200 protein-coding genes and 5 tRNA genes (1 of these 205 cut by a window edge) are annotated in these 230,686 nt (G+C 53.0%); 47 read left to right on the top strand and 158 right to left on the bottom strand.

Translation table 11 applies throughout. The annotated features are described in order from the left end of the window. A partial coding sequence (locus ACFPMF_RS13850; protein WP_379845907.1) for a putative Ig domain-containing protein occupies positions 1-1,102 on the top strand: 1,102 nt, incomplete at its 5' end. 70 nt (positions 1,103-1,172) lie between these two features. Here the strand turns inward: ACFPMF_RS13850 and ACFPMF_RS13855 are convergent. The 3 genes from ACFPMF_RS13855 to ACFPMF_RS13865 all read right to left on the bottom strand — a co-directional run bounded on the left by ACFPMF_RS13855 (position 1,173) and on the right by ACFPMF_RS13865 (position 6,643). Continuing rightward, complete coding sequence (locus tag ACFPMF_RS13855; protein WP_379845909.1) at positions 1,173-3,641, bottom strand: OmpA family protein; 2,469 nt, start codon at positions 3,639-3,641, stop codon at positions 1,173-1,175. Between the two features lie 346 nt (positions 3,642-3,987). Next, positions 3,988-4,689, bottom strand: a complete 702-nt coding sequence (locus ACFPMF_RS13860; RefSeq protein WP_379845912.1) for a hypothetical protein — start codon at positions 4,687-4,689, stop codon at positions 3,988-3,990. 82 nt (positions 4,690-4,771) lie between these two features. Next, entirely contained in the window at positions 4,772-6,643 is a 1,872-nt protein-coding gene (locus ACFPMF_RS13865; RefSeq protein WP_379845914.1) for a vWA domain-containing protein, read from the bottom strand. A gap of 112 nt (positions 6,644-6,755) precedes the next feature. On the opposite strand from ACFPMF_RS13865, the gene ACFPMF_RS13870 reads away from it, so the two are divergent. The 3 genes from ACFPMF_RS13870 to ACFPMF_RS13880 all read left to right on the top strand — a co-directional run bounded on the left by ACFPMF_RS13870 (position 6,756) and on the right by ACFPMF_RS13880 (position 9,412). Further along, positions 6,756-7,334, top strand: coding sequence for an RNA polymerase sigma factor (locus ACFPMF_RS13870; RefSeq protein WP_379845916.1), 579 nt, complete (start codon positions 6,756-6,758; stop codon positions 7,332-7,334). Next, positions 7,327-8,544: a TonB family protein gene (locus tag ACFPMF_RS13875; protein WP_379845918.1), complete on the top strand. Its 1,218-nt coding sequence runs from the start codon at positions 7,327-7,329 to the stop codon at positions 8,542-8,544. Before ACFPMF_RS13870 ends, ACFPMF_RS13875 begins: the two co-directional genes overlap by 8 nt. Positions 8,545-8,770: 226 nt before the next feature. After that, on the top strand, positions 8,771-9,412 hold the full coding sequence (locus ACFPMF_RS13880; protein WP_379845921.1) for a porin family protein: 642 nt from the start codon (positions 8,771-8,773) through the stop codon (positions 9,410-9,412). Between the two features lie 92 nt (positions 9,413-9,504). Here ACFPMF_RS13880 and ACFPMF_RS13885 read toward each other — a convergent pair whose 3' ends face one another. The 8 genes from ACFPMF_RS13885 to ACFPMF_RS13920 all read right to left on the bottom strand — a co-directional run bounded on the left by ACFPMF_RS13885 (position 9,505) and on the right by ACFPMF_RS13920 (position 20,835). After that, positions 9,505-11,001: a M28 family peptidase gene (locus ACFPMF_RS13885; RefSeq protein WP_379845924.1), complete on the bottom strand. Its 1,497-nt coding sequence runs from the start codon at positions 10,999-11,001 to the stop codon at positions 9,505-9,507. A 12-nt stretch (positions 11,002-11,013) separates the two neighbouring features. Continuing rightward, entirely contained in the window at positions 11,014-13,182 is a 2,169-nt protein-coding gene (locus ACFPMF_RS13890) for a 3-hydroxyacyl-CoA dehydrogenase NAD-binding domain-containing protein (RefSeq protein WP_379845927.1), read from the bottom strand. A 10-nt stretch (positions 13,183-13,192) separates the two neighbouring features. Beyond that, on the bottom strand, positions 13,193-14,401 hold the full coding sequence (locus ACFPMF_RS13895; protein ID WP_379845929.1) for an acetyl-CoA C-acetyltransferase: 1,209 nt from the start codon (positions 14,399-14,401) through the stop codon (positions 13,193-13,195). A gap of 130 nt (positions 14,402-14,531) precedes the next feature. Continuing rightward, the gene (locus tag ACFPMF_RS13900) at positions 14,532-16,478 is read right to left on the bottom strand and encodes a polysaccharide biosynthesis protein (protein WP_379845932.1); all 1,947 of its coding nucleotides are present in this window, start codon (positions 16,476-16,478) and stop codon (positions 14,532-14,534) included. Between the two features lie 113 nt (positions 16,479-16,591). Further along, positions 16,592-17,512 (bottom strand): TIGR01777 family oxidoreductase, encoded by a 921-nt coding sequence (locus ACFPMF_RS13905; protein ID WP_379845935.1) that lies wholly within the window; start codon positions 17,510-17,512, stop codon positions 16,592-16,594. A 111-nt stretch (positions 17,513-17,623) separates the two neighbouring features. Next, positions 17,624-19,777 carry a protein-disulfide reductase DsbD family protein gene (locus ACFPMF_RS13910; protein WP_379845937.1) on the bottom strand — a complete coding sequence of 718 codons (2,154 nt, stop codon included), beginning with the start codon at positions 19,775-19,777 and terminating at the stop codon, positions 17,624-17,626. 9 nt (positions 19,778-19,786) lie between these two features. Continuing rightward, a complete protein-coding gene (locus ACFPMF_RS13915; protein ID WP_379845940.1) occupies positions 19,787-19,978 on the bottom strand; it encodes a hypothetical protein in 192 nt (63 codons plus the stop codon). Positions 19,979-20,001: 23 nt separating this feature from the next. After that, positions 20,002-20,835, bottom strand: coding sequence for a phytanoyl-CoA dioxygenase family protein (locus ACFPMF_RS13920; protein WP_379845942.1), 834 nt, complete (start codon positions 20,833-20,835; stop codon positions 20,002-20,004). 143 nt (positions 20,836-20,978) lie between these two features. Here ACFPMF_RS13920 and ACFPMF_RS13925 point away from each other — a divergent pair, with 143 nt between their 5' ends. The 3 genes from ACFPMF_RS13925 (at position 20,979) to tatC (ending at position 24,239) form a co-directional block, all read left to right on the top strand. Beyond that, complete coding sequence (locus ACFPMF_RS13925; RefSeq protein ID WP_379845945.1) at positions 20,979-21,848, top strand: helix-turn-helix domain-containing protein; 870 nt, start codon at positions 20,979-20,981, stop codon at positions 21,846-21,848. Between the two features lie 106 nt (positions 21,849-21,954). Then, positions 21,955-23,247 (top strand): serine hydroxymethyltransferase, encoded by a 1,293-nt coding sequence (locus ACFPMF_RS13930; RefSeq protein WP_379845947.1) that lies wholly within the window; start codon positions 21,955-21,957, stop codon positions 23,245-23,247. A gap of 113 nt (positions 23,248-23,360) precedes the next feature. After that, complete coding sequence (gene tatC, locus ACFPMF_RS13935; protein WP_379845950.1) at positions 23,361-24,239, top strand: twin-arginine translocase subunit TatC; 879 nt, start codon at positions 23,361-23,363, stop codon at positions 24,237-24,239. 18 nt (positions 24,240-24,257) lie between these two features. On the opposite strand, the gene ACFPMF_RS13940 is transcribed toward tatC, so the two are convergent. Beyond that, a complete protein-coding gene (locus tag ACFPMF_RS13940) occupies positions 24,258-24,779 on the bottom strand; it encodes a hypothetical protein (protein WP_379845952.1) in 522 nt (173 codons plus the stop codon). A gap of 471 nt (positions 24,780-25,250) precedes the next feature. Here ACFPMF_RS13940 and ACFPMF_RS13945 point away from each other — a divergent pair, with 471 nt between their 5' ends. Continuing rightward, positions 25,251-26,378, top strand: coding sequence for a hypothetical protein (locus tag ACFPMF_RS13945; RefSeq protein WP_379845955.1), 1,128 nt, complete (start codon positions 25,251-25,253; stop codon positions 26,376-26,378). 72 nt (positions 26,379-26,450) lie between these two features. Here ACFPMF_RS13945 and murI read toward each other — a convergent pair whose 3' ends face one another. From murI to ACFPMF_RS13965, 4 genes are all read right to left on the bottom strand, one after another. Continuing rightward, on the bottom strand, positions 26,451-27,275 hold the full coding sequence (gene murI / locus ACFPMF_RS13950; RefSeq protein ID WP_379845957.1) for a glutamate racemase: 825 nt from the start codon (positions 27,273-27,275) through the stop codon (positions 26,451-26,453). Between the two features lie 21 nt (positions 27,276-27,296). Beyond that, the gene (locus ACFPMF_RS13955; protein WP_379845960.1) at positions 27,297-28,337 is read right to left on the bottom strand and encodes an MlaD family protein; all 1,041 of its coding nucleotides are present in this window, start codon (positions 28,335-28,337) and stop codon (positions 27,297-27,299) included. A 129-nt stretch (positions 28,338-28,466) separates the two neighbouring features. Beyond that, positions 28,467-29,243 (bottom strand): ABC transporter ATP-binding protein, encoded by a 777-nt coding sequence (locus ACFPMF_RS13960; RefSeq protein ID WP_379845963.1) that lies wholly within the window; start codon positions 29,241-29,243, stop codon positions 28,467-28,469. A gap of 3 nt (positions 29,244-29,246) precedes the next feature. Further along, a complete protein-coding gene (locus ACFPMF_RS13965) occupies positions 29,247-30,062 on the bottom strand; it encodes an MlaE family ABC transporter permease (protein WP_379845965.1) in 816 nt (271 codons plus the stop codon). Between the two features lie 185 nt (positions 30,063-30,247). On the opposite strand from ACFPMF_RS13965, the gene ACFPMF_RS13970 reads away from it, so the two are divergent. Beyond that, entirely contained in the window at positions 30,248-31,600 is a 1,353-nt protein-coding gene (locus ACFPMF_RS13970) for a neutral/alkaline non-lysosomal ceramidase N-terminal domain-containing protein (RefSeq protein WP_379845967.1), read from the top strand. 6 nt (positions 31,601-31,606) lie between these two features. Here the strand turns inward: ACFPMF_RS13970 and ACFPMF_RS13975 are convergent, their stop codons facing one another. Beyond that, a complete protein-coding gene (locus ACFPMF_RS13975) occupies positions 31,607-32,740 on the bottom strand; it encodes an MBL fold metallo-hydrolase (RefSeq protein ID WP_379845970.1) in 1,134 nt (377 codons plus the stop codon). A gap of 62 nt (positions 32,741-32,802) precedes the next feature. Further along, a complete protein-coding gene (locus ACFPMF_RS13980) occupies positions 32,803-33,333 on the bottom strand; it encodes a DUF6265 family protein (RefSeq protein WP_379845972.1) in 531 nt (176 codons plus the stop codon). A gap of 194 nt (positions 33,334-33,527) precedes the next feature. Between ACFPMF_RS13980 and ACFPMF_RS13985 the strand changes: the two genes are divergently transcribed. Continuing rightward, complete coding sequence (locus ACFPMF_RS13985) at positions 33,528-35,843, top strand: glycosyl hydrolase family 95 catalytic domain-containing protein (protein ID WP_379845974.1); 2,316 nt, start codon at positions 33,528-33,530, stop codon at positions 35,841-35,843. A 65-nt stretch (positions 35,844-35,908) separates the two neighbouring features. Here the strand turns inward: ACFPMF_RS13985 and ACFPMF_RS13990 are convergent, their stop codons facing one another. After that, on the bottom strand, positions 35,909-36,235 hold the full coding sequence (locus ACFPMF_RS13990; protein WP_379845976.1) for a hypothetical protein: 327 nt from the start codon (positions 36,233-36,235) through the stop codon (positions 35,909-35,911). A 92-nt stretch (positions 36,236-36,327) separates the two neighbouring features. Between ACFPMF_RS13990 and ACFPMF_RS13995 the strand changes: the two genes are divergently transcribed. Further along, positions 36,328-37,359: an aldo/keto reductase gene (locus tag ACFPMF_RS13995; protein ID WP_379845979.1), complete on the top strand. Its 1,032-nt coding sequence runs from the start codon at positions 36,328-36,330 to the stop codon at positions 37,357-37,359. A gap of 58 nt (positions 37,360-37,417) precedes the next feature. Here the strand turns inward: ACFPMF_RS13995 and ACFPMF_RS14000 are convergent, their stop codons facing one another. Beyond that, positions 37,418-37,792: a hypothetical protein gene (locus ACFPMF_RS14000; protein ID WP_379845981.1), complete on the bottom strand. Its 375-nt coding sequence runs from the start codon at positions 37,790-37,792 to the stop codon at positions 37,418-37,420. 306 nt (positions 37,793-38,098) lie between these two features. Here ACFPMF_RS14000 and ACFPMF_RS14005 point away from each other — a divergent pair, with 306 nt between their 5' ends. Beyond that, positions 38,099-38,728, top strand: a complete 630-nt coding sequence (locus ACFPMF_RS14005; protein ID WP_379845983.1) for a hypothetical protein — start codon at positions 38,099-38,101, stop codon at positions 38,726-38,728. 177 nt (positions 38,729-38,905) lie between these two features. On the opposite strand, the gene ACFPMF_RS14010 is transcribed toward ACFPMF_RS14005, so the two are convergent. Continuing rightward, positions 38,906-39,595: a porin family protein gene (locus tag ACFPMF_RS14010; RefSeq protein WP_379845986.1), complete on the bottom strand. Its 690-nt coding sequence runs from the start codon at positions 39,593-39,595 to the stop codon at positions 38,906-38,908. 241 nt (positions 39,596-39,836) lie between these two features. Here ACFPMF_RS14010 and ACFPMF_RS14015 point away from each other — a divergent pair, with 241 nt between their 5' ends. Further along, the gene (locus ACFPMF_RS14015) at positions 39,837-40,649 is read left to right on the top strand and encodes a lysophospholipid acyltransferase family protein (protein WP_379845988.1); all 813 of its coding nucleotides are present in this window, start codon (positions 39,837-39,839) and stop codon (positions 40,647-40,649) included. 14 nt (positions 40,650-40,663) lie between these two features. On the opposite strand, the gene ACFPMF_RS14020 is transcribed toward ACFPMF_RS14015, so the two are convergent. From ACFPMF_RS14020 to ACFPMF_RS14035, 4 genes are all read right to left on the bottom strand, one after another. Continuing rightward, a complete protein-coding gene (locus ACFPMF_RS14020; RefSeq protein ID WP_379845991.1) occupies positions 40,664-42,079 on the bottom strand; it encodes an inorganic phosphate transporter in 1,416 nt (471 codons plus the stop codon). Between the two features lie 188 nt (positions 42,080-42,267). Then, complete coding sequence (gene rlmN, locus ACFPMF_RS14025; protein WP_379845994.1) at positions 42,268-43,338, bottom strand: dual-specificity RNA methyltransferase RlmN; 1,071 nt, start codon at positions 43,336-43,338, stop codon at positions 42,268-42,270. Further along, a complete protein-coding gene (locus tag ACFPMF_RS14030) occupies positions 43,335-43,922 on the bottom strand; it encodes a CvpA family protein (RefSeq protein WP_379845997.1) in 588 nt (195 codons plus the stop codon). The genes rlmN and ACFPMF_RS14030 overlap by 4 nt, the downstream gene beginning before the upstream one ends. Positions 43,923-44,013: 91 nt before the next feature. Further along, on the bottom strand, positions 44,014-44,469 hold the full coding sequence (locus tag ACFPMF_RS14035; RefSeq protein ID WP_379845999.1) for a GatB/YqeY domain-containing protein: 456 nt from the start codon (positions 44,467-44,469) through the stop codon (positions 44,014-44,016). A gap of 141 nt (positions 44,470-44,610) precedes the next feature. Here ACFPMF_RS14035 and ACFPMF_RS14040 point away from each other — a divergent pair, with 141 nt between their 5' ends. Next, complete coding sequence (locus ACFPMF_RS14040; protein ID WP_379846002.1) at positions 44,611-45,324, top strand: pyridoxine 5'-phosphate synthase; 714 nt, start codon at positions 44,611-44,613, stop codon at positions 45,322-45,324. A 75-nt stretch (positions 45,325-45,399) separates the two neighbouring features. Beyond that, entirely contained in the window at positions 45,400-45,789 is a 390-nt protein-coding gene (locus tag ACFPMF_RS14045) for a RidA family protein (protein WP_379846005.1), read from the top strand. Between the two features lie 30 nt (positions 45,790-45,819). On the opposite strand, the gene ACFPMF_RS14050 is transcribed toward ACFPMF_RS14045, so the two are convergent. After that, the gene (locus tag ACFPMF_RS14050) at positions 45,820-47,262 is read right to left on the bottom strand and encodes a Gfo/Idh/MocA family oxidoreductase (protein WP_379846008.1); all 1,443 of its coding nucleotides are present in this window, start codon (positions 47,260-47,262) and stop codon (positions 45,820-45,822) included. Between the two features lie 44 nt (positions 47,263-47,306). Then, positions 47,307-47,603 (bottom strand): SCP2 sterol-binding domain-containing protein, encoded by a 297-nt coding sequence (locus ACFPMF_RS14055; protein ID WP_379846010.1) that lies wholly within the window; start codon positions 47,601-47,603, stop codon positions 47,307-47,309. Between the two features lie 423 nt (positions 47,604-48,026). Between ACFPMF_RS14055 and ACFPMF_RS14060 the strand changes: the two genes are divergently transcribed. Both ACFPMF_RS14060 and ACFPMF_RS14065 read left to right on the top strand, forming a co-directional pair. Further along, a complete protein-coding gene (locus ACFPMF_RS14060) occupies positions 48,027-48,569 on the top strand; it encodes an RNA polymerase sigma-70 factor (RefSeq protein WP_379846012.1) in 543 nt (180 codons plus the stop codon). 20 nt (positions 48,570-48,589) lie between these two features. Next, the gene (locus ACFPMF_RS14065; RefSeq protein WP_379846014.1) at positions 48,590-49,468 is read left to right on the top strand and encodes a FecR family protein; all 879 of its coding nucleotides are present in this window, start codon (positions 48,590-48,592) and stop codon (positions 49,466-49,468) included. A gap of 41 nt (positions 49,469-49,509) precedes the next feature. Here the strand turns inward: ACFPMF_RS14065 and ACFPMF_RS14070 are convergent, their stop codons facing one another. The 6 genes from ACFPMF_RS14070 to ACFPMF_RS14095 all read right to left on the bottom strand — a co-directional run bounded on the left by ACFPMF_RS14070 (position 49,510) and on the right by ACFPMF_RS14095 (position 56,416). Then, complete coding sequence (locus ACFPMF_RS14070; RefSeq protein ID WP_379846016.1) at positions 49,510-49,935, bottom strand: hypothetical protein; 426 nt, start codon at positions 49,933-49,935, stop codon at positions 49,510-49,512. A 141-nt stretch (positions 49,936-50,076) separates the two neighbouring features. Continuing rightward, a complete protein-coding gene (locus ACFPMF_RS14075; RefSeq protein ID WP_379846018.1) occupies positions 50,077-51,312 on the bottom strand; it encodes an MFS transporter in 1,236 nt (411 codons plus the stop codon). Positions 51,313-51,384: 72 nt separating this feature from the next. Continuing rightward, positions 51,385-52,650 (bottom strand): MFS transporter, encoded by a 1,266-nt coding sequence (locus ACFPMF_RS14080; RefSeq protein WP_379846020.1) that lies wholly within the window; start codon positions 52,648-52,650, stop codon positions 51,385-51,387. A gap of 306 nt (positions 52,651-52,956) precedes the next feature. Then, a complete protein-coding gene (locus ACFPMF_RS14085; RefSeq protein ID WP_379846022.1) occupies positions 52,957-53,829 on the bottom strand; it encodes a hypothetical protein in 873 nt (290 codons plus the stop codon). A 96-nt stretch (positions 53,830-53,925) separates the two neighbouring features. Continuing rightward, positions 53,926-55,887 (bottom strand): M1 family metallopeptidase, encoded by a 1,962-nt coding sequence (locus ACFPMF_RS14090; RefSeq protein WP_379846024.1) that lies wholly within the window; start codon positions 55,885-55,887, stop codon positions 53,926-53,928. After that, positions 55,880-56,416, bottom strand: coding sequence for a DUF2911 domain-containing protein (locus tag ACFPMF_RS14095; protein ID WP_379846026.1), 537 nt, complete (start codon positions 56,414-56,416; stop codon positions 55,880-55,882). Before ACFPMF_RS14095 ends, ACFPMF_RS14090 begins: the two co-directional genes overlap by 8 nt. Positions 56,417-56,588: 172 nt before the next feature. On the opposite strand from ACFPMF_RS14095, the gene ACFPMF_RS14100 reads away from it, so the two are divergent. The 5 genes from ACFPMF_RS14100 (at position 56,589) to ACFPMF_RS14120 (ending at position 64,517) form a co-directional block, all read left to right on the top strand. Then, positions 56,589-57,773 (top strand): DUF4350 domain-containing protein, encoded by a 1,185-nt coding sequence (locus tag ACFPMF_RS14100; protein ID WP_379846028.1) that lies wholly within the window; start codon positions 56,589-56,591, stop codon positions 57,771-57,773. Between the two features lie 15 nt (positions 57,774-57,788). Then, positions 57,789-58,763 carry an AAA family ATPase gene (locus ACFPMF_RS14105; protein ID WP_379846030.1) on the top strand — a complete coding sequence of 325 codons (975 nt, stop codon included), beginning with the start codon at positions 57,789-57,791 and terminating at the stop codon, positions 58,761-58,763. Beyond that, positions 58,760-60,100: a DUF58 domain-containing protein gene (locus ACFPMF_RS14110; RefSeq protein WP_379846032.1), complete on the top strand. Its 1,341-nt coding sequence runs from the start codon at positions 58,760-58,762 to the stop codon at positions 60,098-60,100. The genes ACFPMF_RS14105 and ACFPMF_RS14110 overlap by 4 nt, the downstream gene beginning before the upstream one ends. A 6-nt stretch (positions 60,101-60,106) precedes the next feature. Further along, positions 60,107-61,567: a M20 family peptidase gene (locus tag ACFPMF_RS14115; RefSeq protein WP_379846034.1), complete on the top strand. Its 1,461-nt coding sequence runs from the start codon at positions 60,107-60,109 to the stop codon at positions 61,565-61,567. A 115-nt stretch (positions 61,568-61,682) separates the two neighbouring features. Beyond that, on the top strand, positions 61,683-64,517 hold the full coding sequence (locus ACFPMF_RS14120) for a T9SS type A sorting domain-containing protein (protein ID WP_379846036.1): 2,835 nt from the start codon (positions 61,683-61,685) through the stop codon (positions 64,515-64,517). 37 nt (positions 64,518-64,554) lie between these two features. On the opposite strand, the gene ACFPMF_RS14125 is transcribed toward ACFPMF_RS14120, so the two are convergent. Continuing rightward, on the bottom strand, positions 64,555-65,799 hold the full coding sequence (locus ACFPMF_RS14125) for a hypothetical protein (RefSeq protein ID WP_379846038.1): 1,245 nt from the start codon (positions 65,797-65,799) through the stop codon (positions 64,555-64,557). A 179-nt stretch (positions 65,800-65,978) separates the two neighbouring features. Beyond that, a complete protein-coding gene (locus ACFPMF_RS14130) occupies positions 65,979-67,583 on the bottom strand; it encodes a serine hydrolase domain-containing protein (RefSeq protein WP_379846041.1) in 1,605 nt (534 codons plus the stop codon). Between the two features lie 101 nt (positions 67,584-67,684). On the opposite strand from ACFPMF_RS14130, the gene ACFPMF_RS14135 reads away from it, so the two are divergent. Continuing rightward, a complete protein-coding gene (locus ACFPMF_RS14135) occupies positions 67,685-68,962 on the top strand; it encodes a PQQ-dependent sugar dehydrogenase (RefSeq protein ID WP_379846044.1) in 1,278 nt (425 codons plus the stop codon). Between the two features lie 153 nt (positions 68,963-69,115). Here the strand turns inward: ACFPMF_RS14135 and ACFPMF_RS14140 are convergent, their stop codons facing one another. Next, positions 69,116-70,126, bottom strand: a complete 1,011-nt coding sequence (locus ACFPMF_RS14140) for an LLM class flavin-dependent oxidoreductase (protein ID WP_379846046.1) — start codon at positions 70,124-70,126, stop codon at positions 69,116-69,118. A gap of 150 nt (positions 70,127-70,276) precedes the next feature. Here ACFPMF_RS14140 and ACFPMF_RS14145 point away from each other — a divergent pair, with 150 nt between their 5' ends. Next, entirely contained in the window at positions 70,277-71,377 is a 1,101-nt protein-coding gene (locus ACFPMF_RS14145; RefSeq protein WP_379846048.1) for a DUF6351 family protein, read from the top strand. A gap of 1 nt (position 71,378) precedes the next feature. Here ACFPMF_RS14145 and ACFPMF_RS14150 read toward each other — a convergent pair whose 3' ends face one another. The 7 genes from ACFPMF_RS14150 to ACFPMF_RS14180 form a co-directional block, all read right to left on the bottom strand. Beyond that, positions 71,379-72,383: an FAD:protein FMN transferase gene (locus ACFPMF_RS14150; RefSeq protein WP_379846050.1), complete on the bottom strand. Its 1,005-nt coding sequence runs from the start codon at positions 72,381-72,383 to the stop codon at positions 71,379-71,381. A 12-nt stretch (positions 72,384-72,395) separates the two neighbouring features. Continuing rightward, the gene (locus ACFPMF_RS14155; protein WP_379846052.1) at positions 72,396-73,550 is read right to left on the bottom strand and encodes a hypothetical protein; all 1,155 of its coding nucleotides are present in this window, start codon (positions 73,548-73,550) and stop codon (positions 72,396-72,398) included. 9 nt (positions 73,551-73,559) lie between these two features. Continuing rightward, the gene (locus tag ACFPMF_RS14160) at positions 73,560-74,942 is read right to left on the bottom strand and encodes an FAD-dependent oxidoreductase (RefSeq protein WP_379846055.1); all 1,383 of its coding nucleotides are present in this window, start codon (positions 74,940-74,942) and stop codon (positions 73,560-73,562) included. 109 nt (positions 74,943-75,051) lie between these two features. Continuing rightward, positions 75,052-76,485 (bottom strand): RagB/SusD family nutrient uptake outer membrane protein, encoded by a 1,434-nt coding sequence (locus tag ACFPMF_RS14165; RefSeq protein ID WP_379846058.1) that lies wholly within the window; start codon positions 76,483-76,485, stop codon positions 75,052-75,054. Between the two features lie 84 nt (positions 76,486-76,569). Then, positions 76,570-79,920 carry a TonB-dependent receptor gene (locus ACFPMF_RS14170; RefSeq protein ID WP_379846060.1) on the bottom strand — a complete coding sequence of 1,117 codons (3,351 nt, stop codon included), beginning with the start codon at positions 79,918-79,920 and terminating at the stop codon, positions 76,570-76,572. 343 nt (positions 79,921-80,263) lie between these two features. Then, a complete protein-coding gene (locus tag ACFPMF_RS14175) occupies positions 80,264-81,304 on the bottom strand; it encodes a FecR family protein (protein WP_379846062.1) in 1,041 nt (346 codons plus the stop codon). A gap of 107 nt (positions 81,305-81,411) precedes the next feature. Beyond that, positions 81,412-81,987, bottom strand: a complete 576-nt coding sequence (locus ACFPMF_RS14180) for an RNA polymerase sigma factor (protein ID WP_379846064.1) — start codon at positions 81,985-81,987, stop codon at positions 81,412-81,414. 124 nt (positions 81,988-82,111) lie between these two features. Between ACFPMF_RS14180 and ACFPMF_RS14185 the strand changes: the two genes are divergently transcribed. Beyond that, positions 82,112-82,264, top strand: coding sequence for a hypothetical protein (locus tag ACFPMF_RS14185; protein WP_379846066.1), 153 nt, complete (start codon positions 82,112-82,114; stop codon positions 82,262-82,264). Here the strand turns inward: ACFPMF_RS14185 and ACFPMF_RS14190 are convergent. Continuing rightward, the gene (locus tag ACFPMF_RS14190) at positions 82,248-82,850 is read right to left on the bottom strand and encodes a Fic/DOC family protein (protein WP_379846069.1); all 603 of its coding nucleotides are present in this window, start codon (positions 82,848-82,850) and stop codon (positions 82,248-82,250) included. The genes ACFPMF_RS14185 and ACFPMF_RS14190 overlap by 17 nt on opposite strands. Before the next feature lie 313 nt (positions 82,851-83,163). Here ACFPMF_RS14190 and ACFPMF_RS14195 point away from each other — a divergent pair, with 313 nt between their 5' ends. From ACFPMF_RS14195 to ACFPMF_RS14205, 3 genes are read left to right on the top strand one after another with little or no spacing between them, the layout of a single operon-like run. After that, complete coding sequence (locus ACFPMF_RS14195) at positions 83,164-83,535, top strand: BlaI/MecI/CopY family transcriptional regulator (protein WP_379846071.1); 372 nt, start codon at positions 83,164-83,166, stop codon at positions 83,533-83,535. Next, positions 83,532-85,514, top strand: coding sequence for a TonB family protein (locus ACFPMF_RS14200; RefSeq protein WP_379846073.1), 1,983 nt, complete (start codon positions 83,532-83,534; stop codon positions 85,512-85,514). The genes ACFPMF_RS14195 and ACFPMF_RS14200 overlap by 4 nt, the downstream gene beginning before the upstream one ends. A 7-nt stretch (positions 85,515-85,521) precedes the next feature. After that, complete coding sequence (locus ACFPMF_RS14205; RefSeq protein ID WP_379846076.1) at positions 85,522-86,670, top strand: TonB family protein; 1,149 nt, start codon at positions 85,522-85,524, stop codon at positions 86,668-86,670. A 68-nt stretch (positions 86,671-86,738) separates the two neighbouring features. Here the strand turns inward: ACFPMF_RS14205 and ACFPMF_RS14210 are convergent, their stop codons facing one another. The 6 genes from ACFPMF_RS14210 to ACFPMF_RS14235 all read right to left on the bottom strand — a co-directional run bounded on the left by ACFPMF_RS14210 (position 86,739) and on the right by ACFPMF_RS14235 (position 92,259). Further along, positions 86,739-87,206 carry a lysozyme family protein gene (locus ACFPMF_RS14210; protein ID WP_379846078.1) on the bottom strand — a complete coding sequence of 156 codons (468 nt, stop codon included), beginning with the start codon at positions 87,204-87,206 and terminating at the stop codon, positions 86,739-86,741. Between the two features lie 98 nt (positions 87,207-87,304). Continuing rightward, on the bottom strand, positions 87,305-87,808 hold the full coding sequence (locus tag ACFPMF_RS14215) for a SixA phosphatase family protein (protein ID WP_379846080.1): 504 nt from the start codon (positions 87,806-87,808) through the stop codon (positions 87,305-87,307). Positions 87,809-87,953: 145 nt separating this feature from the next. After that, positions 87,954-89,159: a M20 metallopeptidase family protein gene (locus tag ACFPMF_RS14220; protein WP_379846082.1), complete on the bottom strand. Its 1,206-nt coding sequence runs from the start codon at positions 89,157-89,159 to the stop codon at positions 87,954-87,956. A 90-nt stretch (positions 89,160-89,249) separates the two neighbouring features. Next, entirely contained in the window at positions 89,250-89,948 is a 699-nt protein-coding gene (locus ACFPMF_RS14225) for an RDD family protein (protein ID WP_379846084.1), read from the bottom strand. 16 nt (positions 89,949-89,964) lie between these two features. Continuing rightward, the gene (locus ACFPMF_RS14230; RefSeq protein ID WP_379846086.1) at positions 89,965-91,155 is read right to left on the bottom strand and encodes a glycosyltransferase; all 1,191 of its coding nucleotides are present in this window, start codon (positions 91,153-91,155) and stop codon (positions 89,965-89,967) included. After that, positions 91,156-92,259: a glycosyltransferase family 4 protein gene (locus ACFPMF_RS14235; RefSeq protein ID WP_379846089.1), complete on the bottom strand. Its 1,104-nt coding sequence runs from the start codon at positions 92,257-92,259 to the stop codon at positions 91,156-91,158. A gap of 163 nt (positions 92,260-92,422) precedes the next feature. Between ACFPMF_RS14235 and ACFPMF_RS14240 the strand changes: the two genes are divergently transcribed. The 3 genes from ACFPMF_RS14240 to ACFPMF_RS14250 all read left to right on the top strand — a co-directional run bounded on the left by ACFPMF_RS14240 (position 92,423) and on the right by ACFPMF_RS14250 (position 95,264). After that, positions 92,423-93,379 (top strand): stage II sporulation protein M, encoded by a 957-nt coding sequence (locus tag ACFPMF_RS14240; protein ID WP_379846092.1) that lies wholly within the window; start codon positions 92,423-92,425, stop codon positions 93,377-93,379. A gap of 267 nt (positions 93,380-93,646) precedes the next feature. Continuing rightward, positions 93,647-94,528, top strand: a complete 882-nt coding sequence (locus ACFPMF_RS14245) for a hypothetical protein (protein ID WP_379846095.1) — start codon at positions 93,647-93,649, stop codon at positions 94,526-94,528. Beyond that, a complete protein-coding gene (locus ACFPMF_RS14250) occupies positions 94,512-95,264 on the top strand; it encodes a DUF4129 domain-containing protein (RefSeq protein ID WP_379846098.1) in 753 nt (250 codons plus the stop codon). Before ACFPMF_RS14245 ends, ACFPMF_RS14250 begins: the two co-directional genes overlap by 17 nt. Positions 95,265-95,373: 109 nt before the next feature. Here the strand turns inward: ACFPMF_RS14250 and ACFPMF_RS14255 are convergent, their stop codons facing one another. The 6 genes from ACFPMF_RS14255 to ACFPMF_RS14280 all read right to left on the bottom strand — a co-directional run bounded on the left by ACFPMF_RS14255 (position 95,374) and on the right by ACFPMF_RS14280 (position 105,133). Beyond that, positions 95,374-97,158 (bottom strand): arylsulfatase, encoded by a 1,785-nt coding sequence (locus ACFPMF_RS14255; RefSeq protein WP_379846100.1) that lies wholly within the window; start codon positions 97,156-97,158, stop codon positions 95,374-95,376. Between the two features lie 13 nt (positions 97,159-97,171). Then, entirely contained in the window at positions 97,172-98,677 is a 1,506-nt protein-coding gene (locus ACFPMF_RS14260; RefSeq protein WP_379846103.1) for a RagB/SusD family nutrient uptake outer membrane protein, read from the bottom strand. Between the two features lie 20 nt (positions 98,678-98,697). Next, positions 98,698-101,985 (bottom strand): TonB-dependent receptor, encoded by a 3,288-nt coding sequence (locus tag ACFPMF_RS14265; protein ID WP_379846105.1) that lies wholly within the window; start codon positions 101,983-101,985, stop codon positions 98,698-98,700. A gap of 344 nt (positions 101,986-102,329) precedes the next feature. Then, the gene (locus tag ACFPMF_RS14270; protein ID WP_379846108.1) at positions 102,330-103,442 is read right to left on the bottom strand and encodes a FecR family protein; all 1,113 of its coding nucleotides are present in this window, start codon (positions 103,440-103,442) and stop codon (positions 102,330-102,332) included. Positions 103,443-103,567: 125 nt separating this feature from the next. Next, entirely contained in the window at positions 103,568-104,179 is a 612-nt protein-coding gene (locus ACFPMF_RS14275) for an RNA polymerase sigma factor (protein ID WP_379846111.1), read from the bottom strand. 165 nt (positions 104,180-104,344) lie between these two features. Beyond that, positions 104,345-105,133: an SDR family oxidoreductase gene (locus tag ACFPMF_RS14280; protein WP_379846114.1), complete on the bottom strand. Its 789-nt coding sequence runs from the start codon at positions 105,131-105,133 to the stop codon at positions 104,345-104,347. Between the two features lie 230 nt (positions 105,134-105,363). On the opposite strand from ACFPMF_RS14280, the gene ACFPMF_RS14285 reads away from it, so the two are divergent. The 3 genes from ACFPMF_RS14285 to ACFPMF_RS14295 all read left to right on the top strand — a co-directional run bounded on the left by ACFPMF_RS14285 (position 105,364) and on the right by ACFPMF_RS14295 (position 107,267). Beyond that, positions 105,364-105,945, top strand: coding sequence for a LemA family protein (locus ACFPMF_RS14285; protein WP_379846117.1), 582 nt, complete (start codon positions 105,364-105,366; stop codon positions 105,943-105,945). 83 nt (positions 105,946-106,028) lie between these two features. Continuing rightward, positions 106,029-106,463, top strand: coding sequence for a TPM domain-containing protein (locus tag ACFPMF_RS14290; protein WP_379846120.1), 435 nt, complete (start codon positions 106,029-106,031; stop codon positions 106,461-106,463). Continuing rightward, positions 106,464-107,267, top strand: coding sequence for a TPM domain-containing protein (locus ACFPMF_RS14295; RefSeq protein ID WP_379846122.1), 804 nt, complete (start codon positions 106,464-106,466; stop codon positions 107,265-107,267). Positions 107,268-107,334: 67 nt separating this feature from the next. Here the strand turns inward: ACFPMF_RS14295 and ACFPMF_RS14300 are convergent, their stop codons facing one another. From ACFPMF_RS14300 to ACFPMF_RS14505, 42 genes are all read right to left on the bottom strand, one after another. Beyond that, positions 107,335-107,883, bottom strand: coding sequence for a hypothetical protein (locus tag ACFPMF_RS14300; RefSeq protein WP_379846125.1), 549 nt, complete (start codon positions 107,881-107,883; stop codon positions 107,335-107,337). Between the two features lie 135 nt (positions 107,884-108,018). Beyond that, positions 108,019-109,554 (bottom strand): 2,3-bisphosphoglycerate-independent phosphoglycerate mutase, encoded by a 1,536-nt coding sequence (gene gpmI / locus ACFPMF_RS14305; protein WP_379846128.1) that lies wholly within the window; start codon positions 109,552-109,554, stop codon positions 108,019-108,021. A 178-nt stretch (positions 109,555-109,732) separates the two neighbouring features. Next, positions 109,733-113,068 carry a UTP--glucose-1-phosphate uridylyltransferase gene (locus ACFPMF_RS14310; RefSeq protein WP_379846130.1) on the bottom strand — a complete coding sequence of 1,112 codons (3,336 nt, stop codon included), beginning with the start codon at positions 113,066-113,068 and terminating at the stop codon, positions 109,733-109,735. A 3-nt stretch (positions 113,069-113,071) separates the two neighbouring features. Continuing rightward, entirely contained in the window at positions 113,072-114,022 is a 951-nt protein-coding gene (locus ACFPMF_RS14315; RefSeq protein WP_379846132.1) for a UTP--glucose-1-phosphate uridylyltransferase, read from the bottom strand. Between the two features lie 181 nt (positions 114,023-114,203). Further along, a complete protein-coding gene (locus ACFPMF_RS14320) occupies positions 114,204-114,731 on the bottom strand; it encodes a low molecular weight protein-tyrosine-phosphatase (RefSeq protein WP_379846135.1) in 528 nt (175 codons plus the stop codon). A gap of 27 nt (positions 114,732-114,758) precedes the next feature. Continuing rightward, positions 114,759-115,070, bottom strand: coding sequence for an FtsB family cell division protein (locus ACFPMF_RS14325; RefSeq protein ID WP_379846137.1), 312 nt, complete (start codon positions 115,068-115,070; stop codon positions 114,759-114,761). 63 nt (positions 115,071-115,133) lie between these two features. Next, a complete protein-coding gene (gene eno, locus ACFPMF_RS14330) occupies positions 115,134-116,411 on the bottom strand; it encodes a phosphopyruvate hydratase (protein WP_379846140.1) in 1,278 nt (425 codons plus the stop codon). 236 nt (positions 116,412-116,647) lie between these two features. Beyond that, positions 116,648-117,844 (bottom strand): acetyltransferase domain-containing protein, encoded by a 1,197-nt coding sequence (locus tag ACFPMF_RS14335; RefSeq protein WP_379846142.1) that lies wholly within the window; start codon positions 117,842-117,844, stop codon positions 116,648-116,650. Between the two features lie 97 nt (positions 117,845-117,941). Beyond that, positions 117,942-119,057, bottom strand: coding sequence for a glutamine-hydrolyzing carbamoyl-phosphate synthase small subunit (gene carA / locus ACFPMF_RS14340; RefSeq protein WP_379846145.1), 1,116 nt, complete (start codon positions 119,055-119,057; stop codon positions 117,942-117,944). Between the two features lie 94 nt (positions 119,058-119,151). Beyond that, complete coding sequence (gene rplQ, locus ACFPMF_RS14345) at positions 119,152-119,838, bottom strand: 50S ribosomal protein L17 (protein WP_379846147.1); 687 nt, start codon at positions 119,836-119,838, stop codon at positions 119,152-119,154. A 73-nt stretch (positions 119,839-119,911) separates the two neighbouring features. Then, entirely contained in the window at positions 119,912-120,901 is a 990-nt protein-coding gene (locus ACFPMF_RS14350) for a DNA-directed RNA polymerase subunit alpha (protein ID WP_379846150.1), read from the bottom strand. 108 nt (positions 120,902-121,009) lie between these two features. Continuing rightward, positions 121,010-121,615: a 30S ribosomal protein S4 gene (rpsD, locus tag ACFPMF_RS14355; RefSeq protein ID WP_379846153.1), complete on the bottom strand. Its 606-nt coding sequence runs from the start codon at positions 121,613-121,615 to the stop codon at positions 121,010-121,012. Positions 121,616-121,724: 109 nt separating this feature from the next. Then, a complete protein-coding gene (gene rpsK / locus ACFPMF_RS14360; protein ID WP_379846156.1) occupies positions 121,725-122,120 on the bottom strand; it encodes a 30S ribosomal protein S11 in 396 nt (131 codons plus the stop codon). 88 nt (positions 122,121-122,208) lie between these two features. Continuing rightward, positions 122,209-122,586: a 30S ribosomal protein S13 gene (gene rpsM, locus ACFPMF_RS14365; protein ID WP_379846159.1), complete on the bottom strand. Its 378-nt coding sequence runs from the start codon at positions 122,584-122,586 to the stop codon at positions 122,209-122,211. A gap of 9 nt (positions 122,587-122,595) precedes the next feature. Then, on the bottom strand, positions 122,596-122,712 hold the full coding sequence (rpmJ, locus tag ACFPMF_RS14370) for a 50S ribosomal protein L36 (protein ID WP_038119933.1): 117 nt from the start codon (positions 122,710-122,712) through the stop codon (positions 122,596-122,598). Positions 122,713-122,795: 83 nt separating this feature from the next. Further along, positions 122,796-123,014 carry a translation initiation factor IF-1 gene (gene infA / locus ACFPMF_RS14375; protein ID WP_038119936.1) on the bottom strand — a complete coding sequence of 73 codons (219 nt, stop codon included), beginning with the start codon at positions 123,012-123,014 and terminating at the stop codon, positions 122,796-122,798. Positions 123,015-123,017: 3 nt separating this feature from the next. Then, positions 123,018-123,830, bottom strand: a complete 813-nt coding sequence (gene map, locus ACFPMF_RS14380; protein ID WP_379846162.1) for a type I methionyl aminopeptidase — start codon at positions 123,828-123,830, stop codon at positions 123,018-123,020. Positions 123,831-123,834: 4 nt separating this feature from the next. Next, positions 123,835-125,148 (bottom strand): preprotein translocase subunit SecY, encoded by a 1,314-nt coding sequence (gene secY, locus ACFPMF_RS14385; RefSeq protein WP_379846165.1) that lies wholly within the window; start codon positions 125,146-125,148, stop codon positions 123,835-123,837. Positions 125,149-125,232: 84 nt separating this feature from the next. Then, positions 125,233-125,679, bottom strand: coding sequence for a 50S ribosomal protein L15 (gene rplO, locus ACFPMF_RS14390; protein ID WP_379846167.1), 447 nt, complete (start codon positions 125,677-125,679; stop codon positions 125,233-125,235). Positions 125,680-125,681: 2 nt separating this feature from the next. After that, positions 125,682-125,861, bottom strand: coding sequence for a 50S ribosomal protein L30 (rpmD, locus tag ACFPMF_RS14395; protein WP_038119946.1), 180 nt, complete (start codon positions 125,859-125,861; stop codon positions 125,682-125,684). Positions 125,862-125,885: 24 nt separating this feature from the next. Next, a complete protein-coding gene (gene rpsE / locus ACFPMF_RS14400; RefSeq protein ID WP_038119948.1) occupies positions 125,886-126,401 on the bottom strand; it encodes a 30S ribosomal protein S5 in 516 nt (171 codons plus the stop codon). An 8-nt stretch (positions 126,402-126,409) separates the two neighbouring features. Then, positions 126,410-126,766 carry a 50S ribosomal protein L18 gene (rplR, locus tag ACFPMF_RS14405; protein WP_379846173.1) on the bottom strand — a complete coding sequence of 119 codons (357 nt, stop codon included), beginning with the start codon at positions 126,764-126,766 and terminating at the stop codon, positions 126,410-126,412. A gap of 31 nt (positions 126,767-126,797) precedes the next feature. Next, complete coding sequence (rplF, locus tag ACFPMF_RS14410; RefSeq protein WP_379846175.1) at positions 126,798-127,352, bottom strand: 50S ribosomal protein L6; 555 nt, start codon at positions 127,350-127,352, stop codon at positions 126,798-126,800. 9 nt (positions 127,353-127,361) lie between these two features. Then, positions 127,362-127,760, bottom strand: coding sequence for a 30S ribosomal protein S8 (gene rpsH / locus ACFPMF_RS14415; RefSeq protein WP_379846178.1), 399 nt, complete (start codon positions 127,758-127,760; stop codon positions 127,362-127,364). Between the two features lie 105 nt (positions 127,761-127,865). Further along, positions 127,866-128,135, bottom strand: a complete 270-nt coding sequence (gene rpsN, locus ACFPMF_RS14420) for a 30S ribosomal protein S14 (protein WP_111626189.1) — start codon at positions 128,133-128,135, stop codon at positions 127,866-127,868. A gap of 21 nt (positions 128,136-128,156) precedes the next feature. Beyond that, complete coding sequence (gene rplE / locus ACFPMF_RS14425; protein WP_038119966.1) at positions 128,157-128,711, bottom strand: 50S ribosomal protein L5; 555 nt, start codon at positions 128,709-128,711, stop codon at positions 128,157-128,159. A gap of 36 nt (positions 128,712-128,747) precedes the next feature. Beyond that, the gene (gene rplX / locus ACFPMF_RS14430; RefSeq protein WP_379846183.1) at positions 128,748-129,086 is read right to left on the bottom strand and encodes a 50S ribosomal protein L24; all 339 of its coding nucleotides are present in this window, start codon (positions 129,084-129,086) and stop codon (positions 128,748-128,750) included. Between the two features lie 2 nt (positions 129,087-129,088). After that, the gene (rplN, locus tag ACFPMF_RS14435; protein ID WP_111626186.1) at positions 129,089-129,457 is read right to left on the bottom strand and encodes a 50S ribosomal protein L14; all 369 of its coding nucleotides are present in this window, start codon (positions 129,455-129,457) and stop codon (positions 129,089-129,091) included. Positions 129,458-129,459: 2 nt separating this feature from the next. After that, complete coding sequence (rpsQ, locus tag ACFPMF_RS14440; RefSeq protein WP_038119974.1) at positions 129,460-129,723, bottom strand: 30S ribosomal protein S17; 264 nt, start codon at positions 129,721-129,723, stop codon at positions 129,460-129,462. Positions 129,724-129,740: 17 nt separating this feature from the next. Next, positions 129,741-129,935 (bottom strand): 50S ribosomal protein L29, encoded by a 195-nt coding sequence (gene rpmC / locus ACFPMF_RS14445; RefSeq protein WP_154174769.1) that lies wholly within the window; start codon positions 129,933-129,935, stop codon positions 129,741-129,743. A 70-nt stretch (positions 129,936-130,005) separates the two neighbouring features. Next, entirely contained in the window at positions 130,006-130,434 is a 429-nt protein-coding gene (rplP, locus tag ACFPMF_RS14450; protein WP_134032193.1) for a 50S ribosomal protein L16, read from the bottom strand. A 50-nt stretch (positions 130,435-130,484) separates the two neighbouring features. Further along, entirely contained in the window at positions 130,485-131,336 is an 852-nt protein-coding gene (gene rpsC / locus ACFPMF_RS14455) for a 30S ribosomal protein S3 (protein ID WP_379846191.1), read from the bottom strand. Positions 131,337-131,348: 12 nt separating this feature from the next. Next, positions 131,349-131,738 (bottom strand): 50S ribosomal protein L22, encoded by a 390-nt coding sequence (rplV, locus tag ACFPMF_RS14460; RefSeq protein ID WP_379846194.1) that lies wholly within the window; start codon positions 131,736-131,738, stop codon positions 131,349-131,351. A gap of 81 nt (positions 131,739-131,819) precedes the next feature. Next, the gene (rpsS, locus tag ACFPMF_RS14465; protein ID WP_124878978.1) at positions 131,820-132,098 is read right to left on the bottom strand and encodes a 30S ribosomal protein S19; all 279 of its coding nucleotides are present in this window, start codon (positions 132,096-132,098) and stop codon (positions 131,820-131,822) included. Between the two features lie 7 nt (positions 132,099-132,105). After that, a complete protein-coding gene (gene rplB, locus ACFPMF_RS14470; protein ID WP_379846198.1) occupies positions 132,106-132,930 on the bottom strand; it encodes a 50S ribosomal protein L2 in 825 nt (274 codons plus the stop codon). Between the two features lie 44 nt (positions 132,931-132,974). Continuing rightward, the gene (gene rplW / locus ACFPMF_RS14475) at positions 132,975-133,268 is read right to left on the bottom strand and encodes a 50S ribosomal protein L23 (RefSeq protein ID WP_379846201.1); all 294 of its coding nucleotides are present in this window, start codon (positions 133,266-133,268) and stop codon (positions 132,975-132,977) included. A 6-nt stretch (positions 133,269-133,274) separates the two neighbouring features. Next, entirely contained in the window at positions 133,275-133,901 is a 627-nt protein-coding gene (gene rplD, locus ACFPMF_RS14480) for a 50S ribosomal protein L4 (RefSeq protein WP_379846204.1), read from the bottom strand. A 3-nt stretch (positions 133,902-133,904) separates the two neighbouring features. Continuing rightward, a complete protein-coding gene (rplC, locus tag ACFPMF_RS14485) occupies positions 133,905-134,525 on the bottom strand; it encodes a 50S ribosomal protein L3 (protein WP_379846207.1) in 621 nt (206 codons plus the stop codon). A 336-nt stretch (positions 134,526-134,861) separates the two neighbouring features. Further along, on the bottom strand, positions 134,862-135,167 hold the full coding sequence (gene rpsJ, locus ACFPMF_RS14490; RefSeq protein WP_111626176.1) for a 30S ribosomal protein S10: 306 nt from the start codon (positions 135,165-135,167) through the stop codon (positions 134,862-134,864). A gap of 142 nt (positions 135,168-135,309) precedes the next feature. Continuing rightward, positions 135,310-137,412 (bottom strand): elongation factor G, encoded by a 2,103-nt coding sequence (fusA, locus tag ACFPMF_RS14495; protein WP_379846211.1) that lies wholly within the window; start codon positions 137,410-137,412, stop codon positions 135,310-135,312. A 434-nt stretch (positions 137,413-137,846) separates the two neighbouring features. Further along, positions 137,847-138,605 (bottom strand): lipoprotein signal peptidase, encoded by a 759-nt coding sequence (locus tag ACFPMF_RS14500; RefSeq protein WP_379846214.1) that lies wholly within the window; start codon positions 138,603-138,605, stop codon positions 137,847-137,849. Positions 138,606-138,698: 93 nt separating this feature from the next. Next, a complete protein-coding gene (locus tag ACFPMF_RS14505; RefSeq protein WP_379846217.1) occupies positions 138,699-139,910 on the bottom strand; it encodes a proline dehydrogenase family protein in 1,212 nt (403 codons plus the stop codon). A 246-nt stretch (positions 139,911-140,156) separates the two neighbouring features. Here ACFPMF_RS14505 and ACFPMF_RS14510 point away from each other — a divergent pair, with 246 nt between their 5' ends. Continuing rightward, positions 140,157-141,260 carry a chorismate mutase gene (locus ACFPMF_RS14510; RefSeq protein ID WP_379846220.1) on the top strand — a complete coding sequence of 368 codons (1,104 nt, stop codon included), beginning with the start codon at positions 140,157-140,159 and terminating at the stop codon, positions 141,258-141,260. Between the two features lie 80 nt (positions 141,261-141,340). Here ACFPMF_RS14510 and ACFPMF_RS14515 read toward each other — a convergent pair whose 3' ends face one another. Beyond that, complete coding sequence (locus ACFPMF_RS14515) at positions 141,341-142,261, bottom strand: DUF4249 domain-containing protein (RefSeq protein WP_379846223.1); 921 nt, start codon at positions 142,259-142,261, stop codon at positions 141,341-141,343. 23 nt (positions 142,262-142,284) lie between these two features. Further along, entirely contained in the window at positions 142,285-144,729 is a 2,445-nt protein-coding gene (locus tag ACFPMF_RS14520) for a TonB-dependent receptor (RefSeq protein WP_379846226.1), read from the bottom strand. Positions 144,730-144,960: 231 nt separating this feature from the next. Here ACFPMF_RS14520 and ACFPMF_RS14525 point away from each other — a divergent pair, with 231 nt between their 5' ends. Continuing rightward, positions 144,961-146,076 (top strand): Gfo/Idh/MocA family protein, encoded by a 1,116-nt coding sequence (locus ACFPMF_RS14525; RefSeq protein ID WP_379846228.1) that lies wholly within the window; start codon positions 144,961-144,963, stop codon positions 146,074-146,076. Positions 146,077-146,553: 477 nt separating this feature from the next. Then, positions 146,554-147,294, top strand: a complete 741-nt coding sequence (locus ACFPMF_RS14530; RefSeq protein WP_379846230.1) for a nuclear transport factor 2 family protein — start codon at positions 146,554-146,556, stop codon at positions 147,292-147,294. 106 nt (positions 147,295-147,400) lie between these two features. Here the strand turns inward: ACFPMF_RS14530 and ACFPMF_RS14535 are convergent, their stop codons facing one another. The 6 genes from ACFPMF_RS14535 to ACFPMF_RS14560 form a co-directional block, all read right to left on the bottom strand. Next, positions 147,401-149,653, bottom strand: a complete 2,253-nt coding sequence (locus tag ACFPMF_RS14535) for a heavy metal translocating P-type ATPase (protein WP_379846233.1) — start codon at positions 149,651-149,653, stop codon at positions 147,401-147,403. After that, a complete protein-coding gene (locus ACFPMF_RS14540; RefSeq protein WP_379846236.1) occupies positions 149,650-149,853 on the bottom strand; it encodes a heavy-metal-associated domain-containing protein in 204 nt (67 codons plus the stop codon). Before ACFPMF_RS14540 ends, ACFPMF_RS14535 begins: the two co-directional genes overlap by 4 nt. Before the next feature lie 105 nt (positions 149,854-149,958). Then, positions 149,959-150,387, bottom strand: coding sequence for a response regulator (locus tag ACFPMF_RS14545; protein WP_379846239.1), 429 nt, complete (start codon positions 150,385-150,387; stop codon positions 149,959-149,961). An 8-nt stretch (positions 150,388-150,395) separates the two neighbouring features. Then, positions 150,396-151,508, bottom strand: a complete 1,113-nt coding sequence (locus ACFPMF_RS14550) for a sensor histidine kinase (RefSeq protein ID WP_379846241.1) — start codon at positions 151,506-151,508, stop codon at positions 150,396-150,398. Between the two features lie 174 nt (positions 151,509-151,682). After that, complete coding sequence (locus ACFPMF_RS14555; protein ID WP_379846244.1) at positions 151,683-152,528, bottom strand: CheR family methyltransferase; 846 nt, start codon at positions 152,526-152,528, stop codon at positions 151,683-151,685. Beyond that, positions 152,507-155,971 carry a response regulator gene (locus tag ACFPMF_RS14560; protein ID WP_379846246.1) on the bottom strand — a complete coding sequence of 1,155 codons (3,465 nt, stop codon included), beginning with the start codon at positions 155,969-155,971 and terminating at the stop codon, positions 152,507-152,509. Before ACFPMF_RS14560 ends, ACFPMF_RS14555 begins: the two co-directional genes overlap by 22 nt. Before the next feature lie 304 nt (positions 155,972-156,275). On the opposite strand from ACFPMF_RS14560, the gene ACFPMF_RS14565 reads away from it, so the two are divergent. After that, entirely contained in the window at positions 156,276-157,028 is a 753-nt protein-coding gene (locus ACFPMF_RS14565) for a response regulator (protein ID WP_379846249.1), read from the top strand. Between the two features lie 4 nt (positions 157,029-157,032). Here the strand turns inward: ACFPMF_RS14565 and ACFPMF_RS14570 are convergent, their stop codons facing one another. Continuing rightward, complete coding sequence (locus ACFPMF_RS14570) at positions 157,033-157,170, bottom strand: hypothetical protein (protein WP_379846252.1); 138 nt, start codon at positions 157,168-157,170, stop codon at positions 157,033-157,035. 134 nt (positions 157,171-157,304) lie between these two features. Next, positions 157,305-159,209 carry a pseudouridine synthase gene (locus ACFPMF_RS14575; RefSeq protein WP_379846255.1) on the bottom strand — a complete coding sequence of 635 codons (1,905 nt, stop codon included), beginning with the start codon at positions 159,207-159,209 and terminating at the stop codon, positions 157,305-157,307. A 180-nt stretch (positions 159,210-159,389) separates the two neighbouring features. Between ACFPMF_RS14575 and ACFPMF_RS14580 the strand changes: the two genes are divergently transcribed. Together ACFPMF_RS14580 and ACFPMF_RS14585 are read left to right on the top strand one after the other, a co-directional pair. Next, positions 159,390-161,432: an acetoacetate--CoA ligase gene (locus tag ACFPMF_RS14580; protein ID WP_379846258.1), complete on the top strand. Its 2,043-nt coding sequence runs from the start codon at positions 159,390-159,392 to the stop codon at positions 161,430-161,432. Between the two features lie 180 nt (positions 161,433-161,612). Then, a complete protein-coding gene (locus ACFPMF_RS14585) occupies positions 161,613-163,295 on the top strand; it encodes a S41 family peptidase (RefSeq protein ID WP_379846261.1) in 1,683 nt (560 codons plus the stop codon). A 58-nt stretch (positions 163,296-163,353) separates the two neighbouring features. On the opposite strand, the gene ffh is transcribed toward ACFPMF_RS14585, so the two are convergent. Together ffh and ACFPMF_RS14595 are read right to left on the bottom strand one after the other, a co-directional pair. Next, positions 163,354-164,673, bottom strand: coding sequence for a signal recognition particle protein (ffh, locus tag ACFPMF_RS14590; protein WP_379846263.1), 1,320 nt, complete (start codon positions 164,671-164,673; stop codon positions 163,354-163,356). Positions 164,674-164,840: 167 nt separating this feature from the next. Continuing rightward, entirely contained in the window at positions 164,841-165,401 is a 561-nt protein-coding gene (locus ACFPMF_RS14595) for an RNA polymerase sigma factor (RefSeq protein WP_379846265.1), read from the bottom strand. 209 nt (positions 165,402-165,610) lie between these two features. On the opposite strand from ACFPMF_RS14595, the gene ACFPMF_RS14600 reads away from it, so the two are divergent. Genes ACFPMF_RS14600 through ACFPMF_RS14610 form a run of 3 tightly spaced genes read left to right on the top strand, consistent with a single transcriptional unit; the run spans position 165,611 to position 171,859 of the window. Then, positions 165,611-166,705 (top strand): FecR family protein, encoded by a 1,095-nt coding sequence (locus ACFPMF_RS14600; RefSeq protein WP_379846267.1) that lies wholly within the window; start codon positions 165,611-165,613, stop codon positions 166,703-166,705. A gap of 41 nt (positions 166,706-166,746) precedes the next feature. Beyond that, the gene (locus ACFPMF_RS14605; RefSeq protein ID WP_379846270.1) at positions 166,747-170,331 is read left to right on the top strand and encodes a SusC/RagA family TonB-linked outer membrane protein; all 3,585 of its coding nucleotides are present in this window, start codon (positions 166,747-166,749) and stop codon (positions 170,329-170,331) included. Between the two features lie 25 nt (positions 170,332-170,356). Further along, positions 170,357-171,859: a SusD/RagB family nutrient-binding outer membrane lipoprotein gene (locus tag ACFPMF_RS14610; RefSeq protein WP_379846273.1), complete on the top strand. Its 1,503-nt coding sequence runs from the start codon at positions 170,357-170,359 to the stop codon at positions 171,857-171,859. 236 nt (positions 171,860-172,095) lie between these two features. On the opposite strand, the gene tamL is transcribed toward ACFPMF_RS14610, so the two are convergent. From tamL to ACFPMF_RS14625, 3 genes are all read right to left on the bottom strand, one after another. Further along, positions 172,096-174,426, bottom strand: coding sequence for a translocation and assembly module lipoprotein TamL (tamL, locus tag ACFPMF_RS14615; RefSeq protein ID WP_379846275.1), 2,331 nt, complete (start codon positions 174,424-174,426; stop codon positions 172,096-172,098). Then, positions 174,423-179,435 carry a translocation/assembly module TamB domain-containing protein gene (locus tag ACFPMF_RS14620; RefSeq protein ID WP_379846278.1) on the bottom strand — a complete coding sequence of 1,671 codons (5,013 nt, stop codon included), beginning with the start codon at positions 179,433-179,435 and terminating at the stop codon, positions 174,423-174,425. Before ACFPMF_RS14620 ends, tamL begins: the two co-directional genes overlap by 4 nt. A 195-nt stretch (positions 179,436-179,630) precedes the next feature. Further along, positions 179,631-179,780: a hypothetical protein gene (locus ACFPMF_RS14625; protein ID WP_379846280.1), complete on the bottom strand. Its 150-nt coding sequence runs from the start codon at positions 179,778-179,780 to the stop codon at positions 179,631-179,633. Between the two features lie 410 nt (positions 179,781-180,190). On the opposite strand from ACFPMF_RS14625, the gene ACFPMF_RS14630 reads away from it, so the two are divergent. Together ACFPMF_RS14630 and ACFPMF_RS14635 are read left to right on the top strand one after the other, a co-directional pair. Next, the gene (locus tag ACFPMF_RS14630) at positions 180,191-181,567 is read left to right on the top strand and encodes an enolase C-terminal domain-like protein (RefSeq protein ID WP_379846282.1); all 1,377 of its coding nucleotides are present in this window, start codon (positions 180,191-180,193) and stop codon (positions 181,565-181,567) included. 81 nt (positions 181,568-181,648) lie between these two features. Next, entirely contained in the window at positions 181,649-182,890 is a 1,242-nt protein-coding gene (locus tag ACFPMF_RS14635; RefSeq protein ID WP_379846284.1) for a metallophosphoesterase, read from the top strand. A 180-nt stretch (positions 182,891-183,070) separates the two neighbouring features. Here ACFPMF_RS14635 and ACFPMF_RS14640 read toward each other — a convergent pair whose 3' ends face one another. Next, positions 183,071-184,678, bottom strand: a complete 1,608-nt coding sequence (locus tag ACFPMF_RS14640; protein ID WP_379846286.1) for a glucoamylase family protein — start codon at positions 184,676-184,678, stop codon at positions 183,071-183,073. A gap of 33 nt (positions 184,679-184,711) precedes the next feature. Then, positions 184,712-186,367 (bottom strand): glucoamylase family protein, encoded by a 1,656-nt coding sequence (locus ACFPMF_RS14645; protein ID WP_379846288.1) that lies wholly within the window; start codon positions 186,365-186,367, stop codon positions 184,712-184,714. Positions 186,368-186,661: 294 nt separating this feature from the next. Between ACFPMF_RS14645 and ACFPMF_RS14650 the strand changes: the two genes are divergently transcribed. After that, on the top strand, positions 186,662-187,303 hold the full coding sequence (locus ACFPMF_RS14650) for a hypothetical protein (RefSeq protein WP_379846290.1): 642 nt from the start codon (positions 186,662-186,664) through the stop codon (positions 187,301-187,303). Positions 187,304-187,374: 71 nt separating this feature from the next. On the opposite strand, the gene rpsG is transcribed toward ACFPMF_RS14650, so the two are convergent. The 43 genes from rpsG to ACFPMF_RS14865 form a co-directional block, all read right to left on the bottom strand. Continuing rightward, positions 187,375-187,842 carry a 30S ribosomal protein S7 gene (gene rpsG / locus ACFPMF_RS14655; RefSeq protein WP_379846293.1) on the bottom strand — a complete coding sequence of 156 codons (468 nt, stop codon included), beginning with the start codon at positions 187,840-187,842 and terminating at the stop codon, positions 187,375-187,377. A gap of 72 nt (positions 187,843-187,914) precedes the next feature. Continuing rightward, positions 187,915-188,337 (bottom strand): 30S ribosomal protein S12, encoded by a 423-nt coding sequence (gene rpsL, locus ACFPMF_RS14660; RefSeq protein WP_379846295.1) that lies wholly within the window; start codon positions 188,335-188,337, stop codon positions 187,915-187,917. A gap of 121 nt (positions 188,338-188,458) precedes the next feature. Then, complete coding sequence (locus ACFPMF_RS14665; RefSeq protein ID WP_379846297.1) at positions 188,459-188,779, bottom strand: DUF3467 domain-containing protein; 321 nt, start codon at positions 188,777-188,779, stop codon at positions 188,459-188,461. A gap of 202 nt (positions 188,780-188,981) precedes the next feature. Further along, positions 188,982-193,310 (bottom strand): DNA-directed RNA polymerase subunit beta', encoded by a 4,329-nt coding sequence (rpoC, locus tag ACFPMF_RS14670; RefSeq protein WP_379846299.1) that lies wholly within the window; start codon positions 193,308-193,310, stop codon positions 188,982-188,984. 88 nt (positions 193,311-193,398) lie between these two features. Then, positions 193,399-197,262 (bottom strand): DNA-directed RNA polymerase subunit beta, encoded by a 3,864-nt coding sequence (gene rpoB / locus ACFPMF_RS14675; protein ID WP_379846301.1) that lies wholly within the window; start codon positions 197,260-197,262, stop codon positions 193,399-193,401. A gap of 210 nt (positions 197,263-197,472) precedes the next feature. Then, complete coding sequence (gene rplL, locus ACFPMF_RS14680; protein WP_379846303.1) at positions 197,473-197,856, bottom strand: 50S ribosomal protein L7/L12; 384 nt, start codon at positions 197,854-197,856, stop codon at positions 197,473-197,475. A 69-nt stretch (positions 197,857-197,925) separates the two neighbouring features. Beyond that, the gene (gene rplJ, locus ACFPMF_RS14685) at positions 197,926-198,462 is read right to left on the bottom strand and encodes a 50S ribosomal protein L10 (protein WP_379846305.1); all 537 of its coding nucleotides are present in this window, start codon (positions 198,460-198,462) and stop codon (positions 197,926-197,928) included. A gap of 1 nt (position 198,463) precedes the next feature. Continuing rightward, on the bottom strand, positions 198,464-199,162 hold the full coding sequence (rplA, locus tag ACFPMF_RS14690; protein ID WP_379846307.1) for a 50S ribosomal protein L1: 699 nt from the start codon (positions 199,160-199,162) through the stop codon (positions 198,464-198,466). A 27-nt stretch (positions 199,163-199,189) separates the two neighbouring features. Further along, positions 199,190-199,633: a 50S ribosomal protein L11 gene (rplK, locus tag ACFPMF_RS14695; protein ID WP_379846309.1), complete on the bottom strand. Its 444-nt coding sequence runs from the start codon at positions 199,631-199,633 to the stop codon at positions 199,190-199,192. A gap of 87 nt (positions 199,634-199,720) precedes the next feature. After that, complete coding sequence (gene nusG / locus ACFPMF_RS14700) at positions 199,721-200,278, bottom strand: transcription termination/antitermination protein NusG (RefSeq protein WP_379846311.1); 558 nt, start codon at positions 200,276-200,278, stop codon at positions 199,721-199,723. A gap of 77 nt (positions 200,279-200,355) precedes the next feature. Beyond that, the gene (gene secE / locus ACFPMF_RS14705; protein WP_038119864.1) at positions 200,356-200,547 is read right to left on the bottom strand and encodes a preprotein translocase subunit SecE; all 192 of its coding nucleotides are present in this window, start codon (positions 200,545-200,547) and stop codon (positions 200,356-200,358) included. A gap of 12 nt (positions 200,548-200,559) precedes the next feature. Next, positions 200,560-200,633, bottom strand: a tRNA-Trp gene (locus ACFPMF_RS14710). A gap of 175 nt (positions 200,634-200,808) precedes the next feature. After that, positions 200,809-201,996 carry an elongation factor Tu gene (tuf, locus tag ACFPMF_RS14715; protein ID WP_379846313.1) on the bottom strand — a complete coding sequence of 396 codons (1,188 nt, stop codon included), beginning with the start codon at positions 201,994-201,996 and terminating at the stop codon, positions 200,809-200,811. Positions 201,997-202,056: 60 nt separating this feature from the next. Continuing rightward, a tRNA-Thr gene (locus ACFPMF_RS14720) sits at positions 202,057-202,128 on the bottom strand. Between the two features lie 83 nt (positions 202,129-202,211). Next, positions 202,212-202,287, bottom strand: a tRNA-Gly gene (locus ACFPMF_RS14725). 78 nt (positions 202,288-202,365) lie between these two features. Further along, a tRNA-Tyr gene (locus ACFPMF_RS14730) sits at positions 202,366-202,451 on the bottom strand. A gap of 186 nt (positions 202,452-202,637) precedes the next feature. Further along, complete coding sequence (locus ACFPMF_RS14735) at positions 202,638-203,660, bottom strand: outer membrane beta-barrel protein (protein ID WP_379846315.1); 1,023 nt, start codon at positions 203,658-203,660, stop codon at positions 202,638-202,640. A 4-nt stretch (positions 203,661-203,664) separates the two neighbouring features. Then, positions 203,665-204,477 (bottom strand): hypothetical protein, encoded by an 813-nt coding sequence (locus ACFPMF_RS14740; protein ID WP_379846317.1) that lies wholly within the window; start codon positions 204,475-204,477, stop codon positions 203,665-203,667. Further along, a complete protein-coding gene (locus tag ACFPMF_RS14745) occupies positions 204,458-205,045 on the bottom strand; it encodes an RNA polymerase sigma factor (RefSeq protein WP_379846319.1) in 588 nt (195 codons plus the stop codon). Before ACFPMF_RS14745 ends, ACFPMF_RS14740 begins: the two co-directional genes overlap by 20 nt. A 115-nt stretch (positions 205,046-205,160) precedes the next feature. Next, positions 205,161-205,442 (bottom strand): DUF983 domain-containing protein, encoded by a 282-nt coding sequence (locus ACFPMF_RS14750; protein WP_379846321.1) that lies wholly within the window; start codon positions 205,440-205,442, stop codon positions 205,161-205,163. 52 nt (positions 205,443-205,494) lie between these two features. Continuing rightward, positions 205,495-205,779 carry a hypothetical protein gene (locus ACFPMF_RS14755; protein WP_379846323.1) on the bottom strand — a complete coding sequence of 95 codons (285 nt, stop codon included), beginning with the start codon at positions 205,777-205,779 and terminating at the stop codon, positions 205,495-205,497. A gap of 11 nt (positions 205,780-205,790) precedes the next feature. Further along, positions 205,791-206,333, bottom strand: coding sequence for a DUF420 domain-containing protein (locus ACFPMF_RS14760; RefSeq protein ID WP_379846325.1), 543 nt, complete (start codon positions 206,331-206,333; stop codon positions 205,791-205,793). Between the two features lie 16 nt (positions 206,334-206,349). Then, on the bottom strand, positions 206,350-207,036 hold the full coding sequence (locus ACFPMF_RS14765) for an SCO family protein (protein ID WP_379846327.1): 687 nt from the start codon (positions 207,034-207,036) through the stop codon (positions 206,350-206,352). A 1-nt stretch (position 207,037) separates the two neighbouring features. Further along, positions 207,038-207,367, bottom strand: coding sequence for a cytochrome C oxidase subunit IV family protein (locus tag ACFPMF_RS14770; protein ID WP_379846329.1), 330 nt, complete (start codon positions 207,365-207,367; stop codon positions 207,038-207,040). 18 nt (positions 207,368-207,385) lie between these two features. Next, positions 207,386-208,162, bottom strand: coding sequence for a cytochrome c oxidase subunit 3 (locus tag ACFPMF_RS14775; protein WP_379846331.1), 777 nt, complete (start codon positions 208,160-208,162; stop codon positions 207,386-207,388). A 17-nt stretch (positions 208,163-208,179) separates the two neighbouring features. Continuing rightward, on the bottom strand, positions 208,180-208,770 hold the full coding sequence (locus ACFPMF_RS14780; protein ID WP_379846333.1) for a cytochrome c oxidase subunit 3: 591 nt from the start codon (positions 208,768-208,770) through the stop codon (positions 208,180-208,182). A 6-nt stretch (positions 208,771-208,776) separates the two neighbouring features. Next, on the bottom strand, positions 208,777-209,664 hold the full coding sequence (gene cyoE, locus ACFPMF_RS14785) for a heme o synthase (protein ID WP_379846335.1): 888 nt from the start codon (positions 209,662-209,664) through the stop codon (positions 208,777-208,779). 1 nt (position 209,665) lies between these two features. After that, positions 209,666-210,688 (bottom strand): COX15/CtaA family protein, encoded by a 1,023-nt coding sequence (locus tag ACFPMF_RS14790; RefSeq protein WP_379846337.1) that lies wholly within the window; start codon positions 210,686-210,688, stop codon positions 209,666-209,668. Next, on the bottom strand, positions 210,663-212,513 hold the full coding sequence (locus ACFPMF_RS14795; RefSeq protein ID WP_379846339.1) for a cytochrome c oxidase subunit I: 1,851 nt from the start codon (positions 212,511-212,513) through the stop codon (positions 210,663-210,665). Before ACFPMF_RS14795 ends, ACFPMF_RS14790 begins: the two co-directional genes overlap by 26 nt. A gap of 41 nt (positions 212,514-212,554) precedes the next feature. After that, entirely contained in the window at positions 212,555-213,682 is a 1,128-nt protein-coding gene (gene coxB, locus ACFPMF_RS14800) for a cytochrome c oxidase subunit II (RefSeq protein ID WP_379846341.1), read from the bottom strand. A 39-nt stretch (positions 213,683-213,721) separates the two neighbouring features. Continuing rightward, positions 213,722-215,050, bottom strand: coding sequence for a quinol:cytochrome C oxidoreductase (locus ACFPMF_RS14805; protein ID WP_379846343.1), 1,329 nt, complete (start codon positions 215,048-215,050; stop codon positions 213,722-213,724). A 43-nt stretch (positions 215,051-215,093) separates the two neighbouring features. Continuing rightward, positions 215,094-215,705 carry a c-type cytochrome gene (locus ACFPMF_RS14810; protein WP_379846345.1) on the bottom strand — a complete coding sequence of 204 codons (612 nt, stop codon included), beginning with the start codon at positions 215,703-215,705 and terminating at the stop codon, positions 215,094-215,096. Between the two features lie 15 nt (positions 215,706-215,720). Continuing rightward, complete coding sequence (locus ACFPMF_RS14815) at positions 215,721-216,254, bottom strand: DUF3341 domain-containing protein (protein WP_379846347.1); 534 nt, start codon at positions 216,252-216,254, stop codon at positions 215,721-215,723. 55 nt (positions 216,255-216,309) lie between these two features. Beyond that, entirely contained in the window at positions 216,310-217,737 is a 1,428-nt protein-coding gene (gene nrfD, locus ACFPMF_RS14820) for an NrfD/PsrC family molybdoenzyme membrane anchor subunit (RefSeq protein ID WP_379846349.1), read from the bottom strand. Positions 217,738-217,794: 57 nt separating this feature from the next. Next, the gene (locus tag ACFPMF_RS14825) at positions 217,795-220,899 is read right to left on the bottom strand and encodes a TAT-variant-translocated molybdopterin oxidoreductase (protein WP_379846351.1); all 3,105 of its coding nucleotides are present in this window, start codon (positions 220,897-220,899) and stop codon (positions 217,795-217,797) included. A 45-nt stretch (positions 220,900-220,944) separates the two neighbouring features. Further along, positions 220,945-222,108: a cytochrome c3 family protein gene (locus ACFPMF_RS14830; protein WP_379846353.1), complete on the bottom strand. Its 1,164-nt coding sequence runs from the start codon at positions 222,106-222,108 to the stop codon at positions 220,945-220,947. 363 nt (positions 222,109-222,471) lie between these two features. Then, positions 222,472-222,542, bottom strand: a tRNA-Cys gene (locus ACFPMF_RS14835). A 155-nt stretch (positions 222,543-222,697) separates the two neighbouring features. Further along, the gene (rpsA, locus tag ACFPMF_RS14840) at positions 222,698-224,482 is read right to left on the bottom strand and encodes a 30S ribosomal protein S1 (RefSeq protein ID WP_379846355.1); all 1,785 of its coding nucleotides are present in this window, start codon (positions 224,480-224,482) and stop codon (positions 222,698-222,700) included. A gap of 180 nt (positions 224,483-224,662) precedes the next feature. Further along, positions 224,663-225,178 carry an HNH endonuclease gene (locus tag ACFPMF_RS14845; protein WP_379846357.1) on the bottom strand — a complete coding sequence of 172 codons (516 nt, stop codon included), beginning with the start codon at positions 225,176-225,178 and terminating at the stop codon, positions 224,663-224,665. Positions 225,179-225,307: 129 nt separating this feature from the next. Further along, on the bottom strand, positions 225,308-225,769 hold the full coding sequence (smpB, locus tag ACFPMF_RS14850) for an SsrA-binding protein SmpB (protein ID WP_379846359.1): 462 nt from the start codon (positions 225,767-225,769) through the stop codon (positions 225,308-225,310). A gap of 498 nt (positions 225,770-226,267) precedes the next feature. After that, a complete protein-coding gene (locus ACFPMF_RS14855; protein ID WP_379846362.1) occupies positions 226,268-226,864 on the bottom strand; it encodes an OmpH/Skp family outer membrane protein in 597 nt (198 codons plus the stop codon). Between the two features lie 90 nt (positions 226,865-226,954). Further along, on the bottom strand, positions 226,955-227,302 hold the full coding sequence (locus ACFPMF_RS14860) for a hypothetical protein (protein WP_379846364.1): 348 nt from the start codon (positions 227,300-227,302) through the stop codon (positions 226,955-226,957). A 5-nt stretch (positions 227,303-227,307) separates the two neighbouring features. Further along, a complete protein-coding gene (locus ACFPMF_RS14865) occupies positions 227,308-229,743 on the bottom strand; it encodes a penicillin acylase family protein (RefSeq protein ID WP_379846366.1) in 2,436 nt (811 codons plus the stop codon). 198 nt (positions 229,744-229,941) lie between these two features. On the opposite strand from ACFPMF_RS14865, the gene ACFPMF_RS14870 reads away from it, so the two are divergent. Further along, on the top strand, positions 229,942-230,686 hold the beginning of the coding sequence (locus ACFPMF_RS14870; RefSeq protein ID WP_379846368.1) for a GH3 auxin-responsive promoter family protein. 782 nt of this gene lie beyond the right edge of the window; only the first 745 of its 1,527 coding nucleotides appear in the window; its start codon is at positions 229,942-229,944; the stop codon falls past the right edge of the window.

A 230,686-nucleotide genomic window follows, 5' to 3' on the forward strand; every position in this document is an offset into this window, starting at 1 on the left:
CACCGACCCCAATGGCGATGCCCTGAGCTATACCCTGACGGGGCTGCCTGCGGGCCTGAGCTTCGATACGGGCACCCGCACCATTTCGGGAACCCCCACAACGGCGGGCAATGCGACGCTGACCTACTCGGCCACCGATACCAAGAGTGCCCCGGTTCCGGTCACCCTCACCCTGGTGGTCAATCCGGCAGGCACCCCGCCGGCCAATCAGCCTCCGGCAGCCCCAGCGGTTTCCACCCTGACGGCTACGGTCAACGCGGCCTACAGTGTGCAGTTGCCAGCCTTCACCGATCCCAATGGCGATGCCCTGAGCTACACCCTGACGGGACTGCCCGCTGGTTTGAGTTTCAACACCGGCACCCGCACCATTTCGGGAACGCCAACGGCAACTGGCAGTGTTAATCTGACCTACTCGGCCACCGACAACAAGAGCGCCCCCGTCACCGTGACGGTGACCCTGACCGTTACCAATGCGACACCGCCAGCCGGCGGTGTGTCAGGGCCAGGGAATTATGATGGCTACTTGGATGTCGTTAATTGCTTTGGCAGTATTCAGGGGTGGGTCTGGGATCGGGATAAACCCAATACCGTCATAGCCCTGGAGTTCCTGGATGGGTCGACCGTGATTGGTCGCGTCGATGCCAATATTTACCGCGACGACCTGAAAAATGCCGGAAAAGGCAATGGTATCCACGGGTATGCATTTGAGGTTCCGGCTTCGATTAAAGATGGCCAACCCCATACCATCAGCGCCCGGGTGCCCAACAGCACCTTCCTGCTAAAAGGATCGCCCAAAACGTTGAACTGCCCCAACGGAGGCCGGGAGGCTGCTCCCACCGCCGAACTGACGACTGAACTGACCGTTAGCCCCAACCCCACCACCGGACGGTTTATGATTAGCTACCGGTTGGCCGACCAGAAAACCGCCCAGTTGCAGGTTGTGGATGTACTGGGCCGGATTATGTGGCAACACGGTATTGTTGGAAACGGGCAGGTGCAGCACGAAACGGTCGACTTGAGCGAGGGCGGAACCGGCCTGCACTTTGTCCAGCTGAAAACCGGCGGACAACAACTGATCCAGCGTGTTCTGATCAATCGCTAAAGAATCATTTATAGTGCAAAAAAGCCGCAGACTCATCATCTGCGGCTTTTTTGTTACGACGATCCGGTATTTACCGGATCGATAATACCTTAAATTCCGTCCGGCGGTTGCGTTGGTGCTCGCTTTCCGTGCAATCGACATCATTGGTACAATTGTTCAACGGAAGCGACTCTCCATAACCGGCGGCAATCATTCGTTTGCGGCTAATGCCTTTGGATGCCAAATAACTAACCACTGAATTGGCCCGCTGCGCCGATAAATACCGGTTATAAATCGCATCGCCCCGGCTATCGGTATGTGAGCGGATTTCGACCGTCAGCAACGGATATTTCTGCATCGTTGCCACCAGTTTATCCAGTTCGCGGGAAGCATCGGGCCGAATGGTCCACTTGTCCAGATCGTAATAAATATTATCGAGCTGAACGATATCGCCGACCCGCAGCATATTCAGATCCGCCGAAAGCACTTTGGCCGTTGCCTTCGAACCTATTTTCCTGATCCGGCTGGTGTTGGTTCCGTACCGCTCTTTCGAGGCACTGAGCGTATAATCACAGCCTTCTGTCAGCTCGAATTCATACCGCCCGTCGGAACCGGTGACGAGTTGCCGAATCGCGCCATCGCAGTCGTTCTTTAAATTGATGGTTACGCCTTCGATCGGTTTCCGGTCTTTTTCACTCATGACGGTTCCCCGAATCCGGGCTTTCTGCGAATCGGCAATGTCCCAGCCGTCGTTGTCGTTTGGCCGGGGCGGTGCATACTGAACCGTATCAATCACTTTAGGGGGCTGATTCAGCGCAACTTCCAGTCGGGAAGGTGAATCGTCCGTGAGTGAACTCGTTGAAAATCCGACGGTGCTGGTAACATAACTGTCTCTGGAAGCCCGAAAAATAAAATCGTTGTTGGACTCCAGACATAGCTGGACCAAACCGTCCTTTTTCGTGACCACCGTCCGGCTTTTCTGCCCTTCACCCTGCGCTTTGATGTCGATGACAACGCTGTCGATGGGTTGTTGGGTTACTTCATCGTAGAACCGCAGCGTCAGGTTCCGGCAGCCATAGAGCGAACTTTCCCGCACAAACCGGAAAATATCGTCGTTGCCCTTCTGGCGATTGGTACTAAAATAACCGCCGGTGCGGTTTCCGTCGGTAATCAGCCCAAAATCGTCCATGTCCGAATTGATCGGCGCTTCGAGGTGTTCCACGGGCCCCGCGGCAACCCCATCGACCAGCGGAGCGTAATAAATGTCCAACCCGCCCAGCCCTTTCCGGCCATCGGATGCAAAATAGAGATTGCCCCGCTCGTCGATAAACGGAAATAAATCATTGCCTTTCGTATTGACTTCTTTACCCAGATTAACCGGTTTGGTCCACTTCCCGTTTTCATTCCGGGAAACGTACAAGTCTGTTCCGCCAAAACCGCCGGGCATATCCGAAGCAAAAAACAGCATCCGATTGTCTTTGCTCAGGGCCGGGTGCCCAACCGAGTAATCATTGCTGTTAAAGGGTAATTCTTCGATATTCGTCCAGGTGCCACTTTGTTGCACGGCCGTATACAGTTTCAGGTTCGTTACCCCTTCGCTACTCTGGCGCACCCGGCGGCCATCGTAATTATTCCGGGTAAAAACCATTCGATAGCCGTCGTTGAAAAACGAAACCGGTCCTTCGTGGTATCGGCTGTTGATCGACTTGCTGAAGGGCTGAACGCCTTTCGCATACCGCAGACCTTCCGAAATGCTGACGCCATCGTACCCGCCAATCGTGCGCGAATCATTGGCCGAAGCGCGGCTGCGCAGACTCTCCGCCCGGTTTTTAGGACCAGCTTTCGAAACCGGTTTTACCAGTGTACCGTCCGCCTTGATAATCTGACTGACGTTCAACTGCTGGCGATCCTGCACGTAATACAGATCGAGGTAACTGCTTCCCCCGCCCTTGCTGGCGGTTTCAAGGGCCGCACTACCCTTTTTTCCGGACACAAACACCAACCCGTCGTGGTAATACATCGGGCTGAACTCCGCATTGGCGGTGTTGAGTGCCAGCACTTCCAGCCGGTAACGAGTCGGCGTTTTTTTGCCGATGCCCCCGGTACCAGAGCCAACCAAAACGGGACGTTCTATTTCGGCGGTTTTTGCCCGCAGTTTGTTGTATTTCTCGTACATACTCTGCGATTCGGTGTACTTTCCGTTGCTGGCCAGTGTCTGCGCGTAGTGCAGGTAGACCACGGCCTGCGGCCCCGTGAGTTCCGTCGCGGTTGTTACTTCGGCATACGCTTGTTCGGCTTTTTTCAGATCACCGGCCAGTTGATAGGCATGCGCCCGGTTAGCCTGGGCCGTGATGCGTTGTTCGGCGGTCAGTTTCGCTGCCGAATCAGTAAGCAGTTGGGTATAGAGCTCAATAGCCCGACCGTAGGCTTTCAGGGTATACTGGCGGTTGGCCTGTTGCAGCAGCGTGTCGGATTGTGCGGTACACTGGCCTGTCGCCCAGACGGCCAGACCGCAGGACAACAACAGCATTTGCCAGCACTTTAAGATAAATATGCCCATAGTAAAAGGATGATCTGGCGAACGAATTCCATCAGACCAGGTTCAGTCGTTAATTCTATCAGCTACCCGGCGCCGGTTATGAACCATAACTATGCCATTGTATCATTTACAAGAACAAATGGAGCATATTGCTTGTAAAAACAAATTTTTACCTTCTATTTCCGGACTATTGCTGCACCATTTACTCCCTTACTGGTAACAAAACGATATTCACACAAATCATGCCATTCAAAAACCGGATTTTGTGCGGATGGAGTTATTGGACCGTATGAATAGTAAAACGGACTGAGTAAAAAAAGCCGCCCGGAAACAACCGGACGGCTTTGGGCCTTCTTACTCAACTTGATTATAACTCGGCTGTCACCTTGATCTTCGTATAATACAAGGTCGTCACCCCTTCAAAACCGGAATCCGTACCGACCAGCAGCCATAACTCCCCGGCATCGTTGGTCTTGATCGTAATGGGTTTCTCCGTTTTACGCTGAATGAGTTTATACTGTGTAACATCGTCCCCAGCTCCAATCGTACCCAATACCGGCACGGTGTCACTATCCTCGGCTTGGTTTCCTTTCGGGATGTTCAGGCGGTATTCGTTGCCCTCCTTCACCGACTTCGGCTCAATGACGGATGCACCGGCTTTCAGGTATACCGCGCTGCCCGGCGAGCCACCGATTCCCGCGCTGTTGTTGGCATACTTCGACGCCAGTTCCACCTCGAAACTTACTTTGTAGGTCTGGTTCGGCCGCAAACCCGTCACCTTCTTCTTCAGAAACATAAACAGATCGTCAGGACGATTATGGCTGGAAACCATAAATGCTTTCTTAGACGAATCCAGGGGCGCTGGCAAAGCCTTATGTCCCGACTGAAATTCGAGGATATCCTTCTGATCCAGGGGGTAATCGGTTAATTCGGCGACCCACCCATCGGTACTAGCCTCAAAATTAGAATTAACGATCGTTGTCGGCCCATCCGGCCCCACTTCACTATCCTGACAGGCTGCGCCCACCATGATCAGGAAGGCGGCAACTGTCCATTTTACTAACTTCATAGGGATACTGTTTTGTTAAAAATGTGGTGTGGTAGCTACCGATTCAATGACCCCGGTTTTAAAAACACCGTTGGAATCCGGTTTACTTTTTGTCCATTTTTTTGGCCACCTCCGAACCATCCGACAGAGAATGAGCGAGTTTCACCAGGCGAATAAATTCACTGCGGTAGCCTTCCGGATCACGACCCAGGGCCTGCCGGGCGTTGGTTTCAACCCGTTTGTAGTCGGCCCTGCCCTTAAACTCGGAATCGCGGAGCAGTAAACCGAACTCGGCCACCGAAGCCGCAAACCGGAAATCAGCGGAGGTCGTATGCCACGGCTGCGGTTGGTTGCCGACGGCCTGCGTCATCAGCTGGCTGGTCTCGCTATCCGGTTTTTTATACCGGATTTTCAACGTTAACAGTTCGTTTGAAGCGCCCGTCGTCGCCGGTTGGCGCTGGTATTTCAGCGCATCGATTTTTTGCAGATACGGACTTTCAACCCCTGCCGGAATGATTTCGTACAAGGCCGTGACGGTATGCCCCGAGCCCATCTCACCCGCGTCCTTGCGGTCGTCGTGGAAATCTTCGTTATTCAGCATCCGGTTTTCGTAGCCTATCAGCCGGTAGCCCTGCACCCGCACCGGATTGAACTCCAGTTGCAGTTTTACATCCTTCGCCACCGTGAACAGGGTGCCGCCGAATTCCTTGCCAAACACCTTCTGCGCTTCCTGTAAATTGTCGATGTAGGCGTAATTCCCGTTGCCTTTATCAGACAACGTTTCGAGTTTATTGTCTTTATAATTGCCCATCCCGAAACCCAGCACACTCAGAAAAACTCCCGATTTGCGTTTTTCCTCAATCAGCCGCTGCATCTCACCATCGCTCGCAACGCCCACGTTAAAATCGCCATCCGTTGCCAGAATTACGCGGTTATTGCCATATTGGCGGAAGTTTTCCTGGGCTACCTGATAGGCCAGCCGGATACCTTCGCCCCCCGCCGTCGAACCACCCGCCGTCAACTGGCTGATGGCATCTTTGATCTTCTGCCGCTCATTGCCCGGCGTTGACGGCAAGACCAGCCCGGCGGCTCCGGCGTAGACGACAATCGCGACCCGGTCCTGCGGCCGCAGTTGATCGACCAGCAGATTTAAGGCCGATTTCACGAGCGGCAGCTTGTTTTCGGACTCCATCGAACCCGATACATCGATCAGAAAGACTAGGTTCGACGCGGGCAGGTTGCCGGTCGGAATGGTTTTGGCCTGTAAACCGATCCGAAGCAGTTGCAGACCCGGATTCCAGGGCGATTCGGACAACTCGGTTTTCACCGCCACCGGATCATGTCCGCGGGGCTGCGGATCATCGTACTCGAAATAATTGACCATTTCTTCGATCCGAACCGCATCTTTGGGAGGCAGCTGCCCCCCGTTTAGAAACCGCCGGATGTTGCCGTAAGCCGCCCGGTCTACATCGACAGAAAAAGTAGTAACGGGTTGATTCCGAACCTGTCGAAAACCGGTTTCGTCAATTTTGCTGTAATCTTCGGTATTGAAAACCGGGGCGGACTGCATTTTATAGACCACGGATGACGGCCTGCCGGATGCCATCCTTCCGACCGCGCCCGTGGCACTTTGTTTCCGCTGCGTGGCGTAGCCCACCGCTACCACCTCCTGCAAAGCCTGCACGTCCGCGTTCAGCTTTACATCGACACTGGTTTGCGTATCGACTTTCATCTCCGTTTTCTGAAAACCGATGCCTTGAAAAATCAATACCTGAGGGCCATCCGGAACAGCAATGGTATAGCGTCCGTCGGCATTGGTAGAGGTGGAGGCCAAAGCCCCTTTGAACGAAACCGTAATACCCGGTAAGGGCCGGTGGAAACTGGCATCAGTAACGCGACCGGTGAGGGTGCGGCCCGGTCGAGTTGTGGCAACAAACAGCAGGCCGAGCAGCAGAAGTGAAAAAATAGTGCGCATGGTCGTATGGAATTAGCGTGGCTTTTTTCTCCTATGGATGCAGACCCGGTTTGAATTCCATACGGTACGGGATTATTTTTTTGTAAGTTCGCAAGGCAGCCGTGCTAATACTATGTTTTTTAAGCAGTTCCGTAAACCAAAACCCGTTACCGATGCCGAATACGTGTCGGCCTACCAGGCCACGGGCGACCTGGAATTGCTCGGTCAATTGTACGAACGGTATATGGATCTGGTGTTTGCGGTTTGCTACAAGTACCTGCGCGACGAGGAAGAAAGTAAAGACGCGGTCATGCAGTTATTCGAGCAATTGATCACGGATGTGCGGAAATACGACATTCAGAATTTTAAAAGCTGGCTCCATTCGACGACCCGCAATTATTGCCTGATGCAGTTGCGCCAGCGGAAAACCGTTACGGGCGAACACGACGAAGACGCCGACATCCTGCCGATGCCGCTGACGGTCTGGCCCGAAACCGACGGTCCGGATCTGGAGACGAAACTACATCAGATGGACGATTGCCTGAAAACGCTGTCGGACGAACAACGCACCAGTATTTCGCTGTTTTACCTGAACCAGAAAACCTACGCCGACATTGCCGAACTAACGGGTTATGATCTCAAAAATGTGAAGAGCCACCTGCAAAATGGCCGGCGCAACCTGAAAATCTGCATGGAAAAACGCCATGAGTGACACCCATCGACATACCGCCCCCCTGACCGCCGACGACCTGCAACAATACCGGGCCGGAACACTCTCCGCGGCCGAACGACATCGGGTGGAACGACTGTTACTCGAAAACCCGTTTTACGCCGAAGCGCTGGACGGCCTTGAAGCAATTGAAAATCAGAACATTGCCCTGAACCGGATATCGGATGAGCTGCGCGGGCGTTTGCAAAACCGGGTGCAGAATTCAAACAGACGGCGGTTGCCGTTCTGGATCCCGGCGGCTGTTGCTTCGGTCGTGCTGGTGCTCGGTATGGGCTTGTATGTCTGGTTACCGAAAAGCCTGGAAACACCGGAGACAAGCTCTGCCGCCCGGGTAACCACTTCCCCAAAAACGGCCCTGCCCATCGACGATCCCCCAACCCGCCAACCGGAACCGCTTGCTAAAAAAGTGGTGGAGCAAAACCGTCCACCGAGCACTCGAAAAACCGCAGAACCGCACAACAACCGGGCGGTTTCGCCAAATGAGCTAGTGGCAACCTCGACCCACCCGGCGGAAGTGGAAGAAAGGCGGTTTTCGGCAACTCCGGCACCCGCCGGGGCCCGCACCCAGGCATTTAGAATAGCCGAATCGGCCCCACGCCCTGGCTTTACGGGCCGCGTTATCGATGAAAATAATCTGCCGTTGGCGGGCGTTTCGGTGCTGATTAAAAATTCCCCCCGTCGAACGATCACCGATACAACCGGTCGATTTCGATTGACTCAGCTGCAAAAAACCGACACCTTGCAGTTTATTCATCTGGGTTACCTCAAACAGGAAGTCAGGGCTACTGATCTGCCAGTCACCTCTCTCCAGTTACACCCCGACACCCAGACCCTGGCGGAGGTGGTTATAATGGGGGATAAAGTCCAGCAACGGGTTGCACTGACGGGACGTATGGCCCAAAAACCTTCCCAACTCATCAACCCGCAGGCTCCGCCCAACTTCCAAACCTATCTGGACAAAAACCGTCGAATGCCCCCCGAAGCAAAGGAAAAAGGCATTTCAGGTACGGTACGGCTCCGATTCACCGTTACGGAAAATGGGATTGTCAGCCGGATTATGGTGGTGAAGTCACTCGGTTACGGCTGCGACGAAGAAGCCATCCGACTGATTCAGGAAGGTCCACGCTGGCAACCCGCCCTCCGAAAGGGCAAACCGCACGCGCGGGTTGTCGAACAGGAAATTGTATTTTGAAAATGTCCGGTAATTAAAACCGTTTACAGAAATTAAAAGGCTGCTTGGGCAGCCTGCATTTTTACCGTTCGGGATTCAATCAAACGCATGGACAAAAACCTTCGTGATGTGGATGAAACCCGTATCTTTGCGCAATTTGACGTATATTAAAACATTTACTAAACACAACAGTTTAATGAATGCGAATCAAATCCACTACATAAGAATGACTCAACTAAATTGCACAATGAAAAGAGGAATAATCGTTGGCATGGTTTTTCTGCTTGCCAGTGCATCGGGTTTAATGGCCCAAAAGCAACGTTGGAGCGCAGGTCCCCGTCTTGGTCTTAATATTTCCAGTCTGTACGGGAAAAACAGTTATTATGATGCGAAGCTGGGGCTGGTTGCGGGTGGCTTTGTCAGTTACAGCTCCATCAATCACTTCGGCATCTCGGCGGATGTGCTGTATTCACAGCGGGGCGGCAAATACGATAATCCCAGCGACCGGAGCAGCCATACGCAGTTTCTCAACTACCTGGAAATTCCGGTTGTAGCCCGCTACTACCTGAATCTAAGCGGAAATTTTCGGCCTAACCTTTTTGTGGGTCCTTCGTTGGGCATCCTGCTGAATTCCAAACGGACGAATTCCATTAATCAGGGACAATCTTATCCGGATGCGAAAACCGATGATGAGTTTGAACCCCTTGATCTGGGCGGAACCGCCGGTTTTCAAGCGAACTTTAAAGTGAAAGATCGGCAGCGTTTTCTGATCGATGCCCGCTATACGCTCGGCCTTACGAATGTCCGGACGAATGCCTCGCCCTGGCTCGGCAACTCTACTTTTTCGTTCACCCTCGGTTATAGCTTTGGGGTTGGGCGAAGTTATTAAAAAGTAAAATTCCTGGCGGGCTTTCGTGGATGCGTTTGGGGCAGGGATTCCTTGCACAGCCTCAACACAAACACTAAAGCCCGCCTTGTCGTTTAATGACCATATAAGGCTTTCGACGCGGCTTCGTATTTATCCCCGGCCACCCATTGCGGACGCGTCGGTTTATCAGCAATCAGTCGGGCCGTGTATGCAAATGCCTGACAAAACCGCAGCAGGTACCCGAAGTCGACGGTATCCGGATTGTCGGCTGCCTGGTGATAATACTTGAACAGGCTGGCATCGAATTGCTTAAAACCGGCCGAAAACGTGGGCGCTGGTATCCCCTTCACCGCGAAATTGACGTTATCAGAACGGTCGAACAGGTTTTGTTCGGGCGAAGGATCGGCAAAAACACCCAGACCGAACGCCTTGCTGGCGGTTTCAATTTCGGTTTTGGCACCGGTCCGGTTCAGGCCGACCACCGAAACAATGGTGGTATCATTGTATCCCGCCCCGTCGCTATTCAGGTTAAAAATAGTTTGTTTCAACGGCACCAGCGGATGTTCGGCGTAATAACGACTGCCGAGCAAACCCAGTTCTTCCCCCGTCAGGGCTATGACCAGAACCGACCGTTTCGGACGCTGGGCCTGCAAGGTTTTTGCCGACGCCAGCAGCGCGACGGTTCCGAAGGCATTGTCCCGCGCGCCGTTGAAAATGCTATCGGCCGACGTATACGGCTGACCGCCCTGTTTGCCAACGCCGACGTGATCGAAATGGGCCGTCAGTAACACATATTCGTTTTTTAGTTTGGGGTCCGTCCCTTCGATTACCCCGGCCACATTGACCGCGTCGATAATCCGCTGCGACCGGCCCGACGTCTGCACACTCACCGTTTGAACGGCGTCTTTCAACTGGCTCAATTGATTTTTTCCGTTATCCACCCACAGGTGCAACAGCGTCGGCAACTCCGTCGCGGAAGCCAGCGAGAGCTGTTCGTTCTGGAACGACCGCGTGACAATCGGCCACGGATACGTTCCGCTCGTATACAATTCAATCAGCCCAACGGCTCCTTTTTCGGCCGCCAGTTGCCGCTTCTGTTCGGACGCGGTAAATAACGCCCGGTTCGTCGTGGCTTCCGGCGATCCTACCTGCGCCACCACAATTTTTCCCCGCACATCGCGTCCGTTGTACCCGTCGGCTCCATCGGTCAGACCATAGCCTACATACACCGTTTCGGCTTTCAGATCGGTTTTAGGACCGCTGATAACGACAAACTGGTTGCCCGCCTGTAACGAATCCGCCCCGATCCGGAGCCGGGCAAAAGCGGCCGGTTTGGCTTGCAGAAACGGAATTTTCTGGTAATAATCGGTTTGACCCGCGACCGGTTTCAGACCGAGCATCCGGAACTGTTCGGCGATATAACGGGCTGCCACCAGGTTGCCCGGTTCGCCCGTCCGGCGGCCCTGCAACTCATCGGCGGCCAGAAAACGCAGCTGGGCTTCGAGTTCCGTTCGGCTGAGTTTCGATTCGGGTAGTTTGGAAACCGGCTGAGCCAGCGTGGTCGCCGTGACGAAAAAACCGGCGGCTAAAAAGAGGTACGATTTGAGCATTTCGTTGATGATCTATGAATGAAGGCTGTGTTTAAAGTGGTTTTCTCCGCGTTCGGCCATGGCCCGCAGCCGCTGCGTCGGACGAAACCGTTCCCCGTACGCATCGGCCAGCCGGTCGGCTTCCCGCACGAAGTTCGTGATTCCCACGTAATCGACAAAAGATAAAGCGCCCCCCGTATACGTCGGAAAGCCCCAGGCCAGAATAGAGCCAAGGTCGGCATCGAGCTGGGAGCGAATAACTCCCTCCTCAAAACAGCGCACGGTTTCCATCACCTGTCGGTATAAAAGGCGGTTTTTAAGTTCTTCCAACGAGGGTTGACGATCAGTGGGTGGAAAAAGGTCGTGCAGACCCGGCCAGAGGTATTTGGATTCATTCGCCGGATAGTCGTAAAAACCGGCTTTTGCTTTCTTACCCAACCGGCCCCGTTCGACCAGCTTCTTTGCCACCTGGTAAGCGGTATCGCCTTCGGTCAGCGCGCCATCCTGAAGGCTCTGGTCCGCAATTTTGTAGATCAGCTCCAGCGAAACTTCGTCCGAAACCGCCAGCGGCCCCACGGGCATTCCGGCATTCTTTCCGGCATTTTCGATCAGAACCGGATTGACGCCCTCGGTCAGCAGTTCCATCCCTTCCGCCGTGTAGGTCGTAAAAACCCGCGACGTAAAAAAGCCGCGCGAATCATTTACCACAATCGGCGTTTTTCGAATCTTCTTGACAAAATCCAGCGCCACCGCCAGCGCGTAGTCCGACGTTTGCCGGCCCCGGATCACCTCGACCAGTTGCATTTTATCGACCGGCGAAAAGAAGTGCAAGCCGATGAAATGGTCGGGCCGGGCCGACGCCATTGCCAGACCGCTGATCGGGAGCGTGGACGTATTGGAGGCAAAAATGCCGTTTTCGGCCAGCTTCGGTTCGGCCTCCCGGGTTACCTGCGCTTTTAACGCCCGGTTTTCAAAAACCGCTTCGATAATCAGATCACAGTCCTGTAAATCAGCAAGTTCAGCGGAAGGTGTAATAAGTCTTACGGTAGCTTCGGCCTTTTCGGGCGTTCCTTTCCCGCGTTCAATGGCTTTCTCCAAAACCGCCCGCGCGTAGTCTTTGCCCTTCCCGGCGGCTTCGACGGATACGTCTTTCAGCACGACCGGAATCCCCGCTCCCGCGGCAACATACGCAATGCCCGCGCCCATCATACCGGCGCCCAGAATCCCCAGCTTTTTAACATCCGTCGGCGGAATGTGCTTCGGGCGGCTGACGCCTTTGTTCGCTTCGTTCAACCCCAGAAACATGGTCTGAATCAACCCTTTGGCAGCTTTCGAGGTCGCCACCTGCACAAAATACCGCCCTTCGATCACCAGTCCACGGTCGATATTCACCTGCAATCCTTCGTAAACACAGGACAGAATCGCAATGGGCGCGGGATAATTTCCGCGTGTTTTTTCCATGACCATCGCTGTTCCGGCCCCAAAAACGCGGGCGCCCGTTGGGCTTTGAACGGCGCCCCCCGGTGGTCTAACGTTTTCCTTTCCGACAATCTGACCGGTTTTTGGGTCGCGCTCGTCCCACGGTTGCAGGGGGCTGGGGTTGGCCTCGATCCAGGCCAGCGCTTTTTCCAGCAGTTCCTCCCGCGAGGTGACCAGCTCGTCGATCATACCAAGAGCCAGCGCTTCTTTCGGGCTAACCCGCCGTCCTTCCAGCAGCAGCGGCAAGGCGGTTTCCAGCCCAAGGAGACGGGGCAACCGCTGGGTTCCGCCCCCGCCGGGCAACAACCCCAGCGTTACTTCGGGCAACCCGATCACGGCTTTCGGACTGTCGAGCGCAATGCGGTGATGACAACCCAGACACGCTTCGTAGCCACCGCCCAGTGCCGTCCCGTTGATGGCCGCTACGACCGGTTTTCCGCAGGTTTCGATGCCCCGAAAAATACGGTTGAGCTCGGCCGATACCTTCAGCATTTCGGCGGGGTTTTTATCGTTATTGCGGAGAATCATTTTCAGATCGGCCCCGGCAATAAACTCGTTTTTCGCCGATGTAATGACGATGCCCTTCACCGTCGGATCACTATAGGCCCGTTGCAGAGCAGCCTCAAACGCCGGAATCGAATCGTCGTTGAGCACGTTCATCGGCGTACTGGTCATGTTCCAGCCCAGCAGGGCAACGCTATGCACGTTGGAGTAGTCAATCATGGTCAATCGCTTAGTGTATCCGTTCAAAAACCGTGGCAACACCCATCCCCCCGCCCACACAGAGGGTTGCCAAACCGGTTTGCTGACCGGTTCGTTCCAGTTCATCTAAAAGTGTGGCGGCAATCATGGCACCGGTTGCGCCCAGCGGATGGCCCAGCGCAATGGCTCCGCCGTTGACATTCAGCCGATCGTGTTCAACCCCCAACTGATCCATGTAAAACAGCGGAACGGCCGCAAAGGCTTCGTTGACCTCGAACAAATCAATATCGCCCGGTTGCATTCCGGCTTTTTTCAACACTTTCTGCGTCGCCGGAACGACGCCGGTGAGCATAATGGTTGGTTCAGTACCGACAACGGCAAAGGCTTTAATCCGGGCGCGGGGTTTTAGCCCGGTTTTTTCGCCAAACGCCTTCGAACCAATCAATAACCCGGCGGCTCCGTCGACAATTTGTGAAGAATTTCCGGCATGGTGAATGTGATTAATCCGGCTAATATCGGCGTATTTCAGCAACGCCAGCGCATCAAAACCGGCCTTCCCAACGGTTTCAAAAGCTGGTTTTAGTTTCGATAAACGTTCGACCGTCGTATCCGGTCGAACGCCTTCATCGTGGTCGAGCAGGGTTTGCCCCAAGGTGTCCCGGATGGGAATGAGCGTTCGGGAAAACCGGTTTTCCTGCTGGGCCAGGGCCGCCCGGCGGTAGGATTCGGCGGCAAAACGGTCGGCATCGGTGCGGCTAAAACCGTATTTCGTCGCCAGCAAATCGGCCGAAATACCCTGCGGAACAATATGGTGTCGGGCCACAATCTGCGGATTCATGAACAACGCCCCGCCATCGGATCCGATCGGCACACGGGACATCGACTCGACGCCCCCCGCCACCACGGCCTCGAACTGCCCGGCCATGATGTACGCAGCAGCCATGTTAATGGCTTCGAGTCCGGACGAGCAAAACCGGTTCAGTTGAACACCGGCCACGGTTTCGGCATACCCGGCTTCGAGGACGGCCGTACGGGCCATATCGCACCCCTGTTCGCCGATGGGCGAAACACAGCCCATGATCACATCGTCGAGGAGGTTCGTATCGAGTTGAGTCCGGCTTTTGAGTTCGCGTAATACGCTGGTCAGCAACTGAATGGGCTGTACGTCGTGAAGCGCCCCGTCACTTTTACCCCTACCCCGGGGCGTTCGGACAGCATCATAAATGAAGGCATGAGCCATAGGCTTTCGTTTGTTTTAACCAGTAGCGGTATGCGAACATACAACCACTGGAAAACAAACTTACCGGTATGACGGAAAGACCGCAAGTGATCGGTCTAAAAACGGCGGCTGAAATCGCTATTCGGGGCGGCTATAGTTCGAGGGCTTCGGTTTTGGGGCTATCCAGGGCGGTAAAAACCGAATTCTTACTGATGTATTCCGGAACCATGCATTTGATAAGCTGCACCATTTTGTTGGCGTCATCTTCCAGCAACCGATCCTGCAATTCGTCCAGAACGGCGTTTATTTTTGGGGTATCCGGCGGATTGATGCGGGCAATCATGATTTTCGGATGGTGCGTCGGCAGCGTCTGTTCGTTGGTATTCAGCAATTCCTCAAATAGTTTTTCACCCGGCCGTAGCCCGGTAAAGACCAGCTGGATTTCCTTGCCAACCGTATAGCCCGACAGATGGATCATTTTGCGGGCTAGTTCGGCGATCTTAACGGGCTCGCCCATATCGAACACAAAGACTTCGCCCCCAAGGCCCATCGTTCCGGCTTCAAGCACCAGCTGGCAGGCTTCCGGAATCGTCATGAAATAGCGGATAATATCCGGGTGGGTCACCGTTACCGGCCCACCGGCCTGGATCTGCTGCCGGAAAACTGTCAGGACCGACCCATTCGATCCAAGCACATTACCGAAACGGGTAGCAATAAACCGGGTTTGCCGCAATTGCTCATCGGGATGATTGAGACTCTGGACGTACATTTCGGCCAGTCGTTTCGTGGCCCCCATCACGTTGGTCGGATTCACGGCTTTATCCGTCGAAATCATGACAAACTTTCGGACGCTGTAACGCAGCGATAGATCGGCTACGATTTTAGTACCGAGCACGTTCGTCCGCACCGCTTCGTATGGATGTTGCTCCATCAGCGGTACATGTTTGTAAGCAGCCGCGTGGAAAACAACATCCGGTTGGGTGGCCCGGAAAATATGCTGCATCCGGACTTCATCAGCCACATCGCCAATTTTCAGCAACAGAGTCGTGTAGCCCAGTGCGGTTTTAAAATCCCGGCGCAGGTTAAATTCCAGATCGAACAAGGCCGACTCGGCCTGATCGAGCAGAACGATCGTGCGTGGCTGGTGCGGCAAAACCTGGCGTACCAGCTCACTGCCAATGGAACCGGCGGCTCCCGTTACCAGCACGACCTGATTGCGCAACTGCTGGCCCGTAGCGGGATTGACGACCCGAATCGGCTCGCGTTCCAGCAGGTCTTCGATCCGCACATCGCGAATTTGTGACGACTTGAGTTCTCCGCCAATCCACTCGCCGACGGTTGGAATGGTTTTGATACTGACGTGGTACTGGAGAAAAAACTCGGTTATTTCGTTTTTCTGGGGCAGATCGGCCGCTCCCATCGCTAAAATCACCTGCGGCAACACCACTTGGTTCCGGATGTAGCGTTCGTAGGCTTCCTGCCGGGAGACGACCTTAACGCCCTGAATTACTTTCTGAATCTTGTACGGGTTATCGTCGATAAAGGCCAGAATCACAAACCGCTGCGACGAATCCTGCTCCAGCGCTTTCCGGGTTAACAAGCCCGTCATGCCGGCCCCATAAATCAATACCGGCTGGCGACTCTTTCCGCTTCCGGCCATCAACGTCCGGTAAATAGCTTTGACCATAAACCGGCTTACCGACAGTAAAACCAGACAACAGAAGAAGTCGATCAGCAGAATGGAAACCGGAATGTAGTACTGAACCCGCCCCGACCATTGCCAGAGTAAAAAGGCTCCCAGTCCGGTCACGCATCCGCTCAGTAAAACCGCATACACCAGTAGGGTTACATCTTCCAGACTCGTGTGCCGGATAATACCCTGGTACGAACGCAACAGGAGAAAAAACAAAAAACGAACACCGACAACGACACTCAGGCAATACAGGAAATCAACCCGGTTTAGTACGCCCGTTTCAAAATTGAACCGCAGCAGATAGGCCACCGACCAGGAAATAATACAAATGATAACATCGATGCCCAGCACCAGATAACTGGACGCGAAGCGCGTTGCACTCGTTTTTAGTAGCTGTTCAATCATTTCTGCGGGCCGGTGGATACGGTTTATGCCAGTGCTTTATTATTACCGGCTTTTAAGTTGCTTTTACAAGCAAGTAAAGGTTTAAAAACTAAATTCTCTACTTGGAAGTCCGATTATTTTTGCAAGGCATCTTTTAAAGCCGCTGATAGGTCATCAAATGCGTACTGGAAGTCCGTTTCTTCGCGGATTCGTTTATTGATGACATAGTTACCCCCCAACACCACAATGGCCATTTCACCGAAAAGCAGCCGGATTGCCAACGCCGGGACATTGGGTAACAGGCGCGGTTTGTTGAGCAATGCTATTATTTGACGTGTAAAGGCCGAATTAGTCACAGGCTGGGATGCGACTGCGTTGTAAATTCCGCGCCAACGCACATCGGAGAGGGCTGCGATATACATCCGGCAAAGATCGTCGATATGAATCCAGGACATGTATTGCTGCCCCGACCCCAGGGGCGCTCCGGCTCCCAGACGAACCGGCCGCACCAGCTCGGGCAGGGCACCGCCTTCCATGGTAAGCACGATACCCGTCCGGAGTTTAACCGTCCGGATGCCCAGCCCGGCAATTTCATCGACGGAACGTTCCCAGAGCCGGACCACCTGCGCCAGAAAATCATGCCCCCCTTCACTGGTTTCGGTCAGCAAGCGATCGCCGGTATCGCCCCCGTAATACCCGATAGCCGACGAAGCCACCACGGATTGAACATGGTGCTTGCCCGACCGCAAGGCACTGGCCAGCAAGGCCGTCGATCGGGTGCGGCTTTCCAGGATGAGTTGCTTGCGTTTGTCGGTCCAGCGTTTATCCGCAATGCCAGCCCCCGCCAGATGAATGATGTGGTCGGCGGTCCGAATAGCCTGCGGGTCAATATGCTCCTTAGCAATATCCCATTGATAGACCGTTACCTTCGACTGCTTCCCTGGGTCGGGCGAACGACTGAGAAGTGAAACCTGAAAACCCTGCTCGAGTAGCAATTCAGTCAATCGGCGGCCGATGGTCCCGGTGCCGCCCGTGATCAACACAGTTTGGGCCATAGTGGATGGGTATAGACTGCTTAACCAGCGTTGAAAACAAAAGGTTACCCCTGATTTTTATCAGTAATAGGCCTCGTCAAGAAGCCTCCCGTTAACAACTCCGAAAACCGATCATTTCAACGCGGCCACCGCGGTACGCTGGCTGGTGGGTAACGGGCTCCGGGCAACGGCCGGATTTTCGAAAGCTTTTTTGCCCTCGTCCAGAAAACCGGCAAACTGATTCACGTCCAGATCATAGTTCTTCGGCCGAACCAGCAGGTTTCCGGTATGATCGACCAGGCAGTAGTGGGGTTGTGCGTTATTGTTGTAGCGAACAATCTGTAAGTCCGCGTTTTGCGCTCCGATGGTTTTCTTCTGTTTCTGGTCGTACGTCGATGTATACCATTCCGATTCCGGCAGTTCCGTTTTATCGTCAACATAAAGCGCCAGGATCACGTAGTCATTCTGCAACCGGCGTAGAACCGGCTCTTCCGACCAGACGCGGGCTTCCATTTCCCGGCAATTCACGCAACCGTGGCCCGTAAAATCGATGAAAACCGGCTTATTGACTTTGGCAGCGTAGGCCAGCGCCTGTTTGTAATCAAAAAAGCCCTGAAGACCGTGCGGTAACCGGAAGAGTTCGCTGTATTTGGGTTTTTCGCCCAATGCATTCTGTTCCGGCGCGGGGGCCGAGGTTGACCGAAAGCCGAAATCCTGCGTGGTTTCGGGCGGCAGATAACCGGCCAGGGCTTTCAGCGGGGCGCCCCACAAACCCGGAATCATGTAAACGACAAACGCAAACGTCACAATGGCCAGCAGCAGACGCGGCACACTGACGGTTTTGGTTTCACTGTCGTGCGGCAGACGAATTTTGCCGAGCAGGTAGAACCCAATCAGTGCAAAAATCACGATCCAGAACGCCAGATACACTTCGCGGTCGAGCAGGTTCCAGTGGTACACCTGATCGGCGATGCTCAGGAATTTCAGCGCCAGCGCCAGTTCCAGAAAGCCGAGGACCACTTTCACCGAATTCAGCCACCCCCCCGACTTGGGTAAACTTTTGAGCCACTGCGGAAAAGCCGCAAACAAGGTGAACGGAATGGCAAAAGCCGCCGAAAAAGCCGCCATCCCGACAATCGGTTTCAGCACCTCCCCCCCCGCCGATGCCACCAGCAAACTCCCGACAATGGGTCCCGTGCAGGAAAACGACACCAGCACGAGCGTGAAGGCCATAAACAAAATGCCCAACGTTCCGCCTTTCTCGGCTTTGGCATCCATTGAATTGACGAGCGAACTCGGCAGCACGATTTCAAACAATCCCAGAAACGACAGCCCGAACACGAAGAAAATGGCAAAAAACAACACGTTGGGCAGCCAGTGGGTACTGACAAAATTGGCAAAAGCCGGTCCGTTAATGCGCGAAACGACGGTGCCGACCAGCACGTAAATTCCGATAATGGACAACCCGTACAGAACGGCCTTCCACAAACCGTGGTCCTGCTTGGTGAAATAACTGACCGTCATCGGAATGATCGGGAAAACACAGGGCGTCAGCAGGGCGAGCAACCCTGATAGAAATGCCGCGATCATAAAGCCGACCAGCGATTCATCGGTTTTTTCCGGTTGGGTCAACGCCGGAAGCACAACGGCTTCCGGTGCTTTTGCCGCATCAACGGTCGATGAGTCCGTCGAAACGGCCCCGGCCGAGGGGGACACGGCCACGCTGGAAACCGTTGAATCCCGTTGGGCCGGAACGGTGTTGGTGGCTACGGCGGATGATGAGGTTACAGAAACCGGGGGCTCAGCCGATGCGACGGCTTTAATACTTACACTAAATTCCTGTTCAGCCGGGGGCAGACAGGTCGTTCCCGAACAGGTCTGATACTCCAGCGTTCCGGCAATGACCGGGTTGGGTTTCAGGATTTTCACCTTCTGCACCAGCGAAGCTTTATTGTCAAAAAACCGGACCTTTGCATTCCAGACTTCTTCAAACTCTTCCTTCGCGCCAAGAGAGGCAAAGGGGCCCACTTTTTCGAAGGTGCCGTTTTCTTTCAGTTTCAGGGTCGTCGGAATCGGGCCGATATCCGGGTTCAGATCCGACGTGTACATATGCCAATTCTTGTCGATAGTGGCATTCATCCGAATCTCAATAATATCGCCGACTTTGGCCTCGGTTTTCGACGCACTGAAGGTCCAGTGCGTCGGGTCCGGCTGAATCTGGGCCGAAGCTGTCAAGGCGACGAGAAAAGCCGTCAGAAAAGCAAAAAAACTACCAACTTGTTTCATAGTAATGGCTTACGGTATGGCCTGACCTAACAACACGAATTCTGCAAAAATATCTCCAATCGATTCAGAAATCATCGACTGCCATAAAAAAACACCCTGCCGGAGCTCCAGCGGGGTGTTCTGCACAACCAACCTATAATTAGTAAAGCGTTTAGGCGGAGAAAAAGACACGAGATGAAAGACGGGTTTGCGCTCTTTCATCTCGTGTCTGTCTGACCTCTCCCTTACGAATCGAACAGAATCGGGTTCAGGGCGCTTTCGGGTTTACTCCCGATCGGGTAATTCGCCAGCCAGGTGGCCCAGTCAGCTTCCTGATACGTATTCTGGGGTTGCGTAATGGTCTGCTCTTTATCCATGTAAATCACCGTCATGACTTTCCGGGGTGCGTCGGAGGTATTCGGACCGGCGCGGTGAAACGTCCAGCCCGCGTGGTAACTCACCTCTCCCAGTTCAAACGGTGTATCGTTGACATTGAAATGCCGGCTGGCCAGCTCTTCGGCCAGTACCTTTTCGCTTTCGTCGCTGATTTCCATGTTCCGGCCAATTTCCACATTCTGGCTTTGTTCGGCAAAGGCCAGCGGCCCCATTTCCATCGGCGTATCCTGCAACGGAATCCAGACGGTCACAGTTTTGGGAGACGATAAGGGCCAGTAAAACTGATCGGCATGCCAGGGCGTAAAACCGCCCGACGGTTCTTTGTAGAGCGCCTGATCGTGGTAGAGCCGGACGCCTTCCACTCCCATCAGATCGGCGGCAATTTTGGCCAGCCGGCGCGAAAAGACGAACTCCCTGGCGGTTTCGTCTTGCCGCCAGAGGTTCATAATCTGAAGAAAAGCCCGTTCGTAGGTGGTCCGCTCTTCCATCGACTTGGTCAGGGTGTTGAGCTTAAAAACCAGTTGGGTAATCACATCCCCGTAATACTGCAGTACTTCGGGACTGAGCACGTTTTTCAATTTGACATAACCGTTTTTCCGGTAAAACGCGACCACTTCCGGACTGACGGTATATTCTTCCTCCAGTTCCTGCAGCAGTGAAGTCCTGTCAACGGTTACCTGCATTGATTTAAAGGGTTTAGGAATAATCAGTAGTACAAAATTGATTCAATTGTTTCTTGTAAAAATTTAATTATTATCCCAATTCCTGTATAATTTTGACTTTTTGTTCTCCGAATTACTCACTACGAGTAAAAATACTGCATGATGTGAAAGCGTTATTCGAAAAAATCGAGCTGGGCGATCATACCTCGCTGCGGGTCATTCACCTGGAATTACCCTATTTTGAAGCACCCTGGCATTTTCATCCCGAATACGAACTGACCTATATTGTCCGGAGTCACGGCAAACGATTTGTCGGTGATCATGTCGAACCGTTCGAGGCCGGTGATCTGGTGCTGCTGGGTCCGGATTTACCGCATTTCTGGCGCAACGACGATGAGTATTACCAGCCTGATTCGGGCCAAATTGCCGAAGCCATCGTGATTCAGTTTGCCAAAACCCTCGGTGAGACCCTGCTCCCGCAACTTCCCGAAACCCGTCCGCTTTCCGCCCTGCTCAACCGCGCCCGCTACGGGTTACGGTTCAGCCCGCAGAAAGTGACCGGGGTAAAAAAAGCACTGGAAAACCTGCTGCATTCCGACGGTCTGGAGCGGTTATTGCAACTGCTGGCGCTGCTGCAGCAACTGGCCGACGACCCCACGGCGATGATGCTCGCCAGCGACAATTATGAACTGAAAGCCAGCGAAGCCGAAACCGAGCGGATGAAACGGGTGCTGGACTATATGCTGGCGCATTTCCGGGAAGAAATCCGGGTCGATGCGATGGCCTCGGTAGCCGGCATGGCGCCGGCAGCTTTTTGCCGGTATTTCCGGAAGCGAACCCGCAAGTCGTTTATCGAATACCTGAACGAACTCCGGATCAGCCACGCCCGGAAACTGCTGGTACAGTCGGACCTGAGCATTAGCCAGATTGGATTCGAATGCGGTTTCAATAATATTTCGCATTTTCACCGGCAATTCAAGCTTCATAACGGCACGACGCCCCTGAAATATCAATCGCTTCAACATAATAAGTAGAAGAGAACGAGAATGCTGTTTTTCTCCGTACTTTTGTACTACTTACGGGCTCTGGTCCGTCGGTACTACAAATCGTTATCCCATTACTGATAGCTACTTGCTAACTATGTCGACTACAGCCACCTCTGTTGCCCGCGATACGCAGATTTTTGAGCTCATCGCCCGAGAGCAGCACCGTCAGGAGTCCGGTCTTGAACTGATTGCTTCCGAAAACTTTGTTTCTAAACAGGTCATGGAAGCCGCCGGAACCGTCTTAACGAATAAATACGCCGAGGGCTTGCCCGGCAAACGGTATTACGGAGGATGTGAGGTAGTGGACGAGATCGAACAAATTGCCATCGACCGCGTCAAGGAGCTGTTTGGAGCTTCCTGGGCCAACGTACAGCCGCACTCGGGGGCGCAGGCCAACATGGCGGTTTTTCTGGCCTGTCTGAAACCGGGTGACACCATCCTGGGCTTCGACCTCTCGCACGGCGGCCACCTCTCGCACGGTTCACCGGTGAACATTTCCGGGAAGTATTTCCGGCCCACGTTCTACGGCGTTGAAAAAGAAACCGGGGTGATCAACTACGACACGGTGGAAGAAACCGCCCGGCGCGAACGGCCGAAACTGATGATCTGTGGCGCATCGGCCTACAGCCGCGATTGGGATTACGTCCGGTTGCGGGCCATCGCCGATTCGGTCGGGGCGCTGCTGCTGGCCGACATTTCGCACCCGGCGGGTCTGATTGCCAAAGGTTTACTGAACGATCCGATGGATCATTGCCATATTGTGACGACAACGACGCACAAAACGCTGCGCGGCCCCCGGGGTGGCATGATCATGCTGCGGAACGATTTTGAAAACCCGTTCGGCCTCAAAACACCGAAGGGTGATCTGCGGATGATGTCGTCGCTGCTCGACTCGGGCGTGTTCCCCGGTACGCAGGGCGGTCCGCTGGAGCACATCATTGCGGCCAAAGCCGTAGCGTTCGGCGAAGCGCTGTCGGATGACTTCGGCGACTATGCCAACCAGATTCAGAAAAACGCCCAGGCCATGGCGGCAGCGTTCCTGGCGAAAGGCTACCAGATTATTTCGAACGGTACCGACAACCACCTGATGCTGATCGACCTGCGCTCAAAAGGCCTGTCCGGAAAACTGGCGGAAAACACGCTGATCAAAGCCGATATTACCATCAACAAAAACATGGTTCCGTTCGACGACAAATCGCCGATGGTGACGTCAGGCATGCGGGTCGGTACGGCGGCCGTCACGACGCGCGGCATGAAAGAATCCGATATGGAGCAGATCGTCGTATATATCGACGAAGTGTTGATGAACCACGATAACGAAGCCAAAATCCAGATCGTGAAAGACGAAATCAATACCTGGATGAAAGCGTTTCCATTGTATAATTAATTGCGAATGAGCGATGGAGCGATGAAGTGAATGGCTGACCGTAATCAGACGCGGAATCTTCAGCTCCAATTCACGTCATCGTTCCATCACTCATTCACTCATTCAAAAGTTAAATGAAGCCCATAGACCAAGAGTTTGATAGCGAGAGCGAGATTGAGGATGGGACCGAAATGACGTTCCTGGAGCATTTGGAAGAGCTTCGGTGGCACCTTGTCCGGGCCATTGCGTCCATTGCCGTGTTTGCGATTCTTGCTTTCATTTACATTCGTGAGATTTACGACTTGGTAATTTTGGGGCCGTCAAGCCCCGATTTCTGGACGTACCGGATGATGTGTAAGCTGTCCGAAAAGACAGGATTTGCCGATTTATGTGTGGATAAAATCAACTTTACGCTCCAGAGTCGTGAAGTAGGCGGTCAGTTTACCATGGGATTAACGGCTTCACTCATGATTGGTCTGTTGTTTGCTTTTCCCTACGCCTTTTGGGAACTGTGGCGCTTCATTATGCCCGGTTTACGCCCGTCGGAGCGCCGGGCCGCCCGGGGTGCCGTCTTTTTTGTAACCACCCTGTTTTTTGCGGGGGTTCTTTTTGGCTACTACATTGTTTCCCCGCTGGCGCTTAACTTTCTGGCTAATTTTCAGCTCGATCCGCGGATTGTCAACGAATTCGATATTACGTCCTATATCTCCACGCTGGCCACGCTGACGCTGGGCTGTGGTCTGACGTTCCAAATGCCCATTGCCGCTTTTGTTTTATCAAAAATCGGGATGCTGACTCCCCAGTTTATGCGATCTTACCGGCGGCATGCACTGGTGGTTATCCTGATCGTGGCCGCTGTGATTACGCCCTCGCCGGATATTTACAGTCAAATTCTGGTAGCGATCCCGCTGGCCCTCCTGTATGAAGTCAGTATCTGGGTGTCGGGCTACGTCCAGCGGTTACGGCTGAAAGAGGAACAGGCGTTGATGAAAAACGACGGCTACGAAGACTAACGGCCGCCGGGCCGTGGGTTAGAATTTGCCGGTGATCCCCAGGCGGGCCATGGCCACACCAAGGCCCATCTCGGCAAAACCGCCTATTTTTTTACTGAAGTGGTAAAAACCGCCAACGTGAAAGCCGGGGAAAAAACCGCGGGGACGGGGAATGAAATACCCGTTCTGGTCCACCTGATGCCGGTAGAGCCAACTGCGGGTCCCGGCGGAGAGGCCCGCGTACGGGTCAAATTTGCGGTCGCCAAGGGCTAATAAACCGCCTAAATGATACGACCCCCGGACGCCAATGCTCACAAACTGCGACTTCCACTGCCGGTTTCCGACTTTGGTGCCAAACAAGGCGTAATCCAGGAAACCGCCCGCGCTGATCTGATCCGTTACCCCCAGCTCAAAGGACGCGCCCTCGCGCACCCCGCCCAGCGAATACGTTTGCAGCCCCAGCCCCAAACTGATCATTTTATCAATTTTTCGGGCGGCCTGCGAAAAACCGGGGGTGGTCGTGAAAACCAGCAGCGCTATGTAGAGTAGTCGTTTCGTCACAACGTACTGATCATTACCTATTGTTTACTGTTTCGGAAGAGGTTATTGGCGGCCTATCTGGCACGAGGCTGCAAAAGTGATAACCGAACCACGCAAATCCAATGGCAACTGGAATCAACTGAGAAATCCGGAAACTGAAGCGTGCAAAACCGGCCCTAAGTGGTCATGCGGTTGCTCTCCTACAACGGAGGATTCGGAATAAAATTTTATTCCGGTGAAGAGATCCAGGACTCCATTTAGGCAAGGGCCGTACTACGTATCATCCACAAAATCCGTTACTTGCCGTTTTGAAAAAGCCCATGACATAAAACAAAGCCCCGGTAAGCACCGGGGCCTGTAATTCTAACCTTTTTATCTATATACTGAAGATACGCAGTATACGAAAAAAGTGTTGCATAAAATATATGAGTTAACGCTCATCGGTATTTTTGTTATTTAAAGCCATCATTTTCAACTACTTCCTTCGAACAAATGAGAAACTCCTACGCTTTGATTGCTCTGGTTCTGATCGCGCTTTCGCTGGTTGAATGTAAAACCGGCCGTTCGGTAGCCGGAAAATCGACGCCGGTAATCAGTGCCTCGGTCGAAACCGAAAACTGGCTTTCGTGCTGTGATTTCGGCACGAAAATGCCCGATGGCAAACCGTTCTGGTGCGAAACGTCGGCGGTTTTGTTCGAGAACGGGACAGTTTTTCTCGCCAACGACAAAGACATGCCTGCGGGTCAGAGCCCGGTTTTTACCAAACCCTGGAACCGCCTGGCCGACACCACCGTTCGGCCCACACCCCTGCTGGCGGAGGCCTTTCGGAACAACCGGAAATACGAAGATTTTGCGACCAACGGCGACTATATTTTCCTAACCACGGGCTTCGATCGCGTCAAACCGGGCTCGACCGACTGGGATAATTACAACACGATTCTGTACTGGAAAAAGGGCGATGAAGCCCATCCGCAGGTGCTGGCTCCCGAACCGGGTGCGAAAAACTCCGTTGCCTTCCGGCAGCAACTCAGTCAGGTGCTCTCGCAAAACCGCCCCGATTTCCCCGATGGGATGCCGTATTTCAAAGTGGAAGGGCTGGCGGTGATGGATTCGCTCTTGCTATTCGGGATTCGGGAAGAAGGAAAAAGTTACGAAAAAGGAAATTTTGCCTACCGCGTCCGGGTGGTGGCCGTGCCGTTTTTCGCCGAAAAGACCGCCGAAGGTGAGCGATTACGGCTAAAAGACAAGTGGCGCGTGGTGGCCGATTTCGACCCTAAAACCGTAGCTGAACTACCCCAGCCGCTGGCGTTGTCCAGCATCGAGTACGACCGCCGACGGAATCTGTTCTGGGTTCTTACCTCCATCGAAACCGAAACCAGCCAGTTGGATGCCTACCTGTGGACAGCCACGCCCAGCCAGCTTCTCAACAACCAGCCGCTAACACTGGTGCGCGATGCGGCCGGCCAACCGATTCATTTTAACCACAAAGCCGAAGACCTCACCTTCCCCGACGCCAGCCACCTGCTGGTGATCCACGACGATGATACCACGCCAACGACAGTAGGAACTACCACCCGGCAACCCAACCAGGCCGCATTTACTATCCTGAAGATCAACTAATCACGCTCATCAAACCAGGTCTAACGGCTACAGCCCATAGTTCAACCTGCGGGGGTGCTACCAGTACGCTCCTCACAATTTTAGCCGCTCGGCCCGCACGGGTTCCCCCCAGAACAAACCGGCTTTCTGCGCAAACTCGTCCGCCGAATCGGTCGTGTAAAACCGCAAGGTACCGCCTTTGGTGCACTGGGCGTCGATTTCCGGATGGCGGTGCAGGTACTCCTGCAAACTGTTGGCAACGATTTCGCCCTGGCTCAGGATGGTGAGGTTGTCCGGCAGGAATTGCCGGATTTTGGGCAGCAGCAGCGGATAGTGCGTGCAAGCCAGTAAAACCGTGTCGATGGCGGGCGACTGGCTGAGCAGCTGGTCGAGGTGTTTCCGGACAAAATAGTCCGCGCCGGGACTGTTGTGTTCGCCGTTTTCGACCAGCGGCACCCACATCGGGCACGCTTCCTGGTAGACGTGCAGTTCCGGGAAAAACTTCTCGATTTCGACCGGGTACGATTCCGAGGTGACCGTGCCGCGCGTCGCCAGAATGCCGACATGGCCGGTTTTCGAATAAGTGCCGATCACCTCCGTTGTGGGCCGGATGACACCCAACACCCGCCGGTCAGGCGCGATCGTCGGCAGATCCAACTGCTGGATATTCCGTAAGGCTTTGGCCGAAGCCGTGTTACAGGCCAGAATAACCAGACGGCAGCCCAGCCCAAACAGGTGTTGAACGCACTCGAGCGTATAGTGGTAAACCGTTTCGAACGAGCGCGTTCCGTAGGGCGTACGGGCGTTGTCGCCCAGGTAGACGTAATCATACTGCGGCAGTTGCCGAACAATGGATTTCAGGACCGTCAGGCCGCCGTAACCCGAGTCGAACACGCCAATGGGTTGAGTCGATGACATGCCGTAAAGATACGGCTTTTGTCACTTTTTCAGATTGGTATCGGGGCTGGCAGCCGCCGTGGCTGCTTTTTGTTTGGCTTCCTCCTTCGCCCGGCGCCGGAAAAAACCGCGGAACAGGAAATTGTGTTGCAGGGCTTCCATGTTCTCGTCCAGTTTCTGGCTGCTGGTTTCCAGGTTATGAATCGTGCTTTTCAGGTCGCGGTTTACCACCTCGTCGTTCAGCAGCGAACCGATGGCGTTGTTGCTGCTGTTAAGTTTCTCCGTCGCCTTTTTCACATTATCCGTGGCTTCACTCGCCGTATTGGACACATCCCGCAGCCGGGCCGTAGACGCGCGCAAATCCCTGACAATCAGCGTGTCCGACACCAGGTCATTCGCTAACGTGCCTTTCATGTTGAGCTTGGCCGCAAACTGGTTCAACGAACCGGACGCGGTGCTCAGCGATTTGGTAACCTGTGCTGCGCTGCTCGAAGCCGCCTGTAAATTGGCCATTGTATTTTTAAACCGGTTGGACAGGGTCGAATCCCGCAAAACCGCCCCGGCAACGCCTTTTCCTTTCAGAACTTCGTCCAGAATCTTTTTGGCATCGGTCGTCACCCGCAGCAGGTTGTTGTTGTTTTCCTGCAAGGTCGCCATGATTTCATCGGTGTTCAGCGACGCCTTGGCGTGCAGGATATCGCCATCCTCCACGGTTTCGGCCTTGGTGCTACCGCCTACGATTTCCACGATTTTGTTCCCGATCAAACCGTCCGTGCTCAGGGCCGCCAGCGCATCTTTGCGGATATACTGCTGGGACGACTCTTCAATATTCATCGTTACTTCGACCTGCGAGTTCCCGTAAAACTGAATCTTGCGAACCGTTCCGATTTTCACGCCGGAAAACCAGACGTTGGCCCCGGCCTGTAAACCGCCTACATTATCGAAAATGGCATTCACGCGGATGCTTTTGACAAACCGTTTCTGTTGTCCGCCCAGCACCATAATACCGGTTACCAGAATGACGATTCCGATCAGGACAAAAATACCGACGGAAACCGCCCGCTTATTCTCTGCTGCTTTCATTGTGTATCTTGTTAGGTATGGAAGGTACTCCCAAAATGCTTACTAAAGTTTAAGGTCTATCGTTCATAGCTTAACCGACAACATACTGTCTATCAAACCTTAACAAAAGAACTAAAACACTATCACTCCTTAATCCACAAAGTTGTATTCATAAAACTGTTTTACGCGTTCATCGTTTGGATCGTCGAAAACTTCTTCGAACGTCCCCTGTTTTTCAAACCGGCCGTCGAGCAGCATCGCAATCCGGTCACCGACGGTTTTGGCGCAGGTCAGATCGTGCGTAATGATGATCGAGGACGTGTTATGCCGTTCCTGCACCTCGTTAATGAGGTTGTTGATTTCGTTGGACGTAATCGGGTCCAGACCGGCAGTAGGTTCGTCGTAGAGCATGATTTCCGGTTTCAGGATCAGCGTCCGGGCAATGCCGATCCGCTTCCGCTGACCACCCGACAGTTCCGACGGCATCTGGTTGATGGTCTGGCTCAGGCCCACGTCTTCCAGGGCTTCTTCCACGGCTTTGTTGATGTCGGCGCGGCTGAGGTTCCGGACGTTGCGGATAAGCGGAAACTCCAGATTCTCCCGAACGGTCATGCTGTCGTAGAGGGCACTGCTCTGAAACGAAAAACCGATCTTCAGCCGCAGGGCATCCAGCTCTTTGTTGTTCAGCTTTCGAACATCCTGCCCCAGCACCACCACCGAACCGTGGTCTGGTTCGAGCAAACCGGAAATGATTTTGATTAAAACCGACTTTCCCGTTCCCGACCGGCCCAGCACGACCAGGTTTTCGCCCTGGTATAGATCCAGGTCAACACCCCGCAACACGTGCAGGTCGCCAAAGGAGATTTTCAGGTTCCGGATTTCGATGACGGTTTCGTTCCGGCGTTGTTCCGTTTTTTTCGTCGTCATGGATCAGGCAGAACGGATGGCGTTGATGATTTGCAGAGCCAGAAGTTCTTCGATAAAAACGAGGAACATCGAGGTAACGACAGACGAGTTGGCCGCTTTGCCGACGCCTTCGGTGCCTTTGGACGAATGGTAGCCTTTGTATGAGCCCACCACGCCGATCGTAAAACCAAAAACGATCGATTTAATCACCGTCGAATTAATGTCCAGGAACGTAATCGAACTGAAAAAAGACTCGATAAACGACATAAAACTCGTTTTTTCGTTCTGGGCGACGTTAACGTACGATCCCAGCACCCCCAGACAGACGAAGAACATCGCCAGCGTCGGAATCATGAATGTTGTTGCGACGACCCGGCTGACAACCAGGAACTTGAACGGATTCGTTCCGGAAACCTCCATAGCTTCGATCTGCTCGGTGACGCGCATGGAGCCCAGTTCGGCCCCGATATTGGAACCCACCCGGCCGGCGGCAATCAGAGCCGTGACGAGCGGAGCCAGCGCCCGAACCAGCGCAATGGAAATCAGCGACGGGAGCCAGGAGGTGGCGCCGAATGTCGCCAGCGACGGGCGCGACTGGTTCGTGAATACGATGCCCGTAATAAAACCCGTCAGCGATATCAACGGCAGCGAGCGAACGCCCACTTCGTAACATTGCCGGATGATTTCCTTCCCTTCATAGGGTGGCACAAAAACTTCTTTGAAGAACTGCGCGATAAACGATGCGACATCGCTTAGCGCCAGAAACATACGGTCGAGCCGCCGGGATACAACCGGTTTGGCCGACGAATCACTTTTGGACGGGGTTGTGCTAGCTTGCATCAGTAATGGTCAGTGGAATCAGGCAAACGGTTTTTGGGATACGGTTTACGGTTTGTCGTCGGATTACACCGTTCCTGATCGCTCTTTCGGCGGCATAAACCGTATTCCAAAACCGTAAACAACACCCTATAAACTGGTTTTAAGGATACAAGGTTAGATTTTGTTAGATTTGGAATTCGAAAATCATGAAATACCTGCGCATTTTCTTCAAAATCCTGTTGGGCCTGGTCGGTTTTATCCTGCTATTTCTGGCCGTTAGCGTGGCCCCGGTCAATGACACCCCTTACCGTGAAACCGACTATTATACGCAAACCCGCCAACGACTTGCCCAGCTGGCAGCTCCGCCCCGGCCCCAAACCGGTTTGCGGGCCGGATGGGCCAAAGTCAACCTCACGCCCTCGTTCACGACGCCCACGGGTGGCTACGGTGCCCGCAAAGGCGAACATTGGAAAATCGTCAGTGATTCCATCTATGTCCGGACCCTGCTCCTGACCAACGGCAGTACAAAAGTGGCAATTGTAGCGCTGGATTTACTGATTACCCCCCCCACCGTAACAGAACAACTCAAAAAAAGATTGCCGGAAATCGGTTTCCGGTGGGAGAATTTGTTTACGGGGGCCATTCACAGCCACAACAGCCTGGGAGGCTGGGCGCCGGGGCTGGCCGGCGAATTGTTTGCGGGCGAGTTTGACCAGCGGGTGGTCGATCACATCACGAACGCCATTCTGCAATCGATTACCCTGGCCCAGCGGCAACTGGCCCCGGCCGAAGTCGGTTTTTCGCAGGTTCCGGCGGCTGACCTGGTTTACAACCGAATGAACAAGGAGGGCCGGGTAGACGGGGATATCCGGCTTTTGAAACTCCGGAAAAAAACCGGCGAGTCGGCCCTACTCTGTACGTACGGGGGGCACGCGACCATTTTCCGGGCGCTGGCCGACGCAAAATATTTAAGCCGCGATTATCCGGGGGAGCTCGTCGATGAACTGGAAAAAGAATCCGGCAGTTTTGTGGCTTTCATGGCCGGATCGGTGGGCAGCACCGGCTCAAAAACGGCGGAAAATCCCGATATTTTTACAACCATCCACACCTACGCCGACAGTCTGGAAAACCGCATCGAACCGGCGCTGGCGCGTCTGACCACAAAACCGGATAGTACCCTGGAACTACTGACGCTGCCACTGGAATTGCGCGAGCCCCACGCCCGCGTCATCGACGGCTGGCGGGTGCGCCCCTGGTTGTTTCGTGCCGCCTACGGCGATTATCCGTCCGACCTGAAAGCGCTGCGCATCGGTCAGACGGTTTTGCTCGGAACCCCCTGCGATTTTTCGGGCGAACTGGTGGCCGACCTTGAAAGCCAGGCTCGGCAAAAGGGCCTGAACCTGATGGTAACCAGCTTCAACGGCGGCTATATTGGCTACATTACCCCCGATCAATATTACCACAAACAAGCCTACGAGACGATGACCATGAACTGGTTCGGGCCGGAGAACGGTGCGTATTTCGTGGAATTAATGAAGGGTTTGCTGGCGCGTCTGTAAACAAACCTAGGGCAGTTTTTCCCACCAGTGCGCTTCCGGAATGGAGCCGCCTAACACGAACACTTCGCCAATCTGCGGGGTAGCCACTTTGGTGCCCAGTTCCGCCGAACGTTTGAGCAATCGCTGGATGGGGTCGCGCCAGGTGTGCAGGGCCAGGTTGAATTTTCCCCAGTGAATCGGAATCAGCAAGTCGGCTTTGACGTCCAGCTGGGCCTGGGCGGTTTGCTCGGGCATCATGTGAATATCGATCCAGTCTTCGTTATAGGCACCGCATTCCAGCAGGGCCACATCGAACGGGCCGTATTGCTCGCCCACGGTTTTCAGACCCGGATAATACCCCGTGTCTCCGCCGTAATACACCCGTTTCTGCGTTCCCAGCAAGGCCCACGAACACCAGAGCGTGCCGTTGCGGTTGGTGAGTCCACGGCCGGAGAAGTGCCGGGCGGGGGCGCAAACTAGCGTCAGATCGCCCAGTTTGGCCGATTCGTGCCAGTCCAGTTCGGTGATCTGCTCCGGCGCAATGCCCCATTTTTCTAGGTGAGCGCCCACGCCCAACGGGACAAAAAACCGCCCCACCCTGCCTTTTAGCTTCGTAAACGTTTCGTAATCCAGGTGATCGTAATGATCGTGCGACATCACAACTGCGTCCACGTGCGGCAATCCATCCACATCCATGTACCGATCGTAGGGAAACCGCTTCGGGCCACTAAACGACACCATCGACACCCGTTCGCCAAAAACCGGATCGGTCAGCAATGTTTTGCCCTGAATCCGGATCAGCAATGATGAATGTCCAAACCAGCTGATGGCCACCTGATCCGGGCCACCGTTGCCTTCAAAAACCGCAGCGTCAAACGGGACGGTTTGAATGGTATCGGCGGGTTCAGCACCCGGTACACCCGTGAGCATTTTCCAGGTTGCCGGAATTATTTTACTCAAGGACAGATCCAGACTGGTCGGTACCAGATTCTGGAACGTACCATCTTTATAATTCGGTGAAGCCTGGATGCGTTTCAGACGCTCGCCGGTAGCGCTTGCCCCAAATTGCGGAGCCCAATTCACAAAGACAACAACGGACAGGATCAGGACAACCAGGAAGCTAACGAGAACGAGGGCCATTCTTTTAAGTACTTTTCTCATGGAGTGGGTATTGCGCCAAAAACGGCTCCCCGTCACAACACCCTGGTCCTCTGCCAAGTTCCTTACCGAACGCGGTTAAAGACGAACAGATCGGCAAACACCCATTTGCCCCCCTCCTGTCTGCCGCGCTGGATGACCAACTGATGGTCCGAACGTTTTTCGTAAATGATCCGGACCTGGCCGTCTGATTTTTCAAACAACGCCTGATTCTTCTTCGCTTCGATGAATGAATAGCGGTCCGAAACGTCTTTTTCTTCCGATCCGATCAGCCCCGGTTTAAAGTGTTTGACGAGCACAATCGGGCCTTTTTCGGTTTGTTCGAAAATCAGCATTTCGTACATCGTTACTTTGTTGTCCTTCATCATACGCATAAAACCGGGCAGGTTGTCGCCCTCGGGGGCGGCCCAGGCCGCATCGATCGGTCCACCGTTGAACGTACCCCGCCAGCGGCCTTCCATAAAACTCACATCGGCCAGGCTCCCTTTGGATTGAGCCCGCACGGCCGGATGCAACAGGGTGCAGAAAGCGATAAGGATGAAAAGGGAGGCCACACGACGCATCGCGTCGAAACGAAAGGAGGTAAAAAGGTTCATAGGGCATAATTTTATCGGACAGCAAGATATCTGGATTTGACGAAAAAAGACGTGCGGATTCCGAAAAAAGACCGTACGGCTCTCGTTTGATCATGGGTTCATGGCAACGCCTTTGCGGATCCGCTCATTTCATTTGTTTTTTTGCCAACCCCTGTCCACCTTGCCCGCTGAAGCCACTACCCTTCCGAATTCGCATGATGCAAACCCATACCAGTCCGCATCCGTTCCGCCGGTGGATCGCCGGATTCCTCTGCGTTTTTTCCCTGGCAACGCTCCCCGCTCCGGCCCAATCGCTGCAACCCGGCCCGCACGACATGCGGTTTACCCACTTGCCCACCCGTTGGGATGAAGCCCTGCCGCTCGGAAACGGGATGCTCGGCACTTTGATCTGGCAGAAAGATGGCCAGCTGCGGTTTTCGCTGGACCGGGCCGACCTGTGGGATTTACGCCCGATGAAGGGCCTCGACCGACCCGAATTCAGCTACCGCTGGGTGCAGGAGCAGGTTCGAAAAAAGGAGTATAAAATTGTTCAGGAATATTTCGATAAACCGTACGACCAGGAACCGGGGCCGACCAAGATTCCCGGGGCCGCGCTGGAATTCAACACCAAACCGTGGGGAAGCGTCCAGTCCGCGCGGTTAGTGATCCGGGATGCGGTGGCGGAAGTAAAATGGCAGAACGGAACGGTTTTGTACGCTTTCGTCCACGCGACCGAGCCGGTGGGCTGGTTTCGGTTCGAGCAACTTCCCAAAAAATTCGCGCTTGAACTCCTGCCGCCCGCTTACGGAAAACCCATTCAGGGGAAGGCCGAAAATACCGTGGTCGATGGCGATGATCTGGTGCGGCTGGGCTACCGTCAGGGCGACGTGGTCCGGCAAAAAAACAAAATTACGTACCACCAGGAAGGCTGGGGCGGTTTTTCGTATACCGTAACGATTCAATGGACCCGGAAAAACGATACCGTAGAAGGAACCTGGACCATTACGTCCGAGTATCCCGAGAAAAAGAAAACCCTCGTTCCGATCCGTCCGGTGGGCCGAACGTATGCCGATGATCTGGCGTCGCACCGTACCTGGTGGCAACGGTTCTGGGCTAAATCGTCGGTCCAGGTGCCCGACTCGCTACTGCTGAAACAGTGGTTTCTGGAGACTTACAAGTTCGGCGCTACGGCCCGGGCCGATGCCCCCCCGATTTCGTTGCAGGCCGTCTGGACGGCCGACAACGGTCGGATTCCGCCCTGGAAAGGTGATTATCACCACGATCTGAATACGCAACTGAGTTACTGGCCCAGCTATAGCGGCAACCATCTGGACGAAAGCATCGGGTACATCAACCACCTGGAAGAAAACCGGCCGGTTTACCGGGATTATACCAACCGCTATTTTGGCACCGAGGGCCTGGCAGTCCCCGGCGTTACGACGCTGACGGGCAAGGAAATGGGTGGCTGGATTCAGTATTCGCTTTCGCCCACGGTTTCGGCCTGGCTGGCCCACCATTATTATTTACACTGGCAATACAGTCAGGATCAGCAGTTTCTCCGGCAAAAAGCGTATCCGTGGCTGAAAGACGTCGCTCAGCATTTAGAGCAACTAACTGTTTTGGACGAAAGCGGGAAACGCAAATTACCCATCAGTTCCAGTCCGGAAATTAAGAACAACAGCCTCGAAGCCTGGTTTTCGACTAACACCAATTACGATCTGGCACTGATGAAGTTTGTGTTCAAGGCCGCAGCGGAGCTGGCGACGGTTTTGGGTCTCCAAACCGATGCCCGCCATTGGGAAACGGTTCAGAAGCAGTGGGGCGATTTTGCCCTGAGTGATCAAAAAGAACTCATGTTTGCTGCCGGTTTGCCGTACAATGAATCGCACCGTCATTTTTCACACCTGATGGCCATTCATCCGCTGGGGCTGATTCGCTGGGAAGATGGCGAAGCTTCGCAGCAGATTATCCGTAATTCACTGGCCCTGCTCGACCGCGTCGGGCCCGACTGGTGGTGCGGGTATTCCTACGCCTGGCTGGGTAATCTGAAAGCCCGGGCCAAAGACGGAACGGGTGCCGCCGACGCCCTGCGCACCTTTGCGTCCGCCTTCTGCTCCGTCAACTCGTTTCACCTCAACGGCGACCAGACCAAGTCCGGCAAGTCGAAATTTACGTACCGGCCGTTTACGCTGGAAGGTAATTTTGCCTTTGCCGCCGGTTTGCAGGAAATGCTGATCCAGAGCTACGCCGGTTTCATCGAGATCTTTCCGGCCATTCCGGCCCAGTGGAACGAGGCTGGTTTTACGGATTTACGAACGCAGGGGGCTTTTTTGGTCAGCGCTCAAAAACAGAACGGCCAGGTCCGCGACGTGACCATCAAATCGGAAAAAGGCGGAACAACCCGCCTGAAAGTACCTTTCCCGTCGTACGTTGTCAAAACGGCAAACCGGGCGAGTATCGAACCCGCCGAAGCCGGTTTAGTTACGCTAACCCTCCAACCGGGTGGTCAGGTCGTTTTGCAGGCCCGGTAAGGCATTAAGGCCCGGACGAAACCCATTGGCCCGATGATCCGGGAAGTGATCCGTTTTCGTCTTTGTCAATTGTCTTTCCGGCGGGTGGTATCCCGCTTTTCCAGCGTGGCACCAATGCCAAAGGCATTCGGCTCGCTCGGCGGCACAACGCGGATTTTGCGTCTGCCCCGGTTTTCGCGCGGGTTGATCACCGTGCCGGGCGTTGACAGAGGCTCGGCTGCCGGACTGGTCAGGGGCGCACTGTTCGAAGGGGTCACCACGGGCGCAATGGTTGTGGGCCGTTGCGGATTGACCTGCCGGGTCGTGTCCGTCTGACCCCGGCAAACCGCAGCCGAAAAACTGAAAACGAGAAAACACAAAACCGTCCGCATACCCAAAAGATCGTTTTTCAATGAAACGAAATGCGGTGGCTTTTGTTAGAACCAACAGTGTGATCCGGCGGGAAACCGCTACGCACATTCATACCCCAAACTCCCTGTCTACTATGAAATATAACCTCCTTGGAAACACCGGCTTACTAGTTTCCGAGCTTTGTCTTGGTACCATGACCTTCGGCGGAAGCGGCAGTGGGATGTGGGCCACGATTGGCAAACTGGGCCAGGAACCGGTGGACGCTTTACTGAAACGTTCGGTGGATGCCGGCATTAATTTCATCGATACCGCGAATGTGTACGCCGAGGGCGTATCGGAACAGCTAACCGGACAGGCCATCAAAAACCTGGGGCTCAAGCGCGACGACCTGGTACTGGCCACCAAAGTCCGGGGCAAAATGGGCGAAGGGCCCAACCAGATCGGCCTCAGCCGGAAACACATGCTGCAGCAGGTCGACGAAAGCCTGAAACGACTCCAGACCGACTATATCGATCTGTACCAGATTCACGGTTTTGATTTTCTGACGCCCCTGGAAGAAACCCTCCGCGCCCTCGATGACCTGGTGCGCAGCGGCAAGGTACGCTACATCGGTTGCAGCAACCTGGCCGCCTGGCAGCTGATGAAAGCTCTGGCCTACTCGGAGCACAAGGATCTGGCGCGCTTCGTGTCATTGCAGGCGTATTACACCCTTGCGGGCCGCGATCTCGAACGCGAAATCGTGCCACTGCTGCTGGATCAGCAAGTGGGGCTGATGGTCTGGAGCCCGCTGGCGGGCGGTTTTTTGAGCGGCAAATACGGTCGCAACCGCCAACCGGACGACGCCCGGCGGGCTACGTTTGATTTTCCGCCGGTCGACAAGGAAAAAGCGTACGACATCATCGATGTGATGGAGTCTGTCGCGGCCGAAAAAAACATTTCGGTGGCTCAGATTGCCCTGGCCTGGCTACTGCACCAACCTGCCGTAACGACGGTGATTATCGGTGCCAAAAAACCGGAACAACTCGAAGACAACCTGAAAGCCGTTGAGGTGGTGTTGAGCACCGACGAGCTGAAAAAATTGGATGACGTTAGTAAACTGCCACCCGAATACCCCGGCTGGATGATTGAGCGCCAGGCAAACGACCGGCGAAAATACATCCGGTAAAACTAAAAAAGGCCAGGAACAACCTGGCCTTTTTTATAGAGAAGGAATCGAAAGACATTTACTCCATTACCACCAGGCGGGTAGACGTTTCAACCGCTTGTGAGCCCAGGTTTACTTCTTTGCGGATGCTACCGTCTTTTGATCGCACTTCCAGTTCGTACGTTCCGTCGGCCAGTTCGGCAACATTCAGCTTCACGGCGTATTTCTGTTCTTTTTTGCCAACGAATTGCTCAAACAAAACCCGGTTTTTCTGGTCGCGCAAGACAACCGTCACCGGTTCGGCCGTTGTTTTTTCGACGGCGACCCGAATCTGGTTGGTAACCGTAACGTAGGCGCTGGCGTCGAACGAAAGGGATTTGGGAGCCGCAGCCGGATCAACCGATGGTGTGTTCAACAGGGCCGTACAGATCAGCGTATTTAAGAAAGTCATCATGGTATTTGTTGTTTAGTAGTATGTTGTTCGTTGATTAGTACCGTTGTTTACAGGTTCGCTTATGAATATGCCAACAGCGTGCCAATTTCATAATACCCTCATAATCAAGGCAACAAAAAATAACACCTACTTTATAAGTGTACGAAGTCGGACACCCGCTGTTCAGATGCGGACAAAAGTGTACGCCCGAAAACCGGACTGAAAAACTAGTTTGCGTTCGTTGTTATTCTTGTTTGTAAAACCATTAACTTTCCGGCCGATAATCCATCCAAGCGTCATTACCTAACGCCTATAAATGCTGTTCCTATGAAAAAAATCGTTGCCGGTCTGGCCATTTCTGTTGCCGTCCTAGGGTATTTACAAACCGCATCGGCCGCCATTCCTCTGTCTTTCGCCCCAGAAACCGCCCTCTACCAGATCAGTGCTGATTCAACGGCCCGATTGCTCGACCAGGCCGTAGCCGCCAATGCCAGGGGGGCCAAAGCCGAAACCGTAAAAGCCCTGCAGGCTGGCACCACGGCGCTCGAAGCCGAAGCCAAAAGCAGTTCGGGCAGCTTCAAAGACAAATTGCTGGGGCAGGTTGCTAACCTGAAAAAGCTGCTACCCCTGGCGCAAAGCGGTTTGCTGAAGGGGGATATCCTGCAAAAAGCTGTCAGTCTAGCCAAAACCGCACTGGGAGCCAGCCAGATCGAAAAGCTGATGGGCGGGGGCAACCTGATTTCGAAAGTCAGCGGGCTAACCAGCAACCTGAATCTGGTTAAAACCGGGCTTTCGGCCCTGGGCGGCAGCAGCGCCAGTTCCGGGAATTCGCTGGTCAATACCGCCCTGAGCGGCCTCTCCAAACTGGGCAAAGGCGGGGTTACGGCCAAAGCCGCCGAACCCGCCGTGAAAGGCCAGCTCGACAGCGTGCTCGGCTTTGTGAAAGGTATTTTGTAAGTAAAACCAGCCCATCAAAAAAGCCCGGTGCAGACGCCCCGGGCTTTTCCAGTTCAACTCTAACCCTTAAACACACACAAACGCTCTTTTAAATGCATACTGTAAGGAATATAATACATACGATGAAGGCGGCCTTTTCGCTTTCCGATTCACTCGGCCCTGTTCAGGGCGAACCCCTTAATTGATGGCAAAGGAATACCCAATCGACGCGCTCAGACCCCGATTCCGGATCGGCAACTGAAGGACGGGCAGATCGTACTGGCGTGAAAAACCGTGTTCATACCGCGCTTCGACAAAGAATTTGCCCGGACCCGCTTCGGCACTCAATCCAATTCCACCGATCGCGCTGAAATCCCAGCGGTTATAACTAATGGCATTCATATTCATGCTGACATCCATCGGTTTGCTCCGGAAAATTCCGCTCGTCCGGGTCCGGATACGCCCGTCGACCGCATAACCGGCGGCTGCACCGGCCAGCATGTACACCTGAACCGGCCCTTCATTCAGGTTGATTTTGGCCAGAACCGGCAGTTCAAGGTACCGCGTCTGGTACGATACCCGCGCTCCCAGCGGAATATTCCAGTTACCAATGGGGATATCGAACCCTTCGTCGATCACAAAACCTTTCTGGATATACGAAATTTCGGGGCGAATGCTCACCCGATCACTGACCGGAACTTCGAGAAACAACGCCCCCGTCGGACCCGGTGACAACCGGAAGGTGGGCGAGAAATTATCTAAAAACTCGGGTTTCGAAACCGCGCCCCAGTTAGCCCCCGCCCGAAAACCGACCTGAACCTGGGCCGATGCGGTTTGAATCAATAAAAAAGTCAGAGCGGCTATTCCGGCCAGTGTCAATCGTTTCATGATTAATAAAAAAATAGGTTGGTCGTTCGTTGCAAACCGGTCGATGAGGACCTGCCCCGGTTTGTTTTGTACGTTGACTCTTGGACATCGCCCAGCCGAAATGGATTAATGCCCCGCCCTTTTTATTGCTATTAATTTTATAATGCTGCCCTTTAATAGTACTTTTTACCGAAAACATTGTCTTACTGTTTTCGCTTTATTAACCCGTAGTATCCATTCACCGCTCCCGACTTTTTGAGGCATGAAGGTAAAACCGCCAACGCACTACAGCTTTTTACCAAAACCGCTGGACAAACTGGATTTTGTGGGTTTTTTCGAAAAAGATCCGTTCGGCAACTCACTGTTTATCAAACGTTTTCTGATGGCTGCCGTGGGATGGGTTACGTATTTTCGCTATACACTCTATAATACCCTAAGGATTGAAGGAACCGAACACCTGGAGAATCTGCCGGTTAATAATGTCATTTTCCTGTCCAACCACCAAACCTATTTTGCCGATGTGATTGCCTTTTTTCACATTTTCTGCAGTGTTAAATGGGGATTTCGGAACCGCATTGTGCCGCCGGTGTATTTGCTCTGGCCCCGCGCCCGGAGTTATTACGTAGCGGCCAGCGAAACGATGAAAGGGGGTTTGGTGCCCCGGATCTTTGCACTGGGCGGTGCCATTCAGGTCGAGCGATCCTGGCGGGCAAAGGGACAGGATGTGAAACGGGACGTTGATAATACGGCCAACGAGCGAATCGCGCTGGCGCTCGAACACGGTTGGGTCGTCAGTTTTCCGCAGGGGACAACCAGCCCTTACGCACCCATTCGCAAAGGCACGGCCCACATTCTGAAAAACACCCATCCTATTGTCATACCGGTAGTGATCAACGGCTTCCGGCGGGCGTTCGATAAAAAGGGCTTACGGCTAAAAAAACGGAATACGCAACTAAGCGTGCGGTTTAAACCGCCTTTGGAATACAGTGTTGACGAATCCGTCGAATCGCTGATCGACAAAGTACGGGAAGCCATCGAACAGGAACTTCCGAAAGAAAAAATGACGTGGCTCTAACGGCGCCACGGACATCAGTCCAGCATCCAGCGGAAAAGCAGGTAGAGCGTAAACGATAGCGTGACGGAAACCGGCAGCGTCATCACCCACGCGAGTGCAATGTTGCGAACCGTGCCACCCTGCAGGTTTTTGATCCCCTTGCTGGCCACCATACTCCCGGCAATCCCCGACGATAGCATGTGGGTGGTGCTGACCGGCGCTTTGTAAAGCGTCGCTAGGGCAATGGTGGTGGCCGCTACCAGTTCCGCCGAAGCACCCTGGGCGTAGGTTAAGTGCTGTTTCCCGATTTTCTCGCCAATCGTTACGACAATCCGCTTCCAGCCGACCATCGTTCCCAGACCCAACGAGAGAGCAATCATCAGAATAACCCAGAGTGGCGCGTAATCCGTAAACCGGCGCAAGCCGGTTTTTTCGCCCAGATTCGTCGTCAGGGTGCTGATGTCGGTGGCACTCAGGTCGACATCTTCGCTTTCAATAAGCTTTTTGATGTTATTATTGACCAGCAGCAGGTCCCGGCGGATTTGCAAACGCTCCTCAGCTTTGAACTTTCCGTTATCGAGTGGCAGGTTAATGACCCGCTGAAGATCCTCAATTTCGGCTTTCGTACCCGTTATCCGGCGTCGATCGGTGTCCGATAAACTGGTCGTGTCGATTTTTTGGACGATCTGCGAAATCTGCACCAGATTGCCCCGCATCGTCGTCGGGTCGATATTGTTGTTGATGGCGAAATAGGCGGGTGTAATCCCGATCAGAATCAGCATAACCAGCCCAACGCCTTTCTGTCCGTCGTTCGATCCGTGAAAAAAGCTCACCCCGGTACAGGTCAGGATCAGAATGGATCGAATCCAGGTCGGCGGGGGCGCGTTTTTCTTGGGTTCCTTAAACAGATCTTTGTTCCCCACGAGTTTCCGCAGCAGATACATCAGAATGATGGCGAGGCTAAAACCGATCAGGGGCGACAGCAGCAGTGCTTTCCCGATTTTTTCGGCTTCTTCCCAGTTGACACCCCCGCGTTCGCCGGCCGCGCCCATCGTCGAAAAAGCCAGCCCAACGCCCAGAATGGAACCAATCAGCGTGTGTGAACTGGAGCTGGGCAGGCCGAAATACCAGGTCCCCAGGTTCCAGATGATGGCACTGAAGAGTAACGCCAGCACCATGGCTATGCTATGGTAAACGTTCTGATCCACCAGCAATTCGACCGGTAAGAGATTGACAATTCCCATGGCCACCCCAATCCCACCGAGCAACACCCCCACAAAGTTGCAGATCCCCGACCAGACAACGGCAACATTGGGTTTCAGAGAATTGGTATAAATAACCGTTGCCACGGCGTTGGCGGTGTCGTGAAAACCATTGACAAATTCAAATGCGCAGGCAGCAAAGAGGCAAAGAGCGAGGAGGATAAAAATATCCGTTTCTAATCCGAACATGCAGATACAAGTCTGTGAGACTGAGCTTGGTCGCAGCGCTCAATCTATTTTAGCGCAAAAGTACAGTAAACTTTCGAGGGCAATGTTAAGGAAATGTTAAGCAATTACCGCAATCGCTTCTAAAATCGTGCCATTTTGTACTTTACCGGGATTTATCTGACGCCTGGACCGTTCCGCACCCAAACCGCTCACTGTTTTCCGGCCAGTTGCCCGCAGGCGGCATCGATGTCTTTGCCCCGGCTTCGGCGGATATTCACCACGACGCCCCGGTCTTCCAGAAAACCGGCAAAATGGTCGAGCTTGTCTGCGTCAGTATTCCGGAAATCCGCTTCGGCAATCGGATTGTATTCAATGATATTGATTTTTGCCGGTACTTTTTTGGTAAACTGCCACAGTTCTTTCGCATCCTGCAGGCTGTCGTTGAAATTGTTGAAAACAATGTATTCGAACGTTACCCGCGTACCGGTTTTTTTGTAGAAATAGTTCAGTGCTTCGGCCAGCGCGGGCAGCGAATTGCTCTCGTTGATGGGCATAATCTGGTTCCGCTTGTCGTCGTTGGCGGCATGCAGCGACAGCGCCAGGTTGAATTTTACCTGATCATCGCCCAGTTTTTTGATCATCTTGGCAATCCCGGCGGTCGAAACCGTAATTCGTTTGGCGGCCATGCCCAGCCCGTTCGGCGACGTAATCCGCTCGACGGATTCCAGCATGTTGGCGTAGTTCAGCAGCGGTTCGCCCATCCCCATGTACACAATATTGGTCAGACCGGTGCCGTAGGTCTCACGCGCCTGCTGGTCGATGGCAACCACCTGATCGACCATTTCACTGGCTTCCAGGTTGCGTTTGCGGTCCATATAGCCCGTGGCGCAGAACTTGCAGGTCAGCGAACAACCCACCTGCGAGGAGATGCAGGCCGTCATCCGGTTGTCCGGTCCGTCGCTACGGTCGTCCTTGCGCAAAGCCGGAATCAGCACCCCTTCCACCAGGTTGCCGTCGAAAAGCCGAAAGGAGGATTTGATGGTGCCGTCGGCACTCTGCTGCTGTTTTGAGACAGCCAGCGTCCGCACTTCGAAGTGCTCCGCCAGCAATTGCCGCGTTTTGAGCGACAGGTTGGTCATCTCGTCAAACGTCCGTGCGGATCGCTTCCAGAGCCATTCCTGAATTTGTTTCGACCGGAACCCCTGTTCGCCGTGGCCGGTCAGCCAGGTTTTCAACTGGTCTTCGTTGAGTTTTCGTATGTCCTGCTTCGTGGTAATCATCCTTCTTTGTCGTCGCTTTCCACTCTTTTCCCATCCGGTTCATCCTTGGACCAGCTTCGCGAAAAATCTTCTTTCTGTTTGCGAATCCAGTTCGTTCCTACCGGAATCCAGCCGGATGTCACATCCATTACAATAGGGGCAATGGGTTTTACCACCGGATAGAGGTACGTTTCCTGCGTGTGTTTAACGGGCATTCGTATTCCCATCCAGGTTAACAACCAGAGCATTACACTAATTCCGAAAACCCAGGTAAAAATTCCGACGGCGGCTCCGGCCAGGCTATCGAACGTGCCCAGCAGCGTATATTTCAGCGATTGGCGCAGCGAAAAACCGATGCGATTGATCAGAAAAACCGTCGGAAAAAAAATAATGGAAAAGCCCAGCCACGGCAACAGCCGCCGGGCTACTTCCAGACTGATGTAGGGTGCCAGCAAGTCAATGCCAAAGCCCAGAAACTTAAAACCGACGATCATCGCGACGATAAACGCCACAATGGCCACAATTTCTACCAGCAAGCCCTTGCGGTAGCCGTTGTACGCGCCATACAGTAGCGTAATCAGAATAATAATGTCGAGAATTTTCAAGTTTGTAAAGAGATGGCTTGCCGGGCTGGACGGGTAGTCAAAAGGGCGAGACGGTTTTTAAATCATTGGAACCATTCGGCCATCCGAACCTTTAAGCCGTCAGCAAACTTTTTACCGTGGCAGAAATCGCTTTTCCGTCGGCTTGTCCGGCCAATTCTTTGGTGGCCACGCCCATCACCTTGCCCAGGTCCGACGGACCCGTGGCGCCCACGCGGGCGATGATGGCCTGGAGGGCGGTTTTCAGATCCTCTTCCGAGAGTTGTTTCGGCAGGTATTTTTCAATGACGGCAATTTCGGCCAGTTCGGCTTGCAGCAGGTCGTCACGGCCCTGGGTCCGGTAAATATCCGCCGAATCCTTCCGCTGTTTGACGGCTTTGGTCAGCAGTTTCAGTTCCTCTTCGGGTTTGAGGTCGCCCCCGGTGGCGCCGTCTTTGGTTTCTTCCAGCAGAATCAATGATTTAATGGCCCGCAACGCCCGCAACCGGTCCTGCTCCTTGGCTTTCATCGCTTCTTTAATATCCGTATCAATCTGTTGTTTCAGCGCCATACGTAAATGAGGAGTTATAAAGTAAGAGTTATGGGTGAAGAGTTACTTCACCCGGAACCAATAAAAGTTTGGCAAAGTTACGAAAACAGGACTGGCTTATTATAAACTCACCACTCATAACTCTTCATTCTTCACTCAAATATGACTCGTTTGAGCGTCAATATCAATAAAATTGCCACCCTGCGGAACGCGCGGGGCGGCAATAATCCGGATGTGGTCAAGGTAGCGCTCGACTGCGAGCGGTTCGGTGCGCAGGGCATTACGGTGCATCCCCGCCCCGACGAGCGGCATATTCGGTATCAGGACGTGCTGCAGCTGAAAGAAGTGGTGACCACCGAATTCAACATTGAAGGCAATCCCGACGAACGGTTTATTGAACTCGTCACGCGGGTTCGGCCCGAGCAGGTGACGCTGGTTCCCGACGCCGTCGATGCCATTACGTCCAACGCGGGATGGGATACCGTCAAACACCGGATGCACCTGACGAATCTGGTGAATCATTTTCAGCGTTTGGGTATTCGCGTCTCGATTTTTGTCGATGCCGACGACGCGATGGTGCGGGGTGCCAAAGAAACCGGTACCGACCGGATTGAATTGTATACCGAACCGTATGCCGCCCACTATGCCGAAAACCGGGAAGCTGCGATTGCGCCGTTTGTTCAGGCTGCGAAAGTCGCGCAGGAACTGGGGCTGGGCCTCAATGCCGGACACGATTTAAGTCTGGAAAACCTCCGGTATTTCCACCAGAACATCCCCGGTTTGCTGGAAGTCTCGATTGGTCACGCGCTGATCTGCGACGCCCTGTACTTCGGACTGGAAAACACGATTCAACTGTATCTAAAAGAATTAGAGTAGAATAGAGTAAAGAGATGAGACAAGGGAATAAAGACTTTGTCTCATCTCTCCTGTCTTACTTCTCAAATCTATTTCATGATTCAAACCATCGAAACGCCCCACGCTCCGCTTCCCGCCGGGCATTACGCCCAGGCCACCATCTGGAATGATCTTATTTTTGTTTCCGGCCAGTTGCCGATTGATCCCGTAACCAAAGAGAAACTCACCGGACCGATCGACGCGCAAACCCGCCAGGTTTTGGAGAACGTCAAAGCCATTCTGGAAGCCGCCGGAAGCGACCTGAACCACGTCCTGAAAACAACGGTTTACATTGCCGACATTGCGCTCTGGGATCGGGTCAACGCCATTTATGCCAATTTTTTCGGGGAACATAAACCCGCCCGCGCCGTAGTACCGACCCGGGAATTGCACTACGGTTTTCTGATTGAACTTGAAGCGGTGGCGATTCGAAAAGGGAGCCAATAAGCGAGCCCTGTCAGGCCGACAGGGCCAGGCTTAAAGCGAATAACTACCCCGGTATTGCCGTTTCACAAATTGATTGGCGTAGTCAAAGTTGGTAATTTTCATGTTGGCGCCGTCCCAGAAGAGCTTCTTCCGACCGGGGAAAGTGTAGCCGCCCCCCGTTTTGGGTTCCCGGTACAGGTAACTGCGCGTGGCCAGATTGCCCATCAACACGGTTTCGGTCAGCGGCCCGGCTTCGTCGAACGACGAGCTGGTATAGGCGCCATAACCTTGTTTGCAGGCCTTCACCCACTGCTGCTGATGGCCTTCCGTTTTGCCTTCGACCAGCGGTTTTTCGGGATCGGGCAGTTTTTTACCGTCAAACTTCTCTTCGGGAAACAAACGCGGGTTGTTGCCAAACAATTCGGCCACCAGAATGCCCTTGCTACCGATGAACATGATGCCCCCGTCGATGTTTGTAAAGACTTTCTCGTAGGGAATCCCTTCCGGGACCTGCGGGCGAATGCCGCCATCGTACCACGAAAATTTGATTTCCTTCACCTTCCGGTCGTCCGACGGAAACGTCAGGTGGATGGCCGACGAAGGCGGACAAACGTCGTCGTAGAAGGCTTCCTTGAAGAAGTCCGAATACACCGACCCCACGCTGCATTCGACGGAAGTTGGGTATTTCAGTTTCAACGCCCGGAACGGTACGTCCATGAAGTGGCAGCCCATATCGCCCAGCGCCCCCGTCCCAAAATCCCAGTAGCCCCGCCAGCGCGTCGGCATGTAGGCTTCGTGGTAGTTGCGGAGCGGGGCGGTGCCGAGCCACAAATCCCAGTCGACCTCCGGAGGCACCGGCTGCGACTCGCCTTTATCTTTCGGCGACCGGACGCCCTGCGGCCAAACCGGCCGGTTGGTCCAGCAATTGACGGTATGAACGTGCCCGATCAAGCCTTTCTGAATCCAGGTTTCCACTTTGCGCGTATCGTCACCGCTGCTGCCCTGGTTGCCCATTTGCGTCACCACCTTGTATTTCCGGGCGGCTTCGGTCAGCATCCGGGCTTCGTAAATGTCGTGTGTCAGCGGTTTTTCACAATAAACGTGCTTGCCCAGTTGCATGGCTGCCATCGCAATGGGGGCATGCATGTGGTCGGGCGTCGAGATGATCACCGCATCGAAGTTCTTCGCTTCCTTGTCGAATAGCTGACGGTAATCCTTGAAATACGGCGCACTGGCAAACTGCGCGCGGAATTTTTTCGCCTGCCGGTCGTCGACATCGCAGAGCGCGACCATGTTATCCGAGCCGTTGTTGTACGCCAGCCGAATGTTGACGTCGGCCTTACCACCGCAGCCGACGGCTGCGATATTGAGCTTGTCGCTGGGGGCAATAAAACCGGGTCCGCCCAGCACGTGCCGCGGGACAATCGTAAAACCGGCAGCCGCCAGCGCGCTGCCCTGCATAAATTTTCGGCGGGAAAGGGAAGCGGATTTCATGACACCAGTTCAGGGTTAAAGGAACACTGCCGTTTGCTTAAACACTAGCCTAGTTTTTGTCCGATTTTCATGGCCAGCCCCATATCGCCCTGAACCTTGATTTTACCAAACATAAAAGCCGTCATGGGATTCAGCTCCCCGGTTCCTAATTTTTGTAAATCGCTCAGTGACACCTTGATGGTACTGTCGGCCTCGGCGTCGTCGTTCGAAACAACAGGCGGGTTCTGCCGTCCGTCAATGTAAATTACCCCCTGATCCGTCGCCAGTTTGACGGTTGCACCCAGGTTGCTGTCGGCCCCAATCCGACGGCGAATCTCGTCGGTGAATTCCTGTAAATTCATGCGTGTGGTTCGTTGGTGATTCAAAATTGGACAATAACTGATAAAACTATAGGAATTAAGAGTAAAAGTAGGCAGAATACCGAAATAATTTAGTAAATTCCGACCCATTAATTAAATCCTGAACTAATTTGAATTCTCGGACAAATGGAGCGGCATGCCACGGCTTCGGTTTATTTAACGGTTTCCCTATTTTCCGCAATTCTGACAATTCTGTGTATATTTACCTCCACAATCTGTACAACCAAAAAAGTTGATATGTTCCCGACATATTCCCAGGTTGTTACCAGTGTTTCATCTTATCAGAAGATTTTCATAAATATAACTGATATACTTTATAAACAGGGCGTCGGAACTTTAGCGACGAGCTCGTTGAATGCAATGTCTGATAATTAATCTTTTCAGACTTTCTTAACCGTGTGCAGCATGCCAGCCGAAAAAACACTCCTCCGACAACTCAGGAACGCAGATCCAACTGCTTTTCGGCGCGTTTACGACCGCTATGTGCAACGGGTGTATCACTTTTCCCTGAGTTTTCTCAAGTCGCCGGAAACCGCTCAACAAATGGTACGCGATGTGTTCACCTACCTTTGGGAGCGACGGAGTACACTGGATGAAGATACTCCGCTCAATGTCTATTTATTCACCATGACCTACCGGCTCATGCTGACTACGTTTCGCGAACGGCACAGCCTGTGCCAGCCGCAGGAAATTCTGCAACGACTGACAACCCAGTCGGGAACCGATACGGAAGAAGAGGTTCTTTACCAGGAATTGGAACTGATTTACCAGCAGGCCGTCGCCCAGCTCCCCCCCCGTCGGCGCGAAATCTACCTGCTGAGCCGTCATGAAGGATATACATCCCAGCAAATCGCTGATCGCATGAATTTATCAATCCAAACGATCGACGATCATTTAGACCGCGCATACGATACTCTGGGCGCTTATTTTCAACAACATACGTATTAAAATTGTGAAAGAGCGACTGAGTGAAAGGCTCCGCAGAGGCTCAAAACTGGCCGCCCAGTTCCCTCTTTTATCGCACCGGCGACCCGGTCATTGAAATGGAGGAATTGCTGGAGAAATACGCCCGGAACGAATGCAGTCCCGAGGAGGAACAATGGGTGGTTGGCTGGCTGCAAAATCCGGATAACGAATCATACCTGCGCGGGTTGATGCGGAAACAATGGAATAATCCGGCCGTGTCCGTTGAGCCCCCCCCCGACTGGCAGCGCATGTGGGTGGGTATTACCCGGCAAACCAAAGACTTACCGACGGAACCCGATGTGCCTCTCTACCGGACCATCTGGCGGCAAATCGTGCGAATTGCGGTCTGGATCGGTTGTATTATTGCCCTCGGGCTGAGTATTCGTCTGCTCCGTCAGGCCCAATTGCCCGCCGATATCGTCTACCAGTCCGGTGCGGAGCAGTATATGCGGGTCGATTTGCCGGACCAGTCGACGGTTCTTCTCAATAAGAACTCCAGCGTGCGGATTTCGTCCGACTGGTCGGGACCCAACCGTAACATCTGGCTGGAGGGCGAGGCTGTGGTTATTGTCTCGAAACAACCCCTCGGCTTCCGGCTATTGATTCACTCAAACGCCCCGACCGACCGCGTTATCACCGAAACCCAACAGGCCCGGGTTTATGTTAACTACCAAAAACAGAAAAACCAGGTCGTCGTCGAGCAGGGGAAGGTCAACTTTACCGTTGATCATTCGGGGCTTCTGGGCGAAATGAGAAAATACCCCCTGCAACCGGGTGATATGGCCGAATACGACGAAAAATCGACCCAATTGATCCGGCGCCACGTTAATTCGTCCGCTTATACGGGCTGGGCAACGAACGAGGGAGGGATGAATAGGTAGGCCGTTCACCCCTTCTGTTTCTCATTCGTTTACCTCCTGCCTTACATCCCGGTCTGGGGTTCGATCACGGGCACTACCGTCAGCAGCCGCTGGGTCGTGCGCTCCTGAATGCCGGACGTCTTTACCTGAAAAGCTTTTTCAACCGTTTCGCTGCCGTTGGTAACCTGTAGTGTATAGGCTCCATCGGCCATCTGGCTCAGGTCAAACCGCTGCCGGTATGTGTCCGTGTGTTTGGGAAGGGTTTCGGCAAATAAAACCCGGTTATTCCCGTCGATCAGCCGAACGATGAGTTTACTTTTGGCATCGTTCTTCTGAATATTCATCCACAGTTTCAAGGGGTCGGCCGAAGGAAACGTAGCGACCAAAAACGCTTTGGTATCCAGCTTCACTTGGGCAAAAGAAGAAGTTCCGAGCAGAAGAAAAGCGCCTACTAGCAAGGCACGGGTCGTGCGCACAATCGTTTTCATGGTGTTTATTAGATTTGTTGTTCACTGTTCTAAATTCACCGAAAAGATGTTGCCCGACGGGCGGCAGCGCGGCCTGTTAGGAGCAGTGGCCGAAAAAAAGGATGAACGGTTCTGAACCGCCGGGGCCGTGGAATGCCACGTTCACGATTCCGTATAATTCAAATCTTTCCCGTACGTTTCGTCCAGCGTTGCCAGTGACCAGAAACTGATCACGAAACAAATCAGGCCCACGATGGCGGCCGAACCGATGACGCCAACGGAGGCCTTGAGGGTTTGAAAGAGAGGAATGGTCAGAAGCGTCGTTGCGCGAACGTTGTTGGCAATGGACGTAGTGGCCGTCGAGCGCAAATTGGTACCGAAATGTTCGGCGGAAACCGTTAAAAACAAGGCGATGTAGCCAATGGAAAAGCCCAGGCCCACGCAAACCGCGTAGAACAGCGAAACCGACGAAATGCCGGCAAACAGATAAAACAGTACAAAAACCAGGTTTAAGGTCATCAACGCTCCAATGGCGCGCCGACGCGACCGGAACCACTGGCTGAGCGGCCCGCTGACCAAATCACCAACCGCCATACCAATGTACGTAAACATCACGGCCCGGCCCGGCGCAATCGGTTCGGCCAGCCCGAATGCTTTGCCAAACTCATTGCTGAAGGTCGCCAGAATGCCGATCACAAAATAGGTCGGGACGGCCAGCCCCATGCACCGCAGGTAGGTTCCCAACCGCCTGGCGTTGGAAAACAATGACCAGAAATTCCCACGCTGAACGGCCTGCTCCCTGATTTTCAGAAACATTCCCGACTCGAAAACCGACACCCGGAGCAACAAGAGCATCAGACCCAGACCACCCCCAATAAAGTAGGTCGTCCGCCAGTCGAATAAAACGACGGTAAAATAGGCGACCACGGCCCCAAACAGGCCGACGCCCGCAATCAGCGAGGTGCCATATCCCCGGAGTTCTTTCGGCAAAATTTCGGAAACGAGCGTAATACCAGCCCCCAGTTCGCCGGCCAGCCCCAGTCCGGCCACAAACCGCAGCAGGGCGTAGGTGTTGGCGTCCTGCACAAAACCGCAGGCAATGTTGGCGAGCGAATAGGTAATGATGGAACCAAACAGGACCGAAAGCCGCCCGCGTTTATCGCCCAGAATGCCCCAGAGAATACCGCCCAGCAGCAAACCCGCCTGTTGCCAGTTCAAAACCGTCCCGCCAATCACCGACACCTGTTTATCATCCAGCCCCAGGTCTTTCAAACTCGGTACGCGCACGATGTTGAACAGGAGCAGATCATACACATCCACAAAGTAACCCAGTGCAGCAACGATAACGGGCAGCGTAAACAAGGGCCGGAAGGTTACGGGGGGCGAAGCAGTGGTCATAAAAAAGAGGAAGAAAACGGAGAAAAACGAAGGAGGAAAGGAAACTACGCGCTTCCTTTCCTCCCCTGTTCCTTACTCCTCCAGATAGTTCAAATCCTTCCCGTGCGTTTCGGGAATCGTCAGAATCGAATAAAAACCGATGGCAAAACTCAGGATCCCGACTGCAACCCCCGCATTGATCACATCGACCGACGGTTTCAGGTAGGTATACAGGCTCGTCATCAGGATCACCATCCCGCGTACCATGTTCGGCACTGTCGTTGCGGCCGTGGCCCGCAGGTTCGTACCGAACTGCTCGGCCCCGATGGTGACAAACATCGCCCAGTAACCAATCCCGAAGCCCATCACCAGAAAATACAGATACAGACCGGTGGCGGTTTGAGGAGCGATATAGATGTAGATCAGGCTGACAATCAGCGTAAAGCCCATCAGCAAGGCCACGGCCCGTTTGCGTGACTCCAGCCCCTGGCTGATCAGTCCGCTCGCCAAATCCCCGAAAGCCAAACCAATATAGCACCACATGATGGTCAGGCCCGGTTTAACGGGTTCGGTAATGCCAAATGCCTTGCCAAATTCGTCGCTGAACGTCGCCAGAATGCCGATCACAAACCAGGTGGGCAGTCCGATGCCGATGCATTTCATGTAGCGTGAAAACCGGCTGGCGTTGGTAAAAAAGGCAAAGAAATTCCCTTTCTGAACGTGTTTCTGTTCCGAAACTTCCTTGAACATGCCGGATTCGATGACCCCGACCCGGAGCAACAGCAGCCCAATACCCATGCCCCCACCGACCAGATACGCATTTTGCCAGTTGAACAACTCCACGGTAAAATAAGCCACAACGGCCCCGAACAGGCCAATCCCTGCCACCAGCGAGGTACCAATGGCCCGTAACTGTTTCGGCAAGACTTCGGAAACGAGCGTAATGCCCGCGCCCAGCTCACCGGCCAGCCCCACCCCGGCTACAAACCGCATCAGGGCGTAATAATCGACCGGGTCCATAAAAGTTACCTTGTCGATAAAACCGCAGGCGATATTAGCCACCGAATAGGTAATGATGGACCCGAACAGCACCGAAAGTCGGCCGCGTTTATCGCCGAGTACGCCCCAGAGAATACCACCGATGAGCAACCCGCCCATCTGCCAGTTGATGATGACTGCACCCACGCTGGAAATCTGTTCGCCGTTGAGCCCCAGGTCTTTCAGGCTCGGAACGCGCACAATACCAAAGAGTAATAAGTCGTAGATGTCTACGAAATAGCCCAAAGCGGCTACAATAACGGGAAGACCGAATAAGGATTTATAGGAATTTTTCGTCGGCGGAGGTACGGTAGACTGCATTCGTTTGGTAAAAGGATGTTAGGATAAAATAATAGATGGCAAGTTACCGATTTAGCCACATTTGACCAACTTATTAACCAAGGTAGTACCGATTATCCTCCGTTGTTTACCCTCACCGATTCGCCATGGGCCGATGGGACTCCGTTGGGAAAACCGTAACGGTTTTTCGTTATCAAACGGAAAAAGGACCGAAGCTCCGTGGGCTTCCTTCATTAAGGGGGCCAGTTCCTGTACGTTCTCCGGCTGCTTTGCAACCAGATTCGGGGCTTCCTTCGGGTCTTTCGCCAAGTCGTATAACCCGCTCAGTCACCTTACCGAACCACCTGTTTCCCAGCCTGTTCGTGGAAGTTCCAGGAGAGGGAATCGGGCTTTTTCTGCGAACCTTTGTCCGGCGGTGGCCAGTATCCAGACTTTCAGGAAGATCCGCGAAAAAACGAACCATTGCTGGACAACAAACAAGATGGCAATACCGGCCCAGCCACTGGTAACCAGCCAAGATTCGATCCAGAAATAAAGGCCGAAACCGGCCGCAGCCAGCCCGACCAGCAGCAGATATGAGCCAAACGCTGTTCGAAAATTGCGTACCACAAACCGCATGCCCTGCCAGAAAGCGGGGAAAGCCCGGTTTTCGTCCTGCCGGAATAACAGGATTTTGGCATAATCGCCCGCGCAAACCGCCAGCAGTGCCACCGTTCCAAACAGGAAAAAACAAATCAGGAGAACGCCAAAGACAGCCCGCTCATCCGATGTTTCGCTCAAGCTCAACCCTGCCAAAGCACCCAGACAGACAAATACAAAACCGGCCAATGCGATAAAACCGGCCACGCACAGGAACAACCTGAAAAACCGCCCGAAATACTGCACACTGGCGGCCAGAAAACGGCTGAGCCGAAACAGTTGCCGCTGGTCGGTTGTCGCGGATACCTGAAGCAATTGCCCGCCCGCAAAAAACAGGCTCAGCAACAGGTAAAAAACGCCAAGCCACAGGCCCACGCTCAGCAACGGGTTGACCGCCGACCCGTGGTTATGCATAAAATCGTTGTAAACCGTATAGTCGAACCCGTCGAGCAGTTTCAGATATTCCCGTGAAAAACCGGTTTCCCGCCGAAGAGTTGCGTACGTCGGCAACATGATCAGCAGTCCGATACAAAAGTTGATCCCATATAGCCAGACTACCATGCGCCAGGAGCGAAGAACTACCGAGAAAGCCCTAAAAATTAACATATTGCCTCAAGCGACTTGAAAAAGAAGACATCCATCCTTTAGCATTTCCCGTTACACCAGCCAGGCCAGCCACTGCATCCAGTTCTGCACCCAGAACATCAGCTTGGCCGCGTATTTAGCCGCCGGACTGGCGGGTGGCTGCACCGCGTAACTGTTGTTATTCAGGTTGATATCCGTGTAAATCTTCTGCTGCGGATCAACTTTTGCCCACTCCGCCCGCGTCGGATACGTAACGGTTAACCGATGGACGCGGGCCCGCCCATCCCAGTGCAGAAGCTGCTCTTTGCCGTCCTCGAAATGCACGAGCACTTCGACCGGCAATTGCGCGTCGCCCCGCCGGTAGACCGTAATGGTGGACTGGTATTGATGGCCCTGGGCGCGGCTGTGAACCGTGTGTAATTCGTAGTCACAGACCCGGCTGCCGTACAGTACCTGCTCGAAAAACCAGTTCATATCCGGGCCGTAGCGGTTGCCGAACCGTTTGGCGACGACCTCATTGACGATGGCGATAAAATCCTGACTGCTGGGATGTTTAAATTTCCAGCGTTGAAAATACGTCCGCATGATTTCGTCCATCACCGGCCGCCCCACCAGACCGTCGAGCGTCCGGAGCCAGGTGGCCGGTTTGAAATAGACGAGTTCGCCGTAATAATCGTCGGGCAGTTGCCAGACCGGGGCAAACGAAGGTTCAGCCGCCGGCAAATCCAGGTGGGCGTAATACGCGCGGGAAGCCTCCAGATTGCCCATCCGGTACCCGAACCAGTCGATAACCGACGATTTCAGGCCGTAGGTTTCGTCCATGATCCGGCCTTCGTAATACTGGTTGATGCCTTCGTCCATCCAGGCTTCCTCAAATTCGTTGGTTGCCAGCAACTGCATAAAGTACTGATGACCAAACTCATGAATTGTCACCTGCTCCGGAAACCGCATGCCCGCGGGCATGCCCCAGCTGGTGCCGGTGGTAATGAAGGTCGGGTATTCCATGCCCCCCGCCCCCAGCGCCCACACGGGCGGATCGACGATGGTGAGCGTGGTGAACGGATAGCGCCCGAGGTGTTTGTCAAAATAGGCCAGGGCGGTTTTGGCAGCCTCCAGATGGCGCTGCGCCTGGCTGGCGTGGGCGGGTTGCATCAGGGCGCGAATAGCGACGTGTCGCCAGCGATCGGTGAAAACCGCAAAGTCCGGCGAAGCGGTCCAGGCAAAATCGACCACATCGTCGGCCTGCCAGCGGAGGGTTTGCGTCCCATCCCGGTTTTTCCGCTCGCTTTTCAAGTGTCCCGTCGCGCCTAGTTGAAACGATGCGGGCGCGGTGATCGACACATCATACGTACCGAAATCGGCGTAGAATTCCGAATGCGCGTGAAACTGGTGGCAATTCCAGCGCCCGGTCGCGCCGGGCTGGGCGGGTTGGTAGCGGGTTCCCGGCGGTTCGTACACCCCGATTTTGGGGAACCACTGGGCCACCAGAAAAAAATCGCGGCTGTAGCCGGTGCGGGCAAAAATCCGGGGCAGTTTGGCCCGAAAAGCCATATCGAGGGTAATGCGCTGGCCGGGTCCCACGGGCTGGCTGAGCGGAATGCGAATCACCGTCCGATCGTCCGGATTGCCGTCATCGGGTTGGAAAAACCGGTAGTGAGCCGTCAGATCCTCGGCCTTGCGCGACGCGTCCGCCCGGCTTTTTATCGACAGAATATCAATCCAGCCGTAGGCTTCCTTATCGCTTTTATCGATGAACTCGCCCCGCAGCTGCCCGCCCGACTCGCGCATGAAGGTGGATCGCTCGTTGCGGAACGCATTGAGGTACAGGTGAAATTGCAGTTCCCGCACCACCTCGTTCGACGGATTTTTCCAGACCAGCGTTTCACTACCTTCCAGCCGTTTGCGCTCCGTATCCAGCCGAACAGCAATCTGATAGTTCGCAATCCGCGGGCTCAGCGGCACCGACTGCGCCGACGCGATCCGGGTAAACAGGAAAAGGCCAGGAAGCAGGAAGCGCCAGGCTCGCTTACTCATTTTTCCGAACCCGAATCGGTACGACGGCTTCGGTCTGATCCCAGGTCAGCAGCATGTCGGTTCCGTCCGATTGAGGGGCAAAACTAATGTAAAACTGTTCGGCGACGGCGCTGCGTTTTCGGGCGATGACCGGCACCCGCAGCACATCCTTCGTCGGATCGTAGCTCGTCCCCCACTGGCCGGTTTCGCGGTTAAAAATAACGATCCAGTTGCCCTCCGACGGAATGGTCCAGAGCGAATACTCGCCTTCGTCGAGCGGCTGGCCCGCGACGGTCACGTTCTGCTCGAGCGTGATAAGAGTGGCTTCGTTGGCCCCCGTCCGCCACACTTCGCCGTAGGGCACCAGGCCGCCGAAAATTTTACGTCCTTTTTTATAGGGTTGGCAGTATTCTACTTTTACCTGAACGCCATTCTGGTTAATTTCGGCAGTAGCCTCCGGACTGGCCGATTTGGTATACGACCGAAGGCCCCAAAAACCGACCAGCACCAGCACGGCCAGAATCCCGATGATCCATAAGATTTTTTTCATACATTAATCATTTTTACCTGGAAAGCTGGAAAGTTATAAAAATTTGCTTGGTTGCGGTTTCTCAGGTCGTGATAATTGGCAACCGATCCCGCGAGCGTTTTGAACGAATACGAACCGACCGGATGTCGGCACCAGCGCGTCAGGCATTCCGCACGAAATAACCCGATACCGATTGAAACCGAATAAATACCTGCTTTTTCTGCTGGCGACCGTCATGGGGTACGGATTGGTTGAATATTACCGCCCGAAACCCATCGACTGGAATCCTACGTATAGCAACAAGGACAAGATTCCGTTCGGAACCAAGGTGCTTTTTGACCTTTTACCCGACATTATGAATCACCATCCGGTGAAAAGCCTTCGTCTTCCCACTTATACCCATTTATCCGACAGCACCCTGCCGGTGCGCAGCAACTATATTTTCATTTGTCAAACCCTCCGGTTTAGTGACCCCGATCGGGAAAAACTGCTGAACTACGTGCAGCGGGGGAATACGGTTTTTCTGTCGGCCTACGAATTTCCGGATACGCTGACGCACCTGCTCGGTTTTCGGGCCGAACTGAAAGCGCCTACCCTGCGCGATACGACGCTCGGCATGAATTTTACGAATCCGGCGCTGAAAGCCGTGGCCGATTACCATTTCCGGCACGACGACGGACGGAATTTTCTCGTCACCACGAAAACCGCCCGTATGACGGTTCTGGGCCGGAACGCCCGCAACGAACCGATTTTCCTGAAAATCCGCTACGGCAAGGGGGATTTTTACATCCACAACCTGCCACTGGCACTGACCAACTTTTACGTGCTCGACTCGGCCACCGCCGATTATGGTTACAAAGCACTGTCGTACCTGCCTCCACAACCCACCTACTGGGATGAATACCAGAAACAGGGCCGGTTCGACGAAAACGAGCAATCACTGCTGCGCTACATTCTGACACAGCCCCCGCTGACCTGGGCTTATTACCTGACCGTTGTGAGCTTGCTGCTGTACCTTATTTTTGCCGGGAAACGCACCCAACGCGTCATTCCAGTGATAGAGCCGTTGCGGAACACCTCGCTGGAGTTTGTTAAAACCGTTGGGCAACTGTATTTCCAGCGGGCGGATCACGGCAACCTGACTCAGAAAAAAATTCAGTATTTTCTGGCCTACGTCCGCGACCAGTTTGGGCTCGACACCTCCAGACCGGATGAGGAATTCAAACGGGCGCTGGCCCGGAAAAGTGGCGTTTCCGAACCGGACGTGCAGGCACTGTTCCGGCAAATTGCCTTCAGCCAGCAACAGCTCATGAGCGAATACGACCTGCTCCGGCTGAATGAATTGATTGAAAATTTTTATACCACTGCGAAAGCCTAACTTCGATTTCCCACCATGTCTCCCTACGAAAACCGCCTGGACTTGACCGAACTGAAAACCGCCGTCGACGCAATCCGGGCCGAAATCGGCAAGGTGATCGTCGGGCAACAGCCAGCTATTGATCTGCTATTGACAGCCCTGCTGGCCGACGGCCACGTGCTGATCGAGGGCGTGCCGGGGGTAGCCAAAACCCTGATGGCGAAACTGCTGGCCAAAACCATCTCGGTCGATTTCAGCCGGATTCAGTTTACGCCCGACCTGATGCCGTCCGATGTGCTGGGCACGTCGATTTTTAACCCGAAAACCACGGATTTCGAATACCGCCGGGGGCCTATTTTTGCCAACATTGTTCTGATCGACGAAATCAACCGCGCCCCGGCCAAAACCCAGGCGGCTTTGTTCGAGGTCATGGAGGAGCGGCAGGTCACCAACGACGGCACCACGCACCTGCTGAACGACCCGTTTCTGGTGCTGGCCACGCAGAACCCCGTCGAACAGGAAGGCACTTACCGGCTGCCAGAAGCCCAACTCGACCGGTTTTTGTTCAAAGTGGTGGTCGGTTATCCGACGATTCCGGAAGAAATCAACATTCTCAAAGGGCACCACGAACGCCGAAACCTGACCGACGCCGTGGAAGCGGTGCAGTCGGCACTGACGGCGGGGCAATTGCAGGCGTTGCGGGCGCAGGTTCACCGGGTGCACATCGAAGACAAGTTGCTCGAATACATCGCCCAGATTGTGCAAAACACCCGGACAAATAAAGCATTGTTTCTGGGGGCTTCGCCCCGGGCCTCGGTGGCATTGCTGAACAGTTCGAAAGCCCTAGCAACGCTCCGGGGCCGCGATTTTGTCACCCCCGAAGATATCCAGGAGCTGGCGCCCCCGGTGTTGCGCCACCGCGTGCTGCTCACGCCCGAACGCGAGATGGAAGGCGGCACGGCGGATGAAGTCATCACGCAGGTCGTGCAGAAGATCGAAGTGCCGCGATGAAGATTTTCCGCGCGCTCTACGTCTCCGTCCGGGTCTGGCTGCTGCTGATCGGGTTCGTGCTGCTGTTTGTGACGGCTTACGTTTTTCCGGTGCTTTTTCCGCTGGTTAAGCTGGCGCTGGCGGTTTTTGTGGCCTTGTGTCTGGTGGATGGCGTTCTGCTGTTCCGAAATGCCAGCGAACGGGCGGCTTTTTTTGCCCGGCGCGAACTGCCCGACCGGCTGTCGAACGGCGACGAAAATCCGGTGACGATTTACCTGGAAAACCGCTATCCGTTTCGGACGCACCTGGAGATCATCGACGAAATCCCGTTCCAGTTCCAGAAACGGGATGTGCTGTTTACGGCCACGCTGAACGCCCACGAAACCCAAACGCTCCGCTACGAACTGCGGCCCACCAAACGCGGAGAATACCACTTCGGGGCGGTGAACGTGTACGCGATGACGGTTTTACGGCTCCTGAAACGACGGTACCAGTTTTCGCAGGACAAGCAGGTGGCGGTTTTTCCGTCCTACCTGCAAATGCGGCAGTACGAACTGCTGGCAATTTCCAATCGCTTGTCGGAAATTGGGATTAAAAAAGTCCGGCGGCTGGGGCACAGCATGGAATTTGAGCAGGTGCGGGCTTACAGCCGGGGCGACGACGTCCGGACGATCAACTGGAAAGCCACCGCCCGCCGGAGCGACCTGATGGTGAATGCGTTCCGGGACGAAAAATCGCAGGCCATTTACTGCCTCGTCGACAAGGGCCGCGTCATGAAGTCGCCCTTCGAAGGGCTCAGTCTGTTGGATTATGCCATCAATGCGTCGCTGGTGCTGAGCAACATCGCCCTGCTCAAGCAGGACCGCGCCGGACTGCTGACTTTCTCCGACCGGATGGGGCAACTGGTGGCCGCCGAGCGTCGGCCGGGGCATTTGCAGAAGATTCTGGAGGTGCTGTATCGGCAGAAAACCCGGTTTCTGGAGTCGGATTACGAAACCCTTTACACCACCATTCGGCAACACATCCGCCAGCGGAGTTTATTACTGCTTTTCACTAATTTTGAGACGGTTAACGCCCTGCACCGCCAATTGCCCTACCTGCGTCGGCTGGCCAGGGAACATTTGCTGATCGTCGTTTTCTTTGAAAACACCGAACTAAAAAGCTTGCTGAATAATCCGGCAACGACCACGGAGGAAGTGTACCAGAAAACCATTGCCGAGAAGTTTTATTACGAAAAAAAGCAGATCGTCAAAGAGTTACAACAATACGGCATTCAGGCCATGCTGACCGCTCCGCAGAACCTGACGGCCAACACCATCAATAAATACCTCGAACTGAAAGCCCGGGGCATGATTTAAAATCCCATGAAACGACTTCGCTGGTTGGGGCTTGGACTGGTTGTCCTGCTCGTTGTTCTTCTGGTCAACACGTTCCGGTTTTCGTCGAAACAACTGACGGATGTGCCGCCCCCTCCCGCCGTTTCGGTCGGCGATTCGGCCGTGATTCGTCTGGTAAAAGCCCTGCAATTGCGGACGGTTTCGTTCTCGAATTATGCGCTGACCGACACCACGCAGTTTGAGCAGTTTCTGAGCCTGTTACAGCAATCGTTTCCCCGCATTCACCGCCAGCTCAAACGAGAGACCTTTAACCGCTACGGTTTGCTCTACGAATGGGAAGGTAGCAATCCGGCCCTGAAACCGGTGTTGCTGATGGGCCATTACGACGTCGTTCCGGTGATTCAGGGCACGCAGAAACTCTGGAAACGCCCGCCCTTTGCCGGTTTGGTGGAAGGCGGTTTTCTGTATGGGCGCGGCACGCTGGACGATAAAAGCAGCGTGCTGGCCCAGCTTGAAGCCGTCGAATGGCTGCTCAAAACCGGTTTTCAGCCCCAGCGGACGATTCTGCTCGCCTACGGACAGGATGAAGAAGTGACCGGTTTTCGGGGGGCGCAAACCATCGCGGCCGAACTCGAACGACGGAAAATGTCGCTCGAATACGTGCTCGACGAAGGCGGGATTCTGAAAACCGACGGGATTCCCGGACTCAGCAAACCGGTGGCGCTGATCGGCATTGGAGAGAAAGGGTACGCCAGCATCGAACTGACGGCCGTGAGCAAAGGGGGGCATTCGTCGATGCCGCCCCGGCAAACCGCCATCGGGCTGGTGGCTGAAGCCGTGAGCAAGCTGGAAAAAAAACCGTTTCCGGCCCGGCTGGATGCGGGCCTGGACCAGATGTTTACCTACATCGGCCCCGAAATGCCGCTTGGCCAGCGGATTCTATTTGCCAATCGGTGGCTGTTTGCCCCGTTGATTACCCGGATCATGGCGCAGTCGAACTCGGGTAATGCCGCTCTCCGCACCACAACAGCGCCCACCATTTTTCAGGCCGGCGTGAAAGACAACGTGCTCCCGATTGATGCGACCGCGACCATCAACTTCCGGATTTTACCGGGCGAAACCGTCGAAACCGTGGTGGAACGGATCAAGGAAATCATTGACGATGAACGGATTCAGATTAAGGTCTTGCAGAAATTCGTTAGTCAGCCGTCGCCGGTTTCCGACCCGAAGGCGCTGGGGTTTGAGCGGATTCACCAGACCATCAAGGGCGTTTTTCCGGGTACCATCGTCACGCCCTATTTAACGCTGGGCGGCACCGACGCCCGGTTTTACGCCCGCGTTTGTCCGCAGATTTTCCGGTTTTCGCCCACCCCGATGACCGACGAAGATACCCAGCGCGTGCACGGCACCAACGAGCGCATCAGTCTGACAGATTACCAGAATATGATCCGGTTTTACGCCACCCTGATCCGAAACAGCCAATCGTAAGGACGTTGACCCGGTTTTTAGTTACAGAATAGGATAATAGGTTTATAGTTGGCAGAATTTGTATTTTTAGCTTCCTGTTATCCAACCTTTTACTCAGACCCGGTGTCTTTCAGGTATGGCCCTACGACTCCTCCTGACCCAACGAATTTCTGATGCACGAAGCAGCGTTTTGAATCGCTTCCTGGTTTGCGGTTTCATGCTTCTTTCCGGCACGTCTCTGGTTCGGGGCCAATCCTATTCCGTTCAGCAAGATCCGAACGGTTTTTACCAGATTCGGAAAACCGGAAACGCAATGGCCTCAACGGCCCGCAAGGCGCAGCAAGCCACCATTTCTATTACGGACGATTCGAAAAGACCAACCAATGCGGCTTTGCTGACAGTTTCGTTCAATGCCGAACTGAATTTGAACGCCATTACCTCATTCGTGCTGATCGTTAAAACTTCTCCCGAATTTCTGGATTTTGGGGAAACCGCCTTTATTTCAAGCAAGGCCATTGACAAAGCTTCCCGAACGATGCAAATCCCGGTGGGCGGTATGAAGGAAAATACCGACTATTATTTCACCCTCATCCATTTTAACGGCTGCGACGGGGAAGAGGTTGCTCAGGCTCATTACAGAACAGGAACGGCTCCGAAAAAAAACAAGAAAGTCCTGCTTGTACTGGATAATCAGTATGAAAACGATTCCGAAATCCAACGGGCTTTATCGATTTACAAAGCCGACGCAACCCGTTCTGACCCCACCCTTGTTTTCGAACAAACCTATCTTGCGGACAATCCGGCCGAAAAGGGGCAACTGTACGAGAAAATCAAGACCCGGTTTTACGATGTCGAAGTCCCGCTTCATTACTTGTTTTTTATCGGTCGGAATCCCCCTGCCAGTGTCCGATCCGATATGCTCGACCACAAAACCAATCAGCCAATTCCAGGACGGCAAAACTGGTTCTCCAGCCTGGGCGTATACGCAAAAATTCTGATCCAGGACTTTCCTTTCGATAGGCAGGAAAACCGGTTCATCAACAAACGCTACGATTGTCAACTGGCCGGAAAAGAAGCCCTACCCAACGACATTGCCCCCATTTTTTTCCAGTCTTCCATCACCGATATTTCCTACGGCGCTGTCGTACCAACCCGGCCGGAAGAAGGGAAAGCGTATATTCTGAGGTATTTTGAAAAGCTGCACCAGTTCAAAACTGGTAAATTGAAGTTTGACAAAAAAGTGCTACTGGCCGATACCTTTTACAATGATGGCTCCTATCCAAAAAAGATTGAGGAGTTGACCGGACGCTGGACCCATACTGACACGATCAATGTGCCTCAGAAATACGGCCCAAACTTCCACGGTTTTGACCCGGTCTGGAAAACGGATTACCTCAAAAAACTGGGGAGTAATTCGTACGAAATCGCGTATTATTCGGGTCATGGTGAACCAACAATGCATTATTATGGAATTAATCCGAACGAGATCAATAACCTTGAAAAGCTCAATACACTGCTTTTCGACTTTACTTCCTGCTCGGTCGGTAATGTTGATTTTCAGGATTATCTGGCAGGCACCTATCTTAATAAAGGCAATACCCTGTTTGTCAATTCCTATTCGACACCGATTTCCGTCGCTGTGATTGAAAATCAGTCACCGTTATTATACAAATTCAAACAAAAGGAAACGTTTCATGCGTTTGCCAATGGATCGTATATCAGCGATGCATACCGCCACGGTCATACCGCCGACATCGTCCAATATCTGTTAGGCGACCCGCTCCTGCTCCTCGATCCTCCCCTGTGTAACAATGACCAACCGCTAACGATTTCGGCCAGCGGCCCGACCGAGCTTTGCCCCGGCGATACGGTTACGCTCAAACTACCGCCAGGCTTCACCGATTACCGCTGGTTTCGCAATGAGCAGGCAGTAAGCGGAGCAACGGGTACTACGCTGGCTATCATGCAGGGCGGTTTGTATACGGCCAAAGCCAAACTATGTGGACAGGACGTGAGCAGCGAGCAGGGCGTTACCGTCACGGTAAAACCGGGTCCCGAAACGCCGGTGCTGACGGTCGAGACGTTCCCGGACCGGTACCGGCTGCGCGTGACACCAGCCGGCGCGTTCGATCCTACGTTTAGCTGGTATCTCAACGGCGAACGCTGGCAGGAAACCACGCAGGACACGATCCGTGCCTTCTCCCTGGCCGATTATTCCGTGAAGGTATTCAGGAACGGGTGCTCGATGCTGTCAAAACCGGTTTCGGTCCGGATTGAGCGGCCGGTATTGGCCCTAACCGGCCCCGTGCCCCTCTGCGCGGGCGACAGCGTCACGTTGAAAGCGCCCGACAACTTCAGTTCCTACACCTGGCTGACGAAAGACGGTCCATCGGTGACCACCACCAGCAACATCCGGGTCTACAAGCAAAGTGCGTCCGTCGCCGTGATTCCCAAACGGGGCAATCTGGAGGGCCCGACGTCAGACTATGTTACCATGACCTTCACCCCTAAACCGCCCAAGCCAACCATTACCCTGGAAAGCAACGGTTTTCGGTCGAGCAGCCTGACCGGCAACCAATGGTACCGGAACGGCCAGCCGCTGCCGGACTCGACCCGCCAGGTGCTGCGCAACCCGGGTGCCGGAACGTATTCCGTCCGCGTCACGGCACAAAGTGGCTGTTACAACGACTCTGACCCGATGATACTGACGGCCAACGAGCCGGTTTTGGGGTCCCTCAACGTGTACCCCAATCCCGGCAAAGGCACCTTCTGGGTCGAATGGCCCGCCGGTTTCCGCTCGGGTACGCTCGATGTGCTGGATAATCTGGGCCGCAAAGTCTACAGCCAGTTTTACGGTAGCCCTCCACCCGAACCAGTGCCGGTTTCGTTGAAAACCGCCCCCGGTTTGTATTTACTACGGCTATCCAACAACGGGCAATCGCAAACTCTAAAAGTCCTGATCGAATACTAAAACCGGCCCTGCAACGCGCAGTCTGCGGTTTAATCGTTTACTGAAACCCAAAAAACAGCGGAAATAAAAAGGTAACAATGGCGGTCCAGAGGCTGTAAATCGGCAGGAACAGCGACATGGTGCTGCCCACCAGCGAAAGGCTGGATTTGCCCGACACGGCCCCCATGAGCCGTACGCCGATCACTACCAGATGACTGAGCATCAATACATTCGCCCCCAGAACCGCGGCCCGGTTGGGCGTAATGCCCCATTCCGCAATCCGGAATAGAACGGCCGACAGGGCAATGCCATTCACCAGTAAGGTCACCAGCGAGAGCAGGAACAGAATAAGAAGCTGGGTGCGGTTTTTGCTGGTCGGTGTGCCCTCGGCGACCGAGAAGAAAATCAGGGCCATGACACCGATCAACAGCACGTTGAACAGCAGGAGAAACTCCCGGTCCTGATAGGGGTTTTTGCCCGAGAAAAGCATCGCTGCCAGGTAAATCACCAGCATGACCAGCGCCACCGGACTGAATAAATTGGCGATGACCGGAGAGACCTTGTTGACTAAGGTGGGCTGGGCCTGGGTCAGAAAGGTGCCGACGATGGGCACGGCGGCCAAACCGCATACGACGACGTTCTCGAAGTAAAACTGTTGGATGTGCAGGCCGATCAGTTCGAATAACCCGATGGTGATGGCCGTCGTCAGCCCGCCCGCGATCAGCAGCAGCGCCGTCATCACCGCCAGTTCCCCGTTATACCGCAGAAAGCCCAGCCAGTTGACCCCGGTTTTCAGCTTTCCTCCGCCAAATGTGAAACCCAGCAACGACCACAGCCACAGGGGCAGGTGAATACAGGACAAAACCAGGGTATCGCCGGGTTTGGTCTGGGGAAGCGCGTTGATAAACAAAATTGCGGCCAGCGTGAGCCCCGCCAGCCAGGCACCGGTTTTCCGGGAAATTTTGTTTTTCCATGCGAAATAGGCGATTAGCAGGGGGAAAACGATGAAGCCCCCATTCCGGACATAAAAAAACTCTTTATCCAGCGACAGCAAGTCCGGGAGCCTCGCCAGCAGAGCCGCCAGCAGGGAAGCGCTTACCACAAATAGCCGGTCACTGGGCGTGCCCCACAACGAATCTTCCTGGCTGTAGTTCAGTCGCTGGTACCAGCCTTCAGCCAGCGGGTCGCCTTTCAGCTGGGGATACAGGGCGTTAAAAGCGGTTTTGAACGTCGGCCTGTTGCCCCGGTACAGCTTTTCCAGCTCCCGGGGATCCCCCATGTGTAATAGGATGTCTTGATGCATAAAAAAGCGGACGAAAACATTTACATAAAGTACTTTGTATTTCAAAGTTAATAATTGTTTTTATTGGGCAATGGGTTACCGTCAAAATTTTTTACGGGTGATCTGGGAGGGCTTTGATGACTCCCTGAAAGATCACTACGAGTACGTACGGGATGGGGTCAAAAATTACTAAAAGCCGCCTATTTTCCCTGCGAAACCGCAGCCAGCTGCTTCCCTTCCAAAACCGGGCGGTTGTCTTTGGAGTTGGTCAAAACCGCCAGACTTTTCTGGAATTCCAGTTTCAGCTCATCACCCGAAAACCGGCAGATGACGTTTTCGTAATGGGCCGTTTCGATAAACCGCCACGTCATTGTGAACGTATTTTCGTCGCTCCAGGCCCCGCTGGCGGCAATTTTGGTACGGGTTTCTTTCGGCACCGAGGTTGGCACAAGTTTGAGGGGCGCCGTCGACAAATCGGTATCGCCCTGCTTCCAGCTGCCCAAACCGCAGACCACGCGGTGTTCACCCTGATCGTCCTGCAAGGTGCAGACGCAGGAGCCGTTCTGGAACGCCAGCAACACCTTCTTAATGTTCAGGGCATTATCGGCAATTTGATACGGTTTTCCGCTCACCTTCGCAACGGTGGGCGACATAGCTCGTCCGGTTGGGAGTGGCAAGGCCAAAGCGGCCAATTTCTGTTTCAAGGGCACCGGCGCTTTGGCCGCAACGCCCTCCGGCTGAATGGCCGGTAAAATATGGTTCCAGACCTCGTCCAGAATCCCCTGCATGTTGCCGGTTTCGCTGGTAATCGCAATCACTGTATCTTTTTCGGGCAGAACAATGCAGAACTGGCCGTAAGCGCCATCGCCCCGGAACGCTCCGTTGCGGCAGCGCCAGAACTGGTAGCCGTAGCCCTGCAACCAGTCGTTCTCCTCCTTCGGGCGCGATCCGCCTTTCGATTGAATTTGGAACTTCGTCGCGTCGGCAATCCAGGCGGCTGGCAATAACGGTTTGCCATTCCACATCCCTTTCTGGAGGTATAACTGACCGAATTTGGCAATGTCCTCCGTCCGCACGCGCAGCCCCCAGCCGCCGGTATCGATGCCCTTCGGGTCGGTTTCCCAGTCGGCCCCCTCGATGCCCAGCGGATCGAAGAGCCGGGGTTTCAGGTAATCCAGCACGGTTTGTCCGGTGAGTTTCTGCACAATCGCCGACAGCATGTACGTTGCCCCGCTGTTATAGACGAAGAATGTCCCGGGTTCGTGCTCGACCGGCAGCGCCAGAAACGCCTTCACCCAGTTGCCGTCCGGATCGTTCCGCAGCGAGGGCGTCGAATCCTTGTCGTGACCGGTCGACATCGTGAGCAAATCCTTCACCCGCATGGCGGCCAGAGTTGGGCTAATCGTGGCGGGCACCTCGTTCGGAAAAAACGAAACCACCTTGTCCTCCACAGTCAACCGCTTTTCGGCGACGGCCAGGCCAATGGCCGAGGACGTAAAGCTCTTGCTGAGCGAATACAGCGTGTGTTTCAGCGCGGGCGCGTAGGGAGCCCACCAGCCCTCGGCCACGACCATGCCGCGCCGAACCACCATCAAACTGTGCAGATTGAGGTTAGCGGTTTCGACGGCATTGACAAAATCCAGTAAACCGACCGACGAAATCCCCTGCGCTTCGGGCAGGCTACGGGGTAACTGGAACGAACGAAGCGGAGCCGCCGGCAAGGTGGCTGGCAGCGCACTTACCAGGCCAACACCGGCCACACCCAGCCCCAGCTGGTAAAGAAAATTTCGGCGATTCAGGGTCATGTTCGTAGGAAGAATAGGATTTTCTCAAGCGTTTCTGCCAAAATACGGAGAAAATAGCAATCTTTAGATTTCGGTTCCCTATTTACTCACTAAACCCATTCATGAAACGAATTTACGTTCGGACCGTCGGTCTGTTGAGTGCGTTGGCCGTCGCCAATACCCTTTGGGCCCATCCCGGTGATGCGCCCGCTTCTGCTTCTAAAAAGACAACGGTCGAACCGGCCGCGATTAAACTGCCCGCCGGTTTTTCGGCCAGCGTTCTGACTACCGACCTGGGTGCAGCCCGGCACATGGCGGTCAGCAAAAACGGTGATCTCTACGTCAAACTGGCGAAACTGAAAGACGGCAAAGGCATCTACCGGCTCCGCGACACGAATAAAGACGGCAAAATTGATGACATAACCGGCTTTGGTGATTACCCCGGTACCGGCATTTTCATTAAAGACAACTACCTGTATGCCTCGTCGAACAGCGAGGTATTCCGCTATGAACTGAACGACAAGGGTGAGGTGATCCAGCCCGAGCAGCCGGAGAAAATCGTATCTGGTTTACGGGTAAAAGAACGCGACCAATCCAAGTCCATTGCGGTGGATAACCAGTCGATGATTTACGTGAACATCGCATCGGACAACGACGCCTGCCGCGAAGCCGGAACCGGTAAAGGGCTGATGCCCTGTCCGCTACTCGATTCGGCCGCCGGAATCTGGCAGTTCAAAACCAACCGGCTCAACCAGTCCTATCCCGACGGTGTGCGGTTTGCGACCGGTTTGAAAAACGTGGTCGGGCTGGATTGGAATACGAAGACGAATTCACTGTTTGTCATGCAGCACGGCCGGGGTAAGTTTCACGATTTCTATCCGCAGTATTATACCGCGCAGCAAAGCACCGATCTGCCCGCCGAAACGATGTATGAACTGAAAAAAGGCGCCGACGCGGGCTGGCCGTATATTTATTACGACCATATTCAGAAAAAGAAAATGCTGGCCCCGGAATACGGGGGTGATGGCAAGAAAACCGGGGGCGAAAAGGCCATCAATCCGACAGCCGCTTTCCCGGCGCATCTGGCCCCGAACGGGTTGCTGTTTTACACCGGCACGATGTTTCCCGAAAAATACCGAAACGGCGCTTTCATCGCGTTTCACGGCCAGTCGGCCGAACTGAAAAAGGGCTACTTAGTCGCTTTTGTGCCGTTTAAAAACGGAAAGCCATCGGGTCCGTGGGAGATTTTTGCCGACAACTTTGCCGGGATCGATCTGGCCAAACCCACCGGTCCCGTTCAGCACCGCCCCTGCGGCCTGGCCCAGGGAACCGACGGCTCGCTGTACGTCTCCGACGACCTGAACGGCACCATCTTCCGGATTGCGTACAAGAAGAAATAGTGGCGGTTTGAGTTTTACGGCCGCTGATCGGGATTTGCAAATCCCGATCCTATCTGCCACCGATTTGTAATCGGCATACTGACGTTGATTTCGGATTGTAAATCCTTATCAGTTGGGATCGGGATTGCAAATCCCGATCAGCGGCCGTAAACCTCAAACCACCACGCTTTTCAATTCAAACGCTTCGGCCAGCAGGCGGTACGATTCCAGCCGTTCGTCCAGTTCCGACGCCACGTTGACCAGCATCACTTCATCAACTTCGTACCGATCGGCGTATTTCTCCAGTTGTTGTTTGACCTCCTCCGCGTTGCCCATCACCATCCGTTGCCGGTTGTGCTGAATCCGGGCTTCTTCAGCCGGTGAATAGTCCACGGTTTTGATGTCATCATAATCGAAAGGATCGACCCGGCCGCGGGTTTCGTACTGCAAAAACCGGTAATCGATCATGGCCTGTTGCCGGTGCACGGTTTCGGGGTCGTTCGAACAGAAGACGAAGAACGCTACGTTGGCCTGCGGCTGTTCCAGATTCTCGGACGGCTGAAACCGCGCCCGGTAATTCGCCACCGCTTCCGGTCCGCCGTGCGGATTGATGAAATGCGCGAACGAAAAGCCCATGCCAAAATGAGCCGCCAGTACCCCGCTATGCCCCGATGAACTCAGCAACCATTGTTCCGGAACCGAGGGCGGGATCGGCATGGCCCGCACTTTCGCCTGTACGCTTCCAGGCGCATACCGGTCATTCAGGTAATTCTGCAAATCAAACAATTGCTGCACCAAATCCTGCTCATTGAACGTATTGGTCGGATTCAGCAGACTGGCCGTAACCCGATCACCGCCCGGCGCCCGGCCCATACCGAGGTCAATGCGACCCGGAAAGAGCGTTTCCAGCATCCGGAAATTTTCGGCAACTTTCAGGGCGCTGTAGTGCGGCAACATCACCCCGCCCGATCCGACCCGGATCGACTGCGTCTGTCCAGCCAGGTGAGCAATTAATATCTCTGGTGTCGTTCCGGCCAAAGAAGTAACATTATGGTGTTCGGCGACCCAAAACCGGGTGTACCCCAACTCTTCCGTCCATTTTGCCAGCGCGACGGTTTCCTGCAAGGCTTCACGCGCAGTGCTTCCCTTCCGAATGGGCGACTGATCTAAAACACTCAATTTCATTATGCTTTCAGCTTATTAATTCAAAGTTCTATTGTTGCAGAACAATCATTCAAGCTAAAAAGGTGCCGTGTTGCTATAAACATTTCTTTTGTGAAACCGGCTTGCTTTTCTCAAACCGTTCTGCTAACTCGACTCCTTTCCTTAACGACAATGAAACCACTCCTTTTAGTTCTCTTCTTAAGCCTGGCGCTACCCGCTCTGAGTCAACCTGCTTCCGTGGCCCGCGTCGATACCGGCACCATCAACGGAGCGCGCTACCGCATCGATTTTCCGGCATCGTGGGGCCAGGCTAAAAACCCCAAGCGGTTACTCATTTACGCCCACGGGTATGAAACCATCGGGCATAAAGGCGGATTTCTGAGCGGAGACATGCTAACCCCCTTCCTGAAAAAAGGATTTGCCGTGGCGCAGTCGGCCTACCGGCGGCAGGGATGGGCGGTGGCGGAAGGCGTGGACGATTCGGAAGCGTTGCGGCAGTATTTCGTAAAAAAATACGGTCAGCCCGATAGCACCTTTATTACCGGCCACTCGATGGGCGGCATGATCACGCTGGCGACGATCGAGAAATACCCGCAGCATTATCAGGGTGCGTTGCCCTTCTGCCCTATCTCCGGTCATATCTACCAGTCGCTACAGAACCATCTCTTTACCATGCTGGTCACCTTCGATGCCCTCTATTCCAACACCCTGGATTTAACAAAACTGGCCGCCGGCACCGCCAAACCCGTTGCACCAGATATGATCCAGAAGGCGCTGCAAACCGACTCGCTGACGGGGCAGCAATTTGCCCGCCGGTTTGCGGTGAAATACAAGGATGTACCGAGTGTACTCTGGTTCTTTCAGGAAATTTACCGCGATATCAGCCAGCAGGCAGGTGGCAATCCGTTCGACAACACGAACGCGCTGTACGGCGGTTTTCCGGATGATGCGCGGGTCAATCGCCAGGCGCTGCGGCTGACGGCCCAGCCCAAAGCCCGTTCGTTTCTGGGGCCTTATACCGCTTTTAGCGGGAAGATCAGCGACCCGGTTTTGCTCGTTCACACGACCTACGATGAACTGATTCCGCCCGAAATCGGAACTGCCTACGATGCCATTGTGCGACAGGCAGGCAACGATCAGTTGTTCGTTATGAAGTTTACCGATGGGCAGGGCCATTGCCGGTTTACGCCCGGACAAACCGAAGCGGTTTTCGATCAACTGCGCCACTGGGCGAAAGCGGGGCAAAAGCCGCTAGCGGGGGAAGTAAAATAGCTCAGTCCACGAAGCCTTTCATCCCGTCCGTTATCAGGGTGTTCAAGGTTCCTGTTTCATCTTTATAAATCAGATACGCATCCAGTTCCCGGTGTCGGGCCAGAAACCGCCGGGTTTCCTCCAGCCCCATGACCAGAAAAGCCGTTGCAAAGGCATCGGCTGTCATGGCATCTTTTGCAAAAACCGTTGCACTCAGGAGGGCATCGGGTCGGGAAAAACCGGTTTTGGGGTTGATGATGTGGCCGAATGTCTCCCCGTTTTGCCGGTAATAATTCCGGTAATTGCCCGAGGTGGCCATGGCCCGGTTCGCCATCCGGACGGTCGTCTGCAAACCGCCGGGCCTGACCGGACTTTCAACCCCAACTTTCCACCACTGGCCTTCGCTCCGCTGGCCCCGGCAACGCAATTCTCCGCCGACTTCCACCAGGTAGCGGTCGATGCCCTGTTTTTCCAGAAACTCCGCCAGCACATCGACGGTATAGCCCTGCGCCAGCGCATTAAAATCCAGCCGGACGTTCTTCTTGAGCTTCCGAACCGAAACCGCATCGAAACGGATGTACTGAAAACCCACGTAGTCGAGCAGCGAATCGGCATTGGGCAACCAGGGTTCGCGGGATTTTTTACCCTGCTCGTAGGCTTCGACCAGCGGTTTGACGGTTGGGTCGAAGGCTCCCTGCGTGATTTCATACACCTCCGCCGACTTCTTCAAAACCGGATAAAAATACGGCCGTTCAAACCGGTGCGATTCTGCGCGATTAAACCGCGAAATTTCCGAATCAGCGCGGTACGTAGACAAACATTCATCGATCGTCACCAGAATGGAATCGATGGCACGTTTGAAATTACGCTGTTGGGCATCCGGGTACTTGATGTGGTAAGTCGTCCCCTGCGCTTCGCCTTCCAGGCTGACCATCGGCGTTTCCACCAGCCGCAGCGGCTGGGCCGGTTTGCCCCAAAACGATATGAAAACCGGAAAAAAACCGATTATCAACGCTACCTCTTTCATGAATTTCCGGCGCTACAAATTGTGTTTGACACGGTAAGCATTGAGTTGTTCCTCAACGATCCGGTCCTCAATTTTCACATTTTTCAGGTAGGTATACGCTTTTCGGGACAGGAAATTATTGTCATTCTGCAACAGACCGGCAATGATCCGGCCAGTTTCGGGATCGGCCACGCGGTGGTGCTGGAAAAGATCCAGCGTATTGCTCAGCAACTCCCCGTTGGCCGAGACCAGCGACCGCGCCAGGGCGGTTTTCAGGGGATTGCTCAGCCGGGGCGCTTCCCTGAGTTTGGTAATGAGCTGATTTTTCAGGGCGTAGTTTACCCGGCCATATTTTTCCAGCAGCGCCAGTTGTAGGGCATCGTTTTTCAGCGCTTCCGGACTGAGCGCATGAATGGCCCGTTCGGCCCGGTTGAACTGGTTGTTATCGATAAAACCCAGGAGGACGTGTTGCAATTCCGGCGTTAGCTCAACGTAGCTCCGGATGTGGTTGAGCGCCCAGAGTTTATCGCTGGCATCCGGACTTTCCAGAATTTTCAGTAAAAAACCGGGCGATAGCTGCTTTTCGGTCAGCTCCGTCACTTCTTTCTGCGCCGGTCCATACACAATGTGCCACAGCTTATACGTCGTATAAACCGCGCCTTCGACCACGTAATCCAGTACGTTTTTGGCCGTAGCCGACGAAACCGCATCCAGATCACCAGCCGCCGAAGCAGGCTTTGGCACCAGTTCCTCGTACGAAAAATTCGCCAGCGGAGAGAGCGGGTCGGACAGCAGATCGCTCAGACGGTTGTATTCCTCCGGTTTGAACGGTTCATGCTCGGTTTTACTCAGAAATTCCCCCTTCGGCAATTCATACCCCAGATACCGACCGGTTACGTTCCAGTACACCACAATGTCCAGCAACCGGCATTTGTTGTCGAAGCAGACACTAGTTTTAATTTTCCGGAAATACAACACCGGATACCCTTCTTTCGACCGCGCCTGAAACAAGGTGTCGTTGTCGACATCATCCTTGAAATCGACGATATACGCCTGAATGGTATCCGGCTGTAACGAAATGGTTTGCGTCTGAAAATAACGAATGGTTTCCTGGCTTCGGTAGGCCGGAAACAGCAGCATTCCCGCGAAAAGTACGTTGAGTAACCCGAATCTCTGAATGCTCTTCATACGCTAAAATCAGCCTTTTTGCGCCGAACCCGGTACAATCCCGCCGTGTTCTTCAATCAGTTTCCGGAGATCCGCGAACGGCACCTCCAGCGGACTTTTGTTCAGCCTGCTGGCCAGCGCGGCAGCCGCCCCGGCCGCCTGCCCCATGCCCATACACGATGCCTGCACGCGCAGGGCCGAGTTCGCCAGCCGGTCGCTGCTCAGGCAACGCCCCGCAACCAGAAAATTCCGGCTGTTTTTCGGGACCAGCGCCCGGAGCGGAATCGTGGGAACGATCCCTTCTTTTAAATGATCGGGGACCACACCGTTTTCGTCGTGCACGTCGATGGGATAATACGAATACGAAACCGCATCGTCGAACACTTTGCCGGTCACGTAATCTTCGTGCGTGATTTTGTAATACCCATCGATGCGGTAGGTTTCGCGCACGCCGGTTTCGTTCTGAACGTCAATAATTTTCGTCTTCTCGCAACCGGGCAGCGTCCGCAAAAACCGCAGGGTTTTCAGCAGCGACATTCGGCCGTCGATATTGGCTTTCGTGTGTGTTTCCGAGGTCGTGGAATCGGCCCCCATCACGTGCTGGATGTTATCCCCGGCGCTTCTCAGCAAACCGACAATGTTGTTCCGGAAATCGGCTTTCACCAGATTCCCTTTCTTGATTTCTTCCTGATAACGCGCCTGAATCATCTTCAGGTCCAGCGACTTGAAATCGTAGCCACCAATCTGAAACATGAGCGTTCCCGGCTGCGTCACCGATTCGCGCAGCAGCGTAAACCCGGCCAGCGAAGCCGTGTAGGCGTTGCCCGTGCAGTCGATCACCTGATTGGCCACAATTTCCGTACTGGTTCCTTTTCCGACGGTTTGCACGACCCAGTTGCCTTTTTGGAAAACCGCCGAAGTAGGCGTTTCGTAAAACCGGATTTGCACCCCCGCTTCAATGGTTTTCTCCTCAATCAGCATGGCATACAGCTGGCCGTTCAGGCGCACCTGATGGCGCGGATGATGCCGACCGTGCGGAATCGAAAAATCGGGCAGTGTATCATCGTTCAGCGCCACGGCTTCCTGCACCATTTCCCAGCCAATACCGCCGATCACCTGTTTGCCCCAGGCGAAGAAAATCCCCGGAAACGCCACGCCACCGGTGGTGGTGGTCCCACCCAGCTGGCTGCCGTTTTCGACCAGAATAACTTTCCGACCGGCCCGGGCCGCCTGAATGGCCGCCACCACGCCCGCCGTTCCACCCCCGACGACCAGAATATCGGTTTTCAGGGTCTTCTTCTGTAATTTATAGGGTTCGGCCACCACCTCCCCTTTCGCCAGCCCCGGCGTGGTCATCCCCAGCGACAGTGCGCCGAGCGCCGTGAGAGCCGATCTTCTTTTTACCTTTTCCATGATTTTGCGGTTTTTGGTTTACGGTTTTCCGTTTACGGTTTAAGGTGGCTAACGCGTTCAGTCAGGTGTCAGCCCACTGTAAACAGAAAACCGTAAACCGGCTCACTTTTTAATACCCCGGATTCTGGTCTTTGGCCGGGTCGAGTCCTTTGTTGTAGTTCATTTCCGAAACCGGAATGGGCCACAGCAGGTGTTTATCCACAACGTTTTTGCCTTTAGCCGCCAGAATAACCGCTTTGGCTTTGCCGGTACGTTTCAGATCAAGCCAGCGTTTGCCACTGAGCTGGAATTCGTACGCCCGCTCCCGCAACACCAGATCCCAGAAGGTGGCGGCATTATAATCGGCCAGTTTATAATCAACGGTTGAAGGTGCATTTGCCGGTTTTCCGTAGGCCCGGCGATGCACCTGGTTGAGCGCTTCCATCGCGGCCGCGGTTGGTCCGTTGCCCGCCCGGCTAGCCGCTTCGGCGTAAATCAACAGGACATCCGAATAGCCATAGACCGGATCATCATTTCCGGCTCCATTCTGACCAACGGCCTGCGTATCAATAAATTTGGAACTCACCAGCGTGGTTGCGCCCAGACCAAAATCGACAATATCCCACAGCTTTTTCCGTAAATCGTTGTCATCCCAGGCTTTATACACCGAATTCGACGCGTCGCCATACACCGCATACGCCCCGCCGAAGTTGAACAGTTTGGTGTTGGGGTGGTTCGAAATCCAGAGCATGTAATTGCCCTGGCTGACCTGCCGGGCGTATTTCAGGTAAAAGATTTCTTCGGAGGTCGAAACCAGATCCGGCCCCCACACTTTCGTCTGAAAATCCTCCTTGGTGACCACCGGCACCAGCGAGAACTTGTTGGATTTGATTACTTCATCGGCTTTATCGCGGGCTTCGGCAAACTGGCCCAGTTGCAGGTAGACATCCGCCAGCAGGGTTTTAGCGGCCCACTTCGTCGGTCGGCCCGCAACGGCGGGATTGTCCGGCAAACTGGCTTCGGCTTCTTTCAGGTCCGCCAGAATCAGGGCGTAGACTTCCTCCGCCGTACTCCGTTTCAGATCAATGTCGTCCATGTTGGCTTCGGTCCGGATCGGAACACCCGCCCAGTTGCGCACCAGCTGGAAGTAATTGAAAGCCCGCATGAATTTGGCTTCTCCCACGTATTTAGCGACATCGGCGGGACTGATGGCCGCCCCCTTCGGCGCGCTCCGAATCACCAGGTTGGCGTTGCGGATACTGAGGTAAAAGGTGTTCCATAAACCGGCCACCCGCGTGATATTCGCATCATTAAAGCCCTGAAAATCGCTCAGCGGAGCCCAGCTTCCGCGTCCGAACGCGTAGTCGGTCTGCGACTCCAGGGTGGCTTCGTAGACGCTCATATTCGTGTTACGCAGGGGCGAATAAATGGCGCTGGCTGCGGTTTCCACTTCAGCCGCCGTGTTGAAAAACGTTTCAACGACCAGTGATTTCGGTTCTTCTTTCAGCGCATCTTCGCACGCCATCAGAAACAAAGCCGGGAGAAGGAATAATATCTTTTTCATGTAGTTAAAAAGTGAAAGAGCGAAAGAGTGAGAGAATGAACGTGAAGCTTTCGCTCTTTCGCTCATCCACTCTTTCGCTCATTGTTAAAAGCCGACCCGCAGGCCGAAGGTGATGGATTTGGCGGTTGGATAGCTGTAAAAGTCGATCCCCTGCGCCGTCGAGTTGGAGCCGCCCCGCGAATTAACATCCGGATCCCACCACGAGTAGTTGGTGAACGTCAGCAGGTTTTGCCCACTGGCGTAGAGTTGTACGGAGCGTACCCAATTCACATTCCAGGCCTGGAGGGGTAGCGTATATGACAACTGAATATTTTTCAGACGCAGGAAGGAACCATCCTCGATGTAGCGATCCGACGCCCGGGCGTTGACGCTGTTGCTGATAATCGGATACTTGGCGTTCGGATTCGTTGGCGACCAGTGATCCAGGAATACCTCGCGGGGCATGTTCAACCCGAAACCGTAGTCGATAGTACTCCCCATTGCGCTGGCATTGAACAGGTTATTCCCCTGAACACCCTGCAAAAACAGGTTTAGTTCGAAGTTCTTATACGACATAGTAGAGTTGAAGCCATAGATAAACTTCGGATTGGGATTGCCGATGTATGTTTTGTCTTTGACTGTTATGCTTCCGTCGCCATCCAGATCTTTGTATTTGATTTTCCCTTTTTCGTCATAGCCGTCTTCGGCATACCCCCAAAACTGGCCGATGGGCCGCCCCTCGCGCAGAATGCTGGTCACGTCGTTGATGACCACCACACCAACCTGCCCGCCCAGAATATCCTGACCATCGTATAATTTGATGACTTTGTTGCGGTTGAAGGCAATATTGGCGTTAGCGTTCCATTTGAATTCACCGGTTAGAATCCGGCCATCAATCCCCAACTCCAAACCACGGTTCTGAACTTCGCCGACGTTCTTGATGGTGCTGGTATAGCCCAGTGACGACGGCAACGCAACGGTATTCAGCAGGTCCCGGGTATTTTTCACGTAATAGTCAGCCGTCACCACAATCCGGTCGCTGAACAGCCCCAGGTCAACCCCGAAGTCCTTCTGTTCGGTCGTTTCCCATTTCAGGTTGCCCGGCAAAAGCGTTCCCGGGGCAAACGTATTGTACAGCGCGTCGCCAAAAACCGTCTTGCCCGAATTCAACTGATTCAGGGTTGCGTAGGCCGAAATGGCCTGGCTTCCGGTCAGACCCCAGCTCGCCCGCACTTTCAGATCCGAAATGAAGGGGTGGTTTTTCAGAAATTCTTCATTCGATGCCCGCCAGGCCAGGGCTGCCGATGGAAACGAGCCCCATTTGCTGCCCTCACTGTATTTGGAGGAACCATCCTGACGAAAACTGACGGTGGCCAGATACTTGTTATCGTAGGAATAATTGACCCGCGCCAGGTACGACAGTAAACTCCATTTGGAATAACCCGACCCCGGAATCCCCGGCGTAATGGAGGCCGACAGATCATAGGTCTCGAAAGCATCGCTCAGAAAACCGGTGCCACTTCCCGACAGGGCGGTTCGAGTAAAGTCCTGGTACGTAAAACCGGCGACAGCCGCTACGCTGTGTTTCTGGTTGAAGGTTTTGTTGTAGCTGATGGTATTCTCGCTCAACAGGCTCATTTCCTGAGCCGTCGAAACACTGGCGCTGCCCTGCGAATTGACGAACTTACGCGTCCGGTAGTTATCGGTCCGGTCGTCCCGGTTTTCGATACCGCCCGAAATTTTAATGGTAATGTCCTCGATGGGTTTGAACACCAGCGCTGCATTGAGCAGGGCAACATTGGCTTTGGTCCGGTTGTTCTCTTCGTTGATAAAGTTAAGCGGATTGATCATGTCCGTGGCCACAAACGGATACGCCGTTGCCAGAATTCGGTAGCTGCCATCTTCGTTATACGGCGTCAGCGTAGGGGGGGCCGAAAGACCGCCCGCAATCATCGAGTTTCCCCGGCTACCGCCCCCGCTATCTTTCCGGCCCGTATTCAGCCGCGATAACGTTCCGGAAAAATTCACGCTGAATTTGCGGCTAATCGTGTGATTGACGTTGGAACGCAACGAGTAACGTTTATAATCACTGCCCTTCACAATCCCGTCCTGGTCAAAAACACTTCCTGACAAAGAAAACTGCGTTTTATCGTTTCCTCCGCTCACATTCAGGGAGGTGTTTTTCATCGGTGCACTCTGAAACACCAGATCCTGCCAGTCGAAGCCTTCGCCAAAACTATTGATCTGGTCCTGCGTAAAATACGGTTTCAGCTTGTCGTTAGTGGCCTGTTCGTTGTAAAACTGGGCGTATTCCTTCGCATTCATCAGGTCCAGTTTTTTGCGGAGCTTCTGCACACTGTAGCTGGTTTCAAGATCGACGCGGGTTTTGCCGGATTTTCCCTGTTTGGTCGTAATGATCACGACCCCGTTCGCACCCCGCGATCCGTAGATGGCCGTTGCCGACGCATCTTTCAGGATTTCCATACTCTCAATATCGGCATTGTTCAGAATGGTCGGGTTGCTGCCCGAAATCGGAAAACCGTCAACCACATACAACGGCTCGTTGCTCCCCTGAACCGAGTTGGTGCCGCGAATCCGGACGCTGACCGCAGCCCCCGGAGCGCCGGTATTTTGCTGCACCTGCACCCCGGCGGCCCGCCCTGTCAGCGCCTGCAATACGTTCGTGGCCGGATAGGCATTCAATTCTTTGGATTTTACCTGCGCCAGTGATCCCGTCAGGTCACTTTTCTTGACGGTTCCGTAACCGACCACCACCACCTCCTCCAGACTCTTCGTATCCACCTGCATCCGAACATCCAGGCTGGTCCGGTTACCGATAACGACCTCCTGATTGAGATAACCGACAAACGAAAAAACCAGCGTAGCCTCCCCGTCCGGAATGTTCAGCCGGTATTTACCGTCGCCGTCGGTGGTCGTTCCCCGCGTCGTGCCTTTCACTACCACGCTCACGCCCGGTAGTCCTTCCCCCTTCTCGTCCGTTACGTTCCCGGAGAGATCCCGGTCGAGGGATTGTTCGGTCTGAAGCTGGGTGTTTCGGGGGGAAATACCGGGCAGAGCGGGCGACGACGCGGGCGGTTTACTGAGCAAAATCTGTTTTTTGCCCACTACTTCATAATTGACTGCCGCGTTCCGGAACAACTGGTCCAAAACCGTCGATAAGGGTTGGTTCACGACGTTGATCGACACGCGCCGGTCGGCCTGAATCTGCTGCGGGATATAGGAAAACGTCACTTTCGCAACCCTTTCCAGTCGGGACAATACAGCGCTAAGCTCCTGATTGGCAACCGACAACGTAACGGGCTGCTCAAGTACAGCCTGCGCTCTGGCGGTTTCGGCATAGGTCATTCCTACGAACAGCCAGGCACAGAGAAGTTGGATAAATGTGATCCGCATAAGGGTTCGGACGAATGCGTGATTGAGTCGAGGTAATTTCATACCTTTGATCGTTTTTGTTTAGGGATTTAAGCAAAGACAAAACGCCCCTGTACCCATCTGCGAGGATGCGTCGGCTCGGAAACCGTCAGTAGGGGCCAAATCCGGTCGGCGATGCTTGGACCCATCGCCGACCTTCCTTTTTTGGGTTTTCGGTTTACAGTTTTCGGTTTACGGTTTATACTGCATAATTGGATATATTAGTGAATGCCTGCCAAATTGAACTATCTATCAATCAACTGAAAATCAACGAGGTCCTTTTTACATCTTTCTCACTGGTCTGATTGCCTTTTCTATCAACCATCGACGACAACCCGTAAACGGAAGACCGAAAACCGTAGCGGTGCTACGAACAGCCCGGGCTGGAAATAACAATCTGGGCGTCAATAATTTTATAGGTCGCCCCCAGGAGCTTACACATGATGGTCAATTTATCGTACAGATTTTCCTGGTCCAGCGAGGTGGTTATGTGGCAGTTCGCCATCAGTTCCTCGTCGTACACCACATCCACCCCGTAGGTGGTTTCGATCGCGGTTATAAGGTCCGCAACCGGCGCATTCTGGAACGTGAACGTCGGCACCTGCTTCGGCTGAACGAGGATGGCCGGTTTCTCCACCAGCGTTTTCACCAGCCGGTGTTCCTGATCCAGATACGTGACCTGCTGGTTGGGAGTCAGCACCACGCCGATGGTTTCGGGATCGGATTTAACCCGGTTCTCGGTCACCAGCTTGGGCGAATACACCGACACGCGCCCCGTCCGAACCGCCACCTGCACATTCCGATCGGTCGGATAGGCTTTAATGCGAAAACTGGTTCCCAACACCTTCGTAATCAGGTCGTGCGAATAGACCAGGAACGGTTGGTGCGGATTTTTCTCGACCTCAAAAAAAGCTTCGCCAATCAGCGTCACCTCGCGTTTCTCGCTGGCAAAAACCGCCGGATACCGTAGCGTGCTGCCCGGTTGCAGCGTCACCACACTCTGGTCACTCAGCACCAGACGCTCGGGCTGGGTCGAGCGATTTATGCGTTCCAGAACCGTCGTTTGTGGTTCCAAAACGGATTCGCGCGGTGCCCGTATTTCCGAGCCGGACGGTCGGGCCAGATACCACCCCAAGCCGCAGCCCACCAGCAGGACAACCGCAGCCGCCCAGTAGGGCCGCAACCGGAACCGCTGGTGCATCGGGATCACCGCCCGATCGCGAATCGTCCGATCGGCCAGCGAATGCCAGTTGCGATCCAGAAGCCGCTGTTTTTCGGAATCAGTGGCCGGTAGATCCACGTTGGAGTCCAGCGATGCGTACCATTGGTCGAGCAATGCCCGTTCTTCGTCGGAACATTCTCCTTTCAGGTATTTGGCCAGTAGCTCCTGGTAATGTGCGCGATCCATCGGCTTTTGTCGTTCGTTCAAAAGCCTAGACGAACAAACCCGAAAATTCCCTAGGACGAAATAGACTTTTTTTGCGATTTTTTTTCAGATGACTCAGAATCAGCCGGTCAGGAGAGGAAAAACAGCACCCAGACCGCTACAAAATCGCGCAGATTCCGGCGCAGAAAAGTCGTTGAGCGGGAAAGGTGGTACTCGATGGTTTTTTCGGAGAGGTCCAGCCGCTGAGCGATTTCGCGGATGGTCAGGTGTTCAAATCGGCTGAGAATAAACACTTCGCGGGTTTTCTCGGGGAGTTGCGCCAACGCGGTTTGAATCGCTTCAGTCAGTTCGTTCAACTGCACGGTTTCGGTGGTGGAAAACGTTTCGGCGGGAAAAAACTGCCGGAGTTGATCCATGTAGTGTTCTTCCTGAATGTTCCGGCGGATGTAGTCGATCATTAAATTCTTGAGCGACACGCCCAGAAACGCCGGCAGATTGATGATGCGCAGCGAATCGCGTTTCTGCCAGAGCATCACGAACAGTTCCTGTGCCAGTTCCTCGGCCACATCTTTCCGTCGCAGCTTACGGTGGGCCGTCACGTACATTTTGTACCAGTACCGATCATACAACGCCCTGAAAGCCTGCTCGTCATCGTCACGGAGCAGACCCAACAATTCGGCGTCGGTGAACGATTGTAGGGACATCAGGCAGAAGTTTATCAACAAAATTGTAATAAACCCCGAAATATTTCAAAAAATCCCGGTTTTAATTTTGCTTGCGGCCCGTTTTCGGTACGGGTTTTCGCCAGAATAAGCGTAAATTTGTTCTATGAAACGGCTTTCGAAGCACATCCTTACTTCCGAAGTTCGGGCCGATATTTTGCGCTCGGCGGTGGCATCTTTCCGAATCGAGAAAATCCAGATTTCACCGGAGCAGGCAGCTGCTACCCTGCGGAAAGTCGAAACTACGCGGGCCAAATAGTCTTCATGATGTTTTTCATGGGCTCATACTGTTGTCCCGCTGCTTGTTGAACAGCGTGGATATAACTCGTAAACGAAATCTCAGCCCCTTCATTCGGCTCAATTTTCTCCCAGTGCAACGAATTGAGTCCTTGCTTTCGACACATTAAATTAGCCAGCAGACGGGCAGTCCGGCCATTACCTTCCCGAAACGGATGAATGAAGAGTAATTCGGCGTGTACGACGGCCAGATCGTGAATCAATGAGTCCGGATCGGAATAACGATTGGGTAGTTTGGCCAATACCGCAGTTTCCAGTGATTGCATACTGTTTGGCAAAAAATGAGCAGCCGCAAAGACAAAACCGCCTTTTGATAAATTGACATCGCGCCATTTACCGGCAAAGTCGTATAAATGTCCCAGCGCCAGTTTATGCATTTTACAAATGTACGGACAGCTAAACCGAGTCCGGCTGGTTAGCTCCTCGGTTAGCAGGAGCTCCGCCCTCAGAAATCCCTCAAATTCTGACAGGCCGATTGCTTCGGCACTCGTTAAGTTGAGCCGGTTCGGAAGTGGCTCGTTTGGGTCAAACCGCATTGGATCTTTCATAAATCGGGTGGGTTATAGGCCAATGTTATAGTCACCAGGCTGGTTTACAAAGGACGGAGAATCTACCAATAAATTATGAAAAAAATCTCCCCAACTGCCCGAACCGTTGAAACGGTTTAGCCTTCCTGAACCGTTTCAACGGTTCCTGCCGCATTCGTTTTTGGCACCAATCCCACGGTTAAAACCGCAGGCTGAATATGCCTGAAATCCAACAAAAACATTTTTTCAAACAAAAAACTAATAAATTAGTTGTAAAACTAATTTATTAGTCGTACGTTTGATTATCTCAACCAGCAACGCTAATTGATCCGATATGCAAGTTCGCGAACTGACCAATGCCGAAGAGGAAATCATGAAAGTATTGTGGAAACTGGGAAAGGGATTTGTTAAAGATGTTCTGGCTGAACTCCCCGACCCCAAACCGGCCTACAATACGGTTTCGACGATTATCCGCATTCTCGAAAAGAAAGGGTTAGTGGGCTACCGCGCCTACGGCAAAACGCACGAATACTACCCGTTGATTACGGAGGAAGAATACAAACGCTTCGAAATGGAACAGCTCATGTCCGGTTATTTCGACAATTCCCTGAAAAAACTGGTATCGTTTTTCGTCAAGGACCGCAACCTGAGCCTGAAAGAAACCGACGAAATCATCGAACTCCTAAACCGTAAAAAAGAATCATGAACCCGGCCCTCGACTACCTGCTGAAAGCCAATCTGTTTCTGGTGCTGTTCTACGCCTGTTATTGGCTGTGGCTGCGGCAACACACGTTTTTCCGGCTGAACCGGGCGTATTTACTGGCGTCGGTGCTGCTTTCACTGGTGCTGCCCTTCATCGAACTTCCCCAGGAAACCGTGGAGACGATTCCGGTGCCCGTTGCGGCTTTCTCGCTGCCGGTTTCGGTGATGGCGCCCGCGGAACCGACCGGGCCGGATTGGGAAATCATCGGCTGCTGGGCGTACGGCCTGGTCGCTGCGGTTTTGCTGTTCCGGCTGCTGATTCAGGTAACGGGCATTGGCCGGCTCATTCGGCGCTCCGAGCGGCACGAGGTAGACGATTACACGCTGGTTTTGCCGGCCGACGAGCGGGTGCCTACTTTCTCATTTTTCCGGTATCTGGTGCTGTGTCGCCGGGATGCTCAGACCAACAATACGCCCATTGTCGCCCACGAACTGGTGCACATCCGGCAATGGCACAGTTTTGATGTGCTGCTGCTGGAAGCGGTGCAGCTTTTCTTCTGGATGAACCCGGTTCTGGTTTTATATAAACGGTCGATTCAGCAGGTGCACGAATTTCTGGCCGACGCCCAGGCCGAAGACAAGCATGAGTATGCCCGTTTTCTGGTTACGTATGCCTTTGGCGTCCAACCCAATACCTTAACGAACGGTTTTTTCAAACCCTCGCTGATTAAGGAACGGATTCGGATGCTGCAACGCCGAACCACCAGCCGCTGGGCGCTGGGAAAATATGTGCTGGTGTTGCCGCTGCTGTTGAGCCTGCTGGCCATGACCACCGCCCGCGACCAAATCTCGCAACTGGTAACCCCGGTTTCGGACGAAAAAATTACGGTTTCCGGCAAAGTAACGAACGCAGAGGGCAAACCGCTGGCGGGTGCTACACTCGTTATCCGGGGCGCAACCAAGGGAGCCCAAACCGATGCCGAGGGCCATTATAAACTAACGGAGGTTCCCAAAGGCGCCAAACTCGTTGCCAGTTATGTGGGCTATGAAAGTCAGGAAAGAACAGTTTCTGGCCAGACAACGCTGGATTTTACGCTGACCGTCGCGGTCAAATCGCTGCAACCCGTCGTAGTCGTGGGGTATGAACCCTCTTCTAAACCGGCAGCTACCTCAACGCCCCCACCCGCTTCCCGTCCAGCCGGAAATGGTCCCGTGTTTACCGTGGTCGAGCAAAGTCCGGAGTTTCCGGGAGGTATGCAGGCGCTGGGGCAATACCTGGCAACAAACATTCGGTATCCGGCGGAGGCCCGTCAGGCCCATACACAGGGAACGGTTTTCGTGCAATTCACGGTCGGAAAGACGGGCGACATCACCGACCTGCGCGTGAAAAAGGGCATCGGATCGGGCTGCGACGAAGAAGCCGTCCGGGTGGTCAGCCAGATGCCGCGCTGGAAACCGGGTATCCAGAACGGAGAAACCGTATCGGCTCAATATGTTCTCCCGATTCATTTTGCGCTGGAAAAGGAGCAAAAAGAAGACAAACGAACCGGACGAGTTTGGGAAGATAAAGGCAACCCTAACGTCAGTGTTAGTTTCGGAAATGGGCTCAGTGATGATCCCAAGACCCGGCCCCTCTTTGTGGTCGATGGTACAAAACTGGCCGCTACCGAATCCTTAAACTCGTCGGTCGAGCCGAACGGCATTAAGTCCATTAATGTGCTGAAAGGCGCTTCGGCGACCTCGCTTTACGGCGATGAAGGTAAAAATGGCGTGATTGAGGTGACCACCAAACAGAATGTCATGGGGGCAACCATCCGGCAGGCCAGTCAACCGGATACGGATGGCAAACCGGCGGTTTATATGCTGGACGATAAAACCATTACGCGGGAAGAGTTTCAAAAACTGGACCCCAAGCGCATCCAGAGCGTCGAGATTGACCACGGTCAACCTTCGTTTACCATCAAGGCTACCTCCAAAAAATAACGCTGCCATGAAAGCCCCCAAACCCTTATCCACGCGGCTGCGGTTCTGCCAACGGCGGCTCGACAACCGGCTGATTGCCTACACCTTCGGACCGAAACCGTCGGCATTTGTAACGCCATTCTTCCAATCTGCTACCTTAAAACAACGCATTCTCATGTTACAGAAATCCGAAACCAGTCGCTGGGCCATCGCCAAATACGGGTTTGCAACCCTGCTGATTGCCAGTCTGTTCGTCTTCGTAGCCGCCTGCGAAGATCAGTCAAAAAAAGAGGTAGTCAGTACTGAGCCGATAACGGTTTCCGGGCAGATTTTTGGTTCCAATGACAAACCGATCCCGGGGGCCAACATCGTGCTGAAAGGATCGCAGACGGGCACCAGCACCGACGCCAACGGTGAGTACCAATTCAACGTGCCCGGCAACGGGACCCTGGTTGTTTCGTTCGTCGGACACCAGAGCATCGAAGTGCCGGTCAATGGCCGGGATGCGCTTTACGTCCGGCTCGCCCAGCCCACCGACGGTACACCATCCACTTACTGGACCGGCACACCCAAAATTCCGAAGCACGTCAGGAACAGCCACATCACGGATCTGCTTGATCGGAAACCCGTGGATGATGGCAACGGTGAAATTTTTACCGTAGTTGAACAGAATCCCGAATTCCCGGGCGGGATAGCCAATCTGGGGAAATACCTGTCGGAAAACATACGCTACCCGGAAGCGGCCAAACGGGCGCAGGTTAGCGGAAGAGTGTTTGTCTCATTCGTGGTCAACACCGACGGCAGCATTCAGGATATCCAGATTCTGAAAGGCATTGGTTTCGGGGCCGACGAAGAAGCGGTTCGGGTGATCAAAGCCATGCCGCGCTGGAAACCGGCCATGCAGGACGGAAAAGTAGTGCGGGTAAAATACAACCTGCCGATCCGGTTTGAATTGGCGGAAGCTCCAAAAACCACGGCCGCGGCCACGGAGGACGACGGCAAAATGGACCCTAAATTCTACGAAGAAATCCGCCAGGATTACAACCGGTTTGTCGTCAACGGCAAGTCAGTCAGTTTTGACGAGTATGTTCAACAGGATCAATACGCGTACAAAGGCAGTTTCGACACAAAGAACAAAACCGTGTATATCTCGGTCAAAACGCCTTCCAACCCCTGATGATTTAACGATTGGTTTATAAAAACACAAAAATCCCCGACGCTGCTGGTGCCGGGGATTTTTGCGGGTTACTTCTTCCGGCTTTTAGGAAACATTTCCATAAACCGTTCGTAAAACCGTTCGCATACATCGGGGGCTTTTCCATTTTCCCACCCCACGGCAAACTCGGTTTTGGCCTTTTTCCAGGTGATGGTCACATCCGGTTTTTCGGGCTTTTCCTGTTTGGCGGTTTTAATCTTGCAGTCCTGCTCCAGCCGGGCAAACATCTTCTGGGTACTGTCTTTCTTCTGCTGCCCCAACTGCGTAAACGGCCCTTCGGAGCCTTTCCGGTAATACAACAAGCCGGTATCCAGCAAGCGGTATTCGGAGCGGTTTTCGCCACTGCCCAACTCGACCACAATCTGACGACCGGTAAACCGGTTGGGAAAATTCGAGCCGGCTGTCACCGACGCGGTTTCCTGTCCAAACGCACTACCGGTTTTCAGCAGCCACACCAAACAAAAAACAAAGAACAACGGCACTCTTCGAAAACTCATTAAACGAATTTGAATTTGGGTTAGTACTATATTCTTAACTCCCAAACCGGCCAAAAAATTGCCTTTTTTTTAGACAAACAGGCAGTTAATTGGATTCCTTAGGGAGCAGTCGGTTGGCCGTACGTTTCTTCCCGCAGCCGAACCGACCGGCCCAGGAGGCTTTTTTGCAGCGTCACGATGAACAAATTATCGAAATCACCGGATTCGATCTGTGTTCGGCCCGGCTGGCCCCCCAGTCCTTTGACAATGTCGAGAATGGTGTTGCTGTGGCCTACCACCAGTATATTTTTCCCTTTTGCCCGGTGTATCTGCTCGACCACGGCGCTCGCTGGCGTGGCCGGATAGGAGGTGATCGGCAGGTTGAGCTGGTGCGCCAGAGGACCGGCGGTTTGCTGCGTCCGGCGGTACGGCGTGGTCAGAATCAGGCTAATGCGTTCGTCTTCCAGCCGCTCGGCCAGGTCCTGCGCCCGCTCGAAACCTGCCCGGGTCAAACTGCTGGTATCGGCCTCGCTGACTTTCTCCGCGTGCCGGACAATAAAAACGTTGGAGGTCGAGCAGGATGCCAGACCAAGGAACAGAGCCAGCAACAGGCTATATTTCATCGTGTTACCAACAAGTTATGTGAACGTTTACCGGTTTCGGATTTAAAATCCGAAACCGCAAAGATCGGAATTGCAAATTCCGATCAGCTTCCCTCTTCTATTCTTCCCTCTTCACTCTTCACTCCTCACTCTTAACTCCTCACTCTTAACTCCTCACTCTTAACTCCTCAACCGCCAGCCAGCTCATCAAACCGGCTCCGATTTCCAGCGCCGATTCGTCGATATCGAAGGTGGGCGTATGCACACCGGAGACAATGCCGCGTTCTTCGTTGCGGGTTCCGAGCCGGTAGAAACACGAATCGACCACCTGCGAATAAAAGGCAAAGTCCTCGCCCGCCATCCACAAATCCAGGTTGACAATGTTATCGGCTCCCATATACTCGGTCGCGGCTGAACGCATGCGCCGGGTCAATTCGGGGTGGTTTTTCAGGAAGGGATAGCCCCGTACGACCGTAAATTCGCAGCGGGCGCCCATCGCTTCGGCCATGCCTTCGGCCATTTTTTTCATTCGCCGTAAACCGTCTTCCCGCCATTCTTCGTCCATGCACCGGAACGTTCCTTCAATGTTTACCACGTTTGGAATGACGTTGGTCACCCCGTCGGCAATAAACCGCCCGAACGACAGCACCGACGGATTCGCCGGTTTGCGGTTGCGGCTGATGATCTGCTGCAACGCCACGATGATGTGCGACGCAATTAAAACCGGATCAACCAACTGGTCGGGCATGGCCCCGTGGCCCCCTTTACCGATTACGGTCAGGTACAGTTCGTCGGTGCTGGCCATGTACATTCCTTCCCGAAAACCAATCTTCCCGACGGGCACGTTCGGGGCCACGTGCTGACCAATCATGCTGGCCGGAGCCGGATTTTCCAGGACGCCGTCCTTGATCATCAGCGAAGCACCACCGGGGGCTTTCTCCTCCGCCGGTTGAAACACCAGTTTGACGGTTCCTTCGAATTGATCGCGGAGTTCCTGCAAAATGCGCGCCGTTCCCAGCAGCGACGAGGTATGCACATCGTGGCCGCACGCGTGCATGACGCCTTCGACCGTCGATTTGTAGGGCACGTCGTTGGCTTCGTGAATCGGCAGGGCATCCATATCGGCCCGCAGACCGACCACCCGGTTTTCCGACAACGCGCCGTTGCCACCGCGTCCTTCGATCAGAGCGACCAGCCCCGTACCGGCCACACCTTCCTGGGGCGTCAGACCGATGGCTTTGAGCTGCTCGGCCACAAATCGGGCCGTATTGTATTCATTGAACGACAGTTCCGGGTGGGCGTGCAGGTGACGCCGGTTGGCAATGATGTCGGCCGCGTAGTGCCGGGCCAGTGCTTTAATTTGTTCTTTCATAGCCTGAATGTACCCACGGACTTCAGTCCGTGTTTTAAAATTCTAGTCAGTTAAGACCTTCAAGAAACACGGCCTTCAGCCCGTGGGTACTTAATTTGCTAAAAACTGATAATCACTGATTAGCGTCCGCAGAAACGTGGTATCGTCCAGTTCCGAGCGAACGCCGATGACTTGTTTTACTTTGTTGGCGGCTAAACCACTTACTTCGGGATTGTTCACGCGTAGGGCTTCCCGAATAATGTTCAGATCACGATCCGAAAGCTGGGCTACTTCCGGAAACCGCACCTGATAATCCACGGGCAGGGCGTTGTAGGTCACCTGCGCGAGCGTAACGGGGCGGGTCAGCTTCACCACTGTGGTTCCGGCGGCAATATCCCCCAGCCGCTGCCCTTTGCCGTTGATAGCCACCGTAATGAGCGGAACCAACCCGCTGAAAAACAGGGGCGATTCGATCAGCCGGAGCAACCAGCGGAGCAGGTAGGCACCCAGGCCCGGCGGAGAACCATCGAGCATGACCACCCGGATTTTCATCGCTATTTTCCCCAGACTTTGCCCGTTTAGGAACAGTTCGCACAGCAAATCGTAGAGCATGAACGGCAACAACAGCAATAAACCGGTCCAGAAATTGCTACGAAACGCGGCTGGAAACTGCGACACCAGAATCAGAAACAAAATCAGCCAGCCCAGAAAAATCAGGTAATCGAGCAGCAGCGCCAGAATCCGGTCACCCAGACTGGCAGGCTCGTACTCCAGCGTCACATTTTGGGATGTCTGAATGGAAACCGCCATACGATCGTACCCGCCCTCAGGGGCTTAGATGGTTAAAAATACGCTCCGCAAAAGAAACGTCCGAATTCCGGTCGGCCAACTTTTGCAGATTCGCTTTGGAATACGGAATTTCCGTTGTCAAAACCCGCTGAAACATCGTGCGGATGGCTGCGGGCGAGGTGGTATCGGCGACCGCACCCAACTGCTCGGTTTGCACCAGTTGGCCCAGGTACCCGTAATCCGACGCCAGTACCGGTTTTCGGGAAACCGCAGCCCGAACGACCACCGACGCCATGCCGACATGCCGCTGGTATAACGCCAGCACATAGTCCGACAATTCAAAAAACACCTGAATTTGCCGCCCTTTTACTTCGTTAAAAATCCGGACAATCTGCAAATCTTTTCCGATTTCGGCCATTTTCTGTTCAATTTTTTCCCGAAAACCGGGTAAAACCGGGCCCACCAGTACCAGACACACCTCTTTTTGCTGCCCGGTCGGCAGGTCTTTCAGGGCTTCGAGCAGTGGTTCGATGCCTTTCCGCTCGTCGAGATGCCCAAAAAGCAGGAAGATTTGCCGACCGGGCTCAATCCCGAGTTCCGCCCGTAATTGCTCCGTTTCCACCGGAGAAACGTCGTACGATTCCACCGGATCGGCCAGGGGCCAGATTTGGGCGCGCGGATTCAATTGCCGCAGCCCGTCCACCGCCGAATGATCCAGACTAAACAGATTTGCCAGACCGCGTTGCCGCAACGCCCCCTGCAAGGTTACCTTTTTGCGCAGCCCGTTCAACTGGGCTTTCAAACCGGGATGGCGCGGGTAATGAAAATCGGGCCGAAAATAGATGCCGGAAACCGGGCACGGCGCCGACCGACCCAGCCAGGTAGCCAACTGAAAAATATCGAAATACATGAGCAGCACGTGTGCCGGTTTGTAGACCTGAATGTATTTCAGCACCAGATTCCATTCCTTGAACGAGCGCGTGAGCATTGACGCCTGGTGAACGGCCTCCACCTCCGCCAGCGGAATCGGCTCAAAGCGAACATTTTGTCCACCCGGTTCCTGCGCCGTCACTTTCTCAAACCGCCCGCGAAACGCTGGTTGCGTGACCACCACCAGTTCGCCAGCAAGCCGGTTTTTCACCCAGTAGGTAATTAAATGCGTCAGATAATCAGCGTGGTGTCCGTCGATAATCGTATCAAAAAGCAGGATTTTCTTCGCTCTGTTCACTTATACAACCTGTTGATAAACCTGAAGAGTCTCACTAGCCATTTTTGCCAGCGAAAAATCCCGACCCCGCTCCCGTCCTTTCTGGCGCAGCGACTGGCGCAGCGACTCATCCAGAATGATTTTTTCAATTTGCGACTGGCTATCCGCGGCCGATTCGGGATCAAAATACAGAGCGGCTTCCTGCGCTACTTCCGGAAAACAAGAGGCCCGGCTCAGCACCACCGGACACCCGGCCGCAAACGCTTCCAGAATCGGAATGCCAAAACCTTCGTACAGCGACGGATACACGAACGCCAGTGCATTCTGATACAACCGGTAGAGCATCCAATCCCCGTCAATGCCACGCTGGCTGACGCGATCCGTCAATTTCAGGTGCCGGATGGTCTGCGTTTCTTCCGGCGTGAACGCCCCTCCCCCCGCACAAAGCAGGTGAACGTGGGAGTATGTCTGCAGCGTGGGGGCAATCGCCTTCAGAAACGGGATAAAATTCTTGTAATCATTGCGGGTACCGACGTACAGCAAATACGCATCGGGCACCGAAATCCGGAAAGTTTCGGGTACGTTCAGCGTTTGAAACGCCGTGGCGTGGTGCACCACGGTGATTTTCTCCGGCTGGATCCGAAAGAGTTCGATCAGGTCGTTTTTCGTGTTTTGCGAAACCGCAATCACCCGGGCCGCCCGGTCGAACAGCTGCTGTTTCAAGTCTTTCGAGGCATTATCGATGTGCCCGAACTGCTCGCCGAACTTGTCCTTGATGGCGTCGTGGTAGGTCAGTACGTACGGTTTTTTCGTGTGTTTCAGGAAGTACGGGTGAAAGAACGTCGGATGAAACACATCGTACTGATTTCGCTGCAACTGGGCGATACTCCACAGGCGGTTTACCTGCGAAAATAGCATATTGGTGGGCATAAATCCCAGAAAATACCGGAACGACTGCACCCGGAAGGCGTCACTTTCGAGTAAATACGCATTGTTGGAAAACAAAATCGAAAGCTGCGTCTGAACGTCTTTTTGCCGAAGTGTTACCATCAGGTCGTAAAAATACCGGGAAACGCCCCCATACCGCACTCCCGTAAAGGCCTGATGATCAAACAATATTTTCATACCGGATTCCTGTGCACACGAAAGCTGCAAACTTACGGAGAAACCCTCTGACAATGGCTATTTGTTTTTACAAACGGAGGTTTTGATCAGCGGTTTTGAAATCTCGGATTTGCTTTGCAACTTAATCCAGCCAATGGGTGCTGGCCCGAAAATCGGTTTTTTCATGCGCGAAGCTGTTTTTATCAAAAAAAATACCGAAAAGTGGAAAGCCATCGAGCGCGAACCGGTGACGCAGAACGACCGCGCCGATCCCGATGTACTGACCGACCATTTCATCGAACTCACCGATGACCTGTCGTACGCCCGGACGTTTTACCCGAGCTCGCCCGTTACACGCTACCTGAACGGGCTGGCGGCCACGATGCACCGGCGGCTGATGCGGAATAAACGCGAAGACCGCAACCGGTTTGTTCAGTTCTGGACCCTCGAATTGCCGCTTCTGTTCCGCCGGTCACACCGGCTGTTGCTCGTGTCGTTCGTGGTGTTTCTGGTGGCGGCTGCGCTGGGCTGGCTGTCGGCGGCCAACGATGAGTTGTTTGTGCGATTGATTCTGGGCGACGAGTACGTGAACATGACGCTCGAAAACATCCGAAAAGGCGATCCGCTGGCGGTGTATAAAAGCCGGGGACAGGCCGATATGTTTCTGACGATCACGGTCAATAACATCCGGGTGGCGTTCATGGCGTTTGTGCTGGGCCTGTTTGCGTCCTTTGGCACCATTGCGGTCATGTTCCAGAATGGTGTGATGCTCGGAGCGTTTCAGTATTTTTTCTACGAACGCGGTTTGCTGCTGCCGTCGGTGCTGACGATCTGGATTCACGGTACGCTGGAAATTTCGGCCATCGTAATTGCGGGTTGCGCCGGTCTGACGGTCGGCAACAGTCTGTTGTTTCCGGGGACATGGTCGCGGCTGGAGTCGTTCAAACGAGGAACCAAACAGGGCTTGAAAATTGTGATCGGGCTGGTGCCGGTTTTCATTATGGCCGGTTTTCTGGAAAGTTTCGTGACGCGGCTGCCGCTGCATCCAGTAGCCAGTTCAGCCATCATCCTGAGCTCGGCCGCTTTCATCATCTGGTATTTTATCTGGTATCCCATTCAGTTGGAAAAGAAGTTTACCTAGCGACAGACGGTTTTCAGTAATCAAGTTACGGTGGGCTGATCGGGATTTGCCATCATGCTCCTTACGGTCGCCGATTTGTAATCGGCCTTACCAGATCGTTTTTCGGATTTGTAATCCGAAGCAGAGAGGATCGGGATCACAAACCCCGATCAGCCTATGATTACAACTCCCGATCCGCCTATATTGCGTCAGTTCCGACGGTAAACCGCACCGAAAACCGTATCCTGTAAACCGAAAACCGTACACCGCCAACGAGCGACAACGCATATGAACCTATACCAAACCCGGGATTTTGGCGAGAAAATCAATGCCACCATCCAGTACGCCGTCAAGCAGGTCCGCAGCCTCAGCCTGGCGTTGGTCTACATTGCCGGAGCGCCCGCCCTGATCGCCGGGATTGCGTCGGGCATTGCATCGGCCTCCCTGCTCAACATGCCGCCTACGGGTAACGGAAGCTACCGGATGGGCTACTGGTTAGCGCAGCAAATGTCGAGTCCGTATTATATCGTCGCGCTGGTCGTAGCCATTTTCATTCCGCTGCTGGTGAACCTGACGGTGTATAGCCACCTGAAAGTGTACCACCGCAACCACGGCGAACCGGTGACGGTCGAAGCGGTGTGGGCCGAAGTCCAGAACGCCTTCGGACGAGCCTTCGTTACCTGGCTGGCCGTCGGCATACTGGTCATCATCGGGGCAATGTTTTTTATCGTTCCGGGTATTTACCTGGGCGTGGTGTTTTCGCTGGCGCTGGTAACGGTAGTGTTCGAAAACGGTTCGGTGGGCACGTTCATGAGCCGGTGTTTTGAATTGATCCGGGACAAATGGTGGTCTACCTTCGGACTCATCATCATCATCAGCTTCATTGCCTACATCCTCAGCTTTGCGTTCAACGTTCCGGCAGCCGCCGTCAGCCTGATGGTTTCGCTGAAGCTGGCCCCCAGCATGCCCACGTATATTACGGTTTTAACCAGCATTCTGAGCACCATCGGCAGCGTCCTGGTGTCGGCCATCATCGCCCTGGCTATTGCCTTTCAGTACTTTAACCTGGTCGAACGGCGGGACGGCCGCAGCATTATAGCGGCCATCGAAAGCATTGGTTCTCCTCCGCCCCCGCCCATTCCCCGATCCAACGATGAAGGTGATTATTAAAAACCGGCTGACGGGCATCTTACTGCTGTTACTGCTAACCCGGTTTTCGGGTATGGCCCAGGTGCCCGCCATTCCGGCCGCGGATACGGTGAAGACGCAGGTGGCCCCCGACGACCGCAGCGCCATCCAAATCCGCCGGCCCGCAGCCGACCGGATCGACGCCTACCGCAACGACCGTGATTACCAATATGGAACGAATTTTCGACCGGCCACTAGTCCCTGGGCCAAGTTCTGGAACTGGCTCTGGCGCAAAGTGAATACGTTTTTCCAGAGTGAGTCGTACCAGAATTTCTGGCAGTACGTTTTTCTCGCGCTGGCGGCCGGGGTCGTGATTCGCCTGCTGATCAAAGCCGAAGTGCTGGGGTTTATTTTCAGCAAGAAATCGCAGCATCTGGATCTGGCGTATGAAACCCTGACCGAAAACATTCACGAAATCAACTTCGACCAGCAGATCGAGGCCGCCATCGAACAACGGAATTACCGGCTGGCAGTACGGCTGCTGTATCTGCAAACGCTCAAACACCTCAGCAACCGCAACCTGATCGACTGGAAGCCCAACAAAACCAACCGCAGCTACGTCTACGAACTGGCGCACTCGCCGAAGCAACCGGAGTTTGAAACACTGACGACGCAATTTGAATACATCTGGTACGGCGATTTTCCGATCACCGAAGAGCGATTCAAGCCTTTGCAGGAATCGTTTGTTCGGTTTACTACCACCGAAAAGTTAGGTTGAACGTTGCGGATAGAAGAAGTATCGGCGAATGATGCCTCCCGCCAAAAAGAAAAACCGCCCCCTCAAAACGAGCAGGCGGCTTGACTTCCCGATTAGTAAACGGTCCGCTTTACAGCGGTTTTATATAGACATAATACGGCGAATAGCTTTTGTTCTCTGCATCCAGTAAGGATGCCGCCAAATCCAAATCGCCTTTTTCCAGCTCCAGCGTAAACACACTGGCGACTTCGGTGTTTGATACCGCCTGTTCCAGTTGCTTTTCTCCCAGTTTAAGGCGCGCCTTTTGAATCGTCAGCGGTTTTCCGGCGGTATACGGTTTTCCACCCGGAACATCAGACCCCTGCTTCGCTGATGCCCCCAGCGACAATCCGCTTTCGATGGGGTATCGTCTCAGTTCGATTTGATACCGTCCGGCTTTTGCTACGTTCAATGCCCAAAAACCGCCAACACCCGTACCACCACGCACCATATCCTGATTCCAGGCGGGAAACCCTGCTTCGGTATGCAGGTCATGCGCCGTTAGCTGGGTAATGGGCTCAAAAGGAGTTCCCACTTCAACCCGGCTATATTCATCGGCTTTGATTGACACCTTTTCCCACCACTTTTCATAGGCTTCTTTAAGTCGGGCGACCACATCCGGATGCTGTTGCGCGACACTTTTCTCCTGGGCTTTATCCTGGGTGATGTCGTACAGCTCCGTGCCATTAATCAGCCGCCATTGAGGAGTCATCACGGCCGACTGCTTCCATTTGACCAGAAATTCCTCCCGCTGCACATCGGCCACCAGAACGCGTTCAATCGTTTTGACCGGGTTCTGCTGAATCCAGGGTTTGAGACTTATTCCATCGAAATCAATCGACTTGGGTTTTGGCACTTTACACAGATCCAGCAAGGTTGGCACCACATCGGTATAAGCGGCTAGCTGATGAATATCCTTACCCTGTTTAATGCCTCCCTTTGGCCAATGCAGAATAAACGGAACCCGGTGCCCTCCGTCATAGGGGGATGCTTTGGTTCCGCGCATCCCCGCATTGTAGCCCGCGACGACTTTCCGGTTTTCATCAAACCGTACCCCGGCGCTGGTTCCGTTGTCAGTCATAAAGATGAAGATGGTGTTTTCGTATAAACCATCCTTTTTCAGTTGCTCGACTAACCGCCCCACCTGCTCGTCAATGTTGGTAATCATGCCATAAAAGTTGGCATTCGGGATAGCCGGGTTATTTTCATACGGCTTGCTGTATTTTTCATCCACATTGAACGGACTATGGGGTGCATTGGTGGCGATGTAACAGAAAAACGGATTTTTCCGGTTGGACTGAATAAACTTTGTGGCTTCCTGAAACCAGACATCCGTGCAATAGCCCGCATACTTTTGGGGTTTGCCATTGTGATAATAGGTATCATCAAAATAGTCATTCTCCCAGAAATCGGGCGTTTGCGTAACCCCGCCCCCACCGTGAATCAGCACTTCATCGAAACCGCGATCCTGCGGCCGGAAGGGATAGTTATCCCCCAAATGCCATTTGCCAAATATACCCGTTCGATACCCCGCATTCTTTAAAAGTTGCGCCAGCGTCTGTTCCTCTTTGCGAAGTATCTGACGCCCCTGAATGGTATGCCAGGCGCCCACCCGGTTGCAGTTTTTACCCGTTAGTAAACCCGCCCGGGTCGGGGCGCAGGTTGTAGCCACATGGAAGTCGGTAAACCGGATACTGCGGGCATATAACTGGTCGATGTTAGGCGTCTGAATCCACGGATTACCGGTACAGCCTAAATCTCCATAGCCCTGATCATCGGTCAAAATCAGAACAATGTTGGGACGTTGTGCATTCACGTTCAAGATCGTTAGCCAACAGATTCCAATCAGCCCGATAATGCGCTTTAGTGCGTTCATGATCCTTCTCATTTTAATAACCCGGATTTTGAACCAGATTTTTATTGTTCCGAATTTCTGCCGTAGGAATCGGGAATAAGAGCTCCCTTTCCTTTACGACCGGGCCATAGGAAAACTTATGCCCGACATACTCCTCAAATTTGCGGGTCGAAACGTTAAACGCTTTCCGAAGCCGTACCATGTCAAACCAGGTTTTGTTTTCAAAGCTCAATTCGAACCAGCGTTCGCGCCAGATGGCTTCTCGCAGAACCTCCTGACTTAAGCCCGCCAGCGCGGGTAATTCCGCCCGCTTTCTGATCAAGTTCACACTGGCATAGGCTTCTGGCGTCGGTCCATTTACTTCGTTGACGGCTTCGGCATGTGTCAGCAATACCTGGGCATATCGAATGAGGGACCAGTTCAAATCGCTGTTTGCAGTCGTCAAATGGGCGTTCGTATCGAAGTGCTTGTACAGGTAGTATCCGCCCAGATTAACGGTTTTGGTCCGGTCATTACTGAGGGTATAGGTCTGGAAATAGAACTCTTTTTCCCGGGTTCGTTTATCCCCCGCTTCGTAGGATTCAACAAACTCCTTGTTGGCAAAAATCGCCCCGGTTTCATCCGAATACGCCGAAATACCCTGATTATATGGAATAATCGACGATTGCCAGCCCGAGGGCTGAATATTGGTGGCAAACTGCACCATAAAAATATTTTCACCGGTGTTCTTTTTGGACGGATCGTGCAGATCGTTATAAGACGTAAACAGTGACGCCTGATTCGAAGCAATTACTTCGGCGGCTTTGGTCGCGGCTTTTTCGTAATACTCCCGTCCTTTCTTGAGCGGATGACCTGCCATGGTGAGATACACATCCGCTAACAAGGATTTTACGGCTAAGGTGGTCACGCGTCCGGACTTGTCGGTCATCGGTAACCCCGAACCTTCTGCCGTGGTCAAATCACTCACAATCTGCTGGTAAATAGCCTCTTCCGTTGCCTGTTCAGGATATAAATCCTTGGATGCCAAATCAACCGGGTCGGTAATCAAGGGAACTTTGCCAAAAATCCGAACCAGATTGTAGTAGAAATGAGCCCGCAGGAAATAGGCTTCCCCCAGGGCTTTCTTTTTTTGCGCTTCGTCCATGACAATGGCGGGAATCCGGGTAATCGCAACATTGGCGTTGGCAATCCCCTGGTAGCTGCTTTGCCAGTAGGTAACACCGTACCCATTATCGGAATTGTTATTCAGATTCCGCACAAAAATGCTGTTCTGAGCCTGCCCCAATTCCGTATTGGCCAAACCGGTTGCAAACTCCAGCATCATCCACGGCGCTCCGTTAAAACCGCCCCCCGTTGTCGTTTTCAGGCTTTCGTAGATGGCATTAACCGCACTCGTGGCGTGTTCCGGTTTCGTAAAATAATTCTCAATGGTAAAATTGGACTTATCAGGTTCGGTCAAAAATTCCGAGCAACCCGCCTGCATCAGTAGGAAGAGCGATAAGCCAATAGCAACCAGCGGTTTTCCAGGTATATAGTTCATGATCAATGTCTTCATCGGGATTAAAAACTAACATTCAGGCCAGCCATCAAGACGGTGGGTTTCGGGTAGTCAACCAATTTGATGCCCTGGGCAAAGGTCTGGGTGTGCGAGGAAACTTCCGGGTCGTAGCCTGTGTACTTCGTAAGTAAAAAGAAGTTCTGGGCGGATGCGAACAACCGCAGGCGACTGACGTGCAAACGCTGTGACAACTCCGGTGAGAAAGTATAGGCAAGCAGCAAATTCCGCCCCCGAATAAAGGAAGCATCTTCCACCAAATGACTATCTAAAAAGGCATCGTATCCGGCGGAGACTGGCCGAAACTGGGCAATCGGCGTATTCTGATTTTCAGGAGTCCACGCATTCAGGACACTGGCGTAACTATTCGCGATTCCCTGCCGCATTTCCGCGGGTCTTCGGTCAAACGAATACACACTGTTGCCGTACATAAACTGTAAATCGAGCGTCAGTTCCAGCCGTTTGAACTTCAGCGTATTGATCAGCGAGCCGTATCCATCCGGAATCCCTTTTCCGAGAATCGTCTGGTCTTTGTTATTGATAACCCCATCCTTATTCAAATCCTGGTACTTAATATCGCCGGGCCTTTTCAGGTATTTAGCCGCTTCCGATTCTTCCGCCGTTCCCCAGGTGCCCTGCCGGATATAGCCCCAGAATGTTCCGACGGGTTGGCCTTCCCGGATCAGACTCATATCCTGGGGGCCGGGGAAAATATCGGCACCATCCGTCAGTGCCAATACTTTATTTTTATTCACCGAAAGATTGAAATGGGTGCTCCAACTGAAGTCATTGCTCTCGATATTGACCGTATTAAGACCTATTTCGAAACCCCGGTTTACCATGCTTCCCACATTTTTACTCACGGTGGAATACCCGCTGCTGAACGGTACCGGCGCACTCAGCAACATATCGGTCGTTTTCTTGCTATAAACGTCAAATTCCAGCGTGATACGGTTTTTTAACAAACCCAACTCCACGCCGGCATCGACCTGATACGTTTTTTCCCAGCCCAGATCCGGATTCGCCAGGCGGTTAATCCCGTTGCCCACGGCCCGCACGCCATTAAAAACTACGGAATAACTACCCATTCCGGCCAGCGCCTGGTAGGCCGTGATCTCCGAGTTACCGGTTACTCCATAACTGGCTCTCAGTTTCAGGTTGCTGATGTGAGCATTGTTTTTCAGGAAATCTTCGTTGGAAAGTCTCCAGGCCGCGGCCCCCGACGGAAAAAACGCATAGCGCTTTGCCTCACCAAATTTTGACGAGCCATCCACCCGCCCCGTAAAGGTTAGCAGGTATTTATCTTGCAGGTTGTAATTGATTCGGCTAAAATAGGAGTTCAGTCCATAGGCCGAAGCCCCGGAAGAAGGTGGCAAGGTCGTTGCACCCGCTCCCAGATTGTTGTACAGAAAGTAGTCATCCTGAAAATTCTGCGACTGGGCAAGGGCCGTAAACCGATCAACGTGCTGCCACGACACGCCCAATAACGCATTGATCGACTGGTTGCCTTTCAACTCGCGGGCATACGTCAGGTAGTTTTCAAACTGCCAGGAGTTTAACCGCGCATTTTCGACAGAAGCAATACCGTTTTGATTGCGGGAGATGTAATTCAGGGTTCTGCCCGAGTAATAATCATTGCGCTGGTTAATGATGTTCGTTCCTAAAACCGACCGCAATTCCAGGCCTTTGGCTAAAGAAATGTTGGAATAAATATTCCCCAGCAACGTTTGGGTTTTCAGCAGATAGATTTGTTCGTTGACGATGTTGACCGGGTTTCCTCCGCCTTCCATCCCCCGATAATCCTCATTACTTCCCCAACTACCATTGCTGTATTTGACGGGAATAATGGGAATGGCTTCGACAATTTGCCGCAAAGCGGTAATACCCGCATTGCCCATTTGATCAATCTGCTTTTCAGTCTGATCATTATAGCTTAAACTTCCGCCCACTTTTAGCCAGCTCTTAAGCTGGCTATCAAAGACAAACCGGGCCGAATACCGCTTCAACCACGACTCTTTGATCAAGCCATCTTCATTGCGATAGCCTAAATAAACACCGTAACTATCTTTGGCATTTCCACCTGTAAACGACAGCTGGTGTTTCTGGGTAAACGCCCGCTGGGTGGCTTCCTTTTGCCAGTCAGTATCATACAAAGGCTGGCCATTTTGATCAAACAAACGAGGGTCGTTGCGCTTGGTTTTGGGATCGATGTATTTGCCTGCTGCCCAGCCAACAGGATCGTATTTTTGTGCGTTCTGATACGCAATATCCTCGACGGCTAAAAACTCTTTGGCATTCAGTAAGTCTAGTTTACGCCCCAAAATTCCGACGCTGAAATCGGTATCATACGATACCCGGCCACCCGACTGGCTACCGCGTCTGGTCGTCACTAAAATAACGCCATTCGAACCCCTGGCCCCATAAATAGCCAGTGCAGAGGCATCTTTCAATACTTCGATGGAAGCGATATCGCCCGGATTGATGTAGTCGATCGGGGTACTGCCATTGGCTAGATTATCCGCATTCAGGATAATGCCGTCAACCACGTACAAAGGGGTATTAGTCACACTGACTGAGGTATTACCCCGAATCCGGATATTGGCCCGGCCACCCGGACGCCCTGAATTTGTCGAAACATTTACGCCCGTAATCCGTCCGGAAAGAGCCTGATTCAAGGTGGCAACCGGACGTTCCTGCAAAACCTCCCCTTTTATAACCCCAACGGCACCAGTCAGATCCGATTTCCGTACGGCTCCATACCCGACTACCAATACTTCGTCAAGTGAATTCTCATCCGGTTCCAGACGAACCGTTACCGCTGACTGGTTACCAATCGGTAGTTCACGGGTCTTATACCCCACATAACTGAATACCAGAATGCCATCTCCGTCTTCCGGAACTTCGAACCGAAAGCTTCCATCGGCTCCGCTGGATGTTCCACGCTGGGTGCCCTTCAGCACAATGCTTACGCCCGGCAGCTGCTCTCCTTTTTCATCGGTAATGGTCCCCGTAATCACCCGATCCAGTGGTAATACACTCTGCCCGATACCGGCTATGGATGCGGTTTGGTTGCTGTGCTTTGGTACTTTTTTCAGGATAATCTGTTTGCCATTAATTTTATAGGTAATGGACAAGGGCGTCAGGAGTTCGTCGAGGATCTCAGAAACGGGTTTATTGACCGCCTGTACCCGCACCCTCGACTCGACAGCAATTTCGATGGAGTTGTACGTAAACCGAAGATCGGTTTCCTTTTGAAGCTGCTGAAGGACATTCTTCAACGATTGCTCTCCCATGGGTAGGGTGACCTTTTTATTCAGTATTCCCTGGGCGTTTGTAACATTAGCGACCGATGCCCCTGCGAGAAAAAAGGTAATCAGAAGATGCAAAAACGATACCTGCATAAGTTTACGCGGGGTCAGATAACGGTTCGGGTGTTTTTTCATATTTTTGTTTCGATTCGTTCATCATTTGAAAAAGTGAGGACAATTCTCCCCCTGCCCTCCTTTCGGAGGATATTTCACAAGCGTCAATTGTAACAAGGGGTTTCAAGCCAGCAGTGTTGGTAGCGCTGCTGGCTATTTCTTTTTAGTAGGTTCTTTATCTTATCATAGGCAGGAAGCTAGCTGATTAATACCATTTATCTTTTCTGGTTATCTATGCTGGACGACCGCTTGATCACGATCAGGTTATTCGTTGCCTGGTACGAAGCATCAATGGCTTCACAAATGACATCCAGTTTTTGCCGAAGTCCTTCTTCCCTGAACTCCGTCGTGATCCGGCTGTTCGCCAGTTCAGACGGATTGAACTCTATGGTAATATGATAATGATTTGCCAACGCTTCCAGGACATCGGCAACGGGGGCCTCTTCAAAATGAAATACCTGCTGGTCCAGCTTACTGATAATGATCTCGCGATCCGGTACGCGGTCTTTTGTGAGCTTTGCTTCCAGTTTCGTATACACAAGCCGCTCATTTGGAATCAGATTAACCCAGCCCGAATCCGGCAACTTTATACCTTTTTTACTTTCGCCTTCCATTTGCACCCGAACCGCTACCTTACCTGTCTTAACTGCCACCAGAACCGCGGAATCCTTCTGGGAGGCTCTCACCCGAAAGCTGGTCCCTACGACTTTTATGACTGCTGTGCTGGCATAAACCAGAAAGGGTTTTTCTTTATTGGGTGCTACGTCAAAAAAAACATCGCCTTCCACCTCAACATGGCGCGAATGACCCGTGAAAGAGCCCTGAAATTTTACCCGGCTATCTTTTTCCATGGTCGCTATACTGCCATCAGGAAGAACCACAACTTTGGAAAGCGAAGCATCATTTGTAATTACCTGCATCCCAGCAGACCCTGAAGGAGTGTTATGGGTCGTTTGCGTGGATGTTTTCATCACCATCCACCCAATACCGACAACCAGAGCTATCACTGCCGCCAGCCTACTCCATCTCCCACGATACCACGGAACCGGGATACGAATAGCCTGGCGATCTGACGACGTATCAAGCATATGAAGCAAGCTTTCCAAACCGGCATCCATATGGGGGGCATCCTTGTTGCGTGGCCCCATTCCGTATTCCAACGTCTGCAGCACGGTTCGGGCCTGGTTCAGGAGTTCCTGATGCGCGGGATGATCCTTACTCCATTGCTCCCAATACGTAGATACTTCCGGAGTTGGCTGCAAAACCCACTGACGGAATGTGCTATCGGTCAAAAACGCTTCCAGATTGTCCCGTTCGTTTTCCTTCATAATTAGTTAGTACCCATAACCCTATTTCTACCTGCGTGGTCTGCAACATAGACTCTGCTCACTACCTGGTATACGGGTACAAATCGGATTTATAACCAAAAAAATAGAATTATTTTTATCAAAGCTCAGCAGATAGGGCTGAAAGAGAGAAGGAAAAGGAGGAAACCGGTAGATACCCAAGCCTCCTTTAATTCTTTTAAGGTGCGGTACAGTAAATTGGAGACACTTTGATAACCCAGGCCCATTATTTCGGCGGTTTCCTGCGTCGTTAAGCCTTCGTAAAAACGGAGATAGATTATTTCCTGCTGCCTTTTCGAAAGCTGGGCAATTACTTCCGTTAGCAATGTGATCCGGTAATCAGCCATTTCATTCTCGATCCAGACTTCGTCGATGCCCGGCTCCATCGGATTGGTATCAAAGGAGGGCTCAATTGCCTGCTGGAACCGTTGTAACCTCGCCACTTCATCCAGGATCGTATTCCGTATCGCTTTGAATAAATACGCCCGAACGGATACCGTCTTCGAAATATTTTCCCGCTTATCCCAAAGCTTTAGAAAAAGCTCCTGTATGCAATCCTTGATAAACTCGGGATCCCGGGAAAACTTCTTTGCATAATTATACAGAACCCGGTAGTATATCCGTGCCAGATTACCCAGAGCGTCTTTATCACCTTCCCTAAACAATTCCCATAGAAACTCCTCATTTTCCAGGGCTGGCTTATGTCGAGAACTATTCACGCTACTGGATGCTAAAAGTTATACGGTGAACTGATGCAAATGTACAAAATGAATTTAATCTACCAATCAAATATAGTTATACTACAAACTTCGCTCTGTCCTCCCCTCGGCCGATTAAAAACCGCCTACGTGAGGCAACTACAGAAACCTACACCGAATCCCGGCTTATAGGCCTCCCGTTTTCCCGCCATCCACCGGCACATTGATGCCGTTGATGGCTGCGGCTGCGGGCGTACAGAGGAACGCGACGGCTGCCCCGACTTCCGCCGGTTCGATAAACCGCCCGATCGGGATTTCGGCCTGCATCTGCGCTTCAATTTCCGCCTGCGGCTTCTGCTGCGTTTTTGAGCGGTTTTCCAGCGTCGATTCCAGTCGGGCGGTTTTGGTATATCCCGGCAGCACATTATTAACCGTAATCCCATCTTTAGCGATTTCGAGCGACAGCGTTTTCGCCCACTGCGCCACCGCTCCACGAATCGTGTTCGAGACGCCCAAACCGACAATGGGCTGCTTGACGGAGGTCGAGATGATGTTCACAATCCGGCCATAGCCCAGCCGCTTCATCGACGGTACAACCGCCTGCACCAGTTGCTGGTTGTTCAACAGATGCGCGGCAAACGTTTGGGTGAACGCGTCCAGATGAGCATCGATCAGTGGGCCACCCGCCGGGCCGCCGGTATTGTTGATCAGGATATGAACATCCGGGAAGTCGGCCAGGTAGGCATCGATGGCGGTTTTGACTTCCTCCGGTTTCGTAAAATCGGCCACCCGGTATTGGTGGTGCTGCCCCTGTTGCGTATCCAGCGAGGCAACGGCTTCTTTGAGCTTTTCTTCATTTCGAGCCAGTAAGGTCACCTGAGCGCCCAGCAATGCGAGTTCAATAGCGGTGGCGTAACCAATTCCCTGCGTACTGCCGCAGACGATGGCGGTTTTTCCGCGAAGCGAAAGATTCATAACAGAATGGTTTATACGAAATAACCTTTTTACGGCCGTTTTTTTACTAATTTACCAATCAATTGGTTGGTATACCGAGTTATTAATGGGGATTCTTCCGGCCATCCGTGTGCTTTTCCGGTCATCAACCCCGGCAACGGGATTCTGGTCAAAAGCATCCGATCCTGTAATTTCTTGCGGTATCAACCGGTTTTTAACGAGATTTGCAAACAAACAATCGAATAACTACCATGTCAAAAGGACTTATTGTTGTCATCGTTCTGGCTCTGATTTTTGGTTTCTTCGGATGCAGTACCTATAACGGCATCGTTGGTAAGGACGCCAATGTCGGCGAAAAATGGGCGCAGGTCCAAACACAATACCAACGCCGGGCCGACCTGGTTCCGAACCTGGTCAATACGGTCAAAGGAGCCGCCAATTTTGAAAAAAGTACGTTAACCGCCGTGATGGAAGCGCGGGCCAAAGCGACCAGTGTTCAACTGAACCCAGACCAGCTGACGCCCGAAAACGTGCAAAAGTTTCAGGCTGCGCAGGATCAGTTAAGCGGGACGCTGTCGCGTCTGCTGGCGGTCTCGGAAAACTATCCGCAGTTGAAGGCCACCCAGAACTTCTCGGAATTGCAGTCGCAGCTGGAAGGCACCGAAAACCGCATCAGCGTGGCCCGGAACGACTTCAATGCCGCCGTCAAAGACTATAACGTTTCCGTCCGGACGTTCCCGGCCAATATTTTCGCGGGTATTTTCGGCTTCTCGCCCAAAGGTTTCTTCGAAGCCTCGCAAGCCGCCCAAAGTGCCCCAACGGTCCAATTTTAAGTTAAAAGTGAAGAGTTAAAAATTAAAAGTAGGCTGACGCATCATTACTTTTAATTTTTAACTCTTAATTCTTAACTCCTTTTATGTCCGCAATTAACCTTTTTACGGCTGAGGAACAGCAGCAGATTATTCAGGCGATTCGGTCGGCTGAGCTGGAGACGTCGGGCGAAATCCGGGTACACCTCGAACAGCATTGCCCGACGCCCAACGTCATGGACCGTGCCGTGCAGGTCTTCCGGCAGTTGGGTATGGAACAAACCGCCCAGCGCAACGGTGTGCTGTTTTATCTGGCCACCGACGACCGGAAGTTCGCCGTGCTGGGTGACGAAGGCATCAACCGGGTGGTTCCGGCAGATTTCTGGGAAACCACCAAAGACATTATGCGCGAGAATTTTCGCCAACGTCAGTTTACCACCGGTTTTTGTCAGGGCATCGAACGGGCCGGACAGCAATTGCGGCAGTTTTTTCCCCGGTTGGAGGACGACTCCAACGAGCTTTCCGACGAAATTTCACACTAAATGAAGTATAGCGTTGTCACATATCGCGTTGCATTCCCGGTTCGAATTCTGCTGATTCTTCTCGTTGCGTTTTTTTCCCTGCAAACCTACGGACAGGATACTGTCATTCCGGACAAACCCAATCCACCCCGTCTGGTGAACGATTATGTGGGTATCCTGAAACCGAATGAACGGGCGCAACTGGAAGAAAAATTACGGCGCTACAACGACTCAACGTCCACGCAGATTGTCATCCTGATTGTCAAATCCACGGATCCCTACCCAATCGGCGACTTCAGTTTTCAGGTGGGCCGAAAGTGGGGGGTCGGGCAGGAAGGCAAGAATAATGGCCTGGTGCTGACCTGGGTACCCTCGACCCGCAAGGTGTTCATTGCCACGGGCTACGGGCTGGAAGGCGCCATTCCTGACGCCATCGCCAAGCGCATTGTCAGTCAGATCATCGTGCCCCACTTCAAAAACGAGGAATGGTATGCCGGTCTGGACGACGCGACGACCGAAATCATCCGGCGGGCCACTGGTGAATACCAGGCCGAAGCCTCCGGTGAGGGCGATGTGGGCGACGGCATTATTTTCTTCCTGATCATTTTCGTGGTCATCGTCATCATCATCTGGATCAGCCGAAACCGGGGGGGCGGCAACAACCGCAACCGCGGGGGCGGTTTCTTTCCGGTTCCCTTCCCCACCTCCACGTTCTCGGGCTGGGGTAGTTCGTCCGGCAGTTGGGGCGGAGGTGGCGGAGGCAGCAGCTTCGGCGGTTTCGGCGGGGGCAGCTTCGGCGGTGGTGGCGCCGGCGGAGATTATTAGGAGTTAAGAATGAAGAGTTAAGAGTTGAATGCGTCAGCCAACTCTTAACTCTTCATTCTTAACTCATTCACTCCTTCAGTTCTCCTTCAATCAGAAACCGCTTTTCGTCCAGCCAGGCAAGTCGCTGGAAACCGTCGATGTGATAGCGTTTGATCACGCCCTGCTCACTCTCCAGCCAGAGGTTCCGTTCCGATTCGTAGAGTGAATTTTTCGTCCGCAGCGTTGCTTTAACCAACCGTGGCTGATGAGTCACCGAATCCAGTTCAACGCGCAAAACCTGCACCGGCAGATTCTCGCCCGCTTTCAGCCGGTATTCGTACGTCAGCGAATCCGGGCGGTTTTTCTGATAACTGGACTGGTACGCCTGTTTGTTGATATCGGCCTGAAGAAACAAATCCAGTTCCCGGCTCCAGTCGATTCCTTTCGTGGTCTGCTGTTCCTGATCCTTGCCAAAACCGGCCTGTTTGACAACCGTGGGGTTCCGGGCCTTCAACTGACTGATCTGCTGTTCCAGGTACGATTCCAAATCGTAGTAGGTTCCGGCGGGGGCTTCTTTGGCGGGGTTGCTGCAAGCGCCTATCCCCAGGAGCAGAACAAATGCGTAACGGTATTTCATCCTGGACAAAAAATACCCCTGACTTTTTAGAGCCAGGGGAGTAAAGTACTACTCAGTTGGCGAACACCAACCCGAGCCGAAAAGTTTTTGTCGAGAAAAGAGACGGTTAATGATGGTCTCTCGTCTCTTCCCTTTTTAGCCCGCAATCAGACTGTGGCCAGTCATGACGGCGGGTTGTTCGATGCCCATCAATTGCAGAATCGTCGGGGCAATGTCGGCCAGCACGCCATTGTTCAGCTTCGGATGGTAATGATCATCGACCAGAATACACGGAACCGGGTTGGTAGTATGCGCCGTATTGGGCGATCCGTCCTCGTTGATCATGTAATCGGCGTTGCCGTGGTCGGCAATCACAATAGTAGTATAACCGTGCGCCAGGGCCGTCGTAATAACCGCCTGCGCGCACTGATCGACGGTTTCGGCAGCTTTCACAACCGCCGAAAAAACGCCCGTATGGCCCACCATGTCGGTATTGGCAAAATTCAGGCAGACAAAATCGACCTGCTCCCGTTCCAGTTCCGGAATAATGGCGTCGCGGATGTCGAACGCGCTCATTTCCGGTTTCAGGTCGTAGGTCGCTACTTTTGGCGACGGACACAACAACCGGCTTTCGCCCTCAAAAACTTCCTCGCGGCCACCGGAAAAGAAGAACGTGACGTGCGGATACTTCTCGGTTTCGGCAATCCGGATCTGTTTCCGACCGGCTTTCGATACCACTTCGCCGAGCGTCTGGGTCAGGTTATCCTTGTCGTAAATGACCTTCACGCCCACAAAATCGTTGTCGTAATTGGTCATCGTGACGTAATACAGATTCAGTTTTTTCATATCCTGCTCCGGATAATCGCGTTGGCTGAGCGCCAGCGTAATTTCCCGGCCCCGATCCGTCCGGAAATTGAAGCAAAGCACCACATCACCGTCCTGAATGGTGGTCAGCGGGCTTCCGTCGGGATTCGTAACGATAATCGGTTTAATGAACTCGTCGGTTACGTCTTCTTCGTACGATTTATGAATCGCCGACAATTCCCCGCCTTGTTCACATTTTTCGTGGCCAATGCCTTTCACCATCGCATCGTAGGCCAGTTTTACGCGCTCCCAGCGATTATCGCGGTCCATCGCAAAATACCGCCCGACAATCGTGGCAATCCGCCCCGTAGTGGCTTTCAAATGATTTTCCAGATCAGCGATAAAACCGTATCCGCTTTTGGGATCGGTATCACGTCCGTCGGTAAACGCATGAATGAACACATCCGTCAGCCCCTGCTGGTGAGCCACCGTACACAATCCTTTGAGGTGTTCGATGTGCGAGTGAACCCCGCCATCCGAAACCAGTCCGATAAAATGAACGTTCTTGCCGTTGGTTTTGGCATACTTCAGCGCATCCAGCAAAACCGGCTCCGTATCGAGTGTATGCTCTTCAACGGCCAGATTGATCTTGACAAGATCCTGGTACACAATCCGGCCCGCGCCCAGGTTCATATGCCCCACTTCCGAATTGCCCATCTGCCCGGCGGGCAAACCAACTGCCAACCCGGAGGCTTCCAACTGGCTGTGTGCGTATTTCGTATATAGTGAATCCACAAAGGGCGTATTGGCGGCATCGATTGCCGAGACATCGATCTTTCGGGCAATTCCCCAGCCGTCCAGAATCATCAATATAACTTTCTTATTCATGCTTCGAAATTAACAACATTAGCGGCAAAAGCCGCAATCCTAGGGTTAAAGATGGCTTAAAGTCTGGATACTGGATGCTAGATAATTGGATACTGGATGCTGATTTGTAAGATACATTGGAATAAACCCATCGGCCATCGAGTATCCAGCTCATCCAGCATCCAGTTCATCCAGCCTATCATTCAAACGTCCCCAGGCCGGCAATGTAATCCTTGCTGCCATCGGTGACCCAGGCATCGAGCTGGGCGGGGTCTTTGAGTTGCTGCCCGCGCATCCGGGGCACGGCGATGTAACCACAGGAAACATCCGTCAGGGCCGACATATCGCTCCAGAGTTTCTCAATCTGCGCTACCGGATAAATATCTTCCTGGCCGTGTCCCCAGCGGTATTTCACCTCCTTGATCGTCACGTAGGTGGGAATGCGGTGGGCCACACTCCGTACGGCTTTGGCCAGCCGGGCTTCGTCCCCATCCTGCAAGTCCTGCCGCGTCAGGCCAAACAAGTCCAGCAACGAATCGACCTGAATCCAGGTGGTGTTTGAGTTGTAATAACTCAGGTTCAGTTCGTCTTCCTCGCGGGGTTGCGCCAGTCCTTCCAGCAGGCGAAGGTGGCCATTGACGCGGGTCAAACCGCCCCCGCGGTCCTCGATCCGGCGCGGCACCACTTCAAACGTCAGCATATTGCCCGATTCCAGGTGATGCCCCACCACCGCCGGGTCGACATCCGCACCCAGCGTATCGATGTTGTGCAGCATGATCGTTTCCACTTCCGGGTGTTCGGCCAGTACGCGGGCCAGTGTCCCGTTCCGGAGCATATTGGAAACTTCGTACCAGTGCCCCAAAGGAGAAAACCGCTGGGCCGCAATGTTATCGACGTAATCGGAGCCTTCGCCTTTTGATTTGGCCCAGCCAATCATCGTCTGCCGAACCGCTTCCCGCACTTTCTGCTTGTTTTCGTCGAGCGTCTCCTGGGGCATTTCTTCCCACATAAACCGCAAATCGCGTTCCATCGGCACAAACCGCTGCCCGATCGAGCGACCCGGCGACAGGTACGTCGCGCCCGAATAACCGAAATTACCGGTTTCGGCCAGCGTCTGCCGGATGGGTTCGTGCGTCAGGTAGCTCGTTGCCACCAGGTGCAGAATCAGGCTGTTGTACTTTTCCGCCACTTTCCGGCTTTTCGCCAGGTGAATCTCCAGAAAACTCCGGTGTTTGCCGGCAATTTCCACGAACGGATTCAGGGCCTTGATCACCCCGGCCCCCTTCGTCCAGCGACTGCCGACCCCGGCGGCCAGGCTCAAAACCGCCACTTTTCCGGCCCGAATGGCCGCTTCACCGGTTTTCGTGGCTGCGGTCAGTTCCTCATACGTCACCAGATCACCCGGTTGCACGTCATCGATGCTGGTTTCGGCCGGCAGACGGTTACGCGATAGCCCGATGCGGCCTTTCTGCAAATCTTCCCGAATCTCCTCGTGCTGGATGTAGTCGAACCCATTTTGCTTCTTGATCCGTTCGGCCTTTTCGTTTTCGCCCCCCCGGTTAGTCTGCGACGTCGGGTCCGACACCTTGAACAGGTTGCTGATGATCGTGCGCAGGAGCGGATACGCCAGGTTATTTTTTTCGCAATACGTCGTAAATACGTCCATTTCGGCCCGCCGGATGTACGAAATCGAAGCCGGATCTTTCCGGACCAGCTCCGAGACGTGAATGCCGTAATACTGCTCCGGCATCAGCGCGTCGGTCCCTTCTTTCAGGTTCGCCCAGGAGCCTTTGTGGTTGATGCTCCAGTTGTAGACCACCGGTTCCATCGCAAACGGCAGCGAGGCCGACAACTCCGCTTTCGTTTTCCGCAGAATCTCCAGTACCTTCATCTTATACTCCTCGTAGCCGGCCGGATTGACAAACATGCCCATGCCGCCCCCCGACATTCCACCGAGCATCAGAAAACCGTAGTAATCGGCGCCAAACTCTTTTTGAGCCCTGGCAATAATCTGTTCGGTAAAATAGGTCGACGCCCAGGGAATGATCGTTTTGATCGGCCCTTCCCAGTTGCGGGCCGTATTGGCACCCAGTTTCCGGATATCGCCTTCCCGAATCGCAGCCAGGATGTTATCGAAAATCTGGTTGGTCTGTTGCCGCCCCTGCCATTCTTTCTCGCCCCGGAGCAGGTATTTTTCGGTCACCATTTCCAGAATCGGCCCCACGTTGGACGCCATCCCGCCGTGCATCAGCACCAGCGAACGCATGATTTTCTCACCCATTTCCGGGTGAATGTCCTCCCCCTGCAAGACCCGGTGACGCGGCAAGAGCGTTCCGCGGCTGATACCCGCTTCGGGATCGCCTTCCTGCGCGAACGTGCCCTGAATGGCTTTGATGCCGGGCCAAACCCCGCCGGAATCCTGCCAGCCTCCGCCCGAACCGCCAATCCACTCGCCGAGAATAGCCCGCGAAGCCACCAGCCGCCGTTCGCTTTCCTGCAAACCGCCTTCCAGCGTTTGGGTCTGACCGGTCGCCCGCATGAGCAGGCTGATGATAGAGCCCAGCAAATTCGTCGAAACCGCAAACCGCGAGCCTTTCGGAATGTCATTGACTTTAGTAACCAGTTCGATGCCCATGCCCGGCGCGACAATGCGCGACAGAATATCCGGCAGCGACTGGTTCGTGCCTTCAAACGAAGGCGGAATCAAGCCGGAAGCAATGACCCCGGCTTTGACCAGACTCAGGTAATCGTTTCCGAAATTGAACAGATCCGCTAAATCATCGATGTCTTTGGTCGTGTTCAGGTCGATACTCGTCAGGCGCAGAACCGGGTCCGGGATAACCCGAACGTAACAATTCAAGGGCGGGCGAATGTCGGCATCCCGGCCGAAAACGCCCAGATCGATGGAAATATTGATTACCCGCGCGCCTTCCGGGTAATCCATTCCGAGAAAGAAAATATCCGACCAGCCACTATGCGTCAGGTCCATCCGCACCGACGTCTGTTCGTGCAGAATCGGGTAAAAAAGCGACCCTTCGGGCCGTTTCAGCAAGGCCGCATGAATCCGGATCGGATGCTCCTCGCGGTGGCCGACCCGGAACATCCACTGATTTCCTTTGCTCGAACGCACACTTTTGCGCACCTGTCCCGCCAGAATCTGGAACGACAGATGGTGGTAACTTTCGGCCAGGCCACTGAACAGAGCTGCATTCGGGCCTTGCTTGTCAACTTCCTGCCAGAGCGTGGCAATGGCCTGTTCGAAACGGCGTGAGAGCAAATCCTCAAAACCGGCGTACGGAATTTTCCCGGTGGTCGGTATTTCAGGCGACTCCATCAAGAAAAACCGGAAACCCGCGTAGAGAAAAAGAATAGCCCGGACTTTATCGTACAGGTTGGGCGTCGATTTCCGAAAATCGTCCAATTCCCGCAGCATTGCCAGCAGCTCTTTGGCCGAAAACCGCCGACTTAGTTCGTAAAACGAGCGGTTACGTTTGGCGGGATCTGTCGAGGTAATGGTTTCTATAAAAACATTCATGGATCAGACGGTTCGGCTGTTGGCTTCGGCCAGTAATTCGACCAGGGTTGATAAGATTTCACCGTGGGCGTCGCCCGCCAGTCCCAGCGCAATCTGCGCCCGCAGCAGCCCGTGCCGTCGACTCAAATCGTAGCGGTTTCCTTTGACCTCCAGGGCCAGGTAGTTTTCGATTTCGGCCAGTTCCTGCAACGCGGGCGTCAGTAAAATGTTGCTGCTGTTCTGGTCAATGTATTTCTGAAGAACCGTGAAAATCGTGGGTGTGAAAACGTGCATCCCGAAAAAGCAGAGGTAATACCCGGCCCGCAAGCCCGGTGTTTGCAGCTCAAGCTCGGCCACGCTCAGGGGCGGTTTTTCGATGATTTTTTCGATCTGGTACACACCGGACTGGCTCGCAACCTGCTTGCCGGTGAGCGTGCCGTAGCGCCCGATCTGGTGTTCAATCGTTGGGTTCACTGCCGAAACCGAACAGTTTTCCTGCGAGGCCAGTTCGATCAGCTGAGCCACGCAGCTTTTCTGCCGGAGGTTGGAAACGTACAGATAATCACCCAGTAACAACAGAAAGGGTTCGTTGCCGACAAAATCCTTCGCGCAAAAAACCGCATGCCCGTAGCCCAGCGGTTCGCGTTGTTCCGCAAACTGGACCCGGTTGATCAGATGATCGATTTTCTCGGCTTCTTTCCGGGCCCAGTCAATCCCTTTAAACGAGTTGAACAGATTGTCGCGCAGCGACGCGAAGGCTTTCAGGTACCGCTCACCGTCGCCGGGCGCACAAACCACGCACAGTTCTTCGATGCCGCTGTCAAAGGCTTCTTCGGCAATAATCTGGATGACCGGTTTGTGCAAACCGTCGGTGTCGATCACCGGCAACATGGCTTTTTGGATGGTATCGGCAACCGGATACAGTCGCTCACCCCGGGCGGCCGCCGTGATCACGGCTTTTTTAATTTTCATCATGTACGCTGACTGGTTGGAAGAATATATCGTTTTGTAATTCGCGCAAAAGAATTGCCAGACGGTGCCAATCGACAGAAAATTGTCAGACTAAAACGAAAAGCCGCTGGCTCCGCGTAAAACCGCCATGCGACATCGCAAAATGGAATAAATACGGCCTAAACAGCCGCTTAAGGAGCCAAAATCAGGCTTCTTTCTGGTCTTCCGATTGCGGTTTTAGCGCGTATTGTTCGATCAGGTAATTCAGCAGATTGACACAGCAGCGGGATACAATCTGGTAGACCTGTTCAAAAACCGCAGCGTCTTCATAGTAGGGGTCAGGAACATTCAGACCACCCGGCCCGGAATCGGGCTGCGGGTCGAACTCGCGCAGTAAAACCGTATTTTCTTCGCTGTAAAGGCCCGTGCTGCGGTGGCTGAAATATTGAATGGCTTCGTAATTTGATTCATCCATCGCCACCAAAAGGTCGAACAGCGACAGATCCTCGCCCGACAGCTTACGGGCGCGGTGGGTAAGTGTAATTCCGTGTTCGAGGGCATTTTCGCGGGTCCGCCGGTCGGGCAGGTCGCCGATGTGGTAAGACGACGTTCCGGCGGAGTCGCATTGAATCGACGCTTCCAGCCCGCGCTCTTTGACTAACTCCCGAAAAATGCCTTCCGCCAGGGGCGACCGGCAAATATTGCCTAGACAGACGAACAGCACGTTAATCATAACGATGAATGATGGGCACGCCCAGCTTTACTTTTCAATGGGTTCGTTTTTCTCGTCGACCAGCACGTAAACATCCTCGTTCGGTTTTTTCATGAGGTAGTTCTCGCGGGCGTATTTTTCCTGTAAACGAGGGCTGCCCAGCAAGGCCTTCCGCTGCTCCTCGACTTCCTGGATTTTTTCGTCGTAATAAATCAGATCCGTTTCCAGATCGCTCAGTTTCCGGCTGTTGTTAAACTGCGAAATGATGTCGTTGGCATCAAAAAAAGCCATCCAGATGAGCAACCCGACCCCGGTGGCGACGTAGAAGTTTTTGGCGATTCGCAAGATTTTGTTGAACATGGGATAAAAGGCTGACTGAAAACCAAAAAAGCCCCCAACCAGGGTCGATTGGGGGCGATTGAATTACATTTTGATGCCGGGAAAATAGGCGGTTTCGCCCAGTTCCTCTTCGATGCGGAGCAACTGGTTGTATTTCGCCATCCGGTCGGAACGCGAAGCCGAACCGGTTTTAATCTGCCCGGTGTTCAACGCAACGGCCAGATCGGCAATCGTCGCATCTTCGGTTTCGCCGGAGCGGTGCGACATGATGTTTTTGTAGGAATTGCGTTTCGCCAGGTTGACGGTATTGATCGTTTCCGTCAGCGAACCGATCTGGTTCACTTTCACCAGAACCGCATTGGCAATGCCCTGGTCGATACCTTGCTGCAAACGCGTTACATTGGTCACGAACAGATCATCCCCCACGAGCTGGGTTTTCTTGCCAATCAGTTCGGTTTGCTCTTTCCAGCCGCTCCAGTCGTCTTCGGCCATACCATCTTCGATGGAAATGATCGGGTATTTTTCCACCCATTCTTTCCAGTAATTCGCCATTTCGGACGAGCTGAGCCGGTCGCCGGTCGATTTTTTGAAATGATAGGTTCCGGTTTCGGCATCGTAAAATTCCGAAGCAGCGGCATCCATCGCGATGTAAATATCCTGACCGGCCCGGTATCCGGCTTTGTCGATAGCCTGCAGAATGATCTGAATGGCTTCTTCGTTCGACGGAATGTTCGGGGCAAAACCGCCTTCGTCCCCGACGTTGGTGGACATGCCTTTGCCTTTCAATACCTTTTTCAGCGAGTGGAACACTTCCGTTCCCCAGCGCAGGGCTTCCGAGAAGGTCGGTGCACCCACCGGCATTACCATGAACTCCTGGAAGTCAATCGAGTTATCCGCGTGGCTACCCCCATTCAGGATGTTCATCATCGGCACGGGCAGCGTGTTGGCGTTCACCCCGCCAATGTAGCGGTACAACGGCAAACCAGCTTCCTGCGCAGCCGCTTTGGCAATTGCCATCGACACGCCCAGAATGGCATTGGCCCCCAGACGGCCTTTATTGGCGGTACCATCCAGTTCAATCATAATCCGGTCGATCATGGTCTGATCGAAAACCGAGCTTCCGACCAGTTCCGGGAAGATCAGTTCATTGACATTCTGAACCGCCCGCAAAACACCCTTGCCGACGTACCGCTTCGGATCGTCGTCGCGCAGCTCAACCGCTTCGTGCGAACCGGTCGATGCCCCTGAAGGAACAGCCGCCCGACCCAGAAAACCGTTTTCGGTACGAACATCGACTTCCACCGTTGGATTGCCTCTCGAATCCAGAATCTGTCTGGCATGAATGGACTGAATAATACTCATTGTGTCTAAGAATTGGTTGTTATTTTAAACTAAGGCCCCGAAGGGATGAAACGTATAAGGGGAACAGTTCACATGATTCATTGACCATTCATCCGTCGCCAAAAAGATATCGCACAATTTTTGCCCTACAAAGTAAATGATTTTTTTCGGTTCCCGGGGCGTCGGCCCTGAATTAAGCGATTCGCTGTTACGCCCTTAGTCCCCAGCGCCGGATTGACTAGCCACCACCCCGCCGGTTAAAGGTAACTCCAGATTGGGCTGCGGCTGCGGCTTTTAAGACGGCCATACCATTTGCAAAGGGGGTACATGACCAATACAACGCCGATCCAAACCAGATAAACCGCTTCCAGGGGCAAACCGTGGTCCGGCATCATCCCCCCCGTCCGGTTCTGAAAGTTGATTTGCGACCACGGAACGCCGTCGGCCAGCAACAGCAGCACAGCCAGGGTGTGAACCAGCAGGAAATGGACCACAAAATAGAAAAGCGGGACCCGGCCGTACACCACGAAAAAATCCTTCCATTTTACCTGCTGCTTTTCCAGCCAGCTTAACAGCAACAGGCCCGGTCCCAGGGTGATGAGCGTAAAAAGCAGCGAGGGGGGGTATTTTGTTACGTTAAAAAAGGAAAAAACCGTATAGAACGGCGTTTTCTGAACCGACCAGGGCACGGGGTCGCCGTAGACATTCAACGCCCGAAGCAGGAAGAAAACGCCGATCGCACTCAGGCCAAGGCGCACCAGCCAGTGCCGCCGGGTTTGACTGTCGAACGATTTTCCGTACAACTCGCCCAGGCAGTAGCCCAAAATGAGGATGCCGATCCAGGCTAAAACCGGGTATAGAATCAAGAGCGTGAACCGGGGCGTTACGGGAATGAAATTGGGCCGGTGTACCATCGACCACAAGACATCAGCCACCGTTCCCGGCGGAAACGAAATGCCATCCAGCGCGTTATGCCCGAATACAATCAACAGCCCGAGCATTAGCAGCAGGCGGTGGGGCAGAAACAGCAAACCGCTTAACACCACCATGCCGAGCCCCGTTGCCCAGATGACTTCCAGGGCAATCACCGAAAAGGTGATATCAAACCACATGACGAAGTTCACAACGGTTATTCCCAGCAACATGAGCCATAAACCGCGGGTGAGCAGAAAAATGCTGAGCTGCGGTTTGGTCATTTTTCGACTCATCAGAAAGGCCGACACCCCGGACAGAAAGACAAACGTCGGCGCGCAGAAATGGGTTACCCAGCGGCTCAGGAAAATACCGGGGGTCGCGGTCGTTAAATCCGTTGCGTTGTAGAAAAAACCGTTTTTGTGGGTGAATTCACGCGTGTGGTCCAGCGCCATGATCACCATGACGATGCCCCGCACCACATCGATGCTCAGGATACGAGTGGCGGCACGATTCAGCGGAAGGGGGGAGATGGTAGTCATTGGAAGAACGCTTCATTTCATTGACAATTTAGCTTTAAAATGAAGATGTTCCGTTGCAAAAGGCATAAAAAAACCGGCCTTTCGGCCGGTTTTCAGGTTATTTCGCTTCCGATTCAATCAACTTGACAAAGTCGTCGAACAGGTACCGGGAGTCGTGCGGGCCCGGCGACGCTTCGGGGTGATACTGCACCGAAAAAGCCGGACGATCTTTCCGCCGGATTCCTTCGATGGTTTTATCGTTCAAATTCACGTGTGTCAGTTCTACATCCCGGTTTTCCATCACCTGGTCGGCAATGACCGCAAACCCGTGATTCTGGGAAGTTACTTCGCAACGACCCGTAATCAGATTCTTCACCGGGTGATTCAGCCCACGGTGCCCGTTGTGCATTTTATAGGTGTTAATGCCGCTGGCGAGCGACAGAATCTGGTGACCCAGACAAATCCCGAACAACGGTTTGTCGGTTTCCAGCGCCTGTTTCACGGTTTCAACGGCATACGGCATAGCCGCCGGGTCACCGGGGCCGTTGGAGATGAAGTATCCGTCCGGGCTCCAGGCGTTGATTTCTTCAAACGGCGTTTTGGCCGGAAAAACCCGGCAATGGGCGCCCCGTCCGGCGAGGTTGTTCAGAATGCTTTTCTTGATGCCCAGGTCCAGCACGGCCACTTTAAACGCCGACTGGTTCGGATCGCCCACTTCGTAAATCGTTTTCGTGCTGACTTCCGACGAAAGTTCCAATCCTTCCATATCGGGAATTCGATGCAACCGGTCGAGCAAAACCGCCGGGTCCAGAATTTCGGACGAAATGATGCAGTTCATTACGCCCTTGTCGCGGATGTGGCGAACCACCTGACGCGTGTCGATCCCGCTGATGCCGACAATGTTTGCCTTCTCAAAATAATCCTGCAACGACTCGTCCGCCGTGTGTCGTGAGTGAATCTGGGAAAAGAAATTGCAGACCATCCCCCTGATTTTGACACTCCCTGACTCCTCTTCGTCCCGGTACTGAATACCGTAGTTCCCGATGTGTGAGGTTGTATTAACGATCACCTGACCGTAGTACGAAGGATCAGTATAAATTTCCTGGTAGCCGGTCATGCCGGTATTGAAGCATATTTCACCGCCTGCCGTTCCAATTTTACCGAGAGCCGTTCCCTTGAACACCGAACCATCTTTCAAAACCAGTAAAGCCGCTGGCTGCTGAACCTGTTTCATGAATTGCACTGGAGTTATTCAGTTAAAAAAAAGGGTTAACCCGTTACGGTTAACCCTCTGTATATTATTTGAGTTCGTTCTTCACAATGACTAATTAACTCGGGCGACCGCCATTTAGTTCATCCTGCAAAGCTTTCAATTCATCAAATTTACCATCACGGGCCAGAGCAGCCTGCTGGGGCCACGTTCCGGGGTCGTGAGCGGCAAATTGCGAACCAGCGTTATCCAGAATTTCGCGGATGGCTTCCGGCGTTGCGTCAGCCAGTTGGGCAAAAGTCGTGATGCCCGCTGCGGTCAGGGCTTCGGCAATTTTCGGACCGATACCTTCTACCAGCGCCAGATCATCAGCGGCCGGAGCGGCTTCAGCAGCCGGAGCTTCCGTTTTGGTTTCCACGACTTCGGCAGTCGTTTCGTCCGCTTTCCGGGCACCGCCCCGACGGCTCCGACGAGTCCGGGTTGATTTCTGCTCTTCGGCGGCATTCAACAGCGTTTCGTTGAAGTCAACCAGCTCGATGATGCAGGTTTCCGCGTTATCGCCCAACCGGTTGCCCAGCTTGATGATCCGCGTATACCCTCCGGGCCGATTCGAAATCTTGTCGGATACGACATTGAACAGTTCTTTCATCGTCTCCTTGTTCTGGAGGTACGAGAAAAGAACCCGGCGGTTCTGGTACGAATCTTCTTTGGCGCGCGTCAACAGCGGCTCAACGTACTTCCGCAATTCTTTGGCTTTGGCAACCGTCGTTTCGATGCGTTTGCTCAGAATCAGCGAGGATGCCATATTTGACAGCATTGCCGTCCGGTGGGAATGGGTCCTGCCGAGGTGATTATGCTTTTTACCGTGTCTCATGGTATCAGTCCTCGTCTAATCTGTATTTACTAATGTCCATGCCGAAAGTCAAATTCTTTTCGGCCACCAACTGCTCCAACTCAGTCAGCGACTTCTTACCGAAGTTTCTAAATTTCATCATGTCCGAAATCTCCAGTTTCACCAGATCGCCCAGTGATTTAACATCGGCGGATTTCAAACAGTTGTACGCCCGTACGGACAAATCGAGATCGGCCAGCGGAGTTTTCAGCAACTTCCGCATGTGCAGCATCTCTTCGTCCACCACGTTATCCTCTTCAGCTTTTGCGGTTTCAAACGTCATCGTTTGATCCGAGAACAGCATGAAGTGTTGAATCAGGATGGTAGCCGCGCCTTTCAGGGCTTCTTCCGGGTGAATCGAGCCGTCGGTTTCAATATCTAGCAACAACCGCTCATAGTCGGTTTTTTGCTCAACCCGCGTGTTTTCCACGCTGTACCGAACGTTCTTGATCGGGGTATAAATGGCATCGATCGGAATATGTCCGAACGGCAATTCGTTGGCGCGTGGTTCGTCGGCGGGTACATAGCCCCGACCTTTCTCCACGTGAATTTCCATTTCCAGTTCACGCGTATCGTCAATGTGGCAGATCTCCAGGTCTGGATTCAGCACTTCGAACGATGCGGTGAATTTTGATATATCTCCGGCTTTTAAAACCGATTGATTTTTGATCGTAACGGTAATTTTGTTGTCGACCATGTCCGAAACTTTCTTAAACCGAACCATTTTCAGGTTCAGAATAATTTCGGTTACGTCTTCAACAACGCCTTCAATGGACGAGAATTCGTGCAGTACGCCTGGAAATCGTACGCTAGTAATGGCATAGCCTTCCAGCGACGACAGCAGAATTCTCCGCAACGCATTCCCTATGGTCACGCCATAGCCCTTTTCGAGTGGCTTGAACTCAAACAACCCGTGAAAGTCGTCAGCTCGCTCCATGACAACTTTATCGGGCATTTGGAACGCTAATATTGACATACGATTATGTTGTTAACAGTTCAAAAAAAGTAGTTTATCATTTACGGTTTACTGTTTAAGGTTGCTTTACTTAACCACCATAAACAATAAACCGTAAACCGTAAACTGTTATTTAGAATACAATTCGACAACTAACTGCTCGTTGACGTTCTCAGGAATCTGATCACGCTCGGGGTAGTTGGTGAACACCCCCTGCAGTTGTTGCTGATCCCATTCCAGCCAGTTGTAACGCTTCGCGTTGCGGGTTGTCAGGCTGGCCGAAATGGCTTCCAGTGATTTCGACTTTTCCCGAACACTGATCAGCTGACCCGGTTTCAGGGAGTAGGAAGCTATATTGACCACTTCGCCATCGACGGCAATGTGTTTGTGGGATACCAATTGACGAGCGGCCCGACGGGTTGGGGCAATGCCCAGCCGATAAACTGTATTATCCAGACGAGCTTCGCAGAATTTCAGCAGGTTTTCACCCGTGATTCCCTGCTTCACAACGGCCCGGTGGAACAGTCCGCGGAATTGCCGCTCCAGAATACCGTAAATATATTTTACTTTTTGTTTTTCCTGCAACTGAACAGCATATTCTGACTGTTTCCGTTTGCGACCACGTCCATGCTGACCGGGGCCATACGCTTTCTTTTGTAGCGCTTTGCTGGGGCCGAGGATCGGCTCGCCAAACTTGCGGGAGATTTTGGCCTTGGGGCCGGTATATCTTGCCATTGTAACGAAAAATGAATAGATATGAACAGACACAACTCAATGTCACCTGCCCGTATTCATTGGGATGAAGCGGTTTTTTAACAGTAAACCGCATAACTGGAAATGTCGATTAAACGCGACGGCGTTTCGGAGGACGGCAGCCGTTGTGCGGCAGGGGCGTAATGTCCTTAATCGAAGTTACTTCGATACCAGAGTTCTGAATCGTCCGGATCGCCGACTCACGTCCTGATCCCGGGCCTTTCACGAATACTTCCGCTTTGCGCATGCCTAAGTCGTGCGCAACAGCAGCACAGTTCTGAGCGGCCGTTTGGGCAGCGTACGGCGTGTTTTTCTTCGAGCCTTTGAAGCCCATTTTCCCTGCCGAAGCCCACGAGATCACTTGCCCGGTGCTGTTCGTAATGGAAATGATGATGTTATTGAACGAAGCCTTGATGTGCACCTGTCCAACGGGTTCAACCACCACTACCCGCTTCTTCGCTTTATCTTTGCGTTTTGCCTGAGCCATTTTTAGTTGATCGTTTAACGTTTAACGTCTAAGGTTTAAAGCGTTCTGCAACAATCCTTAAACGTTAAACCTCAAACCTTAAACTCAATTATTTAGTTGCTTTCTTCTTGTTTGCGACCGTCTTACGTTTCCCTTTCCGGGTCCGTGAGTTGTTTTTCGTGTGTTGTCCACGAACCGGCAGGCCTTTCCGGTGACGCAGCCCGCGGTAGCAACCAATGTCCATCAAGCGTTTGATGCTTAGTTGAACTTCCGACTTCAGGGCTCCTTCTACCTTGTATTCTCCGCTGATGATCGTCCGGATGGCGTTCGACTCCTCGTCGTTCCATTCGCTTACTTTCTTATCAACAGAAACACCTGCTTTATTCAGAATTTGTTGGGCTGAGCTACGGCCAATGCCAAAAATGTAGGTCAACGCAATTTCACCGCGCTTCCGGTCGGGAATATCAACCCCTGCAATACGTGCCATATTCAGTAATTAACCTTGTCTTTGTTTATACCTTGGATTCTTCTTGTTGATAACGTAAAGCTTGCCCTTCCGGCGAATCACCTTACATTCAGCGCTGCGCTTTTTGATAGACGCCTTGACTTTCATGAGTTCTACTCCGTTTAAGGTCTAAGGTTTACCGTTTAAGGGGCGAATACATCGTTAAGCCTTAAACTTTAAACATTAAACAATTATTTATACCGATAAACAATTCTTGCTTTGGTAAGGTCATACGGAGACATTTCGAGTTTTACGCGGTCGCCCGGTAAGATCTTAATGTAATTCATCCGCATTTTCCCGGAAATGTGCGCAATTACTTCATGCTTGTTTTCAAGCTGAACCCGAAACATAGCATTGGAAAGTGCTTCTACAATGGTACCGTCTTGTTCGATGGATGTCTGTTTTGCCATTCGTTACGCTATAGTCGCTTCGTTGACTTCAATCATCAGGCTGGTATTCGCCGTGACTTCTTCGATATACTGGAAGGTGGTCAGAATTTCGGCCTGTCCTTTCCGGATCGCCACCGAGTGCTCATAATGAGCCGATGGTTTACGGTCCACGGTTCGAATGGTCCAGCCGTCCCGTTCCTGAACGATATTTTTCTTACCCAGGTTCACCATCGGTTCGATGGCCAGCACCATGCCTTCCTTCAGCTTGACGCCCTGCCCCCGTTTGCCATAATTCGGTACTTCCGGGCTTTCATGCAGGCTTTTTCCGAGTCCGTGACCCACTAATTCCCGCACCACTGAATACCCGTATTTCTCGACATGGCTTTGAACGGCATGACCAATATCGCCGATCCGGTTTCCTTCAACCGCTTTTTCAATGCCCAGATACAGCGATTGCTTGGTCCGGATCAACAGGTTTCGAACTTCCTGGCTGATGTCGCCAACCGGGTAGGTATAAGCACTATCGCTATGATACCCGTTCAGTTTAACACCACAGTCAATCGAAATAATATCCCCCTCCCGCAGTTCGTACTTGCTCGGAAAACCGTGTACCACGGTTTCATTCACCGAAATACACAGAGCGGCCGGGAAGTTGTTAAAGCCTTTGAACGAAGGAATGCCCCCGTTGTCGCGAATATACTCCTCAGCCACCCGATCCAGTTCCTTCGTCGTCACACCCGGCCGAATTCGCTTAGCGATCTCGGCATGTGCTTTTCCCAGAACCTGACCACTAATTCTGATCAGTTCGACTTCGGCGTCTGACTTTAAGTAAATCATTTTGTTAGGCCGTTACACTCTCCGTGCGGCCCGTTACCCGTCCGGATTTCATCAATCCTTCGTAACGACGCATCAGGAGATAACTTTCAACTTGCTGCAGGGTATCGAGTACCACACCGACCATAATAAGCAGGGAGGTTCCGCCGAAGAACTGCGAGAAGTTGCGGGTCATTCCCAGCAGGGAAGCAACAGCGGGCAAAATCGCCACAATTGCCAGCATGAGAGCGCCCGGTAAGGTGATCCGATCCAATACCTGTCCAATGTATTCAGAGGTCATGAAACCCGGTTTAACACCCGGAATAAAACCTCCGCTCCGTTTCATGTCGTCCGCAATCTGATTCGGATTGACCGAAATCGCCGTATAGAAGAACGTGAAAACGATAATCAGAAACGCAAACAACAGATTGTATTGCCACGACGTATAATCTGAAAAGGCTGTTTGAATCGTACCGGCCACATCACTTTTCTCCGAGAACAGTGAGGCTACCAGCGACGGAACAAACATCAGGGCCTGCGCGAAAATAATCGGCATTACCCCCGCTGCATTCAGTTTGAGCGGCAAATACTGGCGCTGCCCGCCCACGACCTTGTTACCAACCACCTGTTTAGCGTATTGGATAGGAATCCGGCGAACGGCTTGGGTCAGAACAACAGCACCCATCACCACGAAGAATAACGCCACAATCTCGAGAACGAAAAGCAGGGCTCCGCCTGATCCGCGCGACAGGGCTTCTCCGTAAACAGCGCCGGGGAACCGCGACACGATACCAATCATAATCAGCATCGAAATCCCATTCCCAATTCCTTTATCGGTAATCCGCTCACCGAGCCACATACAGAAAATCGTACCCGCCGTCAGCACAATGACCGAAACCGTCGTGAAGGTCGCCTTGTTAATCAGGATCGCTTCATTCGGAATCGTCGTCGTCAAATAGGTAATGGCCTGAGCAGCGGTCACGAAAATGGTCAGAATCCGGGTGATCTGGTTCAACCGCTTACGGCCCGACTCCCCTTCTTTCTGCATTTTCTGAAAGTAAGGCAGTGCGAGCGTCAGCAACTGAATGGCGATCGATGCCGAGATGTACGGCATAATCCCCAAAGCAAAAATCGATGCTTTGCTAAAGGCACCGCCCGAAAACGTCTCCAGCAAACCCAGCAGCCCCTGCGGGTTGAGGTTCAATTGCGTCGGATCGATTCCGGGCAATACAATTTGAGACCCCAATCTGAAAACCGTCACGAACATCAGGGTGTTCAGGATGCGGGTCCTCAGTTCTTCAATCGAAAAAATATTCTGAAGGGTCGTGATGAATCGTTTCATTGGTTTATCAAGCTGCTCGTCCAAAAAAAGTCACCAAATTTACAAAAAAATCCGGTTAAATCTACTCATGAACGAGCGAGCCGATTAGAGCTTGATTGCTTTACCGCCAGCTTTCTCAATCGCTTCAATTGCTTTCTGCGAAAAGCCATGCGCTTTTACCTCCACCGCTGACGTCAGTTCACCCCGGCTCAGGACTTTCACTTTATCATTTTTTCCAACCAGACCGTTCTGCAGCAGCACGTCGATATCGATGCCCGAAACGCCCGCTTTTTCGATCAGTTGTTGCAGTGTATCCAGGTTAATCGGCTTGTACTCAACACGATTAATGTTTTTAAAACCGAATTTCGGGACCCGGCGTTGCAGCGGCATCTGACCGCCTTCGAAGTTTTTCTTCGCGCTGTAACCGGAACGCGACTGGGCACCTTTATGGCCCCGGGTGGACGTTCCGCCCATACCCGAACCTGTACCCCGACCTACTCGCTTGCGCTCCCGGACGGATCCTTGCGCAGGTTTAAGTGTATTCAGACTCATGATTAAATTTCTTCTACTTTTACCAAGTGTTGAACTTTACGGATAATTCCACCGACGGCGTCGTTGTATTCCAACTGAACGCTGCGGTTGATTTTACCCAAACCCAGCGACTGAATCGCCAGTTTCTGGGTTTTCGGCCGCTTAATAATGCTGCGAACCTGCGTAATTTTTACCTGTGCCATCTCTCTTGCCGTTGTTAAGGATTGTTATCCGTTAAACACTTTGCTCAGCTTCACTCCACGCTGGAAAGCCACCTGGTGCGGAGCCCGCATTTTCAGCAGCGCGTCGATGGTTGCTTTCACCACGTTATGCGGATTTGACGAACCTTTCGATTTTGCCAATACGTCACGGATACCGGCACTTTCCAGTACCGCCCGCATAGCACCACCGGCGATTACGCCCGTCCCGGCCGAAGCGGGTTTCAGCAGCACGAAACCACCGCTGAATTTGCCTTCCATTTCGTGCGGAACCGTATGCTTCAGCAACGGAATCTGCACGAGATTTTTCTTGGCATCTTCAATTCCTTTCGCAATCGCATCCGTTACCTCATTGGCTTTGCCCAGGCCGTAACCCACCACGCCGTTGCTGTCACCAACAACCACGATCGCGGCAAAGCTAAAACGCCGGCCACCTTTTACTACCTTGGCAACGCGGTTGATGGCAACAACGCGCTCTTTCAGTTCAGACTCGTTAACTTTAGCAGGTCTTGTATTTGCTACCATTGTTTTGCTTAGAATTGAAGGCCTCCTTCTCTGGCACCGTCGGCCAAAGCTTTCACCTTACCATGATACAAATATCCATTCCGATCGAAAACCACTTTGGTAATCCCGTTCGTGGTTGCTTTCTCCGCCAGAGCCTGTCCAACCTGCTTTGCCAGTTCGACATTAACACCTTTTTTATCCTTGCCAGCAACTTCGATCGATGAGGCACTGACCAGCGTATAGCCCTTCTCATCATCGATGATCTGAGCGTAAATCCGGGTGTTTGACCGAAATACGGATAGTCGCGGCCGGTCAGCCGTCCCGGCCACACGGTTCCGGATGTGTTTCTTAATACGCAGTCTCCTGCTTTCTTTTGTGACAGCCATTTTCGCCTGTGCTTATTATATGGTTCACCAATTATTTTTTGGAAGCAGACTTACCAGCTTTCCGACGAATCTTCTCGCCCACAAACCGGATCCCTTTTCCTTTGTACGGTTCTACTTTACGCAGTGACCGGATTTTGGCGGCTACGTCGCCAATCAGTTGCTTGTCGATTCCTTCCAGAATGACTTTCGGGTTCTGCCCTTTTTCCGTTACGGCCGTCACATTCAGTTCGGTCGGAATAGCAACGTAAATATCGTGCGAATACCCAAGGGTCAATTGCAACACATTGTTGGAGGCAACGGCTTTGTAACCAACCCCAACGATTTCGAGTTCAATCCGGTAGCCCGTGCTGACACCCGTCACCATGTTGTTGACCAGGGCGCGATACAAGCCGTGCAGGGCTTTAAAGCGTTTCTGGTCGTTCGGACGAACCACTTTCAGTTCACCCTCGGTGACTTCCAGTTTAATATCCGGGTTGATGTTTTGCGACAGGGTTCCTTTCGGGCCTTTCACCGTCACATTCCCGTTCTCGACCGAAACTGACACTTTCTCAGGCAGTGCAATGGTTTTATTACCTACGCGTGACATAGTTTCTTATTAATATACGTAACACAACACCTCACCACCGACGTTCAGCGTCCGGGCTTCCTTATCGGTCATCACGCCCTTCGAGGTCGAGACGATGGCAACGCCCAAACCGTTGAAAATACGCGGAATGTCCGTCGCTCCTTTATACTGGCGCAGACCGGGGCGGCTAACGCGCTGTAAGTCAACGATCGCAGGTTGTTTCGTTACCGGATTGTACTTCAGCGCAATCTTGATACTTCCTTGCGGACCGGTCTCGTCGAACTTGTAGTTCTGGATAAAGCCTTTATCAAAGAGTACCTTGGTGATCTCCTTCTTTATATTGGAAGCAGGAATTTCGACGACCCGGTGCTTGGCGCGGATCGCATTTCTGATGCGAGTCAGATAATCTGCTATGGGATCAGTATTCATTTCCTCCTGTTGGTAACTGCAAACCTCGCTGACGGTTACTGCCGTTTTAAACGGGCCTGCAAAATTAGGGAATTGTTTCGATAATCGCTAAGATGGCGTGAAAAGTTACCAGCTTGCCTTGGTTACACCGGGGATCTTACCGGCCGAGGCCATTTCGCGGAACGTAACGCGGGAGATTCCAAATTTCCGCATATACCCACGGGGGCGACCTGTCAGCTTGCACCGGTTGTGCAGACGCACCGGGGAAGCATTCTTCGGCAGTTTGTCTAATCCGGCGTAATCTCCGGCTGCTTTCAGTGCCGCACGCTTCGTAGCGTACTTCGCAACTAAGGCAATCCGCTTACGCTCTCTTGCTTTGATGGATTCTTTTGCCATGTTTTTGTTTCGCGTTATGCGTTATTTTTTACCTCCGGCGAAGGGCATACCCAGCGCTTTCAGCAATGCAAAACTTTCTTCATCCGTGTTCGCCGTCGTGACGAACGTGATATCCATTCCCGAGATCCGGCTGACCTTATCGATCGTGATTTCCGGGAAAATGATCTGCTCCTGGACACCGAACGTGTAGTTACCCCGACCGTCGAAGCCTTTGTCACTAATTCCTTTGAAGTCACGAACGCGCGGCAGAGCGACAGCGGTCAGACGATCCAGAAACTCGTACATCTTTTCGCCACGCAGGGTCACTTTCGCGCCGATCGGCATGCCTTCGCGCAGTTTAAAGTTAGAGACGGCTTTTTTCGCCACCGTGGGAACGGCCTTCTGACCCGTAATCATGGTCAGCTCTTCTACACCGACGTCTACCAATTTCTTATCAGCGACGGCGGCACCAATGCCTTTGTTCACAACAATCTTGGTCAGTTTCGGTACCTGCATGACGCTTTTGTACTGAAACTTTTCCTTCAGTTGGGCCACAATCTCATTTGTATATTTCTCTTTCAGTCTCGGAGTTGCCACCTTCGTATCGGTTTATACGTGCCTGATTCCTATCCATTAAACGAAATTGCCCGACTTTTTCGAGTACCGTTGCAATTTGCCTTTTTCATTCAGTTTGCGGCCGGTCCGGGAAGGCTCGTTCGTTTTCGGGTCGATCACCATCAGGTTGCTGATGTGGATGCTTCCTTCACGCTTTTCCAAACTTCCCTGCGGATTAGCGGCCGACGGCTTCACGTGTTTCGTGATCATGTTGACCCCTTCGACCACCGCGCGTTGTTTATCGACCAAAACGCGTAATATCGTACCGGTCTGTCCCTTCGAGTTACCGGAAATAACTTTTACATTATCTCCTTTACGGATGTGTAACTTCGCAGGCTTATCTGCTACATTTTTCATAGTTACAATACTTCTGGAGCCAATGAAACGATTTTCATAAACTGCTTCTCGCGCAACTCACGGGCGACAGGTCCGAAAATCCGGGTGCCGCGCGGCTCGTCGTTGTTGTTCAGCAGAACGGCCGCATTGTCTTCGAACCGGATGTACGAACCGTCTTTGCGACGGATCTCTTTTTTCGTCCGAACGACTACCGCTTTGGAAACAGTACCTTTCTTCATGTTACTCGAAGAGAGCGCCTGTTTAACCGTCACTACAATTTTATCGCCAACCGTAGCAAAACGCTTACCGGTTCCACCCAGTACCCGAATGCAAAGTACTTCTTTGGCACCGCTGTTATCGGCTACGCCCAAACGTGATTCTTGCTGGATCATGGTTACTTCGCCTTTTCAATGATTTCGACTAATCGCCAACATTTGTTCTTGCTCAGCGGACGGGTTTCCATAATGCGGACGGTATCGCCGATGCCGCATTCGTTTTTCTCGTCGTGGGCCATGAACTTCTTCGTACGGTGCATGAATTTCCCGTAGATGGGGTGCTGCACTTTCCGATCGACCGCAACGGTGATGGATTTTTCCATCTTGTTGCTTACTACCTTACCAATTCTTTCTTTTCTCAGATTTCTTTCTTGCTGCTCCATGAGTCGATACCGTTTTATTAGCTGGCGTTTTGTTTAACAGTCAGCTCGGTCAGTAATTGAGCAATCAATTTGCGCGTAGTGCGAATTCGCATCGGGTTTTCGATGGGCGAGATAGCGTGTGCAAATTTCAATTTTTGCAAGCGATCTTTCTCAGCCGCTACCTGCTCATTCAATTGTTCAACCGTCAGCGACTTGATCTCGTTCTTTTTCATGACTGAATGTTGTTGGTGGTTGTCTGTCGATGGTTTCATTCCGGAAACCGCAACCGACAACGGTCCCGAGTTAGTCTTCTGTTTCCTGATAATCCCGACGAACAACGAATCTTGTTTTGATCGGTAACTTTTGAGCTGCCAAACGCAGGGCTTCGTTCGCAACATCCAGCGGTACGCCCGTGGCTTCGAACAGAATGGTACCCGGTTTTACGGGGGCTACCCAGTATTCCGGTGCACCTTTTCCTTTACCCATCCGTACTTCAGCCGGTTTTTTGGTGATTACCTTATCCGGGAAAATCCGAATCCAGACCTGGCCTTCCCGTTTCATGGCGCGGGTAACCGAGATCCGGGCCGCTTCAATCTGACGGGCGGTAATCCAACCGGGTTCCAGCGATTTGATGGCAAACGATCCGAAAGCGATTTGGTGACCCCGTCCGGCAATGCCTTTGACGCGGCCTTTTTGCTGCTTACGAAACTTGGTTCTTTTTGGTTGTAACATCTTTCGTCGTATCTAAAGGACGTTGCTATATCTGACGCCCGATGTTCATACTATCTTTTGCGTCCGCCTTGGCCGCCCCGCTGGCCGCCACCTTGGCCACCGCGCTGACCGCCACCACCCCGGTTTTGATCGTTCCGGCCCCGACGACGATCATTCCGCTCGCCATCGCCACCGCGTTCACCACGACGATCGCCACGATCTCCGCGACGTTCGTTGCGTTCGCCACCGCGTTCTGACTGTGCCGCCGAAATCTGAGCCGCTGGCGACAGATCCCGTTTGCCGTACAGTTCACCCTTGAAAACCCAAACTTTGATTCCGATTTTTCCGTAAATCGTTTGAGCTTCCGAAATAGCGTAATCGATGTCGGCACGCAGGGTATGTAGGGGGACACGACCCTCTTTGTATTCTTCCGTACGGGCCATTTCAGCACCGCCCAGACGACCGGATACGCGAACTTTGATCCCTTGAGCACCTACCCGGATGGCCGAGCTGATGGCTTGTTTCATGGCACGACGGTATGAAATCCGGGCCTGAAGTTGCTGGGCAATCGTTTCGCCGATCAGTTTAGCATCGATTTCGGGGCGTTTGATCTCGAAAATGTTGATCTGAACGTCTTTCCCCGTAATCTTCTTCAACTCTTCCTTGATCTTATCGACCTCGCCACCGCCTTTACCGATTACAATACCCGGACGGGCCGTGTGAATGGTCAGGGTGATGCGTTTCAGCGTCCGCTCAATCACCACCCGGGCAATGGATCCTTTCGGAATCCGCGCCTGGATATATTTTCTGATTCTTTCGTCTTCAACCAGTTTATCCGGAAACTCTTTGCCGCCATACCAGCTCGAATCCCATCCTTTGACAATACCAAGCCGAAAACCAACGGGGTTTACTTTTTGTCCCATTTTATTCTTTTGTTAGGCTGCGTTTTCTGTTGAAACTTCTGGTGCAAGCGTAAGCGCATTGGCAGCACTTTCAATCACGATGGTTACGTGGTTAGAGCGCTTCCGGATCCGGTGACCACGACCTTGCGGGGCGGGGCGCAACCGTTTCAACATCCGACCGCCATCGACAAAAATCGTTTTCACGAACAGATCAGCGTCTTCGGCCCGTTCGTTTTCGTTTTTTTGCTGCCAGTTAGCAACCGCCGAGAGCAGCAGCTTCTCCAGCAACGCAGCACCCGCCTGAGGTTGATAACGCAGAATTCCCAACGCTTTGCTTACCTTCTGGCCCCGGATCATGTCGGCTACCAGCCGCATTTTGCGAGGAGACGAAGGCACATTTTTTAGCTTTGCTACTGCTTCCATTTTTTTTCGGTTAGTAGTTTATGGTTTATCATTTAGAGTTAATAAAAACTAAAAACCGTAAACCAAAACTGTAAACTGTTTCTACCGTTTGCCTTTGTCTTTCTTCGCAACGTGGCCCCGGAAGTTCCGGGTAGGTGAAAATTCGCCTAATTTGTGGCCGACCATGTTCTCGGTGACGTACACCGGGATGAACTTGTTGCCATTGTGGACGGCGAACGTGTGGCCAACGAAATCCGGAGAAATCATCGAACGGCGGGACCAGGTTTTGATGACCGACTTCCGTCCTGAATCATTCATGGTATCCACCTTTTTTTCCAGACGAAAATCTATGTAGGGACCCTTTTTAAGTGAGCGTGCCATCTACTTCTTATTTTTTCCGTTTACTAATGATCAGACGATCTGAATATTTGTTCACCGGGCGGGTTTTCTTGCCTTTCGCGTACAGACCGGTACGTGAGCGTGGGTGCCCACCGGAAGCGCGTCCTTCACCACCACCCATCGGGTGATCGACCGGGTTCATGGCAACCCCACGAACACGGGGACGACGACCTAACCAACGCGTCCGACCGGCTTTCCCGATGCTGACGTTCATGTGATCCGGGTTGGATACCGAACCGACCGTCGCAATGCAGGTACCCAGGACCATCCGTTGTTCGCCCGACGGCATCCGCAGAATGGCGTATTTGTCTTCGCGGGCTACGAGCTGAGCGTAGGTTCCGGCACTCCGTACCATCGCTCCGCCTTTACCCGGTTTCAGTTCCACGTTGTGGACGATCGTACCGATCGGCATGGCCGACAGCGGCAGCGCGTTTCCAACTTCCGGGGCTACCGAAGGGCCTGAAATAACCTGCTGTCCGACCGTAATACCCTGAGGAGCCAGAATATAGCGTTTTTCGCCATCGGCATAGTACAGCAGCGCAATCCGGGCTGACCGGTTAGGATCGTACTCGATCGTTTTAACCGTTGCCGGCACACCCGCTTTATCGCGTTTAAAGTCGATAATCCGGTATTGTTTTTTATGACCGCCACCAATGTAGCGCATCGAACGATGGCCCTGGTTGTTCCGGCCACCTGATCTACTTATCGTTACCAGCAGACTCCGTTCTGGTTTGTCCGTCGTGATCTCGGCAAAGTCCGGGGCCACCCGAAAACGCTGACTCGGGGTTGTTGGTTTCAGTTTCTTAACTCCCATGATTCCTAACTACTTCGTTTAGTCGTTCGTGGTTGGGTTACCCCTTATGCTTCGGCGTAAATATCGATGATCTCTCCGTCGGCAACCGTTACGATTGCTTTCTTCCAGGTAGACGTCCGGCCAGCGGTCACAGCACCTTTTTTCGTGCTTTTCGATTTCATGTGCCCAATGCACCGCATCGTGTTTACTGCCGTTACCGTCACGCCGTACAGTTTCTCAACGGCCTTCTTGATCTCGATTTTATTGGCGTTCATCGACACCTCAAATCCGTATTGTCCCTTCTTATTCTGGGCCGTTACCTTTTCGGTAATGATCGGTCTTTTCAGTACGTTTTCCATAGTCTGTTACTGGAGAAGAGATTCTAATTTCGACAAGGCTCCTTCCGCAATCAGCAGCCGGTCAGCGTGCATCAGATCGTACGTGTTCACATTTTCAACCGTCGTCACTTTCGCTTTCTGCAGGTTCCGGCTCGACAAGACCACGTTGGAATCTACATCCGGCAAAATCAACAGCGTCTTGGTATCCAGGGCCTGAAAACCGGTCAGGAAGTCGATATAAGACTTCGTCCGGGGGGCTTCCAGCGTGAAGTTTTCCAGAATCGAAACGTTGTTCGCTTTGGCTTTAGCCGCCAGGGCCGATTTGCGCGCCAGTTGTTTTACTTTCTTGTTCAGTTTGAACGAGTAGTCGCGCGGGCGGGGACCGAAGATCGTTCCACCACCGACAAAAACCGGTGACTTGATGGAACCGGCGCGGGCACCACCCGTACCTTTTTGTTTCTTGAGTTTACGGGTTGAGTGAGCATTTTCGCCCCGTTCTTTGGCCTTGTGGGTTCCCTGACGTTGGTTGGCCAGGTACTGTTTCACGTCCAAGTAGATCGCGTGCTCGTTCGGCTCAATTCCGAAGATCTCATCAGACAAGCTTATCTTTTTGCCCGTATCCTCTCCTTTCGAGTTATAAACTGCTGCCTCCATGATTTACTTATCTAAAATGAGGAACGAATTTTTAGCGCCCGGAACCGAGCCGCTCACCACGATCAGATTTTGTTCTGACAGTACTTTCAGAACGCGCAGGTTCTGAACTTTCACCCGGTTACCGCCCATGCGGCCGGCCATCCGGATTCCCTTGAACACCCGTGATGGGAATGAACAGGCACCGATCGAACCCGGGTGACGCTGACGGTTGTGCTGACCGTGGGTCTGCCCGCCAACCCCGCCGAAACCGTGCCGCTTGACAACGCCCTGAAAACCGCGACCTTTCACAGTTCCCACGACATCAACGAAGTCGCCTTCGACGAAAACATCCGCAGCCTGGAGGGTTTGGCCCAGCGTCAGGTCCTGTTCGAATGTTTTGAACTCAACTAATTTTTGTTTCGGTGTCGTACTCGCCTTCTTGAAGTGCCCAAGCAACGGCTTGGTAGTACGTTTTTCTTTTTTTTCACCGTAACCCAACTGAACAGCTTTATAGCCGTCCGACTCCTGCGTTTTTACCTGAGTAACAACACAGGGACCAGCTTCAATGACTGTACATGCCAGAGCCTGCCCGTCAGCATTGTACAGACTGGTCATCCCAATCTTCTTTCCAATTAAACCAGACATAATAAGTGGTTGTAAAGCAGGAATTTATAGTTTTGAACCCGAAAAAATCGGAGTGCAAAGGTAGGAATTACTTCCTGTTAATCCAAACCGTAGTTTATTTATTATCAACTATTTCGACGCAGAACAGCAACAAAAAAGGCCAGACGCGTTGCACCTGACCTTCTGCTCGGTTGACGCATGTTACCATGCATTACCGGACTAAAATAGTCAGATGTGGTTTCCGTGGGGACCTTCACCCGATTTATGTCTTTGTCCTACATCTAATTCGGACTGCAAAGATAGGCAACTTTTTTTCTTCTTAAAACTTTTTACTAGTAAAGTTTAGAAGAATTTTGGTTACACCTTAATTTCAACATCAACCCCGCTGGGCAGTTCCAGTTTCATCAGGGCATCTACGGTTTTGGCGCTGGTTGAATAGATATCGACCAGACGCTTGTAGGTACAGAGCTGGAATTGTTCCCGGGATTTTTTGTTGACGTGCGGAGAGCGCAGTACCGTAAATTTCTCTTTCTCCGTCGGCAGAGGAATGGGACCGCTGACAATGGCACCCGTTGACTTCACGGCTTTGACAATCTTCTCCGCCGACTTGTCGACCAGCATGTGGTCGAACGACTTCAGTTTAATCCGAATTTTTTGATTCATGACATGTTGTGGTTCTGATCAACGCCACCGATTCAAGACCGGCAAGCCGCTGCTGAAAGAACCATTTACTCCAGCAACGCCTTTTATCTTAAAAAAGAGTGAACAGGCAGGCCCGTCCACTCTTCCCTATTTAGTTTGACAATTACGCTCTAACGGTTCCTTTGGCCTTCGCGATGATGCCGTCCGCCAAGTTGGTCGGCACCTGCTCGTAGTGTGAGAACGTCAGGTTGGCCGTAGCACGACCGGACGACATCGTCCGCAGGTCCGTTACGTAACCGAACAGTTCCGACAGCGGAACGTCCGCTTTGATAACTTGTGATCCGGCGCGGGTATCCATTCCTTTCATGATACCGCGACGGCGGTTCAGGTCACCCGTGATCGGACCGGTATATTCTTCCGGCGTCAGAACTTCGACCGCCATGATCGGCTCGAGCAGTTTGGGACCCGCTTGTTTAGCCGCTTCACGGAAACCAAGACGAGCGGCCAATTCGAACGACAGGGAGTCAGAATCGACGTCGTGGAAAGAACCGTGGAACAACCGTACTTTCATCGAATCGACCGGGTAACCCGCCAGCGGACCCGTTGACATGGCTTCGCGGAAACCTTTTTCGACGGACGGGATGAATTCGCGCGGAATAACCCCACCCACAATGGCGTTGACGAACTCCAGACCGGTTTTGCCTTCTTCGCCCGGCATAATTTCGAAAACGATATCCGCAAATTTACCGCGACCACCCGTTTGCTTTTTGTACAGCTCGCGGTGTTCGAAGCTCTTCGTCAGGGTTTCTTTGTAAGCAACCTGCGGAGCCCCCTGGTTTACTTCCACTTTGAACTCCCGACGCATCCGGTCGATGATGATTTCAAGGTGCAGCTCACCCATCCCACGGATGATCGTCTGACCGGTTTCTTCATCCGTCTCCACTTTCAGGGTCGGATCTTCTTCGATCAGTTTACCGATGGCTTTCGAGAAGTTATCCTGATCAGCGGTTTTCTTCGGTTCGATGGCGTAACCAATAACCGGATCCGGGAAGATCATGGATTCGAGAATGATCGGGTTCTTCTCATCGCAAAGGGTATCCCCCGTTTTGATGTCTTTGAAACCAACGACCGCCCCAATATCACCGGCCCGCAGTTTGTCGATCTGGTTTTGCTTGTTGGCGTGCATCTGGAAAATCCGCGAAATCCGCTCCTTGTTTCCTGAACGGGTGTTCAGAACGTAAGAGCCTGAATCCAGGGCCCCTGAGTAAACGCGGACGAAGCACAGACGACCAACATAGGGGTCCGTAGCAATTTTAAAGCCCAGCGCCGTGAACGGATCGCTTTCCGTCGGGTGACGAACCACTTCCTGATCCGTATTGGGGTTGACCCCTTTAATTTCCGGTTTGTCCAGCGGAGAAGGCAGCAACGACATTACGTAGTCCAACATCGTCTGAACCCCTTTGTTCTTAAACGATGAACCACACAACATCGGAACGATTTTCATCTCGATGGTGGCCTGACGCAAAGCCGTCAGAATTTCGTCTTCGGTGATCGAGTTTTCGTCTTCGAAGTATTTCTCCATCAACGACTCGTCGTATTCGGCAACGGCTTCGAGCAGTTTACCACGCCATTCGCGGGCTTCTTCCAGCATATCCTCCGGAATGGGCACCTCCTGGAACGTCATTCCTTTGTCGTGCTCGTTCCACTGAATTCCGCGGAAGTTTACCAGATCGACCACGCCTTTGAAGTTATCTTCAGCACCGATCGGCAATTGCAGCGGTACGGCATTGCTACCGAGCATTTCCTTTACCTGATTCACAACGTTCAGGAAGTCGGCTCCGGCGCGGTCCATTTTGTTCACGAAGCCCAACCGGGCGACGTTGTAGTTGTTGGCCAGCCGCCAGTTGGTTTCCGACTGCGGTTCGACACCGTCGACCGCACTGAACAGAAACACCAGTCCGTCGAGTACGCGCAGTGAGCGGTTTACCTCCACCGTAAAGTCTACGTGACCCGGGGTGTCGATGATGTTGACGTGGTAGTTCTGGTCCCGGTATTTCCAGTTGACGGTCGTAGCCGCCGACGTAATGGTGATCCCCCGTTCCTGTTCCTGCTCCATCCAGTCCATGGTAGCAGCCCCTTCGTGTACTTCGCCGATTTTGTGGCTCACCCCGGAGTAATAAAGAATCCGCTCGGTGGTCGTCGTTTTACCGGCGTCGATGTGGGCAGCGATACCAATGTTTCGCAGGTATCGAAGATCAGTTGCCATAATGAAGTATAATTTCAGAAGTTAATATACAAATGCCGGTACGCGAAAAAGAGGTAGAAATCTTTAAAAAGGCACTTTTCGCGAATCAGAGCGCAAAGATAGGGAATTTTGGAAGCAAAAGCAAAACTATTATAAACTGATAGTACGGAAGTTGTCGAATTTAACCCCTCCTTCGGGCCGGACTTTGGGGAGGCCGACTCCTGGCCCGCTTAGCCAGCCAGCGGGGAAGGCCGCGGCAGGTGCTGGAAGCCGAAAAAGAGGGAATAGGTTAGCGGACCCGATCAGCATCCTTTACCGTCTCCCGCACGGGCCCACGGGTCGATTCGATGCAGGCGTTTTCGTTCGTGGACGGACGAAGTGATAAAAAAGTCCTCCCAAACCAGGTGTTTCGGGAGGACTTTTTTATAAAACCGGGTTACAAAAGCGCTCGTTCTCTATTCATCCGTCGACGTGCGGGTGCGCGGCTGGCTAGTCTGCGGATCATCCGTGGAAACCGGGTCCGGGTCTTTATGAGCTGATTCCGCGGGCGAATCCCCTTCCAGTTCGCTCATGGGAAGCACCGAAGCCTCTTCGGGAGAAGGATGATCGGGCAGGAAATCATCCTCATCATGCGGCTCGCGGAAAAACCGGCGCTGGAAGAAGAGAATGATACACACCCCGACAAAAATACAGGAGTCGGCAATGTTAAAGATGGGCGTTGAGTAATACTGCCCCCCCCAGATCGGAATCCAGTCGGGCAGGAATCCTTCCCAGACATCCACAAAAATCATATCGATTACCTGCCCATGAAACCAGGGCGTGGTGGAGCCATACGGTGCATTATCGAGAAAAACGCCGTAGAACGTGCTATCGATCACGTTGCCAACGGCTCCGGCCAGAATCATCGCCATGGCCCACAACAAACCGTTGGGAGCGCCCCGGTGCGCCAGATGCACCAGGTACCAGCCAATGCCGACCATGGCTACCAGCCGGAACAGACTCAGTAACAATTTACCGTATTCATGGCCCAACTGCATCCCGAAGGCCATGCCCGGATTGAGAACATAATGTAATTTAAGCCAGTCGCCCAGTAGCCGGATCTGACCAGCGAAACCCGGTTCCATATTGAAATGCACCAGTAATTTAACCGTCTGATCCAGTGCGATCAAAAACAGGCTCAAGACAAAAAACTGAAGCGGACTTTTCTTTACCATAACTTATAATATAAAATCACCCGGTTGGTCTGACGTGGTGGGTGGCCAACCGGGTGAAGGTCTTGGAGCCTAAAGCTCCCAAAATCGGGCAATCTACTTGCTTTGACAGCCTTTCCGACGCAACCGTTCTTTTTTCACCAGCCGATATTCACGGCTGCTCTGTCCGGCAATCGATTTGTTTTCGGCCGCCCGGCGGAACAGATACGGCATCACCGCTTCCACGGGCCCGTAAGGCACATACTTCGCGACGTTGTACCCGGCGTTGGCCAGGTTATACGAAATGTTATCGCTCATTCCCAATAACTGGGCAAACCAGATGTGCGAATCATTCGGTGCAATCCGCAATTCCTGCATGGCACTGATGCAATACTGGCAACTGTATTCATTGTGCGTTCCGAGGCAGATTGATACGGTATCCCGGTTTTCAAGGCAAAACGCCACCGCTTCGTTGAAATCGCGATCGGTTTCTTCTTTCGTAAGGTGAATCGGATCCAGGTATTCGCCTTCGTGTGCCCGGATGCGTTCTTTTTCAATATACGCCCCCCGGACCAGCTTAGCCCCCAGCATGTAGCCTTTGGAACGGGCCGTTGCAGTGCTTTTCTTCAGGTTGCTAAAGCTATCCGTCCGGTATAACTGGTAGGTAGTATAGACGATACACTGCTGGTGGTTGTAGCGGTCCATCATTTCGTACGCCAGCGCATCGATGGTATCCTGAATCCAGCTTTCTTCGGCATCGATAAAAATCCGGACGCTGCGTTCGCTGGCCCGACGGCAGAGCGTATCGACCCGTTGCCGGACCCGTTGGTAGGCGTCCTGCTCCTCATCCGTCAGGCGATCGCCGTTCTGAACTTTTTCCAGTAATTCGGCGGATCCAATGCCGGTAACTTTGAAAACGGAAAACGGAATATCGTTCGATTGGCTGGCACGCTCGATGGTCCGTAAAATTTCCAGTACGGTTTCGTCGAAAGAAGCTTCGCTGTCTTCTCCTTCAACGGAATAATCCAAAATAGTACCAACGTGCCCCTGGTGCAGTTTTTGGATCGTTTTTTCGCAATCAAGGATGGTTTCGCCCCCACAAAACTGCTCGAAAATAGTACTCTTAATGAGTTTTTTTACGGGAAGTTGAAGTTTGAATGCCAGTTTGATAAAAAAAGTGCCTAAATTTACCAGCCAACCTCGGTTCATCAACGCAAACATCCAATACGTTTTACGAAGTTTCCCGTTAGACTGGGAGGAGAAGGCAATCGACGTGTCTTCAAACGAGACGGACTTAGCAGTAGCGGCCCGTTGAACGATCGTTGGCATAGAAGATGGACTTCGGTTTGACATAATCACTGTCTGATGCACCAACTTGACACCCGAAAGTTAAAACTTGTTTTTGGTAATCCTACCCTGAATGCTAAACTTGTTTTAACCGGGTATTGTTGTCAGCGCAAAAGGGTTGTAAAGTTAACGGAAAAAACACTTGTAACTACAGCTAATATAGTAAAAAAATTTAATAAAAAGTTCCCGATCGAGTAATAGGAGTAATCACACGAATAGAGTACCAGTATGAAGCCAAGTTTAGAAGTCCTGCCGCTCAATAGCTGGGTAGAGACGAACGGAAAACCGCTCATCATTTCCGGGCCGTGCAGTGCCGAAACCGAAGAGCAATTAGTAGAAACCGCCCGCCAGTTGAGCCAACTGGGCGCGGTTCATGTCATCCGGGCCGGCGTCTGGAAACCCCGTACGCGCCCTGGTAGCTTTGAAGGCATGGGGAAAGCGGCTTTGCCGTGGATTCAGCGCGCCAAAGCGGAAACCGGTCTGCCGTTTGCCGTGGAAGTAGCCACCCCCGAGCACATTGAACTGGCGTTGAAATATGGTGTTGACATTCTGTGGGTGGGTGCCCGCACGACGGTAAACCCGTTCAACGTTCAGGAAATCGCCGACGCCCTGCGCGGAGTGGATGTGCCGGTTTTGGTGAAAAACCCGGTGAACCCCGATCTGGCCCTGTGGATTGGCGCTTTTGAGCGGATTGCTGGTGCTGGTATTACCAAACTGGCGGCTATCCACCGCGGTTTTTCAACGGGTGAAGCGTCTAAATACCGCAACGTCCCGCTGTGGCAAATGGCCATCGAACTCAAATCGACGTTCCCGAACCTGCCCATCATCGGCGATCCGAGCCACATGGCCGGCAAACGCGCGTATCTGCAGGAACTGGCACAGATGCAGATGGATCTGAACTACGACGGTCTGATCGTTGAATCGCATATCGATCCGGACAACGCCTGGAGCGACGCGGCTCAGCAACTGACCCCGGCGGCTTTCGGTGAAATGCTGGAGCACCTGCACATCCGCAAGGTGGATTCGCAAAATATCGAATTCCAGGGCGCAATTGAGCAAATCCGGAGCAAAATCGATAACGTGGACCGGCAGATTGTTGAAATGCTGGCCGCCCGGATGAGCCTGGTCGAAAAACTGGCGGAATACAAACGAGAAAACAACGTGACCATCTTCCAACCCGACCGCTGGAAAGAAGTCCACGAAACCCGCGCTAAACAGGGTCAGAAAATGGGCCTGTATCCGGAACTGGTAGAAGAAATCTTCAAGATCATCCACATGGAGTCGATCCGGAAGCAAACGGAAGTGATGAACAGCAACGAGCAAAGTGCCTAAATCACGTGCCTAGTCCAACAAAAAAGCCCTCTCCGATCTCGGAGAGGGCTTTTTTGTTGGACCCAAACGCTTTCCCCCGGTTATTCCTCGCTCGGCCGGATGTTCGCGTCTTCTACCTTCGCGCTGATGCTGCGCAGGGCCGAGACCCCAAAGAAACCCACTGCTTTCGGGCCGTCCGGGTTCCGGTTCTGAATATTGGTCGGCACGTTGGCGGGCGGAGTGGCAAACAAACCGCCGTTGTTGATCTGGGTGCTCAGTTGCAGGAAAAAATAGAATGCATCCGGCGTAATGGATAAGAGTTCGACCCGTACCGAATCGTTTCTCCGGTAAAGATCACTGATGTTGATCGACCACCGGATTGGCCGGATAAACAGCAGGCCATCCGTATCGGCCGAACCGTTAAACGAGCCGTTGTACGAAACCACAAAGTCCCTGGTCCCGTCGAGCAATTTGCCGTTATGGTAGGTCTTAATCCAGTAATAATCGGGCTGGCCGGCCAAATCGGTTGCGTAAAATTCCGCCCGAAAACCGGTCTCGTTGGAAAAAGGATTGAGCTTCTCTTCCCGGAAAACCAGCGAATCGATCGGCGGAACGGACTGCATTTGCGAAATGGCGTAATACTCCTGCCCTTCATACCGAATTCCCAGCAGGTATCGTTTTCCGATTTTCCCAAACTTCTCGCCGTTTTTGGGTGTCCAGACGTAGTTACCGTTGCCCTTTACATCCACAAATTCGTGAATCACACTGTCTTCGTCGGCCACAATGACCGTGGCTCCCAAAGCCGCCGGGGGTTGGGCGGCATCAAAATAGCCGGTTGTACGGGTCAGTTTGATGGTTTGCGGACCAGGCTGGTCGGTTAACCAGCCATCGACGGCTAACTGCGTCGGCCCGGTAGTCAGGTTGATATCAATGGCCTGTTCGCAGGACGCCAGCCCCAGCGCAAGCAATCCCAGCAGCAGGATATGAATAATCGAAAAACCGCATAATTGAGTGTTTTTCATGGTTTTAAGAGGGTGCAGATACGTTAGAATTTGAAATTATACGTCACCGATGGAATCACTGTGGCGAATACGGAATACCGGATGGCTTCGGCGACCGGTATTTGCACCGACTCGCCGTTCATCGTCACGGTTCGTTTGTCTTCGGCCTGGCGGAAAAAGACCGAGAACGGATTTTTCCGGGCGTAGGCGTTGTATACCGAAAAAACCCAGTTGCTCTCCCACTTCTGTTCCGGCCTTTTCTTCCGGTTTTCGAGCGTCGCCGACAGGTCCAGACGGTGGTAGGGCGGAATGCGGTAATTGTTCCGTCCGTTAACGATGCCCACCAGGCGGTTCTGAAACAGAAAACCGTTGGTCGGGAAAGTGGCCGGTGTGCCGGAAGCCAGAGCAAAGGTGGCCGAGAAACTCCAGCGTTTGTTCAGCTCATACAGCGCAACCGCATTCAGCGTATGCCGCTTGTCGAAGCGCGTCGGAAACCAGCGGTTGTTATTGATGCCTTCGACAAACCGCTCCGTTTTGGCCAGGGTATAACTCAACCAGCCCGTCAGGTCGCCCCGGTTCTTCTTCACGTAAAATTCAGCCCCGTAGGCCCGTCCTTTGCCGTTCAGCAGGTCGCCTTCCAGGTATTTGTTCAGCAGCAGGTCGGCCCCGTCGATGTAATCCACCTGGTTCTGGAGCCACTTGTAATACACCTCGACCGAGGCTTCAAACTCGGAACCGGTCGGGCCGAAATTCCGGAAATACCCCCCGGCGACCTGATCGGCAATCTGCGGTTTGATGTTATTGGTCGAGGGCGTCCAGACATCCAGCGGGGTCGAAGCGGTCGTGTTCGAAATCAGATGGAGGTACTGAGCCAGCCGGTTATAGCTCATTTTCAGGGAGCTTGTTTGATTCAACTCATACTTGGCCGAAAACCGGGGCTCCCAGTTGCCGTAGGTCTGAATGGTTTCGTTCCGGCCATAGTCGATGGTTTTGACCGGAAACCGGCGCTGGTTGGGAGGCACATTCGTCTGAAACTCATACGCTTCGCCGGGACCCATGTAATTATAAAACGAATACCGCAGCCCGTATTGCAGTTGCAGCCGCGGAGAAACCTGCTGCTCATTGCCAATGTAGAGCGCGCTTTCCATCGCGTACTTGTTTTCGAGCCCAAACGACCGCACATCACCCCCACTGGCTGCGTTGGCTTCGCCGGGCCGGAAGTCGTTGATAATGGCCTGCCCCCCGAACGTCAGCGTGTTATTTTTCAGAAACAGTGTAAAATCGGGCTTGACGCTGTAATTGACAATTCCCGACTTCCAGTTAAAAAAGTCGTTCGGGTTCTTCCGCTTCAAATCGCTGTCGAGCAGGTAATCATAATTGCTGTAATAGACGGTCGTGTTCAGAAAGAGTTTGTCGCTGAACACGTGGTTCCAGCGGAGGCTGGTGGTCGTGTTCCCCCAGTTGAAGCCAAAATCCGCCCCGAACACGTCGCGGCCCAAATAACCGGATGCGTAAATGGTGTTTTTGTCGTTAATCCGGTAATTGGCTTTGGCCGTCAGGTCGTAGAAGTAAAACCGGGAGCCTTTCAGGTCGCCCGATAGAAACGGTTTGGCCAGAATATCCGCATACGACCGGCGACCCGCAATGATGAACGACCCCCGGGACTGACCGTTTTTATCTTTGAAAAGTGGTTGCTCTAGCGTCAGACGGCTAAAAATCAAGCCAATTCCGCCCGAAACCGTTGTTCGTTTCGAGTTCCCTTCCTTCATCCGAACATCCAGGATAGACGAAATCCGCCCGCCGTACAAAGCCGGAATTCCGCCTTTGATCAGCTTTACATCCTTGACAGCATCGGGGTTGAACACCGAGAAAAAACCAAACAAATGGGAGGAATTGTACACCGGCGCTTCGTCGAGCAGCACCAGGTTCTGATCGACGTTCCCACCCCGGACGTTGAAGCCCGTCGCCCCTTCGCCCACTGTCGAAACGCCCGGCAGCAACTGAATGCTGCGAATCACATCGACCTCGCCCAGCAAGGCGGGCATTTTCTGGATTGTCCTCATTTCCACCGTATTGACGCTCATTTCAATGCTCTTCACATTGTCGTCTTCGCGTTTGGTCGAAACCGTCACTTCCTGCAATTCCCGGCCTTCTTCCTGTAATTCGATATTCAGCCGGACATTTTCGCCGGTCAGATCGACGGTACGGTTCTGTTTGGAAAATCCGACATACGAATACACCAGATTATAGGTTCCGGCCGGCAGCGTCAGCGAATAAAAACCGTAGGAATTGGTCGTCACCCCCGAACTGGTTTCTTTCACGAACACCGAAACCCCAATCAACCCTTCGCCGTTGGCGGCATCTTTGATATACCCACTCACGGTTACCTGTCCGGTCGTTCGTCGGGTGGCTGGCTCAGGACTTTCCTGCGCCCGCGCAAACGGGCTGGCCAGCAGGGCCAGCATTAATAAATGTAAGAACTGTTTCATAAGTTGGTTATAGCAGAATTACTCTGCGCAGATGGCGTATTTGTTGAACGACAGCAAAGGTCGGAGTTCCCCTCATCCCGTAGGACAAAAAAATGATGAACCGCCAATATCCTGCCCCGAAAGGCATTTGTGATTAGACAAATCCGTAGCATTCAATGATCCAAGCCTAAGTCACTGCAACAGTTTCGGCCCCTTAATAGTTTGTTTTTATACCAGATAACTAAACGCATCATGAGTGAATTGAAAGAACTTGGTCTAGGCATTATCGGTTTTGGCGGTTTTGGGTTGTTTGCCGCACAGCACTTTCTGCAAATTCCTCACGTTAAACTGATCGGTATTGCCGGTTCGCAGCGCGAAGAAGCCACCCGGGCCGCCAATCGGTTCGGTGCCCAACATTTTAACGCCATTGACGAGCTACTTGCCCGGCCCGATCTCGATCTTGTTTACATTGCCACGCCCCCTTTTCTGCATTATGAACAGTCGATGCAGGCCCTGCGCGCCGGAAAGCACGTCATCTGCGAAAAACCGCTGGCTACCAATGAACAGCAGGGCCGCGAAATGGTCGCGTTTGCCGAAAGCCGGGGGCTGTTGATGGTAACGAATCTGATGCAACGGTATAACCCTCTATTTGAGCGAATCAAGAGTCTGGTTGACCGGAAAATACTCGGCGAGTTTCTGCACGGTTATTTTGAGAACTACGCGGGGGACGAAGGCCTTTCGCCCCAGCACTGGTTCTGGAACCGCGAGTTGAGTGGCGGTATTTTCATCGAACACGGGGTTCATTTCTTCGACCTGTTCACCGGTTGGCTGGGAGCCGGAAAAGTGGAGGCTGCCCAGGTTTGTAAACGCCCCGGCACCGACCTGGAAGACCAGGTTCAGGCGACGGTTCGGTACAATGATTCGCTGGTTAACTTCTACCACGGTTTTACGCAGGTCGGGCGAATGGACCGGCAGGAAATGCGGTTGCTGTTCGAGCGGGGCGACATCACGCTTCATGAATGGGTGCCAACGCAGGCCGTGATCCGGGGGCTGGTGGACGACGCCGGAACGCGGGCGCTGATGGACCTTTTTCCGGGTGCCAGTCTGGACATTACAAACAATTACGGCGGCAAAGACCGGTCGGCCCGGGGCCGGAACAAGGAGTTTGACGTGGCCCAGAATGTACAAATCCGGTACGGTTACGACCACAACAAAATGCACCTCTACGGCGAACTGCTCCGGTCTATGTTCCGCGACCAGACGGCCTATATCCGGTACCCCGAAACGCACCGAAAAATCACCGAACAGAACGGACTGGTTTCGTTGCTGACTGCCGTCGAAGCCGACCGGCTGGCGCATCGGGCGTAAGGCGATGCCCACGCAACCCATCTCCCTAGTTGCCACATTGAAACGTTAAGCGTTCAACCCCTGGTGATCGCCACTGGAAAACCACTTGCTTTTCAAGTATTTAATGAAACCTTGCAGATTCGGCGATGATGGCAACACCAACGGGGAATTTGCCGTGACGCTCCCGCTCCTTAGGCCCGCCGACTGTGGATACGGTATGGAACCTTGCATTCCATGCCGTCGTATTCTACCTTTGTCATACTGAAAACACGGCTTCTCACATACCTCGCTTCGGCCACCAAACATCCCGACCAAAACCGGTAGGCGGTTTTGGTGCGCTTCTTTTCAGGACGATGGCTAGCATGCCCTTGTCCGTCCAGTGATTAATTTCTCTTTTTAGTGCTTACAACGATGAACGGTTTCATCCGGGCTTTGCTGTGCGCAACGGCTTTCCTGCTCCTATCAGGTTTTCCGACAACTTTCAACCCGATTTCAACGATGCCTTCTATAGAACATAATAAAGCCCTCATTCGTGATTTTTACCGGCGCTGCGTCGCCAACGGCGACCTTGAGTTTGCCCATCAGCTCATTGCCGACGATTACATCCAGCACAGTCCGTTGGTCAAACCGGGAAAAACCGGACTGCTCGAAGCGCTGGCTTATATGAAACAGCTCCCCAAACCGGCCTCCTCCACCCAACCCTTCATGCGGCTCATTGCGGAAGGTGATTTTGTCGTTACCCATATGGCGTTCAGTCTGGGCGGCCAGTCAAAAGTTGTCGTCGATCTGTTCCGGCTGCATAACGGGCAGATTGCTGAGCACTGGGATGCGATGGAAGACCAGCCCGAAACCAGCCGGAACGGCCATTCGATGCTGGACGGCCCCGGTGAAACCGAGGATTTTAGTTTAACGGATAGCAATAAGAAAATGGTCGGTGATTTTTTTCAGCGGGTGCTGCTGCCGCAGGCCTGGGATCTCCTCCCCGACTATGTGGCTCCCAACCTTATTCAGCACAACCCGGCCATTGCCGACGGCTTAGACGGCTTAACCGAGTCCGTGCGGGCCACAACCGGCGGTTTTGCGGCCCGGAAAATCCACCGGATGATTGGCGAAGGCAATTTCGTAGTCGTTCAGTCAGAAGGGCCGTTCCGGGAAAAACCGGCTACGTTTTACGACGTTTTCCGGCTGAAGGCGGGTCTGATTGTGGAACAGTGGCAGGTGAAGCAAATCGTGCCGTAACAAAACCAGCCCACGGCCGAAACCGTGGGCTGATGTTCTTTTTGTCTGAAAAGAGAATAGCTACAAGCTGATTGCCTCAGAATCAATACATTTCTCTGACGGTCTGCTACAATTTAGTACCCCGTAATCGCAAACTGTTGCTGACCACCGACACCGAACTGAGTGCCATGGCGGCCCCGGCAATCATCGGATTCAGCAGAAAACCGTTGAAAGGATACAGAATACCGGCGGCAATCGGGATCCCAATCAGGTTGTAAATAAACGCCCAGAACAGGTTCTGACGAATCACCTGCACCGTCCGGTGCGACAACTCCAGCGCTTTCGGAATCCGGCCCAAATCCGACGTAATGAGCGTCATCCGGGCCACATCCATCGCAATATCCGAGCCTTTGCCCATGGCGATGCTGACATCGGCCTGCGCCAGCGCCTGCGAATCGTTGATGCCATCGCCGACCATGGCCACCACCTCACCCCGGTTTTGCAGTTCTTTCACGAAATCGGCTTTGTCGGACGGCATGACTTCGGCCCGAAAATCGGTCAATCCCACAGCTTTCGCCACCGCTCCGGCCGTTTGCGGGTTATCGCCCGTCAGCATGTACACCGCGATGCCCCGGTTTTTCAGGGTCTGGATGGCCGCCCGTGACGTTTCCTTGATCGGATCGGCGATGGCAATGAGAGCCAGTACGGTTTTATCATTGGCAAAATACACCACCGTCCGGGCTTCCTGTTGCCATTGCTTCACCCGCTGTTCTACCGCCGGACTCACCGGGATTCCGCGTTCATCCAGCAACCGCCGGTTTCCAACCACGTACCTGATCCCTTCAAAACGCCCTTCAACACCACGACCCGTCAGGCTTTCGAAGGACGCCAGCGGCTGGCTTTTCACTGATAACGTCGCCAGGTAATCCACCACGGCCGTCGCCAGCGGATGCTCGGACTGGCTTTCCAGGGCGTATAAAACCGTTGCCTGTTGTTCCGCGCCGGTTTCCTGCCATTCCAGGTTCGTGACGGCGGGTTTGCCGGCGGTAATCGTCCCGGTTTTGTCCAGCACAACGGCGCTCACCTGATGCCCCAGTTCCAGGCTTTCTGCATCTTTGATCAGAATCTGGTTGTCGGCCCCTTTGCCCACGCCGACCATGATGGCCGTTGGCGTAGCCAGCCCCAGCGCACACGGGCAGGCAATGACCAGCACCGTTACCGAGGTCAGCAGGGCCTGCGCAAAGGCGTTTTCGCCCCCAACCAGCAACCAGACGACAAACGTTAAAACCGCGATTCCGATGACGACCGGCACGAAAATACCGGCAATCCGATCAACCAGTTTCTGCACCGGCGCTTTGCTACCCTGGGCCTCCTGGACCATACGAATGATCTGCGCCAGCACCGTATCGGCCCCGACTTTCTCGGCCCGAAACCGGAAACTGCCTTTCTGGTTGATCGTTCCGGCAAAAATGCGCTGATCCGGTTTTTTCTCCACCGGAACGGGCTCTCCGGAAATCATGCTTTCATCGACAAACGACGTCCCGGCAACCACCAGGCCATCGACCGGAATCTTCTCGCCGGGCCGTACCACAATCACCTGACCCACCCGAACGGAAGCCACTGGAATCTCCGACTCGACGTCATTTTCGACCACACGGACGGTTTTGGGTTGCAGCCCCATCAGCTTTTTAATCGCCGAGGAGGTGTTCGATTTGGCCCGTTCTTCGAGCAGTTTACCCAGCAAAATGAAGGTAATAATAACGGCGGCCGTCTCGAAATAGACGTGCGGGTGAATACCGCGCTGGTGCCAGAATTCCGGAAAAACCGTATTGAACGCACTAAAGAAGAAAGCGATGCCGGTCGACAGGGCAACCAGCGTATCCATGTTGGTCTGGCCGTGCCGGGCCTGCTTCCAGGCATTGACGAAAAACGACCGACCCAGCCCGAACACCACCGGCGCCGACAGCAGCAGCATGATTTCGTTGGCGTAGGGCATGTTCATGAACAACATCCCGATTACCATCAGCGGCACCGACAGCAGGGCCGCCCCAATCGTGCGTTTTTTCAGGGATTCGTAATGCCGTTGCTGCGCTTCGGCCTGCATCTCCTGCGGGTTTTCGGCGTCGATCACCAGATCGTAGCCAATGGAGCGAACGGCATTTTGCAACCCCTGCTGCGTAACGGTTTTGGGGTCGTATTCCACCCAGGCCTGCTGGTTGGCGTAATTAACGCCCGCGTCAGTCACACCCGGCGTATTTTTGAGCATCGACTCGACGCTGACGGCACAGGCCGCACAGCTCATTTCGAGGACGGGATATATTTTCCGCACCGACATCGTGCCGGAGCGGCCCCTTTGTCCGGCTACGGCTGGCGTGTTCATACGAGTTCGGCTTTGTAACCGGCTTCCTGTACGGCTTCTTTCACCAGATCGGCGGTTGCTCCTTCGACGGTCAGCAATTTATCCGGATTCTGGGTATCGACCTGCCAGTTGTTTTCGCCGACGGCCTTGTTCAAAAAAGGCGTGACCGTCGCGATGCACCCCCCACACTTGATATTGGTTTTGAATGTTAACTTTTCCATGATCAGATTCTATAAATTGATACTGCAAAGATCAGGGATAGAACACGATCCGTTGTTACAGAATTCCGGATCACTGGTACAGAATTGTGTTACGGCGGTTTTCGGCTATTCGGCCAGGTGGGGCAGTTCTACGGTTCTGAGCCAGTAGCGCAGCGTTGTCTGAAGTTGCTCCTGCCAGTCTTCGAACAAAACCGGTTTGGTGTGAAACGCCCGCGCCCCCAGCCGGTACGCCTGTTCGATGTCTTCGGGGCGCGACGAACCCGACCACATCACCACCGGAATCTGCTGGAAATTTTCGTTGGCTTTCAGTTGCCGGAGCGTTTTCAGACCGTCGAGCACCGGCATGTAAAAATCCAGCATAATCAGCGACGGAAACGCATCCGGCGTAATGGTTTGCAGGTGCGCCAGCAGGGCCGCGCCGTGCAGGAAACGCCGGATTTTCAGGTCCGGCTGGATTTCGTGAATCGCCCGATCAATGTAATTAAAATCCGTCTGATCGTCTTCTACCACATAAAAGGTAATCGTTGGTTCCATATACGTGCTTATTTCAGCCAGTCAAAATAAAAGGTCGTTCCTTGCCCCAGCTTCGATTCCAGCCAGATGCGCCCTCCCTGTTCTTCCACGAGCATTTTCAGGATAAACAGGCCAATGCCGGTGCTGCTTTCGGTCTGGGCGGTGTTGGACGTGGTCCGGAATAGTTTGAAAATCGCTTCGTGCTCATCTTCCGAAATACCGGGGCCGTTATCGCTAACGTAAAACTCATACCAGCGGCCGCGATCCGCGCACCCGATTTCAATGCGTCCTTCCGCTTTATCATTGTACTTAATGGCATTACTGATCAGGTTCTGAAAAACCTGGTGCAGCTTGATCTTCCGGGTTTTTAAGCGGGGTAATTTATCCTTAATCTCGATGGAAATGTGCCTGGGCGGAAAAATCAATAGCGCAATCTGTTCGACCAGTTCCTGCACGTCCACCTCTTCGACGGTTTGCTGGAGCACGTTTTTCCGCGAATATTCCAGCAGCGAATTGATCATTTCGGACAGGTGAAAAGCCGCCGATTTGGAGTGCCCTACGTACTCCTGGATTTCGTCGCGCGGCACAACTTCCTCTTCGTTCCTCATTTCCAGCAATGACAGAGCCGCAATCATCCCGACCAGGGGCGATTTCAGATCGTGGGCGACAATGTAGACAAACTTCTCGAGCTGCTTATTGATCGTCTCGAGTTGCTGCGCCGTTTGCTTGAGTTCCTGCTGGTAGTGATAGAGCTGTTCAAACACGTCCACTTTCGCTTTGGTAATGTTGATGTCCAGCGGTTTTTGCAGGTAATCGACGGCCCCTTCGCTAAAGCCTTTCAGAATGTACTGTTCTTCTTTATTGATCGCGGTGACAAAAATGATCGAGATATCTTTTGTTTTAGGGTTCGACTTCAGCAGCCGGGCCACTTCAAAACCGTCCATTTCGGGCATCTGAACGTCGAGCATGATCAGCCCGATCCGGTCGTTTTTCAAGGCATGACGCAGCGCTTCGTTACCCGAGGTAGCTTTAATGAATGTTCGGTTGTCGGTGGTCAGCATTTCTTCCAGCACAAGCAAGTTCTCCTCCCGGTCGTCGACCAGCATGATTGTCATATCCGGGGAGTTATCCGCTGTTACCATTCGTTTCTGGTTTTTTTGGTGAATCGTTGAGCCTCTGTAAAAAGACGTACTTTCTTTCGGTGTCAAAACGACGGTTTTTTCATTTCCTTCAATCGCAGCCCGGAGGATCGCCGGGTATTCGGCCGCAGCCGGGTCCTGCACACCGGCGACCCGCCCCTGGGCAACGCTTTCAGATTATTTTTTTCTTCTATAAATCCGCACGGCTGGATTCACGGCCTCAAACTGGTGCCGCATATCCGAAAACAGCAACGACTCTTTCATCCCCAGCGCCAGATAACCCCACGGTGACAGGCTATTCCCGAACAACGTCACAACCCGGTTTTGTAAAGTCCGGTTAAAGTAAATTAACACGTTTCGGCAGCAAACTAACTGAAATTCATTAAAAACCTGATCGGTTGCCAGATTGTGCATCGCAAAAACCAGATTTTTACGATATTCCTTCCGAATGATCGCATGCTCGTAGCGCGCGGTATAATACGCCGAGAAATCATTCAGGCCGCCCGACTGAATATAGTTGGACGTATAGTCCTTCATACTCTGTAACGGAACGATGCCCTGCCGCGCCCGCTCCAGGTTGGCCGGATTCAGGTCGGTGGCATACAAACGGGTTCGGCCCAGCAAACCGGCTTCGTGCAGCAGAATCGCCATTGAAAAAACTTCCTCACCCGTTGAACAACCGGCATGCCAGATTTTAATGGTCGGATACGACGCCAGCTTTGGCAAAACATTCGTCCGCAGCTCTTTATAAAAACCCGGGTCGCGAAACATCTCCGTTACATTCACCGTCAACGATTCGATAAACCAGGCAAAAAACCGGCTTTCGTTGGTGAGTTGAAACTTCAGCTCGTAGGCCGTTCGGCAACCCGATTTCTGCATGCAGCGAACCACCCGGCGGTGGAGCGATGCCCGGGCGTAATCCCCAAAATCGTAGCCGTACTGCTGTCGGACCAACTGAATCACTTCCTCCAGTTCCCCAGACGAAATCTGAACCGATCCGGTCATGCCTTTACTGATAACCATACTCGCATTAATGAAAATAACCGGCCACTATCGACGGGTTTGGTGATATAGTCTGAAGCACCGGCTTCGATGGTCTTTTCCCGGTCGCCCAGCATGGCTTTGGCCGTTAGGGCAATCACCGGCAAGTGAGTCATTTTCAAATCATTTCGAATCCTGCGGGTGGCTTCGTACCCATCCATCTCGGGCATCATGACATCCATCAGCACAATATCCGTGTCCGGATTCTGCTGCAGGAGCTCCAGCGCTTCCCGCCCATCAACCGCCGTGAGGACATTCATCTGCTGTTCTTCCAGCAACGTACTCAACGCAAACACATTCCGCATGTCGTCATCGACCAGCAGCACTTTTTTCCCCTGCAACCGCTGATCCTCGATCCGGGCCAGCGGTTTGGGCAGCTCTTTCGTTTCGACTTCCTGCACGTTGTAGAGGAATAATTCCAGCTCGTCCATCAGCCGGTCGATGGCTTGCGACGACTCCCGAATTACCACATCCGACAGCTTCTTCAGCGCCCATTCGCCCGATGGATTCAGGTCTTTATCCATGTAAATAATGACCGGCAACGGTTCGGTCGGCATGGCTTCCCGCAGAGCTTTTAATTCCCGAACGCCCTGCTCCAGATCGCCCCCCAGATCAACCAGCAGACAGTCGTAGGACCGCTGCCGGAGTTTTTCCAGCGCTTCCGCCCGGGTTGCGGCATAGTCGCATTCCAGATCCGCGTGGCGCTCGCCGATCACCTCGTTCAGCGAGTCGTCGTTCAGGTAATTTCCCGACAATACCAGCAACCGCTTGATCTGGCCCTGTAAGTGATCGCTGATCCGCCGGAAGGCTTTTTCCAAATCGTCTTTATCGACCGGTTTCTGAAGGTAGGCCAGCGCGCTGCCCAGCCCCGACGTGGGCTCATCAGCCGCCGACATGACGTGCACCGGAATCGCTTTCAGGCTGTCGTCGTTCTTCAGCCAGTTCAGCACACTCAGACCATCGACCACCGGCAACTGCATGTCCAGAATAATCGCCGACGGTTTATACGTCCGGGCGTAATAAATGCCTTCGTCACCCCGCAGGGCTACCAGCGTTTTGTAGCCTTTCCCACGGGCAAAGTCCTGCACCACGGCGGCAAAAACCGGGTCATCCTCGATAATCAGCATAACCTTGTCGCCTTTGTGCAGATTATGCCGATCGTCTTTCAGGGTATGCTGTTCAAAGATGTTTTTGGACGGATGCGCCTGTGCCGGGCTTTCGGGTTTGCCGGCCGGTTCCGGTGCCACTGGCTGCGGGGCGTGATCCGGCACGGCTTCAAGCAGCGGCAGGTAAACCGTAAACGTGCTGCCTTGCCCTTCCTCGCTTTGCAGGCGCATTTCGCCCCCCATGCGTTTAACCAGTTCCTTGCTGATCGATAGCCCCAGGCCCGTTCCCCCATATTTCCGGCTGGTTGAACCGTCGGCCTGCTGAAAAGCTTCAAAAATAACCTGCTGCTTTTCCGGGGCAATGCCAATTCCTGTATCTGTTACGGCAATGGTCAGTAACTGGCGGGCTTTCGTCAGCGGTTCGTTCGAAAATCCTTTCATCGGACCATAGACACGAAACGAAAGGGTTACTGAACCGCCCTGTGGGGTAAATTTGAAGGCGTTCGACAACAGGTTTTTAATCACCTGCTCAAGCCGCTGCCGGGCAATGTACAAAACCGCCGGAACGGACTCATCGACTTTCGTAATCAACTGAACGCCTTTCTGGTCGGCCACCACACTGAACAATTGTTCCTGATCGTGAATAATCTCACTGACCGACGTGTTTTCGGCCTGCATATCGATCTTTCCGGCTTCAATTTTCGACAAATCCAGAATATCGTTGATCAGATTGAGCAGGTCCGAACCCGATTTGTGAATCACATTGGCGTATTCGATCTGTTTGCCGGTCAGGTTACCAGCTTTGTTTTCCGACAGCATTTTGGCCAGAATCAGCACACTGTTCAGAGGGGTTCGCAACTCATGCGACATATTCGCCAGGAATTCTGACTTGTACCGACCGGTTTCTTCCAGTTCGCGGGCTTTGTTGGCGAGCGCCTGCCGGGCCACTTCCACCGCTTCGTTCTTCTCTTCCAGCTCGGCATTGATCTGGCGCAGTTCTTCCTCGTGCACTTTCAGCTCTTCTTCCGAAGCCTGCAGGATTTCGGCCTGCCGGATCAATTCTTCGTTCGACTGCCGGAGTTCTTCCTGCTGATTTTCCAGGCTGGCTTTCTGGTCCTGTACCTGTTCGAGCAAGCGATTGACCTTCCGGCGGGCATCGTTCGCATTCAGTGCAATGGCGATGTTGTTGCTGATGGTCTGCAGAAACTCCAGTTGTGCCGGATTCAACGGCTGAAAAACAGCCAGCTCGATCAAACCCTTGATCTCCTTCTTATACCAAAGCGGCACGAAAACAAGCTGTCCGGCTGCGGCTTTCCCGCTTCCCGACTGAATAGACCAATACCCGGCCGGAACGTGATTGATCACCGTCAGGTCGCGGTTCATGGCCGCTTCTCCTACCAGTCCTTCCCGCAACGCGTAGGTTTTCGATACCTGAGTTGGTAAAGCAACCGATGCGTTGAGTTCCAGCTGTTGCCTTTCTTCGTCGTAACAGTAAAAACCGCCCGCCTGGACTTCCAGATAAGCGACAATACTACGCAAAACGGCCAACGCCAGCGAGTCGGATTCGCTAACGCCCTGCATCGCGTCGTTCACCAGCCCAACCCCGGTCAGCAGCCAGTTTTTTTCCGTACTAACCCGGTTGATCTGCGCCATTTCGTCGAGATTCTGCTGTAACTCCGCTTCGGCCTTCTGGCGCTTATTCATCTCGAACGAAAACAGATAAGCAATAACGAGCGCCAGGATTAGCAGGAAAGCGCCCCCGGAAACAAACACCTTGATGGCCGTTGTCACGGCCATATCACTTTCTTTTTCCCGGTTTACCAACAGCAGCTCCTCGGTTTGTATCATATCGTCCAACACCCTGCGAATCCGGTCCATCCGGTTTTTTTCTCCCTCGGTCATGCGAATCAGATCCGCCCGGGTATACTGGCTGGCATCTATTCCGAGTTCGCGCCAGTATTCCAGCAACTCATTAATGAGCCGTTCGGATTTGATCAGTTTGGCTGTCTGGAGCGGACTGTCCTGAACCAGCTTTTTAACATCCAACAAGGCCGGGCCAATTTTTTGACCCGCTTCATAATACGGTTTCAAAAACTGCTTTTCGTTGGTTGCCCGGAACCCGCGACGGCCCGTTTCCATATCGATCAGCAGTTGCTGCGTAATACTGATGTGCTTCAGCACCAGGTAACTATGCCGTACGCGGAACGCTTCGTCCAACTGATTGCTGATGGTGCGGAATGCCGTGAAGCCGAGCGCAACGAGCAACGTCACGCCAACAGCAATCCCGATATAAAGTCGATTCGTTGACGATAATTTCATAAAATTGAAGCGTAACATCGGCAGGCGACCGAAGGATACTTATGCGAAGGAATGCTATGGGTTACTGATTACCAACTCATCTCCGCTAACTAGCCCGGTTTTCCGGTGCCATTCTGCCCGGGTGAATCCTTATTAAATTCTGCCAAAAGGCAAAACCCGTACTGTTATTGTAACTATATTCACAGAATAGCGTGTATAATAAAACGACTAAAGCTACTGCTCAATATGCATTATCAGACAACAAGGCATTGAAAAAATTTGTACTCTTGTCATAAAATACAACTTTTGCTCTACGTATTCAGACATGCATCAACCGATTACACACCAGACTAGAGGAGCAGAGCGGGCGGTTCGGGTGCTGGTTGTTGAAGACAATCACATCAATCAGGCTTTTCTGATTACCCTTCTTCGTAAATACGGAATTCCGAGTGTTGTGGTCGGTAATGGTCTGGAAGCGGTTAATTTTCTCAAAACGCAGCCCGTCGACCTGGTTCTGATGGACATCCAGATGCCGGTGATGGATGGTCTGACAGCCACGCGCCAGATTCGGGAAGAATTAGGGCTTACGGTTCCGGTGGTTGCGGTTACGTCCAATCCGGAGTACGATGCCCGGCCCCGCTGCCGGGAAGCCGGTATGGATGATTTTCTGGCCAAACCCATCCAAAAAAAACAGTTGGAAGTGATTCTGAACCGCTTTTTAAAACTCAATGAACCCGAACCTCCGGTGGTTGATCAAGCGTATTTGATGGAAATAACCGGCGGTGATCAGGATTTACTAGCGGATCTGCTCCATTTTTTCAGGGCGGATCTTCCGGTAAACCGCCAGACACTTTTCGAAGCCCTCGACCAGCACAACCGCCAGGAATTCGACCAGGTGGCCCACCGGTTCCGTTCCTCGCTGAATTCGCTGGCCATGCTGGATGTGGCCGCCAAACTGAAAAAACTAGAGCGAAACCCGGCCCTGACAACCGATGAAATCAGGCAACAGCTCACAGTTTTGTTTGACCAGATTATGGTGGGCCTTGAAACCCTCGATCAGTTAATTCCCAAACCGTAACCGCTCAGCCCGGAAACGAGCGATCAGGGCGCGGGCGGGGTGCCGGGGCGGAATTGAGCCATTCGTTAGTCTTTTTCAACCCGCAGATCCCCGGTTCGTCCGGAATCCCGATGCCTTTCAGGCTACCGTTCGGATCAGGCATTGAAAGGGTAAAGGCCGACGGCCAGCCGATCAAGTTCCCTTCCGGGAGACGAATTCGTGAACGGTCAGTCGAACGAAACGGCAAAAAATAAGGCCCTACTTTCGTAGCGCCCTATTCCGATGCGTCAGTGTCGGTTACAAAAGAAACTTCAACCGAATCACTTCTTTTTCGTCCAGATACCGCCACGAACCCCGCGGCAGTTCCTTCTTGGTCAGACCGGCGTAAACCGTCCGGTCCAGCTTCGTCACTTCGTAGCCGAAATGTTCGAAGATCCGGCGAACGATACGGTTGCGCCCGCTATGAATTTCGATGCCAACCACCTGCGCATCCGGTGTTACGATGCCCAGATCATCGGGTTTGATCGGTCCGTCTTCCAGTTCGATGCCATCGCGAATTGCTTCGAAATGCTCATTGGTGATCGGTTTATCGAGTTCGACCTGGTACACTTTCCGGATTTCATTCGACGGATGCGTCAGCTTTTCGACCAGTTCCCCGTCGTTCGTCAGCAGCAGCAAGCCGGTCGTGTTGCGGTCCAGCCGACCCACCGGATAAATCCGGTACGGCGTCGCCCCGGCCACCAGATCCATGACCGTGTTGCGGTCGTTCGGGTCGTCGGTGGTCGTGATATAATCCTTAGGCTTGTTCAGCAGCACGTAGGTCATTTTTTCCGGATTCAGCACCCGATTTCCGTATTTCACCACGTCGGTCGGCTGCACCTGGTACCCCATTTCGGTAATCACCTTGCCGTTCACGCTCACATCTCCCTGCGCAATCAGCTCGTCGGCGTCCCGGCGCGAACAAATTCCGGCGTTGGCAATGTAGCGGTTCAGCCGGATCGTGCCGTCGTCCTTCGCCCGCGTTCCTTTTTCGGCCCGGTCATTGCGTCCCGACGATCCCGGTTTCCGACCTCTGGTGTCCCGCGGTGCGCGCCCTTTGAAGGCTTTTTCCCGCAATTTATCAAGGTCATATTCGGGTGCCCGCGAGCGGCCTACCTGCCGTTCCCGGCTGTCTTCGAGTTTGCGCTGGTAGGCTTCGTCATTTTCATCCCGGCGCGGGCGATCGGGCGTAAACCGGTCATTATCCCGACGGAAGCCCCGGTTTTCGTCCCGTGGTCCTCTGGGCCGATCAAAATCCCGACGCGGACCTCCGCCTTCGAACCGGTCGTTGTCCCGGCGAAAACCTTTGTTGTCATCCCGGGTAAACCGCGGGCGCTCCTGCCGATCCCGGTCAGAATCCCGACGGTCCGGACGATCGCCATAACCACGTTCGTTGCCAAACCGGTTTTCCCGGCGTTCGGGCCGGTCGGCACCGGATTCGCGATCGCGCGAACGCTCGCCATACGAACGTTCCCCGCCAAACCGGTCATTGCGGGCTTCCGACTGGCCCGAACGACCAAACCGGGGCCGCTCCTCGTGCGATTCGGTGTTGCGCCCTCCCCGGTGTTCGTTCCGATCCGGTCGGTCATTGTCCCGGCGGAAGCCCCGGTTTTCATCCTGATTAAACCGCGGGCGTTCCTGCCGATCCCGGTCGAACTCCCGACGTGGTCCTCCGCCTTCAAACCGGCTGGGGCGGTTTTCGTTCCGATCCGGCCGCTCATCATTTCGTTCGAAATGGGGACGGTCGGACCGGTCATTGTCATTCCGGCGAAATTCTTTGTTATCGTCCCGATTGAAACGCGGGCGCTCCTCCCGGTTCCGGTCGAACTCCCGACGCGGTCCTCCGCCTTCAAACCGGCCCCCGCGCGGCTTTTCGCTGCGGAACGAGTCGTTATGTGGGCGCTCCGACCGATCAAAAGAACGGCGATCGTCGTCGCGTTCAAATCGGGGACGGTCGGATCGTTTATCGTCAAACCGGCGTCCGCTGTCTTCCGGACGGTTTCCGCGGGGGCTGTCAAAGCTCCGTTCCCGGCGCTCGTACCCCTCGCTGCGGTCTTTATCTTTGCTGAATTTGCTGTAAAATTTAGGAGTTGATTCCGGCCTTCCTGGCCCTTCTTTCCTGTCGCCCCGGCGGCCTTCTGATTCGTCTCGTCGCTTGCTCATAAAAGTTGCAGTATCCCTACTGTAGTTCTTGTTAACTAAATTGATTTTCAGCCACTTTCAAAACGGATTTTGAAATGGGGTGCAAAGTTAGCGTATTTTACCGTAACTTCTGACTTTGTTCAGAAAGGTAACACCATTTCGACCAAAACGTTTCAGGAAATACGCTTCGGATAACAAAAAATGGCTTCTGCAACCACCACCATATCCCCCGACCCTAAAAAACCGCTCTGGAAACCCGACCGGCGGCTCATTGACTCCTCGCAGATGAAACGGTATCTGGACTGGCTTTTTGTGAAAAAAGGTCTGTATTTCCGTGATTACCACGACCTCTGGGACTGGTCTACTACCGATCTGGAAGATTTCTGGCTGAGCATCTGGCAGTTCTTCAACATCCAGAGTCAAACCGATTTCCAGGAAGTGGTTGAAAAACCGGCCACCGGCCTATTCGGTACCCGGTGGTTTACGGGTGCCACGCTCAATTACGCCGAGCACATCTTCCGCCACCGAACCAACGACCGACCAGCTCTGCTGTTCCAGTCGGAACAACGCCCGCTGACGGCGATGAGCTGGAACGAACTGGAAAAACAGGTAGCCGCTCTGGCCCAGTTTCTGCGCGAAAAGGGCGTGCGATCCGGCGACCGCGTGGTGTCGGTGCTGCCCAACAGCCCCGAGGCCGTCGTGGCGTTTCTTGCGACCAACAGCCTTGGGGCTATCTGGTCGAGCTGTTCGCCGGATTTTGGCACCACGAGCATCATCGACCGCTTCCGGCCCATCGAACCCAAGGTTTTGCTGGCCATCGACGGTTATACGTACAATGGAAAACCCATCGACAAAACCGGCGCGCTGCACGAGTTACAGGCGGCTCTGCCCACGCTGAAACAGGTGATCTGGATCCCGTACCTGAACCCGGATTTCGAGCCCTTAACGGGTTTGCGCAGCCCGGCGGTTTTGTGGAATACGGTTTTAGAGAGCTACCCGAACGCTGCGCTTACCTTCGAACCGGTGCCGTTTGACCACCCCATCTGGATTCTGTTTTCGTCGGGCACCACCGGCAAACCGAAGGCCATTACCCATAGTGTCGGCGGTTGTCTGCTCGAACACCTGAAGGCACTGGTTCTGCACCAGGACGTTCAGCCCGGCGACCGGTATTTCTGGTATTCGACCACCGGCTGGATGATGTGGAATTACGCGGTTGCGTCGCTGCTGGCCGGGGCCACACTGGTGTTGTACGACGGCTCGGCGAGCTACCCCAATCTGGACGTTCTCTGGAATCTGGCCGAGCGCGCGCGAATTAACCACTTTGGCGCGGGGGCGGCTTATTTGCTGGCCTGCATGCGGGCGGACTTGTCGTTCAGCAACCAGCCGAAACTTTCCCACCTGCGGACAATTGGCTCCACGGGTTCGCCCCTGCCGCCCGAAGGTTTCCGATGGGTGTACGAGTCGGTGAAGAAAGACGTCTGGCTGATTTCGCTCAGTGGCGGCACCGACATTTGCAGCGGCTTTGTCGGCGGTTCTCCGCTGCTTCCGGTTTTTGAAGGCGAAATTCAGTGCCGGCTGCTGGGCTGCAAGCTTGACGCGTTCGACGAAAGCGGGAAACCGGTCCGGAATGAACTGGGCGAAATGGTGATTTTGGAACCCATGCCGTCGATGCCGATTTATTTCTGGAATGATCCCGGCAACCAGCGGTACAAAGCCAGCTATTTTGAGCATTACGACGGCATCTGGCGGCATGGCGACTGGATCAAAATTACGGACCGCAAAACCGTTATCATCTACGGACGTTCCGACGCGACACTCAACCGCGACGGGGTCCGGATCGGCACGAGCGAAATTTACAGCGCCGTCGAGAGTGTGCCCGCCGTGAGCGACAGCCTGGTGGTTTGTCTGGAACTTCACGGCGGACGGTATTTCATGCCGCTCTTCGTGGTGCTGAAAGACCAGCCCGGCGAACCGCCCACCGAACTCGACGAAGCCGTGGCGCAGCAAATCCGGCAGGCCCTGCGGACGCAATACAGCCCCCGGCACGTTCCCGACGCCATTTTTCAGGTTCCGGAAATTCCGTATACCATTAGCGGAAAAAAGGTAGAAGCTCCCATCAAAAAAATCCTGATGGGCCTCTCGCCCGAACGCGTCACCAGCCGCGACACGCTCCGCAATCCGTCGGCGCTAGACACCTATATTCAGCTGGCCGACACGCTGAAATCGGATTTATTGGTGAAATAGGAGTCGTGGAATAAATTATGTAGCTTACATTCATTTTCGACAAACATTTTTAGCTATATTTTGTCGTTATGCAATACGTACCCACGGACTAAACGGGGCGGCATCGGCCAGCCGACAGTTCGTGTTTTCTGATCTGTATTATTATTAGATTTTTCACGGAAGTTAGTCCGTGTACGACTTATGAGAGAACCTGAACGCGAAAAAATCCAGAACGACAAGGCAACCGTCCGCTTGCCGATGTTGTTGGGCATTACGCTGGCAGCCGGCATGTTGATCGGTGCTACGTTTTTTGGGGGCGGCAAAAGCCTCAACAACATCGGACGGGGGTATTCGAAATTTAAGGAAGTATTGCAACTGATTGAGAACAACTACGTTGACTCGGTCAATACAGAGGATTTGGTGGATTATTCCATTTCCAAAATGCTGGAGAAACTGGACCCGCACACCACCTACATGAATCCGCAGGATGCCGTGGCCGCCCGGACGCAACTGGAAGGCGGTTTTGACGGAATCGGCGTGGAATTCAACATTTATAAAGATACGGTGTACGTGGTGACGCCGATGGCGGGTGGGCCTTCCGAAACCGCCGGAATTCTGAGCGGGGACAAGATCATCAAGGTCGACAACACCGACATGACTGGCAACAAGCTCGACAACGCACTCGTTTTTAAAATGTTACGCGGCAAAAAAGGTAGCCCCGTTAAGCTGACCATTCTGCGGAAGGGGGAGAAAAAACCGCTGGCGTTTACGATCCAGCGTGACCGGATTCCGACCTATTCCGTTGATGCCGCTTACATGATCGATGATAAAACCGGGTATATCAAAGTCAACCGGTTCTCGGAAACCACGTACGACGAGTTCAAAAAAGCCCTGGGATCGCTGAAAAAACAAGGCATGAGCCAAATGGTGCTTGACCTGCGGAACAATCCCGGCGGTTACATGGACAAAGCGACCAGCCTGGCCGACGAATTCATTTCCGGCGACAAACTGCTGGTGTATACCGACGGCAAGGATGACCGGTATGACCGCCAGACCAAAGCCCGGATTGCCGGTCAGTTTGAAGAGGGTCCCGTAATTGTGCTAATCGACGAAGGCAGCGCATCGGCGTCAGAAATTGTGTCCGGAGCCTTGCAGGACCACGATCGGGCGTTGATCGTTGGTCGGCGATCGTTCGGCAAAGGACTGGTGCAGATGCCCGTGATGCTGTCCGACGGCTCGGAACTGCGCCTGACCATCTCCCGGTATTACACGCCGAGTGGCCGGAGCATTCAGAAACCCTATACGGCGGGGCATGGCGAAGATTACGAGAAAGAACTCGAAGCCCGTTCGAAAAGTGGCGAATATTACATCGCCGACAGCATCAAGAACAACGAGAAATACAAGTTTAAAACCTCGGGCGGCCGAACGGTTTTTGGCGCGGGCGGCATTACGCCGGACGTCTTTGTGCCCCGCGATACGGTATTCATGACCAAGTATTTGATCCAGTTGTATAACAAGAACATCATCCGGGAACAGGCGATGGAATACGCCAATGATCACCGGAAACAACTGGAAAAAGACGGTTTTGCCCATTTCAAGAAGAACTTCGTCATTTCGGACGCCCTGCTGAAACGCCTGACCGACGACGCGACGGCGCAGGGGATCAAGTTTAACGATGCGGATTTCAAACGGTCGAAAAAATACATCCAGACGCAACTGAAAGCATACATTGCGCAGTATGCGTGGCGAAACGGCCACCGCGACGGACTCAACAACGAGTTCTTTGAAACCCTGTCGGAAGGCGACGAAACCTACCAGAAGGCGCTGACCCTCTTCGGCCAGGCCCGATTACTGGAGAAGGGCGCTTACGCGTCCCACAAATAAAAAAGAGGGCGGAGTCAACTCCGCCCTCTTTTTTATTTTGGCTTCGGATCCAATCCGGCTACTTCATCATCTTGCTGAGTTTGCCCGACGACTGCATCTGATTCATTTTCTTCATCATTTTCCGCATTTCGTCAAATTGTTTCAGCAGGTTGTTCACTTCCTGAATGGACGTGCCACTGCCGTTTGCAATTCGTTTTTTACGGTTTCCGTCGATGATTTCGGGGCGTTCGCGTTCTTTGGGCGTCATCGAGCCGATGATCGCTTCGATGGGCTTGAACGAATCATTATCGATATCGACGTCTTTCATCATCTTGCCCATGCCCGGAATCATGCCGATGAGGTCTTTGATGTTCCCCATCTTTTTGATTTGCTGCAGCTGGCCCCGGAAGTCGTTGAAATCGAACTTGTTCTGCCGCATCTTGGCACTGATGCGCTTGGCGTCTTCTTCGTCAAAGGCCTGTTGCGCCCGCTCCACGAGCGAAATCACGTCGCCCATGCCCAGAATCCGGCTCGCCATCCGATCGGGGTAGAATACGTCGAGCGCTTCCATTTTTTCGCCCGTACTGATGAACTTGATCGGTTTCTGCACCACGCCCCGAATCGAGAGCGCGGCCCCACCGCGGGCGTCACCGTCTAATTTCGTCAGTACAACGCCGTCGAAGTTCAGCCGGTCGTTGAACGTTTTGGCCGTATTGACCGCATCCTGCCCCGTCATCGAGTCGACGACAAACAGCGTTTCGGTCGGATTCAGTGATTTCTTGAGGTTTTCGACCTCCTGCATCATCACCTCATCGACCGCCAGACGCCCGGCAGTATCGACGATGACCACTTTCTTACCGGTTCTGCGGGCGTGCGCCAGTGCGTTCTGGGCAATCTCGACTGCATTCTTGTTTTCCGGTTCGGCATAGACCTCCACGCCGACCTGCTCACCCAGCACTTTCAGCTGGTCGATAGCGGCCGGGCGGTAGATATCGCAGGCCGTCAGCAGCACGTTGCGGCCCTGTTTTTTCAGAAAAGCCGCCAGCTTGCCCGAGAAAGTCGTTTTCCCCGAACCCTGCAAACCCGCAATCAGGATGATGGCCGGATCACCTTTGAGGTTGATACTCTGGGCCTCACCCCCCATCAGGTCGGTCAGCTCTTCCTGAACAATCTTGACAAATAATTGTCCCGGTTCGACGGCGATGATGACTTTGCGATCAAGGGCTTTTTCTTTGACGCGGTCGGTTACTTCCTTGGCAACCTTGTAGTTAACGTCGGCATCGGTCAGTGCCCGGCGCACTTCCTTAACGGTGGCGGCCACGTTAATTTCGGTAATCCGGCCCTGCCCTTTTAAGGTTTTAAACGCCTGATTAAGCTTATCCTGAAGATTCTCAAACATATTCCCAATTTTTACCTCTATACACGCTGATGTTCTCTGATTAACTCTGTGTAATAGTTATTCATCAGGGTTGATCAGAGAACATCAGAGGTGATCAGAGAATGCAAAGTTAGTGATTTTTAGGGGAGGTAGGAAATACACAACCGACAGGAAGGCATGACTTTTTATTACAACAGCAGCCCGCCCCAGCCTTCGCGCAGTTTGTTGACGGCCCGGTGCAGCAGGTTCGCCACGGACTGATAGCTCAGGCCCATCACGTCCGCGATTTTGTCGTTCGGTAAAGCCGCAAAAAACTTCAGGTGAATTGCTTCTTTCTGGCGGTCGGTTAGGGTTTTGAGCAGTGTTTCCAGACGGCTGCGCTGGTAAGCGGACAACTCCGTCCGGATCAGTTCGTCCTCGAAACTTTCTGTATAGAAAAAACCGTCGGAATACTCCTCTTCCAGGGATTCCGTAAAACCAGCGCGGAGCGCTTCCTTGTACAGTTTCCGGCGCAGCGATTTGAAGAGATACACACGGACATATTCCGTCTGGGTGATGTTCCGGCGGTAGGCCCATAACTCTACGAACAAATCCTGAATTCCGTCCTTGAGCAGGTCGATATCGCGCGTGAATTTGAGGCCGTAATGGTATAGCGGTCGGTAAAAACGCCGGATCAATTCTTCATAAGCAACCTCGTCGCCCCCACGAACCTGATCCCATAAGGCTGAATCCGGTAAATTGTTCTTCATGCAGATAGGACGTTAACCATACGGTGGTCTTTCATCAATCGGGTTCGAAGACCCATCGCACCTACAAAGTAGGGAAAAATTCGTAAAAAATAGTAAAACACCGGGAAAGCCCCTCCAATAAATAATTTTTGGATCGCGTGGGTATCCAACCGAAAAACCGTTCTATCTCCTAGTATCCACATTGGACTTGTGAACGTCACCATCTGTTTATGCCGGGCTATCAGACCTACCAAGCCGAAGATTTCTTAACCGACGATTCATTCATCGCCTGGGTGTATCGCAGCGACGAAACCGCCGTGGCATTCTGGTCCGACTGGATGGCCCTGGCGCACCCCAACCGCGCCGAAGCGTTGCTGGCCAAAGACATTCTGGAAGCCCTGAAACTCCCGGATGAGGGCCTGACTGAAACCACCCTGGACCACGAAACCGGCCAGATTATGCACCGGATTCGCCAGGCACCCGCCGGGCGGCAAATGCCGGTTTTCCGGTGGTTTTGGTATGCGGCTGCCGCTCTCCTGCTGTTGTTCGGGGCGGGATGGCTGGAATGGCAGCTTCACTTCAAAAACCCGCTGGCGACCAGCGTATGGCCCGTCGTTCAGCCCCGGGAAGGCATGGTTGAACAGGTAAACCGCACCGGCAAACCCGTTCAGGTGCGCTTACCCGATGGCAGTACGGTGCGGCTCCAGCCCAATAGCCGGATTCAGCACGTGGCCGGTTTTGGTCAGAGCGTACGCGCCGTCATCCTGACCGGCGAAGCTTTTTTCGAGGTGGTTCCCAATCCGAAAGTACCGTTTCTGGTTTACGCCCGCGACGTGGTAACGCGCGTCGTCGGTACCAGCTTCACGGTGAAAGCCAACGACGAAAATCCGCAGGTGACCGTGGCCGTCCGGACCGGGCGCGTAACGGTGTATTCCCGGAAAGAGCTTGAACAACAACGGAATGTCGAAAAACCGGAAGTAACGGGCGTGGTACTGACACCGAATCAACAGGTGGTTTTCAACGCCAAAGAAGCGGTTTTCCGCAAAGAACTGGTGGAAAAACCAGTCCAGATTTCGCAGAATGCACAACCGGTTTCCTTCGACTTTGAGGACAAGCCCATTTCCGACGTGTTCCGGCGGATCGAGGATACGTACCAGATCGACATTGTCTACAACGAATCGCTGCTGCAAAAATGCACCCTGACGGCCTCGCTGACCGGCCTGTCGCTCTACGAACAGTTGCGACTGATCAGCAAATCCCTCGAAGGTTCTTACGAAGTAACTGACGGCAAAATCCTTATCCTGGCAACCGGATGTGGCGAGTAAATCAACCCTGTTTAGTATGCGATACCTTTATTAAATAAACCATGAAAAACCGACTACCAACCCGACCGTTCGTGTCCTTTCTCCGCCGAATAACGTGCCTGTTGCTGCTGATCACCATCAGCCAGACCAGTTTTGCGTTCGGAGCGGATCAGGCCACCAAAGAATTGCTGAGCCAGCGCGTCAGCCTGCAACTGAAAAACAAATCGCTTAAGGAGGTGTTGAGCACCATCGAGAAACAGACGCAGGTTAAATTCATCTATGTTCCCCAGAACATCCGGGCCGACCGCGACATTTCGATCAATGCGGCCAACGAAGCCCTCGCCGGCGTCCTGGAACGACTGCTTACTCCCCTCGCCATTACGTACGAGGTTACCGAAAACCGCATCATCCTGACCAAAGGCAAAACTAGTGAGTCAGCCCCCGTCGAACCACTCACAACGATGGCCGCAATGGAACAGGCGGTTTCGGGAACGGTCACCGACGACAAGGGCGAGGGGTTACCGGGCGTCAGCATCACAGTCCGGGGAACCACGCAGGGAACCACCACCGATGCGCTGGGTGCCTATAAACTCAACGTGGCCGATGGCAACGCCGTGCTGGTGTTCAGCTTCGTGGGCTACGCCAAACAGGAAATTACAGTCGGCACGCAGAGCGTGATCAACGTTCGGTTGCTACCGGGCGATCAGACACTGAACGAAGTGGTGGTGACGGCCCTGGGGATCAAACGCGAGAAAAAGGCGCTGACCTATGCCGCCGGTGAAATCAAAGGCTCCGACCTGGCGCAGGCCAACGTCACCAACCTCGGAACGGCCCTGTCGGGGAAAGTAGCCGGTGTGCAGGTGACATCCTCGGCCGGGGGCGCAACCGGTTCGTCACGAATCGTTATTCGCGGAAACTCCTCCCTGTCGGGGAATTCCCAGCCGCTCTACGTCATTGATGGCGTTCCCATCGACAACTCCAACCGCCGGGCCATCAGCTCGTTTCAGTTACAGGGCGGTCTGGACGGCGGGGATGGGATTTCAAACATCAATCCCAACGACATCGAATCGATGACCATTCTGAAAGGGCCCAACGGCGCGGCTTTGTACGGCCAGCTGGGGGCCAATGGGGTGGTGATCATCACGACCAAATCGGGTCGTCGCAACCGGCGGCCATCCGTTCAGTACAGCGGAAGTTATTCGGTCGGTAATGCCCTCGTAAAACCGGATTACCAGAACGAATACGGCCAGGGTTACAATGGCCAGTTCACCTTCTACCGGCAAGCCAACGGCACGGTTGTTCCGTTCAATGCGAACCTGACGGGTGGCATTCCTAAATTGAGCGCAGGCCGGAACCCGACGACACGCGGTAGCTGGGGGCCGAAAATGCAGGGCCAAACCGTGGAAGACATGTGGGGCGATACCGTCAGTTACTCCCCCATTACCGACCCCTACACGGCCTTTTTCAAACCCGAAAAACAAGCCATCAATACCGTTAGTGTCGATGGCGGGGGCGAAAAAGTAAATTACTACTTCTCGCTGACGAACCTGAACAATGACGGTTTTGTGCCTACCAACAAACTAAACCGGAACTCGGTAACCGTTAAACTGTCGGCGGACATTGCCAAAGGGCTGAACCTTGACACGAAGGTTAACTACATCAACCAGAAGGTCAACAACCGGCCCTACGTGGGCGACGACGGCATGAACCCGGTGTACCGGTTTCTGTACGTACCCCGCAGCCTGAGCATGGACGGTTTGAAGCGGTATGAATACACGGCCAAGGACATCCGCTACTCCCAGGATCTGGGCGGCAACGGTTTTTTCGTCGGGGGTGAGAAAATTTTTGAAAGTAATTCCGTGACGTCCAACCCCTTCTGGACGGTCAACAATACGCATAACGAAGATACCCGCGACCGGATTATTGCCTACGCCAAGCTGAACTACGAAATCGCCAAAGGCATCAATGTTCAATTGCGCTACGGGTCGGACTTGTACTACGAACGGCAGTTTGGCTGGAAAGCCGTCGGGACCCGGGTTTCGCAAACGGGTGACGTTTTTGAAAACATGGAGTTTAACAAGACCGAGAACGTGGACGGTTTGCTGATGATCAACCGGGAAGTGGGTGATTTCTCAATCAGCGCCAACCTCGGCGGCAACCACCTCAGCAGCCGCTACCGGATTACCGGAAATGCCGGTTCACAGCTCAGCATTCCGGGTCTGTACGCCATTGGCCGGACGGTTTTGAACACGCCCCGGCTGGGTGTGGCGGAGTCGGTAATTAACTCCGTGTTTGGACAGGCCAGCATCGGTTTCCGCAACTACCTGTTCCTCGATGTGTCGGCGCGTAACGACTGGTCGTCGACGCTTCCGGTGACCAACAGCTCGTATTTCTACCCGTCGGTCGGCTTAAGCTGGGCGGTTACGGACGCTCTTTCTCTGAACCTCCCGGCGCTGGATTACCTGAAAGTACGGGCTTCGTACGCCCAGGCGGGCCGGTCGGGTGATCCGTATTCGACGTTGGGGTATTATAACCTGAACGCCAACACGTTTCTGAATCAGCCCCTGGCCACCTATACCAGTACGGTCGTTGACCCGAACCTGAAAAACGAGTTGAAAACCTCGTACGAAGCCGGGGCCGAACTGCGGTTCTTCAAAAACCGCCTGAATCTGGATTTCACGTATTATCATTCCGTCACCAGCAACCAGATCCTACCCATCGTCATCTCGCAGTCAACGGGTTACAGCAGCAAACTAACCAACGCGGGCCGGATCGAAAACAAGGGTATTGAACTCCTGATTGGCGGTACCCCCGTTAAATTAAGTAATGGTTTCTCCTGGGATGCCAGTTTCAATTTCTCGGTCAACCGCAACAAGGTCCTGGAACTGATCGACGGGGTGAACGAAATCGTGGTCGGCTCCGACCGCAACATTCGCGTGGTGGCTGCGCCGGGTGAACCGTATGGCCAGTTGAAAGCCGCCGACTACGCCTGGCTGAAAGACGCCAACGGCAACCGCCTGATCGACGACAAAGGCCTGCCCATTGTGCAGAGCATCGGAACCGTGGCCATCGGAAACGCCACGCCAAAATGGATCGGCGGTTTGACCAATAGCTTCTCCTACAAAGGCTTATCCCTAAGCTCGCTGATCGACATCCGGCGGGGCGGTCAGATTTTCTCGCAGGGCCGGGTGCAGGAAGCCGCTTACGGAACGTCAAAACGGACGCTGGAAGGCCGGGAAGGCGGCCTGATCGCGGAGGGAGTAAAAGCCCGTCGGGAAGGCAATCAGTGGATCAGCACGGGCCAGACCAACGATATTCCCGTAACGGCTCAGGCCTACTGGAACCGGGTAGCGTCGGACAAAGGCTTTGCCGTCGCGGAAGAATTTATCTACGACGCCAGCTATATTGCCATTCGGGAAATCCGGCTGGCGTATCAGCTCCCGGCTTCTATTCTGAAAAATAACAAGGTGGTTCGGGGTGCATCACTGGCCCTGTACGGCCGGAACCTGGGTTATATCGAACGACACACGGACGGTTTTTCACCCGAAAACGCATCCATCAACGTCAACTCCGGGACAATGGGTATGGAACAGCACTCGCTGCCGCTGATGCGCACCGTTGGTGTCGACTTAAACCTGAGCTTCTGATCGGAACCCAAAACTGAATCAAAACATGAAACGTTTTTCTAAAAAGATACTGCTTCCGGTACTGGGTTTGCTCGTTACGGCATCGGCCTGTACCAATGATTTCGAGGAACTGAACACCTCTCCCACCCAACCCCGCAGCGTTCCGGCAGAATACCTGTATTCCCAGGCCCAGCTAAGCGGTTTTCTGGCCGACGGTACCAACTGGTGGCAGGTCGGTTCGTGGGTCGAGCAGTGGGCCAGCGGTTCGCTCTCGGCCCCTTCGCAATACCTCGAAGACCGCGACATCTACGAAACCAACAACTGGACCTCGCACTACGAACTGATCAAGAACCTTTCTCAGATTCGGAATCAGATTCTGAAAGGCCAGGAAGGCACGCCCAACGGACGGACCAAACTCGCTATTGCCAAGATCACGGAAATCTACTTCTGGCAACGGATGACCGATTTCTGGGGGGATATTCCGTATACCCAGGCCGGTTTGCCCGATGATAACCTGATCCTGCTCCCGAAATACGACAAGCAGGAAGATATCTACAAATCGCTGATTACGGACCTGGATGCGGCAATCAGCCAGTTGAACGCAACGGATGTGTCGTATGGCAACGCGGACTTTGTCTACAAAGGCGACGTTACCAAATGGCGGAAACTCGGGAATTCACTGAAACTCCGGCTGGGAATGCGGCTGCGGTATGCCGATGCCGCTTTAGCCCGCAAAACCGTCGAGGAAGCCCTGAAAGCGCCCCTGATTGAGAGCAATGCCGACAACGGTGCCATGCCAACGGTCACACAGGACGGAAACCCGTTTGGTTATCACCCGATCATCGGCGGTTACAACAGCAGTAAAGAACTGAACCAGCTGGCCGCTCCGTTCATCGATGTACTGCTGGCGAAAAACGACCCGCGGCTGCCGCGCATTGCCGAGCCGACCGAAAACTCCAAGAAAGCCGGAAAACCGATTTACCGGGGGCTTGGCGTGGCCCTGGGCGGTAGCGTGATCATCAACCGCGACGATTATTCGTACGGCACCATTTCGATCTACAACGACCGGAAAGCCACGTTCCCGTACGTGTTTATGGCCTATTCCGACAACTGCTTCTTCAAGGCCGAAGCGGCCCTGCTCGGCTGGGGCGGTTTAACACCCGCTCAGGCCGAAGGATTCTACCAGGCTGGCATCCGGGCCACCATGCAGATTCAGCCGTATTCCATTGCCGAAGCGGATATCGCGGCTTATATCGCCCGGGAAGGCAAGCTAACCGGAACCGCCGAACAGCAGCTCGAGCAGATCATGACGCAAAAATGGATCAGTCTGTTCATGCGGCATTACGAAGCCTACGCCGAATGGCGCCGGACCGGCTACCCGGTTCTGAAACCGGGTCCCAACCCGGGCACGACCAACGGTCAGATTCCGCGCCGGGGTGTATATTCGAGCACCGAACGACTCCGGAACGCGGCCAATTACAACGAAGCGTCGTCACGGTTGAGCAACGGCGATACCTACCTGAGCAAAGTCTGGTGGGATAAGAAGTAAGGGGGCGTTTACCGAAAAGCCCGGAGCGTAGAGACGTTAAGTCTTTATGTTCCGGGCTTTTCGCTGTTTCTGGTGTCTTATACCTGGCAACTAACTGGAGATTCGGTGGTATTCGAACTACAGAGGCCCGGGATGCGAAGGCTTGCCTGGTTTCACCTTGCCATCGTTCGTAAGCGTTCGGTGACGAAATACGGTTAATGTATGCGGTTTTCTTCCATTCCGGAAAACCGGGCTCTTTAGAACGGATACCCAACGGCTACGTTCAGAATCAGGTTATTGCGTCGCCACGACCGGCTGCTCGGGTCGATTTCGTCGAACACCCACTGCTGGCCTTCCGGCAGCCAGGGCTTGCGCAACGGAAACGCCAGATCGAAGCGAACGACGAAATACGAGACGTCAATCCGAAGCCCCAGGCCGGTACCGACCGCGATCTGTTTGTAGAATTCTTTGGTGAACTGCGTTCCGATGCCGTAGGAACTTTTATCGGAATACATCCAGACGTTGCCTGCATCCAGAAATAGCGCCCCCTGAAAGTATTTATTGAATTTGGGGCGAATTTCCGTATTAAACTCCAGTTTGATATCGCCCCCACCGTCCTGAAGAATGACCGATCCATCCAGGTTGCGGGTATAAATGCCCGGCCCGACCGCCCGGGGCCGGAAAGCCCGGATGCTGTTGGCTCCTCCCACAAAATACTGTTTGACAAAAGGCAGTTGATCCGAATTGCCGTAGGGAACCCCTAAACCGGCAAACAGTCGATTCGCCCAGGTGATGCCCGGGGAGAGTTTGAAAAAATGGCGGCTATCAACGTCCATCCGGAAAAACTGCGAATAGGGAACGCCAAAAATGATTTCTTCTCCCAACCCGTTGACCTTGCGGGTTAGTTGCGAAGCCAGATTCCCGGCGGGTTCGACGTTTACGCTTAGGCGGTACGTATACGCCGTCGAATTCCGGGGTGATGAACTGAGGTTATAGGTATACAGCGAACTCAGAATAAGCTGTTCCGAACGCAGAATATTAATGTACTGCTGCCGCGTAGCCGGGTCATCTTCCATCGCAAAGAACTTGTCGCCGTAACTGGAAGGCAATACGTAGTTAATACTAATGGGTTGAAAAACGTGTTCCATCTGCTGGTTGCTCCGCCAGCTATAGCCGAAGGTGGCCAGGAAGGAATTCAAATGGTAATACTCCCGGCGAACAATCAAATCGTACCCCAGCGAAACCGTCGTCTGGGGCAGTGTTTGCCCGCGCTGGTAGTGTTTGATCGGAATGGGCGATACGAGTCGGGGAAAAGTCAGGCTGGTCTGGAAACCGTAGCGGTAATTGGTAATGCCGCTCTGCCGCGAACCGATCTGAAATTCAAGTCCGGTATTGGCGTTGATGGTGAACAGCTCCGACCGGCCCATCACGTTGCGGTTGCGCCAGTTCAGGCTGATTTGCGAGCCCACAAGGTTGTTGGACCGGCTGGTTCCGGCCAGTTCGAACCGGGCCGATTTTTTCGGGTAAGGCGTCAGGTAATAATAAACATCCAGCACGGTCGAGTCGCCCTGTTGATCGGGTTCAAACCGGTTACGGACAAATTTGAACGAACCCACATTCACAAACCGCGACAAGGTTTGCTCCTGCGCCCGGCTGTTATAACGTTTGCCGGGTTGCAGGGCAATAATGTCCCGGAAGAGTTTCGGATTATAAACCCCGGCGGGATCAACGATCTTCAGTTTGGCGAACTCCACGGCCTGTTCCTGGGCGGTATCGCTCCGGGTAGTAGTGGACGACAGGCTGTAGTTGGGATACACGTAAATATCCCGAACGGAATAGGGCAGCAAAGCCGCCCGGGGCGTTTCGGGTTTAATGGCCAGGTAGAGCCGGGTCCGGTGGTTGCCCAGGGCGCTATCGGCCAGAACCGTGATGAAATCCGGTTGAAAATAAAAAAATCCCTGCCGTTGTAACGCCTGCGTAATCCGTTCCCGCTCCAGCTTGATGATGTCAAACCGGTACGGATTATCTTTTTTGAGCAGGGTCCGTCTCTTCACCTGCTGCATCGGTTTCCGCAGGGTCGTCGAATCCATCAGGAACGCGACCGAATCGATATAATACCGGGGCTGAACCTGCACCTGATAGACGCCGGTCGTCTGGTAGCTTTTCGAACTGTCGGGATTGTCGCGCAGCCGCCCGGAAACCGTCGAACGAAAGAAGCCTTCGTTCTCCAGAAAAGCCATCCAGATCAATGAGTTAGACGACAGGGCTTTGGCACTCGCAAAAACCGGCGCTTCGCCGAATTTCCGCCGGAACCAGGCCCGAAACCCTTTCTCCCGCTTGGGTTCACCCATCAAATAATACAAGCCGACTTTGAAAGGATAGCCAAACAGTTTCTTGTTCGGTTTCGGGCGCGCCAGCTCGGCCAGTTGCGTTTCAATCTGTTCTTTTTCGCTCTTGGAAACCGTCGAATCGACCTGCACATTGATTTCCGTACCCATATACAGCTTCTCACCGGGCGGGATGTGTCGGGCCACATGACAGCCGGTCAGCGTCAGAAAAGCAAAAATATAGCCTAGACTCTTTCTCATTGATTCTTTTTTTCCGCCGATTTGCGAAACACTTCACTCATCAGGTTATAGTCGACCGTAATGACAAATCCAACGCCGGTTTCGATGACGTAGCCTTCCAAAACCGCCTGATAATCGCTCTTGCGGTACCCCCGCAGCATATACCGCCCGTCACGGGTCAGGTTGTAGTTTAACGACAGGTTATCAAAGACTTCGTTCGGATTTCGGGTAATCGTGGAATTATTGCTCTCCAGCACAAAATTGCGGCCCACCGAAATCGTCAGCCGTCCCTGCAAAAAACTCTTGGACACGCCCACATTCAGGTCGGTCCGGGAACCCACCGTGTTGTTGACGCCCGCCGACTGGCTCGACGACAGCAGGTCGAAATTGACATCGAACCCTTTCAACAAACTGGACGCAAACTTTTCCAGCTGATCCGACAGAATTTTGCTGACACTATTCCGGGCAATTTCTTCGGTATTGATACCGCCCCCGGACGAACTGGACGAGGTTTCGGCAATAAAACCGCCCAGCACGAGGAGCCCGAAAACCTGTTTGTTCAACTGCGAAGGGTCCTGCCGCAACTGGGTCAGTTTGGAATTCACCGCGTCAATAACCGTCTGGGAAGCCAGAAAATCATCTTCCGGCATGGCAATGTCGAAGCTGATGTCGGGAGCCGCCAGCCGCCCTTTCATTTTCAGCAAAACGTTGAACGGAATTTTCTGTTTCGAGGCTGTCCGGAGTTGTTCACTCGTTTCGTTCGCAATCAGGTTCGAGGGCGTCGCCGTGGTCTGATAAACGGCGGTAATGTCGAGTTGCGCCCGTAGCGGATCGCCCGTCCAGGTGATGAAGCTGCCTTTCTGGATCGAAAACTTGCGTTTCAATACCTCATACGTCAACGAATATTCACCCTCGGTTACATCATACCGACCCAGCAGCGAAATCGCTCCACTCTGGCTGATGCCGACGTTCAACTGGGCATTGCCTCTGATGCGCAGGTTATCCCCGTTGAGTTCATCCACCACAATCGTAATCTCCGATTTCTCATTGGCTTCCAGACTCAGATCAATCTGGGCGTTGTTCAGTTCGCGGAAGGCCATGCGGGGCAGGGTTGTATCCGGTTTAATCGCTACCAGGTATTTGCGCAACGCCAGCGTGTCTTTGTGATCAATGAACGTAACGATTTCTCGCGCTTCGTTTACGGTCGAACTCTGGTCGGGCAGCACCAGCGTCACCTTGCTGCCGTCTTCCAGTTTGATTGACCCGTTAATGGTCGGGCTGGTGCCGGCCCCGCGAATGTTCAGATTAGCACTCATGGCCGCATTGCCGTACGCCAGATCGTTGTCTTTCCGGGTAGCGTTCAGGACCTGAAATTTATCGGCCCTGATGTTCAGGTTGTAGGCCACATCCGGTAGTTTCCGAATCATGATGGTTCCGTTCGTGGTCAGTGAGCGGTTCTGGGCGTCGCGGATGCTGAAATCCTGGAACGTGATGGTTTTTTCGTTAAACCGGATGGTTTCGTCGTCAATCCGGTACGTGGCATTCAGGTACGCGATGTTGAAAGCCAGCGAATCGAACGACAGGGACCCGTTCATCTTGGGTTGTTCGATCGAACCGTTCACATCAACCTCTCCGCGCAACTGACCGCTGGCCTGCCGCAACTGCCCGAAACTGAAGGCTTCGATGGTCTGGGCGCTCAGTTCATCCAGGCTGATCTTGAAATCCAATGCGTTAGCCGGATCGGAGGCTTTGTAAAAACCCGTTACCCGCGCCCGGTTTCCCGAACCCACCAGTGCCACATCCGTCGAAATCCGCTGCTCGGTTGTGTTCTCGAATTTCGCCGTCAGATTGCCCAGCGGTTTGGCCATCACGTTCAAACTGTCGACGCTGATGTTTCCGGTAAACGACAGATTCGTCAGCACGTTGCGCAGCACCACGTCGCCGTTCAACGTCCCGCCCACCATCGTCGTATCCTGATTGGCCAGTTTTGCCATATTCGTCAGGTCGATGTTTTCAACCTTCACTTCCATTGGCGCGTTCGGCTGCGGCACAATGCTGTTCACCAGAATTTTCTGCGAACCGGTCCGGAGCGAAAACCGGTCGGCCAGAAGACCGTCTTCGCTGTACTGAATATACCCCGTGGTGTCGCTGGTCCAGCGTTGGTAATTGGTCAGCAGCCCGTCGGGATTGAACCGGAACTGATACGCCCGGTCAGCAATGGCCAGATTGCCGGACAAACCGTACCACGCCCGGCCCGTCGAGTCGTCCGACTCAATTTCGAACCACAGCCGGTTTTTGACCGCTTCCGCATTCAATTTGGTGACGTTCAGTTTGATCCCGCTCGCGTTGGCGGCATTGACCTGGCCGGTTATGCCCAGCCGCCCGTTCAGCCCCGCCAGGTTCATCGTGACGCCCTGAATCTGCATTGTATCGTATTCGATCAACCCGGTTTTCAACGAAGCCGCAAAGGTTGTATCCCGAACGTTATCCACATAAGCCCGAAAGGTAACCGGGTCCATTTTGGTTAGCGCAGGCACAAAAGCCATCAATAGCGGGTGATGATTAACCGTCATATCGACGTTGAAACCATACGGCGGATTCACTGGTTTGTACGTCAGATCCGGCAGTTGGATGTATTTGCTGAACTCGCCAATGGCAATATCGCCCAGCCGCGTATAATCGAATTGCCCATCGAGTTTCATCGTGGCAAACGGAAGTTTAGCCTCCACGATTTTCCGAACGCCATCGACATCGGTTTTGACGTAAAACGAATCGAGGGGATACGTGCCCCCGTCGTACCGCACCACGGTTTCGCGGGCAACCAGAATCCCGACCGGTTTGGCCGGATCGGTAGACGCAAAATCAAACCGCATTTTTCCTTCGAGGCTCAGCGGGTCTTTGTACAGTTTCAGTTGGGTGAGATCCAGTTTCTCAATCGCCAGCCCGCCCCGCACGCTGGGAAAGTCCTGGAGCAAACCGACCTGCGTGTTCAGTGCCAGTCGGGCATTCGGATCATCCAGCGTGCTGCGCATTTGCAGCGTTCCTTCGGCCAGTCGGCCTTCGCCCTCAAAATTCTGGTAATTATAGCCCATCAACTCGGCCTGCCGGACACTAAGCCGGAAAGCGGTTTCCATGGTTTTCACATCAATGCCCCGTCCATCGACCGTCGCATCCGCCGTAATGCTCCCGATGGTTCCCTGCTGCCCGAGCCAACGCCCGGCTTCAAACCGCGCCAACGCCACTTTTCCCTTATACGCCTGGTTTTTTCCCGCCACAAAACCGCGCACGTTTCCGTCAAATTCCGCATTGCCCCAGTCGGTTTGCAGCGCCGAATTGATGTTCAGGTTATCGAGTTCGCCCCGAAAACGGCCCGTCAGCCGGAGTTTTGGCGGAATGTTGAACGAGTCCGGCAGCGTGCCTTGGGGCAGCAGTTGCTGAATATCCCGCAGTTGGGTTGATCCTTCGGTCAGGTTGATGTCCATCGCCAGCCGGTTTACATCCGTCACGTTCCGCAGTTGTCCGCTCGCCCGCAGCCGGGTACCCGACAGCATGTCTACTTCGAAGGTCGGGATGCTCAGGTTCGCCAGGGTGCCGCGCATCAGCGTATTCACCCGAATGACGCCCTGCCGGTTTTCGGAAAAAGGGGGTGTGGTGGACAGAAACGGCGCCAGTTGCAGAATATCCGCAAACGCCACCCGGCTTTGTTTCAAATTGACGCGAATGCCCACCCGGTGCGCTTCGCGCGGGCGGCTGAGTTGCCCGATGGAGTCATACCGCAGAATCAGCTGGTCGCGGAGCAACGTTTGGGGCGTCTGGACATACAGCCGGGAAACGGAGGTCAACGTGTCGCTGTATACGACATCGGCATCGAGCCGCTGGAGCGTAAAACCGCTGCGATCGCGAAACTGCCCCCCGCGAAATTTCCCGGAAATCAGTTGAGGAGTGTATTGCAGGGCCTGCGCCGTTAAGGAAAAATCCCGCAGATCGAGGTTGCCGTAATCCAGCCCGGTTTTCTGTTTCGGCTGGTTCTGGTCTTCAAACCGGATACGGTTTTTCGCCAGTGCCACGCGCCCGATGCTGGCCCGCCAGCCGCCTGAGTCGTCGGTGGCCGCGGCCGTGGTTGAAGCTGGTGAACTGGCTTTTGGAGCTGCTTTGGTCAGGATGGCGGCCAGGTCCGAATTCTCCAGTTCGATGGATTTAATCCCGACGCGCTGCCCCTCCAGATAGAGGTAATCCGCATCCATCGCCAATCGTCCGACGGTGCCTTTGGTCTGAAAATCCGCTTCTTCCACCTGCACATCCCAGCGTGCCCGGCGGACCTGCCAGCTGCCCAGTTTCAGATCGAGCGTGTCGGCCGGTGCTGCGGTCGTGGGTGTTTCCGGCGTATCGATGCCTTTATAAAGCCGGGTTGTTGCCACCAGGCCATCGACAGTGACGGTTTTCAGGTGGTAGCGGGATTTGTCCACATCCGTTTCGTCGAAATTCGCGCGCAGGCTATCCACATACGCCCCCACATCGGCCCCAACGACATCATCCTTATACCGAATCCGAACGTCTTTGAGCGTAATCCCCGCCAAACTAATGTCTAACGGAGCCGCCGTTGTATCGACCGGCTGCGGAGGGCCTCCGGTATCGAAGGCGTCGATGATGTACTGGAAGTTGAACGTCGTATCGGGTAACGTACGGTTCAGGTTGACGTGCACGTTTTCCAGTTCAATCTGGTTGAGGGTGACCCGGTTTTTGAGCAAACCCAGCATGTCGAGATCGACCCGGAGTTTCTGGCCCGCCAGCAGCGTGTCGCCTTTGGGCGTAATGAATAAAACCTCTTCCAGCCCGATATAATCGGGGATATCGTAGGTAATCCGCCCAATCCGGAACGGGCTTTTAATTTTTCCGGCTAAATAACTATTGACCTGACGGGTTACGAATTCCTGCCCCCAGGTGGTCGTACCGACTACCCAAAGAAACCCAATCACTAGAAAAATCAGCCCCAGAATGGCCAGAAAAAAAACCGTCAGAAATTTTTTCACGTCTTTTTATTGATCTCCGGATAATCTACCGCCTTGGCACGCTTTATAAGTTAATACGACGTTTAGACGACGAATGTTGAATATAGGGTCATCTTTTGACCTAAAAAATAGGATCCGGTTGCCAGTTGCTTCAAGTTACCCAATAAACCGTCCGGAACAGAATTATGTTATCGTGACGTTCCATCCGGTCACGCTTTACTTCGAAAAAACGCCTTTGGCAATCAAATACGGAATAATCAGCCAGAGCAGGCCTTTGATGAGAAAGAAGAGAAAGCCCAGCCAGCCAACGCGCTTGAGCCATATTTTAAACCGGTTGTTCATGGTATAGCGCTGCCGTTGGGTCAATGCCGTGGAAGGATGCGTTTCTGACTAGGTTCATTCATCAAAGTTAACCAACCAGCCGATCAATGAAAACCGTCTCCTGGTTTTTAAGGGTACTGGTGCAGAAACCGCACCGCGCCAAACCCATTTAACCCTAAATTTAGTTCATAAAATACTATTTCGTCCGTTTTATACCTTCCAACTGCCGGCCGAAAAACAGTCCATTGCCCTTCCGGCTGGTGGTGTTGAAAATGGACGCAAATGGGTGATTCATCCATCGCCTTTACCGGGCCGTCCGGGGCGGGTTGTTCATTTAATGGCTCGGATTTTTCAGAAAAAACAACGCCCGATGTGTACGACTTCCGCCATAAATCATTAACCTTAAACGATTAAACTCCTCAATCATTCCTAGCCATTGCTTAAACCCGTTAACCATGAAAAAAGACGAACATTTTGCGGAATCGAACAGCCGTCGTGAGACCCTGAAAAAAATAGGTTTTGGCTCCGGGGCCGGTTTGCTCGGTTTGTTCGGCGGCCTGTCCTCCGCCGAAGCCCGCGAACGCCAGGGCACGCCCTCCTACGCGAAAGCCATGCCGCCCGTCAAGATCAAATCCGTCAAAGCCATTGCGACGGCTCCGCAGGGCTCCAACCTCATCGTTGTCAAGGTCGAAACCACCGAACCCGGTTTATACGGTTTAGGTTGCGCCACCTTCACACAACGGGCCGCCGTTGTCGTGGTCGCCATCAATACGTACCTCAATGAATTCTGCGTCGGCAAGGATGTCGATAACATCGAGGACATGTGGCAATCGGCCTATGTCAGTTCCTACTGGCGGAACGGGCCGGTTTTGAACAACGCTCTTTCCGGGCTGGATCAGGCGCTGTGGGACATCAAGGGCAAGCGGGCCAACATGCCGGTTTATCAATTGCTGGGCGGGAAAGCCCGGTTTGCCATTCCGTGCTACACCCACGCGGGCGGCAACACGCCCGAAGCAGCCGCCGAAAGTGTCAAGAAATTCATGGAACAGGGTTACAGGCACATCCGGATTCAACAGGGTGGCTACGGAGCCGTTGGCGCCAATGCCGCGAACACCCAGCCCGATTTCAAAGCGGCCAATTTTGGTGGGGCCACCGACAACTACATGAACGAACAGATGTACCTGAAATCGGTGCCGAAAATGTTCGAAGTGGTACGCAAACAGTGCGGTGACGAGGTCGAGCTGCTGCACGACATCCACGAGCGGGTGCAGCCCATCGACGCGATCAACATGATCAAAAAACTGGAAGATTACCGCCCGTTCTTCATCGAAGATCCGTTTTCACCCGAAAACATGAAGTGGTTTGCCCAATTGCGGCAGGCCACGTCGGTGCCAATTGCGATGGGTGAACTGTTCAACAACATCAACGAATTCAAGGAGCCGATGGCCAATCAGTGGTTCGATTTCATCCGGATTCACGTTTCGCAGATCGGTGGAATTACGCCCGCGATGAAAGTCGCGCGGCTGGGCGAGTGGTTCAACGTCCGCACGGCCTGGCACGGCCCCGGCGATGTTTCGCCGGTCGGTCACGCGGCCCACGCGCATATCGACCTGGCGGTCTGGAATTTCGGCATTCAGGAAGCGGTTCAGTTTTCGGACAAAATGAAAGAAGTGTTCAGCGGTTGTCCCACCATGAACAAAGGCTATATGTCGGTCAACGAGGTTCCGGGGCTGGGCGTGGACATCAACGAAAAAGAAGCGGCCAAATATCCCATTACCACCAAGTCAAACTGGCAGGTCCGAAAAGCCGACGGAACCATTATCCGGCCCTAAACGGTGAGTAAGTTGGACTCCATAACCTCTTTTAAAGAAAGATTCTTTAAAAGAGGTTCGTTTAGCCTTGTACTTTTCCCTATGAACAACCCCAAGCAATCCGCCGACCGCCGAACATTCCTGAAATCCGCAGCAAGTCTCGGCGCAACGGGTGCCCTCGGCAGCGTGTTGCCCGCAGCGGTTCTGGCACAAAATCCATCGTTGCAGTCGCCCAATCCGGCCAACGGCCACGTTTTCCTGACCGAACCGTATCTGCAATATACCGGCCCGGGCTCGATGACCGTCATGTGGGTTGCCAACCTGCCTTCGTACAGTTGGGTCGAATACGGCGAAACGGATGCGCTGGGTCAGAAAGCGCACCGCGTGACGGACGGACTTGTGGAGGCCTACAACCGGATTAATAGAATTACGCTCACCGGGCTAAAACCAGGAACGACCTACAAATACCGGGTCTATTCCAAAGAAATCACGGACTTCAAACCGTATAAACTGACGTACGGTACTACGATCGACAGCGGTTTGCTGCGCTTCACCACACCCAACGAGCAGGGCGATAGCGTCAGTTGCCTGGTGCTGAACGATGTGCACGACCGGCCCGAAACCATTCCGCACCTGCTGACGCTGAAGGGAAACGATCCGGTTGATTTTGTCTTTCTGAACGGCGATCTGTTCGATTTCCAGACCGACGAAAAGCAACTGATCGATCACTTGCTAAAACCGTGTTCGGCCAGTTTTGCCAAGGAAACTCCGTTCCTGTTCGTGCGGGGCAACCACGAAACCCGGGGCAAATACCGCAGCGAGATTCACCAGTATTTTGCCAATCCGGAAGGCCGAAACTATTACAGTTATACCTGGGGACCGGTTCATTTTACCGTGATCGACACGGGAGAAGACAAACCGGATGCCGAACCGGTTTACGCCGGAATCGTTGATTTTGATGCCTACCGGCAGGAACAGGCCCGCTGGGCCGATCAGGTGATGCAAAGCCCGGCCTTCAAAAAAGCCAGGTTCCGGGTGGTTTTTATGCACATCCCGACATTCTACCACAACAACTGGCACGGCCCCACGCACTGCCAGCAGTTGTTTACGCCGTTGTTCAACAAGCACAAAGTCGATCTTTGCATCAGCGGCCACACGCACAGATACGGCGTTCACGAACCGGTGGCCGGTCAGCATAATTATCCGGTCATTATTGGCGGAGGGCCGAAAGATGGCAACCGGACCCTGATGAAACTCAAAGCCAATCGGAAAGAACTGCACCTGAGCATGCTACTCGACGACGGCAAAGAAGTGGGTTCATATCACTTGACGGCCAAACGATAGACGGTTTCGAGCCTGAAGAAATCTGGGTACCTGCTGATACCTGTTGGCGTTTTGACAATCGGTATCAGCGGGCACACCATTTGTTTGGCTGCTTTCTGCATGATCAGGCCGTTAACGCATCCGTTTAAAACCGACTTGTTGCCCTCCTGCAAATTCACCCCGACGAACACCTTTCATGACTTACTGATTATCCACGCTTTGATGAAGTGAAATCTTAACACGCTGTTTCTCGCGGCCCTGCACGAGTTCAAAATCGTATTTCCCCTGCGGAAGCTGGAACAACACCTGCTGCATGCCGTCGGCATAAGCTTTGTTATCGATCAGTTTCCGGACTTCCCGCCCCGCTTCATCAAAAACCGCCAGCGTGATAGCTGCACTGCCTTTTGTGGCGAAATCCAGCACGTAAGCGCCCCGGTCGGGGTGTTTCCAGAGATCAATGTAGCCGGTCCGAAAATCGGGCGCGTAGCTGTAAAAACCGGTCGGGTACGCCGGTTTCCGGATGCCCATCTTACTTAAACCCGCCCAGAGCTCCGGCGTTTTTTCGCCCAGTTTCCAGAGCAGACCAGAGCGGTAATTTTCCATCATGACCACAATCGGCCCCTGATCGATGGCCAGGTACTGGTTGGAATACCAGTTCAGCCCCTTGTTGTAGGCATCGTAAAAACCGTAGGGCCCAAACAGGCGGCTCCCTTCGCGCAGGTACAGATTCCGCAATACCTGCATCGAGTAATAGGGCGTGTACGGAAAAGCCGACAAAGCCGCCGTCGGGCTGATCGTGCCGTTGTCGTTCGTGGGCGAATGGGCGTCGTAGAAATTGTAATCGTCGCTGGCCGTCAGCCCCCAGTTACCGGGGCCGTAACCAAACATGGCCTGGCGCGGTTGCAGGCAATGGGCCCGGTTGATGAGCGTATGATGGAGGTTCTGCTGCCAGTAATTGGTCTGTTCGTCCTGCATCAGTCGCGGATCAAGGCTCAGGTACGAATAATGCGTGAAGAACAGCGGCCCGCCCATTGGAAAACCAAGCGGCAGTTTGTAACCGAAATACGTCTGGTTGTTGGCATAATGGTCACTTTGCTTGTAGGTATTCTGGTAAACTTCCGGTTTGATGGCATGCGTCGGCGAGCCCAGCGCCAGTACGTAGGTGATGAAGGTTTCGTCATGCCCGCGAATGGCGTGGTTCATCCGCCATGCATGGTTCGGTGACCAGTGCCAGAACAGCTTGCCATCCCGCACGTACCAATCCCATTCGACCTCCCGCCAGAGTTTGTCAATCCGCTGACGCAGGTCTTTTTCGGGGGCGGTACTTCCGTCGAAATAGGTTCGGGCGCTCAGCAGACCGTTGACCAGGAAAGCCGTTTCGACCAGATCACCGCCGTTATCGTGTTCGGAAAACGGAACGACCTTGCCCGAATTTCCGTCGAGCCAATGCGGCCAGGCCCCGTGAAACCGGTCAGCTTTTTCCAGAAAACCGACCATTTTCTGCAGTTGCTGCACGGCTTCGGCCCGGGTCACCCAACGGCGGTCGGCCGCGGTTACAATTGCCATAATCCCAAAACCGGTTCCGCCGGTCGTAACAATGTTGGGCGTGGCCGTGCGCTCAGGAGCCAGTCCCGAAACCGGGTGGGCAAAATCCCAGAAGTACCGAAACGTAGCCTTCTGAACGGTTTCAAGATACTCGCTGTATTCGTTGGCCAACGGCTGCGAGCTTTCGTTCGCTGGCTGGGCAAAACCGGGCGTCAGCCAGCCCGTAATCCAGAAAAGGAACAGTACTTTTTGGTGGAATTTCATACGCGCATCAGACTAAAGGGAACAACTCATTCATCATAGGGTAGGACTTTGGAACGCCAGCTTTTTCAGCCCTTGTTTTACTTCAGGGGCACTCATCACCAGTTTCCAGAGCAGTTGCGATCGGTGGTTTTCGATCATTACGATGATCGGTCCCTGATCGATCGCCAGAAAAGAATCGGCAAACCAGATGGTGGAAAGATTGAAGGCATCGACAAAACCGTAGTTCCGCCAGATTCGATGCCCTAGTTTGTCGTAGAAAAACCGCAGAGCCCGCATCGACTCGGTCGGCGTATACGGAAAAGCCGACAAAGCCGCCGTCGGGCTGATCGTGCCGTTGTCGTTGTTCGGTTCGTGGGCCGCATACCCGTTCGGATCATCGCTGGCGGTCAGGCCCCAGCAATTCGCGCCATAACCGCTGAATTTCCCCGGATTTGCCAGGCAATACGCATAGTTGATCCGCGAATGAGCCGTATTCTGCTCCCAGTAATTGGCATACGCATCGCTTAAACCGCGCGGATCCAGGCCCAGAAACGAATACTGGGAGAAGAACAACGGCCCGCCATTCGCTGGCCCCAGGGGCAATCGGGTATCGTAATACCGGTTGCCATTTTTCATCGTACCGTTCTGCGCCCAGGAAGTATCGTACACGGTTTTTGAAATCGCATACTGATTCGAGGAAGCCGCCAGGACATAGGTAATCAGAGCTTCGTTCCAGCCCCGAATTGGCAGGTTCATCGCCCAGTGGTAGGTCGGCGACCAGTGCCAGTACAGATTCGTTTCGGCCCCGTTTTTAGTAAACCAGTTCCATTCCACGGCATTCCAGAGGTCGTTGATCGTTTTTCGCAGCGTTATTTCGTCGGCCTGCTGGCCGTTGAAATACTGCCGGGCTGCGAGCAAGCCCTGCATCAGGTACGAGGTTTCGACCAGATCGGCACCGTCATCCTTCTGGCTGAACGGAACGGTTTCGCCGGTGGCTCCGTTGAGCCAGTGCGGAAAAGCACCGTGGTAGGTTCGGGCTTTATTTTTCAGAAAATCCGTCATTTTCAGCAGCCGCGTAAGTCCCTCCTGCCGGGTGATGAATCGACGATTTACGGCCACCAGGATCGCCATCACGCCAAAACCCGAGCCGCCGGATGTCACCACATCACCCGATGAATTCCGCTCCCGCGCCAAGCCCGAAACCGGGTGGGCGAAATCCCAGAAGTACCTGAAGGTTTGTTTCTGGACGAGATCGAGCAGCGCCGAATCGCTCAGGACCGGAAATTTATCCGTGGTATCGATCCCGGTGACGAAGTTGACCGAGATTGAGTTATTCAGTGCTTTTTTTTGCCGCGAGAGCAGCGAGGTTTCGACATTCAGCGTATAATTCGTCAGTTCGGAGAGGTTGTTCTGCGGGATAATGACGATGGTAGTATCGTTCCTGACAAATCCGAACGTAAGCGGAATGGATTGCGAACCCGCTTTTTCGGTCAGTTTGACGGATTTTGCCACTGATTCGCGGTCAACCGGAACGGAAAAGGCAAGACGAATCGCGGGTGAGGCAGAAACCCGCGTAAAACCCAGCTGGTTGGCAGCGATTCCATCCACCTCAATCGATTCGTAATAAAAGGCGTCAGGGGTCACCTCCTCCTGCCTTGGCTGACAGGAAACCGCACTTACCCAAACAATGATGAAAATGAAGTATTTCATTGCATTCTCAGGAACAAAGATCAGGAGGTTGCCGGGCCTTGCGCTGGCATCCGGTTTATCGGAACCAACCGTCCCTGTCTCTTATTTTTCCTATATTTTCTTTTATTTTTCGCATCCCAAAGGTAGATAGTACGGTTTTATTTGGCGAAAAAGGGGCTACATCACTACTACATCATCCAGCAAAACCAAACCTGTTTTTGCCAAAAGTGGCTTTTACAACCGATGTAGATGGTTTTTTCACGGGAAAGCAACCCTTTGGCGGTTGTCGGAGTCTTCCTTTAAACCCCAACAGGAATGAAAACCGTATCCTTGCTTACGTTGGCCCTCCTTTTCAGCGACTGTCTGTGGGCACAAACACCCTGGCAGAAAACACTCGGTCTGAACCTTGTCCTTCCGCCCAACGCTCATACCCTTGAGTTTACATCGGAATGGAGTCCCACCCCGGCGTTTGCGTTGACGCTGAATGCCGGCTATACCTACAAGGCCTCTTTTCGGGGAGCGGGTAAAGTATACGACGGGGTTAAAAACCGGCAGAGTTCCGGGGCTTTCTTCAAACTGGGTGGAAGAACGTACCTGCTGAGCAGGAGAAATAAACAGCCCCGGATTAATGTATTTTTTGGGGCCCAACTGATCGGTTCGCAGTATCGCCAGACTGCCACCGTTGACGTGATCGATCCGGGCTTTTCACCCAATCCGCCGGACCCGCATCCGCACGTTAACGGTTTTCTGTGGGGGGCCGGACTTTCGGGCGGTCTAACGCTCTGGCTGGCGAAACGGGTCGCGCTGGATGGTGGGATACAGTACGGATTTCAGCCTCTGCGGACGGATTACATTGGCCGCCGGATTTTCAATTACCAACCCGGTTTTGGCCTCAGCCGATCGGGTCAGCGCGTGACGAGTCTTCAGGGCATTCTGGCGATCAAATACCGCCTGTAGACCCGCTTCCAGGTCATAAAAAAAGGCTTCCCGACGGGAAGCCTTTTTTATAAAAAATCGAATCGCTCGGATTAGAACCGGAAATGCGAGAATGCCTTGTTGGCTTCGGCCATCCGGTGGGTATCATCCTTCTTCTTCACGGCAGCGCCCTCACCTTTTGCTGCGGCTATGATTTCCGCTGCCAAACGATCAACCATGGTTTTCTCACCACGCGAACGGGCATACTTGATCAGCCATTTCATGCCTACTGATACTTTACGATCAGGACGGACTTCCGTTGGAACCTGGAAGGTTGCACCACCAACCCGGCGGCTTTTTACCTCAACTGAAGGCATTACGTTGTTCAAGGCCTTTTTCCAAACTTCCAGCCCGTTGTCGTTGGTTTTTTTCTCAACCAACGCCAGAGCGTCATAGAAGATGGAGTACGACAGGCTCTTTTTGCCTTCGTACATGAGGTTATTTACAAATTTCGTTACCAGCGTCTCCTTGAATTTCGGATCGGGTAAAACGTATCTTTTCTTTGGTTTTGCTTTTCTCATGATCTTCAGATGATGAATCTTACTCTAAGCGTTGTGCATCATTAGCAACGCTCAGTTCCTCTTCAGGAGCGATTATTTTTTCTTTTTAGCGGGTGCTCCTTTGGTTGGTGCCGCTACCTGACCCGGTTTCGGGCGTTTCGCGCCGTATTTCGAGCGAGCCTGTTTCCGACCGTTTACACCGGCCGTATCGAGCGCACCGCGAACGATGTGATACCGTACCCCCGGAAGGTCTTTCACCCGGCCACCACGAACGAGAACGATCGAGTGCTCCTGCAGGTTGTGGCCTTCGCCCGGAATGTAGGCGTTCACTTCTTTGCCGTGTGACAAACGCACACGGGCGACTTTACGCAAAGCCGAGTTTGGCTTTTTGGGAGTGGTCGTGTACACACGCGTACACACGCCACGGCGTTGTGGGCAAGAGTCCAGCGCCGGTGACTTCGACTTGAAAGTCAGCTTTTCACGGCCCTTGCGTACTAATTGTTGTATCGTAGGCATTGTATCAGAATGGGTATTACTACAGTCCTCTGGAAAATTAGGAGTGCAAAATTAGCTAAATCGGATGGAAAACCAAAATACTGACAGAATTATTTCACGAATACCGTTGGCTATGACGGTTTTAGGCTTCACCGATGGGCCCGCCAAACTGCGTTGGAAACCGGAAAGCGTCCTCGGCCCCATTGATGCTACCGTAGGCATCCTCAAATTTCCGGATGTTGTCCTTCAGGGCCGTTAGCAGGCGTTTGGCGTGCTCGGGAGTCAGAATAATCCGCGACTTTACTTTCGCCTTCGGAATCCCGGGCATCAGTCGAATGAAATCGATGATAAATTCGCTGTTGGAGTGCGCGATCATGGCCAGATTGGCGTAGATTCCTTCCGCAATCTCTTCCGTCAACTCGACATTGATCTGGTTGTCCTGATCAGATAATTGGTTTTCCATCTTTTTGTTTTCTTAAAATCAAACCTGTAAAACCGGCTACGGTTTCCCGTAGTTCCCCGACAAGGGGCGGTTAATTTTCAAGCAAACCCGCTAATCTGTCAAACAATACGGTGACGGTCGATGGCTTGAAAGTTATTTTTAAGGCAAAACAGGGTCAGACCTTCCGGCCTGACCCTGTTCGCGCCTATGGACTTACCGGTTGTTAAACCGTTTCGCGTCGTTTAGACCGCGTGAATTTCTCACGGGTTTCCACAAACGTTTCGTATTCCTCTTTCGAATTGACGATGATGTTGTTGTACCGCCGGGCCCCCGTACCAGCCGGGATCAGGTGGCCAACCAACACGTTTTCTTTCAGCCCTTCGAGGTAATCGGCTTTACCACGGATCGAAGCTTCGCTCAATACCTTGGTCGTTTCCTGGAACGAAGCCGCCGACAGGAAGCTTTCCGTACCCAGCGATGCCTGCGTAATCCCCTGCAGCGTCGGTTGTGAAACCGCCGGCATGGCATCCCGCACCTGCACCAGCTTCATATCCCGGCGTTTCAGGCTTGAGTTTTCATCGCGCAGACGACGAACGGAAATGATCTGACCGGCTTTCAGCGTGTCTGAATCGCCCGGATCGGTTACGACTTTCATGTTCATGATCTTGTCGTTTTCGTTCCGGAACGTCCATTTATCCACCGACTGCATATCGAGGAAGATCGTATCGCCCGCATCCATGATCTCAACTTTCTGCATCATCTGACGAACGATCGCTTCGATGTGCTTGTCGTTGATTTTCACACCCTGCAGACGGTAAACTTCCTGAATTTCGTTCACCAGGTATTCCTGAACAGCCGTGGGGCCTTTGATCGACAGAATATCCGACGGCGTGATGGCGCCATCCGACAGCGGGTCACCCGCCCGGACGAAGTCGTTGTCCTGCACCAGAATGTGTTTCGACAGCGGTACCAGGTATTTCTTTCTGGTGCCGTCTTTCGACTCGATATAGATCTCACGGTTACCCCGTTTGATGGTACCGTACGTAACGACACCGTCGATTTCGCTAACGACCGCCGGGTTCGACGGGTTCCGCGCTTCGAACAATTCCGTTACCCGCGGCAGACCACCCGTAATATCGCGGGTTTTACCCACGTTACGGGGAATCTTCGCTACCGGCTGACCGGCTTTGATATCCTGGCCATTTTTCACGACCAGACGGGCGCTTACCGGCAGGTTATACCCTTTTTCGGTCGTATCTTCCAGCAGGGTGCTGGTGCCTTTGACCACAATAGCCGGGTTTTTGGTTTTATCGCGGCTTTCGATGATCACCATTTCCTGGAAGCCCGTTTGTTCATCAAACTCTTCGCGGTAGGTAATGGCTTCTTCGATCGCTTCAAACTCCACCGTACCCGTCAATTCCGACAAAATAACGGCATTGTACGGATCCCAGGCGCAAAGCTCATCGCCTTTTTTAACCAGGACATTTTCTTTAACCCGCAGGAAAGCACCATACGGTACGTTGTTGCTGATCAGGACCAGATTCGGGTTCGCCGGATCAACGATCTTGATTTCGCCGGAACGTCCCATGACGACCGTAATCGGGTTGCCTTCGTTATCAACCGACTCAACCGTCCGCATTTCTTCGAACTGCACCAGACCGTCGAATTTAGCCCGGATCGACGCATCGACCGCGATGTTGGACGCCGTACCACCCACGTGGAAAGTACGAAGCGTCAACTGCGTTCCCGGCTCACCGATGGATTGCGAAGCAATTACCCCCACGGCTTCACCGATATCGACCATCCGCCCCGTGGCCAGGTTCCGGCCGTAACATTTCGCACAAACCCCTTTCTTGGACTCGCACGTCAACACCGACCGGATTTCAACGGTTTCGATGCTGGTTTCGTCGATGGCAGCCGCAATTTCTTCGTTGATTTCGCTACCACCAGCCACAATCAGTTCCTTGGTCAACGGATTGTAGATATCATGCACCGTCACCCGGCCCAGAATCCGTTCCGACAGCGGTTCAACGATATCCTCGTTGTCTTTCAAGGCCGAGATCTGCAGCCCCCGCAGCGTACCGCAATCATCTTCTGTAATGATTACATCCTGCGCTACATCGTGCAGACGGCGGGTCAGGTAACCGGCATCGGCCGTTTTCAAAGCCGTATCGGCCAACCCTTTCCGCGCACCGTGCGTCGAGATGAAGTACTCGAGTACGTCCAGCCCTTCCTTAAAGTTCGACAGAATCGGGTTTTCGATGATCTCACCCACCGAACCTTGCAGGTTCTTCTGTGGTTTGGCCATCAAACCCCGCATACCGCCCAGCTGACGAATCTGTTCGCGCGATCCCCGGGCACCCGAGTGCATCATCATGAAGATCGAGTTAAAGCCCTGCTGATCGGCTTCCAGCTGCTTCATCAGGGTTTCCGTGATCCGGCTGTTGACGCGCGTCCAGATGTCGATCACCTGGTTATACCGCTCGTTTTCCGTAATCAGACCCATCAGGTAGTTATTCCAGACGCCTTCCACTTCCTGCTTGGCTTCCCCAATCAGTTGTTCTTTCGCATCCGGCACTTTCACATCGCTCAACCCGATGGACAAACCGCCTTTGAAGGCCATCTGGAAACCGAGTTCTTTGATATCGTCGAGGAACTGTGCGGTTTTTGAACCACCCGAGATCTTGAAGATATACGAAATGATCTGCTGGAGTTTTTTCTTCGTCAGCAGTTCGTTGATATAACCCACTTCTTCCGGCACCGACTGGTTGAACAACACCCGACCGGCGACGGTTTCGATAATTTTCGTTTCGAGCTCGCCTTTCTCGTTCCGAACCTTCGTCCGAACCTTGATATTGGCGTGCTTCGATACTTTCTTTTCGTTGATACCGATGATCACCTCATCCGCCCCGTAGAACGTCATGCCTTCACCCGCAATCGGGTATTCCGGGGTGCTCTTACGACCTTTCGTTACGTAATACAGCCCTAACACCATGTCCTGCGAGGGTACGGTGATCGGGGCACCGTTGGCCGGGTTCAGGATGTTATGCGATGCCAGCATCAGCATGGAGGCTTCCAGAATGGCTTCCTGCCCGAGCGGAACGTGTACGGCCATCTGGTCACCGTCAAAGTCGGCGTTGAAAGCCGTACAGACGAGCGGGTGCAGCTGGATCGCTTTTCCTTCGATCAGTTTCGGCTGGAACGCCTGAATACCCAACCGGTGCAGCGTTGGAGCCCGGTTCAGCAGAACGGGGTGTCCTTTCAGTACGTTTTCCAGAATGTCCCAGATAATTGGGTCTTTCCGGTCAACGATTTTCTTGGCTGACTTTACGGTTTTTACAATACCGCGTTCGATCAGTTTCCGGATAATGAACGGTTTGAACAATTCAGCCGCCATATCTTTCGGCAAACCGCACTCGTGCAGTTTCAACTCCGGACCCACGACGATAACCGAACGACCGGAGTAGTCAACCCGCTTACCGAGCAGGTTTTGACGGAACCGTCCCTGTTTCCCTTTCAGCATATCGGAGAGAGATTTCAGAGCCCGGTTTCCTTCCGAACGAACGGCGTTCACTTTCCGCGAGTTGTCAAACAGCGAATCGACCGCTTCCTGCAACATCCGTTTTTCGTTCCGCAGAATCACCTCCGGCGCCTTGATCTCGATCAGGCGCTTCAGACGGTTATTCCGGATAATCACCCGGCGGTACAGATCGTTCAAATCGGAAGTGGCAAAACGGCCCCCATCCAGCGGAACAAGCGGACGCAGTTCCGGCGGAATCACCGGCACCATCCGGATCACCATCCATTCCGGCCGGTTTTCGACGCGGGTGTTGGCATCCCGGAAGGCTTCCACCACTTTCAGGCGTTTCAGAGCCTCGGCTTTGCGTTGTTGCGATGTATCGGTCGCAGCCGCGTGACGCAGGTTGTACGATAATTCGTCCAGATTGACCCGCGACAGCAGGAGTTCGAGCGCTTCAGCGCCCATTTTCGCAATGAATTTCTGCGGATCCGAATCCGGCAGCAGTTGGTTACCACTCGGCAGTTTATCGACAATATCCAGGTATTCGTCTTCCGTCAGGAAGTCCAGATCCTGAATGCCATCTTCGCCTTTGATCCCCGGTTGAACGACGACGTAGCGTTCGTAGTAGATAATCTGGTCGAGCTTTTTCGTAGAAAGACCGAGCAGGTATCCAATTTTATTAGGAAGGCTCCGGAAATACCAGATGTGTGCCACTGGAACAACCAGTTCAATGTGACCCATCCGTTCCCGACGCACTTTCTTCTCCGTCACTTCGACCCCACAGCGATCGCAGATAATGCCTTTGTAGCGAATACGTTTGTATTTACCACAATGACACTCCCAGTCTTTAACTGGCCCGAAGATTCGCTCACAGAACAAACCGCCCATCTCAGGCTTGTAAGTCCGGTAATTGATGGTCTCCGGTTGCGTCACTTCACCATACGAACTCTCCAGAATGGACTCGGGCGAGGCCAGGCTGATCAGCACTCTGGAAAAGTCGCTGTTGAGCTTCTTATTCTTTTTGAATGACATTGGATGGAGTTTTATTGGGTGAAAATATTCTTATAGCCGCTTTTCACCCACCGACAGGCTCGCCGGTGGGTGGAAAAACCGGCTGTTGTTAATCCATCGTAACCTCAAGGGCCAGACCGCGCAATTCGTGCACCAACACGTTGAACGATTCCGGGATGTTGGGTTTCGGCAGGTTTTCGCCTTTTACGATGGCTTCGTAGGCTTTGGCCCGGCCCACCACGTCATCGGATTTCACGGTCAGGATTTCCTGGAGAATGTGCGAGGCCCCGAAGGCTTCGAGCGCCCAAACCTCCATCTCACCAAACCGCTGACCACCGAACTGCGCCTTACCACCCAGCGGTTGCTGCGTAATGAGGGAGTACGGCCCAATCGAACGGGCGTGCATTTTATCGTCAACCAGGTGACCGAGTTTCAGCATGTAGATAACACCGACCGTAACCGGCTGATCGAAACGCTCACCCGACAGACCGTCGTACAGGTATGTCCGGCCAAACGAGGGCAGACCAGCGGCATCCAGTTCAGCGACCACCTGCTCTTCGGTTGCTCCGTCGAAAATCGGCGTCGCATACTTGCGACCCAGTTTCAGACCGGCCCAGCCCAGAACGGTTTCGTAAATCTGACCGAGGTTCATCCGGGAAGGTACACCGAGCGGGTTCAGTACGATATCCACCGGCGTTCCGTCTTCGAGGAACGGCATGTCTTCGTCCCGAACAATCCGGGCCACAACCCCCTTGTTTCCGTGACGACCGGCCATCTTGTCACCCACTTTCAGCTTCCGCTTCTTGGCCACGTAAACTTTCGCCAGTTTCACGATACCCGCCGGCAGTTCATCCCCGACTTCGAGCGTAAACCGTTCGCGTTTGAAGCGGCCGGTGATTTCGTTCCGACGGTTGTTGTAATTCTTGACCATCTGCGTCAACAGCTTGTTGGTATGCGGATCGTCAGTCCAGCCTTCGATCAGCAAATCGCCCAAGAGGTTAACTTCTTCCGGTACGGAGTAGCTACTTTCGTCGCGGTACGAGTTTTTATCCGGGAACAGGTTATCCGTGATGTTTTTCCGGGTAAACTTAACGCCCTTGCTCGTAATGTTGTCACCGAACTTGTGGTTGATGCCCTGCGACGTTTTGCCTTCCAGCAAGGCCGTCATCTTGTTGATCATCTTCTCACGAACACCGACCAACTCCCGGCTGTAGCGTTTCATCAACGCCTTGATTTCATCCTTATGCTTCGAACGCTCGTCTTTATTCGGACGCGAGAACAGTTTGGTATCGATCACGACCCCTTTCAGCGACGGCGGTGCTTTCTTGGAAGCATCCTTCACGTCACCGGCTTTGTCGCCAAAGATGGCACGGAGCAGTTTTTCTTCCGGCGTCGGATCGCTCTCCCCTTTCGGCGTAATCTTACCGATCAGGATATCGCCTTCCTTCACTTCCGTACCAACCCGCACAATACCGTTCTCGTCGAGGTTCTTCACGGTTTCTTCCGAAACGTTCGGAATTTCCGCTGTCAGTTCCTCTTCACCGCGTTTGGTATCGCGTACTTCCAGTTCGAACTCTTCGATGTGGATCGAGGTGAAGATATCTTCGCGGACAACGCGCTCCGAAATCACAATCGCATCCTCAAAGTTATATCCCTGCCAGGGCATGAAGGCCACCTTCATGTTCCGACCCAGGGCCAGCTCGCCACCTTCCGTTGCGTAGCCTTCGCAAAGCGGTTCGCCTTTCTTCACCTTCTGCCCTTTCAGCACCATTGGCTTCAGGTTGATGCAGGTATCCTGGTTCGTCCGGCGGAACTTGATCAGATCGTACGTTTTCAGATCGTCGTCGAAGCTCACCAGCCGCTGATCGTCGGCCAGATCGTAGCGAACCACGATTTTGGTCGAATCCACAAACTCGATCACCCCGTCTTCTTCGGCAATTACCAGCGCGCGGGAATCGATGGCAACGCGTCCTTCCAGACCCGTTCCGACGATTGGCGCCTGCGGCCGCAACAGCGGAACCGCCTGCCGTTGCATGTTCGATCCCATCAAGGCCCGGTTGGCATCATCGTGTTCCAGGAACGGAATCATCGAAGCGGCCACCGAAACGATCTGGTTCGGTGCAATGTCCATATACGTGACACTCGTCGGTTCCGACATCGGGAAGTCCCCTTCAAAGCGTGACTTGATGCGGTCTCCCAAAATCGTTCCCGCCTTATCGACCTGCGTATTGGCCTGGGCGATGTAGTGCGTATCTTCTTCTTCGGCCGTCAGGTACTTCACCGGTTGATCCTGGGCAACCTGTCCACTGTCAATAATCCGGTACGGAGTTTCGATGAAGCCCATGCTGTTTACTTTGGCGTAAACGCAAAGCGACGAAATCAGACCGATGTTCGGACCTTCCGGCGTTTCAATCGTACACAGACGACCGTAGTGCGTATAGTGAACGTCACGCACCTCAAAACCGGCCCGCTCCCGCGACAGACCACCGGGCCCGAGTGCCGACATCCGACGCTTGTGCGTCACTTCGGCCAGCGGGTTCGTCTGGTCCATGAACTGCGATAGCTGGTTGGTTCCGAAGAACGAGTTGATCACCGAGGACAGTGTCCGGGCGTTGATCAGATCGACCGGTTTGAAATCTTCGTTATCGCGAACGTTCATCCGCTCCTTGATGGTGCGGGCCATCCGCGCCAGACCGACGCCAAACTGGGCGTACAATTGCTCCCCTACCGTCCGGACGCGCCGGTTGCTCAGGTGGTCAATGTCATCAACAACCGCTTTGGAGTTGATCAACCCGATCAGGTATTTCACGATGGATACGATATCCTCCGTGGTCAACACCTTCGTATCGGCAGCAACATCCAGTCCCAGTTTCTTATTAATCCGGTACCGGCCAACATCACCGAGGTCATAGCGTTTGTCCGAGAAGAACAAGCTCTGGATAATCTCGCGGGCGGTTTGCTCGTCCGGGGCTTCCGTGTTCCGGAGTTGCCGGTAGATTTGCTCCACGGCTTCTTTCTCCGAGTTGGAGCTATCTTTTTGCAGCGTATTATAAATGATGTTATAATCCGCCACATTCATATCTTCCTTGTGCAGGATAATCGATTTCTGACCGGAATCGGTGATGGTATCCAGGTGGTCAGCCGTAATGACTGAATCCCGCTCCATCAATACCTCGTTCCGGCTGATCGAAACGACTTCTCCCGTATCCTCATCCACAAAATCCTCCGTCCATGTCCGCAGAACCCGGGCTGCCAACCGACGACCCACCACTTTTTTCAGGTTGGCCGGTGTTGCCGGTATTTCTTCGGACAGGCCGAACAGGTCCAGGATTTCCTTATCCGAGCCAAAGCCAATGGCACGCAGCAGGGTCGTTACCGGAAATTTCTTCTTCCGGTCGATGTAGGCGTACATGACGTTGTTGACGTCGGTCGAGAATTCAATCCAGGATCCTTTGAACGGAATAATCCGGGCGGAATACAATTTCGTACCGTTGGTGTGCTTGCTCATGGAGAAGAACACGCCCGGTGAACGGTGCAACTGCGAAACAATCACCCGTTCTGCGCCGTTAATGACGAACGACCCTTTCGCCGTCATGTACGGAATGTTTCCCAGAAATACTTCCTGCTCGATGGTTTCGAAGTCTTCGTTATCGGCATCGTTGCACGAAAGCCGCAATTTGGCCTTCAGCGGTACCGAATACGTCAGACCCCGGTCAATACATTCGTCAACGGAGTATTTCGGCGGGTCAACCGAATAATCAATAAACTCCAGCACAAAATTTTCGCGGGAGTCTGAAATCGGGAAATTTTCTTGAAAAACTTTAAACAAACCTTCTTTCGAACGATTATCAGAAGGGGTGTCTAACTGAAAAAAATCTTGGAAAGATTGTATCTGAACATCCAAAAAATCCGGATATTCGATCACTGGTTTGATTTTCGCAAAGCTTATACGCGTGGTTGTTTTCGTAGCCAAGACCTCGTTGCGTTTAGTTATAGTGATCGATAGTAACTCGTCCGTATATTGATATACAAAAAGTATATAATTGGGCGTAAACGGACAACGTAATATACGGGGAAATAGTTTATTTTTCCCCGTTTGTACAGCGCAAAACTCCCCAAACAGGAAAAGACCTGACTGAGGTCAGGCCTATTCCTGGGGGAGAAAGTAAGACCCTAAGCAGGGTTATTTAACTTCTACTTCTGCTCCGGCTTCTTCCAGTTGCTTGCGCAGCGCTTCGGCTTCGTCTTTGGCAACACCTTCTTTTACCGGTTTCGGAGCTGTATCGACCAATTCTTTGGCTTCTTTCAGGCCCAGACCCGTCAGGTCTTTCACCAGTTTCACAACGGCCAGTTTGCTGGCACCAGCGGCTTTCAGGATCACGTCGAAGGACGTTTTCTCGGGAGCAGCGGCAACTTCATCACCACCACCTGCACCACCAGCTACCATTACCGGAGCCGCAGCAGCCGGCTCAATACCGTATTCGTCTTTCAGAATAGCAGCCAGTTCGTTAACTTCTTTTACCGTCAGGTTGACAAGCTGCTCTGCGAACGCTTTCAAATCTGCCATTTTCGTATTCTTGATTAGATTGTTACAAAATTGATTAAAAAAATGTATTGCAAGCCAGATGGCGAGCGATTAAGCCGCTTCGCGCTCCGACAGTGTTTTGAGGATACCGGCCAGTTTGTTGCCACCACTCTGCAGACCCGAAATAACGTTCTTGGCAGGTGATTGCAACAGGGCAATAACGTCACCAATAAGTTCCTGCTTGCTTTTCAGCGTCAACAGGGTTTCCAGTTGATCAGCACCGATGAACAGGCTGTAGTCAACCGAAGCACCTTTCAGCTTCAGCTTATCGTTGCCAGCTTCTTTCCGGTATTGTTTGATCAGCTTGGCCGGTACTTTGCCCGACTCGGCGTGAAACATTACCCCCGAAAATCCTTTCAATACCGTATCATCGAAAGACGTATAGTCAGTATCCAGCGTTTCCAGAGCTTTCCGGATCAGCGTGTTCTTCACCACCACATATTCGATACCCTGGTCGAAGCACATCCGACGCAGTTTGTTTACTTCGGCAACCGACATGCCACTGGCATCGGTGATATAGAAGTAGGGAACTGTTTTGAACTTCTCACTCAGTTCCTCGATAATCGCTCCTTTTTCTTCCCGTGTCATGTTACAGTCCGGAAACCGTCGTTTTATCAATTACTACACTCGGACTCATTGTGCTCGACAAATGAATCGTTCTTACATACGTACCTTTCGAAGACGAAGGCTTCAGGCGCAGCAGGGTTGCAATAATTTCCTGTGCGTTTTCGGCCAACTTATCCGGTGCGAACGATACCTTGCCAATGCTGGTATGAATGATCCCGAATTTATCAACTTTGAAGTCGATTTTACCGGCTTTCACTTCCCGAACCGCTTTGCCCACTTCCGGCGTTACCGTACCCGATTTCGGGTTTGGCATCAAACCGCGGGGACCCAGTACGCGACCCAGCTTCCCTACTTTCGCCATGACGTTCGGCATCGTGATGATGACATCAACATCCGTCCAGCCCTGTTCGATTTTGGTAATGTATTCGTCCAGACCTACATAATCAGCACCCGCTTCTTTCGCTTCGGCTTCTTTATCCGGCGTGCACAGCACCAGCACCCGAACGGTTTTACCCGTTCCGTGGGGCAAGGTGGCCACACCCCGTACCATTTGATCGGCTTTCCGCGGATCAACGCCCAACCGAACGTCAATATCCACCGAAGCGTCAAACTTCGTATATGAGATTGTCTTTAAAATCTCGGCTGCCTGCGCCAATGAGTACTCCTTCGCCGTATCGTACTTGCTCTGAGCCTCTTTTTGTTTTTTAGTCAGTTTTCCCATGATCGTCTCTGAATTCGATTGCTGAAATTAATTATCCCAGGGGGCTTTCCCCGATACCGTGATGCCCATACTCCGGGCGGTACCGGCAATCATCTTCATCGCCGACTCAACGGTGAAGGCGTTCAGATCCGGCATCTTCGTTTCGGCGATTTGCTTCACTTGATCCCAGGATACGGAGCCAACTTTGTTCCGATTCGGCTGGGCCGAAGCGGTTTTAATTTTGGCGGCCTCCATCAACAGAATGGGTGCAGGCGGTGTCTTGATGACAAAATCGAATGATTTGTCCTTGTAGTACGTGATCAGTACGGGGAGCACCATGCCCATCTTATCCTGCGTCCGACCGTTGAACTGCTTGCAGAATTCCATGATGTTCAAACCCTTGGAACCCAGCGCTGGTCCGATCGGAGGAGAGGGATTGGCTTGGCCGCCCTTCACCTGCAATTTCACGTAGCCAACTACTTCTTTTGCCATTGCTTCTGGTTTGTTACGCTAAGCCCTGCGAATGACTAGCCGTCCAGTGGGAAGCATACGACGGCGTTGTCTCGGGCATAGCCAGTTTTAATTTTCCTTTTCTACTTGTGCGTAACTCAGCTCTACAGGGGTATTTCTACCGAAAATTTTGACGACAACATTCAGCTTTTTCCGTTCGTCGAAAACTTCTTCGACGGTACCGATAAAGCCACTGAACGGGCCATCAACTACTTTAACCGATTCTCCTTTCAGGAACGAAACCGTGGGGGTAGCCACTTCCTGCGTCACCTCATCGACCTTACCCAGAATCCGGTTCACCTCCGCCTGGCGCAGCGGCACCGGGATTTTGGTTGGTCCGCTCGAATTGCCCAGAAAACCCAATACCCCGGGCATACTGGTAATCACGTGCATCACCTCTCCGTTGGAGAGATCGGCTGAAATCAAAATGTAACCCGGAAAAAAGGTCTTCTCGCGAACCCGCTTCTTTCCGTTGCGCATTTCGTAGACTTTCTCGGATGGAATCAGAATCTGTGGAACATAGTCACCCAAACCCTGTCTGGCAATTTCATTTTCCAGATACGATTTGACTTTTTTCTCCTGGCCCGAAATGGCCCGGACGACATACCATTTTATTCCGCTTTCCATCGTGATTTCGTTACGATTTGCAATTGTTACTGTCTGAAGATAAACTCAACTCACACAGCGACAATTATGACCTGGCATCAGAACGACTGATAAAATAGGTTCAGCGCGTTCTCAAACAAGAAATCGATGCCTCCTACCAGTAGTGCAAAAATCAGCGACGCTATCAAAACCAGGGTTGAGCTGGCTTGCAGATCGCTGAACTTCGGCCATGTAACATTATGCTGAACCTCCTCCCAGGAGTCTTTCAGAAATGAGGTAACCTTGTCCATCTGTGATGTGATTGGCACGGGTGGAGAGATTCGAACTCCCATCAACGGTTTTGGAGACCGCTATTCTACCCTTGAACTACACCCGTATTTAGTTAGACGAAAGAGAAAAGATGTAAGACAAAAGGTGAGAATCAGTCTTTTATCTTATCTCCTTTCTCTTTCTCCGTATTTCTCCGCTGAAACGGACTGCAAAGTTACTAAATATTCACAAAAAACAAGTGCATCCCCCGAAAGAAATGCACTTATTAGCTGATTCGTGAATTAGTCGAGGATTTCCGTTACCTGACCAGCGCCAACCGTCCGGCCCCCTTCGCGAATAGCGAAACGCAGACCTTTCTCCATGGCGATCTTGTTGATCAGCTGAACCTCGATCGTGATGTTGTCACCCGGCATAACCATCTCTACGTTGGCTGGCAGGGAAATTTCACCCGTTACGTCCGTGGTCCGGAAATAGAACTGCGGACGGTATTTGTTAAAGAACGGCGTGTGACGGCCTCCTTCTTCTTTCGACAGAACGTAAACCTCAGCTTTGAATTTAGCGTGCGGTTTTACCGAACCGGGCTTACAGATAACCATACCCCGACGGATATCGGTTTTCTCAATCCCGCGGAGCAACAGACCTACGTTGTCACCGGCTTCGCCACGATCCAGAATTTTCCGGAACATTTCAACCCCCGTTACAACGGATTTCAGGTTTTCGGCACCCATACCCAGGATCTCAACCGGCTCACCCGAGTTGATGATACCCCGCTCGATCCGGCCCGTAGCTACCGTACCCCGACCCGTGATCGAGAATACGTCTTCTACCGGCATCAGGAACGGCAGATCCGTTTGACGCGGAGGCAGCGGGATGTAGCTGTCAACGCTTTCCATCAGCTCTTCGATGGTTTTTACCCATTTAGCGTCGCCGTTCAGACCACCCAGTGCAGAGCCCTGGATAACCGGAATGTTATCGCCATCGTATTCGTAGAAGCTCAACAGCTCCCGGATTTCCATCTCAACGAGTTCCAACAATTCCGGATCGTCGACCATGTCCACTTTGTTCATGAACACCACCAGCTGGGGAACACCTACCTGACGAGCGAGCAGGATGTGCTCACGAGTCTGGGGCATCGGGCCGTCCGTAGCGGCTACAACCAGGATAGCACCGTCCATCTGAGCAGCCCCCGTAACCATGTTCTTCACATAGTCAGCGTGGCCCGGACAGTCGACGTGTGCATAGTGACGGTTTGCCGTCTGATATTCTACGTGCGAAGTATTAATGGTAATACCACGCTCTCTTTCTTCCGGTGCGTTGTCGATTGACGAGAAGTCGCGTTTTTCAGCCAAACCTTTTTCTGACAAAACTTTCGTGATGGCAGCGGTCAGGGTCGTTTTACCGTGGTCAACGTGACCAATCGTACCAATATTGACGTGCGGCTTGGAACGGTCAAAATTTTCTTTAGCCATTGTTGGAAAAGCTTAAATTGAACTGGTTAATTATTATTGTTTAAAATTTAGCCGTTTCAGAGCCGTTGAGGGGATTTGAACCCCTGACCTCTTCCTTACCAAGGAAGTGCTCTACCCCTGAGCTACAACGGCTTTTTTTACTGACTACTACGAAAAATGAATAATGTAAAATGAAAATGATTGACTCGTCACATTCACCTACACTATTCATTATCTGGAGCGGGAGACGGGGCTCGAACCCGCCACCTGAAGCTTGGAAGGCTACCGCTCTACCAAATGAGCTACTCCCGCTTATTTCGTTTAATGTCTCAGGTTTGACGTTTAATGCCTATTTATTAAACTTTACACCTCAAACGTTAAACCGGTTACTGGTGGGGAGTGGAGGATTCGAACCTCCGAAGGCGTTCGCCAGCAGATTTACAGTCTGATCCATTTGGCCACTCTGGAAACTCCCCTTTTAGCCTGAAAAACTTACTTTTTACTACTTCCAACCGGCACTTCTGCCAACGGAGTTGCAAAATTACATCCTTTTTTTGCTAAGTCAACTATTCCCTTAAAATTAATTTAGGATACTCTTGCCTGTAACCACTAAAAACCGCTCCTGACTTCCTCAGGTAGCGGCTCACAGGATCCCGAAATGCTTATAAACCAATGCCAAAACTCAGCGCCCGAACGTTCGGGCCTTTGCCGTCCTGGAACAGGGGATTCAGGTCATACTTGACAAAAAAGTTGGTGCGGGCAATACCAATATGCGCAATTAGCCCGTAACGGAAATCATTCAGGTAGAAATTGGAGTGCTGCCGTTCTTTGTTACTATCCTGCTCTTTGATTTTTGTGTAGCTATCCACCCGGTAACCCGCATACCCTCCAAAGCCCAGATGGCCCATCTTACGCCCGTTGCTGTTGTAAAAACTCAGACGCGGCACCACGGGCAGGTTCACCGAACAAACCGTCAGCTTACTCTTCCGCAAATCGCGCCCGGCGTCTGCAAATACCACCCCCTCCACGCCTTTCCGGGCAATGACATCGTTGTCGAACATGTAATTATTCCACGATACCTCCAGGCCGTAAAACACTTTCAGGGAAAGGTGTTTGCTCCGGGCCAGCGTCGGAGCCTGGCTGATGGCCAGACTGATGTAGCGGGAACCCAGGGGGCGAAGCCGGTAACTTTCGGCGGGATAATTGGCCATGGGACTTTTCTCAACGAGTGTGTTTAAGCCAATTCCTCCGCCTTCAGCACCAATTTCCCAATTGTCTTTTTTCCGCCGACGGTGGCGGTTGCGATCATTCCAGTCCGAATCCTCATCGCGGTCCGAGCGGTCGTAGCTGCGCCCTTCGGATTCCTTGATCGTTACCTGCACTTCGCCGTCTTTCTGCGTCACCACCAAAATCGTATCCTGCAAATACCGCTGCACTTTATTCTGATCGATGACAATGAACGTCTCGCCGGCCCTGACCGAATCCAGTTTCAGGCCCATATCACGGATAATCTTGTTGATGTCGTAATTGGACAGTTTCCGGATTCCTTCCTTGTCTTCCGAGTGAATCACCAGTCGGGTTTTATTCCCGAATAAAATCACCAGCGAATCGGCTTTCGACCCTTCGGGAGCGGCCCAGAGCAGGCTTCCAAAAAGCATCAGAACGGCGGTCAGTACGTATTTCATGGTTCTATTTGTTGTTTGAATTTTTTCGGAATGTGTTATACCGCAGGTTCTCGTAAGAATCACTAATCTTCTCTTTTCCTTCCTGCACTTTTTCGGTGGCTTTCGCCATCAGCGCACCGGGTTGTACGCCCATTTCTTCCCATTCGATGCGCTCACCCGCCCGGAGTTTGTTGAACTGCCGGAGCACGCGCCCGAGCCGGAATCGTTTTTTCTTCGGTTGCTCTTCACCGGTTTCCGTTAGCTCGTCCGAAGCGGTTTCCGTTGTGGCGACCCACTCCGTCGGTTTGACTTCCGGCATGGCTACCTGTACCACCAGCGTCCGTTCTGGCTGTTTGGCAATCGCAATGGCCGCAACGGGTTCTTCCGGCTGGCGGAGATCCTCTGGCGCCACCCATGCTGCCGGTATTTCAACAACCGAGGGAAGATCATCGACGGGTTTCGGAGCGGTTTTGATCACTACCCGGTGCGTAGGGATTGCCCGGTTTTGCCCCGACACTTCCGGTTCTTTGTACGCTAAAACCGGCTCCTCGCTGGGGGTAGCCTCTCCTTGCGGGGCGGTTTTCTTCGGCCGGTGTTTCGCAATCGGGTTGGTTCCTGCTTTTACAGGATCGGTTTCGCCCCCCGACCACAGCCACCAGGCCCCCAACAGAACCACCGCCACGCTGGCGGCTGCCGCATACCACCAGACAACCGGCGACTGTCGTTGCTCATTGGCGGCCATCCGGCGTTGCAATCCTTCCCAGCTTGCGTGCTGCGGCTTTACAGCATGATCCCTTAACTGCCTGGCAAACAGATCATCAATAGGGTGTTTGCTCATAACTTATCCATTTTTTTTTTACCTCCGTCTGCGCCAGTAATCGTTGCAAAAGTGCCCGGGCCCGGTGCAGCTGCGATTTGGATGTACTTTCGGTGATGCCCATCAACTCGGCGATTTCGGCATGGCTGTACCCTTCAATGGCATACAGATTAAAAACCGTCTTATAACCGGTGGGCAACTGTTCGAGTAAATTCAGTAAATCGTCGGCGACCAGATCCTGATCGGCATACACCGGATCGGCTTCCGGCGGAGCATCGTCCAGGGTGATTTCAGCCCGCCATTGTTTGTTCCGGCGCAGGTACATCAGCGATTCATTGACCATAATCCGGCGAATCCATCCTTCAAAACTCCCCTCGTTCTTATACTGATTGATGCGATCGAATACCCGCATGAAACCGTCCATCAGAATTTCCTCCGCTTCGTAGCGATTGGAGACATAGCGAACGCAGATGCCCAGCATTTTCGACGAATACCGCTCAAACAACGCTTTCTGCGCCCGGCTGTCAGCCCGTTGCAGTGCCGCGATGAGTTGCGTTTCCGTTGAATACCCGAGTAAGCGTCGAATCATGCAGGTCAGGACCGTTTTCAGTAGCAAGATGCAAACCGGTGGAGCACAGGTTGCACGTCAGGCCGAAATTTTTCAAAAAAGAAGCCCGACCATTGCGGGTCGGGCCTGAATTTCTTCAAAATTCCGAGGTTTTGCCGGGCTCGTAATGGATTCCCGATACATAATGCAGCCAGAGAATCCGGGACAAGCGAAAGTTGACCGGCGTTACCAGAATCAGCAACGGACAGATAATCAGCACGTAGGTCCAGCCACCGGGATCATTTAATCCGTAAAAAACCAGAAAACCGGCGACCAGAGCAATTCCTGCCGAAAAGGCGTAACTGACAAACATGGCCCCCCAGAAATAACCGGGTTCGATTTCATAACGCAGCCTGCAGTGCGGACAATGTTCGTACATTTCGTCAAAATGGCGAACGTTGTAAACCGGGTATTTAAAAATTTTACCTTGTCTACATCTGGGACAGAGCCCCGCGGACACGGCTTGCAATTGCGAGACGCTTGACATGTTCTTTACGACTGGTTCGAATCCACAGGAAGATAACAATGGCAACCAGCAAATAGGGTGTCGCCAGCAAATAAATGATGCCGGTATTTAATCCAACGGCCACCTGATTACGGCCATTACTCATCGTACTTTCCACCGTTCCCCGGCACATGGCGCACTGGGCGAACGTGTTGGCCACAGTCAGCAGAAACACGACTCCGAAGGCCACCAGACTTTTCCACCTTTTCATATCCTCTGGACTTAGTGTTGGTAATAAGGAGCTATCAACCAATAAACGACCACGCCCGTAATGCTGACATAAAGCCAGATCGGGTAGGCCCATTTCACAACGGCCCGGTGCCGGGCTATCTGCCCGCTCAGTGCAAAATAAACCGCACGAAGCACAAACCAGACCACCACCACCGACAAGCCAATATGGCTGATCAGCAAAAAATAGTAAACCGGCCGAATCATCCCCTGCCCGCCAAACGACGTTGAGTCGTTCGACAAATGGTACAGGACGTAGCTTACCAGGAAGATAAAGCCCAGCGTAAAGGCCATCAGCATTACATTCCGGTGAGCACTGACGTTTTTCTGTTTAATAAAATACAGACCGATCAGCAGCAAAACCGCCGTAGCCGAATTGATAACCGCATTGATGTGCGGCAGATACGTCGTCCAGGAGCCTAAATCAACTTTCTGGCGAATACCCAGCAGCAGCGCCACCACGACCGGAATAACAATGGCCAGAATGTTGATCAGCCGATTGTATTTCTTACTTTGTTCTATAGGCAAGGTAACCATACACTTGGTGAACCTGTTATTTTGAATTAATATCCAGCAACACCCGGGTTTCCAGCACGAGCCGATCCACGTCAGTTTTCTCGGTTCCGTTGTAAAAGCCCCGGATGTGGCCTTCGCCATCTACCAGTACCAACCCCTCGTACAACGTAAAAGTTTCGTTCTTCCGGCCCGTCATCGGGCGTTGCTTGATGCGGTAATATTGTTCAGCAATAAACGTAGTTTTTAACGAATCCGGTTTGGCGATCAACCATTTATCGGGCCGCACATCCTGCGATTTCAGAACCTGTTGTGCCACGGAATCGCGATCAACATACGATACCAGCCTGATCTCTGGCTTGTCGCTAAAAATATCCTGGATGCGGTTAAGTTGTCCGGTGACCCTGGCACAGGTGGTATCGCAGTCCAGCCCGAGGAACGACGCGACATAGAGTTTTCCTTTCAGTTGGGCGGTCGAAAAGGGTTGCTGATCAGGCAGCTTCCCCACAATGAGCGGCAGGGTGTAAAAAACCGTATCGTGGTTTGTTTCGCCCAATAGCGGGCTGCGAGCAGGGCGGGTTTCGATCTTCCCGGTCTTCGGATCGATCATTGGGAAAAACGTTTGCAGGGTAAACCGGTTTTCGCCAAAGACCTTCAGGAATAAAAAAATAAAAGCCGGAACCACCAACAGGAGCAGGAGGATTCCGGCTTTCAAAAACCGTGACATATTATCTCGCGATGAAGATGAAGCCGCCCTCCATCAGCAGGGCCAGCAACAACCAGACTACGAATATACAGGGAAGAATAATCGCCCAGATCAGCGATTTTACTTCGTGTTTCAAGTGCATGAATTCGCCCACGATATAGAAGGCCTTCACGATGGTCATCAGAACGAAAATTGACGTTTTCAGAAAACCGTGATGCAGCGTGAACGCGATCAGGAACTCGAGGGCGGTCAGAGCGGAGAGAATGATGAACGTTCTCCAGATGGCTTTGGTTTGCGGCTCAGCAATGACGCGGTGTTCCGAATCGTGGTTATGGGCGTGATGATTGGCCATAATTGTATCTTAAAAAGGTTATACCAGATAGAAGAACGTAAAGACGAATACCCAGACCAAGTCGACAAAGTGCCAGTACAGACCCACTTTCTCTACCATTTCGTAGTGACCGCGCCGATCGTATAAACCGAAAGCCGTCCGGTAGAAAATCAGGATGTTCAGCACAACTCCACTGAGTACGTGCGTACCGTGGAAACCGGTGATGAAGAAGAACAGGTCCGCAAACGCCGGAGGCCCGTACTGGTTCTCGACCAGGTTAGCACCAAAGATGGTTCGTTCTACCCATTTTCCATCGACCAGCTCTTTAATAACGGTGCCCTGGTCCGTACCGTGGATAAAGTGCGCCCACTCCCAGGCCTGGCTGCCCAAAAAGGTCAGACCGCCCAGAATGGTCCAAAGCATGTACTTTTCAACAGCCGCCCGATCCATCCGGTGACCGGCTTCTACGGCCAACACCATCGTTACCGAGGAGAAGATCAGGATGAACGTCATGATCCCGACGAACACCAGCGGCAACTCAACACCGTGGAGAAACGGAACGGCTTCATAAACGCGTTCGGGAATCGGCCAGTACAGATTCGAGAAATGGAACTCGCCGTGGATGGCCGGATCATAGGCCTGGTAACTGAAACGGATGAGCCCGTAGGTCACCAGTAAGGCCGAAAAAGTGAAGGTGTCCGAAATGAGGAAGAACCACATCATCAGCTTGCCGTAGCTTGCTTTCATCGGTTCTACCCCGCCCATCCAGGTTTTCTTGTCAAATACTGGCGCGTCGGTTGTTGCAGTAGCAGCCATGCTTTACGAAAATTGAATCAATTAAAATACAGTAAAAAACCGAATAAATAGACCCACAGGATATCCAGGAAATGCCAGTAAGTCGAACAAATTTCAATCTGAGTCAGGTTTTTGGCATGAATTTTCATTCGAAAAGCGGCTCGCAAAGCGAATAAAAGAACAAAAAGACCACTGATCAGGTGAAATGCATGCAGGCCGGTAAAAACGTACATAAACGATCCGGACGGGTTCCCGACGAAGTATACGTTTTGAGCAACCAAGTTTCTCCAACCTATAAATTGCATGACCAAAAAGGCCAACCCAAACGCAAAAGTAATAGAAATTGCTGTTCTCAATACCCCGAAATCATCTTTTTTTGCCGCTCTGTGGGCCCAGTACATCGAGACACTGCTGATGAGTAAAACAACCGTACTATACCAGAAAATCGACGGCATTTCAAACTCCAGCCAGTTCCCTTCGGCCCGCCGGACGAGGTAAGCACTCGTCATAGCGGCAAACAACATCACAATACTCACCACGAAAAGCCACAGGATGAACTTTTTGGGGTTCATCGATAAAGTCTCTTCGGGTTCCTCCGCCATTGGCAGAATTTTAACCGTTTCGCTCATAGTTTGTTATAATTTGTCCAGTAAGAAAGCAATCTGAACGATAGGCAGGTACAGAAATGATCCGAACATAATCTGTAACGCAGCCTTATCCGTCTGCTTTCTCATCAGGAAGAACGTCTGAGCCAAAAATAGAATTCCACAAACCGTGGCAACGAGCGCCGAATTGATTCCTGTCATGCCTAGTTGGTACGGCAACCAGCCGACCGGCAGCAAACACAGGGTATACATCATAATCTGCCAGGTTGTCCGCTCGTCCTTACCACCCGTTGAAGGCAGCAATTTAAAACCGGCTTTGCTATAATCTTTATCGGCTACCCACGCAATGGCCCAGAAGTGCGGGAATTGCCAGAAAAATTGAATCGCAAACAGAATACCCGGCTCCAGACCGTAATGGTTGGTAGCCGCCACCCAGCCAATCATTGGCGGGAACGCCCCCGGAAACGCCCCCACGAACACCGCAATCGGCCCTACTCGTTTTAGGGGGGTATACACAAAGCCGTACAACAACAGCGAAAGAACCGCAATGGCGCAGGCCCGCAGGTTAAAGAAAACAATGAACAAATAACAGGCAACGACAAACAGGATAAAGGCAAAAACGGCCGCTTCCTGCACATTCAGCCGGCCTGTTGGCAGAGGCCGCCCCGCCGTGCGTTTCATCAGCTTGTCGTAATCTTTCTCGAAAATCTGATTGATCGTGTTCGCCGAACCCGTCATCGCCAGTGAAGCAATGAACAACAGGCCCAGCTTCGCCCAATCGATCCCGTGTACGGCCAGACTGTACCCAAACATGCCGGACAGGGCAACAAATGCTGACAAACGAAATTTCAGCAAATCAAAGTACGCTTTGCTTTTGAGAGCGAACGTACCAGCACTTATGGTTTTTGTTTGTTGCATTCTACACTTTTGAATAATTCGGCAGCGAAACCGCCTGATTCTTTAACAACTGGTCGGCATTCAACAGCAGCAAGGCCGTGAACTGCAAACCCAGAATGATGATCGCCAGTGTTAAGTGAACTGGCTGGGCAGCCGCCGGAACCGCAAAATACGCCAGCAGGAGCCCCGTCAGGATTTCGATCACCACCAGGGCAACCAGGGCATTGGTCAGCCGGAAAAGGATACCCTTTCCCGTTGAATAGTTTCGTAACTGGTAAAGGACGGCCAGTTGAAACGCAAAAATGATCAGCGAAAACGATCGGTGAACATAAAAGGTGTAATCCAGACTGTCAATCCACCGCTCCCGCTCACTATACCCAATCCGCTGGACAACTTCATCGATGGCTTCGCGCACCTGCGTTCCGATCAGCACCTGTAGCAGCGACAGAACCAGGGCCCAAATCAACACCCGGTTTACCACCGTTTTCTTTCTCCGGCCCGTTTCAATCGCTAGATGGCCGGTATAGGAAACCGCCATGACGTAGAGCAGGGCGAAAACTACCAGAATGGCCAGCAGCATGTGAAGCGTTACCAGATAGGGTGCTAACTCCGTCGCCACGACGCGGGACCCCAGCCAACCGTTCAGGCCAATTAGAATGAAAGACAGCAGACTACCGTAAAAAACGCGTTTATCCTTCCGAAGGTAAGGAATGGAAACGACCAGTAAAGAAAAGACCAGCAGACCCGAAAACGCACCCAGTAAGCGATTAACGTACTCAATCCAGGTTTTGACCGCGTTGAACTCAATCTCCCCTTTTAGCTTGGCTCCGTATACTTCCTGATAATTGGGCGGAAGTTGCGACACATCCGTCGGCGGAACCCAGCTTCCAAAACACTTCGGCCAATCGGGACAACCCATTCCGGAACCCGTGCTTCTGACAATTCCACCCGCCAGGATCACCAGGTAAATGGTGATGACGGTCAGGAGCGCCAGGCGCCGGAACAGGTATTCTCGTTTATTAATGTGGCTGCTTGAACTGGTCATTATAATTCTGTGCCTCAATCTCTTTCTCCAGGGCAATCATGGCATTTTCGTGCGGCAGATTCGATTCCGGCGTTTGAGAATAAGGAACATTCTGCGGGATGAAGTCGTCGTTCGCACCCGGTTTGCTGTAGTCATACGCCCAACGATACACCGCCGGAATTTCACCCGGCCAGTTGCCGTGGCCCGGATGCAGCGGAGTCGTCCACTCGAGCGTGTTGGATTTCCACGGGTTCAGCGGTGCGATCTTCCCTTTGAAAATGCTATAGAAGAAGTTCCAGATAAAGATGAACTGTGCGCTGAACGTCAGAATCGCAGCAATACTCACGAGCATGTTCAGGTCACCAAACGTGCGGAAAGCTTCGTATGTCGTGAAAGAGTAGTACCGACGCGGAAAACCGGCGATACCAATGTAGTGCATCGGGAAAAATACCAGATAAATTCCGGCGAACGTAAACCAGAAGTGAATATACCCCAGCGTCTTGTTCATCATCCGGCCGAAGAATTTCGGGAACCAGTGATACACCCCCGCCAGGAAGCCGAAGGCCGAAGCCGCTCCCATTACCAGGTGGAAGTGAGCAACTACGAAATAGGTATCATGCAGCTGAATATCCAGGGCACTGTTTCCGAGAATAATCCCCGTCAAACCACCGGAGATAAAGAACGATACCAGTCCAATCGAGAACAACATGGCCGGTGTAAACACGATGTTTCCGCGCCACAGGGTGGTGATGTAGTTGAAGGCTTTCACCGCGGATGGAACCGCAATAATCAGCGTCAGGAACATAAAGATCGAGCCCAGGAACGGATTCATACCCGTTACGAACATGTGGTGTGCCCATACGATAAAGGCCAGGAAGGCAATACCGATCATGGAAGCAATCATGGCCCGGTAACCAAAGATCGGTTTGCGGGAGTTCGTCGCAATGATTTCAGACGTAATCCCCAACGCCGGGAGAAGTACGATATACACTTCCGGGTGACCCAGGAACCAGAACAGGTGCTGGAACAGAATCGGGCTACCACCAATGTTCGGCAGCGCTTCACCACCAATGTAAATTTCTGAGAGGTAGAAACTGGTTCCCATGCTCCGGTCGAAAATCAGCAGCAGAGCCGCCGACAATAAAACCGGGAAGGAAATCAGCCCCAGGATAGCCGTCAGCAGGAACGCCCAGATCGTCAGCGGCATTTTGCTGAAGGACATCCCGCGCGTCCGCAGGTTAATGACCGTCGTAATGTAGTTAATGCCACCGAGTAACTGCGAAACAATGAAAATGGCCATACTCATCAACCAGAGCGTCATCCCCAGGCCTGAACCCGACATGGCTTGCGGCAGCGCGCTCAACGGCGGATAAATCACCCAACCACCCGATGCCGGTCCTGTTTCGATGAATAGGGAAATAAACATCAGTAAGCTCGACAGGAAGAAGAACCAGTAGGAAAGCATGTTTAGAAAACCGGACGCCATATCGCGGGCACCTACCTGCAGGGGAATCAGGAAGTTACTAAACGTACCACTCAAACCAGCCGTCAACACGAAGAACACCATGATAGTCCCGTGCATGGTCACCAGCGCCAGGTAGAATTCAGGGTCAAGTTTACCCGATTCATCGATCCAGCCGCCCAAAATCGGACGCAACCATTCCAGCTTCATGTCTGGGAAACCCAGTTGCAACCGGAAGATAATAGACAATGATGCACCAATAACCGCCCAGAAGATACCGGAAAACATGTACTGTTTTGCGATTACCTTGTGGTCTTCGGAGAAGATATACTTCCGCCAGAAAGGGAGTTCTTCGTGGTGATCATGTTCTTCAACATGTGCCATATCTAAATAGGTATTAAGGTCTCTTAACTTGAGTTAATTGGTTATCGCAATGAGGCACTCGGGGCCCCTCCAGCTCCTTCTGCAGCCGGGGCAGCCGTGCTGTCGGCCGGGGTTTCAGCCGAATCTGTCGGTACGTATTTGGCGGCTTTAGCTTTCAGCTTTTCCGGTACGCGAGCCAGGTAATCCGGGTTATTGGTCAACCACGGTTTTTGTTTGGCGACCCACTCCTTGTACGAATCTTCATCATCGACAACCAGCGTAGTCCGCATCGAAAAGTGACCTTTTCCACAAACTTCTGCACAGGCGATTTCGTATTTGAAGTTCTGATTACCCGTTTCGTTCCGCATTTCAGCCGTTGTCTTGTCGGCAATGAACCAGAAGCGGGTCGGCATGCCCGGTACAGCGTCCATTTTCACCCGCATGTGCGGAATGAAAACGCTGTGTAGCACGTCTTTCGCCCGGATTTTCAACAGGACCGGCCGGTTAACCGGGATGTGCATCTCCGACGAAACCGTAAAATCATCAAAGGACGCTTCATCCTCCAGATCGATTCCCAGGCTATTATTGGCGTCGATCAGTTTATAGTTGTAGTTACCCAGTTTGTTGTTATCAACGCCCGGATACCGCATTTCCCAGTTGAATTGCTTCCCAACGATCTCGATAGCCAGGGCATCTTCGGGCGCATCTTTGGTAATGTCCCGCCAGGCTCTCCAACCCGTGAAAACCAGCACGGCCATCACCACCGCCGGAATAACCGTCCAGATCAGCTCCAGTTTGTGGTTTTCCGGATAGTAGGTTGCCTTATGGTTTTTACGGTACTGGTACTTATACGCAAAGAAAAACAGCAGCGCATTTGTCACGACAAAAGCCACCGTGATAATCGCCATAACCAGCCAGAAAAGACCGTCTGTATGCCGTCCGTGTGGAGAAGAAGCTTCGGGCAGGAAGTAGTTCGAAGCATGGATAAAGGACCAGGCTACGGCAATAGCACCTACCACAAAAAAGATTGGAAATAAAACCGCATTCACACGATTACCGGTTCCAATGCGTTCAATTTCCTCGGTCGTATCACCACCATTGACACCTTTTAAGACAGAGGTCAATCGCGTCAGTACCAGAATAGCCAGTACCAGAAATACCAACGACAAAAGTCCTACAACGTAAACCATAACAAGCTGAGAATAATATGAATATAAAAGTACTGGTTCTTAAATATCGTGATGCAACGATTCTTCCAACATCGGGTGATTTTTCGGAATCAGGTTTGCTTTCGTCAATTGCGTCGATACCGACCAGATGAACGCGCAGGCAAAGATCAGGATCATTCCGAATTCAATCGGTCCCCATCCACCGTGTTCGCCGACTGCCCCCGGCATGATGTTGTTATAGAAGTCGAAATAGTGACCAACAATAATGCCCCAGCAAGCGATTTTCAGAATAATCGGCGTCCGCTTCGCATCCCGCGTCATCAGCACCAGGAAAGGAAAGACAAAGCACAGGAACAGGTTCACAAAGAATGGCGCCTGATAAATACCGCCGTGGCCGCTGAAACGCTCCCGGTAATAGATGGTTTCTTCCGGTAAGTTGGCGTAGTAGATCAGCATGAATTGTGCAAACCACACGTAGGCCCAAAAGATGCTGAACGCAAACATGAATTTACCCAAGTCGTGCAGGTGGCTCGCGTTAACCGCTTTCAGCAGCCCTTTTTCTTTCAGACTGACAACGATCAGGGTAATGACGGCCAGACCCGTTACGTGCCAGCTGGCCAGCGTATACCAGCCAAACATGGTACTGAACCAGTGGGTATCGATGGACATCACAAAATCCCAGGCGGAGGTTGAAGACGTTACCGCAAAAATCACGAGAAAAGCCGTCCCGTACTTGATGCTCTTTTCGTAGTATTCGGTTCCGCCTTCCAGGTCTTCCTGGAGCGAAAATTTCCGAACAACTCGCCATAAACCGTACCAGGCCGCAAAATAAAGCACCATCCGAATCAGGAAGAACGGTGTGTTCAGGAAGCCTTTCTTACCGGCAATGATCGGGTCGTATTCCGGTCCTCCTACTTCATACAAGCCTTCGTGCGTCCAGTGGAAGAGATCATGGCCGGCAACGAAGAACGTAATCAGCATAATAACACCCGTTACCGGTAAAAAGGCCGGTAAGGCTTCCGGAATGCGTTTGAACACCGCCGACCAACCAGCCTGCGCCAGGTAGTTGTAGGCAATAAAGAACATACCGATAACGGCTACACCCGTGAAGTAAATGCTGTTCAACCAGACATTCGCCCACAGACGGGTTGTCCATTTATAATGGTGTTCGCCGGCCGCAGCAGCGCCATGAGCCGCTTCATGCCCGTGAGCAGCAGCCCCATGAGCGGCATCAGCGTGTTCGTGTCCGCCAATACCTTTGGCAGCCAGAAAAGCACCGATCCCAACCAGTACCACCCCGGCAACGATCCCGATCGTCAGGTTCCGTTTGCTTTCGGCTGTAAATTCAAATTGTTCGTCAAGCGACGGGATTGAATGTGTATGAGCCATTCTTTTTTGAACTATAATGATTCTTCAATTGACTTGCCTGGAACTAACCGCCTGTTTGCAGTTTCCGAACGTAATGCACAATCTTCCACCGGTCTTCGGGGGTAATCTGCGAACCGTGCGGCCACATCCGGTTTCTTCCGTACGTGATCACGTGGAAAATATGCCCTTCCTTCATGCCGGACATCGAGGAATAATTGGGCACCCCTTTGTACTGGGCCGCAACCAATCCATCGCCTTTACCGGTTTCACCGTGGCAATGCTGACAGAAACGGGTGTAATACTCTTTCCCTTCGGCCAGTGTTTTTTCGGTTAAAGGAATCGGATTTACCAGAACTCGATCCGCAATTTCAATGCTGTCTGCCGGGATGTTGTAAATCATCAGATCACGGGCAGTGCTATCACCAAACTTCGTATTGTAATTCCGACGGGATACCGTCCCTTTGACGGGCAGCCACAAAGCCGTACCCTTGGTACCTTTTTCTGTATAGGGAGTTTTGAACCCTTCTTCCTGTTTGTATGGCTCATAACCAACGGGTTCGTACATATTCGGGGCAAATGTCGTACCCGGATTGTCGTGACCCCGCTTGCAGGCGGTTATCGTTAGCATGGCGGCTGCCATCACCAGAAGAGAGCGGTTCAGTCGCGTAAACTTCATGTGTCGTCAGTCGGATTAAAATTGTTTTACATTTACTTCTGCCGCCCCGGAAGCCCGCAAAACCGTCGCAATTTCTGCTTCCGATTTGTTGTTCTTACCCAGGTCGATGGCCATCACAAACTTATTATCCGTGCTGCGAAGATCGAACATTAGCGGTTTTGTCGTGGGGCCTAAGCCATTGGATACCAGAAACGTACCCACCATCCCAAGGGCCGTAAAGAGTACGGTAAACTCAAACATGACCGGGATGTAAGCGGGATAGGCGTAATGGTCTTTGCCACCAATAATCATCGGCCAATCGTGGCCCATGGTGTAATACGTCAGGGCGACCATGCAAAGGAAACCGGTCAAACCAAACAGGAAGGCAGCAATACCGATGCGGGTACGCGGATGACCCAGGGCTACATCCAGCCCGTGAATTGGAAATGGGGTGTATACTTCGTGAATCCGCACACCCGCGCTTTTAACTTCGGTAACGGCTTTCAGAACGACTTCATCGTCGTCGTAAACGCCTACCAGAAATTTTGCGCTATCGTTATGATGAGACATGCTATAATGAAATTTTGAACCGGTTACTTTGAGTAATTACCTTCGAAAGATTCGCTTACTCGGCGTTTTTATTGAATGACGGACTGGTAACACGCTCTCCTTTGGCAACCCCCGATACCGAAGCCGGTAATTTTTCGGAGGCCGACCGGATGATGGCTTTTACCTCGAACATGTTGATCACCGGCAGGAATTTGGCAAACAACAGGAACAGCGTAAAGAACAGACCGAAGGAGAAAATATAGTCACCGATATCGAACATCGTCGGGGAAAACATCGCCCAGCTCGACGGCAGGTAATCGCGGTGCAGCGAGGTAACGATAATCACAAACCGCTCGAACCACATTCCAATGTTTACAATGACCGACAGCACGAACGTCCAGGTAATGCTCCGGCGGATCCGGCGAGACCAGAACAGCTGCGGAGAGATTACGTTACAGGTCATCATCGCCCAGTAGGCCCACCAGTACGGACCCAACATCCGGTTCAGGAACGCATACCGTTCGTATTCGACCCCCGAATACCAGGCAATAAAGAATTCCGTGATATAGGCCACACCCACAATCGAACCGGTCAGGGTGATGATTTTGTTCATCGACTCGATGTGCTCAAACGTAATGTAGTCTTCCAGTTTAAAAACTACCCGCGTGATCAGCATCAGGTTCTGCACCATGGCAAAACCAGAGAAGATCGCACCGGCTACGAAGTAAGGCGGGAAGATGGTCGTGTGCCAGCCCGGAATCACCGAGGTAGCAAAGTCAAAGGATACAATCGTGTGAACCGAGAGTACCAGCGGAGTCGAAATACCGGCCAGAATCAAGCTGATGTATTCGTAGCGGGCCCAGGTTTTGGCACCACCGTTCCAGCCCAGGGAGAAGGCTCCGTAAATATAGCGTGATACTTTGCTCGTAGCGCGGTCGCGGATCGTGGCCAGATCAGGCACCAGACCCATGTACCAGAAAACCAGGGATACGGTAAAGTACGTACTGATGGCGAATACGTCCCAAACCAGCGGAGAGTTGAAGTTTACCCACAACGAACCGAAGGCGTTCGGCAGCGGCAGCGCCCAGTAGGCCAGCCAGGGGCGACCCATGTGCATCAGAATAAAGCTGGCCGCGCAGATAACGGCGAAGATCGTCATGGCTTCAGCCGCCCGGTTGATCGACGTCCGGTATTTCATCCGGAACAACAACAGAATGGCCGAGATCAGCGTACCGGCGTGACCGATACCGACCCACCATACGAAGTTGGTAATGTCCCAGGCCCAGCCGACGGTTTTATTCAACCCCCAGACACCCAAGCCTTCCCACCAGGTCCAGAAGACACAGCAGGTACCGTAAATCAAGACGACGAAAGAAATGATAAAAGCGATGGTCCACGCGCGGGTCGGTTTCCCTTCCACCTGCTTGCAGATGTCTTCCGTCACGTCGGCATATGTCTTACCCCCGGTTACCAGTGGGTTTCTTACGGGTGATGTAACGTGCATGGTTATTTTTTTTAATGCTAATTGTTAACGAACTAGAAATACACAATCAGAGATGAATTACTCGGCCTGGTGTTCAGCAGTGGCTGCCACGGGTTTCGCTTCTTCATCTTTATTCCGGATTTTGGTGAGGTACGAAATCTGCGGTCTAACGTTGATTTCTTCCAGCACCTGGAAGGCCCGGCCATCGTGTTCTTCTTTCAACAGTTTGGAAATCGTGCTTTCCGGATCGTTCATATCACCAAAGACGATACCACCGGTGGGGCAGGCCTGCGCACAGGCAACCTGAATCTCATCCGGTTTTGGTCTTCTGCGTTCTTTTTTGGCAGTCAGTTTACCTTCCTGAATCCGCTGGACGCAGAATGAGCATTTCTCGATTACCCCGCGTGAACGAACCGTTACATCCGGGTTGATGACCATCTTCCCGAGGTCGTTGTTGTAGTGATAATCGAAGTTATCGTTATCGAAATACTTGAACCAGTTGAACCGGCGGACTTTATACGGACAGTTGTTGGCGCAGTAACGCGTTCCGACACAACGGTTGTACGCCATCTGGTTGAGTCCTTCCGTGCTGTGGGTCGTGGCCAAAACCGGACATACCGTTTCACAGGGCGCATTCGAGCAGTGCTGGCACAGCATCGGCTGGAATACCACTTCCGGATTGGCCGAAGCAATTTCAAGGCCTTTGCGATCTTCCGGCTCGGCATCGCTGCTGTAGTAGCGGTCGATCCGAATCCAGTGCATCTCGCGCCGGTTGATCACTTCCTGACGGCCTACGACCGGGATATTATTTTCAGCCTGGCAACCGATGACGCAAGCCCCGCAACCCGTACAGGAATTCAGGTCGATCACCATGCCCCACGAGTGGTTGGGCTTTTCGTATCCTTGCCAGAGCGTAATATCGTTCGGAGCAACCGGCCCCTCAGCCGTAATGACTTTGGGCATGAACCGACCCGCTTTGGAGTCTTTTTTATACGCAGCTAAAACCGTTTCCTGAATAACCGCCCGACGGCCCATCACGGTGTCGTGCGTCTGGGTCTGCGCAATGGTCCGCGAACCACCGGCCTTGGCGATTTTTACATCCAAAGCACTGAACAACAGGGTGTCACCGGAAACAGTAGCCAGCGGGTAAACGTTTTTACCAACCCCATCGGCAGATTTACCAGCCTTTTCACGACCGTAACCAATGGCGATCGAAACCGTTCCATCGGCCTGTCCGGGCTGAATCAGGACCGGCAATTCAACGGCGGGCTTGCCCGCTACTTCAACCGTTACCAGATCGTGCTGCTGAACGCCCAGTTCACTGGCGGTTTTCTGCGACAGACAGGCGTAATTGTCCCAGCAAGCTTTGGAAACCGGATCGGGCAACTCCTGTAACCAGGGGTTGTTCGCCAAAGCGCCCGTTCCAACGCCAATTTTTTCGTAAAGGGCTAATTCAAAACCGCCGGTGCCGGGTTTGTAGCGTTGAGCAATTCCTGCGGCAGCTGTTGCAACGGCTCCGGCATTGAAGGTTCCGGCCGAACCGGCCGTCGTATTTTTGACTTCAATAACGCCGTCGTGCAGGGATTGAATCCAGAATTGGTCGAACGACAAGCCACTTCCAGCCTGCGGATAAACCGTCGACCGCCAGTAGCTTTTGATAAACGCGTCGTAATTCGGATTCAGACCGGCCCACTTCAACAGGGAAGATTGGGGCTGACGAGTTTTGAAAATGGTATTGATCGTCGGCTGCGTCAGGCTGTAATAACCCGGTTTTGGCGACGCATCATCCCAGGATTCGAGGTAATGAGAAGCCGGGCAAATGTATTTACAGAGGGAAGCCGTTTCGTCGGACCGATCCGCAAACGAAACCGACAAGCCGATTTTGGGCAACGCTTCTTTCAGTTCGGCACCGCGCGGGTGATCATAAACCGGGTTGGCTGCGTAGAAAATAACGCCCTGTACGCGACCCGCCTTCGCATCATTGATGAAGGCATTCATGGCGACATCGTTCCCCTGCCGGTAATTAACCGGACGCGCCAGGTCGATGGTTACGCCGTAGCTCCCCAGCAGGTTATTCAAGGCGTTGACGATTACCTGAACGTTCGGATCATTCGAACCCGAAACAACCAGGGCAGCCCCCCGTGAAGCAGCCAGTTCGTTGGCAGCTTTGTCCAGATACGGAACGTCGATGGAAGCGGTGCTAACGGGTGTTCCCCCCAATTTAGCTGCCACCTTATTATAGAGAGCGGCCACCACCAGTCCTTCCTGCGACGGTTTGATCGGCGTCCGGTAGTCGGCGTTGGAACCCGTCATCGACAAGCCAGTCTCAAACTGGTAATGCCGCGACATTTCTTTCTTGTTCCCGGCGTTGGCACCCACTTTCCGGGTTGAAATGTATTGATCCGTATATTCCAGTGGTGCAATCCAGCTCCCCAGGAAATCGGCACCAATACTAACGATCGTTTTGGCTTTGCTGAAGTCGTACGAAGGAACAACCGCCTGACCGAACGATGCCTGATTGGCCTGAACCAACCCGGATACCGAATGGGCATCGTACTGAATATGCGTTGCGGTCGGGTATTTGGCAATAAAAGCGGCAATGACGGATTTGGTCGAGGGACTCAGCAGCGTAGATGAAACGATGCGAATTGCACCACCACGTTGCAACTGCGCCTGAATTTCCTGATCAATCGTGCCCCACTCGCTATCGGCTTCGCCTTTTTTCGGGCCTTTTAGTTTATCGTTGTCATACAACGACAAAACCGATGCCTGAACCCGGGCTGATGTACCGCCCTTGGTCAAGCTCGATGAGGTATTTCCTTCAATTTTAATGGGCCGACCTTCGCGGGTTTTTACCAAAACCGGGACATAATCCCCGCCTTCGCTGTAGGTCGATGCGTAGTAGTCGGCAATCCCCGGAAACGTATTTTCCGGTTTATTAATATAAGGTATTGCCTTGTGAACCGGCGTTTCGCAGGCAGCCAGTGTAACGGCGGCCATCCCGAAACCCAATACTTTTAAGAAATCACGGCGGTCACTGCCGATCCCGTCGACAATGCTACCGGATTCGGTCGATTTATTAATATCGGTGTCGGAGAACTCTTTGTACGCATTTTTGACAAATGATTCGTCGTTCCGTAGTTCTTCCAGGCCCCTCCAATACCGTTTATTTGTACTTTCCATACAGTCCTTATGATTCGTTCAACTGTTTTGTGGGATTCGATGTGATTAATAATGGCACTTTGAACACTCGAGGCCACCAATATTAGCCACACGCAACGGTTCTTTGCTTCCCTTTTTATGGAGGGCTACTAATTTATCGTAGTAGGCATTATCCTTCGTAGCAACTTCGGTTTTCCGGTGGCAGTCAATACACCAACCCATCGTCAGGGACGAGCGCTGCTCCATCACTTCCATTTTTTCAACCTCGCCATGGCAGGTCTGGCACTGTACCTGACCTACGTTCGTATGTTGCGCGTGATTGAAGTAGGCCAGATCCGGCAGGTTATGAACCCGTACCCATTCGATGGGCGTATCGGTTTCAATCGCCTTATAGATCTTCTGGATTTCCGGAGACTCCCGTTTAATCTCACCGTGGCAGTTCATACAAATGTTTGCCGACGGTATGGTAGCAATCTTGCCTTTGTAAACGCTCGTATGGCAATAGTTACAGTTAACCTGGTATTGACCGGCGTGCAGTTTGTGCGAGAAAGCAATGGGTTGTTTCGGAGCGTAACCCTGTGAAATACCGACACCGTAGAGTCCGTCGAATGTCTGCTTAAGCACGACAAACACGAACAGCCACAGCACTATGGAGCGCAGAATATTATTACTGGCGACCGCAGAAAGACTGGTTTTCAACCGTTCAGAGAATGATTTGGTCTGACCGGCCTCGTCGCCCGTCGGTCCAACGGCTTTCGACAAAATAGTTACCAGAGCCAGCAGAACCACCAACACCAAAACCATCACCACCAGCAACGCCACCAAGACGACAATAAACAGACCTGACGGACTGTCACTGCTCGCGGCAGCGGGCGCGGCACCAGCAGCAGCACCTGCCGCTGCATCTGGTGCCGGGGCAGCATTAGCCGCTTCAACGTGCGCCAGGATGTTCTTGATGTCGTCGTCCGACAAATCCGGGAAGCTCTGCATGACCAGCGGCTGGTATTTCGCGTACAGGGCGGTTGCGTAGGCATCCCCACTGGAAATAACGGCCTGTGGATTTTTAATCCACTTGATCAGCCAGGCTTCGTCGCGCCGGCTTTTGATTCCTTTCAGACCCGGACCGATTACTTTTTCGTCCGTTACGGCGTGACACTGCTGGCACAAAGTCGAGAATAACTCTTTTCCTTTTGCCGCGTCTCCACCGGCAGCCGCGGCATCCTGGGCCATCGACTGGTAGCTCCCAAACAGTAATGTCAGTACAATTGTTAGTGTACTTATTACCCGTCGAGAACACATTTTAAGCATTGATAAACCGATAAAATCAGTATGCATACCTACTAATTATTTTCCATTAACGCACAAAAGTAGTACAGGAACGGTTTTAATCAAACACTTGCGGTTTGATATTTCTCCCCGCAATTTTATTTATACTTTGTCTAAGTAACTCCTTTTTCCTGAACAATTCTGCTCCCGAACTGGCTTTTAAGGACTAAAATTAATCTAAAAAAAATACCATCCGGTCCAGCTTTGCAGCGCTACGGATGGTATTATACTATAGGATATACTGTATCTGATCAGATACGTAGGAAGAGGTCCCGAGCGGGTTCGAACCGCTGTAAAAGGTTTTGCAGACCTCTGCCTAGCCACTCGGCCACAGGACCCTTTTGCTTCGGAAGTAAGGAATGGAAACGATGAGGAATTTTACGTAAAACCGCTACACCTATTTCAATTCCTTATTTCCTCCGCGCTTTATCGTGCCGCAAACTTACTACAAAATTCATTCCAGCGTGTTGGGCACGTTAAAAATTTCAGAAACTTATTCTCCTTTTGCCGAACGGCCTTCCATCTGCTCTTTCAGGGCAGCCAGTGCATCGAGGTCACCCAGCGTAGCCCGCTCGGGTTCTTTGCTGGCGGTTGGCGTTTTAGCCGCAGCCTGGCGTTTCTCGGGTTTCCGATCTTCGCCTTTCTCCTGCCACGTTTTGGTGTGTGACAACATAATGCGTTTTTCGTCTTTCGAGAATTCCAGCACTTTGAACTCCAGCGTTTCACCGACATCCGCCCACGAACCATCTTCTTTTTGCAGACTCTTCAGGGCTGCAAAACCTTCGATACCGTAAGGCAGTTCGAGCGTCGCCAGTTTATCGTTTTTCGACAGGATCGTTGACCGGTGAACAGAGCCCGGCACGAATACGTCTTCGAACGTATCCCAGGGATTCTCTTCCAGTTGTTTATGACCCAATGCCAGACGACGGTTTTCAACATCCAGTTCCAGAACGACTACTTCCAGTTCTTCGCCTACTTTAATAAAGTCGGACGGATGTTTGATTTTTTTCGTCCACGACAGATCGGATACGTGTACCAGACCGTCGATGCCTTCTTCCAGTTCGAGGAACAGGCCGAAATTGGTCAGGTTCCGAACCACGCCTTTGTGTTTCGTCCCTACGGCGTATTTCTCAACCAGTTCCGTACGTGACCAGGGATCCGCCGTCAGTTGTTTGATACCCAGTGACATCTTGCGGTCGTTGCGATCCAGCGTCAGCACTACGGCTTCTACTTCATCGCCCACTTTCAGGAAGTCCTGCGGATTGCGGAGGTGTTGCGACCACGACATCTCAGATACGTGGATCAAGCCTTCCACACCCGGCATGATTTCGAGGAAGGCACCGTAATCAGCCACATTTACAATCCGGCCTTTTACTTTCGAACCAACCTGAATCGTTTCTTCCAGCGAATCCCACGGGTGTGCCTGCAGCTGCTTCATACCCAGTGAAATCCGTTTTTTGTCTTCGTCGAAGTCCAGTACCACCACGTTGACTTTCTGGTCGAGGTGCAGCAGCTCGGACGGGTGGCTGATGCGACCCCAGGAAATATCCGTGATGTGCAACAGACCATCGACGCCCCCGAGGTCGATGAAGACCCCGAAGTTGGTCATATTCTTGATTACCCCTTCCAGCACCTGACCTTTTTGCAGGTTGTTCAGGATTTGCTGACGTTGGGCTTCCAGATCTTTCTCGATCAGGACTTTGTGGGAAACCACTACGTTATCGTTCGCGTAGTTGATTTTCACCACTTTCACTTCCATTTTCTTGCCGACAAATACGTCGAAGTCACGGATCGGCTTCACGTCGATCTGCGAACCGGGCAAGAACGCTTCAATGCTATAAATATCGACAATCAGACCACCCTTGGTCCGGCGTTTCACGAAGCCTTCGATCACCAGATCTTCGTCCAGGGCACGCTGAATTTTCTGCCATGCCGTAATGACTTTGGCCTTCTTGCGCGACAACACCAGTTGACCGTTCGGGTCTTCCTGATTTTCTACGTATACCTCAACTTCATCACCAATTTTCAGATCGGGCAGATCACGGAATTCCGAAGCGGGAACCAGACCATCCGATTTGAAACCAATGTTCAAAATAATTTCCCGGTCGGTAATACCGACAACGGTTCCGATCACTACTTCTTTCTCATTTACTTGCGCCAGAGTGTTATCGTACAGCTCGGCCAGGCGGTTGCGTTCTTCCGCTGAGTAGCCGCTGCCAAAACCCCGGTTGTCTGCCTTATCCCAATCAAAATCCGGCAGTGTTTGCGTTTTGCTCATAAAAGTTTGGTTGTGGCCCATTTATACATCAGCCCCCGGACCTTCCTGGCTGACTTTTAGTTAACAATTGGAGACACTGCCCCAAAAAAGGAGGTGCAAAAATAGCAAAGTTTTTGGGAAAAATAGTCAGGTATGCAAAAAAGTATTTTTGCACAAGCATCCCGCCGAAGTGATGGGCGGTCAGTACATCTTTTCGCGCCGGGTGGCCAGAAACGGCATCCAAGTCTCCTCGACGGAACCGGAGAAGTCGCGGAGGAAAACCAGGAAGGACGGTTTGAACGGTTTCTGGAATGGCTTCATACCGGCTTCTTCCGGCGTCAGATCTCCTTTCTGCGAGTTGCAGCGTTTACAGGCCGTAATCAGGTTATCCCAGTTGGTTTTGCCACCCCGGGATTTGGGCATGACATGGTCGAGCGTCAGGTCTTCGTGTTTGCCGCAGTACTGGCAGCGGTTTCCGTCGCGCTTGAAGATATTTTGCCGATTGAGCATTACCCCTTTGTAGGGCAGGTGGATGTACCGGTGAAGGCGGATGACGGTAGGAGACGGGTATTCATCGTCTACAGTGCGCAGAACGAAACCCTGAGATTTAGCAATCAGTTCTGCTTTGTTCAGGTAGACTAACAAGAACGCTTTTGGTACAGAACAGATGCCCAGAGCACTATAATCTTGATTCAGAACCAGGACTTTCCTACCCATAAAAATGCATCAGACTCCTTATCTTTCCCGAGCAAGTTAATGATATTTCAGCATAAAAAATACGGCTGCTACGAATAATTGATATTTTTTTAAACCGCCTGAGGCTCACTTTTTTACCTCCATCCCCGCTCAATACCGCTCCCGACTCATCTCCCGCGACACATCCCGTTCTTTGATGGAGTCGCGTTTGTCGTAGAGCTTTTTGCCTTTCGCCAGGGCAATCTCGATTTTAGCGAATCCCCGGTCATTGATAAAAAGCCGGGTGGGAATAATCGTCAGGCCCTGGTCGGTAAGCTTGTTCACCAGCCGTTTTAGCTCGCGTTTCTGCAACAACAGCTTCCGGTCGCGAAGCGGCTCGTGGTTGTTATAGGTGCCCTCCGTATACTGTGAAATATGCATTTGCCGGACATATAACTCTTCATTCAGAAACAGGCAGTAGGCGTCGCCCAGATTCACTTTCCCCTGCCGTACGGACTTGATCTCCGTCCCTGTCAGCATAATTCCGGCAATGAACGTCTCCAGAAAAAAATATTCAAACGAGGCCCGGCGGTTGCGGATCTCGATCTGTTTAGCCAGTGTTTTATCAGACATAGTCAATGCGATTGTGCGGATGAATTGGTAGGCCCCTACCGGTTTTCGTTAAAACCTGGTAGTACCTTTCCATCTAACGTACTTTCCATTTTTTAATTCAAATTTATCCTTTTGTCAATAAAAATACCCCGAAGCGTGCTTCGGGGTAGTCAAATAAGCGGAATAATTACCTGGAAATCCCTGGTGAAGCCGGTGCTTTTCCTTTACCATACAGCAAAGGCGCGCAGCCGAATCACAGCCTCAAGACCCTTCTGCACACACCGGCATTCTCCAGGATATCGTCATCTGCACCTCATATGCCCAACCGTCTTTATGGCAAATCTGGGTGCTGAACCGTTTTTATTGCTCTTACACACAATCATATCTTTACAAATACTATGCCGTATTGGAACCAGATTTTTAAAAAATACCGTACAGATTAGCCTACGGTATTTCCGCAACAAAAAAGCTTCACTATCGCGCTGACAGTGAAGCTTTTTTGAAAAGGTTATCCGATTATTATTTTTTTGTTTGTTTCTGCTGATACTCTTTGTTCAAACCGTTAATGATGGTTTTGGTCGCATCCAGCGAGGTATCGGCGAACAGAATACCGCCCCCTCTCGAGTAGCCCATCACAAAATCGTACTGATTCTGCTTGTTAACTTTTTGCAGATAATCGTGAATCTGGTTGTAAAGTTCTTCATTCTTCTTCTGTTCTTCCTCTGCCAGTTGCTGAACCACGCGGTCGCGATACGCCATCAAATCCTGCTGTTTTTTTTGCAGAGCGGCTTCCGTAGCCCGGCCCTGTTCCATCGTCATGGTCTGGGCACGTTGCTGGAAAAATGCCACCTCGTTTTGCAGGGAGCGACCCTTGTTATTCAATTCGTTATCCAGCTGAAAACGTTTGCTTTCCAGTACTTTCCGGGTATCCTTAAAATATTCGTAATTCGTCAGCAACGAATCGACATTGACGTAAACCGTTTTGCGAACGGCCGCCGGTTTCGAAGTATCGGTAGAGATGGGGTCGGGAGTCTTTTTATCCGAGAAATGCAGGTAGTATAAAACCGCGACAGCAACCGCCAGGACGGCGTTCAATACAAGGGATGCGTTTTTCACAAGAAACAGTCAATTAATGGATTAATGATTTTACAAAGGTACAATTTACAAGTTACCTAACAATCCGGTCCGCCGACCGAACGCGACGATTTACGGTTTTGCGGCAACGGCGTCTTTCAGCTGCCGCCCCGCCAGGGCGGCAAATCCGCCCACTAAACCGCCGATCAGGGGGGTAATCAGCAGCAGTAAAACCGGAGCTTGGGTTTTAAAAAAAAGATCGGCCATGCGCCCGGTCAGAATATTGTCCGTTTGCAGGTGAATGAAGAGCGCGTACAAAAACCAGACAACGGCAATCCCGCCAAAACCGGCTCCAAACGCCTGCCAGCCCGTACGACTCCGCCAGAAACAAACGCCAAACGCCACCAGAGCAATGCTCCACCACGGCAAAAACAACTGCACCAGGGCACTCAGAATAGCAATCAATAAGAGAGGCCACATGATTTTCAATGACTTAGAATTAAAGTAGATTGGATGCGCGAATTTTTATCGGTCGCCGACTTGAGATACAGCAGTTCGTACAACTCCCCTTGTCGCCAGGTTTCGAGCATGTTCAGGTAATACGGACTGCCGGGATTGCCGGACTGACCGCCCGGATAGACTCCGTACGCGCTGAGCTGCGGCCCGGTTTGCACCACCATCCGCCACGACGGCCCCGCCCGGCGTCCGGCAGCATTGACGATACCGCGCCCTCCGCCCACCTGCACATTCAGTGCACTGAATGCATCCAGCCCCGGAATCAGGTGCCGAATGCCGGTTGCCTTATGCCCGGCCCAGGCCCAGCTTTTGCCCACCGGCCCGTGTTGTTTCGCCAGTGAATCAACCGTCGACTGAAAGCTGGCCGTCACGATATCCGAAATGGTTTCCGTCCGGTTTTTCGTGCGAATATCATCAAACCAGCGGGCATTCGGCTCTGCGGTCAGGAGGTGTAAGGTGCGGTCGGGACTCGGATAGCGCATGGGGTGGTCAGCCTCATCCGGAAAATCATCCGCCCACAGAAACCGGTCCAGGTGGGTTGTCCACTCCATAAAAATCGTTCCGGCAACCGAAGCCGTATCCTGCTGGTAATTCCACTGCCGCACGGTTTTCAGCGCCCGTTTCTGCGGCTCGGTCAGGCTGGCTTCCTGAATACGTGGCAGCAAAACCGGCAGGAACGTTGACGCCTGGTGGTTGTAGACATCGTTTTGCAACCGGCGCATACTGTCCACCGTTATTTTTTGCATGGCCGCCAGCCGCTGGTTGATGCGCATGCCACGGTCGGACGTTTCAAATTCCCAGTTGATGTAATACGGATAGGTCGGATCGGTAGAAAACTGGTTCGCCGAACTCACGAAACCCCTCGGCGGGTTTTTCACCCGCGGATTCTGGGCCGCCGGAATCCAGCCCTGCCAGTCATGGGCCGGGTTGGTGCCATCGAGCAGAAACTTGCCCTGATTGCGCCATTTTAGCGGAAACCGCCCGTTGGGCGAAATCGCAATGTCTTTTTCGGCATTGGCGAATACAAAATTCTGCGCCGGGGCCGCGTAATACGACAAGGCTTTGACGTAATCGTCGTAGGTCCTGGCCCGGTTGAGCCAATAAAAGGTCTGAACACCATTATCCCGCTCGTGCGCAATCCAGCGTACCGCGTAGCCCGCCGGGAAATTGTTTCGGGCCGGTTTTTCGTCGGGCCGATACACCACCGGGCCGTGGTGCGTGTACAAAACCGTATCGGCTACGTCCGGTTTTCCTTTGACTTTAATGATTTCCACCCGCCGACGAACCGGTTTCCATTGCCCGTCGTGCCAGTATTGCTGCCGCCGGTTATCCCGAAACCGGATTTTGTAAAAGTCCAGCACATCGGCTCCGACGTTGGTGACCCCCCAGGCGACATCCTTGTTAAAACCGATAATTACGCCGGGCGCACCGGGCAGCGAAACTCCGTAGACATTCATCGTCGGCGTCACCAGTTGAATCTGATACCAGATGGACGGCAAACTCAGATTCAGGTGCGGATCATTCGCCAGAATCGGGTAACCGCTGGCGGTTTTCTGCGGCCCCACCGCCCAGTTATTGCTGCCAATACCAGGGTCATGCGGTTGCCAGTTCAGGGCCACGCTGCTGTCGGTTTCGGCGTCTGCGGGCGGAGTTGGCACCTTGAGGGGCGTAAAATCCCAGCGTGTACCCACCGGAATAATCGGATCTTCCCTGAACGGATAATCCGGAAACAGACTGGCCGTCAGTTCCGGGCCAAGGTGTCGCCGGACGTTGGTCATCATCAGATCGTCGGCACCGGCCGCCAGCGTCTGCGTCATCTGTTTGAGCAGAAACGCTACTTTGATGGGCGTCCAGGGTTCGGGAGCATACCCCAGCAGTTTATATTCAAGGGGATAATCGGCCGGTTTTAGCTGATTAATATAGGCATTGATCCCGGCCGTATACGCATCCAGCAGCAGGTTGGAAACCGGGTCTTTCGTCATGCCCTCCAGCGATTGTTCGGCTCCGTAAACCATGCCGAGTCGCCGGTTGTACCGATCGAGTTCGAGGGCGCGCTCACCAATCACTTCCGCAATCCGGCCGGCGGCCGCGTGGGTCTGGAACTCCATCTGCCAGAGCCGGTCGCGGGCGGTTACGTAGCCCTGGGCAAAATAAGCGTCATACTCATTTTTGGCAAAAACATGCGGTACGTGCAGCTCGTCGTATAAAACCGTCACCTCGTCGCGGGTTCCTTTCACCGACACCTTCCGGACGGAAGCCTCATCAGCGGTTTCGGCGTTTTGCCAGAACCCTTCGTACGGACTTAGCAGGCGGCCCAATGCCGGCATCGTCCCCCACGGCTGATTCAGGGCCAGGATTAAACCCGTCGTAATCAACAGACTCAAAAGTGCTTTTGCTATCTTCATAGACGAAACGACAGGGACGCCCTGTTACAAAGAAAATTTATTCCTGCTTTTATCCCAACAAAAGCAGGAAAACGGTGGCTTTTACCGGCCTTGTCCCGCAATTATCCAACCAACATTTACCGCCGAATCAGGTTATGAAGCAAAGTACTTCTTAATGCAACATTTTTAGTAAATTTGAATCAGATTTACGCCTTCGCTATGACCTTGCTCAATACGACACTGAAATGGCTGCTGCTCCGGCGAGTGCCGCGCATTGAAGCGATGATGGCCCGACCCGGGGAGGTGCAGCAGGCGGTTTTTCGTCAACTCATCAGCAAGGGGCGCCATACGCACTGGGGTCGTGAACACCAGTATGACTCCATCCGTACGGTCCGCGATTTTCAGGAGCGGGTGCCGGTTTCGTCGTACGAAGACCTGTTTCCGTACATCGAACGCACCATGAAGGGCGAGCAGAAACTCCTCTGGCCCTCCCGGATTCACTGGTTTTCCAAATCGTCGGGCACGACCAATGCCCGCAGTAAATTCATTCCGGTTTCGCAGGAATCGCTGGACGAAAGCCACTTCAAAGGCGGCAAGGACATGATGGCGCTCTACGTCGCCAATCGACTGGAAACCAAGACTTTTGAAGGAAAGGGTCTTTCTATTGGCGGCAGTTTACACGAAAATCCGTACGGACAGCACGGTTATGCGGGCGATATATCGGCGGTGGTCATGAAAAATCTGCCGCCCTGGGCGCAATACATCCGGACTCCGCCCATCGATGTGGCGCTGATGGATAAGTGGGAAGAGAAAATCGACCGGATGGCCGAAATGACCGCCCGCGAGAACGTCACGAGCATTCTGGGCGTACCGACCTGGGCGCTGGTGTTGCTGGAGCGGGTGCTGGCGCTCACGGGCAAACGCAACATTCTGGAAGTCTGGCCAAATTTCGAAGTATTCATTC

This window comes from Larkinella bovis, assembly GCF_042655385.1.
Taxonomy (GTDB): Bacteria; Bacteroidota; Bacteroidia; order Cytophagales; family Spirosomataceae; genus Larkinella; species Larkinella bovis.

Coding starts and splice junctions, on each gene's coding strand:
- ACFPMF_RS14605 (WP_379846270.1), top strand. CDS start 166,747: ATGAAAAACCGACTACCAACCCGACCGTTCGTGTCCTTTCTCCGCCGA.
- secE (WP_038119864.1), bottom strand. CDS start 200,547: ATGGACAAGGTTACCTCATTTCTGAAAGACTCCTGGGAGGAGGTTCAG.
- ACFPMF_RS13920 (WP_379845942.1), bottom strand. CDS start 20,835: ATGCAGGTAACCGTTGACAGGACTTCACTGCTGCAGGAACTGGAGGAA.
- ACFPMF_RS14265 (WP_379846105.1), bottom strand. CDS start 101,985: ATGGGAGAGCAATCGTTGAAGAATGTCCTTCAGCAGCTTCAAAAGGAA.
- carA (WP_379846145.1), bottom strand. CDS start 119,057: ATGAAACAGGTTCAGCAGCCAGCGGCTTTACTGGTTTTGAAAGATGGT.
- ACFPMF_RS14125 (WP_379846038.1), bottom strand. CDS start 65,799: ATGCATCAAGACATCCTATTACACATGGGGGATCCCCGGGAGCTGGAA.
- infA (WP_038119936.1), bottom strand. CDS start 123,014: ATGGCAAAACAGACATCCATCGAACAAGACGGTACCATTGTAGAAGCA.
- rpsA (WP_379846355.1), bottom strand. CDS start 224,482: ATGAGCAAAACGCAAACACTGCCGGATTTTGATTGGGATAAGGCAGAC.
- ACFPMF_RS14805 (WP_379846343.1), bottom strand. CDS start 215,050: ATGGCTCATACACATTCAATCCCGTCGCTTGACGAACAATTTGAATTT.
- tatC (WP_379845950.1), top strand. CDS start 23,361: ATGAAGCCCATAGACCAAGAGTTTGATAGCGAGAGCGAGATTGAGGAT.
- ACFPMF_RS14050 (WP_379846008.1), bottom strand. CDS start 47,262: ATGAAATCCGCTTCCCTTTCCCGCCGAAAATTTATGCAGGGCAGCGCG.
- ACFPMF_RS14735 (WP_379846315.1), bottom strand. CDS start 203,660: ATGAAATACGTACTGACCGCCGTTCTGATGCTTTTTGGAAGCCTGCTC.
- ACFPMF_RS14205 (WP_379846076.1), top strand. CDS start 85,522: ATGAAAGCCCCCAAACCCTTATCCACGCGGCTGCGGTTCTGCCAACGG.
- ACFPMF_RS14610 (WP_379846273.1), top strand. CDS start 170,357: ATGAAACGTTTTTCTAAAAAGATACTGCTTCCGGTACTGGGTTTGCTC.
- ACFPMF_RS14135 (WP_379846044.1), top strand. CDS start 67,685: ATGAAACGAATTTACGTTCGGACCGTCGGTCTGTTGAGTGCGTTGGCC.
- ACFPMF_RS14755 (WP_379846323.1), bottom strand. CDS start 205,779: ATGAAAAGGTGGAAAAGTCTGGTGGCCTTCGGAGTCGTGTTTCTGCTG.
- ACFPMF_RS14180 (WP_379846064.1), bottom strand. CDS start 81,987: ATGTCCCTACAATCGTTCACCGACGCCGAATTGTTGGGTCTGCTCCGT.
- ACFPMF_RS14570 (WP_379846252.1), bottom strand. CDS start 157,170: ATGCCTGATCCGAACGGTAGCCTGAAAGGCATCGGGATTCCGGACGAA.
- rpsG (WP_379846293.1), bottom strand. CDS start 187,842: ATGAGAAAAGCAAAACCAAAGAAAAGATACGTTTTACCCGATCCGAAA.
- ACFPMF_RS14645 (WP_379846288.1), bottom strand. CDS start 186,367: ATGAAATACTTCATTTTCATCATTGTTTGGGTAAGTGCGGTTTCCTGT.
- ACFPMF_RS14530 (WP_379846230.1), top strand. CDS start 146,554: ATGCCTTCTATAGAACATAATAAAGCCCTCATTCGTGATTTTTACCGG.
- ACFPMF_RS14325 (WP_379846137.1), bottom strand. CDS start 115,070: ATGTTCAACAAAATCTTGCGAATCGCCAAAAACTTCTACGTCGCCACC.
- secY (WP_379846165.1), bottom strand. CDS start 125,148: ATGAAACGATTCATCACGACCCTTCAGAATATTTTTTCGATTGAAGAA.
- rpsC (WP_379846191.1), bottom strand. CDS start 131,336: ATGGGACAAAAAGTAAACCCCGTTGGTTTTCGGCTTGGTATTGTCAAA.
- coxB (WP_379846341.1), bottom strand. CDS start 213,682: ATGGTTTACGTTGTAGGACTTTTGTCGTTGGTATTTCTGGTACTGGCT.
- rplX (WP_379846183.1), bottom strand. CDS start 129,086: ATGAAAAATGTAGCAGATAAGCCTGCGAAGTTACACATCCGTAAAGGA.
- ACFPMF_RS14575 (WP_379846255.1), bottom strand. CDS start 159,209: ATGAGCAAGCGACGAGACGAATCAGAAGGCCGCCGGGGCGACAGGAAA.
- ACFPMF_RS14335 (WP_379846142.1), bottom strand. CDS start 117,844: ATGACTACCATCTCCCCCCTTCCGCTGAATCGTGCCGCCACTCGTATC.
- ACFPMF_RS14545 (WP_379846239.1), bottom strand. CDS start 150,387: ATGGAACCAACGATTACCTTTTATGTGGTAGAAGACGATCAGACGGAT.
- ACFPMF_RS13910 (WP_379845937.1), bottom strand. CDS start 19,777: ATGAAACAAGTTGGTAGTTTTTTTGCTTTTCTGACGGCTTTTCTCGTC.
- ACFPMF_RS13930 (WP_379845947.1), top strand. CDS start 21,955: ATGTCGACTACAGCCACCTCTGTTGCCCGCGATACGCAGATTTTTGAG.
- rpsD (WP_379846153.1), bottom strand. CDS start 121,615: ATGGCAAGATATACCGGCCCCAAGGCCAAAATCTCCCGCAAGTTTGGC.
- ACFPMF_RS14220 (WP_379846082.1), bottom strand. CDS start 89,159: ATGAAAGAACAAATTAAAGCACTGGCCCGGCACTACGCGGCCGACATC.
- nrfD (WP_379846349.1), bottom strand. CDS start 217,737: ATGCACGTTACATCACCCGTAAGAAACCCACTGGTAACCGGGGGTAAG.
- ACFPMF_RS14290 (WP_379846120.1), top strand. CDS start 106,029: ATGTCCGCAATTAACCTTTTTACGGCTGAGGAACAGCAGCAGATTATT.
- ACFPMF_RS14285 (WP_379846117.1), top strand. CDS start 105,364: ATGTCAAAAGGACTTATTGTTGTCATCGTTCTGGCTCTGATTTTTGGT.
- tuf (WP_379846313.1), bottom strand. CDS start 201,996: ATGGCTAAAGAAAATTTTGACCGTTCCAAGCCGCACGTCAATATTGGT.
- ACFPMF_RS14525 (WP_379846228.1), top strand. CDS start 144,961: ATGAGTGAATTGAAAGAACTTGGTCTAGGCATTATCGGTTTTGGCGGT.
- nusG (WP_379846311.1), bottom strand. CDS start 200,278: ATGGAAAGCGGAATAAAATGGTATGTCGTCCGGGCCATTTCGGGCCAG.
- ACFPMF_RS14595 (WP_379846265.1), bottom strand. CDS start 165,401: ATGAAGAACAATTTACCGGATTCAGCCTTATGGGATCAGGTTCGTGGG.
- ACFPMF_RS14580 (WP_379846258.1), top strand. CDS start 159,390: ATGGCTTCTGCAACCACCACCATATCCCCCGACCCTAAAAAACCGCTC.
- ACFPMF_RS14270 (WP_379846108.1), bottom strand. CDS start 103,442: ATGAAGGAAAACGAACGGGACAATCTGGAAGCGTTTTTGACCGATAGC.
- ACFPMF_RS14550 (WP_379846241.1), bottom strand. CDS start 151,508: ATGGTAACAGCGGATAACTCCCCGGATATGACAATCATGCTGGTCGAC.
- ACFPMF_RS13955 (WP_379845960.1), bottom strand. CDS start 28,337: ATGAAAGCAGCAGAGAATAAGCGGGCGGTTTCCGTCGGTATTTTTGTC.
- ACFPMF_RS14745 (WP_379846319.1), bottom strand. CDS start 205,045: ATGATTCGACGCTTACTCGGGTATTCAACGGAAACGCAACTCATCGCG.
- ACFPMF_RS14585 (WP_379846261.1), top strand. CDS start 161,613: ATGAGAGAACCTGAACGCGAAAAAATCCAGAACGACAAGGCAACCGTC.
- ACFPMF_RS14195 (WP_379846071.1), top strand. CDS start 83,164: ATGCAAGTTCGCGAACTGACCAATGCCGAAGAGGAAATCATGAAAGTA.
- ACFPMF_RS13885 (WP_379845924.1), bottom strand. CDS start 11,001: ATGCTCAAATCGTACCTCTTTTTAGCCGCCGGTTTTTTCGTCACGGCG.
- eno (WP_379846140.1), bottom strand. CDS start 116,411: ATGAGTATTATTCAGTCCATTCATGCCAGACAGATTCTGGATTCGAGA.
- ACFPMF_RS14150 (WP_379846050.1), bottom strand. CDS start 72,383: ATGAAAGAGGTAGCGTTGATAATCGGTTTTTTTCCGGTTTTCATATCG.
- ACFPMF_RS14095 (WP_379846026.1), bottom strand. CDS start 56,416: ATGAAAAAAATCTTATGGATCATCGGGATTCTGGCCGTGCTGGTGCTG.
- ACFPMF_RS14040 (WP_379846002.1), top strand. CDS start 44,611: ATGACTCGTTTGAGCGTCAATATCAATAAAATTGCCACCCTGCGGAAC.
- ACFPMF_RS14770 (WP_379846329.1), bottom strand. CDS start 207,367: ATGGCCAATCATCACGCCCATAACCACGATTCGGAACACCGCGTCATT.
- ACFPMF_RS14120 (WP_379846036.1), top strand. CDS start 61,683: ATGGCCCTACGACTCCTCCTGACCCAACGAATTTCTGATGCACGAAGC.
- ACFPMF_RS13965 (WP_379845965.1), bottom strand. CDS start 30,062: ATGCAAGCTAGCACAACCCCGTCCAAAAGTGATTCGTCGGCCAAACCG.
- ACFPMF_RS14740 (WP_379846317.1), bottom strand. CDS start 204,477: ATGAGCAAACACCCTATTGATGATCTGTTTGCCAGGCAGTTAAGGGAT.
- ACFPMF_RS14860 (WP_379846364.1), bottom strand. CDS start 227,302: ATGTGGCCTCTCTTATTGATTGCTATTCTGAGTGCCCTGGTGCAGTTG.
- fusA (WP_379846211.1), bottom strand. CDS start 137,412: ATGGCAACTGATCTTCGATACCTGCGAAACATTGGTATCGCTGCCCAC.
- ACFPMF_RS14145 (WP_379846048.1), top strand. CDS start 70,277: ATGAAACCACTCCTTTTAGTTCTCTTCTTAAGCCTGGCGCTACCCGCT.
- ACFPMF_RS14185 (WP_379846066.1), top strand. CDS start 82,112: ATGAAACGGCTTTCGAAGCACATCCTTACTTCCGAAGTTCGGGCCGAT.
- ACFPMF_RS14510 (WP_379846220.1), top strand. CDS start 140,157: ATGAAGCCAAGTTTAGAAGTCCTGCCGCTCAATAGCTGGGTAGAGACG.
- ACFPMF_RS13980 (WP_379845972.1), bottom strand. CDS start 33,333: ATGAACCTTTTTACCTCCTTTCGTTTCGACGCGATGCGTCGTGTGGCC.
- rpsK (WP_379846156.1), bottom strand. CDS start 122,120: ATGGCTCAGGCAAAACGCAAAGATAAAGCGAAGAAGCGGGTAGTGGTG.
- rplJ (WP_379846305.1), bottom strand. CDS start 198,462: ATGACACGGGAAGAAAAAGGAGCGATTATCGAGGAACTGAGTGAGAAG.
- rplL (WP_379846303.1), bottom strand. CDS start 197,856: ATGGCAGATTTGAAAGCGTTCGCAGAGCAGCTTGTCAACCTGACGGTA.
- ACFPMF_RS14020 (WP_379845991.1), bottom strand. CDS start 42,079: ATGTTCGGATTAGAAACGGATATTTTTATCCTCCTCGCTCTTTGCCTC.
- ACFPMF_RS13895 (WP_379845929.1), bottom strand. CDS start 14,401: ATGGCTCATGCCTTCATTTATGATGCTGTCCGAACGCCCCGGGGTAGG.
- ACFPMF_RS13970 (WP_379845967.1), top strand. CDS start 30,248: ATGAAATACCTGCGCATTTTCTTCAAAATCCTGTTGGGCCTGGTCGGT.
- ACFPMF_RS14260 (WP_379846103.1), bottom strand. CDS start 98,677: ATGAACTATATACCTGGAAAACCGCTGGTTGCTATTGGCTTATCGCTC.
- ACFPMF_RS14060 (WP_379846012.1), top strand. CDS start 48,027: ATGCCAGCCGAAAAAACACTCCTCCGACAACTCAGGAACGCAGATCCA.
- ACFPMF_RS14250 (WP_379846098.1), top strand. CDS start 94,512: ATGAAGGTGATTATTAAAAACCGGCTGACGGGCATCTTACTGCTGTTA.
- ACFPMF_RS14000 (WP_379845981.1), bottom strand. CDS start 37,792: ATGATGACTTTCTTAAATACGCTGATCTGTACGGCCCTGTTGAACACA.
- ACFPMF_RS14640 (WP_379846286.1), bottom strand. CDS start 184,678: ATGAAATTCCACCAAAAAGTACTGTTCCTTTTCTGGATTACGGGCTGG.
- ACFPMF_RS14810 (WP_379846345.1), bottom strand. CDS start 215,705: ATGAAGTTTACGCGACTGAACCGCTCTCTTCTGGTGATGGCAGCCGCC.
- rpmC (WP_154174769.1), bottom strand. CDS start 129,935: ATGAAAAAGAACGAGATCAAGTCGCTGACGGTTGAACAATTGAATGAG.
- ACFPMF_RS14170 (WP_379846060.1), bottom strand. CDS start 79,920: ATGAAATTACCTCGACTCAATCACGCATTCGTCCGAACCCTTATGCGG.
- ACFPMF_RS13960 (WP_379845963.1), bottom strand. CDS start 29,243: ATGACGACGAAAAAAACGGAACAACGCCGGAACGAAACCGTCATCGAA.
- ACFPMF_RS14080 (WP_379846020.1), bottom strand. CDS start 52,650: ATGCAGTCTACCGTACCTCCGCCGACGAAAAATTCCTATAAATCCTTA.
- ACFPMF_RS14235 (WP_379846089.1), bottom strand. CDS start 92,259: ATGAAAATATTGTTTGATCATCAGGCCTTTACGGGAGTGCGGTATGGG.
- rpsM (WP_379846159.1), bottom strand. CDS start 122,586: ATGGCACGTATTGCAGGGGTTGATATTCCCGACCGGAAGCGCGGTGAA.
- rplV (WP_379846194.1), bottom strand. CDS start 131,738: ATGGAAGCAGTAGCAAAGCTAAAAAATGTGCCTTCGTCTCCTCGCAAA.
- ACFPMF_RS14795 (WP_379846339.1), bottom strand. CDS start 212,513: ATGGCACATGTTGAAGAACATGATCACCACGAAGAACTCCCTTTCTGG.
- ACFPMF_RS14190 (WP_379846069.1), bottom strand. CDS start 82,850: ATGAAAGATCCAATGCGGTTTGACCCAAACGAGCCACTTCCGAACCGG.
- ACFPMF_RS13995 (WP_379845979.1), top strand. CDS start 36,328: ATGAAATATAACCTCCTTGGAAACACCGGCTTACTAGTTTCCGAGCTT.
- ffh (WP_379846263.1), bottom strand. CDS start 164,673: ATGTTTGAGAATCTTCAGGATAAGCTTAATCAGGCGTTTAAAACCTTA.
- ACFPMF_RS14105 (WP_379846030.1), top strand. CDS start 57,789: ATGTCTCCCTACGAAAACCGCCTGGACTTGACCGAACTGAAAACCGCC.
- ACFPMF_RS14540 (WP_379846236.1), bottom strand. CDS start 149,853: ATGGAAAAGTTAACATTCAAAACCAATATCAAGTGTGGGGGGTGCATC.
- rpmD (WP_038119946.1), bottom strand. CDS start 125,861: ATGGCACAGGTAAAAATTACGCAGGTTCGCAGCATTATTAAGCGGCCG.
- ACFPMF_RS14790 (WP_379846337.1), bottom strand. CDS start 210,688: ATGACCAGTTCAAGCAGCCACATTAATAAACGAGAATACCTGTTCCGG.
- ACFPMF_RS14225 (WP_379846084.1), bottom strand. CDS start 89,948: ATGGCGGTTTCCATTCAGACATCCCAAAATGTGACGCTGGAGTACGAG.
- rplA (WP_379846307.1), bottom strand. CDS start 199,162: ATGGGAAAACTGACTAAAAAACAAAAAGAGGCTCAGAGCAAGTACGAT.
- ACFPMF_RS14560 (WP_379846246.1), bottom strand. CDS start 155,971: ATGAAATTATCGTCAACGAATCGACTTTATATCGGGATTGCTGTTGGC.
- ACFPMF_RS14010 (WP_379845986.1), bottom strand. CDS start 39,595: ATGAAACGATTGACACTGGCCGGAATAGCCGCTCTGACTTTTTTATTG.
- rplP (WP_134032193.1), bottom strand. CDS start 130,434: ATGTTACAACCAAAAAGAACCAAGTTTCGTAAGCAGCAAAAAGGCCGC.
- rplN (WP_111626186.1), bottom strand. CDS start 129,457: ATGATCCAGCAAGAATCACGTTTGGGCGTAGCCGATAACAGCGGTGCC.
- ACFPMF_RS13890 (WP_379845927.1), bottom strand. CDS start 13,182: ATGATTGACTACTCCAACGTGCATAGCGTTGCCCTGCTGGGCTGGAAC.
- rplW (WP_379846201.1), bottom strand. CDS start 133,268: ATGGAAAACGTACTGAAAAGACCGATCATTACCGAAAAGGTAACGGCC.
- rpoC (WP_379846299.1), bottom strand. CDS start 193,310: ATGTCATTCAAAAAGAATAAGAAGCTCAACAGCGACTTTTCCAGAGTG.
- rplR (WP_379846173.1), bottom strand. CDS start 126,766: ATGGCTGTCACAAAAGAAAGCAGGAGACTGCGTATTAAGAAACACATC.
- rpsE (WP_038119948.1), bottom strand. CDS start 126,401: ATGGTAGCAAATACAAGACCTGCTAAAGTTAACGAGTCTGAACTGAAA.
- rpsJ (WP_111626176.1), bottom strand. CDS start 135,167: ATGAATCAAAAAATTCGGATTAAACTGAAGTCGTTCGACCACATGCTG.
- ACFPMF_RS14300 (WP_379846125.1), bottom strand. CDS start 107,883: ATGAAATACCGTTACGCATTTGTTCTGCTCCTGGGGATAGGCGCTTGC.
- ACFPMF_RS14245 (WP_379846095.1), top strand. CDS start 93,647: ATGAACCTATACCAAACCCGGGATTTTGGCGAGAAAATCAATGCCACC.
- ACFPMF_RS14815 (WP_379846347.1), bottom strand. CDS start 216,254: ATGTCTCATCATAACGATAGCGCAAAATTTCTGGTAGGCGTTTACGAC.
- ACFPMF_RS14830 (WP_379846353.1), bottom strand. CDS start 222,108: ATGGCCCAGGATGCCGCGGCTGCCGGTGGAGACGCGGCAAAAGGAAAA.
- ACFPMF_RS14110 (WP_379846032.1), top strand. CDS start 58,760: ATGAAGATTTTCCGCGCGCTCTACGTCTCCGTCCGGGTCTGGCTGCTG.
- ACFPMF_RS13900 (WP_379845932.1), bottom strand. CDS start 16,478: ATGATTGAACAGCTACTAAAAACGAGTGCAACGCGCTTCGCGTCCAGT.
- rplO (WP_379846167.1), bottom strand. CDS start 125,679: ATGAGTCTGAATACACTTAAACCTGCGCAAGGATCCGTCCGGGAGCGC.
- ACFPMF_RS14865 (WP_379846366.1), bottom strand. CDS start 229,743: ATGAAGATAGCAAAAGCACTTTTGAGTCTGTTGATTACGACGGGTTTA.
- ACFPMF_RS14115 (WP_379846034.1), top strand. CDS start 60,107: ATGAAACGACTTCGCTGGTTGGGGCTTGGACTGGTTGTCCTGCTCGTT.
- map (WP_379846162.1), bottom strand. CDS start 123,830: ATGATTTACTTAAAGTCAGACGCCGAAGTCGAACTGATCAGAATTAGT.
- ACFPMF_RS14310 (WP_379846130.1), bottom strand. CDS start 113,068: ATGAATGTTTTTATAGAAACCATTACCTCGACAGATCCCGCCAAACGT.
- ACFPMF_RS14825 (WP_379846351.1), bottom strand. CDS start 220,899: ATGGAAAGTACAAATAAACGGTATTGGAGGGGCCTGGAAGAACTACGG.
- ACFPMF_RS13975 (WP_379845970.1), bottom strand. CDS start 32,740: ATGAGAAAAGTACTTAAAAGAATGGCCCTCGTTCTCGTTAGCTTCCTG.
- ACFPMF_RS14505 (WP_379846217.1), bottom strand. CDS start 139,910: ATGCCAACGATCGTTCAACGGGCCGCTACTGCTAAGTCCGTCTCGTTT.
- ACFPMF_RS13870 (WP_379845916.1), top strand. CDS start 6,756: ATGTTTTTTAAGCAGTTCCGTAAACCAAAACCCGTTACCGATGCCGAA.
- rplB (WP_379846198.1), bottom strand. CDS start 132,930: ATGGGAGTTAAGAAACTGAAACCAACAACCCCGAGTCAGCGTTTTCGG.
- rpsN (WP_111626189.1), bottom strand. CDS start 128,135: ATGGCAAAAGAATCCATCAAAGCAAGAGAGCGTAAGCGGATTGCCTTA.
- ACFPMF_RS14160 (WP_379846055.1), bottom strand. CDS start 74,942: ATGGAAAAGGTAAAAAGAAGATCGGCTCTCACGGCGCTCGGCGCACTG.
- ACFPMF_RS13865 (WP_379845914.1), bottom strand. CDS start 6,643: ATGCGCACTATTTTTTCACTTCTGCTGCTCGGCCTGCTGTTTGTTGCC.
- ACFPMF_RS14600 (WP_379846267.1), top strand. CDS start 165,611: ATGCCGGGCTATCAGACCTACCAAGCCGAAGATTTCTTAACCGACGAT.
- rpsH (WP_379846178.1), bottom strand. CDS start 127,760: ATGAATACTGATCCCATAGCAGATTATCTGACTCGCATCAGAAATGCG.
- ACFPMF_RS14055 (WP_379846010.1), bottom strand. CDS start 47,603: ATGAATTTACAGGAATTCACCGACGAGATTCGCCGTCGGATTGGGGCC.
- ACFPMF_RS14555 (WP_379846244.1), bottom strand. CDS start 152,528: ATGGTTATCAGTAAAGGCATGACCGGATCGGTTCAGATTTCGTCTGGG.
- ACFPMF_RS14240 (WP_379846092.1), top strand. CDS start 92,423: ATGCGCGAAGCTGTTTTTATCAAAAAAAATACCGAAAAGTGGAAAGCC.
- ACFPMF_RS14005 (WP_379845983.1), top strand. CDS start 38,099: ATGAAAAAAATCGTTGCCGGTCTGGCCATTTCTGTTGCCGTCCTAGGG.
- rplQ (WP_379846147.1), bottom strand. CDS start 119,838: ATGGCATCCTCGCTGATTCTGAGCAAACGCATCGAAACGACGGTTGCC.
- ACFPMF_RS14155 (WP_379846052.1), bottom strand. CDS start 73,550: ATGAAGAGCATTCAGAGATTCGGGTTACTCAACGTACTTTTCGCGGGA.
- rplF (WP_379846175.1), bottom strand. CDS start 127,352: ATGTCACGCGTAGGTAATAAAACCATTGCACTGCCTGAGAAAGTGTCA.
- smpB (WP_379846359.1), bottom strand. CDS start 225,769: ATGTCTGATAAAACACTGGCTAAACAGATCGAGATCCGCAACCGCCGG.
- ACFPMF_RS14635 (WP_379846284.1), top strand. CDS start 181,649: ATGAACAACCCCAAGCAATCCGCCGACCGCCGAACATTCCTGAAATCC.
- ACFPMF_RS14035 (WP_379845999.1), bottom strand. CDS start 44,469: ATGGCGCTGAAACAACAGATTGATACGGATATTAAAGAAGCGATGAAA.
- ACFPMF_RS13915 (WP_379845940.1), bottom strand. CDS start 19,978: ATGAAAGAGCGCAAACCCGTCTTTCATCTCGTGTCTTTTTCTCCGCCT.
- ACFPMF_RS14765 (WP_379846327.1), bottom strand. CDS start 207,036: ATGTCACGGTTTTTGAAAGCCGGAATCCTCCTGCTCCTGTTGGTGGTT.
- ACFPMF_RS14090 (WP_379846024.1), bottom strand. CDS start 55,887: ATGAGTAAGCGAGCCTGGCGCTTCCTGCTTCCTGGCCTTTTCCTGTTT.
- rpsS (WP_124878978.1), bottom strand. CDS start 132,098: ATGGCACGCTCACTTAAAAAGGGTCCCTACATAGATTTTCGTCTGGAA.
- ACFPMF_RS14070 (WP_379846016.1), bottom strand. CDS start 49,935: ATGAAAACGATTGTGCGCACGACCCGTGCCTTGCTAGTAGGCGCTTTT.
- murI (WP_379845957.1), bottom strand. CDS start 27,275: ATGTCATCGACTCAACCCATTGGCGTGTTCGACTCGGGTTACGGCGGC.
- ACFPMF_RS13875 (WP_379845918.1), top strand. CDS start 7,327: ATGAGTGACACCCATCGACATACCGCCCCCCTGACCGCCGACGACCTG.
- ACFPMF_RS14515 (WP_379846223.1), bottom strand. CDS start 142,261: ATGAAAAACACTCAATTATGCGGTTTTTCGATTATTCATATCCTGCTG.
- ACFPMF_RS13860 (WP_379845912.1), bottom strand. CDS start 4,689: ATGAAGTTAGTAAAATGGACAGTTGCCGCCTTCCTGATCATGGTGGGC.
- ACFPMF_RS14520 (WP_379846226.1), bottom strand. CDS start 144,729: ATGAAACAGTTCTTACATTTATTAATGCTGGCCCTGCTGGCCAGCCCG.
- rpsL (WP_379846295.1), bottom strand. CDS start 188,337: ATGCCTACGATACAACAATTAGTACGCAAGGGCCGTGAAAAGCTGACT.
- ACFPMF_RS14320 (WP_379846135.1), bottom strand. CDS start 114,731: ATGATTAACGTGCTGTTCGTCTGTCTAGGCAATATTTGCCGGTCGCCC.
- ACFPMF_RS14315 (WP_379846132.1), bottom strand. CDS start 114,022: ATGATGAAAATTAAAAAAGCCGTGATCACGGCGGCCGCCCGGGGTGAG.
- ACFPMF_RS14015 (WP_379845988.1), top strand. CDS start 39,837: ATGAAGGTAAAACCGCCAACGCACTACAGCTTTTTACCAAAACCGCTG.
- ACFPMF_RS14280 (WP_379846114.1), bottom strand. CDS start 105,133: ATGAATCTTTCGCTTCGCGGAAAAACCGCCATCGTCTGCGGCAGTACG.
- ACFPMF_RS13905 (WP_379845935.1), bottom strand. CDS start 17,512: ATGGCCCAAACTGTGTTGATCACGGGCGGCACCGGGACCATCGGCCGC.
- ACFPMF_RS14295 (WP_379846122.1), top strand. CDS start 106,464: ATGAAGTATAGCGTTGTCACATATCGCGTTGCATTCCCGGTTCGAATT.
- ACFPMF_RS14750 (WP_379846321.1), bottom strand. CDS start 205,442: ATGTACGAACATTGTCCGCACTGCAGGCTGCGTTATGAAATCGAACCC.
- rplC (WP_379846207.1), bottom strand. CDS start 134,525: ATGTCTGGTTTAATTGGAAAGAAGATTGGGATGACCAGTCTGTACAAT.
- rpsQ (WP_038119974.1), bottom strand. CDS start 129,723: ATGGAGCAGCAAGAAAGAAATCTGAGAAAAGAAAGAATTGGTAAGGTA.
- rpmJ (WP_038119933.1), bottom strand. CDS start 122,712: ATGAAAGTCAAGGCGTCTATCAAAAAGCGCAGCGCTGAATGTAAGGTG.
- ACFPMF_RS14665 (WP_379846297.1), bottom strand. CDS start 188,779: ATGGAAAACCAATTATCTGATCAGGACAACCAGATCAATGTCGAGTTG.
- ACFPMF_RS14775 (WP_379846331.1), bottom strand. CDS start 208,162: ATGGCTGCTACTGCAACAACCGACGCGCCAGTATTTGACAAGAAAACC.
- ACFPMF_RS14760 (WP_379846325.1), bottom strand. CDS start 206,333: ATGGTTACCTTGCCTATAGAACAAAGTAAGAAATACAATCGGCTGATC.
- rplK (WP_379846309.1), bottom strand. CDS start 199,633: ATGGCAAAAGAAGTAGTTGGCTACGTGAAATTGCAGGTGAAGGGCGGC.
- rplD (WP_379846204.1), bottom strand. CDS start 133,901: ATGGAGGCAGCAGTTTATAACTCGAAAGGAGAGGATACGGGCAAAAAG.
- ACFPMF_RS14780 (WP_379846333.1), bottom strand. CDS start 208,770: ATGAGCGAAACGGTTAAAATTCTGCCAATGGCGGAGGAACCCGAAGAG.
- ACFPMF_RS14565 (WP_379846249.1), top strand. CDS start 156,276: ATGCATCAACCGATTACACACCAGACTAGAGGAGCAGAGCGGGCGGTT.
- ACFPMF_RS14630 (WP_379846282.1), top strand. CDS start 180,191: ATGAAAAAAGACGAACATTTTGCGGAATCGAACAGCCGTCGTGAGACC.
- ACFPMF_RS14075 (WP_379846018.1), bottom strand. CDS start 51,312: ATGACCACTGCTTCGCCCCCCGTAACCTTCCGGCCCTTGTTTACGCTG.
- ACFPMF_RS14200 (WP_379846073.1), top strand. CDS start 83,532: ATGAACCCGGCCCTCGACTACCTGCTGAAAGCCAATCTGTTTCTGGTG.
- ACFPMF_RS14535 (WP_379846233.1), bottom strand. CDS start 149,653: ATGAACACGCCAGCCGTAGCCGGACAAAGGGGCCGCTCCGGCACGATG.
- ACFPMF_RS14045 (WP_379846005.1), top strand. CDS start 45,400: ATGATTCAAACCATCGAAACGCCCCACGCTCCGCTTCCCGCCGGGCAT.
- ACFPMF_RS14140 (WP_379846046.1), bottom strand. CDS start 70,126: ATGAAATTGAGTGTTTTAGATCAGTCGCCCATTCGGAAGGGAAGCACT.
- rlmN (WP_379845994.1), bottom strand. CDS start 43,338: ATGATTACCACGAAGCAGGACATACGAAAACTCAACGAAGACCAGTTG.
- ACFPMF_RS13855 (WP_379845909.1), bottom strand. CDS start 3,641: ATGGGCATATTTATCTTAAAGTGCTGGCAAATGCTGTTGTTGTCCTGC.
- tamL (WP_379846275.1), bottom strand. CDS start 174,426: ATGAGAAAGAGTCTAGGCTATATTTTTGCTTTTCTGACGCTGACCGGC.
- cyoE (WP_379846335.1), bottom strand. CDS start 209,664: ATGCAACAAACAAAAACCATAAGTGCTGGTACGTTCGCTCTCAAAAGC.
- ACFPMF_RS14215 (WP_379846080.1), bottom strand. CDS start 87,808: ATGAAATATAGCCTGTTGCTGGCTCTGTTCCTTGGTCTGGCATCCTGC.
- ACFPMF_RS14130 (WP_379846041.1), bottom strand. CDS start 67,583: ATGACCCTGAATCGCCGAAATTTTCTTTACCAGCTGGGGCTGGGTGTG.
- ACFPMF_RS13985 (WP_379845974.1), top strand. CDS start 33,528: ATGATGCAAACCCATACCAGTCCGCATCCGTTCCGCCGGTGGATCGCC.
- ACFPMF_RS14210 (WP_379846078.1), bottom strand. CDS start 87,206: ATGAGTTTTCGAAGAGTGCCGTTGTTCTTTGTTTTTTGTTTGGTGTGG.
- ACFPMF_RS13880 (WP_379845921.1), top strand. CDS start 8,771: ATGAAAAGAGGAATAATCGTTGGCATGGTTTTTCTGCTTGCCAGTGCA.
- ACFPMF_RS14165 (WP_379846058.1), bottom strand. CDS start 76,485: ATGAAAAAGATATTATTCCTTCTCCCGGCTTTGTTTCTGATGGCGTGC.
- ACFPMF_RS14845 (WP_379846357.1), bottom strand. CDS start 225,178: ATGGGTAGGAAAGTCCTGGTTCTGAATCAAGATTATAGTGCTCTGGGC.
- ACFPMF_RS14085 (WP_379846022.1), bottom strand. CDS start 53,829: ATGGTAGTCTGGCTATATGGGATCAACTTTTGTATCGGACTGCTGATC.
- ACFPMF_RS14350 (WP_379846150.1), bottom strand. CDS start 120,901: ATGTCAATATTAGCGTTCCAAATGCCCGATAAAGTTGTCATGGAGCGA.
- ACFPMF_RS14255 (WP_379846100.1), bottom strand. CDS start 97,158: ATGAACGCACTAAAGCGCATTATCGGGCTGATTGGAATCTGTTGGCTA.
- ACFPMF_RS14650 (WP_379846290.1), top strand. CDS start 186,662: ATGAAAACCGTATCCTTGCTTACGTTGGCCCTCCTTTTCAGCGACTGT.
- ACFPMF_RS14175 (WP_379846062.1), bottom strand. CDS start 81,304: ATGGATCGCGCACATTACCAGGAGCTACTGGCCAAATACCTGAAAGGA.
- gpmI (WP_379846128.1), bottom strand. CDS start 109,554: ATGAATAAGAAAGTTATATTGATGATTCTGGACGGCTGGGGAATTGCC.
- ACFPMF_RS14500 (WP_379846214.1), bottom strand. CDS start 138,605: ATGGTAAAGAAAAGTCCGCTTCAGTTTTTTGTCTTGAGCCTGTTTTTG.
- ACFPMF_RS13945 (WP_379845955.1), top strand. CDS start 25,251: ATGAGAAACTCCTACGCTTTGATTGCTCTGGTTCTGATCGCGCTTTCG.